The sequence below is a fragment of the Blautia sp. AF32-4BH genome (assembly GCF_003460565.1).
Taxonomy (GTDB): domain Bacteria; phylum Bacillota; class Clostridia; order Lachnospirales; family Lachnospiraceae; genus Fusicatenibacter; species Fusicatenibacter saccharivorans.
The window spans coordinates 57672-238490 of the sequence record NZ_QTVL01000006.1 but is presented as its reverse complement, the minus strand read 5'-3'; the positions used below and the strand labels follow the sequence as shown (position 1 = coordinate 238490).

161 protein-coding genes, 7 tRNA genes and 2 pseudogenes (1 of these 170 cut by a window edge) are annotated in these 180819 nt (G+C 48.3%); 144 read left to right on the top strand and 26 right to left on the bottom strand.

The window, feature by feature from the left end; genetic code table 11:
- The first annotated feature begins 158 nt into the window (after positions 1-158).
- The 5 genes from DWZ44_RS09865 (at position 159) to DWZ44_RS09845 (ending at position 641) form a co-directional block, all read left to right on the top strand.
- Positions 159-230 (top strand) — tRNA-Asn (locus tag DWZ44_RS09865).
- A 54-nt stretch (positions 231-284) separates the two neighbouring features.
- Positions 285-356: transfer RNA gene (locus tag DWZ44_RS09860), tRNA-Glu, on the top strand.
- 26 nt (positions 357-382) lie between these two features.
- Positions 383-455: transfer RNA gene (locus tag DWZ44_RS09855), tRNA-Thr, on the top strand.
- Between the two features lie 4 nt (positions 456-459).
- A tRNA-Ile gene (locus DWZ44_RS09850) sits at positions 460-533 on the top strand.
- A gap of 34 nt (positions 534-567) precedes the next feature.
- A tRNA-Asp gene (locus tag DWZ44_RS09845) sits at positions 568-641 on the top strand.
- Between the two features lie 120 nt (positions 642-761).
- Here DWZ44_RS09845 and DWZ44_RS09840 read toward each other — a convergent pair.
- The gene (locus DWZ44_RS09840; protein WP_022461984.1) at positions 762-1379 is read right to left on the bottom strand and encodes a flavodoxin family protein; all 618 of its coding nucleotides are present in this window, start codon (positions 1377-1379) and stop codon (positions 762-764) included.
- Positions 1380-1538: 159 nt separating this feature from the next.
- On the opposite strand from DWZ44_RS09840, the gene DWZ44_RS09835 reads away from it, so the two are divergent.
- Positions 1539-4871 (top strand): alpha-L-rhamnosidase, encoded by a 3333-nt coding sequence (locus DWZ44_RS09835; protein WP_158565872.1) that lies wholly within the window; start codon positions 1539-1541, stop codon positions 4869-4871.
- Positions 4872-4975: 104 nt separating this feature from the next.
- Here DWZ44_RS09835 and DWZ44_RS09830 read toward each other — a convergent pair whose 3' ends face one another.
- Entirely contained in the window at positions 4976-5350 is a 375-nt protein-coding gene (locus DWZ44_RS09830) for a metal-dependent transcriptional regulator (protein WP_055221737.1), read from the bottom strand.
- 221 nt (positions 5351-5571) lie between these two features.
- Here DWZ44_RS09830 and DWZ44_RS09825 point away from each other — a divergent pair, with 221 nt between their 5' ends.
- The 37 genes from DWZ44_RS09825 (at position 5572) to DWZ44_RS09650 (ending at position 54292) form a co-directional block, all read left to right on the top strand.
- Positions 5572-6780 (top strand): serine hydrolase domain-containing protein, encoded by a 1209-nt coding sequence (locus DWZ44_RS09825; protein WP_243002049.1) that lies wholly within the window; start codon positions 5572-5574, stop codon positions 6778-6780.
- Between the two features lie 332 nt (positions 6781-7112).
- Positions 7113-7340, top strand: a complete 228-nt coding sequence (locus DWZ44_RS09820) for an HPr family phosphocarrier protein (RefSeq protein WP_147326098.1) — start codon at positions 7113-7115, stop codon at positions 7338-7340.
- A gap of 186 nt (positions 7341-7526) precedes the next feature.
- Positions 7527-10793: a 3'-5' exonuclease gene (locus DWZ44_RS09815; RefSeq protein ID WP_243002047.1), complete on the top strand. Its 3267-nt coding sequence runs from the start codon at positions 7527-7529 to the stop codon at positions 10791-10793.
- Positions 10794-10809: 16 nt separating this feature from the next.
- Positions 10810-12999: a DNA topoisomerase III gene (locus DWZ44_RS09810; RefSeq protein ID WP_117804774.1), complete on the top strand. Its 2190-nt coding sequence runs from the start codon at positions 10810-10812 to the stop codon at positions 12997-12999.
- A gap of 176 nt (positions 13000-13175) precedes the next feature.
- Entirely contained in the window at positions 13176-15386 is a 2211-nt protein-coding gene (gene bglX, locus DWZ44_RS09805) for a beta-glucosidase BglX (protein ID WP_117804773.1), read from the top strand.
- 26 nt (positions 15387-15412) lie between these two features.
- Positions 15413-17662 carry a glycoside hydrolase family 3 protein gene (locus DWZ44_RS09800; RefSeq protein WP_117804772.1) on the top strand — a complete coding sequence of 750 codons (2250 nt, stop codon included), beginning with the start codon at positions 15413-15415 and terminating at the stop codon, positions 17660-17662.
- A gap of 94 nt (positions 17663-17756) precedes the next feature.
- Complete coding sequence (locus tag DWZ44_RS09795; protein ID WP_117804771.1) at positions 17757-20810, top strand: glycoside hydrolase family 2 TIM barrel-domain containing protein; 3054 nt, start codon at positions 17757-17759, stop codon at positions 20808-20810.
- Between the two features lie 201 nt (positions 20811-21011).
- On the top strand, positions 21012-21620 hold the full coding sequence (locus DWZ44_RS09790) for a hydrolase (protein ID WP_117760610.1): 609 nt from the start codon (positions 21012-21014) through the stop codon (positions 21618-21620).
- 222 nt (positions 21621-21842) lie between these two features.
- Positions 21843-22175: a helix-turn-helix domain-containing protein gene (locus tag DWZ44_RS09785; protein WP_070103703.1), complete on the top strand. Its 333-nt coding sequence runs from the start codon at positions 21843-21845 to the stop codon at positions 22173-22175.
- 141 nt (positions 22176-22316) lie between these two features.
- Positions 22317-22451: a hypothetical protein gene (locus tag DWZ44_RS19000; protein WP_256359690.1), complete on the top strand. Its 135-nt coding sequence runs from the start codon at positions 22317-22319 to the stop codon at positions 22449-22451.
- Between the two features lie 75 nt (positions 22452-22526).
- Entirely contained in the window at positions 22527-22976 is a 450-nt protein-coding gene (locus DWZ44_RS09780; protein WP_172680781.1) for a hypothetical protein, read from the top strand.
- Between the two features lie 395 nt (positions 22977-23371).
- The gene (gene thrS, locus DWZ44_RS09775; protein WP_117804770.1) at positions 23372-25309 is read left to right on the top strand and encodes a threonine--tRNA ligase; all 1938 of its coding nucleotides are present in this window, start codon (positions 23372-23374) and stop codon (positions 25307-25309) included.
- A gap of 293 nt (positions 25310-25602) precedes the next feature.
- Positions 25603-25926, top strand: a complete 324-nt coding sequence (locus tag DWZ44_RS09770) for a DUF1540 domain-containing protein (RefSeq protein ID WP_055266509.1) — start codon at positions 25603-25605, stop codon at positions 25924-25926.
- 308 nt (positions 25927-26234) lie between these two features.
- A complete protein-coding gene (infC, locus tag DWZ44_RS09765; protein WP_022461743.1) occupies positions 26235-26729 on the top strand; it encodes a translation initiation factor IF-3 in 495 nt (164 codons plus the stop codon).
- A 35-nt stretch (positions 26730-26764) separates the two neighbouring features.
- A complete protein-coding gene (rpmI, locus tag DWZ44_RS09760; RefSeq protein WP_022461742.1) occupies positions 26765-26962 on the top strand; it encodes a 50S ribosomal protein L35 in 198 nt (65 codons plus the stop codon).
- 49 nt (positions 26963-27011) lie between these two features.
- Entirely contained in the window at positions 27012-27368 is a 357-nt protein-coding gene (gene rplT, locus DWZ44_RS09755) for a 50S ribosomal protein L20 (protein WP_022461741.1), read from the top strand.
- Between the two features lie 95 nt (positions 27369-27463).
- Positions 27464-28615 carry a DUF362 domain-containing protein gene (locus DWZ44_RS09750; protein ID WP_117804769.1) on the top strand — a complete coding sequence of 384 codons (1152 nt, stop codon included), beginning with the start codon at positions 27464-27466 and terminating at the stop codon, positions 28613-28615.
- Between the two features lie 89 nt (positions 28616-28704).
- Positions 28705-29142, top strand: a complete 438-nt coding sequence (locus DWZ44_RS09745) for a GatB/YqeY domain-containing protein (protein WP_055221697.1) — start codon at positions 28705-28707, stop codon at positions 29140-29142.
- On the top strand, positions 29139-30953 hold the full coding sequence (locus DWZ44_RS09740; protein ID WP_117804768.1) for an ABC-F family ATP-binding cassette domain-containing protein: 1815 nt from the start codon (positions 29139-29141) through the stop codon (positions 30951-30953). The genes DWZ44_RS09745 and DWZ44_RS09740 overlap by 4 nt, the downstream gene beginning before the upstream one ends.
- A gap of 306 nt (positions 30954-31259) precedes the next feature.
- A complete protein-coding gene (gene nifJ / locus DWZ44_RS09730; RefSeq protein ID WP_117760614.1) occupies positions 31260-34811 on the top strand; it encodes a pyruvate:ferredoxin (flavodoxin) oxidoreductase in 3552 nt (1183 codons plus the stop codon).
- Positions 34812-35049: 238 nt separating this feature from the next.
- A complete protein-coding gene (locus DWZ44_RS09725) occupies positions 35050-35490 on the top strand; it encodes a DUF4869 domain-containing protein (protein ID WP_055227895.1) in 441 nt (146 codons plus the stop codon).
- 8 nt (positions 35491-35498) lie between these two features.
- Positions 35499-36476 (top strand): translation initiation factor 2, encoded by a 978-nt coding sequence (locus DWZ44_RS09720; RefSeq protein WP_117804767.1) that lies wholly within the window; start codon positions 35499-35501, stop codon positions 36474-36476.
- Positions 36477-36506: 30 nt separating this feature from the next.
- Positions 36507-37814, top strand: a complete 1308-nt coding sequence (locus DWZ44_RS09715) for a putative ABC transporter permease (protein ID WP_117804766.1) — start codon at positions 36507-36509, stop codon at positions 37812-37814.
- A 226-nt stretch (positions 37815-38040) separates the two neighbouring features.
- Positions 38041-39006, top strand: coding sequence for an SseB family protein (locus DWZ44_RS09710; RefSeq protein WP_022461182.1), 966 nt, complete (start codon positions 38041-38043; stop codon positions 39004-39006).
- Between the two features lie 103 nt (positions 39007-39109).
- The gene (locus DWZ44_RS09705) at positions 39110-42025 is read left to right on the top strand and encodes an insulinase family protein (protein ID WP_117804764.1); all 2916 of its coding nucleotides are present in this window, start codon (positions 39110-39112) and stop codon (positions 42023-42025) included.
- Positions 42026-42044: 19 nt separating this feature from the next.
- Positions 42045-42962, top strand: a complete 918-nt coding sequence (gene era, locus DWZ44_RS09700) for a GTPase Era (RefSeq protein WP_117509404.1) — start codon at positions 42045-42047, stop codon at positions 42960-42962.
- A gap of 25 nt (positions 42963-42987) precedes the next feature.
- Positions 42988-43731, top strand: a complete 744-nt coding sequence (gene recO, locus DWZ44_RS09695; protein ID WP_117509403.1) for a DNA repair protein RecO — start codon at positions 42988-42990, stop codon at positions 43729-43731.
- A gap of 264 nt (positions 43732-43995) precedes the next feature.
- Positions 43996-45438: a sugar transferase gene (locus DWZ44_RS09690; protein WP_117509402.1), complete on the top strand. Its 1443-nt coding sequence runs from the start codon at positions 43996-43998 to the stop codon at positions 45436-45438.
- A 409-nt stretch (positions 45439-45847) separates the two neighbouring features.
- Entirely contained in the window at positions 45848-47626 is a 1779-nt protein-coding gene (locus tag DWZ44_RS09685; RefSeq protein WP_117760618.1) for a phosphotransferase, read from the top strand.
- Positions 47614-48345: an NTP transferase domain-containing protein gene (locus tag DWZ44_RS09680; RefSeq protein ID WP_117760619.1), complete on the top strand. Its 732-nt coding sequence runs from the start codon at positions 47614-47616 to the stop codon at positions 48343-48345. Before DWZ44_RS09685 ends, DWZ44_RS09680 begins: the two co-directional genes overlap by 13 nt.
- Positions 48335-49903, top strand: a complete 1569-nt coding sequence (locus DWZ44_RS09675; RefSeq protein ID WP_055227905.1) for a BCCT family transporter — start codon at positions 48335-48337, stop codon at positions 49901-49903. Before DWZ44_RS09680 ends, DWZ44_RS09675 begins: the two co-directional genes overlap by 11 nt.
- The gene (locus tag DWZ44_RS09670; RefSeq protein WP_055220421.1) at positions 49875-50399 is read left to right on the top strand and encodes a hypothetical protein; all 525 of its coding nucleotides are present in this window, start codon (positions 49875-49877) and stop codon (positions 50397-50399) included. Before DWZ44_RS09675 ends, DWZ44_RS09670 begins: the two co-directional genes overlap by 29 nt.
- A 12-nt stretch (positions 50400-50411) precedes the next feature.
- Positions 50412-50588, top strand: a complete 177-nt coding sequence (locus tag DWZ44_RS19520; protein WP_416388105.1) for a transglutaminase domain-containing protein — start codon at positions 50412-50414, stop codon at positions 50586-50588.
- 111 nt (positions 50589-50699) lie between these two features.
- A complete protein-coding gene (locus DWZ44_RS09665) occupies positions 50700-52136 on the top strand; it encodes a lipopolysaccharide biosynthesis protein (protein WP_158565870.1) in 1437 nt (478 codons plus the stop codon).
- 127 nt (positions 52137-52263) lie between these two features.
- On the top strand, positions 52264-53445 hold the full coding sequence (locus DWZ44_RS09660; RefSeq protein WP_055220425.1) for an ATP-binding protein: 1182 nt from the start codon (positions 52264-52266) through the stop codon (positions 53443-53445).
- A 14-nt stretch (positions 53446-53459) separates the two neighbouring features.
- Positions 53460-53714, top strand: a complete 255-nt coding sequence (locus DWZ44_RS09655) for a helix-turn-helix domain-containing protein (protein ID WP_117804762.1) — start codon at positions 53460-53462, stop codon at positions 53712-53714.
- A gap of 5 nt (positions 53715-53719) precedes the next feature.
- Positions 53720-54292 carry a VanZ family protein gene (locus DWZ44_RS09650; protein WP_117760622.1) on the top strand — a complete coding sequence of 191 codons (573 nt, stop codon included), beginning with the start codon at positions 53720-53722 and terminating at the stop codon, positions 54290-54292.
- A gap of 233 nt (positions 54293-54525) precedes the next feature.
- Here DWZ44_RS09650 and DWZ44_RS09645 read toward each other — a convergent pair whose 3' ends face one another.
- Positions 54526-55413, bottom strand: a complete 888-nt coding sequence (locus DWZ44_RS09645; protein WP_117802033.1) for a DegV family protein — start codon at positions 55411-55413, stop codon at positions 54526-54528.
- Positions 55414-55619: 206 nt separating this feature from the next.
- On the opposite strand from DWZ44_RS09645, the gene udp reads away from it, so the two are divergent.
- Both udp and DWZ44_RS09635 read left to right on the top strand, forming a co-directional pair.
- Complete coding sequence (gene udp, locus DWZ44_RS09640) at positions 55620-56396, top strand: uridine phosphorylase (protein ID WP_055220432.1); 777 nt, start codon at positions 55620-55622, stop codon at positions 56394-56396.
- A 41-nt stretch (positions 56397-56437) separates the two neighbouring features.
- Entirely contained in the window at positions 56438-56869 is a 432-nt protein-coding gene (locus tag DWZ44_RS09635) for a cytidine deaminase (RefSeq protein ID WP_117760908.1), read from the top strand.
- Positions 56870-56954: 85 nt separating this feature from the next.
- Here DWZ44_RS09635 and DWZ44_RS09630 read toward each other — a convergent pair whose 3' ends face one another.
- Positions 56955-58415, bottom strand: a complete 1461-nt coding sequence (locus tag DWZ44_RS09630) for a DUF1846 domain-containing protein (protein ID WP_117802108.1) — start codon at positions 58413-58415, stop codon at positions 56955-56957.
- A 576-nt stretch (positions 58416-58991) separates the two neighbouring features.
- On the opposite strand from DWZ44_RS09630, the gene DWZ44_RS09625 reads away from it, so the two are divergent.
- The 5 genes and pseudogenes from DWZ44_RS09625 to DWZ44_RS09605 all read left to right on the top strand — a co-directional run bounded on the left by DWZ44_RS09625 (position 58992) and on the right by DWZ44_RS09605 (position 62180).
- Entirely contained in the window at positions 58992-59603 is a 612-nt protein-coding gene (locus DWZ44_RS09625; RefSeq protein WP_117804777.1) for a DedA family protein, read from the top strand.
- 319 nt (positions 59604-59922) lie between these two features.
- Entirely contained in the window at positions 59923-60342 is a 420-nt protein-coding gene (locus DWZ44_RS09620) for a hypothetical protein (protein ID WP_055227913.1), read from the top strand.
- A gap of 207 nt (positions 60343-60549) precedes the next feature.
- A complete protein-coding gene (tsaA, locus tag DWZ44_RS09615) occupies positions 60550-61245 on the top strand; it encodes a tRNA (N6-threonylcarbamoyladenosine(37)-N6)-methyltransferase TrmO (RefSeq protein ID WP_117804760.1) in 696 nt (231 codons plus the stop codon).
- Between the two features lie 114 nt (positions 61246-61359).
- Positions 61360-61500 (top strand): annotated as a pseudogene (locus DWZ44_RS09610) (glycoside hydrolase family 2 TIM barrel-domain containing protein); the annotation flags it as partial.
- Positions 61501-61520: 20 nt separating this feature from the next.
- Positions 61521-62180, top strand: a complete 660-nt coding sequence (locus DWZ44_RS09605; protein ID WP_117804759.1) for a YkgJ family cysteine cluster protein — start codon at positions 61521-61523, stop codon at positions 62178-62180.
- 110 nt (positions 62181-62290) lie between these two features.
- Here the strand turns inward: DWZ44_RS09605 and DWZ44_RS09600 are convergent, their stop codons facing one another.
- Positions 62291-62689, bottom strand: a complete 399-nt coding sequence (locus DWZ44_RS09600) for a LytTR family DNA-binding domain-containing protein (protein WP_158565867.1) — start codon at positions 62687-62689, stop codon at positions 62291-62293.
- Between the two features lie 422 nt (positions 62690-63111).
- Here DWZ44_RS09600 and DWZ44_RS09595 point away from each other — a divergent pair, with 422 nt between their 5' ends.
- The 24 genes and pseudogenes from DWZ44_RS09595 to DWZ44_RS09480 all read left to right on the top strand — a co-directional run bounded on the left by DWZ44_RS09595 (position 63112) and on the right by DWZ44_RS09480 (position 87321).
- Positions 63112-63552 carry a hypothetical protein gene (locus DWZ44_RS09595; RefSeq protein ID WP_147342473.1) on the top strand — a complete coding sequence of 147 codons (441 nt, stop codon included), beginning with the start codon at positions 63112-63114 and terminating at the stop codon, positions 63550-63552.
- Positions 63553-63615: 63 nt separating this feature from the next.
- Positions 63616-64728: pseudogene (locus tag DWZ44_RS09590) on the top strand (UDP-N-acetylglucosamine 4,6-dehydratase family protein); the annotation flags it as partial.
- Positions 64691-65479, top strand: coding sequence for a tyrosine-protein phosphatase (locus DWZ44_RS09585; RefSeq protein WP_117804755.1), 789 nt, complete (start codon positions 64691-64693; stop codon positions 65477-65479). The pseudogene DWZ44_RS09590 and the gene DWZ44_RS09585, both read left to right, overlap by 38 nt.
- Before the next feature lie 26 nt (positions 65480-65505).
- A complete protein-coding gene (locus tag DWZ44_RS09580) occupies positions 65506-66381 on the top strand; it encodes an immunoglobulin-like domain-containing protein (RefSeq protein ID WP_117804754.1) in 876 nt (291 codons plus the stop codon).
- 11 nt (positions 66382-66392) lie between these two features.
- On the top strand, positions 66393-67796 hold the full coding sequence (locus DWZ44_RS09575; RefSeq protein WP_158565865.1) for a polysaccharide biosynthesis tyrosine autokinase: 1404 nt from the start codon (positions 66393-66395) through the stop codon (positions 67794-67796).
- The gene (locus DWZ44_RS09570) at positions 67750-69315 is read left to right on the top strand and encodes a polysaccharide biosynthesis tyrosine autokinase (RefSeq protein ID WP_158565863.1); all 1566 of its coding nucleotides are present in this window, start codon (positions 67750-67752) and stop codon (positions 69313-69315) included. Before DWZ44_RS09575 ends, DWZ44_RS09570 begins: the two co-directional genes overlap by 47 nt.
- On the top strand, positions 69312-69935 hold the full coding sequence (locus DWZ44_RS09565; protein WP_117804751.1) for a sugar transferase: 624 nt from the start codon (positions 69312-69314) through the stop codon (positions 69933-69935). Before DWZ44_RS09570 ends, DWZ44_RS09565 begins: the two co-directional genes overlap by 4 nt.
- Positions 69936-70115: 180 nt before the next feature.
- Entirely contained in the window at positions 70116-71216 is a 1101-nt protein-coding gene (locus DWZ44_RS09560) for a glycosyltransferase family 4 protein (protein WP_117804750.1), read from the top strand.
- Between the two features lie 118 nt (positions 71217-71334).
- Entirely contained in the window at positions 71335-72351 is a 1017-nt protein-coding gene (locus DWZ44_RS09555) for an EpsG family protein (RefSeq protein WP_158565861.1), read from the top strand.
- The gene (locus tag DWZ44_RS09550; RefSeq protein ID WP_117804748.1) at positions 72348-73178 is read left to right on the top strand and encodes a glycosyltransferase family 2 protein; all 831 of its coding nucleotides are present in this window, start codon (positions 72348-72350) and stop codon (positions 73176-73178) included. The genes DWZ44_RS09555 and DWZ44_RS09550 overlap by 4 nt, the downstream gene beginning before the upstream one ends.
- 26 nt (positions 73179-73204) lie before the next feature.
- Positions 73205-73903 carry a glycosyltransferase family 32 protein gene (locus DWZ44_RS09545; protein WP_173827143.1) on the top strand — a complete coding sequence of 233 codons (699 nt, stop codon included), beginning with the start codon at positions 73205-73207 and terminating at the stop codon, positions 73901-73903.
- On the top strand, positions 73900-75099 hold the full coding sequence (locus DWZ44_RS09540) for a glycosyltransferase (RefSeq protein WP_117804746.1): 1200 nt from the start codon (positions 73900-73902) through the stop codon (positions 75097-75099). The genes DWZ44_RS09545 and DWZ44_RS09540 overlap by 4 nt, the downstream gene beginning before the upstream one ends.
- Before the next feature lie 2 nt (positions 75100-75101).
- The gene (locus DWZ44_RS09535) at positions 75102-76208 is read left to right on the top strand and encodes a polysaccharide pyruvyl transferase family protein (RefSeq protein WP_117804745.1); all 1107 of its coding nucleotides are present in this window, start codon (positions 75102-75104) and stop codon (positions 76206-76208) included.
- Complete coding sequence (locus DWZ44_RS09530) at positions 76201-77217, top strand: glycosyltransferase family 2 protein (protein ID WP_055220466.1); 1017 nt, start codon at positions 76201-76203, stop codon at positions 77215-77217. Before DWZ44_RS09535 ends, DWZ44_RS09530 begins: the two co-directional genes overlap by 8 nt.
- A gap of 13 nt (positions 77218-77230) precedes the next feature.
- A complete protein-coding gene (locus DWZ44_RS09525) occupies positions 77231-78301 on the top strand; it encodes a glycosyltransferase family 2 protein (RefSeq protein WP_117804744.1) in 1071 nt (356 codons plus the stop codon).
- Positions 78298-79077 carry a glycosyltransferase family 32 protein gene (locus DWZ44_RS09520; RefSeq protein WP_117804743.1) on the top strand — a complete coding sequence of 260 codons (780 nt, stop codon included), beginning with the start codon at positions 78298-78300 and terminating at the stop codon, positions 79075-79077. Before DWZ44_RS09525 ends, DWZ44_RS09520 begins: the two co-directional genes overlap by 4 nt.
- A gap of 3 nt (positions 79078-79080) precedes the next feature.
- Positions 79081-80073 (top strand): glycosyltransferase family 2 protein, encoded by a 993-nt coding sequence (locus tag DWZ44_RS09515; protein ID WP_117804742.1) that lies wholly within the window; start codon positions 79081-79083, stop codon positions 80071-80073.
- Positions 80060-81211: a glycosyltransferase WbsX family protein gene (locus DWZ44_RS09510; protein WP_117804741.1), complete on the top strand. Its 1152-nt coding sequence runs from the start codon at positions 80060-80062 to the stop codon at positions 81209-81211. The genes DWZ44_RS09515 and DWZ44_RS09510 overlap by 14 nt, the downstream gene beginning before the upstream one ends.
- Positions 81212-81223: 12 nt before the next feature.
- On the top strand, positions 81224-82435 hold the full coding sequence (locus DWZ44_RS09505) for a Coenzyme F420 hydrogenase/dehydrogenase, beta subunit C-terminal domain (RefSeq protein ID WP_117804740.1): 1212 nt from the start codon (positions 81224-81226) through the stop codon (positions 82433-82435).
- 16 nt (positions 82436-82451) lie between these two features.
- Complete coding sequence (locus DWZ44_RS09500) at positions 82452-83321, top strand: ABC transporter permease (RefSeq protein WP_117804739.1); 870 nt, start codon at positions 82452-82454, stop codon at positions 83319-83321.
- Positions 83322-83331: 10 nt separating this feature from the next.
- Positions 83332-84627, top strand: coding sequence for an ABC transporter ATP-binding protein (locus DWZ44_RS09495; RefSeq protein ID WP_117804738.1), 1296 nt, complete (start codon positions 83332-83334; stop codon positions 84625-84627).
- Positions 84617-85405, top strand: a complete 789-nt coding sequence (locus DWZ44_RS09490) for a glycosyltransferase family 32 protein (protein WP_070103219.1) — start codon at positions 84617-84619, stop codon at positions 85403-85405. The genes DWZ44_RS09495 and DWZ44_RS09490 overlap by 11 nt, the downstream gene beginning before the upstream one ends.
- Complete coding sequence (locus tag DWZ44_RS09485; RefSeq protein ID WP_117804737.1) at positions 85392-86402, top strand: glycosyltransferase family 2 protein; 1011 nt, start codon at positions 85392-85394, stop codon at positions 86400-86402. The genes DWZ44_RS09490 and DWZ44_RS09485 overlap by 14 nt, the downstream gene beginning before the upstream one ends.
- A gap of 1 nt (position 86403) precedes the next feature.
- On the top strand, positions 86404-87321 hold the full coding sequence (locus DWZ44_RS09480) for a metallophosphoesterase (protein WP_117804736.1): 918 nt from the start codon (positions 86404-86406) through the stop codon (positions 87319-87321).
- Positions 87322-87385: 64 nt separating this feature from the next.
- Here the strand turns inward: DWZ44_RS09480 and DWZ44_RS09475 are convergent, their stop codons facing one another.
- Positions 87386-87577: a hypothetical protein gene (locus tag DWZ44_RS09475; RefSeq protein WP_022461561.1), complete on the bottom strand. Its 192-nt coding sequence runs from the start codon at positions 87575-87577 to the stop codon at positions 87386-87388.
- A complete protein-coding gene (locus DWZ44_RS09470; protein WP_022461562.1) occupies positions 87577-88707 on the bottom strand; it encodes a glycoside hydrolase family 27 protein in 1131 nt (376 codons plus the stop codon). The genes DWZ44_RS09475 and DWZ44_RS09470 overlap by 1 nt, the downstream gene beginning before the upstream one ends.
- A 130-nt stretch (positions 88708-88837) precedes the next feature.
- Here DWZ44_RS09470 and DWZ44_RS09465 point away from each other — a divergent pair, with 130 nt between their 5' ends.
- The gene (locus tag DWZ44_RS09465; RefSeq protein WP_117804735.1) at positions 88838-89641 is read left to right on the top strand and encodes an AraC family transcriptional regulator; all 804 of its coding nucleotides are present in this window, start codon (positions 88838-88840) and stop codon (positions 89639-89641) included.
- A 10-nt stretch (positions 89642-89651) separates the two neighbouring features.
- Here DWZ44_RS09465 and sigG read toward each other — a convergent pair whose 3' ends face one another.
- The gene (sigG, locus tag DWZ44_RS09460) at positions 89652-90437 is read right to left on the bottom strand and encodes an RNA polymerase sporulation sigma factor SigG (protein ID WP_055220491.1); all 786 of its coding nucleotides are present in this window, start codon (positions 90435-90437) and stop codon (positions 89652-89654) included.
- Positions 90438-90657: 220 nt separating this feature from the next.
- Between sigG and DWZ44_RS09455 the strand changes: the two genes are divergently transcribed.
- The 4 genes from DWZ44_RS09455 to DWZ44_RS09440 all read left to right on the top strand — a co-directional run bounded on the left by DWZ44_RS09455 (position 90658) and on the right by DWZ44_RS09440 (position 93419).
- Positions 90658-91173 carry a transcription repressor NadR gene (locus DWZ44_RS09455; RefSeq protein ID WP_055220692.1) on the top strand — a complete coding sequence of 172 codons (516 nt, stop codon included), beginning with the start codon at positions 90658-90660 and terminating at the stop codon, positions 91171-91173.
- A 153-nt stretch (positions 91174-91326) separates the two neighbouring features.
- Positions 91327-91400: transfer RNA gene (locus DWZ44_RS09450), tRNA-Arg, on the top strand.
- A gap of 200 nt (positions 91401-91600) precedes the next feature.
- Complete coding sequence (locus tag DWZ44_RS09445; RefSeq protein WP_117804734.1) at positions 91601-93103, top strand: alpha-N-arabinofuranosidase; 1503 nt, start codon at positions 91601-91603, stop codon at positions 93101-93103.
- 61 nt (positions 93104-93164) lie between these two features.
- A complete protein-coding gene (locus DWZ44_RS09440) occupies positions 93165-93419 on the top strand; it encodes a DUF6171 family protein (protein ID WP_055220495.1) in 255 nt (84 codons plus the stop codon).
- An 83-nt stretch (positions 93420-93502) separates the two neighbouring features.
- On the opposite strand, the gene DWZ44_RS09435 is transcribed toward DWZ44_RS09440, so the two are convergent.
- Entirely contained in the window at positions 93503-94855 is a 1353-nt protein-coding gene (locus DWZ44_RS09435) for an MATE family efflux transporter (protein WP_117804733.1), read from the bottom strand.
- 184 nt (positions 94856-95039) lie between these two features.
- Here DWZ44_RS09435 and DWZ44_RS09430 point away from each other — a divergent pair, with 184 nt between their 5' ends.
- The 23 genes from DWZ44_RS09430 to DWZ44_RS09320 all read left to right on the top strand — a co-directional run bounded on the left by DWZ44_RS09430 (position 95040) and on the right by DWZ44_RS09320 (position 114409).
- Entirely contained in the window at positions 95040-95879 is an 840-nt protein-coding gene (locus tag DWZ44_RS09430; protein WP_117804732.1) for a MerR family transcriptional regulator, read from the top strand.
- A 148-nt stretch (positions 95880-96027) separates the two neighbouring features.
- A complete protein-coding gene (rfbB, locus tag DWZ44_RS09425; protein WP_022461570.1) occupies positions 96028-97050 on the top strand; it encodes a dTDP-glucose 4,6-dehydratase in 1023 nt (340 codons plus the stop codon).
- 59 nt (positions 97051-97109) lie between these two features.
- Complete coding sequence (locus tag DWZ44_RS09420) at positions 97110-98291, top strand: MerR family transcriptional regulator (RefSeq protein WP_117804731.1); 1182 nt, start codon at positions 97110-97112, stop codon at positions 98289-98291.
- Positions 98292-98480: 189 nt separating this feature from the next.
- Complete coding sequence (locus DWZ44_RS09415; RefSeq protein WP_055227942.1) at positions 98481-99209, top strand: CpsB/CapC family capsule biosynthesis tyrosine phosphatase; 729 nt, start codon at positions 98481-98483, stop codon at positions 99207-99209.
- Between the two features lie 19 nt (positions 99210-99228).
- Positions 99229-99972, top strand: coding sequence for a YveK family protein (locus tag DWZ44_RS09410; RefSeq protein ID WP_055228010.1), 744 nt, complete (start codon positions 99229-99231; stop codon positions 99970-99972).
- 15 nt (positions 99973-99987) lie between these two features.
- Positions 99988-100689, top strand: coding sequence for a polysaccharide biosynthesis tyrosine autokinase (locus DWZ44_RS09405; protein WP_055227943.1), 702 nt, complete (start codon positions 99988-99990; stop codon positions 100687-100689).
- 5 nt (positions 100690-100694) lie between these two features.
- Positions 100695-101429: an immunoglobulin-like domain-containing protein gene (locus DWZ44_RS09400; RefSeq protein WP_117804730.1), complete on the top strand. Its 735-nt coding sequence runs from the start codon at positions 100695-100697 to the stop codon at positions 101427-101429.
- 138 nt (positions 101430-101567) lie between these two features.
- Complete coding sequence (yqeC, locus tag DWZ44_RS09395; RefSeq protein WP_117509368.1) at positions 101568-102404, top strand: selenium cofactor biosynthesis protein YqeC; 837 nt, start codon at positions 101568-101570, stop codon at positions 102402-102404.
- A gap of 25 nt (positions 102405-102429) precedes the next feature.
- A complete protein-coding gene (moaC, locus tag DWZ44_RS09390; RefSeq protein ID WP_022462471.1) occupies positions 102430-102918 on the top strand; it encodes a cyclic pyranopterin monophosphate synthase MoaC in 489 nt (162 codons plus the stop codon).
- 3 nt (positions 102919-102921) lie between these two features.
- On the top strand, positions 102922-103437 hold the full coding sequence (locus DWZ44_RS09385; protein ID WP_117804729.1) for a MogA/MoaB family molybdenum cofactor biosynthesis protein: 516 nt from the start codon (positions 102922-102924) through the stop codon (positions 103435-103437).
- Between the two features lie 21 nt (positions 103438-103458).
- A complete protein-coding gene (gene selD / locus DWZ44_RS09380; RefSeq protein WP_055220516.1) occupies positions 103459-104502 on the top strand; it encodes a selenide, water dikinase SelD in 1044 nt (347 codons plus the stop codon).
- A gap of 26 nt (positions 104503-104528) precedes the next feature.
- The gene (gene yedF, locus DWZ44_RS09375; protein WP_334294806.1) at positions 104529-105143 is read left to right on the top strand and encodes a sulfurtransferase-like selenium metabolism protein YedF; all 615 of its coding nucleotides are present in this window, start codon (positions 104529-104531) and stop codon (positions 105141-105143) included.
- Positions 105140-106288, top strand: a complete 1149-nt coding sequence (locus DWZ44_RS09370) for an aminotransferase class V-fold PLP-dependent enzyme (RefSeq protein ID WP_117509365.1) — start codon at positions 105140-105142, stop codon at positions 106286-106288. The genes yedF and DWZ44_RS09370 overlap by 4 nt, the downstream gene beginning before the upstream one ends.
- 57 nt (positions 106289-106345) lie before the next feature.
- Positions 106346-106582: a DUF3343 domain-containing protein gene (locus DWZ44_RS09365; RefSeq protein ID WP_022462466.1), complete on the top strand. Its 237-nt coding sequence runs from the start codon at positions 106346-106348 to the stop codon at positions 106580-106582.
- A 15-nt stretch (positions 106583-106597) separates the two neighbouring features.
- The gene (locus DWZ44_RS09360) at positions 106598-106969 is read left to right on the top strand and encodes a winged helix-turn-helix domain-containing protein (protein ID WP_022462465.1); all 372 of its coding nucleotides are present in this window, start codon (positions 106598-106600) and stop codon (positions 106967-106969) included.
- A 151-nt stretch (positions 106970-107120) separates the two neighbouring features.
- Positions 107121-107966: a selenium-dependent molybdenum cofactor biosynthesis protein YqeB gene (gene yqeB, locus DWZ44_RS09355; protein ID WP_022462464.1), complete on the top strand. Its 846-nt coding sequence runs from the start codon at positions 107121-107123 to the stop codon at positions 107964-107966.
- A 29-nt stretch (positions 107967-107995) separates the two neighbouring features.
- Complete coding sequence (locus DWZ44_RS09350) at positions 107996-109021, top strand: molybdopterin-binding protein (RefSeq protein ID WP_055227949.1); 1026 nt, start codon at positions 107996-107998, stop codon at positions 109019-109021.
- 3 nt (positions 109022-109024) lie between these two features.
- Positions 109025-109996: a GTP 3',8-cyclase MoaA gene (gene moaA, locus DWZ44_RS09345; protein ID WP_117804727.1), complete on the top strand. Its 972-nt coding sequence runs from the start codon at positions 109025-109027 to the stop codon at positions 109994-109996.
- Between the two features lie 37 nt (positions 109997-110033).
- On the top strand, positions 110034-110471 hold the full coding sequence (locus DWZ44_RS09340) for an MOSC domain-containing protein (protein WP_022462461.1): 438 nt from the start codon (positions 110034-110036) through the stop codon (positions 110469-110471).
- Positions 110472-110500: 29 nt separating this feature from the next.
- Complete coding sequence (locus tag DWZ44_RS09335) at positions 110501-111523, top strand: XdhC family protein (protein ID WP_117804726.1); 1023 nt, start codon at positions 110501-110503, stop codon at positions 111521-111523.
- A gap of 26 nt (positions 111524-111549) precedes the next feature.
- Positions 111550-112497, top strand: a complete 948-nt coding sequence (gene modA / locus DWZ44_RS09330; protein ID WP_117804725.1) for a molybdate ABC transporter substrate-binding protein — start codon at positions 111550-111552, stop codon at positions 112495-112497.
- 153 nt (positions 112498-112650) lie between these two features.
- On the top strand, positions 112651-113355 hold the full coding sequence (gene modB / locus DWZ44_RS09325; RefSeq protein ID WP_117804724.1) for a molybdate ABC transporter permease subunit: 705 nt from the start codon (positions 112651-112653) through the stop codon (positions 113353-113355).
- A 10-nt stretch (positions 113356-113365) separates the two neighbouring features.
- Entirely contained in the window at positions 113366-114409 is a 1044-nt protein-coding gene (locus tag DWZ44_RS09320; RefSeq protein WP_117804723.1) for a sulfate/molybdate ABC transporter ATP-binding protein, read from the top strand.
- 91 nt (positions 114410-114500) lie between these two features.
- On the opposite strand, the gene DWZ44_RS09315 is transcribed toward DWZ44_RS09320, so the two are convergent.
- Both DWZ44_RS09315 and DWZ44_RS09310 read right to left on the bottom strand, forming a co-directional pair.
- A complete protein-coding gene (locus DWZ44_RS09315) occupies positions 114501-115874 on the bottom strand; it encodes a sodium-dependent transporter (protein WP_117760655.1) in 1374 nt (457 codons plus the stop codon).
- 124 nt (positions 115875-115998) lie between these two features.
- The gene (locus DWZ44_RS09310; RefSeq protein ID WP_117804722.1) at positions 115999-117075 is read right to left on the bottom strand and encodes an NAD(P)H-dependent flavin oxidoreductase; all 1077 of its coding nucleotides are present in this window, start codon (positions 117073-117075) and stop codon (positions 115999-116001) included.
- 444 nt (positions 117076-117519) lie between these two features.
- Here DWZ44_RS09310 and DWZ44_RS09305 point away from each other — a divergent pair, with 444 nt between their 5' ends.
- The 12 genes from DWZ44_RS09305 (at position 117520) to atpC (ending at position 128800) form a co-directional block, all read left to right on the top strand.
- A complete protein-coding gene (locus tag DWZ44_RS09305; protein WP_226906299.1) occupies positions 117520-118101 on the top strand; it encodes a nitroreductase family protein in 582 nt (193 codons plus the stop codon).
- A 412-nt stretch (positions 118102-118513) separates the two neighbouring features.
- Positions 118514-121111, top strand: a complete 2598-nt coding sequence (locus tag DWZ44_RS09300; protein WP_117760916.1) for an alpha-L-rhamnosidase — start codon at positions 118514-118516, stop codon at positions 121109-121111.
- Positions 121112-121378: 267 nt separating this feature from the next.
- Entirely contained in the window at positions 121379-121663 is a 285-nt protein-coding gene (locus DWZ44_RS09295; protein WP_055220696.1) for an AtpZ/AtpI family protein, read from the top strand.
- 104 nt (positions 121664-121767) lie between these two features.
- The gene (locus tag DWZ44_RS09290; RefSeq protein ID WP_055227959.1) at positions 121768-122190 is read left to right on the top strand and encodes a hypothetical protein; all 423 of its coding nucleotides are present in this window, start codon (positions 121768-121770) and stop codon (positions 122188-122190) included.
- 166 nt (positions 122191-122356) lie between these two features.
- Positions 122357-123118, top strand: a complete 762-nt coding sequence (locus tag DWZ44_RS09285) for a F0F1 ATP synthase subunit A (RefSeq protein WP_022462450.1) — start codon at positions 122357-122359, stop codon at positions 123116-123118.
- 50 nt (positions 123119-123168) lie between these two features.
- A complete protein-coding gene (atpE, locus tag DWZ44_RS09280; RefSeq protein ID WP_022462449.1) occupies positions 123169-123447 on the top strand; it encodes an ATP synthase F0 subunit C in 279 nt (92 codons plus the stop codon).
- Between the two features lie 37 nt (positions 123448-123484).
- Entirely contained in the window at positions 123485-123988 is a 504-nt protein-coding gene (gene atpF, locus DWZ44_RS09275) for a F0F1 ATP synthase subunit B (protein WP_022462448.1), read from the top strand.
- Positions 123985-124524 (top strand): ATP synthase F1 subunit delta, encoded by a 540-nt coding sequence (gene atpH / locus DWZ44_RS09270; RefSeq protein ID WP_117804721.1) that lies wholly within the window; start codon positions 123985-123987, stop codon positions 124522-124524. Before atpF ends, atpH begins: the two co-directional genes overlap by 4 nt.
- A gap of 9 nt (positions 124525-124533) precedes the next feature.
- Positions 124534-126063: a F0F1 ATP synthase subunit alpha gene (atpA, locus tag DWZ44_RS09265; protein WP_055220549.1), complete on the top strand. Its 1530-nt coding sequence runs from the start codon at positions 124534-124536 to the stop codon at positions 126061-126063.
- Positions 126064-126081: 18 nt separating this feature from the next.
- Entirely contained in the window at positions 126082-126948 is an 867-nt protein-coding gene (gene atpG, locus DWZ44_RS09260) for an ATP synthase F1 subunit gamma (protein ID WP_055227962.1), read from the top strand.
- A 35-nt stretch (positions 126949-126983) separates the two neighbouring features.
- Positions 126984-128384: a F0F1 ATP synthase subunit beta gene (atpD, locus tag DWZ44_RS09255; protein ID WP_022462236.1), complete on the top strand. Its 1401-nt coding sequence runs from the start codon at positions 126984-126986 to the stop codon at positions 128382-128384.
- 14 nt (positions 128385-128398) lie between these two features.
- Positions 128399-128800 carry an ATP synthase F1 subunit epsilon gene (gene atpC, locus DWZ44_RS09250; protein WP_022462237.1) on the top strand — a complete coding sequence of 134 codons (402 nt, stop codon included), beginning with the start codon at positions 128399-128401 and terminating at the stop codon, positions 128798-128800.
- A 74-nt stretch (positions 128801-128874) separates the two neighbouring features.
- Here the strand turns inward: atpC and DWZ44_RS09245 are convergent, their stop codons facing one another.
- The 8 genes from DWZ44_RS09245 to DWZ44_RS09210 form a co-directional block, all read right to left on the bottom strand.
- The gene (locus tag DWZ44_RS09245; RefSeq protein WP_117804720.1) at positions 128875-130272 is read right to left on the bottom strand and encodes a Na+/H+ antiporter NhaC family protein; all 1398 of its coding nucleotides are present in this window, start codon (positions 130270-130272) and stop codon (positions 128875-128877) included.
- A gap of 63 nt (positions 130273-130335) precedes the next feature.
- Positions 130336-131214: an N-carbamoylputrescine amidase gene (gene aguB, locus DWZ44_RS09240; RefSeq protein ID WP_117804719.1), complete on the bottom strand. Its 879-nt coding sequence runs from the start codon at positions 131212-131214 to the stop codon at positions 130336-130338.
- Complete coding sequence (aguA, locus tag DWZ44_RS09235) at positions 131202-132341, bottom strand: agmatine deiminase (RefSeq protein ID WP_117804718.1); 1140 nt, start codon at positions 132339-132341, stop codon at positions 131202-131204. Before aguA ends, aguB begins: the two co-directional genes overlap by 13 nt.
- The gene (gene nspC / locus DWZ44_RS09230) at positions 132313-133446 is read right to left on the bottom strand and encodes a carboxynorspermidine decarboxylase (protein WP_117804717.1); all 1134 of its coding nucleotides are present in this window, start codon (positions 133444-133446) and stop codon (positions 132313-132315) included. The genes aguA and nspC overlap by 29 nt, the downstream gene beginning before the upstream one ends.
- Positions 133447-133450: 4 nt before the next feature.
- Entirely contained in the window at positions 133451-134710 is a 1260-nt protein-coding gene (locus DWZ44_RS09225; protein ID WP_022462242.1) for a saccharopine dehydrogenase family protein, read from the bottom strand.
- A gap of 470 nt (positions 134711-135180) precedes the next feature.
- Positions 135181-135711 carry a GNAT family N-acetyltransferase gene (locus tag DWZ44_RS09220; protein ID WP_158565859.1) on the bottom strand — a complete coding sequence of 177 codons (531 nt, stop codon included), beginning with the start codon at positions 135709-135711 and terminating at the stop codon, positions 135181-135183.
- A gap of 2 nt (positions 135712-135713) precedes the next feature.
- Positions 135714-136232, bottom strand: coding sequence for a peptidylprolyl isomerase (locus DWZ44_RS09215; RefSeq protein ID WP_117804715.1), 519 nt, complete (start codon positions 136230-136232; stop codon positions 135714-135716).
- Between the two features lie 149 nt (positions 136233-136381).
- Positions 136382-137590, bottom strand: coding sequence for an aspartate kinase (locus DWZ44_RS09210; RefSeq protein WP_117804714.1), 1209 nt, complete (start codon positions 137588-137590; stop codon positions 136382-136384).
- A gap of 245 nt (positions 137591-137835) precedes the next feature.
- On the opposite strand from DWZ44_RS09210, the gene tsaE reads away from it, so the two are divergent.
- The 5 genes from tsaE (at position 137836) to DWZ44_RS09185 (ending at position 141033) form a co-directional block, all read left to right on the top strand.
- Positions 137836-138255, top strand: coding sequence for a tRNA (adenosine(37)-N6)-threonylcarbamoyltransferase complex ATPase subunit type 1 TsaE (gene tsaE / locus DWZ44_RS09205; RefSeq protein ID WP_117804713.1), 420 nt, complete (start codon positions 137836-137838; stop codon positions 138253-138255).
- A 117-nt stretch (positions 138256-138372) separates the two neighbouring features.
- Positions 138373-139125, top strand: a complete 753-nt coding sequence (gene tsaB / locus DWZ44_RS09200; RefSeq protein ID WP_117804712.1) for a tRNA (adenosine(37)-N6)-threonylcarbamoyltransferase complex dimerization subunit type 1 TsaB — start codon at positions 138373-138375, stop codon at positions 139123-139125.
- Complete coding sequence (rimI, locus tag DWZ44_RS09195) at positions 139122-139577, top strand: ribosomal protein S18-alanine N-acetyltransferase (protein ID WP_179965869.1); 456 nt, start codon at positions 139122-139124, stop codon at positions 139575-139577. Before tsaB ends, rimI begins: the two co-directional genes overlap by 4 nt.
- Positions 139578-139745: 168 nt before the next feature.
- The gene (locus tag DWZ44_RS09190) at positions 139746-139988 is read left to right on the top strand and encodes a hypothetical protein (protein WP_022462249.1); all 243 of its coding nucleotides are present in this window, start codon (positions 139746-139748) and stop codon (positions 139986-139988) included.
- A gap of 46 nt (positions 139989-140034) precedes the next feature.
- Complete coding sequence (locus tag DWZ44_RS09185) at positions 140035-141033, top strand: alpha/beta fold hydrolase (RefSeq protein ID WP_117804711.1); 999 nt, start codon at positions 140035-140037, stop codon at positions 141031-141033.
- Positions 141034-141107: 74 nt separating this feature from the next.
- On the opposite strand, the gene DWZ44_RS09180 is transcribed toward DWZ44_RS09185, so the two are convergent.
- Positions 141108-142196 carry an MFS transporter gene (locus tag DWZ44_RS09180; RefSeq protein WP_117804710.1) on the bottom strand — a complete coding sequence of 363 codons (1089 nt, stop codon included), beginning with the start codon at positions 142194-142196 and terminating at the stop codon, positions 141108-141110.
- Positions 142197-142554: 358 nt separating this feature from the next.
- Here DWZ44_RS09180 and DWZ44_RS09175 point away from each other — a divergent pair, with 358 nt between their 5' ends.
- From DWZ44_RS09175 to DWZ44_RS09120, 11 genes are all read left to right on the top strand, one after another.
- Positions 142555-143691 (top strand): aldo/keto reductase, encoded by a 1137-nt coding sequence (locus tag DWZ44_RS09175; RefSeq protein WP_243002046.1) that lies wholly within the window; start codon positions 142555-142557, stop codon positions 143689-143691.
- Between the two features lie 390 nt (positions 143692-144081).
- Complete coding sequence (locus DWZ44_RS09165; protein WP_117804709.1) at positions 144082-145038, top strand: substrate-binding domain-containing protein; 957 nt, start codon at positions 144082-144084, stop codon at positions 145036-145038.
- A 190-nt stretch (positions 145039-145228) separates the two neighbouring features.
- The gene (gene pstC, locus DWZ44_RS09160) at positions 145229-146083 is read left to right on the top strand and encodes a phosphate ABC transporter permease subunit PstC (RefSeq protein WP_022462254.1); all 855 of its coding nucleotides are present in this window, start codon (positions 145229-145231) and stop codon (positions 146081-146083) included.
- Positions 146073-146975 (top strand): phosphate ABC transporter permease PstA, encoded by a 903-nt coding sequence (pstA, locus tag DWZ44_RS09155; RefSeq protein WP_242857201.1) that lies wholly within the window; start codon positions 146073-146075, stop codon positions 146973-146975. The genes pstC and pstA overlap by 11 nt, the downstream gene beginning before the upstream one ends.
- A 20-nt stretch (positions 146976-146995) precedes the next feature.
- Positions 146996-147748, top strand: coding sequence for a phosphate ABC transporter ATP-binding protein PstB (pstB, locus tag DWZ44_RS09150; RefSeq protein WP_022462256.1), 753 nt, complete (start codon positions 146996-146998; stop codon positions 147746-147748).
- 1 nt (position 147749) lies between these two features.
- Entirely contained in the window at positions 147750-148394 is a 645-nt protein-coding gene (gene phoU / locus DWZ44_RS09145) for a phosphate signaling complex protein PhoU (protein WP_117804708.1), read from the top strand.
- Positions 148395-148397: 3 nt separating this feature from the next.
- The gene (locus tag DWZ44_RS09140) at positions 148398-149069 is read left to right on the top strand and encodes a winged helix-turn-helix domain-containing protein (protein WP_022462258.1); all 672 of its coding nucleotides are present in this window, start codon (positions 148398-148400) and stop codon (positions 149067-149069) included.
- 9 nt (positions 149070-149078) lie between these two features.
- Positions 149079-150737 (top strand): ATP-binding protein, encoded by a 1659-nt coding sequence (locus tag DWZ44_RS09135; protein WP_117802079.1) that lies wholly within the window; start codon positions 149079-149081, stop codon positions 150735-150737.
- Between the two features lie 440 nt (positions 150738-151177).
- Positions 151178-152659, top strand: coding sequence for a 4-alpha-glucanotransferase (malQ, locus tag DWZ44_RS09130; RefSeq protein ID WP_117804707.1), 1482 nt, complete (start codon positions 151178-151180; stop codon positions 152657-152659).
- A 98-nt stretch (positions 152660-152757) separates the two neighbouring features.
- Entirely contained in the window at positions 152758-153792 is a 1035-nt protein-coding gene (locus DWZ44_RS09125; RefSeq protein WP_117802081.1) for a LacI family DNA-binding transcriptional regulator, read from the top strand.
- A gap of 168 nt (positions 153793-153960) precedes the next feature.
- Positions 153961-156225: a glycogen/starch/alpha-glucan phosphorylase gene (locus DWZ44_RS09120; RefSeq protein ID WP_055227980.1), complete on the top strand. Its 2265-nt coding sequence runs from the start codon at positions 153961-153963 to the stop codon at positions 156223-156225.
- 73 nt (positions 156226-156298) lie between these two features.
- Here the strand turns inward: DWZ44_RS09120 and DWZ44_RS09115 are convergent, their stop codons facing one another.
- Genes DWZ44_RS09115 through DWZ44_RS09105 form a run of 3 tightly spaced genes read right to left on the bottom strand, consistent with a single transcriptional unit; the run spans position 156299 to position 158194 of the window.
- Positions 156299-157132, bottom strand: coding sequence for a hypothetical protein (locus tag DWZ44_RS09115; RefSeq protein WP_117804706.1), 834 nt, complete (start codon positions 157130-157132; stop codon positions 156299-156301).
- Positions 157126-157824 carry an ATP-binding cassette domain-containing protein gene (locus DWZ44_RS09110; protein ID WP_055227982.1) on the bottom strand — a complete coding sequence of 233 codons (699 nt, stop codon included), beginning with the start codon at positions 157822-157824 and terminating at the stop codon, positions 157126-157128. Before DWZ44_RS09110 ends, DWZ44_RS09115 begins: the two co-directional genes overlap by 7 nt.
- A complete protein-coding gene (locus DWZ44_RS09105; RefSeq protein WP_022462266.1) occupies positions 157817-158194 on the bottom strand; it encodes a GntR family transcriptional regulator in 378 nt (125 codons plus the stop codon). Before DWZ44_RS09105 ends, DWZ44_RS09110 begins: the two co-directional genes overlap by 8 nt.
- A 202-nt stretch (positions 158195-158396) precedes the next feature.
- Here DWZ44_RS09105 and pepF point away from each other — a divergent pair, with 202 nt between their 5' ends.
- From pepF to DWZ44_RS09080, 4 genes are all read left to right on the top strand, one after another.
- Positions 158397-160196: an oligoendopeptidase F gene (gene pepF / locus DWZ44_RS09100; protein ID WP_243002045.1), complete on the top strand. Its 1800-nt coding sequence runs from the start codon at positions 158397-158399 to the stop codon at positions 160194-160196.
- 339 nt (positions 160197-160535) lie between these two features.
- Entirely contained in the window at positions 160536-161300 is a 765-nt protein-coding gene (locus tag DWZ44_RS09095) for a nitroreductase family protein (protein WP_022462268.1), read from the top strand.
- Positions 161301-161559: 259 nt separating this feature from the next.
- Positions 161560-161631: transfer RNA gene (locus tag DWZ44_RS09090), tRNA-Gly, on the top strand.
- Between the two features lie 520 nt (positions 161632-162151).
- On the top strand, positions 162152-162679 hold the full coding sequence (locus DWZ44_RS09080; RefSeq protein WP_117509337.1) for a flavin reductase: 528 nt from the start codon (positions 162152-162154) through the stop codon (positions 162677-162679).
- Between the two features lie 304 nt (positions 162680-162983).
- Here DWZ44_RS09080 and DWZ44_RS09070 read toward each other — a convergent pair whose 3' ends face one another.
- Positions 162984-164168: an MFS transporter gene (locus DWZ44_RS09070; protein ID WP_055227985.1), complete on the bottom strand. Its 1185-nt coding sequence runs from the start codon at positions 164166-164168 to the stop codon at positions 162984-162986.
- Positions 164169-164505: 337 nt separating this feature from the next.
- Here DWZ44_RS09070 and DWZ44_RS09065 point away from each other — a divergent pair, with 337 nt between their 5' ends.
- From DWZ44_RS09065 to DWZ44_RS09030, 8 genes are all read left to right on the top strand, one after another.
- Positions 164506-165381, top strand: a complete 876-nt coding sequence (locus DWZ44_RS09065; RefSeq protein ID WP_117804704.1) for a LysR family transcriptional regulator — start codon at positions 164506-164508, stop codon at positions 165379-165381.
- Positions 165382-165589: 208 nt separating this feature from the next.
- Positions 165590-167002 (top strand): amidophosphoribosyltransferase, encoded by a 1413-nt coding sequence (locus DWZ44_RS09060; RefSeq protein WP_055227987.1) that lies wholly within the window; start codon positions 165590-165592, stop codon positions 167000-167002.
- A gap of 106 nt (positions 167003-167108) precedes the next feature.
- Positions 167109-168671 (top strand): response regulator transcription factor, encoded by a 1563-nt coding sequence (locus DWZ44_RS09055; RefSeq protein WP_117804703.1) that lies wholly within the window; start codon positions 167109-167111, stop codon positions 168669-168671.
- 253 nt (positions 168672-168924) lie between these two features.
- Complete coding sequence (locus tag DWZ44_RS09050; RefSeq protein ID WP_243002044.1) at positions 168925-169866, top strand: ABC transporter permease; 942 nt, start codon at positions 168925-168927, stop codon at positions 169864-169866.
- Between the two features lie 38 nt (positions 169867-169904).
- Entirely contained in the window at positions 169905-170816 is a 912-nt protein-coding gene (locus tag DWZ44_RS09045; RefSeq protein WP_117804701.1) for a carbohydrate ABC transporter permease, read from the top strand.
- 56 nt (positions 170817-170872) lie between these two features.
- Entirely contained in the window at positions 170873-172543 is a 1671-nt protein-coding gene (locus DWZ44_RS09040; RefSeq protein WP_158565858.1) for an extracellular solute-binding protein, read from the top strand.
- Between the two features lie 126 nt (positions 172544-172669).
- Positions 172670-174715, top strand: coding sequence for a glycoside hydrolase family 31 protein (locus DWZ44_RS09035; protein WP_117804699.1), 2046 nt, complete (start codon positions 172670-172672; stop codon positions 174713-174715).
- Positions 174716-174946: 231 nt separating this feature from the next.
- A complete protein-coding gene (locus tag DWZ44_RS09030) occupies positions 174947-176701 on the top strand; it encodes a sensor histidine kinase (RefSeq protein ID WP_117804698.1) in 1755 nt (584 codons plus the stop codon).
- Between the two features lie 143 nt (positions 176702-176844).
- Here the strand turns inward: DWZ44_RS09030 and DWZ44_RS09025 are convergent, their stop codons facing one another.
- Positions 176845-178797 (bottom strand): glycoside hydrolase family 31 protein, encoded by a 1953-nt coding sequence (locus tag DWZ44_RS09025; RefSeq protein WP_117804697.1) that lies wholly within the window; start codon positions 178795-178797, stop codon positions 176845-176847.
- Positions 178798-178949: 152 nt separating this feature from the next.
- Positions 178950-179858, bottom strand: coding sequence for an AraC family transcriptional regulator (locus tag DWZ44_RS09020; RefSeq protein ID WP_117804696.1), 909 nt, complete (start codon positions 179856-179858; stop codon positions 178950-178952).
- Between the two features lie 130 nt (positions 179859-179988).
- On the opposite strand from DWZ44_RS09020, the gene DWZ44_RS09015 reads away from it, so the two are divergent.
- Both DWZ44_RS09015 and DWZ44_RS09010 read left to right on the top strand, forming a co-directional pair.
- On the top strand, positions 179989-180336 hold the full coding sequence (locus tag DWZ44_RS09015; protein ID WP_117804695.1) for an MATE family efflux transporter: 348 nt from the start codon (positions 179989-179991) through the stop codon (positions 180334-180336).
- On the top strand, positions 180333-180819 hold the 5' portion of the coding sequence (locus tag DWZ44_RS09010; protein WP_022462409.1) for a sugar O-acetyltransferase. 134 nt of this gene lie beyond the right edge of the window; only the first 487 of its 621 coding nucleotides appear in the window; the start codon lies at positions 180333-180335; its stop codon lies beyond the right edge, outside the window. Before DWZ44_RS09015 ends, DWZ44_RS09010 begins: the two co-directional genes overlap by 4 nt.

Sequence of the window (180819 nt, the reverse complement as noted above, 5' to 3'; positions counted from 1 at the left end):
GAGGTAGATAGGGCAGAGGTGGAAGTGCCGTAAGGCATGGAGCTGACTGTTACTAATCGGTCGAGGGCTTGACCTAATTGGTTGTGTTCACAAGATGGAATGATAGATGTGTAGTGTATGCGGTTTTGAAGGTATATCAAATATCTTCAATTAAATAATCCTCGATAGCTCAATGGTAGAGCATTCGGCTGTTAACCGAAGGGTTGTTGGTTCGAGCCCAACTCGGGGAGTGAATGCGGCCTGTAAGAGTTTCTTACAGGTCAGTTCTTTCAAAAAGTAAATATGGCTCCGTGGTCAAGCGGTTAAGACATCGCCCTTTCACGGCGGTAACACGGGTTCGATTCCCGTCGGAGTCACTGAATATAAAATATTTGTTATGTATGCCGATGTGGCTCAATTGGCAGAGCAGCTGATTTGTAATCAGCAGGTTATCGGTTCGAGTCCGATCATCGGCTCTTTGGACCTTTAGCTCAGTTGGTTAGAGCAACCGGCTCATAACCGGTCGGTCCCGGGTTCGAGTCCCTGAAGGTCCACTTTAGTTCCATATTTTATATTCTGTATATGTCTGGCCCGGTGGCTCAGCTGGTTAGAGCGCCGCCCTGTCACGGCGGAGGTCGTCGGTTCGATCCCGATCCGGGTCGCTTTAAAAAGTCTGCGGAAGCAGGCTTTTTTCGTGTATAAAATTTCTTCCAGCTATAAAAGATGCCGTATTTCAGACATAGAAAAAAGTCTGAAAGACGGCATCTTGCTTAACAGATAAATTAACGGATAAAGTTTGTGCCGACGCGTGGTTCCTTTTCCGGAAGACCAAAGGATTCTTTTCCGAGCTGGATGCTCTTCATCAGAAAACTCATATTCCGTGCAAGGGTACGCATGATCTGCAGGCCTTCGAGATCTTGCTGTGCCTCGTCCGCATTATTTCCATGGATACTGTTCCAATACTGGCCGGAAGCAACCGGCATGCCGGAGATGGTGAAGTATTTGTTCAGCTCATCAAAGGTAGCGGAAAGACCGCCGCGGCGTGCAGAGACAACCGAAGCGCCGACTTTCATGGTCTTGTCAAAGTGTGTGCTGTAGAACAGCCGGTCAAGAAAAGCAATAAGTGTTGCATTTGCAGATGCATAATAAACCGGACTTCCGACAACAAGGCCGTCAGCCTCTTCAAATTTCGGAGCAACCTCATTTACCATATCGGAAAAAGCACATTTTCCGAGCTTGGAACAGGCACCGCAGGCAACACAGCCGCGGATATCTTTATTTCCGATATGTACGATTTCCGCCTCAATACCATTTTCTGTAAAGACTTTTTCCATTTCGTGCAGGGCAGTATAAGTGCTGCCTTTTGCGTGAGGACTTCCGTTGATTAATAATACTTTCATTTGATGGTACCTCTCTTTCGTAATTTTCTTTATTATAACACCGGAAAAGATGCAAATAAAGACGCTTTTTTGGGCAAAAACTGATCTTAACAGAAATAGCTGCTGGACGGTATAATACAATCAGCAAAGAAGGCAAAACTTGCAATGGGAGGTTACCAAATGAAGATAGAGAGAATTCTGATTGAAGATCAGATGGCACCGATCGGGCTGGATGAGAAAAAACCGGCATTTTCCTGGCTGCTGACGGCAGAAGAAGGAGAACAGAATCTGATGCAGAGCGCATGCCGGATCGTTGTGCGCACCGGAGAAGATACTGTGTGGGACAGCGGAAAAATGGAAACCGGCGTATCAACAGGGATTGGTTATGAAGGAGAAGCACTGCAGCCCTGTACCAAATATGAGGTAAAAGCAGAGGTGTGGGATAACCACGGCGGAAAAGCAGAAGCAGAAAGTTCCTTCGAGACAGGCCTTATGGATTCTTTGTATGCAGCATGGGAGGGAGCTGAGTGGATCGGCGCACCGCATGCGACGGTATGCGCGGAAAACCGCGGTGTTTTTACGATCGAGAGTGAATTTTGGATGGAAGGCGGGAAGGGAGAAGCGGGTATCGTCTTTGGAGCCAATGACTTCCGTCTGAACGATCATACGAAAAATGAGCTTGGCATGGAAGGGGAGAACTATATCCGTTATGCTGTGTGCCTTGAGGATGGAGATGCACGCCTCGAAATTTACCGCGTGGGCTATGCGCCGGAGGATACAGCGGAAAAACCGTTTGCCGTTACGAAACTGGTCAACTGGAAAGAGAAAACGCAGGAAATCCTGACACCAGAGAATGCCGATGCCTTTCATAAGCTGACCGTAGAGGTTGACGGCAATGTGGCATACGCCTATGTCGACGGCATTCTCGTGGATGCAATTGAAGAGCATGGATTTTTTGGAACGAAAGTATCAGGCCGCCAGCTGAATCCGAGAGGAAATAACGATGTGCTGCCGTATCCGAGACTGAATGAGATCGGATTTTATGCAGGAAAAGGGACGACAGGATATTTTAAGAATCTGACCGTAAGAAACGTAAGAAAACCATCCGCGGAAATTGTTCGTGAGACGCCGGAAGGACGGCTGGATGGGGGAAAAAGTATCTTTGCGGATCAGATTCCGGTGGAAAACGGATACTTTAAAGTAGAAGACAGCCAGATTACGGCAGATCCGTCCCATCATTCAATTCCAATGCTGCGGTCGTGTATTTCCTGCCAGAAAGAGAAAAAACTGGTATCGGCACGCCTTTATATTACTGCGCGCGGTATCTACGACTGCCGGATCAACGGACAGGAGATCACGGAAGATCTGCTGCGTCCGGGTCTGACACAGTATGACCACAGAATGAACTATCAGACATACGATATCACAGGGCTGATGAAACCGGGCCGAAACGGAATCGGCGTGACGCTGGCATCGGGCTGGTGGAGCGAGGCACAGACCTTTGTGGTGAAGAACTTCAATTACTTTGGAGACAAGGAGAGTCTGCTTGCCAAGGTTGTCATGAAGTACGAGGACGGCAGCCGCGAGGTCTTTGGAACAAATACCGAGGATTGGAAGTATTTCGGAGAAGGTCCTTACCTGTTTTCCAGCTACTTTGCCGGAGAGCAGTACGATGCGCGCCGGGCAGAGGTTTACGAAACTTATTCTCTGCCGGAGTTTGATGACAGCACCTGGGAAAAGCCAGTTGTTGTGGATACCGTCATGATCGAAGAGTTCTGCACGATGCCGGGCTTTGGACGGTCCTGGCCGGCGGTTCATGAGCAGAAGCCGGAATATATCGGTGAGTACGATGCGCCGGTGCGGATTGTGGACCGGAGAACGGCAAAGACGAGAAAAGAGCTGTTCCCGGGTGTGTATCTCTACGATCTGGAACAGGAGATGGCTGGTGTACCGCGGATTACACTGCATGAGAAGGCGGGCACAAAGATCATCATCCGCTATGCGGAGGTGCTTTATCCGGATCTGCCGGAGTATGCCGGAAAAGAAGGCACGATGATGCTGGAAAATTACCGGGATGCGACGAGTACGGATGTTTATATCTGCCGCGGCGGGGAAGAGGTGTTCCAGCCGAAGTTTACCTTCCACGGCTACCGCTATATTGAGATCAGCGGTGTGGAGCATGCGCCGGAGCTGGAAGAAGTAGAGAGTCTTCAGTATTCTTCTGTGACGGAATTCCATGGAAGCCTTACGAGTAGCCATAAACTGCTGAATCGGTTTGCCGAGAATGTTTCCTGGTCACAGAAATGCAACTTTATCAACATTCCGACCGACTGCCCGCAGAGAAATGAGCGCATGGGCTGGGCGGGCGATACGCATATTTTCTGCCATACGGCGCTCAACAACAGCAGCCTGAAGAAATTCTATGAGCGGAACCTGCAGGCGATGCGTGATCTGCAGACACCGGAAGGCCAGTACCCGGAGATTGCACCGGTGGGCGGCGGATTCGGCGGCATTACGTATGAGTGTGCGAGTATTTTTATGGCGTGGGAACTGTATGAGCAGTATGGGGATATCCGCACACTGGAGAAATTTTATCCTGGCATGCAGAAATATATGGACTATATGAAGGATAAGGGTCTGCCGGGAACGAAGGTAAATCCGGCGATCGGACCGCTTGGCGACTGGCTGGCACCGGAAGAGACGGATCTGCTGCTTTTATGGAATGCATTCTATTATAAAGAAGCCGATCTGATGAGCCGGATTGCCGGTGCGCTCGGAAGAACAGAGGAGCAGCATCAGTATGAGGCGCTTGCTGCGAAGGTGAAGAAATTCTGGAATGAGACATTTGTACTTCCGGATTCCGGAAAGACCTGCAATGCGGACGGAACGCTGTGTGATACGCAGTGCTCGTATGCAATTGCACTGTCTTATGGTGTGGCAGAAGACAGAAAGAGAATAGGAGAGCATCTGATCCGAAAGACGAGAGCGATCGGCCATACGGTCGGAACGGGATTCTTTGGAACGGGTATTCTGAACCAGATGCTGACCGAGCAGGGCGCTGTGGAGGATGCCTGGAAGATGATGCTGCAGACGGCATTCCCATCGTGGCTGTATCCGGTGACCCAGGGAGCGACGACGATCTGGGAGCACTGGGATTCCTACACGAAGGAAAAAGGCTTCGGCGGACAGAATGCGATGAACTCGTTCAATCATTATTCTCTCGGAAGCGTTCTTTCCTGGCTGTATCACACGGGACTTGGTATCCAGAGAGACGAGACAAAACCGGGTTATCAGCACATTCTGCTGAAACCGCAGCCGGGCCCGCTCGAGTTTATGAAAGGTTCCGTAGACAGCCCGTACGGCGTGATTTCTGCCGGATGGGAGCGGAAAGGTGGCAAAATAGAGTATCAGGTTACGATTCCGGTCAATACAACGGCAACCCTGTTTAAAAACACGCAGGATCCGGCGGATACCGTGGAACTGGGAAGCGGAACGTATACTTTTATGCTGTAAAAAGAAAACCCGAAAGGCTCCGGCAAAGAAATGGGAGACTTTCGGGCGGAAAGAGAAACGCTGTCGGAGAGAAGAGAACTCCGGCAGCGTTTTCTTTGTCATGTTTATTTTTCGGCAGTCATGTGCAGATGACGTTTGATCGCTTCAAAGCTTTCCTGGCTGATGACATGCTCGATGCGGCAGGCATCTTCCGTGGCGGTCTGCTCATCAACACCAAGGCTCATCAGGCCGCGGGAGAGGAGCTGGTGGCGCTCATAGATCATCTCTGCGATCGCGCGTCCGCTGTCGGTCAGGTAGATGTAGCCTTCCGGCGTTACGCGGATCTGCTCTTTTTCTCTTAAGTTTTTCATGGCAACGCTGACACTTGATTTTTTAAAGCCAAGTTCTTCTGCAATATCAACACCGCGTACAACGGGTTTTTTCTGACTTAAGACTAAAATAGTTTCCAAATAATTTTCTGCGGATTCGTTCGTTTTCAGCAAGATGTTCACCTCGTTTTTCTAAATAGCTGAAGATTCATAAATATATATACATATAGAATAGCATATTTTTCGGAATAGGGCAATGATGGTTTTTGATGGTTTTTCTTAATTTCAGAAAAGTTGTAAGATTTCAGAAAAAAAAGACAATGAGGATAGAAGAAGAAAAGCAAGATAAAAGATGACAGGGGGCAAAAAGAGAGGTAAAATAGGAAAAAACAATGAAATTTAGATGGAGGTTAGGACATACCATGGAACAGGTGATAAAGAAAAGACTGCAGCAGGTGATGGATGCGTCCGTTGCAAAAGGAGAGACACCGGGCTGTCTTCTGATGGTGATCAAAGACGGAGAGGAGCAGGTTTATCTGGAGAGCGGATATGCGGATATCGAAGCAAAAAAGCCGGTTTCCCGCGATAATATTTTCCGTCTCTACTCCATGAGCAAGCCGATTACCGCGACGGCCATGATGATTCTGGTAGAGCGCGGAATCGTCGATCTGGCGGATCCGGTCAGCAAGTATCTGCCGGGCTTCCGGAACCCGGTTGTATGTACAGCGGATGGGAAGATAGAAAAAGCGGAGCGGGAGATCCTTCTGGAGGATATTATGAATATGACATCCGGGCTGACGTACGGCGGAACGGATGAGACGGGACGGCAGACCGATGCACTTTTTCAGGAGGTGATCCACGGACTTAAGGAAGAAAACGGCGGAACGATCAGTACAGTAGAATTTGCAAACCGTCTTGGAAAAGTCCCGCTTCTGTATCAGCCGGGCCAGTCCTGGAGTTATGGAACGTCGGCGGATGTCGTAGGTGCGGTGATTGAGGTGGCAAGCGGCATGCGCTTTGGGGATTTTCTGAAAAAAGAAATTTTCGAGCCGCTCGGCATGAACGATACCGATTTCTGGGTTCCGGCAGAAAAGCAGGATCGTCTGGCGAAGGTGTATGACTGCAGGGAGGGACAGCCGTCCGTCCGTTATCTGGACAATAACCTTGGCATTCAGAACGATATGGCGTACCGCCCGGCATATGAGGCAGGCGGAGCAGGCCTTGCATCTACCATCGACGATTATGCGAAATTTACGCAGATGCTGCTGAACGGCGGCACCTACAACGGTGTACAGATTCTCCGTCCGGCGACGGTAAAATTTCTGGGAGGCCACACATTAAGCGCAGTACAGCAGGCAGGCTTTGATAACTGGATCGGCCTGGAAGGATTTTCCTACGGAAATCTGATGCGTGTTCTGGTAGATCCGACGCGTGCGGTAACGCTGGGAAGCAAGGGCGAGTTCGGCTGGGACGGCTGGCTTGGATGCTACATGGAAGTCGTGCCGGAGCAGAATATGACATTTCTGATGATGACCCAGAAAAAAGATGCCGGAACGTACACCCTGTCCCGGAAGATCCGAAATATTATTTTCAGCGAATAACTTTTCATGAGAGTGATTCTCAAGTAAGGCCTTCCGGCCCGTCAGATCAGACGAAAAAAGTGCCGGAAAAGAAACAACTTAACGAATCAGACGGAACATATGAGCAAATTGCTGTAAAACTACGTCGAATTTTGTCTAAAACGGATATTTGCAGTGAGACAGATGTATGCTATTTTAGTGTCAGTCGAAAATGAAGGCGATTTCATTACTACTTTCAGAAAAAACAGCAAAAAAGGAATATCGTGTAAGCTTTTGACCGATTTTGAAGGAAATAAAAGAAAGAATTCAAAATCATGAAAAAAAGACCAAAAAGCAGAAAGGATGCAGAAAATATGATTTCGTTACCGTTAAAGTTTGATGAAGTAGAGAGTGTAGAAGAATTTGTAAATATGGTGAAACGCCTGGATTACGACGTTGACGTAAAAATAGGACGATGCGTCTTTGATGCGAAATCCCTGATGAGTGTCCTGATGATCGCCGGAAACCCGGATGCGGTTGTGGAAGCCCATACGAACGATATCGAAGCATTTAAAAAGAAATTTAAGGATTACCTTCAGTAAGAAAAAAAGTCGGAAAGGCACTGTGTGTAAGATGCATGGTGTCTTTTTTGATGCACGAAAAAGCGGGTGAAGTATCTTGCCGGGGAGACGTGTGCATGGTAAAATAAAGTCTATTGGGATGGAAATAAGAGAATCAAAAGAACGGGCTGATGTAGAAGAAGTTTTTCGTAAAAAAGGAGGCACAAAGTGGAAGAAGAGAAACTGGAAAGAAGCATCAGAAAATCAGAGATTCCCGGACTTACGAGGGAAGAGGAGGAAGCACAGCTTGCGAAGGTGATCGGGATTGCCGAGCAGAATCTGGAACAGGCGAAGGCGGATATCCGGTCGGCGAATGAGGATCTGGCGGATCTGATGGAGACGTACGACGCAAAAGAGGCGGAAGGCCTGGCGCTCTGGAACAACGCGACGGCGAAGCTGAATGCGTACCAGCACGGCATGGCGCGGCTGGAAAAAGCGAGAAAGAAGCCGTATTTCGGGCGGATTGATTTTCAGGATCCGCGGCTTTCGTTTTTAGAGTCCTATTACATCGGGCGCGTCGGCATTTCCGATGAGAAGGCGGAACCGGTTGTGCTGGACTGGCGGGCGCCGATTTCTTCCGTCTATTATGAGAACAGCACCGGGCCGTGCAGCTATACGGTGAGTTCAGAGGGTACTTTTTCGATTGATCTGAAAAGAAAGCGGACGTATGAGATTGAAAATGACCATCTGAAAGACTTTTTTGATTCCGATGTGGTAGCGAACGATGAGCTGCTGACAAAGTATCTGGCGAAGAACAAAAAAGCGGTGCTCGGTGAGATCATTGCGACGATCCAGCAGGAGCAGAACCTCATTATCCGCAGATCCCCGAAGACGAATCTGATCGTACAGGGCGTGGCTGGCTCCGGAAAGACGACGGTGGCGATGCACCGGATTTCGTACATCCTCTATAATTACGAGGAGGACTTCCGGCCGGAGGATTTCTATATCATTGGAAGCAACCGCATTCTGCTGAACTACATTACCAGCGTTCTGCCGGAACTCGATGTGTACGGCATCCGTCAGATGACGATGGAGCAGCTTTTCATCCGGCTTCTGTATGAGGACTGGGACGAAGAAAAGTACATGGTACACACCATCGACCGCGCGGATGAGAAAAACAGCATAAAGGGCGGAAGCGGCTGGTTTTTCGATCTGGAAAATTTCTGCCGTACGTACGAGGCAGAGCAGATTCCGCGGGAGCCGGTGCGGCTGGAAAAAACGGGAACATTGCTTCTGGACGCCGAGTATATTGATAACTATTGCAGGGAGCAGTCCACACTTTCCATGGAAGGAAAGATGTGCATGCTGAACGAGATCCTGCTGGCAAAATTTGAGAACGAGGTTTCGGGAAAAGAAGTGACGTTTCCGGCGCGCGAGAAAAAAGCGCTGAAGCGGAAATATGAGAAATATTTCGGGGATGGAAAATGGAAGGGATCCATTTTTGATCTCTATTCGCAGTTTCTGGAACAGCAGGCGGAAAAAGGAAAAGCAGTGGAAATGCCGGAAAACTCCTTTGATGTCTATGATCTGGCGGCGCTGGCGTACCTCTACAAGCGGATCAAGGAGAACGATCCGGTGCGTGAGGCGAGCCATGTGGTCATCGATGAGGCGCAGGATTTCGGGATGATGGCGTACCAGGTGCTTCATTACTGTCTGCGTGACTGTACGTATACCATTATGGGAGATACGTCGCAGAATATCCATTTTTCCTACGGCCTGAACGACTGGGAGGAGCTGAAAAAGCTGATTCTGACCGGCACGTACGATGCGTTCGGCGTTCTGCGGAAGAGTTACCGGAATACGGTGGAGATCTCCGATTTTGCAAACGAGATTCTGCGGCATGGGGACTTTGCGATCTATCCGGTGGAGCCGGTGCTGCGGCACGGAACGGCGGTGCAAAAGGAAGCGTTTGCGGATGAGGCTACGCTCCTGGCAGCTGGAGTGCAGAAGATCAAAGCGTGGCAGGAGCAGGGATATGAGACAATTGCCGTTGTATGCCGGGATGAGGCAGAAGCGGCTGCGACGGCGCGGAAGCTGAAAAAATATGTGCCGGTTGTGGAGGAGAATCTCGAGACGGCAGAATTTGGCGAGGGCGTGATGGTGCTTCCGGTTGCGTATACGAAGGGACTCGAGTTTGACGCGGTGCTGCTTCTTGATCCGACAGAAGAAAAATATCCGGAGAATGACGGACAGGTAAAGCTGCTTTATGTAGCGGCAACGCGTGCGCTGCATGAACTGGCAGTGCTGTATACGGGAAAACTCACAGGAATCCTTGCAAAGAAAGCGCCAAAGGGCCGTCACAACCAGGAATTTGCCATGGAGACGCTGACGAAGGCGAAGGAGTATGAGAAGGTTTCGCTGACGCAAAAAGAGACGCGTGAGGAGAACCGCGCGATCGGCATCCAGGAGATGGACGAGCGGAACAGCCACGGACCAAAAAGGATTGTAATTAAGCCGGAGCAGATACCGGGAAGGGCGCCTGGAAATACAAGCACGACGGGAACAGCGGTGATGCCAAAAAGCAGTACGGGCATGCGGAAAGCAGCGGCAGAAACAGGAAAAGAAATTGCCGCAAAGACGATGCAGCAGCGTGCGCCGGAAGGAGTTTCTGCTGTCTTTGCCGGTGCCGCCTACCGTGGAAAGACAGGCGGCAAAGCACCGGGCAGCAGACCGGCGACTGCAGGAATACAGTCAGAAAAAGCTGAACAGCCAGAGCACATGAATACATCGCCCTACGCTTTTGGGGCAATTCCGGAAAATGAACTGCTGCGCATGAAGGGGCATTCGAGGATCAAGTGCGCGGTGAAATGGGCAAAGAAAGGAAAAGCAGCGGTTGAGATGGCGAGCATGTACGGCATTCTGCGCATCACGCCGATTACGCCGGAGGTCATCCGCATCAGCTTCGTAAAAGGTGTGACGGCAAAAGTCCAGGACACGTACTGGAAGCCAAAGGCGGATACCTCGTTCCCCTGGAGTGCAAAGGAATCGAAGACGGCGGTTCTTGTTGAGACAGAGAAGCTGCGTGTCATGGTGGAAAAAAAGGACGGCGCGGTGCAGTTCTTTACGCCGGATCACAAACTGGTTCTTTCCGAGAAACGAGACGAGCCGCGCATGATCGACGGCGGCATGACATGGACATTCTTTGACTGGAGCGGTTCCGAAAAGCTGAAAGCCAAGGGCATTCTCTCGACAGAGTGGCTGGATCTGACCGCGAAGGCGCGCTACGTCTCGTTTGGCGGAAAGCAGGCGCGGATGCCGCTTGTCGTCTCAAACCGCGGCTATGGTATTGCAGCCGCCGCTTCCAGAACGGCACTGCTGTGCAATGTGCGGACGTTTGGAACGTATCTTCATACCGCCGGGGACGGACAGATCGATTATTACTTTATTCTCGGAAAAGACCGGGATGAAATTATAAAACAGTATAAAGAGCTATAAAAGGAGCAGACATTTCATGAAAACTCTGGTAATTGCAGAAAAACCATCTGTGGCACGCGATATTGCACGCGTGCTCGGATGTGCGAAAAAAGAAAACGGAGCACTGGAAGGAAACCAGTATATTGTGACCTGGGCGCTCGGCCACCTCGTGACCTTAAAAGACCCGGAGGACTATGATAAAAAGTATAAGGAATGGAATATGGCAGTTCTGCCGATGATGCCGGAGAAACTGCAGATCAAGGTCATTCCGCAGACGGGAAAACAGTATCACGCTGTGACGACACAGCTTGCGCGGAAAGATGTCGGTGAGGTGGTCATTGCGACAGATGCCGGCCGTGAAGGCGAGCTGGTGGCGCGGTGGATTCTTGACAAGGCGCACAATCAGAAGCCGTGTAAGCGTCTCTGGATTTCGTCCGTTACCGACAAGGCAATCCGTGAGGGATTTGCCAGCCTGAAAGATGCGAAAGAGTACGATAATCTCTACCGGGCTGCTGTTTCCCGTGCAGAGGCGGACTGGCTTGTCGGCATTAACGCAACGCGGGCACTGACATGCAAATACAATGCACAGCTTTCCTGCGGCCGTGTGCAGACACCGACGCTCGCCATGATTGCACAGCGCGAGCAGGAAATCCGAGAATTTGTCCCGAAGCCGTACTACACCGTAACGGCAGCAGCAGGCGGCGCAGTATACACCTGGAAGGATGAAAAATCGGGCGGAACACGGATTTCTGATCCGGAAAAGGCAAAGCAGATCGCAGAAAAAGCAAAACGGTATCCGCTTGTCCTGCAAAAAGTAGGAAAGAAGAAAAAACAGAAAGAGGCGCCGCTGCTCTACGATCTGACGGAGCTGCAGCGCGATGCCAGTGCACGGTTCGGTTATTCGGCAAAACAGACCCTGAATCTGATGCAGAGCCTCTATGAGACGCACAAGGTCCTCACGTATCCGCGGACGGATTCGCGGTATCTGACAAAGGATATTGTACCGACTTTAAAAGAGCGCCTCGATGCCGTGAGTATCGGGCCGTACAAGACGCTGGCACAGCAGGCGAAGCGCCGTCCGCTGAAGGAAAAGCCAGGTTTTGTGAATGATGCAAAGGTTTCCGACCACCACGCCATTATCCCGACGGAGCAGTATGTGCAGCTTTCTGCACTTTCCAATGAGGAACGCCGCATTTATGATCTCGTGGTGCGCCGTTTTCTTGCGGTACTGCTGCCGCCGTGTGTATATGAAGAGACGGTGATCCAGGCTTCCATCGAAAAGGAATGCTTTACTGCGCGCGGAAAGCGCATGGTCGAGAAAGGCTGGCAGGAGGCGTACGAGGATAACCGGTACGACGAAGAGGATGAGGCGAAAGAAGAGGTGCGGGAGCAGAATCTGCCGCTTCTGGAGGCAGGCATGAAGATCGGGCAGCCGAAGATCAGTCTCCGCGAAGGAAAGACAAAACCTCCGGCACGCTTCACGGAAGGCACGCTGCTCTCCGCGATGGAAAATCCGGTCCGCTACATGGAAAACCGCGACAGCAGCCTGGTAAAAACGATCGGTGAGGCGGGCGGCCTTGGAACGGTTGCGACCCGTGCGGATATCATCGAGAAGCTGTTCCGCAGCTTTCTGCTGGAGAAAAAAGGCAATGAGATCTATCTGACCTCGAAAGCACGCCAGCTTCTGAAGCTGGTTCCGGCGGATCTCAAAAAGCCGGAGCTGACGGCAAGCTGGGAGATGCAGTTAAACGAAATCGCAAAGGGAAAGAAGCGGCGCGATGCCTTTATGAAAGAGATCCGGAGCTACACGGTGGAACTGATTGAGGAGATCAAAACGGAAGAGGGAACATTCCGCCACGATAACCTGACAAACAAGAAATGCCCGAACTGCGGAAAACGGCTGCTGGCAGTCAATGGAAAGAATGCAAAGATGCTCGTCTGCCAGGACAGAGAGTGCGGCTACCGCGAGACGGTTTCCCGCACGACGAATGCGAGATGCCCGGTCTGCCATAAGCGCATGGAGATGATCGGAAAGGGCGAGGATGCGACGTTTGTCTGCTCCTGCGGGCACAAGGAGCGCATGACAAAATTCCAGGAGCGCCGCAAAAAAGAGGGCGGAGGCGTGACGAAGCGCGATGTGGCAGCTTATATGAAGAAACAGAAAAAAGAGGCCGAAGAGCCGGTAAACAATGCATTTGCCGCGGCATTAAAAGGAATCAAATTATAAAAAACGGAGCGTGTCTGCCAGAACGGAAAAAGCGATGGCAGGCGCGCTTCTTTTGTTAAAATCGTAGAGAAAAGAGTCAAAAAAATAGATTGTTTTATGCAGAGTTATGCCGTAAAATAGAAACAAATGGGATAGAAAACCAAAAATTCTGAAAATAAAAAACAGGAGGTTTTTCAATGAAACAGACAGATTTGGAAAAGCTGCTGGCGGATATGTCGCTGAAAGAGAAAGTGGACCAGATGCTTCAGTTAAGCGGAGCATTTTATCTGGGAGATGAAAACAGCGTCCTGACCGGTCCGGCAAACGATATGGGAATCGGAAAAGAGGATCTGGAGATGGCAGGCTCCATTCTGGGAGCAGCAGGCGCCGATACGATGAAAAAACTGCAGGACGACTATATGGCAAAACAGCCGCATCACATCCCGATGCTGTTCATGATGGATGTCATTCACGGCATGAAGACCATTTTCCCGGCGCCGCTGGCGCAGGGAGCCACTTTTGATCCGGAGCTCTCCGGCGAGTGCGCGTCTGCAGCCGCAAAAGAAGCATCCGCGGCCGGACTTCACGTTACCTTTTCTCCGATGGTTGACCTTGTGCGCGATGCGAGATGGGGCCGCGTTGTGGAATCCACAGGCGAAGATCCGTACCTGAACAGCCGCTTTTCCGAGGCGATCGTAAAAGGCTTCCAGGGCGATGATTTAAAAACACCGGGAAAAGTTGCCTCCTGCATCAAACACTTTGCAGGCTACGGCGGAGCAGTCGCAGGAAGAGATTACAACACCGTAGAGCTCTCAGAGCATACCTTCCGTGAATTCTATCTTCCGGCATACAAAGCAGGCATTGATGCGGGCGCAGCGATGGTGATGACATCATTCAACACGATCAACGGCGTTCCGGCGAGCACCAACAAATGGCTGATGCGCGATATCCTGCGCGGCGAGATGGGATTTGACGGCGTGCTGATTTCTGACTTTGCAGCCATTCTGGAAACCGTTGCCCACAGAAGCTCGAAAGATGCCGCCGATGCAGCGAAAAAAGCGCTGGAGGCAGGCGTGGATATTGATATGATGACGTCCGTTTATGCGGCAAACCTGTGCCGGATGGTCGAGGATGGCGAAGTAGAAGAACGCCTGATCGACGAGTGTTGCCTGCGTATTCTGGAACTGAAAAACAAGCTGGGACTGTTTGAAAATCCGTATAAAGATGCGGATGCAGAGAAAGAAAAAGAGTACAATCTCTGCCCGGAGCACCGCGCACTGGCGAAAAAAGCGGCAGAGGAATCCTTCGTTCTGCTGAAAAACGACGGCATTCTGCCGCTCGATACGACGAAAAAAATTGCCTTTGTCGGACCGTATACCGATAATCATGAAATCAAGAGCAGCTGGTCTTTTACCGGTGACAGCAAAGACTGTGTGACGATCCGGGAAGCAGCGGAAAAGGTATTCGATGCGTCCCGCACATCTTATGATGAGGGATGCCCGGTGATCGGAAATGATGTGGAGCTGATTGGATTTACCGAGACAACGCCGAAAAAATACAGCGGGGAGGAGCTTGCTGTCATGGAGCAGAGCGCACTTAAGGCTGCAAAAGAGGCAGATCTCGTGGTCATGCCGCTTGGCGAGCATTATCTGCAGAGCGGTGAAGCGACAAGCCGTGCCATGATCGATGTGCCGGAGATCCAGATGGAGTTGTTCCGAAAAGTGCTGGCCGTTAACCCGAATGTTGTTGTTGTTCTGTTCAATGGCCGTCCGCTCGATCTGCGTGAGATCAGTGCAAAAGCAAAAGCCATTCTCGAGGTATGGTTCCCGGGAACCGAGGGCGGAAGCGCTGTTGTGGATGTTCTGACCGGAAAGAAAAATCCGTCCGGCCATCTGCCGATGAGCTTCCCGTACTGCGTGGGCCAGGCACCGGTCAGCTACAACGAGTATTCCACCGGAAGACCGAATCTGCCGGGCATGAAAGAGCGGTTCCGCTCCAAATATCTCGATATTCCGAACGCACCGCTGTATCCGTTTGGTTACGGACTTTCCTATACCACGTTTGATATTTCCGCGGTAACACTGGATCAGAACGAGATGGATAAAAACGGCAGAATTGCAGCGCATGTGACCGTGAAAAATACAGGTGATACGGCTGGCTGTGATGTTGTACAGCTGTACATCCGTGATGATTATTCCGATGTGGTTCGTCCGGTGCGAGAGCTGAAAGGCTTCCGAAGAGTAGAGCTTGCTCCGGGCAAAGAGCAGGAAGTGACCTTCTATATTACCGAAGAAGATCTGCGCTACTACCGTCTCGACGGAACCTTTGGAAGCGAGCCTGGAACGTTTACCGTATTTGTCGGTGACAGCAGCACGACGGAAAACAGTGCGGTATTTACACTGAAATAAATGCAGCAGGAAAAAGGAGAAAACTTATGGAGAAAACAACGAAAAACGGAATCCACCGCATCACACAGGCAGGCGGAAAAACGATTGCCTGGGCGGAGGAGTCCGGTGTAAAGGTATTGGAAAAAGATGGATATTACTTTAAAGATCTTGCAAAAACCGGCGAACTGCTGCCGTACGAGGACTGGCGTCTTTCCGATGAGGAGAGAGCGGCAGACCTTGCGGGTCGTCTTTCGATTGAAGAGATTGCAGGCCTTATGCTGTACTCGCCGCACCAGGCGGTACCGCCGATGCCGGGCGGACCATTCCAGGGAACGTTTGACGGAAAAACGTATCTCGAATCCGGCAAAGAGCCGTATGCCATTTCTGACCAGCAGAAGGAATTTCTGGAGGACGAACACATCCGTCATATTCTGCTGACGAATGTAGAAAGCCCGGAAATCTCCGCAAAGTGGAGCAATGAGCTGCAGAAAAGAGCGGAAACACTGCCGTACGGTATTCCGGTCAACCTCTCCTCCGATCCGCGGAACGGAGCAAAGGATTCCGGCGCGGAGTTCAAGAGCGGCGGAAGCGAGATCAGCAAATGGCCGGAGGGCGTTGGTTTTGCAGCCTGCTTCGATCCGGAAGTAGCCGGACAGTTTGCAAAAGATGCTTCCCGCGAATATCGGGCACTCGGTATCACAACGGCACTCGGACCGCAGATTGATCTCTGTACCGAGCCGAGATGGATGCGGTTTGTCGATACGTTAGGCGAAGAAGTGGAGATGTCCAAAAAGCTTACCAAAGCGTACTGTGACGGTATGCAGACAACGGAAGGGGAAGCAGACGGCTGGGGAAAAGACAGCGTCAACACGATGGTCAAACACTGGCCGGGCGGCGGCACCGGAGAGGCCGGACGCGATGCACACTATGCATTCGGACAGTTTGCCGTTTATCCGACCGGAAATTTTGAGGAGCATTTAAAACCGTTTACCGAGGCAGCCTTCCACCTGGACGGACCGACCGACTGCGCATCCGCGGTTATGCCGTACTACACCGTATCCTACGGCGTGGACAAGAAAAACGGCAAGAACGTCGGAAACTCCTACAGCGAGTACCTGATCAAGGATCTGCTGCGCGGAAAATATGAATTTAAAGGCATTGTCTGCACCGACTGGGGCATCACCCAGGATCCGGAGAAGACGATTGAGGGATTTGGAAGCCGCTGCTACGGCGTGCAGGATATGACCGAGGCAGAACGGTGTCTGCTGGCGATCACAAACGGCGTTGACCAGTTCGGCGGAAACAGCGAGTCCGGTCCGATTGTCGAGGCATATAAGATCGGCTGTGAGAAATACGGCGAGAAAGCGATGCGTGAGCGCATGGAGCTGTCCGCCAAACGTCTTCTGATCAACATTTTCCACTGCGGCTTGTTTGAGGACCCGTATCTTGATCCGGAAGAATCCGCAAAGATTGTAGGATGCGAAGAGTTCTGCCGCCATGGCTATGAGGCACAGCAGAAATCCATCGTCCTGCTGAAAAACAGTGCGAAACGCGCACCGGAAGGACAGAAGGGTGTGCTGCCGCTGAAGAAAGGTTTGAAGGTTTATATTCCGGAGAGAAAGATCGGACCGTCCAAAGCGTTCTTCCGCATCGATCTGCCGGCAAAAACCGAAGATCCGCTGCCGGATGGACTGCCGTCCAAGTACGGTACACGCGTGGCATCACCGGAGGAGGCCGATGTGGCGCTGGTATTTATCGAAAGCCCGGCATGCAACCCGTATTCCACCGAAGATCTTGCGAACGGCGGCAACGGATATCTGCCGATTACACTGCAGTACCGCCCGTATACGGCGAAAAAAGCGCGTGAGGTGAGCATTGCCGGCGGTGATTTCCGCGAGAATTTCACGAACCGCAGCTATCTTGGAAAGACAAACACTGCCTACAACGAGGCTGATCTCGACAATATTCTCGAATGCCGCCGCGCGATGGGCGACAAGCCGGTGATCGTCTGCGCAACCGTCAACAACCCGATGGTGATGCATGAATTTGAAGCCGAAGCCGATGCGATCGTCGCAGAGTTCGGTGTTTCGAGAGCCGCTGTGCTCGACGTTGTCTTCGGCGGTTACAACCCGACCGGCCGTCTGCCGATCCAGATGCCGAAGGATATGGATGCGGTTGAGGAGCAGAGCGAGGACCGTGCGTTGGATATGGAAACCTATATTGACAGCGAAGGACATAACTATGACTACGGTTATGGCATGAATTACGAAGGCGTTCTTCCTGCATGGAAAAAGTAAAAGAATAACAGAAAACCTGATCGGCACCGGGACCGCGTGTGTTTCGGTGCCGATATTGGAAACAAAAGACAGAATAAGGAGGACTTAAAAAGAGATGATTGTTCCAAAATATTTCGAAGATTTCGATCACCTGCATGTGAATACCATGCCGAACCGTGCCTACTACATTCCGGCATCCCGCCGCATGGAGGATCTGGTGGAGAACCGGGAGGCGTCGGACCGCTTTTTCCTGCTTTCCGGCGACTGGAAATTCCGCTATTTTACCAGTGTTTACGATGTAAAAGAGGAGTTTTTCGCAGAAGGATACGACACTTCTGCATTCGAGACGATTCCGGTGCCGTCCGTCTGGCAGAATTATGGCCATGACCACCATCAGTATACGAATGTCCGCTACCCGTTCCCGGTGGATCCGCCGTATGTGCCGTATGAGAACCCGTGCGGTGCGTACGTGAGAACGTTCGAGTGGAAAAAACAGGAGGAAGCACCGAGGGAATTCCTGAATTTTGAGGGCGTGGATTCCTGTTTCTACGTGTGGATGAACGGCAGCTTCGTCGGCTACAGCCAGGTGTCTCATTCTACGAGTGAATTTGATGTAACAGACTTCTTAAAAGATGGCACCAACATCATCGCCGTACTGGTGCTGAAATGGTGCGATGGAAGCTATCTCGAGGATCAGGACAAATTCCGCATGAGCGGCATTTTCCGCGATGTTTATCTGCTTGCAAGACCAGAAAAAGGCATCCGCGATTACTTTGTAAAGGCAGCGCCGGACGCATCGTACCAGAATGGAGAAGTTTCGATTGCGATTACCTGGAATGACGGGGAACCGCAGGAAGGAACGGCAAAGCTGTTTGATGCAGAAAATCATCTTGTGGCAGAGGCAGCGTTTGGCGGCGATACGGTTCAGATGCATGTAAAAGATGCACATCTGTGGAATGCCGAGGAGCCGTATCTGTATACGCTGGTGCTGGAGACGGCGGGTGAGGTGATCACTGATCATGTCGGCATCCGTGAGATCCACGCGAAGGACGGTGTGCTGTACCTGAACGGCGTGAAGATCAAATTCCACGGAACAAACCGCCACGACAGCGATCCGGTGACGGGATTTGCAATCAGCCTTGCACAGATCAAAAAAGATCTGAAGGTAATGAAAGAGCACAACATCAATGCGATCCGGACCAGCCATTACCCGAATGCGCCGTACTGTTATCAGCTTTATGACCGTCTCGGTTTTTATGTCATCGATGAGGCGGACAATGAGAGCCACGGCACAGAGGCAATTTATGCGGATTACACGAGCTGGGAAGAGTATGCGAAGAACTGGAATAAACTAATTGCGAACAATCCGGTATTTACCGAGGCAACCGTAGACCGCACACAGCGTTGCGTGGAGCGCGATAAAAACCGCCCGAGCGTTGTCATCTGGTCGATGGGAAATGAGTGCGCATACGGCTGTACCTTCGAGGCGGCCTTAAAGTGGACGAAGGAATTTGATCCGACGCGTCTGACGCACTATGAGTCGGCACGGTATGTGGATGATCCGAAGAAATACGATTACAGCAACCTCGACCTCTACAGCCGCATGTATCCATCACTCGAGGAGATCAAAAAAGAGCTGGTGGAGTACGGGGATAAGCCGTATATCATGTGCGAATACTGCCATGCGATGGGCAACGGCCCGGGAGATCTTGAAGACTACTTTGAACTGATCCACAGCGAGGAGAAGATGTGCGGCGGCTTTATCTGGGAGTGGTGCGACCACGCGATTGATATGGGAAAAACGATCGAGGGAAAGAAGATGTACGCGTACGGCGGCGACCACAACGAGTATCCGCACGACGGCAACTTCTGCATGGACGGACTTGTTTATCCGGACCGCACACCGCATACGGGACTGATGGAATTTAAAAACGTGTATCGTCCGGTGCGCGTGACGGGATATGATGCCGAAAAGGGTACACTGACCATCAAAAACTATATGAATTTTGTGAATCTGAAAGATTACGCTGTGCTCGGCTATGAGGTGCTTGTGGACGGCGAAGTGACGGAGAGCGGCAAGATTACAGATGAAGCACTGCTGGAACTTGCGGCAGGCTGTGAGAAGACGATTCCGCTTGCCATTTCCGTGCCGGAGCAGGGAAAATGTGCGCTGAAGGTTACCTGGTATCAGAAACAGGCCACTGAGGTGCTGCCGGAGCAGTTCGAACTGGGATTTGAAGAAGTTCCGGTGAAAACGAAAGACAATCAGAACCAGAAGGCAAAAGAGATGATGAAGCGCCCGGAGGGAACGGCTTCGTTTGGATGGAAAGAGGACGATCATTATCTGACGGTATCGACGGAACAGTTCAGCTATACCTATAATAAGTTCACCGGCCTGTTCGAGGGAATGTGCTATGCCAACCAGAATCTGCTCGACCGCCCGATGGAGCTGAACATCTGGCGTGCGCCGACAGACAATGACCGCAATATCAAGAATACCTGGATGCGTGCGCAGTATGACCGTACCGTGACGCGGGCGTATGAGACAACGGCAAAAGAAGAAAACGGCTGCGTGGAGATCGAGACAAGCTATTCGATTTCGTCTCCGGCTCTGCAGCGGATCCTTGCAGGTGTGATCAAATGGACAATTTACAGCGACGGAACGACCGATGTCCATGTAGAAGCAAAGAAAGACCCGGTATTCCCGGTTCTGCCGCGTTTTGGCCTGCGCCTGTTCCTGCCGGAATCGTTTGCAAAACTGACCTACTGCGGCCTCGGCCCGGTGGAGAGCTACGTGGATAAGCACCAGGCAAGCTATCACGGCGTTTTCCACAGCACACCGGCAGAACAGCAGGAGGACTACATCCGCCCGCAGGAGAACGGCAGCCACTACGACTGCGATTATGCAAGTCTTGCCAGTGATCGTGCGGTATTGACGGCAGTGGGTGAGAAAACCTTCTCATTCCAGGCATCTATTTACACGCAGGAGGAGCTGACCGCGAAAGCCCACAACTATGAGCTTCGGCCGTGCGGAAGCACTGTTTTCTGCATCGACTACCGCCAGGCCGGGATCGGATCGGCAAGCTGCGGACCGATGCTGCTGGAAAAATATCAGCTGAAAGAAACCGAAATCAGCTTCGATGTGCGGCTGAAACCGGAACTGCTGTAAAGCGTAGAATTTGAAAAATAAGAAAAGCGCTGTGCCCTCTCTCTGAAAGGTGAGGGAACGGCGCCTTTTTATATGATGTACAAAAAAAGTCTTGATAAACCTATTGAATTGCTATGAATATAGGATTATAATGGACGAAATTATAATTCAAATCTAATCCAGGTGATTCTGGAAAGAGAAAAGGGAAGGAGAAAATCAAGCATGAGTGAAATTACAAGAGATGAGGCATTTACGTTATTAAAAAAATACAACAAAGATCCCTTCCATATTCAGCATGCGCTTACCGTAGAGGCCGTGATGAAATGGTATGCAAGAGAGCTTGGCTATGGGGCAGAAGAGGAGCACTGGGGTATTGTCGGACTGCTGCATGACATTGATTTTGAGCTGTATCCGGCAGAGCACTGCCTGAAAGCACCGGAGCTTCTGCGGGAAGGCGGCGTGTCGGAAGATATCATTCATGGTGTCGTTTCCCATGGCTGCGGCATTACCATTGAGTGTGGCGTCACACTGGATGTGGAGCCGGTGCATGAGATGGAAAAAGTTCTGTTTGCAGCAGATGAGCTGACGGGACTGATCTGGGCAGCTGCGCTGATGCGGCCTTCGAAGAGCACAAAAGACATGGAACTGAAATCCTTAAAGAAGAAATATAAGAGCAAAGGCTTTGCAACAGGATGTTCGAGAGAGGTCATTGAGAGGGGCGCCGATCAGCTTGGCTGGCCGCTGGAAAAATTACTGACTATGACCCTGCAGGCAATGGCCGACAGCGAGGATGAGATCAATCAGGAAGTGGAAGCAGAACAGAACGCATAAAAACAGTCTGAGTTTCGGTGTAAAAACGGGAACTCAGGCTGTTTTTTTGCATGGCGCATCTTTTCCCAGGCATTACCATTTCTTTTTTTGTTAGATCGCAAGAAGAAAATACGGAATCCGCACAGGGCAGGAAGAGGCGTTTTTTCAGCATTGGAGGAAGTGACGGACAGGGAATTTTGTGATATAGTAAAACAAAATCTGAGTGAAAAGGTGAAATACAAAATGATCAGTGAAAAAATTTTTGAATTAATTCTTCGAAACGGGGTGACCCAGAAAGAATTCTCTGAAGAAACCGGAATTTCACAGAGCACCATCAGCGACTGGAAAAGAAAGGGGACGAATCCGTCGGCGGATAAGATACTGAAAATCTGCGAAGTGCTGAAGGTTACGCCGTATGAGCTTTTAGGAGAAAATGAGATCGAACGGAAAGCAGTGGATCTCGAAATGTGCGCGGCAAACACAGAGGAGAAAATGATTCTGGAAGGCTTTCGTAATTTGCCCGACAGAAAAAAGGAACGAATTCTGGGATATCTGGCGGCATTGCAGGAGGAATAAAAGGATGCAGAAACCATCTGTGCATATCCTGGCCTCTCAGATGAGGAAAATATTTCAAAAATCTGAGATTTTCTATCGCGAATCTCTCTTAGGAGTGATAAAATAAACCATAATACGTTCGGCAGAAAGAGGGAATCGAGTATGAAATATGCCTACAAAAACGGAAAAATTTTAAACGGAACGAAAGAGATGCAGGTCCAGACCGGTCTTACGATCCTGACGGAGGGAGAAAACATCACGGCGATTGTCCCGGAAGAATCGACCATCCGCAGGTAAAACGTAATCCGGTCGTGACGGCGGAGCTGGATAAATTTCTGGCGGATTAAAAACAGGATGGAGAAGACAAACAAGATGGAAGAAACGAAAGAAACACAGGAAAGCTTACAGCGAAAAAGAGAACAGGCCCTGCAGCGGCTCCGCAAGGAGCGGACAGAAGAAGCCCTGTGGGACTGTGTTACTGCGTATCAGGATTTTGAGTTCCATACGTATTCCGGCCTGCCGTATTCCTACCATATGAAATACGGCAGAAGCGGCACCTATACAAAAGAGCTCTGGATCAACCGCAGAGAAAAAAGCAAAAGTCTTGTCTGGAGCTCCGTCCGGAGTGCATATCAGAAAGTGCTGGAATTACAGCAGGAGAGCGAAAGACCGGTTGTCGAGCGCCCGAAAGCGCTGGGCGATATCCGTGGAATCACGTATATTTACGGCATCTTTTACGAGTTTGCCCTGCTGGAAATGCCGGAAAAAGCAAAAGAAAAAATTGCTCTGCAGACAGCAGGACAAAAATCGCCGGAAAAATAAATTTTTCGCCCATGCAGGTCTTGACAACCACGCATTGGGTGATATAATCTAAAACTATCGGGAGCCGAAAAGCACCGAACACAAAAAACAAAGCGTAGAAGAGACGAGTAAATCACAGTGAATGTGACAGAGAGAAACCCCGTTTTGTGGTGCAAGGGTTTTAACAGGAACGTGATCGAAGACCAGCTCTGAGCGGCCCCAATCCGGCCCGGTGATTCCGTTATCGTCAAATGAAGTGGTTTGAAAAAACAAAATGGGTGGAACCGCGGTGAATGAAAATACATCGTCCCTTTTGACAGCATAAGCGTGTCAGAAGGGACTTTTTTGTTGCTGTAAAAAGTATAAAAATTCTGAAACACGCTTGCGAAAAATATACAAAGAAAGAGGTAAAGCAAATGATCATCACACTGAAAGATGGAAGTACCAAAGAGTACTCCGAACCGAAATCCATCATTGAGATCGCAGCAGACATCAGCGAAGGCCTTGCAAGAATGGCCTGTGCAGGTGAAGTAAACGGAGAAGTAGAAGACCTTCGTACCGTGATCGACAAAGATTGCAATCTTTCCATTCTGACCTTCAACGATGAAGGCGGAAAAGCAGCATTCCGTCACACCACATCCCATATCATGGCACAGGCCATCAAGAGACTGTACCCGGATACCAAACTGGCCATCGGACCGTCCATCGCAGACGGATTCTACTACGATGTAGACAGAGAGACTCCGCTCACCAGCGAAGACCTTGAAAAAATCGAAGCAGAGATGAAGAAAATCGTAAAAGAGGATCTGAAACTGGAGCGCTTCGAACTGCCGAGAGCAGAAGCCATCGCCTTCATGAAAGAAAAAGAAGAGCCATATAAAGTAGAACTGATCGAAGATCTGCCGGAAGACGCAGTCATCAGCTTCTATCGCCAGGGCGAATTCACGGACCTGTGCGCAGGCCCTCATCTGATGAGCACAAAGCCGGTCAAAGCCTTCAAACTGACCAGCCTTGCAGGCGCATACTGGAGAGGCAGCGAGAAAAACAAGATGCTGCAGAGAATCTACGGAACTGCATTCACAAAGAAAGCAGAGCTTGAAGAGTACCTCCACATGATCGAGGAAGCAAAGAAGCGTGACCACAGAAAACTCGGAAAAGAGCTCGGCCTGTTTATGATGAGTGAGGACGGCCCGGGATTCCCGTTCTTCCTTCCAAAAGGAATGGATCTGAAAAATGCACTGATGGATTACTGGCGTGAAATCCACAGAAAAGCAGGATACGTAGAAATCTCCACACCGATCATCCTGAACCGTCGCCTGTGGGAGACCTCCGGTCATTGGGATCACTACAAAGAAAACATGTATACCACCGTCATCGACGATGAAGATTATGCAATCAAACCGATGAACTGCCCGGGCGGCGTTCTCGTTTACAAATCCGAGCCTCGTTCCTACCGTGATCTGCCGCTGCGTCTGGCAGAGGTTGGTCTGGTACATCGTCATGAGAAATCCGGCCAGCTGCACGGCCTGATGCGTGTACGCTGCTTCAACCAGGACGATGCCCATATCTTCATGACACCGGAGCAGATCAAAGACGAAATCAAAGGCGTTGCAAACCTGATTGACCAGGTTTACAAACTGTTCGGATTCAAATATCACGTAGAGCTGTCCACCCGTCCGGAAGACAGCATGGGAAGCGATGAGGACTGGGAGGTAGCAACCGAAGGTCTCCGTGGCGCACTCGATGATCTTGGCCTTGACTATGTAGTCAACGAAGGCGACGGCGCATTCTATGGCCCGAAGATCGACTTCCATCTGGAAGACTCCATCGGAAGAACGTGGCAGTGCGGTACCATCCAGCTTGACTTCCAGCTGCCGCAGAGATTCGAACTGGAATACACAGGAGCAGACGGAGAGAAACATCGTCCGATTATGATCCACCGTGTTGTTTACGGTTCTGTTGAGCGTTTCATCGGTATCCTGATCGAGCACTTTGCAGGTGCATTCCCAACCTGGCTTGCACCGGTACAGGTAAAGGTTCTGCCAATCTCCGACAAATACGCAGATTACGGCAAGAAGGTTCTGGACGCCCTTCACGAGGCAGGCATCCGCGCAGAGATGGATACCCGTTCCGAGAAGATTGGATATAAGATCCGTGAGGCACAGGGACAGAAGATTCCATACATGCTGATCGCCGGAGCAAAAGAGGAAGAGGCAGGTCTTGTATCTGTCAGAAGCCGTTTTGCAGGTGATGAAGGCCAGAGAAGCCTGGAGCAGTTTATCGCAGATATCAAAGAAGAAATCGCAGGCCGCGTTAACCGCCCGGTTACTGTTGAAACAAAAGAAAATAAATAAGGTAGGTGTCAAAAAAATTGACACCTATGATACCAGATTGCTCCGTACTTCGTACTCCCGCAATCTTCAAAACATTCGTACTCCGCTCATTTTTCTTCGAAAAATGGCTACTTACTCATGTTTTGGCGTGTCCAAAATTTAAAAATCCTCGTGCAAGCTTTGCTTGCGTCGGATTTCCAAACTTTGGACACTGGTATTATCAAATAAATAAAGCATAAAAAATTACCTCTTGGAAATAATGGTTTCTATGCGGGCGAAACCGCAGAAAACTAAATTTCAGGAGGTAATTTATTATGCCAGCATTAAGTTGTTCCGCTATGACCTGTGTTTACAACCAGAACGAGCTCTGTTCCAAAGGAGATATCCGCGTAGGCGGAAGCGAAGCCAAAAGCTCCATGGAAACGTGCTGCGAGAGCTTCAAGGAGCGCGGTGAGGGCACGATGTCCAACTCCACCGGCTGCGGCTGTACGAAAATCGGTGTCGACTGCAAGGCGCAGAACTGTACCTTTAACGACAACTGTAAATGCGAAGCCGGAGACATCCATATCGCCGGAGACAGCGCATGCAGCTGCCAGGAAACCGAGTGCAGCTCCTTCCGCTGTAGCTGCGGGAGATAAATACGAAAAAATGCGAAAATCAGTATTGACAACAGGATGGGAGAGTGCTATACTGCAATAGTCTGAGAAAAAGAAAGTAGAGTATCCACTCTCACCCTAGCGCAAACACGCGACTACGGTCCAATATTGATCTTAAGTTCTCTTTGTGTAGAGATTTATGTACAATGTTAAGTGGATAGTCTGTCTATCCACTTTTCTTGCGTTATCAGTCAAATCCGGTCCGGTGAGCCGAGTTTGATTTCGTTACACCGCAAAAGCGGGAACACAGTCTTTTATAATGATGGAGGTGCACTACAATTAGCGAATTAATGATTAATGAGCAGATCAGAGACAGAGAAATTCGTCTGATCGGTCAGAACGGAGAACAGCTTGGAATTATGTCTGCCAGAGATGCGTACCTGAAAGCACAGGAAGCAGGTCTGGATCTTGTGAAAATTGCTCCGACAGCGAAACCGCCGGTTTGCAAAATTATCGACTACGGAAAGTACAGATATGAACTGGCCCGCAAGGAAAAAGAAGCAAAGAAAAAACAGAAAACAATTGAAATCAAGGAAGTTCGCCTTTCTCCAAACATTGACACCAATGATCTTAATACCAAAGTAGGTGCAGCCCGCAAGTTCATTACAAAGGGAGACAAAGTAAAAGTAACACTTCGTTTCCGCGGCCGTGAGATGGCACATATGAACAGCAGCAAATACATCCTCGATGAATTTGCAGAGAGTCTGTCCGATATTGCAACGGTTGACAAAGCGCCGAAGGTGGAAGGCAGAAGCATGACCATGTTTTTGACGGCTAAACGTTAAAATACATTTGAATCAATATCAAGGAGGAAATTAAAATGCCAAAGGTAAAAACAAGCAGAGCAGCTGCAAAGCGTTTTAAAACAACAGGAACAGGAAAATTAGTAAGAAATAAAGCTTACAAGAGCCATATCTTAACCAAGAAATCTCAGAAGAGAAAAAGAAACCTGAGAAAACAGACTACTGTTGATGCAACAAACGTAAAGAACATGAAGAAAATCTTACCTTACATGTAATTTTTGCAAGGTAGAGTTACGCCCAACAGATCAAGGAGGAAAATAAGAAATGGCAAGAATTAAAGGCGGCATGAACGCTAAGAAAAAACATAACAGAGTATTAAAACTGGCTAAAGGTTACAGAGGAGCCAGAAGCAAACAGTATAGAGTAGCAAAACAGTCCGTAATGCGCGCACTGACCAGCTCCTACGCAGGAAGAAAACAGAAAAAACGTCAGTTCCGTCAGCTGTGGATCGCTCGTATCAACGCAGCAGCAAGAATGAACGGTCTGTCCTACAGCAAATTTATGTATGGTCTGAAACTGGCAGGCGTTGAGCTGAACCGTAAAGTTCTGGCTGACATGGCAGTTAACGATGCAGAAGGATTTGCAACACTGGCTGAGCTTGCAAAAAGCAAAGTAGCATAAGTAAAAACATATTCTGTGTGAATATACGAAGAAGCTGTGAGAACCGGTAAGGGGATCGCAGCTTCTTTTGAAATATAGAAAAACATGAGGTGAATATGAAAAAAAGCAAAGTGGCAGTGGTTGCCTGTCCCGACTATGAGCCGGCGCACGTAAAGGAAAGCCTGCAAAAGGGATTGGAAGCAATTGGCGGCCTGGAATCTCTGATCGGAAAAGAAGAGAATATCTTATTAAAACCAAACCTCGTCCGCTCCGCAAAACGCGAACGCGCCGTCGTGACCGACCCGGAAGTTATGGATGCCCTGATCACGATTTTGCAGGAAAATGGCTATGAGAATATTTCCTGCGGCGATTCCTGCGGCCTTGGCACCCCGGAGGGCATTGCAAAGGAAGCCGGGCTGAAAGAGGTGCTGGAAAAACACAACGTTCCGCTGAAGGATTTCCTTACGAGCGAGCGCGTAGAAACCGCCGATGGCAAATTTCTGATGATTGCGAAAGATGCACTCGACTGCGACGCCCTCATCAGCGTCAGTAAAATGAAAACCCACGCGCTGGAACGCATCACCGGAGCTGTCAAGAACCAGTACGGCTGCATCAGCGGCGTCTACAAAAAACTCGGCCACACGCAGTATCCGAACGATGAGAGCTTCGCACACATGCTGATCGAGCTGAACCAGAAAGTCGCCCCGCGCCTCTATATCTGCGACGGAATCGTAGCAATGGAAGGCAATGGTCCGACTTCCGGCGATCCGGTTTCGATGGGAGTTCTTCTTATGTCCACCGATCCGATCGCGCTGGATACCGTGTTCTGCCATCTGGTGAACCTCGATCCGTCGTATGTGCCGACAAATCTCTACGGGGAAACGCTCGGCCTTGGAACGTGGCACGACGACCGCATCGAAATTGTGACAGCGGATGGCACCATATCCGAGGAAGAACTGAAAAGAAAGTACGGAAATCCAAACTTCAATGTCGACCGCCGCAAAGCCCGCAAAAAAGGAGCCCTCGATCTGCTCGAGATCCTCGGGGTCTTCCAGAGCCGCCCCTATATCATAGAAGAAAAATGTAAAAAATGCGGCGTCTGCGTCGAGAGCTGCCCGGTGGAAGGGAAAGCCGTCCGCTTTGATAACGGCCGCAGAAATCCGCCGGTCTACGATTATAAAAAGTGCATCCGCTGTTTCTGCTGTCAGGAAATGTGCCCGCATCAGGCAATCCAGGTAAAGAAACACCGTCTGCCGTGGGGAAAATAAGGGAGCTATTCTACAAAGTGACTGGAAAAGCAAAAAGAGAAGTGTTATACTTGAAACCGGACAAAATTTAGTACAGGAGGAACAACACCATGGAATTAGAAACTTTAAGAAGTGATATGATAGCAGCAATGAAAGCCAAAGACAAAGCGAGAAAAGAGGCCATCTCTTCCCTGATCTCCGCAGCAAAGAAAGTAGCCATCGACGAGGGCTGCCGCGATGACATCAAACCGGAGCTGGTAGACCGCGTCATCTTAAAAGAGCTGAAGACCGTAAAAGAGCAGATCGATACCTGTCCGGCATCCCGTGAGGACTTAAAAGCAGAGTATCAGTTCCGCTATGACGTCATCAGCGAGTATGCACCGAAACAGATGAGTGCAGACGAAGTCAAAGCCTACATCCAGGAGAAATTCGCAGACGTTCTGGCAACCAAGAACAAAGGTGCCATCATGAAGGCCGTTATGGCAGATATGAAAGGTAAAGCAGACGGAAAAGTCATCAACCAGACCGTTGCAGAACTGTGCAAATGAATATCATCAACATCGAACACATCAGCAAACTGTTCGGCGATAAACTGATTTTTGACGATGCTTCCTTCGGCCTGCAGGAGGGCGACAAGGTCGGCATCGTCGGAATCAACGGAACCGGAAAATCCACGCTGCTGCGCATGGCAGCAGGAGAAGAGACCCCGGATTCCGGCCAGATTATCCGCCAGAACAACCTCAAAATGGCCTATCTTCCGCAGACACCGGAATTTCCAAAGGATGCCACCGTGCTGTCCTACGCCCTTTCCGGCGATGAGGAGGACTGGCAGGTGCAGAGCAACCTTGTACAGCTCGGTATCACCGAATACGACGCAAAACTCGACACCCTCTCGGGCGGCCAGCGCCGCAAGGTTGCCCTGGCAAAAGTGCTTGCGTCCGATTTTGACGTCCTGATCCTCGACGAGCCGACAAACCATCTCGACAATGCGATGCTCTTCTGGCTCGAGGATTACCTGAAAAATTACCGCGGAACCGTCTTTATGGTCACCCATGACCGTTATTTCCTGGATAAAGTGTCGAACCGCATCCTCGAAATCAGCCACGGAAAAATGTACAGCTACGATTCCAACTATTCCCGTTTTCTGGAACTGAAAGCTGAGCGCGAGGAGATGGAACTCGCCTCTGAACGGAAACGCCAGAGCATCCTGCGCATGGAACTCGAATGGGCGAAACGCGGCTGCCGCGCAAGAAGCACAAAACAGCGCGCCAGACTCGAACGTCTCGAAGTACTCAAAAATGGCACGGCACCGACCGCAGACGCTGTCGTGGAGATGGATGCTGTCGAGACCCGCATGGGAAAGAAAACGATTGAATTCCATAACGTCAGCAAAGCCTTTGGCGATAAAACGCTGATGAAAGATTTCGAATATATCTTCCTGCGGAACCAGAGTGTCGGCATCATTGGCCCGAACGGCTGCGGAAAATCCACAATGCTGCGGATGATCACCGGAGAAGTCCTGCCGGATGCGGGAACCATCGAAATCGGCGACACGATCCGCATCGGCTATCTGGCACAGGAAGAGCCGGACATGGATACGAATCAGCGCGTGATCGACTACGTGAAAGATATCGCTGAGTATGTCCAGACCCGTGACGGCCGCATCAGCGCATCGCAGATGCTTGAACGCTTCCTGTTCACACCGGATATGCAGTACACCCCGATTTCCAAACTCTCCGGAGGCGAAAAACGGAGACTGTATCTCTTATCCGTCCTGGTGAGCGGCGCCAATGTTCTGATCCTCGACGAGCCGTCCAACAACGTTGATATCCCGACCCTGACCGTGCTTGAGGATTTCCTGAACACGTTCGTCGGCATCGTCATCACCGTTTCCCACGACCGCTATTTTCTGGATAACGTCGTGGACCGCATCTTCGAATTCGACGGAAACGGAAATCTTCTGCAGTACGAGGGCGGCTACACCGATTACCTCGAAGCAAAAGAACGCCGTTTCGGCGGAAGTGCGGAAGAAACGGCAAAAGCAGCGCCGTCCAAAACGTCCGCGGACGAACCTGCAAAGTCAAAGAACAATGACTGGAAGCAGAACCGTCCGACCCGCCTGAAATTTACGTTCAAAGAACAGCGCGAGTACGAGACCATCGATGACGATATCGCCGTACTCGAGGAAAAGATTGCATCGCTTGACGATCAGATGCTCAAAAACGCCACCAACTCTGCAAAGCTCGCCGAACTGATGGCGGAAAAAGAGAAGACCGAAGCTGCTCTGGAAGAAAAAACCGAGAGATGGGTTTATCTCACCGACCTCGCAGAACAGATTGAGGCGCAGAATCAGAAATAAAAGAAGCAAAGGAACTGTCCGCAGAAGAGAAAAAAATATGCGGGCCGTTCCTTCTTTTTTTTATCGAGAAATTCGACGCGGAATTACCAGAAGTTGTAAAAAACTTGTATTTTTCCCTGAACACCCACAGAAAATCTGGACAGAATGCCCAATCGGTGTTATAATTCAAACACTGGACATAGTGGCATTGCCATGCCCTTATCCGGGTTTTTCGAAGCGCGGAGGCAACCGAAACCCGGCAGAACACCAACCTGAGAAAAGCCAAAGTAATTTTTGGTCATCATTTTTTAAGGAGGATAAAATCAAATGGCTAGAAAGATGAAAACCATGGATGGTAACCAGGCTGCAGCACATGCGTCTTATGCGTATACCGACGTAGCAGCTATTTACCCAATTACCCCTTCATCCGTTATGGCGGAGCATACCGATGAGTGGGCAACCCAGGGAAGAAAGAACATTTTCGGACAGGAAGTTCAGGTAACTGAGATGCAGTCTGAGGCAGGAGCAGCAGGTGCAGTACACGGATCACTGGCAGCCGGAGCTCTTACTACAACCTACACCGCATCCCAGGGACTTCTTCTGATGATCCCGAACCTTTATAAAATTGCCGGCGAGCAGCTCCCGGGCGTATTCAACGTATCCGCTCGTGCCCTTGCAAGCCACGCACTTTCCATCTTCGGAGATCATTCAGACGTTTACGCCTGTCGTCAGACCGGAGTCGCAATGCTCTGCGAATCCAGCGTACAGGAGGTTATGGACCTGACACCGGTTGCACACTGTGCAGCACTGAAAGGCAAAGTTCCATTTATCAACTTCTTCGACGGATTCCGTACCTCCCACGAGATTCAGAAAATCGAGACATGGGATTACGAAGATCTGAAAGACATGGTAGATATGGATGCAGTAGATGCATTCCGTAAACATGCCCTGAACCCGAACCATCCGTGCCAGAGAGGATCCGCACAGAACCCGGATATCTTCTTCCAGGCAAGAGAAGCATGTAACCCGTACTATGATGCTCTTCCGGCAATCGTACAGGAGTACATGGACAAAGTAAACGAGAAAATCGGAACCGATTACAAACTGTTCAACTATTATGGAGCAGCAGACGCTGAGCACGTAATCATCGCTATGGGTTCTGTCTGCGATACCATCGAGGAGACCATCGATTACCTCGTAGCAGCAGGCAAGAAAGTCGGCGTTGTAAAGGTACGTCTGTACCGTCCGTTCTCCGCAGAAGCACTCATCAATGCAATTCCGGAGACTGTAAAACAGATTTCCGTTCTGGACAGAACAAAAGAGCCGGGATCTCTTGGCGAGCCTCTGTACCTGGACGTAGTAGCAGCATTAAAAGGCAGCAGATTCGAGAGCACACCGGTATTCACAGGTCGTTACGGACTTGGTTCCAAGGACACCACACCGGCTCAGATCGTTGCTGTATATGAAAATACAGAGAAACAGAGATTTACCATTGGTATCGTAGACGATGTTACCAATCTGTCTCTGCCGGTTGGCGCTCCTCTGGTAACAACTCCGGAAGGAACCATCAACTGCAAATTCTGGGGACTTGGCGCAGACGGTACCGTAGGTGCAAACAAGAACTCCATCAAGATCATCGGTGACAACACAGACATGTACGCACAGGCTTACTTCGACTATGACTCCAAAAAGTCCGGCGGTGTAACCATGTCTCACCTGCGTTTCGGAAAGAAACCGATCAAATCTACATACCTGATCCACAAAGCAAACTTTGTTGCATGCCACAATCCTTCCTATGTGAACAAATATCACATGGTAGAAGAGCTGGTAGACGGAGGAACCTTCCTTCTGAACTGTCCATGGGATGAAGCAGGACTGGAAGAGCATCTGCCAGGTCAGGTAAAAGCATTCATCGCAAACCATAACATCAAATTCTATGTGATCGACGGCGTTAAGATCGGTATCGAGACCGGCATGGGACCGACCCGTATCAACACCATTCTTCAGTCTGCATTCTTCAAGCTTGCGAAGATCATTCCGGAAGAAAAAGCCATCGAACTCATGAAAGCAGCAGCAAAAGCTACCTATGGCCGTAAAGGTGATGATGTCGTAGCAAAGAACTGGGCAGCAATCGATGAGGGTGCAAAACAGATCAAAGAAGTTGCAGTTCCGGAAAGCTGGAAAAATGCAGCAGACGAAGGTCTGACCACAACTCATGCAGAGAGCGGCCGCGCTGACGCTGTTAAATTCGTAAATACCATCCAGGCAAAAGTAACTTCCCAGGAAGGAAACAACCTGCCTGTATCCGCATTTGCAGACTACGTAGACGGAACAACTCCGTCCGGCACATCCGCATACGAGAAACGTGGTATCGCCGTAAACGTACCTGTATGGAATCCGGAAAACTGTATCCAGTGTAACAGATGTTCCTTCGTCTGCCCGCACGCTGTTATCCGTCCGGTTGCCATGACCGCAGAAGAAGCAGCAGCAGCTCCGGAAGGCATCCAGACCATGCCGATGACCGGTATGCCGGACTACACCTTCACAATGGCTATTTCCCAGCTTGACTGTACCGGATGTGGTTCCTGTGCAAACGTATGTCCGGGCAAGAAGGGTGTGAAAGCACTGGCTATGGAAAGCCTTGCAGCACACGAAGCAGAGCAGAAATACTTCGATTATGCAGCAGCTCTTCCAGAGAAGACAGACGTTGTAGCAAAATTCAAAGAGAATACCGTAAAGGGCAGCCAGTTCAAGAAACCGCTGCTTGAGTTCTCCGGCGCATGCGCAGGCTGCGGCGAGACTCCTTACGCAAAACTGATCACCCAGCTGTTTGGTGACAGAATGTACATCGCAAACGCAACAGGATGCTCCTCTATCTGGGGCAACTCCTCACCGTCCACTCCTTACACTGTAAACGAGAAAGGACAGGGCCCGGCATGGTCCAACTCCCTGTTCGAGGACAACGCAGAGTTCGGTTATGGTATGCTTCTTGCTCAGAAAGCAATCCGCGGCGGCCTGAAAGCCAAAGTTGAGGATGTTATGAACTCCGAGAAAGCTCCGGAAGAAGTAAAAGCAGCATGCAAAGAGTATCTGGATACCTTTGACTGCGGCGCTACCAACGGAACTGCAACCGAGAAACTTGTAGAAGCAATCAAAGACGCTGACTGCGACGTTTGCAGAGACATCGTTAAGAACAAAGACTTCCTCGCTAAGAAATCCCAGTGGATCTTCGGTGGCGACGGATGGGCTTACGATATCGGATTCGGCGGCGTAGACCACGTACTTGCCAGCGGAAAAGATATCAACGTAATGGTATTCGATACAGAGGTTTACTCCAACACAGGCGGACAGTCCTCCAAAGCTACTCCGACCGGTGCAGTTGCACAGTTCGCAGCAGGCGGTAAAGAAACCAAGAAGAAAGATATGGCAAGCATCGCAATGAGCTATGGCTATGTATACGTAGCACAGATCGCTATGGGCGCTGATTACAATCAGGCAGTCAAAGCAATCGCAGAGGCAGAGGCATATCCGGGACCGTCCCTCATTATCGCTTACGCTCCATGTATCAACCATGGTATCAAGAAAGGTATGAGCAAAGCACAGACCGAGGAGCAGCTCGCTGTTCAGACCGGATACTGGCATTGCTTCCGCTTCAACCCGGCACTCGCTGCAGAAGGCAAGAGCGCATTCACACTGGATTCCAAGGCTCCGTCAGGAGATTATCAGGAATTCCTGAACGGCGAGGTACGTTACAACTCTCTGAAACGTGCAAACCCGGCGAAAGCAGAAAGACTGTTCGGCAAGAACGAGCAGGAAGCAAAAGACCGTTACACTTACCTGAACAAACTCGTAAAACTGTACGGCGCAGAAGAAGAGTAATTCTTTTTCCTTAAAAAGAATTTGAAAAAGGAGAGAAGTCATACTTGAGAGAGTATGGCTTCTTTCTTTTTGGGAGAAAAAATGAATTAGCGACATTTGGCAATAGTTTTGTATCGTTTGTCAACATTTTTATCCCGGAAAATGTTGACAAACGATACATTTTTGCGCAAGAAGGCTTTGAGATATGGTATAATGTGCGTATCACGATATAATGAGCGTTAGCGAGAGGAATTTTATTATGTTGAAAATATATCTTGGAGAAATGAAAGGTGCAATCTATCATCCGCCAACCTATTTTGATAATTGTTATGAAGATGAATGGCTGACCACGCCACTGGCAAAAGAAATGATCCGCGATGTGGATCGCTCGGAGGTAATCAGTGCGCATCTGATTGACAGCCCGGTGCTTGGTCCGATTCCACCGAAAGATTTATCCGGAGGAATCAAAACGTTGCTGCTGATGGCATACGATACAGACGGAAAGATCTTTAATGCCTCCGTATGTGGAGATAATTGTGCAAAATGGATTTTAAAATTAGGAGAGCAAAAGGATCTGACGATTAATCTGCGTCATGTGATGCGGTTTGGCAAAGATCCTTTTGAAATCCTGATTTTAAATACAGGGACTATTGTGCGGAATATGTCCGAATTTGTAGATGTTGCCGAGGCTTATGTATAGGTGGATGTATGAAGGGAAAGAAAAGAGTTATTATTCAAAATAACAGAGTTCATTATGAATTTGTGATAAAGCGTAATATTACAATCATCCAGGGGGATAGTGCATCAGGAAAAACAACACTGGTAAATATGATCCGGCAGGCAGAAAATTTAGGGGAGTCCAGCGGAATCAACGTTTCCTGTGAAGTACCGTGCAGAGTGCTGGAAGGTGTTAATTGGAAAATTATTTTGGAAAACAGCCGGGAAAGCATCTTTTTCATAGACGAGGAGAATTATTTTATAAAAACAGAAGAATTTGCTTCTGCCATACGGGGTGCAGAAAACTATTTTGTATTGATTACGAGAGAAAACTTATATAATTTGCCGTATAGTGTAGAAGAGATTTATGGATTGCATGTTTCCGGAAAATACAGAGATACCAGAAAAATATATCAGAAAATGTATCAGATCTATCCCAAAACAGCACGGCTTCCTGTTAGAGTACAAAAAATAATTACGGAAGATTCCAATTCTGGGTATCAATTTTTTGAAAATGTATGTGCAGAAAGGAATATTACATGTGAAAGCGCTGGTGGAAAAACAAAAATACCGGAAATGATCGGCAAGGCAGGAACAGAAGAAACCTGTATTATTGCGGACGGTGCTGCAATTGGAGCAGAAATGAATCTTCTCAGCAATAAAATAGAGGAAAAACAGAACGTACATTTATATTTACCGGAGTCTTTTGAATGGCTGATTTTAAATTCAGATCTTTTACAGGACAAAGAGGTTCGTAAAATTCTGGAAAATCCAGAAGATTATATCGACAGCACAGAGTTTTTTAGCTGGGAACAATATTTTACAAAATTGCTGATTCAGAAAACAGAAGGAACATATTTGCAGTATAAAAAAGCAAAATTAAATCCATCTTATTTGCAGGATAAAAATAAAAACAAAATACTGGAGAGTATACAAGGGATTCAGTGGAAAATAAAATCCTTAAAATAGCAAAAATAATGAAAGAATAGAGAGAAGAACATGAACTATACAATTTATGACTATCTCGGCCTGTTTTTCTTTTACGCCTTCCTTGGATGGCTTCTGGAAACTTCTGTGGCCGCGATCCGGAAAAAACATATGGTAAACAGAGGATTCTTAAATGGTCCGCTCTGCGCCATCTATGGAATCACAGCTGTCTTTATGACACGTTATCTGTATGAACTGCAGTCAAGCCCCGTCTTTTTGTTCCTTGGCTGTATGATTATCGCTACCGCAGTCGAGTGGCTGGCCGGTCACGCACTGGAACGCATTGGCCATGGCAAATGGTGGGACTATTCCAATAAAAAATGGAACATGGACGGCTATATCTGCCTTCAGTATTCTGTACTATGGGGAATTTTAGGACTGCTTGCCATGAAAATCGGCAATCGCCTCTGCTTTACAGTTCTTCATTCAATTCCGGCCGGTTTCCTGCATATCACATCCTGGATTCTCTTTGGTATATTGATCGTAGATGCCGTCGGTTCCTATGCTGTTCTGCACCACATCACGAAAAAAATGCCGCGGATCAGCGCTATGAACGATCAGATCGACGCCTTCACCAGACGCCTTTCTGTCCGTGTTTACCGCTATCTGGAGCGTCGTGTGGAACGTGCCTATCCGGCCGTACAGCCAGTTTCGGAGAAAAAAGAGAAAACAGAAACCGGCGTATTTGCCGAAGGATGCAGCTTTTACAAAATCGTTCTTCTCTTCATCATCGGCGCATTTTTGGGCGATATTACAGAAACCATATTCTGTCGCATCACCGCCGGTGTCTGGATGAGCCGCAGTAGCCTTGTATGGGGCCCGTTCAGCATCGTCTGGGGCCTGGCCATCGCCCTCGCTACCTGGTTCCTCTACAACTACCGCGACCGCTCCGATGGATTCCTGTTTGCCTTTGGTACCTTCCTCGGCGGAGCCTACGAATACATCTGCAGTGTGTTCACCGAAATCGTATTCGGAAAAGTCTTCTGGGACTACAGCGACATTCCCTTCAACCTCGGAGGCCGTATCAACCTCCTGTACTGTTTCTTCTGGGGAATAGCCGCCGTCGTCTGGCTCAAAAAATTCTATCCTGTCATTTCGCGCTGGATTGAAAAAATCCCGATGAAATTCGGAAAAATCATCACTTGGATCCTGATTGTGTTCATGGTGGCCAACATACTCGTATCTACCCTTGCTCTCGCCCGATACGACGAACGCGCCCACCAAAAGCCCGCTGCTAATGCCATCGAGCAGACCATAGATGCCCATTTCCCGGACGCCCGAATGGAAAAAATCTACCCCAATGCCAAAGCGATTAACTAGAATGTGTTAAAAAACAATTCCGTAGTCTGCACGCCCCAATTACAGACTACGAAAAGCCCTCTCCCTCCGTCATGCAAAGTCAGGCCCCGTTTCGACAGCTTTGGTCTGCGCGGTCCGTTACCCCCAAAGAAAACCTTTGGCAACCCACCAAAAGTATGATATAATGTCACATAGATATTTTGGGGATACCATATCCTCTAAGAGCGAAGAAAGGACTCAACCACAAATGACAGTAGACAACAGCTTCACAATGAAGAAATTTCAGAGCATGGAAATCATCTATGTCACATTTTCCCAGATCACGAAACTCCCATACGTAGAGTGCGATCCGGAAACCTTTGATGATCAGGTATACATGTTTACCGAAGAAGAAGCAGCTAAAGAATTTGCAAAATCCTATGTAGAGAAGAATACCCCGCTGCTTACCGTAAAAGTACTGCGCAAGCAGATGCCGAACTTCTATATGGGCCTCTACGCAGAAGGTGTCAACATGGTCATCTTCCACGAAGGCGATCAGACCCGCCGCATCGAGCTGGAGCAGATCTTCCCGAAACCAGACATGGAGAAAATGAACAAACAGCACCTCCCGGTTCTGAACCCGGGCGTACAGCTCACCGTCGTATACTTTCTGCAGGAACTCAGAAAACCAAACCAGAGAAGAGACGATGCCGAGCGCATGCAGCACCTGCGTGAACTCGAGGAAGAAATGCTTGTCAACCTGATGCGAAGCAAATTCATCCTTGCCATCGACATTTCCCAGGTACAGGGCGAATTCGATCCGGCCAACCCGGGACCAGACGTGCGCATCCCGTACATCAAAAACCAGAACGAAGACATCTTCCAGCCGCTGTTTTCCGATATTGGTGAATTCCAGAAATTCCGTCCGGATCCGCAGGCAAAACTCCGTCTGGCAGCCATCCCGTTCCAGCACCTTCTGCCGTACCTGATGAAACAGGCCAAAGGCTTCGTCATCAACCCGTCCGGCTTCAACCTTCTGTTGACCAGAGAACAGCTCCAGAGAATCATGGGAGCCCAGGCACAGAGCGTCCGACCGAACCTTGAGGCAATGATGGCACAGGCCGCTGCAGCACAGGCACAGAAAAATGCACAGAACAACGCTGCAAACGACGAAGTAAAAGAACACGTCGACGAGACAGAGAACACCGCAGCAGAAAACGACAACGAAGAATAAAACCGACAGGGCCGCAGAAAATCCCAGTAAACGGGCACTGCGGTCCGTTTTTGACTGCATAAAACCGGAAATAATAAAGAAAAACAAGAAAGGATATACAAAAATGAACGCAGAACATTGCAAAGCCTATACCCTGCTGCAGGAACAGCAGATTGATGATATCCACGCACATGGCTACCTACTTCGCCACAACAAAAGCGGAGCCCGCGTGCTGCTTCTCGAGACGGAGGATGACAACAAAGTATTCAACATCGCGTTCCGTACCCCGCCGTCCGACAGCACCGGCGTAGCCCACATCCTCGAGCACAGCGTCCTCTGCGGCTCCCGCGAATTCCCGTTAAAGGATCCCTTCGTAGAACTCGTCAAAGGATCCCTGAACACCTTCTTAAATGCTATGACCTACCCGGATAAAACCATGTACCCGGTAGCCAGCACCAACGATGCCGACTTCCAGAACCTGATGCATGTCTACATGGACGCCGTATTCTACCCGAACATTTACAAACACGACGAAATCTTCCGGCAGGAAGGCTGGAGCTATCATTTGGAAAGCGAAGACGGCCCGCTGACCTACAACGGTGTTGTATACAACGAGATGAAAGGAGCCTTCTCCTCCGCAGACGATGTCCTGGAGCGTGAAACATTCAACACCCTGTTCCCGGACACTCCGTACGGCGTAGAATCCGGCGGAGATCCGTCCTGCATCCCGAACCTGACCTACGAAAACTTCCTGAAATTCCATCAGACCTATTACCATCCGTCCAACAGCTATATCTACCTGTACGGAAACATGGATATGGAAGAAAAACTGGCATGGATGGATGAAAAATACCTGTCCCATTTTGATGCAAAAGAAGTAAAATCCGAAATTCCGTATCAGAAACCATTTGCAGAGACCCTCGACATTGTACACGAGTACCCGGTACTCGACGGCGATCCGCTTGAAAACAATGCGTACCTGTCCTACAACATGGTCATCGGCAGCGGTCTGGATGTAAAATTAAACGTGGCATTTTCTGTTCTGGAGTATGCACTCCTTGACGCACCGGGGGCCCCGGTCAAACAGGCACTCCTTGACGCACACATCGGAAAAGATGTTTACGGCTCCTACGAGGACGGCATCCTGCAGCCATTCTTCTCCATCGTAGCCAAGAACGCCGATGAAAATGAGAAAGAAAAATTCCTGTCCATCATCCGCGGAACCCTCAAGGATATCGTGAAAAACGGCATGGATCGGAAAGCCATCGAGGCAGGCATCAACTATTTCGAATTCCGTTTCCGTGAGGCGGACTTCTCCAGCTTCCCGAAGGGCCTGATGTACGGCATCGACGTCTTCGACAGCTGGCTGTATGACGAGAACAAACCGTTCGCCTACCTGCAGCAGCTTGCGATCTACGATGAGCTGAAAAAACTGGCAAAAGAAGGCTATTTCGAAAACCTGATCCAGACGTATCTGCTGGACAACACCCATGCCTCCATCGTGACCCTCATTCCAAAGACCGGTCTTGCCGCAGAAAATGATGCAAAGACCGCAGAAAAACTGCAGAAATACAAAGAGAGCCTGTCAAAAGAAGAGATCGAGAAAATCATTGCTGACACCAAAGAGCTGGCAGCATATCAGGAAGAAGAGGAGAGCGAGGAAGCACTCGAGACGATTCCGCTCCTGAAACGAAGCGATATCAAACGTGAGTCTGTCAAACTTTACAATGACGAGCATGAAGTCGATGGAACGACGGTTCTTCATCACAACGTATTCACGAACGGCATCGGTTACTTAAGCTTGCTGTTTGATACGAAAAATGTGCCGAACGATCTGATCCCGTACATGGGCGTATTAAAATCCGTTCTCGGCTATGTGGACACCGAACACTACACCTACGGCGAACTGTTCAACGAGATCAATGCACAGACCGGCGGCATCAACTGCGGACTGCAGGTATTCCGCATTCCGGAAAATGATGACGACTGCCGCAGAATGTTCGGCATCCGCGCGAAATTCCTGTACGACAAACTGGATTTCGTCATGAAAATGATCGAGGAAATCCTGAATACCTCCCGCCTGGATGACGAGAAACGTCTTCACGAGATCATCTCCAGCATGAAATCCGGCCTGCAGAACCGCCTGTCTTCCGCCGGAAATGCAACGGCTGTGATGCGTGCAGCTTCCTATTACTCCCCGATGAGCAATTTCCAGGACCGCATCGCAGGCATCGGCTTCTGCCAGCTCTTAAAAGATCTGGACGAGAACTTCGATGAGAAAAAAGCAGAACTGATTAAAAATCTGCAGATCCTGATGAAATACATCTTCCGCAAAGAGAATCTGACCGTCTCCTATACCGCAGACGAGACAGGCTACGCACCGCTGGAAGAAAAAATCGCAGCATTCAAAGAGAATCTGTACACCGACGAAGTGGAGCCGGGCAGCATTGTGTATGACTTTGAACAGAAAAACGAAGCCTTCCAGACCTCCGGCCAGGTACAGTACGTGGCACTCTGTGGAAACTTCGAGCGCGAAGGCTACGACTACACAGGAGCCCTGCGCATCCTGCGTGTCATGCTGAGCTATGACTATCTGTGGATCAACATCCGTGTCAAAGGCGGCGCTTACGGCTGCGGCGGAGCTTTCGGAAGAGGCGGAAACGCGTGCATTTCTTCCTACCGTGACCCGAACGTCGGAAGAACCCTTGAAGTATACCGCGGTATCGGCGATTACGTGCGCAATTTCGAAGCAGACGAGCGCCAGATGACCAAATACATCATCGGAACGATCAGCGAACTCGACGTCCCGATGAACCCGTCCGCAAAAGGCCAGACCTCCGAGAGCGCATGGTTCAACGGCATCACCGAAGCAGACTTCCAGCAGGAGAGAGATCAGATCCTCGATGCAACCCTGGATGACATTCATGCACTGGCAGACCTTGTAGATGCAGCCTTAAAACAGAACAACATCTGCGTTGTCGGAAGCGAAGCAGCCATTCAGAAAGAGAAAGAACTGTTTAAGAACGTAGAGAACTTATAAATGAGGAGAAGAGACAGCAATGGAAAACAATGCAAATTATAAATCCGGCTTTGTAGCCCTGATCGGCCGTCCGAACGTGGGAAAATCCACGCTGATGAACCACCTGATCGGACAGAAGATTGCGATTACATCCAAGAAACCGCAGACCACCCGCAACCGCATCCAGACCGTTTATACGTGTGACGAGGGACAGATCGTGTTCCTCGACACACCGGGTATCCACAAGGCGAAAAATAAGCTCGGCGAGTACATGGTCGATGTAGCCGAGAAAACGTTAAAAGAAGTCGATGTGATTCTCTGGCTGGTAGAGCCGAGCAACTTCATCGGAGCAGGAGAGCGCCATATCGCAGAGATCCTGGAGAAAGTCAATGCGCCGGTCCTCCTCATTATCAACAAGACCGATACCGTGGAGAAAGACAAAATCCTGGAATTCATCGATACGTACCGCAAGCTGTTCCAGTTTGCCGAGATCATTCCGTGCTCGGCACTCCGCCATCAGAACACCGATGACATCATTCCGAGCATCTTCAAATATCTGCCGTACGGCCCGCAGTTCTACGATGAGGACACCATCACCGATCAGCCGATGCGCCAGATCGTGGCTGAGATCATCCGCGAGAAAGCACTGTACGCCTTAAACGAAGAGATCCCGCACGGCATCGCCGTTGTGATCGACCAGATGAAAGACCGCCCGAACGGAAAAATCGTTGATATTGATGCGACCATCATCTGCGAGCGCGATTCCCACAAGGGCATCATCATCGGAAAACAGGGCGCGATGCTCAAGAAGATCGGAAGCAACGCGCGGTATGAGCTGGAGCAGATGCTGGAGCAGAAAGTCAACCTGAAGCTCTGGGTCAAAGTCAAAAAAGACTGGCGCGACAGCGATTTCCTCGTGAAGAACTTCGGATATGATAAAAAGAAACTCGATTTATAATATTGCATTATAATAAGGAAGAAACATGCGAGAACCAATCAATGTAAGCGGAATGGTATTATCCGCCTCCCCGGTCGGAGAGTATGACAAGCGCGTCGTGATCCTGACCCGGGAGCTCGGCAAAATCACCGCCTTCGCGCGCGGCGCCCGCCGCATGAAAAGCCCGCTGATGGCCGTCTCCAATCCGTTCGTCTTCGGCGAGTTTCAGGTTTACGAGGGCCGTGACAGCTACACCCTCTCCGGCGCAAACATTAAAGAATACTTCCTCGACCTGGCGCAGATGCAGCCCGGCGTTTATTACGGCTTTTATTTTCTGGAACTGGCCGAATATTTCGGCCAGGAAGGAAACGATGAAACCCAGATGCTGAACCTTCTGTACGTGACGATGAACGCCATCCGCAGCGGAAAACAGGACCTCCGCCTGATCCGGTGCATCTTCGAACTGCGGACGATCACAATCAGCGGAGAAGCACCGCAGATGTTCTCCTGCATGGAGTGCGGCACGAAAGAGAATCTGACCGTTTTCTCCCTGCGCGACAGCGCCATCTACTGCCCAAACTGTGGAAAAACCATCAGAGATCCATGGCCGCTGCAGCCGGGCACCGTGCTGGCATGCCGCTATATCATTGCGGCACCGCTCGCGAAGCTGTATGGTTTTACCGTAAATGAAGAGATCCTGGACGAACTGGAACGATTGCTGCGTGCATATCTCCATCGCTATGTCGAAAAGAAGATGAAAACATTACAGATTCTGGATGTGATGAAATAATATAAAATGTAATAATTTGCAAAAATGTGAAATAATTATGTCCAAAAGTGTGTCCACACCTTTACAAATAAGTAGAAATGGGATAGAATATTTGGAATAAAGAAAAAAATGGTTCTGTATTCGTCACAGAAGATATTGCAAATGCATAGTACCAGAAAAAATGAGAAGGTTTTAGTGAAAATGGTAATATAAAAGCTAGAAAAACTATGCGAAACAAGAGAATGTTACGAGTACGGCGAAAAAAATACGACAGGGGAGAAAGGTATGTACAAAAAATCATCCACAGGATGGCTGAAGCATCTGGATTTTATGGTTCTTGATATTATCTGTCTTCAGCTGGCTTTCGTCATGGGTTATTTCTTAAGACATCACAGTTTTAAGCCATATGGAAGCCCAATTTACCGAAATGAGGCTATCGTATTCGCTCTGATCCAGCTGATGATCATGTTTTTTGACGATTCCTTCAAAAACGTCATGAAGCGCGGATACCTCGTGGAAATCGGAATGACTGTAAAAAATATGGTATACATCATCGTTCTTGGTGTATTCTACCTGTTCCTGATTCAGGAGGGAGATCAGTTCTCCAGAGCAACCATTATGCTGACCGGTGCTCTGTACGGAATGCTTTCCTATCTGATGCGCATCGGATGGAAGGCTGTGGTAAAGAAACGCAGCAGCGGGGAACACAGCGGCCGTTCGCTTCTGATCATCACGACCGAAAAACAGTCACAGTCCGTTGTAAAGAGCATGCTGGATTTCGATTACATCGGCGTTCGTCCGACTGGCGTTGTTCTCGTAGACCAGGACAGAACCGGACACAAAATCCACGGCGTACCGGTGGTATCGAACCTTGCAGATGCAGCTGAGTATGTCTGCCGTGAGTGGTTCGACGAAGTGCTGATCGTTCTGCCGGAAGGCAGAGAAATCCCGCAGAAAGTATTCGACGCATTCGCCGAGATGGGCATTACGATCCACGTAAAAATTGCGGACGTGAACGAAATGCAGGGAAAAAATCAGACTGTAGAGCGCATGGGCAACTATACCGTGGTCACCACCTGCATCAATATGGCAAGCGCAGGACAGCTTGTGCTGAAACGAATCATGGACATCTGCGGCGGTCTTGCCGGATGTATTCTGACCGGAATCATCTTCCTGTTCGTTGCCCCTGCGATTTATATCAAGTCTCCGGGCCCGATCTTCTTCTCACAGTACCGTGTCGGAAAGAACGGAAGAAAATTCAAAATTTACAAGTTCCGTAGCATGTACATGGATGCGGAAGAGCGGAAAAAAGAACTGATGAAACAGAACCGCGTCAGCGATGGTCTGATGTTCAAAATGGAGAATGACCCGCGTGTCATCGGAAGCGAAAAAGGACCAGGCAAAGGAATCGGAAACTTTATCCGCAAAACCTCGCTGGATGAATTCCCGCAGTTCTTCAATGTGTTAAAAGGCGACATGAGCCTTGTAGGAACCCGTCCGCCGACAGTGGATGAGTGGGAGAAATATGAGCTCCATCACAGAGCAAGACTGGCAATCAAGCCGGGACTGACTGGTATGTGGCAGGTAAGCGGACGAAGCGAGATTACAGATTTTGAAGAGGTTGTAAAACTGGATACGAAGTACATTTCAGAATGGTCCTTTATGCTGGATATTAAGATTTTGTTTAAAACTGTACTGATTGTATTAGGCCAGAAAGGTTCTATGTAAAAAAAATGAAAAATGGAGATATATTGTAGTTTTGGGAGTAGTGTGGTAAAATAAAGGTAAATTTTAAGAAAAATTTATGAATGGAAGCGCAAAGAAGTCCTGATGACGGCGAAAAGGAAAAAGGCTTCCTTTGACAGGTGGTCCAAATAATGTTAATTATTTGGACCTTTTTATGTGAACTTCCTGAAATATTAACTCTCGTTTCGACATGTTCTTGCTTTAAGCCAGTTGTAGCATACTTTAAAAGGAATTTTATGAGAGTTAATTTTATAGGAAGTTCACATATATACTACCACAAAAGTAATTATCTTTCACTGACAACTATCCTAACACACAGGGGATTGAAAAAGTCATAAAGTTATGGTATAATCGAAAACAAAAGTTCATGAAAAATGAAAGAAGGAAGTATATGAACAACTCAAAACAAGATATATTGAACAACCTGATAAAAGAACCCTTCATCAATCAGCGTATCCTTGCCGCACAGACCGGCCATTCGCTTGGAATCGTCAATCGTTCGATCAAGGAACTGATTTCAGAAGGTTACCTGGATGAAGAGATCCGTCCGACGGAAAAGACACTGCGTGAGGCAAAAGAGAAAGCGCCGAAAAACGCCATTATCCTTGCCGCCGGATTTGGTATGCGGATGGTTCCGATTAATACAGAGACACCGAAAGGACTTCTGGAAATCAAGGGAGAGCGGCTGATAGAGCGCACAATCCGTCAGCTTCATGAAGTCGGCATTACAGAGATTTACGTCGTTGTCGGATTTATGAAAGAGCAGTATGAATATCTGATCGATGAATACGGCGTAGAATTGATCGTCGCTCCGGACTATGTGTCGAAAAACAATCTGCATTCCCTGAAAACGGCGGCAGCCCATTTATCAAACAGCTACATCATTCCCTGTGATATCTGGTGTGAAAAGAATCCATACAGCAGAAACGAATTATATTCCTGGTACATGGTCAGCGATCTGGTGGATGATGACAGTACCGTCCGCGTAAACCGGAAGCAGGAGCTGGTCGTACAGAAAGAACAGGCAGGCGGAAACGCGATGATCGGCATCTGTTATCTGCTGGAAACAGAAGCGGAGATCGTGCGGGAGCGTCTGGAAGAACTGGGAAGAGATTCCCGATACGACGGAGCGTTCTGGGAGGAAACCTTATACCGGAAAGACAGAATGATTGTGACGGCCCGTGTTGTACATGCTGCCGATGCCGTAGAAATCAATACCTATGAGCAGCTGCGTGAGATTGACAGCGATTCCAGCCAGCTGCAGACGGATGCGATTCAGGTAATCTGTGAAGCACTTGGAGCACAGCAGAACGAAGTGACAAACATTACAGTTCTGAAAAAAGGAATGACAAACCGATCCTTTTTATTCTCCTGTAAAGATAAAAAATACATTATGCGAATTCCGGGAGAGGGAACCGATCAGTTGATCAACCGCAGGCAGGAAGCCGCTGTATATCAGACGATCGCCGGCCGCAGGATCTGTGATGAGATTGCCTATATTAACCCGGAGAACGGCTACAAAATCACAGAATATCTCGAAGGTGCGCGGGTCTGCGATGCAGAAAATGAGGAAGATCTTCAGAAATGCATGAAGAAACTGCGGGAGTTTCACGGGCAGAAATTAAGAGTAGACCATTCCTTCGACCTGTTCGGACAGATGGAATACTATGAAAGCCTCTGGGAAGGAACTCCGTCAGCATATAAAGATTACGAAAAGACGAAAGCGCATGTGCTTCAGTTAAAGGATTACATTGAAGCAAATGCCGGAGAGTGGGTGCTCACTCACATTGATGCTGTGCCGGACAATTTTCTGTTTGTGGAAGAAAACGGAAAAGAGGAGATCCGCCTGATCGACTGGGAATACGCCGGAATGCAGGATCCGCATGTGGATATTGCGATGTTCTGTATCTATTCTCTTTACAAAAAAGAGCAGGTGGACCATCTGATTGATCTTTATTTTGAAGGAAACTGTGACGACAGAACACGCATAAAAATCTACTGCTACATCGCAGTCTGCGGTCTGCTCTGGAGCAACTGGTGCGAATATAAACGGAAATTAGGCGTGGAATTCGGAGAATATTCCCTGCGGCAGTACCGTTACGCAAAAGATTATTACAAAATTGTCCAGCAGGAACTGGGAGAGGAAGGAAAAGAAATATGTACAAAGTAGAGCGCGCCATTATTATGGCGGCAGGCCTCGGAAACCGGATGAAGCCGGTAACGTTAAAAACACCAAAACCGCTGGTCCGGGTAAACGGTGTGCGGATGATTGATACCGTCATCAATGGACTGCACAAAAACGGAATCACAGAAATTTACGTGGTAGTCGGTTACCTCAAGGAACAGTTCCAGACACTGGAAGAGGAGTACCCGGGTCTGAAGCTGATCGACAATCCGTGGTACGATACCTGCAACAACATCGCATCGCTGTATGTGGCGCGGGAACATCTGGAAAATGCGTTTATTCTTGACGGTGACCAGATCATCTATCATCCGGAAATTCTGGCACCGGAGTTTGAGCGATCCGGTTACAACAGCGTGTGGACGGATGATGAGACCGACGAGTGGCTGCAGACCGTGGAAAACGGCATTGTGACAGGCTGCAGCAGAACCGGCGGAAAGGGCGGCTGGCAGCTCTACAGCATTTCCCGATGGACAGCAGAAGATGGAAAGCGGTTAAAAGGCCATCTGGAGCAGGAGTTTGAAGTAAAGAAAAACCGTCAGATTTACTGGGACGATGTGGCAATGTTCTGCTACCCGAAAGAGTATCAGCTTGGCATCCGGCCAATGAAGGCAGAGGATATCATAGAAGTAGACAATTTCAGCGAGCTTGTTGCACTCGATGCATCGTATGCGGATTACGCAGAAAGGGAAGAAAATGAACAGTAAGAACCAACAGAAGAAAAAAGAAATCGACTGGATGATTACGCTGGTGCCTCTGGCGCTGATCGTTGCTCTATGTATCGTATTTTTCTTTGCACCGGAGCAGTCGAATCAGGTACTTGGCCAGATTCGATTTCTGTTTGGAGACACCTTTGGAACGTATTACCTGGTCATCGGACTTGGCATTTTCTTTCTGTCTCTGTTTCTGGCAGGCTCCAAATACGGAAATATTGTGCTTGGAAAGCCGGATGAGAAGCCAAAATATTCCTTTTTTGCATGGGGATGCATGATGTTTACCTGTGGTCTGGCAGCAGATATTCTGTTTTATTCGTTCTCTGAGTGGATTTTGTACGCAACAGATCCTCACATCGCAGAACTTGGCAGCATTCAGGACTGGGCAGGCGTATTTCCACTGTTTCACTGGAGCTTTATCCCGTGGGGATTCTATCTGGTACTGGCTGTTGCGTTTGGCTTTATGCTTCATGTAAGAAAACGAAACCGTCAGAAATACAGCGAGGCGTGCCGTCCGATTCTGGGAAAACAGACAGATGGAATTGGCGGCCGTCTGATTGACCTTCTGGCTGTCTTTGCATTGCTGGCCGGAACTGCTACCACTTTTAGTGTGGCAACTCCTCTGATGGCGGAAATCATCGGCGAGCTGTTCCATATGGAAGTCAGCAGAACTGTGATTAATATTATCATTCTTCTGATCACCTGCTGTGTTTATACCTATTCTCTTCTGCATGGATTCAAAGGAATCAGCATTCTGGCCAAGGTGTGCATTTATCTGTTTTTCGGACTCCTTGCCTTCGTCCTGCTGTTTGGGGGAGAGACGCGGTATATTATTGAAACTGGATTTTCTTCTCTTGGAAAAATGATTCAGAACTTTATCGGCTTATCAACGTATACGGACCCGATGCGTACGACAAACTTCCCACAGAACTGGACCATTTATTACTGGGCATACTGGATGGTATGGTGTGTGGCAGCACCGTTCTTCATTGGCAGCATTTCCCGCGGAAGAACAGTGCGCCAGACGATTCTCGGCGGATACGGTTTTGGTGTGGGTTCCACGCTTGTCAGCTTTATTATTCTTGGAAATTATTCGATGGGAAAGCAGATTTCAGGTGCAATTGATTTCATTTCGCAGTATAATGAAAGTGGAGATTTATATCATCTGATCGTGTCGATGATCAAAACCATGCCGTGTGCACCGCTGATTATGGTTGTTGTATTAGTTACGATGGTTGCATTTTATGCGACATCGTTCGACTCGATCGCATTGACGGCATCGTGCTACAGCTACCGGAAACTGGAAGACGGCGAAGAGCCGGCAAAAGGAATTCAGCTGATGTGGTGTATCCTGCTGATCCTGCTTCCGATTGCACTTCTTTTTGCAGAGAGTTCCATGAACAGTCTGCAGTCTGTCAGTATCGTAGCGGCATTTCCGATCGGCATTGTGATCGTGATGATTGCGGTCAGCTTCTTAAAAGATGCAAAACTGTATTTAGAAGAATTGCAGGGAGGAAAAGCGCATGGAGAGGAGAAAAAAGAGAATCGTTAAACTGACAGCATTTTTGTTTCTGCTTGCGGCATCCATTTTTGTGATGCCGCAAAAGGCGTTTGCGGACGAAAATGAGGATGTTACATTGCCGACGGGCGATATTAAACCCATGGAACCACAGCAGGATGAGTCCGGGATTGATACATACGGGGCCGATGAAGGCGATGAGTTCAGCGGAACGGAGTATGAATTGTATACGGTTCTGGAGAATCGTGTGAAAGAAGCGATGCTGGCTGGAAATGAATGGGTATCCATTAAAGATTTAAAAATAAGAAGGGATACCTATGACTTAAGCTTTTATTATGGCTATTCGCCGTATTTTCCGAGTGATACGTATAATAGAATCATTGCCTGGTATGGTGATGCATACTATACAGGTTTGAGAATTACCAATACATTCGGAACACCGGAAGAAACCAAACAGATTTTTAATGCAGTGGATGAGAAACTGGCATCCATCTATAAACTGATGAACAATTCCATGACAGATGAGTAGAAGGCGTTTGTAATTCACGATTATCTGGTATTGCATGCAGAGTATGATCTGAATTATAAGAATTATACCAGTTATGGTGTGCTGATGGACGGAAGAGGTGTGTGTCAGTCGTATGCATTGGCCTATATGTATATTCTGAATCATTTGGGAATCGAAACACATAAAGCAGTGAGAATCCCCCATGGTTGAATGGAAGCGTTCAACCATGGGGGATTTTAATGGATGTTCCTCTTGCAGTCCCCCCCATTTTGTGTTAACATAAAACACGCAAATAACCAACAGCAAGGAGTTCTATTTTACATGAACATTACCTCAAAATACCGTTCTCTCTCCGTCCAGGCGAAGGCGGCGCTTTGGTTTACGATCTGCAGTTTTTTACAGAAAGGCATTTCGTTCATCACAGTTCCGATTTTCACGCGTCTGATGAGCACCGAGGAGTACGGAACCTATACGGTTTATCTGTCCTGGCTGCAGATTTTGACGATTATGACATCGCTGTATTTATTTAATGGTGTTTATGACAATGCGATGGCAAAGTACGAGAAGCAGCGGGATGAATATACATCTGCAATGCAGGGACTGACGCTTGTGATTACGGGTGCGGTTTTTGCATTGTATTGTTTTACATCGGGTTTCTGGGAGAAGATTTTAAATCTGCCGAAATCCATGATTCTGCTGATGTTTCTGGAAGCGCTGCTGAGTCCGGCGCTTTCTTACTGGTCGGGGCGGCAGCGGTTTGAGTATCGGTACCGGATTCTGGTCTGCGTGACGATTCTGCAGGCGCTGATGAACCCGATCGCGAGCCTGGTGCTGATCCGTATCAACGGCGGTACGGCCATGATGCGGATCTTAGGTATCGTCGGGGTGCAGGTCTGCATCTGTGTGCCGATTATTGTGTTCCAGTTTTGCAAAGGAAAAGAGTTCTTTTCGAAGGAATACTGGGGCTACGCACTGCGGATCGGAATTCCGATTGTGCCGCATTATCTGTCCGGTATTATCCTGAATCAGGGCGACCGCATCATGATCGACAAGATGGTCGGAAAGACGGAAGTTGCGCTGTACGGGCTGGCGTACAGCATTGGTATGCTGGTGCAGCTTTTCATCAGCGGTATGAACAGTGCATTGACACCGTGGATGTACAGCAAGATCAAAAAGGGCGACATCCGCTCGATGCGGAAGGTGCTGCAGCTTCTTAGTATTGTAGTGGTCGGCATAGCCGTGGCGCTGATGCTGATCAGTCCGGAGATGGTGCTGATTTTCGGATCGCCGAAGTACCGCGAGGCGGTGTACGTCATTCCGCCGGTGGCAGCGAGTGTGTTCTTTATCTTTATTTATAATATTCTCTCGATGCCGCAGTTCTATTATGAAAAAACACAGTTTCTGATGGCTGCATCCATGGCGGCGGCTGGAGCGAATGTGGTGCTGAACTTTATTTTTATCTGCCTGTTCGGCTATATTGCGGCCGGTTACACGACGCTGGCATGCTATATGCTGTATTCGGTCGGCCATTATATTGTGAGCAAACAGATTCTGGTGAACGAAGGAATCCAGGAAAATCTGATGAATCCAGGATTTCTTCTGGCGTGCTCCGTTTTTCTGATTGGAGCAAGCATCATCTGCAATCTGATTTTCCCGTACAGGATCCTGCGTTACGCGATTCTGCTCGCAAGTGCAGGGCTGGTCTTCTGGAAGAAAGAACTTCTGTTGAAGACGATGGCGGATATCCGGAAAAAATAAAAAAGTGGGGGAGGATTTGAAACGAATGTTCAGAGACTCCCCGTTTTTTCTTGACAGTCACAGAAAAAACGATACAATGAAAGAATGAAGAAAAGTAAGGCATTTTAATTAGAAAAGGAAAAATTACATGAGTACCAGTATTTCAATAAAAGAACTAAAAGAGCTCGATCCGTCAAGCTATCAGATCGTCGATATCCGCGATGCGGTAGAGATCTCCCACGGCGCGATTCCGGGAGCGCTTGTGATGAAGACAGAAGAAATCGAGACAAGTGATGCGATTGACCGGAGCAAAAAGACGATTATCTGCTGCAGCCGCGGCCGGTTCAGTGTCGCAGCGGCGGAAGAATTACAGGAAAAGGGCTGGGACGCTGTGAGCCTGGAGGGCGGTTACATCGCCTGGCTGATGGATGTGATGAGCGCGCCGGAGGAGCAGGACAAGGCGGCAGACGTGGAGAAGAGTCTCCGCAAAAAATTCAAAAAGTCGATCTGGTCCAAATTTACGAAAGCGATCAACACATACGAGCTGGTAAAACCGGGCGATAAAATCGCTGTCTGTATTTCCGGCGGAAAAGATTCGATGTTGATGGCGAAATGCTTTCAGGAGTTAAAGCTTCACAATAAATTTGATTTCGAAGTAAAATTCGTTGTCATGGACCCGGGATACAGCCCGGAGAACCGCAAGGTGATCGAGGATAACGCAAAGAGCCTCCATATTCCGATCACGATTTTCGAGACCGATATTTTCGATTCGGTTTACCATGTCGAAAATTCGCCGTGTTACCTCTGCGCGAGAATGCGCCGCGGCCATCTGTACCATTTTGCACAGCAGCTTGGCTGCAACAAGATCGCACTTGGCCATCATTACGATGATGTCATTGAGACAATCCTCATGGGAATGCTCTACGGTGCGCAGGTGCAGACGATGATGCCGAAGCTTCACAGCATCCACTTCGAGGGCATGGAGCTGATCCGCCCGCTGTATCTGGTGCGCGAGGATGATATCAAGGCGTGGAGAGATTATAACGGTCTGCATTTTATCCAGTGTGCCTGCAAGTTTACCGATACCTGCACGACCTGCAATAACGAGGAGAATCGTTCGAAACGCGTGGAGATCAAGGAACTGATCAAAAACCTGAAAAAGGTGAATCCGTTCGTGGAGAGCAATATTTTCCGCAGTGTCGAAAATGTCAACATTGACACCGTGGTCGGCTACAAGCAGCACGGCATCCGCCACAATTTCCTGGAAGGATACGACGACAATCCGGGGTATGTGCCGGAGGCAGAAAAAGCGGCGGCGGAGACGGAATAAAAAGAAGGAACTCTATGCACAGAAAAATAGAAGAAACGCCGGAGCGGGAGAAAATGCTGATCCGGCTGAAAGAGCTCCGTCTGGAACGCGGTTACTCGATGACGCAGGCGGCGCGGAAGATTTTCAGTCACCCGGACACCTACAACCGGTATGAAAAAGGCATTCGTGAGATTCCGCTGGATTCGCTGATGCTGCTGGCGAAGACGTATGACTGCAGTCTCGACTATCTGGCAGGTGTTTCAGACCGGCCGAGAAAATATGGAAGGTGATGCAGATGGCAATTCCTCTTTATCTGACGACGATTGAACAGGATATTTTTGATACATTCCGGTATCTGCCGCATGCCGTTGCAGTCGGTGTCGGCTTTGTGACGGTTGCAGCAGCGTGGAAAAACCAGCAGATGATAAAGAAACAAAAACGGCTGGAGCATGCGCATGCGGTTCCTGGCACCCAGCTTCTGCTGTGGTTTCTGGTAGCAGTCTATTTTGCGATGATGCTTTCTATTACGCTGTTTTCCAGAGAACCGGGTTCGAGAACGGGCGTGGATGTGAAGCTGTTTGAAACCTGGGGAAACCAGCGGCTGCCGGACCGGTATTTTGTGGAAAATATTCTGCTGTTTCTCCCGTTCGGCGTATTGCTGCCGGCGGCGGTTCCGTCTCTTCGGAAAGGATGGTGCTGCGTCTATGCGGCGTTTTCCACAAGCATGATGCTGGAAACAGTGCAGCTCTTAACAGAGCGCGGCTACTGCCAGTTAGATGATGTTGTGACGAATACGCTTGGAGCAGCCATCGGGTATCTGGTGTTTGCACTGGTGCGGAAATGTTGGAGAGGGAAGATAGAAGAATAGAAGGAAAACAAGAAGGCTCTGCCCAAATGGACAGAGCTTTTTTCTTCCCTGTTTTTATAGCAAGACCCGAAAATAATGCAAAAAATTCAGCACCGCAGAGCGTGAATTACTGCGTCACAGATTTTCGTCGTACCCCGGTACGCCTTCAAATCTGTTCCTTGCAATTCGCGCTCTGCAGCACTGCCTTTTTTGCATTATTTTCGGGTCTTGCTATAGATGGAAGTGCAGGAGAGTTAATCCACCCGTTCTTTTCCCCAGAAAAACAATGCCACGGTTCCTGGCCCTGTGTGGCTGCCGATGGTGGTTCCGATGTTGTTGATCTCGACTTTTCCGTTCAGATTGGGAAAGCGTTCCTCGATAAGATCCGCAACGGCCCGCGCATCGTCGTAGCAGGCGGACTGGGAAATGTAGCATTTGCCGGAGTAGGAGAGGCCGCCCTCGGCGTTTTCTTCCATCTGGTCGACGATTTTTTTGATGACTTTTTTCTTCGTACGGATTTTGAACCGCGGAATCAGCCGTCCTTCGTTGTCCATGTTGAGCAGCGGGCAGATACCGAGAAGGCCGCCGATTGCGCCGGAGGCTTTGGAGATGCGGCCGCCGCGCACGTAGAAAGTGAGGTCCGTGGAAAAGAACCAGTGATGGACTTTGAGGCGGTTTTTCATCGCAAAATCGTAAACCTCTTCCAGCGGTTTTCCTTCATCGCGCAGGTCGGCAAGGCGGTCCATCAGAAGACCGTAGCCGGAGGAAGCGCCGAGGGAATCAACGATGAGGATTTTCCGTTCCGGGTAGCGCTCTTCAAGGTCGGCTTTGGCGATCATCGCAGAATTCAGGACACCGGAAATGCCGGAGGAGAGGCAGACGTGGAGAATGTCTTTGCCGTCCTGCAGGAATGTTTCAAAATAGGCTTCAAATTCATCGGCATTCACCTGGGATGTTTTTGTGGAAGCGCCGGCGGCCATGGCGGCATAAAACTGATCGAACGGCATGGACTTGCCGAGATCGTCCGCGTACTCGGTGTCATTTAATTTGTAATGGAAACAGATGTATGAGATTTCCCGTTTGGAGAAATGTTCTTCGGTAAGGTCTGCTGTAGAGCAGCAGCTGATGACATAGGAACTCATAAAATAATCCCTCCTTGTAAAAATGAAAGTAAGAACTCTGGTTTCTGTGCCTATTGTAGCATCCCGAATGGGAAAAGGCAACTGCGGAACGTGATTATATCCGTAATGAAAGGGGCGGTGAAATGGTGTCAAGCCTTGTATTTGCGGTACGGCCTGTGGTAAAATAGAACTATGAGAATACGAAAATACAAAGGAGGTTTTTGCATATGCAGAATTATTCAGGAGAAGAAGGGCTGCAGTATCATCTGCAGATCCGAAAAGGCGATGTGGGACGGTACGTGATTCTGCCGGGAGATCCCAAACGGTGTAAAAAAATTGCAGCTTACTTTGAGAACCCGGTGCTCGTCGCAGACAGCCGGGAATTTGTGACTTATACGGGTACTTTGGACGGTGTAAAGGTTTCCGTTACATCTACCGGCATCGGCGGTCCGTCGGCTTCCATCGCGATGGAAGAGCTGATCCAGTGCGGCGCCGATACGTTTATCCGCGTCGGAACATGCGGCGGTATGGCACTCGATGTAGAGGGCGGCGATATCGTGGTGGCAACGGGAGCGATCCGTGCGGAGGGAACGTCAAAGGAATACGCACCGATCGAGTTCCCGGCAGTCGCAGACCTTACCGTGACGAATGCGCTGGTGCAGGCGGCAAAGAATCTTGGGAAAAAATGGCATGCGGGCGTGGTACAGTGCAAGGATTCCTTCTACGGCCAGCACGACCCGGAGCAGATGCCGGTCGGCGATGAGCTGCTGAAAAAATGGGATGCATGGATGAAGCTTGGATGCAAAGCGTCAGAGATGGAATCGGCGGCACTCTTTATCGTGGCAAGTGCCCGCGGCGTCCGTGCCGGATCGGATTTTCTTGTGATGGGAAATCAGGAGAGAGTGAAACGCGGCATGGAGAACCACATTACGCACGATACGGAAGGTGCGATTCAGGTAGCCATCGAGGCACTGCGGATTCTGATCCGGGAAGATCAGAAATAAGAAAGAAAAAATAAGGGGATACTGGAAAGGGGATGCTGGATATGAAACAGGAAATCAGTACAGAAATAAAACAGGAGCTGGTAAAACAGGCTCTGGCAGCGCGGAAATTTGCGTATGTGCCGTATTCGAAATTCCGCGTAGGCGCGGCGGTTCTGGCAAAGAATGGAGCGATTTATACCGGTTGCAACATTGAAAATGCGGCGTATACACCGACAAACTGCGCGGAGCGCACCGCGGTCTTCAAAGCCGTATCCGAGGGCATAACGGAATTTGACGCGATCGCCGTCTGCGGCGGCCCGGGAGAGGCAGAGCCGGAGGATTTCTGCACACCGTGCGGTGTCTGCCGTCAGGTGCTGCGGGAATTCGTTGATCCGAACGAATTTCTCGTCCTTCTCTGCAAGGGCGACGGTTCCTGGAAAGAAATGACACTCGAGGAGCTGCTGCCAATGGGATTCGGAAAAGAAAATTTATAAACAGAAGCCGGAAAAGAAAAAATCCAGGGCAGGTACGGAAAGTACCGTATGCCCTGGATTTTTATGTCCAAGATATAAAAATTATTTACTGAAATTTCGGCTCACAGGTCAGATCGCATCCCAGACGCTGGAACATTTTGCGGTCCACATCGGAGAGCATAACGCTGGAGTGCACCTGGCAGCCCTTTAACTGCGGCAGGCAGGAGAGTGCTTTCTGTGCATCCTCGCTCTGTGCAGCAGTAGCAGACAGCGCAATCAGAACCTCGTCGGTATGAAGACGCGGGTTCTTGCTTCCGAGGTATTTGGTTTTCAGGGTCTGGATCGGAGCGATGGATTCCGGTGAGAGAACATGTACGTCATGGTCGATGCCGGAGAGCTCTTTTAATGCATTCAGCAGAAGCGCCGCGCTCGATCCGAGCAGATCGCCGGTCTTTCCGGTGATGACGCGTCCGTCCGGAAGTTCCATGGCAGCGGCCGGTGCGCCGGTCGCCTCGGCACGAACAAGAGCCGGGGAAACGGTGGTACGGTCTGCGGCAACGATGTTTTCCTGTTTCATCAGAAGCTCGATTTTGTAAGCCTCAGTCTCGGAGCGGGAGCCGTCTGCGATACCGTCCACAGCAGTGTAGTAGCGGCGGATGATCTCCTGACGGGAAGCCTCGCGGCATGCCTCATCATCGATAATGCAGTTTCCGGCCATGTTGACACCCATGTCTGTCGGGGATTTGTACGGGCTCTCGCCGAAAATCTGCTGGAAGATCGCGCGCAGAACCGGGAAAATCTCAACATCACGGTTGTAGTTGACGGTTGTCACGCCGTATGCCTCGAGGTGGAACGGGTCGATCATGTTGACATCGTTCAGATCGGCGGTAGCAGCCTCGTAAGCCAGGTTGACCGGGTGCTTCAGCGGCAGATTCCAGATCGGGAAGGTCTCATATTTTGCATAGCCGGCGTTTACACCGCGTTTGTGCTCATGGTAAAGCTGGGAAAGGCAGGTTGCCATCTTTCCGCTTCCCGGTCCCGGTGCGGTAACGACAACGAGCGGGCGGGTTGTCTCGATGTACTCGTTCTTTCCGTATCCCTCATCGCTCACGATCAGCGGCACATTATGCGGGTAGCCCGGAATCGTGTAGTGAATGTAAACCGGGATGCCGAGCTTCTGCAGTCTCTTCTTGAAAGCGTCTGCACTGTGCTGTCCGGAATACTGCGTGATGACAACACTGCCGACATAGAGGCCGCGTCCGCGGAACTCATCAATCAGACGGAGCACGTCGCTGTCATAGGTGATGCCGAGGTCGCCGCGGATTTTGTTTTTCTCAATATCGGCTGCGGAAATCGCCATTACGATCTCAGCCTGGTCGGAGAGCTGCATCAGCATGCGCAGTTTGGCATCCGGTGCAAAGCCCGGAAGAACGCGGGATGCGTGGAAATCGTCGAACAGCTTTCCGCCGAATTCCAGATACAGCTTGTTGTCAAACTGGTTGATGCGGTCGCGGATATGCTCAGACTGCATTTTCAGGTACTTCTCATTGTCAAATCCAATCTTCATGGTATTTTTCTCCCTTTTTATCCATGGTGTCTGTTAAAAACAACTGTTTTCATTTTACTATACGGAAAAGTCCTGTGCAAGAAAAAATTATCGTGGGAACTTTAGAAAATTAAGGAAAAAAAGAGCTGAAAATAAAAAAATCTCCTAAAAAGGAGAGAGGCCGGGACTTGTTAGGGCCCCGGCGGTATGAAAAAGAAATCTATCTATTAGAAAGGTTGGCATTGGAGACATGCTTCCAAGGGTGCTTTGCTGTCTCCTGGTTAAAATTTATAGAAAAACGATGGAGGTTTGTGTTTGTTTCCTTCGTTGTTGATGAGATTAGTATACGGAAAAATTGTGACCAGAATGTGTACATGAGATAAAGCTTTTCTGAAGAGAAGATGAAAACAAAACAAAGAAAATCTGACGGAATCGTAAACAGAGGAAAGTTTTGGCGGAAAAAGGGGTCATGCAGAGGGGCAGCGGTGCATAGAATGCAGGGGAAGAAGGAAAAAGCAGCGATTCCGTGACGCGGAGCAGAGACGGGAAAACGCCGCAGGTCTCAAAACGGTGCGGAGCTGCTGGAACGGAGAAAGCTTGCAGAACGTAATCCTGGATATGGTCAACCGTTTTGGATATGTCGGCGTCCTGATTCTGATTGCCGTGGAAAATGTCTTTCCGCCGATTCCCTCCGAGGTGATTCTGACGTTCGGCGGTTTTCTGACGACATGCACCCGTCTGCATCCGGCGGGCGTTGTGCTGTCATCCACGGCAGGATCGCTTCTCGGGGCGCTGGTTCTCTATGGAGCGGGAACGCTTGTCAGCCCGGAGAGCCTTAGTGAACTGCTCGACAGCCGCCCGATGAAGTTTCTCGGATTTCACGCGGAGGATGCCTGGAAAACGATTACATGGTTTCAGAAGAAAGGCCAGCGGGCCGTTCTGTTCGGCCGGTGCATTCCCATCATCCGAAGCCTCATTTCCGTCCCCGCCGGGATGGCACGGATGGAGATGCCGAAATTTCTGCTGTTTACAATCATCGGAAGCACGGTGTGGAACATTCTTCTCGTCGGAACCGGTGCTGCGGTCGGTGTGGCGTGGGAGCAGGCGGCGGGATATGTGAAGATGTATGCAGATATCGTTTTTCTCGTGCTGGCAGCCGGAGCGGTATGCTTTCCGGCGGTGCATTTATATAGGAAGAAACACAAATGAAAAAACGTAAGTTGCATGAAATGAGGGACAAAATGCAAAAAATATACTTGCAATTCGACAGGAAGTGTGCTAATATACACATCAACAAGTAAAAGGGAGTAGCGAAACGCCGCGGGAAACAAAAACGCATCCCGGGTGGGTTTGAAATCGTCAGCCGATGTCGAGAGACGTCCGTATCAAATGAGAACGCAAGACTTTTATTGTGGCAGTCGTCATGATAGGAGTCTTTTTTTATGCTCCTGAATACCAAAGACAACATGAACTGCCGGAGCAATCCAAACCGTTGCCAGCGGAACAAAAGTGGCGGAAAGAGGAATGTATGAGCAGCGAGAGAGTGAAAAAAGAATTATACGAAACAGCAATGACCGGAGAAAAGGCACTGACCAGTCTGATGTATGTACAGATGACACTGTACGCAGCCAAAAGCCAGAGAACGTACGCAAAGGTACGCGGCGAGGGCAGAGCGATGATGCGCCACACAGGGATCCACATGAATCAGTATTTAAGGGCTGCAGGGAATGACCTGGAAAGCTTTCGGATCCGCTTAAAGGAAACGCACCTGCCGGATGAACTTCAGCCGAAGGCGGGAGCGTTTCTGGTTCAGACGGTACATACTTTTGATACGACAGAGAAAAATCAGATGTACCGCCAGGAACTGCTGGGACTGGAAGCGAAAGTAAAAGAAATAGCAGAACAGATTGAAGGACTGCTGAAAGGCATGCGGGAACTTGGAGCATAAAGAGGAGAGAACAGGAATCGGAACAGCAAAACGGTTCCTGTTCTTTTTTTGCGGTCATAGGATAGAAAAACGGATTTGCAAATTATGAGAAATCCGTCCTTTTCTGACACTTTTCCGCCAACCGCCGGCTGGCAGGTGGACTTTTTTCCGGCAAAATGTTAGAATAAACCTATTCAGAGTCTGGTAAGGATAAAGGAGAAAAACGTTTTGGCAGAAGAAATTGCAGTGAAAGTGATTGCCCGGATCCACACGGATTTCCCGGAAAAGTTCGGGATTCCGCGGCAGAGCGGGCTGATTGAAGAATTAAAGAGTACGATCGTCTTTGAACCGGAGTTCCGCGATGCGAATGCGCTGCGCGGCATCGAGGAATATTCCCATCTCTGGCTGATCTGGGAGTTTTCCGAGGCTGTGCGCGACACCTGGTCACCGATGGTGCGGCCGCCGCGGCTTGGCGGAAACAAGCGGGTCGGTGTATTTGCAACGCGCTCTCCGTTCCGGCCCAATCCGATCGGGCTTTCTTCGGTAAAGCTGGAGCGTGTGGAGCAGCATCCGGCACTCGGGCCGGTGCTTCATCTGTCGGGGGCAGATCTGATGGACGGTACGCCGATTCTGGACATCAAACCGTATCTGCCGCATGTGGACAGCCATGCGGAGGCACTTGGCAGCTTTACGGAAAAGACGAAGGAATACTTTATTCCCGTTGAAATTCCGGATGAGCTGCTGGAAAAAATTCCGGCGGACCGCCGGGAGGCACTGAAAAAAGTGCTGGAGCAGGACCCGCGCCCATCGTATCAGAACAGTGAAGAGCGCGTTTACGGGCTTTCCTTTGCGGGAATGGAAATCAAATTCCAGATAAAGGACCAGGTGCTGCATGTCGTGGGGGCAGAGCGCGCCGGAACGTAAACCGGCAGGAAAAACAGGGGGATATACAAGAAAAATGGAGAAGGAGGAAACAAAAGTATGTTATATCCAAGTATGACACCGTCCCGGTTTGTCAGTGACCTTTCGGGCATCTGGGACTTTGCGACGAGCCAGAGTCTCCTGCGCGTGCAGGGCAACAAGAAGGGAATCTTCACCCGTGACCGCAAGCCGAAACTGGCGGCACATTATTTCCGGGAGAGATGGCATCAGATTCCGGATTTTGAGTATAAAAAATAAAGAACAGACAGGAAGAAAGTATGGAACGGAACGTAGATATAGACAAGATTTCAGATGGAAAACGATATGGAGCGAATGACATGGTAAAAGTGGGCTGCGACGACTGCCGCGGATGCTCCGCCTGCTGCCGCGGGATGGGCGACTCGATTGTGCTCGACCCGATGGATCTTTACCGGCTCGAGAGAAAACTCGGCAAAACGATGGAGGAGATTCTGACGGCGGGATATATTTCACTCCGCGTAGTGGACGGTGTGATTCTGCCGCATCTGAAAATGACGGAGCAGTCAGACCAGTGCAGTTTCTTAAATGATGAGGGCCGGTGCAGCATTCACGATGCGCGGCCGGGCTTCTGCCGGATGTTTCCGCTGGGACGGCTGTATGAGAACGGAACGTTTTCCTATTTTCTTCAGGTCAGCGAATGTCCGAAGGAGAATAAGACAAAAGTCAAAGTCCGCCGCTGGCTCGACACGCCGGAGCTCGGAAAGTATGAAGCGTTTACGAACGAATGGCATTATTATCTGAAAAAAAAACAGAACGAGGCGCGCCGGACAGAGGATGACGCGCTGCGGCAGCAGATCAGCATGGGAATTCTGAAGCTGTTTTATCTGCTTCCGTATGACACAAAGACCGATTTCTATGCGCAGTTTGCGGCGCGGATGGAAGCGGCAGGGAAAAACTGAAAAATAAACAGAAACAGGACAGCAGCCGTTGGTTCGAAAACAGAACCAGAGGCTGCTGTTCTTTGTATCGGTGGATCAAAGGCTGCAGGACATAGAAAATCAAAATCATATTATAAGCGGCGAGACAGTGTTCTGGCATAAGCGAGGAAGGCTTCGCGGGTTTCACGCTTCCGTCTGCGGCTGCAGAAGACGGTCTGTCCGTTTTTCAGCAGAACCTCGCCGGTTGCCTGCACGAGCGCAACGTGGGAGAAATTGATCAGCAGACCTTTTCCGTTGCGGAAAAAACGGCCGGTTGAGGCAAGACATACCGTCAGGCCGGCAAATGTGCACCGGGTTGAAAAGTCACCCTGAACGGTATGCAGAATCAGCCGGTGCTGACAGGCCTCCACATAGATGAGATCATCCAGCGGAAACCGGATTCGTTCTGAGGCGCCCTGTGTGATGATGACCGGAATTTCGAGAAGAACCGGATCGTTGGAATTCAATGGAAAAATCAACTCTGAATACAAAATTACCACCTTCTGAATTACTTACCGTTTGCGTCGATGTGCAGCCGTTCACGTCGAAGCGGTTGTCCGGCGCAGGAAAACATGATACTGTAACTATGAAATCATTACAGGAACGATCATACGATTACAAACTGTAGTTTAGCACATCCACAGGATTTCATTCAAGCCGAAAGGCCTCACTTCTGATAAAATCGTTCGACGAACAGTGACGCACCGCGACACCAGAACTCGAAAAAGATCAAAAAAGCAAACTCCATGTAGAAAAAACACAGAAAAGAAAGTGAAAATCGAAAGAAAAGGAGGCATAAGCAGATTGACGATGTGAGATAGATTTGGTATAATATTCCAAAAATAAATATTACATATAACATTACTATAAAAAGAAATACAAAGAGCAGATGGAGAAGATTATGAGGAAAGAAATGGAAGAAATCAGAGAAAAGGTACATACAACAGCAGATGCAGCATTATTCTTATGTTTTCAGGAGCTGAACGGAAGCCATTCCAAAGGTGTGATCCGCCTGCCGCTTCTGCATTACGATGTTCCGTTTGCGGGATACGGGGAAATGCTGCTTTGGATGAACCGGATTTATGATTTGCTCGGTATGCCGGATGCGGGAAGCTGTATGCGAAGCCTGCGGGAAGAAGAAAAAGACGAATGGGAATTTACGGAGGATATGAAAAACCGGCAGGAGACCACGCTTCCGGCCGGAACCGAGCGGATGGTCAGCATTCAGATTCAGTTCCGCCAGCACTGCAGTCTGCAGGGATTTCTGATCTGCGGAAAGCAGAAAGCCGGTTTCCGTTCGGCGCTGGAGCTTTTGTATCTGCTCGAAGACTGTCTGCGGGAGCAGGATGCCTGAAAACGGGAGAAGATGTCGAATAGAATGAGAGTGGGAGCTATGAAGGAAGAAAAAAAGATCAGAAAAAAAATTAAAATTGAGGATTTGCTGCCTAGGGATCCGGTCCGCGTCGATCTCGATGCGATTCTCGATTATGTCCAGGGGAAAGCAGTTCTTGTGACGGGAGGAGGAGGCTCCATCGGCAGCGAGATCTGCCGACAGTTAGCTGGCCACGGTGTCGGTCATCTGATCATTTTTGATATTTATGAAAACAATGCATACCAGATCCAGAAATCGCTGGAATGGGAGTTCCCGAGGCTTCACATGACGGTGCTGATCGGTTCGGTGCGGGATGAACGGCGGCTGCAGTCGATGTTTTCCCGTTACCGGCCGGATATCGTCTTTCACGCAGCGGCGCACAAGCATGTGCCCCTGATGGAGGGCAGTCCGAACGAGGCGATCAAAAATAACGTGATCGGAACCTTAAAGACGGCGCGCACGGCAAGCCGGTATCACGTAAAAAAATTTATTCTGATTTCGACAGACAAGGCGGTCAATCCGACGAACATCATGGGAGCGAGCAAACGGCTCTGCGAGATGGTGCTCCAGACGATTGGAAAACACAGCACCACGGAGTTTGCGGCGGTGCGCTTTGGAAATGTACTTGGCAGCAACGGCAGCGTCATTCCGCTGTTCCGTCGCCAGATTGAGCACGGCGGGCCGGTGACGGTGACGCATCCGGACATCATCCGTTATTTTATGACGATTCCGGAGGCGGTCAGTCTGGTGCTCGAGGCGGGCGCGTATGCGAAAAACGGCCAGATTTTTGTCCTGAACATGGGAGATCCTGTCCGAATTGCGGACCTTGCGAAAAACATGATCCGCCTTTCCGGGTATGAGCCGGGAGTGGAAATCGAGATCAAGTACATTGGCCTGCGGCCGGGCGAAAAGCTGTATGAGGAGCTGCTGATGAATGAGGAGGGGATGCAGACGACAGAAAACACCCGCATTTTTATCGGCCGGCAGATTGCTTTTGATGAGACGGTATTCCGAAAACAGATGAAAGAACTCGAGCGGGCGGCGGAAAACGAATGTCCGGACATCTGCGAGAGGGTAAAGAGAATGGTGCCGGAATATCAGTACGAAGGAGAAAAGAAGCATGACGGACCTTCATATACATATTCTGCCGGGGGTTGACGACGGTTCCCCGAATCTGTCCACATCCCTTGAGATGGCGGAAATTGCGGCAAAGAGCGGAGTGCGTATCCTTGCTGTGACACCGCATGCAAACCAGACGGGAATCGAGGGCGTGGAGGATGGGTATGTCAATTACGATTCGGAGCAGCTTTTGGAGCTGTTTTACCGTCTGGAACAGGAAATCCGGAAGGAACACATCCCGATCAGCCTGGTGCGCGGCATGGAAATTATGAGCATCGGGCCGCTTAACGAAAAAATCAAAGAGAGAAAGCTGATACCGCTTCATGAAAGCCGCTATTATCTGATCGAGGTGCCGTTTGACATGGCACCGGACGGGATCAGAAGGCGACTGATGGAATTTCCGGCCATGGGAAAGATCCCGGTGCTGGCACATCCGGAGCGGTATTTCTGCGTGCAGGATTCGCCGGAGCTTCTGTATGAGTTCCGGGAAATGGGCGCAGTTCTGCAGATGAACAAAGGAAGCGTATTTGGAAGATTTGGAAAAGAAGCAGAGCGGACAGCACAGTATCTGCTGGAAAACCGTCTGGCAGACTGTGCGGCAAGCGATGCCCACCGCGCAAATTACCGGACACCGGACATGAGACCGATCCGGGAATTTCTGTCGGAGTGGTACGGCGAATCGTATGCGGAGCTTCTGCTGAAGGTAAATCCAAGGAGAATTCTGGAGAACCGGCCGGTTCTGTATGAGTCGTCTCCGGAACGAAGGCGGAAAAGACGCTGGTTTGTCTGAAAAACGAAAGGAGACATCAAAAGGATATGCACAAAATGAGAGCGGCTGTTCTGATTTTATTTCTTGCCTCATCGCTCGCGTTTGGCGGGTGCCTGATGCGGCAGCGAACTGGAAAAGACGGGAAAGGGCCAGAGATTTCAATGGATAACAGTGAAATTTCGGTCAGTATCCACGCGGATGAGGCGGAGCTTCTGTCCGGCGTGACGGCGTACGATGCGAAGGACGGCGATGTGACGGATTCGCTTGCGGTAGAACATATTTCCAACTTTATCGAAAAAGGGCGGCGGAAAATCAGCATCGTTGCCTTTGATTCGGACAACAATGTCACCCACGCGGAACGGGAAATGGTCTATAACGACTATACATCGCCGGTCTTTTCCCTGGATGGGCCGCTCCGGTTCAGTGTGAATGCAGATGACCTGACGGAAGGACTTTCCGCAGAGGATTGTCTGGACGGAACGATTACGGACCGCATCCGGCTCTCGTATCAGGATGAGATCAGCAGCACGCCCGGGCTGTATCAGGTAACGTATTCTGCTGCCAACCGTGCCGGTGATGTGACGAGTCTTCCGGTGACGGTGGAACTCTACGACCCGGCGGAGGAGAGCGGAAAGCCGCAGATTACCTTAAGCGAGTATCTGATCCATCTGGAACTGCAGCAGGCGTTCGATCCGAAGGATTATCTGGAGCAGGTGAATGTGGATCAGATGACGTATGAAAAAGGAGAGGACGATGAACTTCACGCGGTTTCCGCGGAAGACGAGATCCTCGGGGAAGAAAAACTTTCCATAGAGAATCCGGTTGACACCGGAAAGGAAGGTGTCTATGAAGTAACGTATACTGTGACATCGGAGGAGGGACAGACAAGCTCCATCCGCCTGATTGTCTGCGTCAATGAATGAGGAGGTTCCAGATGGGAGAATACGACAGAACAGGAAACGGACAGAACGGCGAAGCAGACTGGGATCTTCGGAGCATTCTGTGTGATATGGCAAAAAACTGGTGGATCATCCTTCTGATTGCCTGTTCGGCGGCGATGATAACCTACACGGTGCTGACGGCAGTCCATCGGGATCAGTACACGGTGAAAACCACGTTTGCCGTGATGGGGCGCGGCGAGAATGCAAATGCAGCATCGAGCCTTTCTTCGACGTATGAGATGACGCAGAAATTTCAGGCGATTCTGGAAAACAATATTTTAAAGAAAAAAGTGATGGAGGAGCTGGGATGCTCATCCTTTCCGGCGGACATGAGCGCTTCAATTGTGCCGGAATCCAATTTAATGGAGCTTTCCGTGACAGCCGATTCGCCGGAAACAGCCTTTCGGGTACTGCGGTCGGTGCTGAAGAATTACACAACCATTTCAGATTATATTATTCCCAATGTAGTATTGGAGACACTGCAGCAGCCGCAGGTTTCCGACAATCCGTCGAATCGGATTCCGACGGAAAAGTACGCTGCAATGGCATTTCTGGCGGCAGCGCTTGGTACGGCGGCGCTGGTGGGCTTCTTTTCCTTTCTGCGGGATACCGTCAAAAATGAAACGGAATTTGGCCGCAAGATTGATGCGGATCTGCTGGGAACCGTGTACCATGAAAAAAAGAGGAAAAACAGCTCCATGCTGATCACGAATCCGGCGCGGAGCTTTCCCTATGTGGAATCCCTGAAGCGCATTGCTTCCCGTGTGCGCGGAAGACTCGACCGGAGAGGGGGAAAAGTGCTGCTGGTGACCAGTGTGGCGGAAAATGAAGGAAAGTCGACGCTTGCCGCCAATCTGGCGCTTGCCCTTTCAGAGGAACAGAACCGTGTCCTTCTGCTGGACTGTGATTTTCGTCAGCCGGCGCTGTATAAGATTTTTGAACTTCCGCAAAAGGCCGGAAAAGATTTCGGACAGGTAGCAGCCGGAAAGGAGCCGGCGTCCAGCGTTTTTGAAAAATATAAGGATACGAATGTTTACATGGGCATCTGCCGGGAACGGCTGGAGGAACCGTCGGAAGCAGTCGGCGGTGAAATTTTCCGGCGGATTCTGGATATGTGCCGGACAAACATGGATTATATTATTCTGGATACGCCGCCGATGGGCGCGGCCGCGGATGCGGAGGAGCTTGTGGAGCTGGCTGATGGTGCGGTTCTTGCCGTTCGGCAGGACGGCGTGCTGACACGGGACATCAACGATGCCATCGACGCGCTGAACCAGAAAGAAGAAAAGGTCATCGGCTGTGTGTTCGGCAATGTTTATCCGGGATTCGGCGAGCGGATCGGAGGCAGCTATGGTTACGGTTACGGATACGGCGCCTATAGCAGGGCAGAACGATGAGAGGGAGCAAAAGAGCATGAACAGAGAAACGTATGAAACCTATTCCGCAGCGGAACCAGAGAAAATAGATCTGATCGCCTTTCTGGCGGAGTATTTCCAGGCGTTCCAGAAATTTTTCTTTGGTGTGCTGGCACTTGTAATCCTTGCAGGAGGCGGCTCCTTTCTGACGGCAAAGCTGCGGTATCAGCCGGTCTATGAGGCATATACATCGTTCGTGGTCGGATCGAACCGTGCGGTCGGTTATTCTTATTACGATAATGTAACGGCAGAGCAGCTTGGAAAGACCTTTCCGTATCTTGTGACAAGCGGCGTACTGAAGGATGTTGTAGCGCGGGATCTTGGAATCGGGGCGGTGACATCAGAAATTCAGGCGAGCGTGATGGAAAATACCAATCTTTTTACTATCCGTGTGCAGGACGCGTCACCGGAGACGGCGTATCGGGTGATGAAATCCGTTATCACGAATTATCCGGAGGTGGCAGAGTATATTATTGGTGCGACGACACTGACGGTGGTGGATGAAAGCGGTGTTCCGGCAGTGCCGGTTAACAGCCAGGATGCGTTGCGGGCCGGCACGTATGGTGCAGCAGCAGGACTTGCAGCGGCCTTCCTGCTGCTGTTCCTCTATGTGAGAACAAGAAAAACCATCCATTGGGCGGATGATATTAAGAAGCTGACAAATGCGGCATTCCTTGGAAATCTGCCGCAGGCGAAGATCAAAAAAAGAAGCAGCGTAAAGGAACAGACCATTACCATCTGCAATCCAAAAGTGCCGGATGCCTTCAAAGAGGCGGTGCAGCTGATCCGGACAAGGACGGAGGACAGAATAATTGGAAAAAATGACTGTCCGGTCCTTCTTGTGACGAGTGCCGTGCCGGGGGAGGGAAAGACGACGGTTGCCGTGAACCTGGCGGAGGCGTTCGCGAAGAAGAAATACCGCGTAGTACTGCTGGACGGAGATCTGCGGAATCCTTCGGTGATGAAGTGTATGGGACTGATCGGACGGAAAGAGCGTGGAATTGCTGCCGTGCTGAAGGGACAGATGGATTGGGAGGAGGCACTTACCGACTGCCGGGATCTGACGCTGAAAATCCTGCCGGGAGCGGGAAGCACGCAGAATCCTGCAGGGCTGCTGCGCTCGGTACGGATGAAGACCATGATCGAAAGCCTGAAAGAAGAGGCCGATCTTCTGATCATCGACACGCCGCCGTGCGGAGTGCTTTCGGATGCGGCACTGTTCGGCGGAATTGCCGACGGAGCAGTTCTCGTGGTACATCAGGGAACAACGAAAGACCGGGAAGTCCGGCGCGCGCTGGAATTTTTCGAGGATTCGCAGATTCCGGTCTGCGGCTATGTGCTGAACGGCGTGCAGGAGGGCACGACGGGCTACGGATACAGCAGCTATGGCAGCTACGGGTATGGAAAATATGGTTACGGTTACGGAAAGTACGGCTATGGGAAAGAAAAGGAACGCCGGAACAGTGACCGGACAGCAAGGGAGCAGGGAGGAAAAGCATGAGGGAGAAGAAAAAAGGAGTTTATCAAAAGTATCTGAAAAATCTGTTGGACCGTCTGCTGGCGCTTGTGGGAACGGCAGCATTATCGTGGCTGCTGCTGGGAGTCGGCATTGCAGTCCGCCTGGATTCTCCGGGACCGGTGCTGTTCCGGCAGAAGCGGGTGGGCCGGAACGGGCAGTATTTTTACATATACAAGTTCCGCACGATGCGTATCGACACGCCGCATGATATGCCGACACATCTGCTGAACCATCCCGATTTCTTTATCACAAGAGTCGGACGCTTTCTCAGGAAAACATCCCTCGATGAGCTGCCGCAGCTCTTCAATATTTTAAAAGGCGACATGGCGCTCGTCGGTCCGCGTCCGGCGCTCTGGAATCAGGAGGATCTGATCTCTGAGCGGGAGCGGTACGGCGCAAACAGTGTCCGTCCGGGCCTCACCGGCTGGGCACAGATCCATGGGCGGGATGAACTTCCGATCCGGGAGAAAGCGGAACTGGACGGATATTATGTGCATCACATTGCATTAGGAATGGATCTCGAATGCCTCTGTAAGACAGCCGGCGCGGTACTGCGGCAGGATGGAATTCATGAGGGAATGATGGAAAACAGATGGCAGTAAATGGGGAAGAGAGAAGAAAAAAGTAAAAGCAGAGTGGAGGCTGTCGAAAACGAAAGAAAATTACTGGAAAATAATGAAAAAAGTAATTGCATATTAATGGGAAGATGATATAATTTACAAAAGAAATAATGAAATAAGTAATTAAATGATGCGGGATATTACATGAAACGGGAAAGAGCAATGAAAAAACGACTTCTGATTGTAACAAACCATTCGTATATGTTCTGGCAGTTTCGAAGAGAACTGGCGGAAGCATTGCAGAAAGAGTATGAAGTGATTCTGGCGATGCCATTTGTCGGGCATGAAGAAGATTTCCAGAACATGGGAATCCAGTGCATTCCAATATCCATGAACCGCCGTGGGGTGAATCCATTTACGGAAGCAAAGCTGCTATGGGATTATGAGCGTCTGCTGAAAAAAGTGAAACCAGATCTTATACTCACCTATTCCATAAAACCGAATATCTACATAGGCCTGCTCAGCGGCCAAAAGCAAATTCCGTATTATGCCAATGTACAGGGGTTGGGAACAGCATTTCAAAAACCAGTCTTAACTGGGCTTGTTACAATTTTATATCGAAAAGCGTTCCAAAAAGTGAAATACGTCTTTTTTGAAAACAAAGAAAATGCCAGTGAATTTTGTAAAAGAAAAATCATATCCGCCGATCGCCAGATCGTCCTGGCCGGGGCAGGAATTAATCTGGAAAGATACAAAATGCAGCCTTATCCGAAGCACACACGAATCCATTTCCTGTATCTTGGACGAATTATGAAAGAAAAAGGAATCGACGAACTGTTTTATGCTGTCCGGCATCTGAAAAAAGAAAACGAAAACTTTGTCCTTGATCTGGTTGGTTTTTTTGAAGATGAATACAAAGAGCAGGTAAAAGAACTGGAAAAACACAGCATCGCCCATTTCTACGGCTTTCAGTCGGATCCACGTCCGTTTTACATAGAAGCAGACTGTGTAGTGCTCCCCAGTTACCATGAGGGAATGAGTAATGTCCTTTTAGAAGCCGCCGCCACAGGCCGCCCAGTCGTCACAAGCAATATTCCGGGGTGCAGGGAGAGCGTAGAAAATGGGAAAAGCGGTCTGCTGGTTGAGGTAAAAAATAAAGAGATGCTGTATGACGCAATGAAAGAGATGCTGCATTGCAGCAGAGAAGAACGAGAGCAGATGGGACAGGCGGGGAGAGAGAAGATGGAGAGAGAGTTTCGGAAAGAAGTTGTGGTGGAGAAAACAGTGCAGAGTCTGCGAGGGGATGAAAAAAGAGACTTTTAGTAAAACAAAAGGAGAGATGTGAAAGATGTCCATAACGAACTATTGGTTTCAATTAATTTGGATTTTGACAGCAGGGATAATTCTGACAAGATTTCTGCCGAAAAAGCAGGAGATCGTTATGGGAAGGATCGAAGAAAGATGGCAGATGGCACCGGCGGTGCTGCTGGTGATTCCGTACATAATAGCAGCAGCATTACGATCTGATAATTTTGGAGACACCTATGCATACCGGAGAGTTTTCAGCGAAGCACCGAATAGGCTAGCTGAGCTCCCATTCTATCTTCAGGGAATAAAAAAAGATAAAGGTTTTTCCGTTTTCATGGTGGTTTTCAAAAGCTTTATTGGAAATTCATCTGTTTGTTTTTTTCTGATCATAGCTGCAATACAAATGTTATGCATGGCATTTATCTACCGGAAATATAGTGAAAACTATTGGATGAGTATATTTATTTTTGTTGCAGGAACGGATTACATGTCCTGGTGTCAGAATGGTATTCGCCAGTTTTTGGCAATTGCAATTATTATGGCGGGATTTCCATTGCTTCTGAAAAGAAAATATGTATCACTGACAGTAATTATCCTGTTAGGGGCAACGTTCCATGCGTCAGCGCTTCTTATGGTACCGATTATCTTTATTGTGCAGGGGAATGCATGGAATAAAAAGAGTGTGCTGTGTATTTTAGGATGCATTTTAATACTGATATTTGTAAACAGGTTTACAGATGGGATGAACGATGCGCTGTCAAATACACAGTATTCTAATATGGTAACGGACTGGAAAGAGTGGGAGGATAATGGAACCAATCCAATCAGAGTATTCGTCTATTCTATTCCTATGATTTTTTCTGTGGTTGGACGCAGGCAGATCAAAGAAGCGGATAACCCGGTAGTTAACATTATGACAAACTTCTCAATCCTAACAAGTGGAATTGCAGTTGTATCGATGAAAACTTCCGGTATATTCATAGGACGGCTGATTTCTTATGGATCTGTGTATTCTGCGTCCATTTTGCTTCCCTGGGAAATGGAAAATATTTTTACAGAGAATTCGGCGAAAATTATAAAAAGTGCTGCTGTTTTGGGATATATTGGATTCTTTTATTATCAGATGCATTTTATATGGGGGCTTATATGAAAAATCCAGAGATCAGTGTAATTATGGGAATGTATAACTGTGCGGATACGCTGTCAGAAGCAATTGAATCGATTTTAAACCAGACAATGAAAGAATGGGAGTTGATTATGTGCGATGATGGATCATCCGATGCAACGTACGAAGTGGCAGAGCTTTATATGAAAAGATATCCGGAAAAAATGATCTTACTGAGAAACAGAGAAAACAGGGGACTTAATTATACCTTGAACCGATGTCTGAAAGCGGCCAAAGGAAAGTACATTGCAAGAATGGATGGGGATGATATCTGTCTGCCGGAACGATTTGCGGCTGAATATGAAACATTGGAAACAGAGAAAACAATTTCAATCGTAAGCACAGATATGGGATATTTTGATCAAACAGGAATATGGGGAAAGATAAGTCATCCGGAATATCCAAAGAAAAAGGATTTTCTGTATGGATCTCCGTTTTGCCATGCACCATGTATGGTAAGAAAAGAAGCATACGATGCAGTGGATGGATACACAGAGAAAAAAAGTATTTTACGGGTAGAAGATTATCATTTATGGATAAAAATGTATGAGGCGGGATACAGAGGTAAAAATATTCCAAAACAGCTTTATCTCATGCGGGATGACAGAGCAGCATATAAGAGAAGAAAGCTTCGATACAGAATAAATGAGGCCTACGTAAAAGGAATAGCGATTCGAAAACTGGGGCTGCCGATAAGCGGATACCTATATACGATGCGGCCAATTCTTGTGGGAATTTTGCCAGAGAAAGTCTATGACTATTTTCATAAAAGAAAATTAGAAAGCAATGCAGGAATGATAACCAGTGAATAAAAGATGTGATAGAAAGGGGTGGATACATGATACCGAAGAAAATACATTATTGTTGGTTTGGGAAAGGGAAGAAATCCCGATTAGCTTTAAAGTGCATAGAAAGCTGGCATCAGTATTGCCCGGACTATGAAATGATCGAATGGAATGAAGAAAATTTTGACATAGACATGAATGGATATACACGAATGTGCTATGCGGAAAAAAAGTATGCATATTTAAGCGATTATGTCAGACTTTGGGCGGTGGAAAAGTATGGAGGGATCTATTTGGATACAGACGTGGAAGTGATTCGGCCACTGGAAAAGCTATTGCAGGAAGATGCATATTTCGGATTTGAAAATAAGCGGTATGTAAATACGGGACTGGGATTTGGATCCGCTGCGCATGGAGCAGTGGTTCAGGCGATGCTGAAGGAATATGATGTGCTGCTGGATGGAAAGAATGGAGTAAGAATGTGTCCGGAACTGAATACAAAAGCATTGACAGCATTAGGCTTAAAACAGAATGGGCAGAAACAAAAAATATGGGAAGCGGCAGTGTATCCGGTGAATGTTTTGAATCCATATGACAGTGCAACGGGAAAGCTGGAAAAAACAGCAGATACGGTTTCTATTCACTGGTATGCGGCATCCTGGATGAACAAGACACAAAAATTACGAGGGAAGATAACAAGACCGATTCATAGGATTTGGGGAGTAGATGTATTTAAGAGGTTTCGAATATGAAGAGAACAATGTTAATTGTATCACATGCATTGGAATTGGGTGGTGCGGAAAGAAGTCTGATAGGATTTTTAGAAGCACTGGATGAAAGCAAATGGGAAATAGATCTTTTTTTGCTTCGTCAGGAAGGAGAATTAATGGATGCGATTCCGGATAAAGTCCATCTGCTTCCGCAAAAAGCTGCGTATACAGTTTTGGCGCACCCAATGAAGGCAACTTTAAAAGAGGGACATGTTTTATTAACAATGGCAAGGTTATATGGAAAAACAGCGGCGGTGATTTATGATCATAAGCATAATTACCGAGACAGTGATGTGAATTTAGAATACAGCCATAAATATACCAGCCCTTTTATGCCGCGAATACAACCCCAAAAGGAGTATGATCTGGCGGTAAGTTTTCTGACACCACATTATATTGTAACGAAGAAAGTAAATGCTAAGAAAAAGATCGCATGGATCCATACGGACTATTCCCAGGTGCAGATTGATATTTTATCCGAAACAAAAATGTGGAAGGCATATGATTATATCGCATCTATCTCAGAGGCAGTTACAAAAGAATTTTTGAAGAAATTTCCTACATTAAAAAATAGAATGATATTGATAAAAAATATTTTGCCGGAACAGCTCATCAAAAGACAGGCAGAAAGTTTTTCGGTGGAAAAAGAAATGAATGCATCGGGGATAAAAATATTGTCAATTGGCAGGTTCTGCTATGCTAAAAATTTTGATAATGTGCCGGATATCTGTCGGCAAATCAGGCAGAATGGATTGGAAGTAACCTGGTATTTAATTGGTTTTGGAAAAAATGAAAAGCAAATCCGTAAAAGAATATGTGAGACAGGAATGAAACAATATGTAAAAATTCTGGGGAAAAAAGAGAATCCATATCCATATATCAGGGCGTGTGATGTTTATGTGCAGCCATCAAGATATGAGGGGAATTGTGTAGCTGTAAGGGAAGTTCAAATGCTTGGAAAACCGGTGATTATTACGGGATATCCAACAGCAGAAAGTCAGCTGAAAAACGGAATAGATGGAATCATAGTGCCGCTGGAAAACAGAGCGTGTGGAGAAAAAATCAGTGAAATATTACGGGAACCGAAACGGCTTGAAAAGCTGGTGCAGGAGTGCAGGAAAAAGGATTATTCTAACAGGCAGGAAATCAACAAAATAGAGTGTATTTGCAGAGGATAGAAATGAGAATACGAATTATCACTTGCCATGATGTATATAATGCAGGCGCAAGCTTACAGGCATATGCATTAATGCAATATTTGAAAGACCGCGGTCATGAGGTAAAAATTATTGACTATAAGCCGGACTACCTAAGCAGGCATTATAGTCTGAAAGCGGTAAATAATCCAGAATATGACAGGGCAGGAATTCGAGAGATTTATTTGCTGGTGAAGATGCCAGGAAGAATAAAAAAATTATTCAGTAAAAGAAAATATAGATTTGATGCTTTCCGGAAAAATGCGTTAGAACTGACAGATACAACATATAGAACGTGTGAAGAACTAAAAAATATAGAAGAAGCAGACCTGTATCTGGCAGGGAGCGATCAGATATGGAATCCAATCTTTCCAAATGGAAAAGATCCTGCATTCTTTCTGCAATTTACGGAAAAGGGAAGAAGGGCATCGTATGCGGCGAGTTTTGCAGTTGATGCGTTAAAAGAAGAAGACCGACAGCGTATGAAGGAATGGCTTAAATCCTTTGATGCTGTTTCGGTCAGAGAGCAGACAGGAGCTGCATTGGTGAAGCAAATGGGACTTCAGTCTCAAAGAAATTGTGATCCCGTTTTTTTGCTGAAACAGTGTCAGTGGAAAAAAATATTGCCGGAAACAGAGACGAATAAAAAGTATGTGCTGCTTTATGATTTTGATAAAAACTGCGTGGCAGAGGAAATTGCGGAAAAAATTTCTAAAAAAACAAAAACAGAGATCTGGTCGGTTTTTAAAACAGAAATCTGTGACAAAGTATGTGCAGATATTGGGCCGTTGGAATTTGTAAATTTAATTTTAAATGCGGAAGCTGTAGTTTCTAATTCATTTCATGCAACAGTGTTTGCAATAATTTTCCATAAAGAATTTTTTGTGATCGAAAGAAAAGAACGTATCAATACGCGGGTGAATGATTTATTGAAAGTATTTGGAGTGGAGGACAGGAAGATGGATCATGTGAAAAAACTGCAGACAGCAAAAAAGATAAACTGGCAAAGGATCGAGTTCATCCTGCAGAAAGAGAGGAAAGAAGCAGAAGAATATTTAGCGAAAATAACAGGAGAAAAGAAAAATGAATAGGCCGATAATATCTGTTGTTATCCCCGTTTATAACGTCGAAGCCTACATAGAACGTTGTGTAAACAGCGTGCGGAATCAAACGGTAGAAAATATAGAAATCATATTGATTGATGATGGATCACCGGATCAGAGTCCGGTTTTATGTGATCAATATGCGGAAAAAGATAGAAGAGTGCGAGTGATTCATAAAAAAAATGGAGGACTTGCGTCTGCAAGAAACAGGGGAATAACAGTGGCAACTGGAAAATATATTTTCTTTTTGGACAGTGATGACTGGCTGGAAAAAGACGGTCTGCAGCAGCTCTATGAGCTGGCGCAGAAATATCAGGTAGATTTCGTCAGATATAGAGCATTTCGGACAGAATGGCCAGGGATGGAAAGAAATGTTCCATGTCGAGTGGAAACAGTAAGAGAAATGCAGGGAGGAATTTATGATAGAAAGAGAATTTTACAAGAAATATATCCAAGACTGCTGGCTACGAGGCAATTAACTTTGGGACCTGTTGTTGGGGCATGGGGAGCATTGTATAGAACGGATTTTTTGAAGAAAAATCAGATATTTTTTTTCGAAGAGATTAAGTTTAGTGAAGACATCCTTTTCAGTGCAAAAGTGATTTTATGTACACAAAAATTTTACTATAAAGAAGAAGCCGGAATTTATCATTACTGGTATAATCCAGATTCTATTTCGAAATCATTTCGAGAGGGAAGATGGGAATCGTGTAAGAAAATAATAGAACATGCAGAGATAGAATTCAAAAATAGAAAAGAGTATTGTTTTGAGCAGCAATTGAACTGGCTGACATGGTTTGTTATATTAGTTGGACTGAAGGAAAGAGGTAAAATGACAGACAGGAGTGAGAGAAAAGTGTATTGTAGGAAACTACTGAACGATCCTGTAGTGAGAAGATGTCCATTAAAAATACAGGAATTTGATGTGCCCGAAAAACAAAAAATATTGTTGTATATGATAAAGAAAAACTGGTGGTGGATATTCAGCCTGATTTAAAGGGAGGTTGAAAATGATTTTTAAAAGAATAGCGGCATGGATTGCTTATGAGATACGGGAAGAAAAGATTACACTTTCTTCACAGGATGCGAAGAGAATACTGATGGATGTTGCACCGCCCGTGTCGCCGGATGTATTTTCTGAAAACAGGAGCAGAGAGATTCGATATGATCTCACGATTATAGTGCCTGTATATAACTCGGAAAACTGGCTGAAGGAATGTATGGAGTCGATCGTCCTGCAAAAAACAAAATATTCCTTTCAGATAATTGCAATTGACGATGGATCGACGGATCGAAGCGGGCAAATTTTAAATCAATACATAAAAAATCCATGTGTAGAAGTTATTCGGCAGGAGAATAAAGGGTATTCGGGTGCAAGAAATGCAGGACTTGAAAGAGTAAAAAGCAAATACATTATGTTTGTTGATTCGGATGATGTTTTATTACCGAATGCAATAGAGTGTTTGCTGTCAAAAGCGTATCTGGAAGATGCGGATATTGTAGAGGGAAATGGCTATCGCTTTGATAAAAATGGTTTTCTTGGAATGATAAAAAAAGAACATTTGCCAAAAGAAAGAAATCAATATTGGGGAGGCCCCTGTTTAAAGGTGATGAAAGCAAAACTGTGGGAAGGATTGAAATTTCCGGAGGGCTATTGGTATGAGGATGCAATTATCGGAGCTGTGATTTTTCCAATGGCGAATAAAGTGGATTGTTTGTCTGATGTAGTGTATGCATATCGAATTCATGGAGAGAGTATTACACAGAAGCATGATGAAAATCCAAAAAGAGTAGATTCTTATTGGATTATGCTGTTAATGGCTGAGATTCAAAAGAAAATGGAGATTCCTTTTGACTACGAGAATTATCAAAGGGTAATGAGACAGATTGTATTTACCTGCCGGAGGATTGTTATGCTGCCGGAAAAAATAAAAAAGGCTGTATTTGCAGGAGAATGTGAATTTGTCTGTACTAATTTTAAAGAGTATTTGAAAAAAAAGGACAGATATTATTTTCTTGCAAAAGCAATTTTAAATAAAGATTATGCAAAATATTCTATTTATTGCCAGGAGTTTATATGATACCGAAAAAAATTCATTATTGTTGGTTTGGGGAAAACGAAAAACCATTGCTGGTAATTGAATGTATTAAGAGCTGGCAGAAATATTGTCCGGATTATGAAATTATGGAATGGAACAGCAAGAATTATGATGTTCATAAAAATAAATATATGGAGCAGGCGTATCAGGCAAAACGCTGGGGGTTTGTATCTGATTATGCCAGACTGGATATTATTTACCAGTATGGAGGAATCTATCTTGATACGGATGTCGAACTAATTCGATCACTGGATGATTTGTTAGAAACAGATGGCTATATCGGATTTGAGAAGAAAGTGGATGAAGAATGTGATGAGGTTTATGTGAATACGGGACAGGGGTTTGGCGCATCTGCTTTTCATCCGGTCGTGAAGGCGATGATGGATATTTATAAAGAGATTGATTTTGCTGAGCAGGAAAAAGAAAATTTAAAAACGTGTCCTTATTATAACACAGCGGCACTGGTAAAACTGGGAATGAAGAAAGAAAATGTGGAACAGGAAATTTGTAAGTTTCATATTTATCCAGCAGAGTATTTCTGCCCGATCAATTGGAAAAGTCATAAGTGTGAATTGACAGATAATACATATTCGATTCATCATTTTGAAGCATCATGGCTTACAGAAAAAGAAAAGAAAAAAAGAAAATATCTAAGAAATATGGACTGTATGATTCATCTGCCGAACAGAATATGCAGAAGTATTTTAGGAAAAGAGAGGTATGAGAGCATAAAGGAAAAAATAAAATGGAAAGGATAGCGTATGGATGTTTCAATTATTATTGTTAATTACAATTCCATAGACTTAACAATCGATTGTGTCAATTCAATATTTCAACAAACTGCGGATGTAAAATTTGAGATTATTATCGTGGATAATGCATCAAAGAACAAAGAAGCAGAAAGATTACAGGCGGAATTTGAAAACAGCGTTAAGATGATAGAGGCAGAAACAAATCTTGGATTTGGAAAAGCGAACAATCTGGGAACAAAATACGCAGCGGGGGATTATGTATTTTTTCTTAATCCCGATACGGTTTTGATGAACAATGCAGTAAAAATTTTATGGGAAGAGATGAAAAACAATCCAGATATGGGATGTACAGGCGGAAATTTATATACACCGGAGAGAATGCCGTGTCCGTCTTTTTGTTTAAGGTTTGATGATTTGGGAACGGAAAAGAGATATGCATCCTGGCGGTATTTGATGCTGTCAAAAGCAGAACAAAAATTATACAGAAAACATCCTGCATTGCAGATACGAAGAAAAGATTTTAACGATACGAATCAAAAGATAGAAGTTGCCTATATATTTGGGGCAGACATGATGGTGAAGAAAAAACTCTTTGAGCAGTTGGGAGGATTTGATGAGGATTTTTTTATGTATGCAGAGGAGGAAGAGCTGTCCTGGAGAATTAAAAAAAGAGGTGAAAAAATTTATAATATACCACAGGCAAAGATTATTCATCTGGAGGGAGCGACTTTAGAGAAACAGCATGATTTTAATGAAAAACAATTCACCCTTCGAATAAATGGAACGATGACGTATTTCTGGAAACGATATGGGAGAGAAGGCATATATCAATTTTATAAATTTCGTGCATTAAGATATCAGAGACTCAAAAAAATTGCTGAGATTCAGAAGAAAAGCGATGTGAGCTTTCAGTTTAAAACTCGTTTGAGATGTCTTTTGGAATGTTTTGAAAAAATCATGGAAAAAACAGAAGGTGAGGGGAAGAAAAATGGCAGAAGTTAAGGATGGGAAAGGAGTTAAGCTGATTGCATTTTACCTGCCTCAGTTTCATGCAATACCATTGAACGACCAATGCTGGGGCAAGGGGTTTACCGAATGGACAAATGTACGAAAAGCACAAGCATTATTTTCCGGGCATGATCAGCCCAAAATCCCACTGGACCTTAACTATTATGATTTAATGGATGATCAGGTAAAGATATGGCAGAGTAATCTGGCAAAAAAATATGGGATTTTCGGATTTTGCTATTATCATTATTGGTTTAAACATGGTGAGAAGTTGTTGGAAAAACCGGCGGAACAAATGCTGAAAAACAAAAAAATAGAGATCCCATTTTGCTTTTGCTGGGCCAATGAAAACTGGAGTAAGAACTGGGATGGTGGAGATCAGGAAATCATCATGGAGCAGGATTATGGCGGAAAAGAAGAGTGGGAACGGCACTTTCAGTATCTGCTGAATTTTTTTCAAGATGAACGATATATAACAGTAGATGGGCGCCCATTGCTCGTTGTTTATAAGCCGGAACAAATGATCGATATTTATAAGATGGCATCGTATTTTAGAAGAAGAGCAAAAGAAGAAGGCTTTCCGGATTTATGTCTGGCATTTCAATTTCCGGCGTATTATTCAGATATGTATTACAGAAACGATATTTTTGATTATCAAATTGAATTTGAGCCTGTATATTCACGAAATATCGAAAGCCAGGAGCTGCCTGGAACAAGCAGAAAAATTTCTTTGATCAGAAAATTTTGTGGAGAGGAAATGGTGTCGTTTTATCGAAAATGTCGAAAGAAGAAAGGAAGAATGTATTGGAAGAAAGAGCAGAGTCTGGGAATGTATTTTTACGATGAGATATGGGATTTGATTTTAAATGCGAAATGGAAGAAAAATTTTTGGCCGGGGTGTTTTGTGGATTGGGATAATACGCCAAGAAATAAACATGGAGTTATGGTCAGTGGATTTTCCGTAGAAAAGTTTGCTGAATATATGAAAATACTGGTACAAAGAGCACGGAAAGAGGAAAAGCCGGTAATATTTATTAATGCATGGAATGAATGGGGAGAAGGTGCTTTTCTGGAACCGGACACAAGATATCAGTATCGAAAGCTTGAAGCAATAAAAGAAGCATTAGAATAGGGAAAAGGGTAAATGAGAAATATAATTTCCGAAAAGAATGAGACAAATTGCTGTGGATGTGGAGCCTGCAGTAAATGCTGCCCCAGACATGCGATTTACATGGAAGAGGATGAAAATGGTTTTGATTATCCTAAAATAGATGAATCGAAGTGTACGGAGTGCGGAAAATGTTTAAAAGTCTGCAGTTTTGAGAAAAAAGAGCAATCACGAAAAGAAACGTATGCGGCACAGGCAAAGGACGCTGATCTGGAAGAAAATGCTTCGGGGGGAATCTTTACCGTGCTGGCGCAGGAAGTGCTAAAAAGAAAAGGAATTGTCTATGGATGTGCTATGCTTTATGAAAACCAAAACTTAGTAATAAAACATATCGGGATAGATAAAATAGAGGAACTTTGTAAATTAAAGGGTTCAAAATATGTACAAAGCAATTTGGAAAATGTATATGTTGAAATTAAGCGGCATCTGGAACATAACGAGACTGTGTTGTTTAGTGGAACGCCTTGTCAGATAGCAGGACTGAGAGGATACCTTCAGAGAACGTATGCAAATTTATATACAATAGAAATTATATGTCATGGTGTACCGAGCGCAAAATTATTCCAGAATTATTTAGGATACATAGAATCGAAAGAAGGAAAAAAAATAGCAGGATTTTATTTTCGAGATAAAAGCAGCGGGTGGAAGTTATACGGAAAAATGATATTGGAGAACAGGGATGGAAGTCAGAAAGAAAGCTATTTTGAACCGGAAGAAAGCTCCTATTATCAAATGTTTTTAAATGGATACACATACCGGAAAAGCTGCTATTTTTGTCCGTTTGCATCAGAATATCGTCAGGGTGATATTACCATAGGAGATTATTGGGGGATAGAGCTGGTGCACCCGGAATATTTGAAAAAATATGGAGGTGAAATAGAGAAAGAAAAAGGAGTCTCCTGTCTGATTGTGAATAATGAGCAGGGAAGGACTATGCTTGCGAAATATGGAAGTAACATTATAAAATATCCGTCATCTTATCAGCGGGCAGCAAAATATAATGCACAGCTGGTACAGCCGTCTGCACTGAAACGGCAGCGGGAGAAAGTAATGAAACTGCAAAAACAGAACTATGCATGTGTGGAACGGTGGTATCAGAAACGAAGAAACAGAATTCTGTTTGTGAGAAAACTTCGTTCCATGATACCGAAAAGAATCAAAATATTTATAAGAAAAATCAAAGTTTAAGGTTAGAGAGAAAAAGATGGAACAACAATTTAAAACAGTTATTACGGCAAATTCAAAATGGATCAATCTTCATTTAAAGGAAACATATGAGTATAGAGACCTGATTTTTTTATTTGTGAGAAGAGATTTTATTTCGAAATATAAACAGACAATTTTAGGACCTTTGTGGGCGGTGATACAGCCCCTGTTAACAACCATAGTGTTCACTGTGATTTTTGGTTCACTGGCAAACCTGACTACGCTGGATGTGAAAGCAACAGAAGAAACCGTGATTCCGGCATTTCTGTTCTATATGGCAGGTACGATCTGCTGGAGCTATTTTTCATCGACGGTCAGCAGTACGGCAAACACATTTATAACAAACAGTTCTATTATGGGAAAGGTATATTTTCCAAGGCTGGTATCTCCGGCAGCGTCAACCATATCTAATTTGATTTCCTTCGGTATTCAATTTGCCATGTTTTTGATTTTTTTGCTGTATTTTATATGGAAAGGGAAAATGGAAATTCGATTGTCCGGGTATCTCTTTCTATTTCCAATATTGATCATTCAGATGATGATGCTGGCGATGGGAGTTGGAATTATTGTTTCAGCGCTTACAACAAAATATCGTGATTTGGCGATGCTGATAGGCTTTGGATTACAATTATGGCAGTATGGAACGCCAGTTGCATATGGATTGCGGCTTGTACCTGAAAAATATATGAAGATTTATATGCTGAATCCAATGACGCCGATCATCACTTCATTCCGCTATATTTTTTTCGGAACAGGATATTTTCATGCAGGATACTATGGAGTGGGGTGGGGAAGCACAATGATCTTATTTGTACTTGGAATTGTGTTATTCAATAAAGTGGAAAGAACATTTATGGATACCATTTAAGGAGAACAGGATGGCAGAAAAACAGATTATGGTCAAAATAGATCATGTATCAAAAGAATATAGACTGGGTGCAATCGGGGGAACAACATTACGGGAAGATCTGGAACGATTCCATGCAAAAATAAGAAAAAAAGAAGATCCGACACTGAAAATAGGCCAGAAAACACCAGAGTATGGAAAACGTTTTATGGCGCTGAAGGATATTTCATTTGAGGTAGAAAAAGGAGAAGCAGTAGGGATTATCGGACACAACGGAGCAGGAAAATCGACATTGCTGAAACTGCTGTCAAGAGTAACGGCACCAACAAAAGGAAGCATTGGAATGAATGGCCGTGTGGCATCTATGCTTGAAGTAGGAACGGGATTTCATCCGGAATTAACGGGACGTGAAAACATTTATATGAATGGGGCAATATTGGGGATGAGCCGTGCAGAAATCGGAGAAAAACTGGATCAGATTATTGCATTTTCCGAATGTGGAGAGTTTATCGATACGCCTGTAAAACGATATTCCAGTGGGATGTATGTTAAACTTGCATTTTCTGTGGCAGCTCATCTGGATAGTGAAATTATGATTATGGATGAGGTTCTGGCTGTCGGAGATATGAAATTCCAGCAGAAGTGTCTTGGACGGATGGGAAAGGCGGCAAATTCAGAAGAAAAAACGATTCTTTATGTGAGTCATAATATGAATACCATTCGTCAGCTTTGCACCCGCTGCCTTGTACTGGATCACGGCGAACTGATATTTGACGGCGGGGTAGAAAGAGCAATTGATTTGTATATGGATACAGCTGTTAAAAACGGAAGTGTAGATATTGATCTGAAAAATAAGAGAATGGCACATCTTCCGCCAGTTATTAAGGCGAAAATGACACATGTGCATCTTGTGGACAAACAGGTACCGGTATATGAATTTGAGGAAAAGCTGAAATTTGATTTGTCGGTTGAGGCCAAAACAAATATTTCAAATCTATCCGTGAGGGCAGAAATAAGATCAGCAGATGGAGGATCTGTTGCAGCGGGAATTTTGCAGGAATTTACATCCTTTTTTGCAGGAAGAAGCAAAATATTGGAAATGGAATTGCTGCTGCGTGGACTTGTACCGGGAAAATATTTCGTATTGCTGGTGATTTATAATGTAAACGAAATGGGAACTTACGATGACTTGGATGCAGTGTTTCCGGCATTTACATTTGAAATTCAGGATAGTAAACATGCTTTAAAGATTAACTGGAACGTAAATGCCTGGGGAAAAATTCGATTAGACGATTTGAAATGCGTGGGTGAGAGAGATGATTCCTAAAAAAATACATTATTGCTGGTTTGGGGGAAAGCCAATTCCAGATTCGGTCAGGCGATGCATGCAAAGCTGGCAAAAGTTCTGTCCAGACTATCTTATTGTAGAATGGAATGAAAAAAATTTTAATATAAAAGAATGCCCGCAGTATGTAATTGACGCATATCATAGGAAAAAGTGGGCATTTGTTACAGATTATGTAAGACTCCGGGTTGTGTATGAATATGGAGGGATATATTTTGATACAGATGTAGAATTAGTGAAAAAGATTGATTTTCTGCTAAAATACAGTGCTTTTTTTGGATTTGAAAATAAAAAATATATTTCTACGGGGCTTGGATTTGGCGCTGAACGGGGATGCGGTTTGTTGTATGAAATGATGGAGATGTATCAAACGATCCCGTTTATTTTAGAGGACGGATCAGAAAATAAGAAGACATGCCCGGTTATTAATACAGAAATCTTTTTGAAACACGGACTGGAACAAAAGGATAAGCAGCAGATTTTAGAGGGAAATATTATGATTTTACCATCCATTTGTATGTGCCCCATTGATTTTGAAACAGGATATAGAAGAAAATCAAAAAAAACAATTTCGGTTCATTGGTTTCATGCAAGCTGGATGGAAAGAGCAGAAAAAGAGTATCATAAAAAACATCGTCAGGCATTGTTAGAGGAAAAGAAAAATGATTGGAAATATCTTCCGAATCGTATGATTAAAAAGCTTTTGGGAGAAAAAATCTACTTGAAAATAAAAGGATGGATCAGATATGATAACGGTTAGTATTATAATTCCGGTTTATCAAGGGAAAAGCTATTTAAAACGGTGTATCGACAGTGTGCTGGCACAGAGTTGTCAGGAATATGAAATTATTTTAGTGGATGATGGTTCAACAGACGGTTCGGCCGAGATATGTGATGAATATGCTGAAAAACAGAAGACAATAACGGTGATTCATAAAGAAAACGGAGGGCTTTCTTCTGCTAGAAATGCGGGCTTAGAAATTGCATCAGGGGAATACGTAATGTTTATTGATGCGGATGATGTGGTGCATAGTAAAATGCTTGAAACAGAGCTGAAAGTTTTGAAAGAGGAAAACGCGGATATCTTTATCTGCGGATTAAAACGTTTTGCTGAGATAGAAGAAGTAGATACATGCGCTGAGTTGCAAATCAAGAATTGTGTGGAAATCCAGTCTGGATTGGAAATTGAAAGCAAACTTTTTTGTGGTCAAAACGTGGAAAAATATATATCCTGTTGTGGAAAATTATTTAAGAAAACAGTATTTAATGGAATCCGTTTTCCGCAAGGGAGGTTATTTGAAGATGAATATATTACGTATCAATTGTATTATCAAAGTGAGAGAATAGCAGTAACAGATATTGTATTTTATTTCTATTTTACAAATCCGTGTGGAATAACAAAAAATTTGACGCTCAATAAACGATTTGACGAATATGATGCACAGGAAGAAAGAATAAAATTTTTTAAGAAAAAAAGGTGTAAAGAACTTTATCAGGCGGCATTGTTAAAACTGCTGAATTCAGCGCAGTGGGATTTGATAAAGTGCCAAAAATGGAAAGAAGATTTTGATAAAGAACGAGGAGAAAAATTTCAACAGCAGTATAGAGAAGCACTGGAGCAGGCAGAAAAAGAGGGAATTGTACGCTTTAAAAATAATTATGATTTTTATGTATTAGCATATCCTGAAAAAGTCAACTTTTTTAGAGTGAGAAGACAATGGCAGAATCTGCTGAGAATGATTCGATCTAAAATATAAGATGGTTAGAAATAGAATGAGAAAACGATGTAAAAACGGGTACAAGCTGCGCAGGGTAGTGGGCATATTGGTTGTTATGCTTCTGTGCATAACAGGAAAAAGTGTTATAAAATCGAAATATAATCTAAACAGCATAACATATATACTGCAATCGAAGAAAATTTCGGAAGAAATTTGTCTGATACAAATAACAGATCTCCATAACAGCATCTTTGGTTCGGATAATAAACATCTGATTTCTAAAGCAGCAATGAAGTCACCAGATTTGATTATGATCACCGGTGATCTTCTAAATGCAAATGAGCCAGATAATAATATTGCGGTAACGCTGCTGGCAGAATTATCTGCAATCGCCCCAACATACGTCTCCCTCGGCAACCATGAACTGGAATACGAGCAGAACTACGGTACAGACATTACCGCTCTCTACGAATCCGCCGGCGCCACCGTCCTGAACTATGAATATAAAGACATCACCATCAACAGCCAGCCCCTCCGTATCGGCGGCATTTACGGTTACTGTCTCCCGGATAAATATCTGGAAACTGGCGAAGCGGATCCAGAAGAGTGTAAGTTCTTGTGGGATTTTGAGAACACCGACCGTTACAAAATCCTGCTCAGCCATCTTCCGATTGCCTGGATGAAAAATGACGGGCTGGAGGAGTGGGACATTGACTGCGTATTTTCCGGCCATCTTCACGGCGGCCAGGTCATTCTGCCTGGCATTGGCGGTGTTTATGCGCCGGACATGGGATGGTTTCCGGGACAGCTGAAGGGGATTTTTGACTCGGAGGATGGAAAACGGCATCTGGTGCTGTCGTCCGGACTTGGAAATACGGAATTGGTTCCGCGGTTCAATAACATTCCCGAGATTGCCTGCGTGGAGCTGATGCCGGATGGAAACCTTCATAAAACATAAAAATAACACAGAGCCGGATTCCTGATGCATGGAAATCTGACTCTGTGCGTTACATGCAGCGGCCTTATACAAACAGGGTACATCCCTGTCGCTTAAACTGTTCGATCTTTTCGTCAATGAGCTCCGGCGTTACACCGAGATGCTCGGCAAGACACTGCTTGCAGAAAAACTGTTCTGCGCCGCGGTTGATAAATTTACGGTGGGCGCCGATCTCGTTATGTGTGAGTTCTTTGCCGCACTGCATACAGCGTGCCATCAGAGTTTTACGACCTTTGCACGGTATACTTTTGATGCAAACGGCTCGAGTTCTGTGACAAGGGATGCATTGTTTGCACACAGGTTCTCGCAGGTCCAGACCTCAGTAAGTTCCAGAGTACGGCCAGTGGAGAACGGAAGGCCGATCTCATCCAGATTCATGGCTGCACGTGATTTTTCATCACTGAGATTGAACATACCGATGGCGAGATCTCCGTCTGCGAGTGCCTTCACATAGATCAGAACCTTGTCATTCCATGCATGGTTTTTCACTTTATACGGCTGACGGCAGAGCGGATCCTGGTTGATGCGGATCATTTCGTCATTCATGAGAATGCGGCGGGTTTCGTCGCTCATCTCGCGGATGTCGCAGCCGATCATCAGCGGGGAGCCAAGGAATGCCCACAGTGCATAGTGTGTCTGATACTGGACATCGCTGCAGCCGGCCAGTCCAACATTTCCTTTTCCATGCATGCCGACGATCAGCATGTCCATATCGTTGAAGCAGCCGACGCCGTTGTACGGATGCAGTTTTTCCTGCTGTGCCACGAGATCTTTGACAGAATCCCAGGTATCAAAGATGTCGCCGGTGGAACGCCACATGGAAGCGCCGGTTTCTTTGATCCACTCATGCGTTTCATCAGCACCCCAGGAGCAGGCAGAGAAGAGAATGTCGCGGCCGCAGTTCTCGAGTGCCAGTCCCATGCGGCGGTACAGATATTTTCCGTGCAGGATCGGGCTGTGGTAGCAGTAGTCGTATTTTAAGAAATCAACATCCCAGGATGCGAAAGTTTCCGCATCGACAAATTCGTGCTCATAGCTGCCAGGGTAGCCGGCACACGTCATGTTTCCGGCGCAGGAATACATACCGAATTTCAGCCCTTTGGAATGAACGTAATCGGCAACGGCTTTCATACCATGCGGAAATTTTTCCGGATCCGGCACAAGACGGCCGTTTTCATCGCGTTCACGTAAAGACCAGCAGTCGTCGATGACAAGATATTCGTATCCTTTATCGCGCAGGCCGCTCTCGGCCATGACATCAGCAGTTTCAAAAATCATTTTTTCATTGATATTTTCTCCGAAGGTGTTCCAGGAATTCCAGCCCATCGGCGGTGTAAGTTTGATCATAGTATTGACCTCCCGTAAGTTTTGATGTACTTTGAGTATAGATGGATTTACAGAGCAAAACCATGGAATTTTAAGACAAAAGCATGGATTTTTGCTTCATAAAGAATAAAATACGGGAAAAGGAAAGAATATGCTTGTATCAGAAATGAACGGGATCCGGCCTGTCGATGCCGGGCGGCAGGACTGCCATGATCTGCATTCCTGGGGGCCGGGTGTACGGCAGTGCTATATTATACATTATATTATAAGCGGAAAGGGAACGTTTACCTGCGGGAAAAAGACGTACACACTTACCGCCGGACAGAGCTTTTTAATCTGTCCAGAGCAGGTGGTGCAGTACGCGCCGGATGAGAACGAGCCGTGGGAATATGCGTGGGTTGATTTTGTCGGGGAACAATGCCGGCAGATTCTGGCACGGTCGGTACTGAACCCACAGCAGCCGGCGGCGCCGCCTCTCCGTCAGGAAAGGCTTCTGCCGTATTTTGAGCGTCTCTGCCAGATGGAACTCTATCGCCGGAACAGCCAGGAGGCCGTCGGTGTGCTGCTTGCGCTTCTGGGCGTGTACCAGGATCTGGCGGAGCCGCAGCGGGAGGAGAGAAAGAAGGAAGATCCGCGGATCATGGAAGCGATGGCTCTGATTGCCGCAGGGTATCACAGGAGTGAGTTCTGCGCGGAGACAATTGCGCGGAAAATGGCGGTCAGCCGCACAACGCTGAACCGTCTGTTTCAGAAGAAAATCGGCTGGTCACCAGGACAGTATCTGCTGGAATATCGGCTGCAGCAGTCAGAAAAGCTGCTGCAGATGGGGATGATGGTCAAACAGACGGCGCTGTCGTGCGGATTTGAAGATCCCTTTTACTATTCCCGTGTGTTCCGGAAACACTATGGAATGCCGCCGTCGGATTACCGGCTGGAGTTTGCAGAAATTCAGTGAACGGCGGGCGTTACCGCTCGTCGGAGAGATAATTCCGCATAGAGCGCAGGGCGGACTTTTCCAGCCGGCTGACCTGCGCCTGCGAGATGCCGATTTCCCGGGCAACCTCCATCTGGGTCTGCCCCTCATAGAAACGCATGCGGATGATCTGGCGTTCGCGCTCATTGAGACGGGCGACCGCGTCCTGCAGGGCGAGGTTCTGCACCCAGTTTTCTTCTTTATTTTTCTTATCACTTAACTGATCCATGACATACAGGGTATCGCCGCCTTCCGTGTAGACGGGCTCATACAGACTCATTGGGCTTTGGATTGCATCGAGGGCATAGACGATATCCTCTTTTCCAATGCCGATTTCAGCGGCGATTTCCTCGATCGAAGGCTCTTTCTGGTTCTGCTTGAGATAAAGTTCGCGGGCGCAGATGGCGCGGTAGGCAGTATCCCTGAGGGAACGGCTGACGCGGATCGCATTGTTGTCACGCAGATACCGCCGGATTTCACCGATGATCATCGGCACGGCATAGGTGGAGAAACGGACGTTTAAGGTCGTGTCGAAGTTATCAATCGCCTTAATCAGGCCGATACAGCCGATCTGAAAGAGATCGTCGGCGTTTTCACTGCTGTTGGAGAAGCGCTTGATCACGCTTAAGACAAGGCGCAGATTGCCCTGAATGTAGCGTTCGCGGGCAGCAGCATCTCCTTCGCGGGCCTTTTTCAGCAGAGTCTCTTTTTCTTCGGCATTCAGTACGGGAAGGCGTGATGTATTGACTCCGCACAGTTCAACTTTATTGATCGCCATGGTATGCATCCTCCTGAAACATGGAACGTATGGTTACCGTTCGTTACTGTTATACGTTCATGATTGGCAGTTGGCGGGACGAATATACGAGAGCCCGGAAAATTTCATAAAGTTTTAGTCCTTGACAAAGCTTTTGGAAAATGATTTCCTGCTATTGTAGAAACGGCGGAAAGTGTGATAAGATAAGGGAAGTGTACGAAATGCGAGGTCTTGTTTTATGATGAGTGGAAAGGAACGAAGAGAAGAGATTCTTCAAAGAATAACAAACAGTAAGACGCCGGTCTCCGGTGCAGCGCTGGCGAAGAGCTGTGAAGTCAGCCGTCAGGTGATTGTCCAGGACATTGCCCTGATCCGCGCTGCCGGATACGATGTGATTGCGACAAACCGCGGCTACATCTGCAGCAGCCCGGTGAGAGAGACGCGGGTCTTTGAGGTGAATCACACGGATGAGCAGATGCAGGACGAGCTGAATACAATTGTGGATTTCGGCGGCGTTGTGCTGGATGTGATTGTGCGTCACGAGGTTTACGGAGAACTGCGGGCGGAACTTAATATCAGTTCACGAAATAAGGTGGCACTGTTTATGGAAGAAATCCGGCAGGGAAAATCACGGCCGCTGAAGAATATCACATCAGGGGAACATTTTCATACCGTATCGGCAGACTCTGCGCAGACCCTGGATCTGATTGAAGAGGAACTGCGAAAGAAAGACTACCTGGTGCGGACTGTGAAATAGGGGAAAAAGCCCTTATTTTCACAAAAAACTGTTATTCGAAAAAATTTTAAATTTTTTTCAAAAAGGTGTTGACTTTTCTCTTAGGATAGTGTAATATACATGATGTCAGCGGGAACGAGTGATAAACAAAGAGTTCTAAAGCGACAAAGAAATGTGCGTTTAGCTCAGCTGGATAGAGCGTTTGGCTACGGACCAAAAGGTCGGGGGTTCGAATCCTCTAACGCACGGACGGTAACCGTCCTGGTGAAAACCAGGGCGGTTTTTTCGTATGCAGAATGAAAAATAAAACAAGCGGCCTTTTGGTCAGCAGCCAGACGGCCGCACTTTTTGAAAAAATCATGGGGAAACAACTTGTACGCTCATTGACACAAGTGAGATACATCTCCTATAATAAAGCCAAATTTAAGATCTCGAAAGGGGACAAGTTATGGCTAAGTTAGTAATTGATGCGAACAGAAAGCTTTCAAAAATCAATAAGGAAATCCAGGGACAGTTTTCGGAGCATCTGGGAAGATGTATTTATGAAGGACTCTATGTAGGAGAAAATTCCGATATTCCGAACGTGAACGGAATGCGTACCGATGTTGTTGAAGCACTGAAAAATATCAAAGTTCCGGTACTGCGCTGGCCGGGCGGATGTTTTGCAGATGAATATCACTGGAAAGACGGTATCGGACCGAAAGAAAGCCGCAAAAAAATGATCAACACCAACTGGGGCGGTGTTGTCGAGGACAACAGCTTTGGTACCCACGAATTTTTTGAGCTCTGCCATCAGATCGGATGTGAAACCTATATCAACGGAAATATGGGAAGCGGTACTGTGCAGGAGATGTCGGAGTGGGTTGAATATATGACATTTGACGGGGTATCTCCGATGGCAGACCTTCGTGCGGAAAATGGCCACGAAAAGCCGTGGACCGTCGATTTCTTCGGCATCGGCAATGAGAACTGGGGCTGCGGCGGAAATATGAATCCGGAATTCTACGGAAATATGTACCGCAGATATCAGACCTTTGTGCGTGATTACGATGGAAACAAAAAGATCCGGAAGATTGCCTGCGGCGCCAATTCGGATGATTATGAGTGGACGCAGGAAGTGATGAAAGCATGCTTCCGCAGAATCTCCCCACAGCAGCATGGCATGATGGATGGCCTGTCGCTTCATTACTATACGGTGCCGGAAACCTGGGATCACAAGGGAAGTGCAACGGAGTTTGCGGAAAAAGACTGGTATAAGACCATGAAAAAGACGATGTATATGGAAGAGCTGATCCGCCGCCACAGCGCCATTATGGATCAGTATGACCCGGACAAAAAGGTCGGCATGATCGTGGATGAGTGGGGTACCTGGTATGATGTGGAGCCTGGAACGAATCCGGGATTTCTGTATCAGCAGAATACCATGCGTGACGCACTGGTCGCAGGGATCAACCTGAATCTCTTCAATAAACACAGCGACCGTGTCAAGATGGCAAATATCGCACAGATGGTCAATGTTCTGCAGTCGATGATCCTGACCGAGGGGGAAAAGATGGTCAAAACTCCGACGTATCATGTTTTTGATCTGTATCAGGTACATCAGGAAAATGATCTTCTGGCAAGCTCTCTGGAAACGGAGCAGGTTGGTCTGGAAGACGAATACATGGTTCCGAATCTGACGGAATCTGTTTCGGTAGATGCCAACGGTGTACTTCATATTACGATGACGAATGTGGATCTGGAGAAAGCATATCCGGTAGAGGCGGTACTTCTTGGAAAAGAAGCCGGCGAGATCAAAGCCGAGATCGTAACCGGCCATATGCAGGATAAAAACACCTTTGAAGCGCCGGAGACGGTTGGCGTTCAGGGCTTTGACGGTGTGCAGGCAACAAAAGAGGGAATTTCCTTTACCATTCCGGCGTGCAGTGTGCTTCATATCGCCGTAAAATAGGGAAACCATAAAAACCAGAAGATATCTGGGATGAAAAAAGATTCGGTTCCGGAGGAGTTTGATGGACGGAAATACCAGGATCTGTAAAAAATGCCTGCTTCGTGAGATGGACGAGGCAGGCTTTTTTCAGAATATGTATGATTATATTGCAAGAATTCCGGCGGACGATAAAACGCCGGAGGAGGAATACGAGCGGCGGCTTTCCATCTGTAAGGAGTGTGAAAAGCTGCTGTCCGGCATGTGCCGCATGTGCGGCTGCTACGTGGAGATGCGGGCAGCGATTGCACTGCGGGACTGCCCGGGGAAAAAGTGGTAGCAAAAGAGAAACCCCGCACAGCGGATCCTGTGAAAACAACGGATCCCTGTGCGGGGTTTTGAGAATCAGCGAAGTCGGTAAGATCAGTTGGGACTTGTTTGCGTCTCCGTTGCGACTTTCGGATCCTTGAAATAGCGGGACAGCTTCGGCACGGAGATGAACAGCGTCAGAAATTCGGCGACCGGAATCGACAGCCACACACCGTTGGTGCCAAGCACGAGCGGCAGAAGCAGCGCGGAGAGAACGATAAAGACGAAGGTTCGCAAAAAAGAAATCAAAGCAGAGGTCTTTCCGTCTGACAGTGCCGTAAAAATGCCGGAGGCGACGATATTCGTACCGCAGAACAGGTAAGCGATGGAGAACAGATATCCGCCGTGGCGTGTCAGTTCAAAGCCGTACGTGCCTTTCTGCATGAAAACGGCGGAAATAACAGGAGAACCGAAGGCGGCCACAAGTGCGATGATCACAGAGCTTACCACAACGAAGCGGATACTGATGCGGTAAAGCCGGATCAGCCGCTGTTTGTTCCGGCTGCCGTAGTTGAAGCTGAACACAGGTGCAACGCCGATACTGTAGCCGAGGTACAGCGCAACAAAGAGAAACTGTCCGTACAGAATCGCCGTGATGGCGGCAACACCGATTTCGCCCTCAAATTTCAGCATCAGCATGTTGAAAAGGTAAGTGACAACGGCTGCAGAAAGATTGCTGACCATCTCGGAGGAACCGTTGAAGCAGCTTGTGGAGAGCAGGCCTTTGGAAAATTCCGGCCTGGTGAAACGAAGGCCTTTTCGGGCAAAGGTAAAGTATAAAATACCGGCAACGGCCGGAATGCACTGGCCAAGGCCGGTGGCAAGGGCCGCTCCCGCAACACCAAGATGGAGCGGAACGACAAACAGATAGTCCAGAAGCATGTTGGTAATGCCGGCGGACACCGTAAGGGAAAGTCCGAGTCCCGGGCGCCCTGCCGTTACAAAGAAGGACTGGAACAGCGCCTGGAGAAGACAGACCGGGGCAAAGAAAAGGATCGTCCGCAGATAGGCGGTACCGTAATCCATCAGCACCGGCGTTGCACCGAGCAGACTGCAGATCTGACGGCAAAACAGGTTGCCGAGCACTGCGCCCAGAATACCGATGATCAGTGTGGTAAGGGTAAGGGCCGAAAAGTTACGGTTGGCTTCCTCCTGTTTTCCCTGTCCGATCTTTGCGGCGACAACGGCGCTGCCTCCGGTACCGAACATGATGCCGACGGCAAGAAGAATGCTGACGGCAGGATAGACGATATTGGCGGCGGAAAGCGCCATGCTGTCCACGTACTGTGCGATGAAAAAGCCATCCACAATACTGTAGAGAGACATAAAGATCATCATGATGATCGATGGAAACGCAAACTTCAGCAGAGAGCGGAAGTTGAAATCCTTGGCGAGTGACTGGCTCATAATCAAAAACCTCCTTTTTATGTGTGAAAAGCCTTTTTCAGACACGCTTTAGATGGGAAAGATTTCTTGTGAAAATTTGAATCGTTTGCTATTATAAAGGATAGGGTAACCCTATAGTCAAGTGCAAAAAAGGTGAAAAACAGGAAAAATTCCGAGAGCACATATTCAGGAAAAGGAGTCAGAAATGGGAAAACAGGAGTATTTAAGCGCGGGGCGATTTGCAGCGCTGGTAGGCACGACAAAGGAAACGCTCTTCCATTATGATGAGATTGGGCTGTTCGTACCAAAAAGAAGAGGGACAAACGGCTACCGGTATTATGCGATGGATCAGATGGAAACGTTTGATGTGATCGGAATGCTGCGGGAGCTGGGCATGCCGCTGGCAGAGATTCGAAATTATCTGGAACAGCGAAGTCCTGAAAAATTCGGAGTACTGCTGGAACAGGAGGAGAAGGTGGTGCGCGAAAAAATGCAGCGGCTCCGCGAGATGCAGCGCTGGATTGGGGAAAAGAAGCGGTTTCTGGCACAGGCATCGGCGGAATGCCGTGAGGCGTTTGAAAAAGATCCCTTCTGTCCTGTGGGGATCCATACCCTTCCATTGCAGTATCTTGTCACAAACCACAGCGAGTCAGCGGATAATCTGGCAGTCAATCAGAAAATCGGAGAGCTCTATGCTTACTGCGGGCAATACGGAAATCGAAGTTCGTATAATGTGGGGTTTGTTCAGAAACGGGAAACACTGGAAACGGGGAATTTTCTGGATTACCGTGATTTCTATCTGATTTTTGATCGTGTGCCGGCGAAAGTGCGATACACGGTTCGGCCGGAGGGAGAGTATCTTTGCTATTATTATAAAGGACCATGGCAGGGAATTGAAGCGGCGTACCGGAAGCTGTTCCGATATGCCACGGAACAGAAACTTTTGCTGGATGACCGCTTTTATGAGGAATATATGGTGGACGCGCTGACCAGTCAGGAAATGGAACAGTATATTACGAGAATCGCCGTAAAAATTTTAAGATAGACAGGTAGGAGGGGAAAAAACAAGATTTTCACAAACTTTTTTCATTCTCCTCTTGACCATGACGCAACGTCACCCATTATAGTGAGGGTACAACAAGTTGAATTGACATAAAACTGAGACGATAAACACACCAAAAAGGAGAAAAAGCATGAAAGTATTAGTAACAGGCGGAGCCGGATTTATCGGCGGAAACTTCGTACATCACATGGTAAACAAATACCCGGACTATCAGATCGTAAACCTGGACCTGCTGACCTACGCAGGAAACCTGGAGACTCTGAAACCGGTTGAGGACAAACCGAACTACAAATTTGTAAAAGGTGATATCGCAGACGAAGCTTTCATCATGGATCTGTTTGAAAAAGAGAAATTTGACGTTGTTGTCAATTTCGCAGCAGAGAGCCATGTAGACCGTTCCATCGAGGATCCGGGCATCTTTGTTCAGACCAACGTAATGGGAACCCGTGTACTGCTGGATGCTTCCAGAAAATTCGGCGTAAAGAGATATCATCAGGTATCTACCGATGAGGTTTACGGAGACCTTCCGCTGGATCGCCCGGACCTGTTCTTTACAGAGAATACCCCGATCCACACCTCCAGCCCGTACTCTGCATCCAAAGCAAGCGCAGACCTGTTTGTACTGGCTTACCACAGAACCTTCGGTACCCCGGTTACCGTTTCCAGATGCTCTAACAACTACGGCCCGTATCACTTCCCGGAGAAGCTGATTCCGCTTATGATCAGCCGCGCACTGGCAGACGAAGAGCTTCCGGTATACGGAAACGGTGAGAATGTCAGAGACTGGCTGCACGTATCCGACCATTGCGAAGCAATCGACCTGATTATCCATAAAGGTAAAGTAGGCGAGGTTTACAACATTGGCGGACACAACGAGAGAACAAACCTTCAGGTAGTACAGACCATCCTGAAAGCTCTGGACAAACCGGAATCTCTGATCAAATACGTAAAAGACCGCCCGGGCCATGACAGAAGATATGCAATCGACCCGACCAAGATCGAGACTGAGCTTGGATGGAAACCAAAATACAATTTCGATACCGGAATTGCACAGACAATCCAGTGGTATCTGGACAATGAAGACTGGTGGAAACACATCATCAGCGGTGAGTATCAGAACTACTTCGCTGAGATGTACAAAGACCGTCTGTAAGAGAGAAAAGTGAAATGCAAAGGCCGCAAAAAAGCGGCTTTTGCGAAGGAGTGGTGGATATGGATCAATATTATACCACTGGTGAATTTGCCCGGATGGCCCATGTGACCATTCGGACAATTCGCTATTACGACAAAAAAGGGCTGCTGAAGCCGAGCTTTATTAACGAATCCGGTTATCGGATGTATTCGGATGAGGATTTTCTGAAGCTGCAGAAAATTTTATCGCTGAAATATCTCGGATTTTCCCTGAATGAGATCGGAAATATGACGATTCACGATACGAGTGCGGATATTCTGAAATCATTGAAAATGCAGATCGGACTTGTGCACAAGAAGATGGAAAATCTGGAGCAGATGGAAAAGGCGCTGCAGAATACGACACAGATTCTGGAGGAGACGAACCAGATCGACTGGACCGGCATTTTGAACCTGATTCATCTGACCGATATGGAAAAGACGCTGGTGGAGCAGTACAAAAACGGAGAAAACCTGAATATCCGTATTTCGCTGCACGAGCAGTATTCCCAAAATAAAAAGGGATGGTTCCCGTGGCTTCTGGAACAGATGGATTTTGACGGTGCACGCCGGATTCTGGAGATCGGCTGCGGAAACGGGCAGCTCTGGAAAAAAGCGGAGCCATCCGTGCTGAAAGGAAAGTATATCTGTCTGTCTGACCTGTCGGACGGCATGATCCGGGATGCGGCGGAAAATCTGGGAGAAAAAAAGGCATCCTGTTTTGATTTCCGGACACTGGACTGCCAGAAGCTTCCGTTTCCGGATGCGGAATACGACCGGATTATTGCAAATCATGTTTTGTTCTATGTCCAGAATCTGTCCCGCGGTCTGCAGGAAATCAGCCGTGTGCTTTCAGATGACGGCGTGTTCTACTGCAGTACGTATGGAAAAGGCCATATGAAAGAGATTACCGATCTGGTACAGGAGTTTGATCCGCAGATCAATCTTTCGGAGGTGGCGCTGTATACTATTTTTGGTCTGGATCACGGAGAAAAGCAGTTAAAGCCTTATTTTGGCAGCGTAGAGAAAAGAATCTACGAGGACAGTCTCTGGGTCGACCGGCCGGAGCCGCTTCTGGACTATATCCTTTCCTGCCATGGAAATCAGAATGAGTATCTGTATCCGAGACAGCGGGAATTCAAAGAATTTCTGGAAAAGAAAATTCAGAAACACGGCGGAATTGAGATCACAAAAGAGGCAGGGGTTTTCATCTGCAGAAAATAACGGGAGAGGCCGACATGAAAATGGGGGTCTCTTTTTTATCCCTCATTTTAGGCAAGTTTGACAAAAATGTTAAAAAATAAATACAGAGTATGTTTTTTGTATTGCCAGAGATCACAAAAGGATGTATACTAAAGTAGAATGTCTAAGTATGCGTGACTTGAAGAAAGAACACAAAAAGAGGGATAAGGTATGAAGGAATTATTTGATGTACACTGCCATATGGTCCCGGGGGTAGACGACGGTGCAGCTGACCTGGAAGAGTCGCTGGCGATGCTGAAAATGCAGCACGAGGACGGGGTCAGGAAGATTATCATCACACCGCATTATCGGCGGCGGATGTTTGAAACACCGGCAAAAAAGGTACATGAGCAGTTTCTGAAACTGCAGGAAGCGGCAAAAAAGGAATATCCGGATATGTCGCTTTATCTCGGGTGTGAACTTCACTCGAACATGGATCTTCAGGATATCCTGGAAAAACGGAAATATGTGACCATGGCCGGTTCATCCTATGTTCTGTTGGAATTTTCCGAGGGAGATTCCGCACAGCATATCCGTGAGAGAGTCTACAATGTACTGTCCTGCGGTTACGAACCGATTATCGCGCATGTGGAGCGCTATCAGGCAACGGTAAAGAGCGTCGGATTTTCCAGCGATCTGGTGGATATGGGCGCAAGACTGCAGGTGAATGTGGAAAGTATACTTGGAAAGTATACGTGGGGGGCAAAACGCTACTGCAGAAAACTGATGAAGGAAGATCTGCTCGGTTTTGTCGGCAGCGATTCCCACAACACAAAAACACGTATTCCCAACATAGGAGCAGGCGCTGCCTATGTTTCAAAAAAAATGGGAGAGGCATATGCCGAAAGGATTTTCCACGATAATCCGATGGAAATCTTAAGGGATGCCGGAGAAATCTAAAAAAAGTCAGGAGAAGAAGATGGAAACGAATCAACAGAATCAGGATGAAATTGAAATCGATTTACTGGAACTGCTTCGTGTGCTCTGGAGCAAAATTGGCTATGTGATTTTAGCTGCATTGGCACTTGGCCTTCTGATGGTACTGGTCAGCAAAGTATTTATGAAGCCGCAGTATGAATCGACGACAAAAATGTATGTACTGTCAAAACAGGACAGCAGCAGTACTGTAACAAGTGGAGATCTGCAGGCAAGTTCTCTTTTAACCAAAGACTATGCGGAGCTGATTCAGAGCCGTCAGGTTGTTGAAACCGTTATTGCACAGTTAAATCTGGATCTTACCTATGAGGAGTTTTTGAACAAAATTACTGTTACTACACAGAACGATACGCGTATCCTTTCGATTACAGTAAAAGACGAAGATCCGTATGTAGCAAGCCAGATGGCGGATGCAATCCGTGTAGCAGCATCAGATCATATTCAGAACGTTATGAACACAGAAGCTGTAAATGTGGTAGATGAGGCGAATATTCCAGATGAGCCGGTAAGCCCAAGTATTAAGAAAAACGGGCTGATCGGTGCAATAGCAGGTGCATTTATCGCGATTGTCATCATCATTATTGTTTATCTGACAAATGACACCATCCAGACCTCCGAAGATGTAGAACGTTATCTGGGTGTCAGTACACTCGGCATAATTCCTCTTGCAGAAGGACAGAAAAAGAGCAAGAAGAAAAACAAAAACGGCCGTGGAAGAAAGAAATAAGGGAGGATACGGAACGTGAATCAGGTAGTAGTAAAACAGGAAAAATCAGGCTATCAGATTGTGGAAGCCTACAAATCTCTTCGGACCAACCTTCAGTTCTGCGGAGAAGATAAGAAAGTAATCGCGGTTACAAGCTGTACACCAAATGAGGGAAAGAGCAGTGTTTCTATGCAGCTCGGCATTTCTCTTGCAGAGAGCGGAAAAAGAGTGATTTTGATCGATGCCGATCTTCGGAAATCGGTTCTTCTTGGAAGAACGAAAACACAGAAATCTGTTCGCGGACTGGCACACTTCCTGTCCGGTCAGGCAACTCTGGAGGATGTCATCTGTTCTACCAATGTAAAGAACTTTTACATGATTTATTCCGGCCCGTTTCCGCCGAATCCGGCAGAGCTTCTGGGGGGAAAGAACTTCCGAAGTCTTTTAAATGCACTTCGTAAAGTTTACGATTATGTGATTGTGGATACTCCTCCGCTTGGAAGCGTTATCGACAGTGCAATCGTTGCAGAAATCTGTGATGGTTCAATCATGGTCATTGAGTCCGGTGTGATCAGCTATCGTTTTGCACAGGAAGTAAAGAGCCAGCTCGAGAGAAGTAACTGCCCGCTGCTTGGCGTTGTCCTGAACAAGGTGGATATGCAGAAACAGGCGTATGGTAAATACGGAAAATACGGTCAGTACAAATATGGAGATTACGGCCAGGAGGAGGACGATTAACTGCCATGAAAAAAGGGATTGTTGCAGGTTTGATTGTCCTGTGCGTGGCGCTAGGAGCCGGTACAGCAGCTGTCGTAGTGACGGACGACCGAAAAGGCCCGGAAATCGAGCTTCCAGCTGATGGGGATGTAACGTATGCGGAAGGCAGTGATACAGCGCCTTTGCTGGAAGGCGTTACTGCAACGGATGAGAAAGACGGAGATGTGACAGATTCGCTGATGATTGAAAACATTTTCCCGAACGATGACCATACCAGTGCATCGGTTGTCTATGCGGCAAAGGACAGTCACAATAATGTATCAAAAGCAACACGCCGCGTGAATTATAAAGCTGCAGCGGAAGATACCCCGGCGGAAAATGAGGCTACGCAGGAAACGGATAACAGTGGGGCGGCAGATGAGTCTGCACCGGCAACAGAGGAGCCGCAGCAGAATGACACAGAGGGCACAAAAAATGAGACAGATGCGCAGATGGAAATCGAAGCACTGCCGGCAGAAAGCCCAAAATTGTACCTGAATACGTATGAAGTAACAGTGGAAGCCGGAAACGATCTGGACAAAACCAGCTATATCAAAGAGATGACCGATGATGCAGACAGCCAGGAGTCACTCTTTAACCAGATTGAGATCGACGGCGATGTGGATACTGCAGTGCCGGGAGATTACACGCTGACGTATCATGTGACGGACAGCGATGGAAACAGATCAAATGCAGCGGTGCTTACCGTACACGTTCAGTAAGAATAGAAGAACTGCTCTGATGGGGATGCCCGATCGGGGCAGTTCTTTTTTCAAGTTTTTACGGCGCGAGTAAAATTTGACAGCCCAAAATGAGTATGGTAGAGTGAGAAAGAAAGACGGCATAAGGGGGCAGAGGAGATGCTTCGAATCTGGCAGAAAACAGAAAAACAGAAGCTGGAGCCGGTAGGAATGGGAACGGCGTTCCCCTTTTTAAAGGAAAAGAACCATGTAGTTTCTATCATCGGCGGCGGCGGAAAAACGACGCTGCTGTACGAGATGGCAGGCTTTTGTGTAAAAAATGATCAGAAGGTACTGGTGACAACTTCGACGCACATTTATCGTCCGCCGAAGGAATGGCATGACCAGAGTCTGGAAGCGGTCGAAAGAAAATTTCGCACAGGCCGCGCAGCGATTATCGGGAGTGCCTGCCGGGATCCGGAAAAGCTTTCCATGCCGGAAACGGAACTATTTGAAGAGGCACGCAAAAAGGCCGATCTGACGCTGATCGAGGCGGACGGCGCAAGGCACCTGCCGTGCAAGGCACCGGCGGAACATGAACCGGCGCTGCTTTCCTCTTCAGATCTTGTGATTGGTGTGACAGGTCTTTCGGCACTGGGACAGCCGCTTGGCAAGGGCTGCTTTCGGGCAGAACGGGCGGCGGAACTGCTTGACTGTACGATGGAACACCATATCACGGAAGAAGATCTGGCACGGCTGATCGCATCGGAACAGGGACAGCAGAAGGATTTGAAAGGCAGAACGTTTTATGCGGTACTGCACCAGTATGAGGAAAAAGAACACCGGGCGGCCGCAGAGAAACTTGTGGAGCTGCTGCGCAGGCAGGGGATCGAGCATGTTCTGGTTACGTGCGCGACAGGAAACAGAAGACAAAGCGGTGAGAACACGAATCCCTGGTATGGGAGAGCAGAGCTTCCCGTGCGTGAAGCGGAAGAAGAGTGGGAACCCGGAGAATAAAACGGAAATAGAACGGAGGAGACAGATGGCGGAATTTACCCATTTTAAGAAAGACGGCAGCGCCGTCATGGTCGATGTCCATGAGAAGCCGGACACGTACCGGGCAGCATCGGCGACGGGAACCATACAGGTAAGCCCGGAGGTATTTGCAGCCGTGCGGGACCATACGGCGAAAAAAGGCGATGTGCTCGGCGTTGCACGGCTGGCAGGTATCATGGGGGCGAAAAAGAATGCGGAGTTGATTCCGCTGTGCCACATTGTGCCGCTGACGAACTGCGAAGTGACATTTACCACGGACGAGAATACAAATTCTATTACGGCCGTGTGCACCACATCATGTGTCGGAAAGACCGGCGTGGAGATGGAGGCGCTGACTGGCGTTTCCACAGCGCTGCTCACGATCTACGATATGTGCAAGGCGATGGACCGCGGCATGGTGATTCGTGATATCCACATTCTGGAAAAGGACGGCGGAAAGAGCGGTCATTATATCTATCAGAAAGAGGAAAAATAAAGCATGACAGAAAAGAAAGATTTCCCGGTTTTCCGGGTGGGAATTGTAACGTTAAGTGACAAAGGATATCAGGGCGAGCGCGAGGATAAGAGCGGCCCAAGGATCAAAGAGCTGCTTCCGGCGGAGCAGTATGAGGTCGTTTCGATGCGTCTTCTGCCGGATGAGCGGGCGATGATCGAGGAGGAACTGATCCGGCTTGCCGATCTGGAGCAGTGCGATCTTGTCCTCACGACAGGCGGCACGGGATTTTCCATGCGGGATGTGACACCGGAGGCAACTCTGGCGGTATCCGGCCGTGTGGCACCTGGCATCGCGGAGGCGATCCGCGCGGGCAGCATGGCGATCACAAAACGGGCGATGCTGAGCCGGGCAGTGAGTGCAATCCGTCATCGGACGCTGATTATCAATCTGCCGGGAAGCCCGAAGGCGGTGGAAGAGAGTCTTGGATTTGTACTTGATACCCTGCCGCATGCGTTGGGACTTCTGCGCGGAACGGACGGAGAGTGCGGAAGAAGCTGAAAAAAGAGGGAACAGGTAACGATGGAAGAAGAAAAAATTATTTTCTGTAAGAGCGGCGGCTGTACGGCAAAGCTCGGGGCAGGCGTGCTCGAACATATTCTGGAGAAGCTGCCGAAAGGGGAAAAGGATCCGAATCTGCTGGTGGGCTATGACAGCAAAGACGATGCATCCGTCTACCGGCTGACGGACGACCTTGCGATGGTCCAGACGCTGGATTTCTTTCCGCCGGTGGTGGAGGATCCGTACACGTTTGGAAAAATTGCGGCGGCGAATGCCTTAAGCGACATCTATGCGATGGGCGGAGAGGTGCGGACAGCCCTGAATATCGTCTGCTTTCCGGAACAGATGGATCTGAATGTCCTCGGAGAAATCATGCGCGGCGGCGCGGAAAAGGTGCAGGAGGCGGGCGGATCGCTCTCCGGCGGTCATTCGATTGCGGATGACAGTGTAAAATACGGCCTTTCTGTCACGGGAACCGTGCATCCGGACCGGATCTGGCAGAACAATACGGGCCGCGTGGGTGATCTGCTCATTCTGACGAAACCGCTCGGAACCGGCATTCTCTGTGCGGCGCACCGCGTCGGGGAGGAAAACCCGGGTGGATTTCAAAAGGCAGTGGAATCAATGATGACGCTGAATAAGTACGCCTCGGAGACGGCACGGAAGTATAACATTCATGCCTGTACCGATGTAACGGGCTTTAGTTTCCTAGGACATCTGCATGAGATGATGGAGTCGGGCGTGTCCTGCCATATCTGGGCGGATCAGATTCCGGTGTTCCCGGGGGCTGTGGAAGCGGCGGAGGAGTTTCTGATCACTGCGGCAGGCCAGCGGAACCGGAATCATCTGGAGCAGCATGTGACCTTTAAGGATATACCGTTCGGCATGCAGGAGGTGCTGTTTGACCCGCAGACATCGGGAGGGCTTCTGATGGCCGTGGATGCCGTGGATGCAGAAAAAATGCAGAGAAAACTGCTGGAGCAGGGGATTCCGGCAGCAATCGTTGGAAAAATCACAGAGCCGGCAGGAACCGAAATTTATGTGACACAGAGCAGGAAATGGTAAGGCAGGGAGGATGAAAAATGGCAGAGATGGAGAAAAAGACAGTAAACGCAATGGGTGATGTGTGCCCGGTACCGCTGGTAAAGGCAAAAAATGCGATTGCAGAACTTGCGGGAAGCGGAAAAGTGGAGGTTCTGGTGGATAATGAAATCGCCGTGCAGAACCTGGAAAAAATGGCGCAGCAGAAAGGATATGGCTTTCTGGTAAAAGAGAAGAAAGAAAAAGAGTATCATGTGGAGTTCACCGTATCGGAAACAGAGCCGGCTGAAACAGAAGAGAAAACCGTATGCCTCGTACCGGCGGCAAAGAAAACAAAACTCGTCGTTCTTTCTGCAGACCATATGGGCGAAGGAGCCGAGGAGCTGGGTAAAATTCTGATGAAGAGCTTCCTTTATGCACTGACCCAGCAGGATGAGCTGCCGGATACGATTCTGTGCTACAACGGCGGTGCAAAGCTGACCTGCAAGGGTTCCGAGTCCCTGGAGGATCTGAAAGATCTGGCAGCGCGCGGCGTTGAAATTCTGACCTGTGGAACATGCCTGAACTTCTACGGCATCACCGAAAAGCTGCAGGTCGGCAGTGTGACCAACATGTATGACATCGTGGAGCGCATGAGCAGCGCAGACCGCGTGATTAAGCCATGATTTACCTCGATTCGGCGGCAACGTCGCTGTGGCATCCAAAAGAAGCAGAGGAGCGTATGATCCAGGCACTGCGCGGCTGTGGAAATGCAGGCCGCGGTGCACACGATGCGACACTGGATGCGGGCCGCATCGTCTTTGAGACGAGAATGCGGCTGGCAGAGTTGTTTCACGCGGAGAGTCCGGAGCGGATTGCATTTACGTGCAACGATACGGAGGCACTGAACACGGCAATTTTCGGACTCTTCGGGCCGGGGGATCATGTGATCACGACAGTCTGCGAGCATAATTCCGTTCTGCGCCCGCTGTATGCACTGGAAAAACAGGGACTGGAGCTTTCCGTGATCCCGGCGGATGTATCTGGAAGGATCGATTACGATCAGATGGAAGCGGCAGTGCGGAAAAACACGAAAGCGTTTGTCGTTACGCATGCCTCCAACCTGACCGGAAATATCACGGATCTTGCGCGGGTGTGCGAAATTGCGGAACACCATTCCCTGCTTCTGATCGTCGATGCGGCGCAGACAGCGGGGATTCTGCCGATCAATGTACAGAAAAGCGGGATCGACGTGCTCTGCTTTTCCGGCCACAAGGGACTATTAGGGCCGCAGGGAACCGGCGGAATCTACGTCCGTCCCGAACTTTCGATCCGGCCGCTCAAAATGGGCGGAAGCGGAATCCGAAGCTATGAAAAAGAACAGCCTGCGGCGATGCCGGAGCACCTGGAAGCTGGAACTTTAAATGTCCACGGAATTGCGGGACTTCTGGGAGCGCTGGAATATCTGGAGAAGACGGGGATTGAAATGATTTACAAAAGAGAGAGGGAGCTGATGCACCTCTTTCTGGAGGAAATTCAGGGAATCCCGGGACTTACTTTATATGGAACAGACGATCTGCAGCAGCGGGTACCAACGGCGGCATTAAACATCGGCTCCTGTGATTCGGGATATGTCAGCGACTGGCTGTATGAGAACTATGGTATTGCAGTCCGAAGCGGGGCACACTGCGCGCCGCTGATGCACGAAGCACTCGGGACACGGGAGCAGGGAGCCGTGAGGTTCAGCTTTTCCCATGTACTGACGGAAGAAGAAGTCCGGATTGCCGCGCAGGCTCTGCGGGAGTTTGCCGAAGAAGAAATGCAGCAGTGAGAGAGGCGGCAGCCGGCATCCGGGATACAAAAGAAGCTGGAAAAAGGAAGAAACGATATGAGACAGCGAAAAGAAACCTGGATTCTGACGTTTGCGGGGACAACGCAGGCGATGCAGATGGAGCAGTATGCGAGAGCGCACGGCCTGCCGGGAAGGATGATCCCCGTTCCGCGGGAAATTACGGCGGGCTGCGGCCTTTCCTGGAAAGCAGCGCCGGAAGAGGGAAAAGAAATCCTTGCGGCACTTCAGACGGCGGGACTTGCCTATGAGGCGGAGTACCGTGTGCTGTTGTAGAGGTGTGAGGTGGAAATGGAAGAAAAAGAAGAAACATTACGACAGAAGCTGCGGTACGACATGCGGCTGCGCGTCAGCCGGACGGATCATGCCTTCGGTCCCGGTGTGGCGGAGCTGATGGAGCATGTGGAAGCAACCGGCTCCCTTTCGAAGGGCTGCAAATGCATGCAGATGGCGTACTCGAAGGGATGGAAAATCTTAAAGCGCGCCGAGGAGGATCTCGGCATCCCGCTGGTACAGGGCAACCGGGGCGGCAGCAACGGCGGCCAGACGGTACTGACCCCGGAGGGAAAAGAATTCCTGAAGCGGTACCGGAAGTTTGAACAAGAAGTCCGCGCAGGCGCCGATGCGTCGTTTCAGAAGTGGTTTGGAACAGAAGAAAAATAACATTTTTTACGGGGACACGTTGACAAAACGGGTCCTTTCCTGTATTTTTATTAATGGAAAAAGCGTTATTCTCGAACAAGAATAACGAAGCAGGCCGCGGAAGACGGAAGAAAACGGCTGCTGCTGAAACGAAAGAAGGAAGACAGCGAAGATGAAAAAGAAAGATCTGATCGTGGTACGGGGAGCAGGAGATCTTGCAACCGGTACGATCCATCGTCTGAAAAAAGCGGGCTTTCGTCTGCTGGTTCTGGAAGCAGAGCACCCGGCGGCGATCCGGCGGCAGGTGGCTTTGAGCGAAGCGGTATATGCCGGCAGTGCCAGGGTAGAGGACGTGGAAGCCGTGCGCATGGACGTGGATCTCGCAGAGAAAAAGAACCGGAAAGAACTTCTGGAACAGGAAATGGAACGGATCTGGAAGAAAGATGGTGTTCCGGTGCTCGTGGATCCGGCGGGACTAAGCATTGCAGCACTTCGCCCGGCCGTCGTGGTCGATGCGATTCTGGCGAAGAAAAATCTTGGGACGACAAAAGAGATGGCGCCGCTTGTGATTGCCCTCGGACCGGGCTTTACGGCAGGAGAAGATGTGGATGTTGTAATTGAGACGAAGCGCGGTCATAATCTTGGACGCGTGATCCGAAGCGGAAGCGCGGTTCCGAACACTGGCATTCCGGGCATCATCGGCGGGTACGGAAAAGAGCGTGTGATGCATGCACAGGCGGAAGGTATTCTGCGGAATGCGGCTTCGATCGGAGACATTGTGGAAGCCAGGGCTGTGATTGCAGAGATTGAGACAGAAAACGGGACGGTACCTGTGGAAGCATCTCTCTCCGGTCTGCTGCGCGGGCTGATCCGCGACGGCTATCCGGTGACGAAGGGATTTAAGATTGCGGACATCGATCCGCGGAAAGAAGAACTGCAGAACTGCTTCACGATTTCCGATAAGGCGCGGTGCATCGCCGGAAGCGTGCTGGAAGTGATCTGCGGGGAACTGGAATAGATTCAAATAGAAAAAGTGAGGCGTTTCAGATGAAACTGATGAAAACAGAAGACGCGGTAGGCCAGGTGCTCTGCCACGATATTACACAGATTATCAAAGGTGTGACAAAAGATGCGGTATTCCGCAAAGGCCACATCATTACAGAAGAAGATATTCCGGTGCTGTTAAGTGTCGGAAAGGACAACATTTACATCTGGGAAAAGGACGATACAATGCTGCATGAAAATGAGGCGGCACAGATTCTTTACGATATGTGTAAAAACGATCACATGCATCCGTCCGATGTCAAAGAAGGAAAAATTGAACTGATCGCGGACTGCGACGGCCTTTTGAAAGTGGACCGCGAGAAGCTGAAAAAAGTAAACAGCCTCGGCGAGATGATGATTGCGACGCGCCACGGTGATACATACGTGAAAAAAGGCGACAAACTGGCGGGAACGAGAATTATTCCGCTCGTCATCAAAAAAGAGAAGATGGAGACGGCACAGGCAGTCTGTTCCTACGGGCCGATCCTGACCTTAAAGCCGTTCCACAAGAAAAAATTTGCGGTTCTGACAACGGGAAATGAAGTGTATTACCATCGGATCGAGGACACCTTCACACCGGTTATCCAGGAAAAGCTGGCAGAATTCGGCGCGGAGATGATCTTTCATGAGGTTTACGATGATGATGCATCGAAGATCACAGACGGATGCCGTCGCGCGATGGAAGCGGGTGCCGATCTTGTCTTCTGCACCGGAGGAATGAGTGTGGATCCGGACGACAAGACGCCGCTGGCGATCAAAAATACCGGAGCACGCATCGTTTCCTACGGCGCGCCGGTGCTGCCGGGAGCCATGTTCCTTCTGGCGTATGCCGAAAATGGAACACCGATCGTCGGCCTGCCGGGATGCGTCATGTATTCGAAACGGACGATTTTCGATCTTGTCCTGCCGCGCCTCATTGCAGATGATGAGGTGACAGCGGAGGAGCTGGCCGGTCTTGGCGAGGGCGGTCTCTGCCTGAACTGCAAGGTCTGCACCTTCCCGAACTGCGGTTTTGGAAAAGGCAGATAAACGATGAAGGATCAGTATGACAGAACGATAGATTACCTGCGGATTTCCATCACGGACGCGTGCAATTTGAGATGCCGGTACTGTATGCCGGAGAGTGCGGCGGGCTGTGCACTGGAGCAGACGGAACAGAATCCACCGCTTACCGTCGAAGAGATGCTGAAGATTGTGCACGCCGCGGCTGGGCTTGGCATCACGCATTACCGGATTACCGGAGGGGAACCGCTGGTAAGAAAAGAGTGCGTGGAGCTGGTGCAGAAAATAAAAGCAGTGCCGGGCACCGCATCCGTTGGGATCACGACGAATGGCGTACGCCTGGCATCGTGTGCGAGGGATCTGAAGGCGGCCGGCTGTGACAGTGTGAATGTGAGCCTGGATACAGTGGATGCGGCAGAGTTTGCGGCGATTACCGGACGCGATGCGCTGGAGCAGGTAAAGCAGGGCATCTGCGCGGCCAAAGAGGCGGGTCTTTTAGTGAAGTTGAATGCGGTGCATCGAAAAGAACTGCATGCGCAGGAACTGATTGAATTTGCAGAGCAGGAAAAAGTCCCGGTGCGGTTCATCGAGGTGATGCCGGTGGGCGCCGGAAAATCGTACGTGGGTCCGTCGAATGAGGCGCTGAAAACAGAGCTGGAACAGTGGTATGGGGCATGTACGCCGGACCAGGAAAAAGAAGGAAACGGTCCTGCGGCTTATGTGCGGTACGAAAAGCTGTCGATGCCCGTCGGCTTTATCAGCGCGATCCACGGAAAGTTCTGCGGAAGCTGCAACCGTGTACGGCTGACAAGCCGCGGCTTTTTAAAGCTCTGTCTCTGCTATGAGAACGGTGTGGATCTGCGGGAGGTTCTGCAGAACGGAACGGCGGCGGATCTGCGGGATGTGATGGCACAGGCAATCTTAAAAAAGCCGATGGAACACTGCTTTGAGCGGCCGAAGGATATGACAGAGCACCACCTGATGTCCGGTATCGGCGGATGAAATGACGGCGGTTCGAAAAGAAGAGGAAACAAAAGAAATGGGAAAAATCATAGGAATCTGTATCAGTGAAAAACGGGGAACGGCAAAGCACGAGGTGGAAACGGCGAAGCTGGTGGAAGACTGGGGCATCGAGGGCGATGCACACGCCGGGCACTGGCACCGCCAGGTGAGCCTTTTGTCGTATGAAAAAATAGAAGCCTTCCGTGCAAAGGGGGCGGATATTCCGCTCGGCGCCTTCGGGGAAAACCTGATCGTGGAAGGATATGATTTCCGGAATCTGCCGGTCGGCACGCGGTTTTCCTGCGGGGATGCGCTGCTTGAGATGACGCAGATCGGAAAGGAGTGCCACAGCCACTGCGAGATTTTCAAACGCATGGGTGAATGCATCATGCCGCGGGAGGGCGTTTTCGCGGTGGTGCTGCGCGGCGGCACGATTCAAAAGGGTGACACCATCGAACTGGTGACGGAAAAGTAGACCAGAGATCAGACACAAGGAGAGGAAACATGGACGAACTTTACCGGAAACTGCTTGCACAGCTGGAAGAGGGACAGGACACGGTTCTTGCCTTTATCACCGAAGGGGACGGCTCCATTCCGCGCACGACGGGCGCCTATATGCTGGTCGGCCGGGAAGGACGGATTTTCGGAACTATCGGCGGCGGAAACCTGGAATATCAGGCGGTTCTGCATGCGCAGGAGCTGGTGCAGGAGAAGAAAAGTGAATACAGAGAATACGATCTCGGAACTGGAGAGGGGAAGGGGCTTGGCATGGTCTGCGGCGGCAGAGTGAAGGTGTGCTTCTATTTTATGAATGGAGCGCACGGCGAAGCAGAAAGTCTGGCGCAGGCGCTTGCGGCGCAGGAGCAGTACCGCAGTTACTGGATTTTTTTTGCGCTGGACGGAACCGGCATCCGCGTGCTGAAAAAAGAAGCGTGGGAAATGCTTCCGGCGGCACAGGAAAAAGCGGGCCACTGCCGGATTCTGGAACTGGACGGGAAAACGTATTACGCCGAGGAATTCTGCTACGACGGAAAGGTTTATCTGTTCGGCGGCGGCCATCTGGCCCAGGAACTCGTTCCGGTGCTGCATCATCTGGATTTCTGCTGTATCGTACTCGATGACCGGGAGGAATATGTGGACAAAGCATTGTTCCCGGACGCCGGGCAGACCATGCTGGTGGATTTTACGAAACTGGACGAGATTCTTTCGATCCGGAAAAATGATTATCTCGTGATTGTGACACGCGGCCACCGGTGCGATGCGGATGCCGAGGCGTTTGCGCTTCGCACCGGCGCATCGTACATCGGTGTGGTGGGAAGCCGCAGAAAGACAAAGTATGTGCGCGAAAAACTGGAAGCGCAGGGTTTTACCGGAGAACAGCTCGACAGTGTCTATGCCCCGATCGGAATCGAGATCGGAAGCGAGACGCCGGCGGAGATTGCAATCAGCATTGCCGCACAGCTCATTCAGATCCGGTCAGCAAAAACCGGAAAACGAAAAGGTGCACATCCGGCGCTTCATACGTAAATATACAAAATGAGGAGTCAATTATCATGAAAAAGAAAACCGTATCCATTCTTCTGATGGCAGCTATGGCACCTTCTCTTGCCGCATGCGGATTTTCCAATTCCACAGATTCTTCCAGTAAGAGCAGCTCCAAGGCAGAGAGCACATCTGCATCCAGCGCTTCTTCGGAAGCAGAGAGCGCATCCAGTGCCAAGAGCACAGCAGACGGCGAAGTATTTGACGATACCACTGTCACCGTATTTGCCGCAAAGAGCCTGAACTCCGTAATGGAGACGCTGATCAGCGAGTACAATAAGACCCAGCCGAATGTCAAACTGGTTGGAAGCTATGACAGTTCAGGAACCCTGATGACACAAATCGAAGAGGGTGCATCCTGCGACGTATTCTTCTCCGCAGCAGCAAAACAGATGGATCAGCTTGAGGAAGAGAATCTTCTGGTTGAGGGAACCCGCCACAATATCGTAAACAATCAGGTCTGCGTTGTAACCTATGAGGGAAGCAATACAGAAGTTACGGGCCTGGAGGATCTGAACAAGGCATCCAGCATCGCACTGGCAGACGGTTCCGTTCCGGTTGGAAAATACACAAGAGAAGCACTGGTCAATGCAGGCATTCTGGAGAAAGCAGACGACGTATCGGCCATCACAACCCAGCAGGTTTCCGAAGCGCTCAGCGGCGTGGAAATCAATGAGTGTGCAAACGTAGGAGCCGTTACTTCCGCAGTTGCAGAGGGATCCAACGAGGTTGGTACGGTTTATTATTCCGATACCTACGGTCTGGAGGACCGTCTGAAGGTTCTGCAGGTCGTTCCGTACGATCTGACCGGAAATGTCATCTACCCGGCAGCACAGGTTGTCAACAAAGAGGCAGATGAGACCGAGCAGGCAGCAGCGAAAGACTTTGTAGAGTTTCTGACTTCCGATGAGGCAGCCGCCATCTTCCGGAATTATTACTTTGATACAGAGGTAGAATAAAAAGAAGATCCCACAAAAAACAGCAGGGATTTGGAATCACCGTCCGAAAAAGAAAGATTTCGTTTCTACGGACGGTGGTTTTGCATCAGAGAAAATCCGGGCAGGATGCGTGATGCAGGTATGCAGGGCTGCCGTGGATAGAAAGGAAATGTTATGCAGGAAATACTGGATTTTTTACAGTCACTGGACTGGAGCCCGCTTGTCATTTCGATCAAGACCGGTATTGTGGCGACGATTTTGTCCTTTTTCTTTGGTATTTTTGCCGCGCGTGCGGTGATGAAGCTGCGTCCCGGCGCGCGTGCCGTAATTGACGGCTTTCTGACACTTCCGATGATTCTGCCGCCGACCGTTGCAGGCTTTTTCCTGCTTCTGATTTTCAGCCTCCGCCGTCCGTTTGGTGCTGCACTGTATGAGAATTTCAGTATCAAGGCAGTACAGACATGGCTTGGCTGTATTCTGGCGGCAACGATTATCGCGTTTCCGCTGATGTACCGCAATACGAGAGCGGCATTTGAGCAGGTGGATACGAACCTGATCTATGCGGCGCGGACGCTTGGTATGTCGGAGTGGAAGATTTTCTGGAAAGTGGTCATCCCATCGGCAGGTCCCGGCGTGCTCTCCGGTACGGTACTGGCATTTGCAAGGGCGCTCGGTGAGTACGGCGCGACGTCGATGCTGGCCGGAAATATTCCGGGAAAGACGGGTACCGTTTCCCAGAAAATCGCAATGGTGATTCAGGACGGGGATTATAAAACGGCGGGTTTTTGGTCTGTTGTCGTACTGCTCGTCGGATTCCTTGCGATGACGGCAATGAACCTTCTGGGTAACCGGAGAAAGAAAAATCAGAAACAGTGGTAGAGGATAAAGAATGGCGCTTGAAGTAGATATTACGAAAAAGCTGGACGGATTTTTTATGCATATGCAGTTCCGGGCGGAGCGGGAGATTTTTGCGATTCTCGGCGCGTCGGGCTGTGGAAAAAGCATGACCTTAAAGTGCATCGCCGGAATCGAAAAGCCGGATGAAGGGCGGATTGTCCTTGACGGCAAGGTGCTGTTTGATTCGGAGAAAAAAATCAATCTGCCGCCGCAGAAGCGGAAAGTCGGTTATATGTTCCAGGATTACGCTCTGTTTCCGCATATGAATGTTGTGCAGAATATTGAGGCAGGCATGGGAAAACGGCCGGACCGGAGCCGGACGGAATCGTTGATCCGCCAGTTTCAGCTGGAAGGGCTGGAGAAAAAGATCCCGGGACAGCTTTCCGGCGGACAGAAACAGCGCGTCGCGATGGCACGGATGCTCGCAGCAGAGCCGGAGCTGATTCTGCTCGACGAGCCGTTTTCAGCGCTCGATACTTATCTGAAATGGCAGTTGGAGCAGGAGATGTACAAACATCTGAAGGAGGCCGGAAAACCGGTCATCTTCGTATCACACAACCGCGATGAGGTGTACCGCCTCTGCGATACGGTCAGCTGTATGAACCGGGGAAAGATGGAAGTCATGGAACCGCTGAAGGAATTTTTCCAGAATCCGAAGACGCGCACAGCGGCAATTTTGTCGGGCTGCAAGAACATTTCGGCGGCCGAGCGGGTGGATGCGCACACGCTGCGGGCCGTGGACTGGGGCGTAACGCTGCACGTAAAGGAGCGGGAAATTGCAGACGATATCCGCGCAGTCGGCATCCGGGCACATTTTCTGGCCACAGTAGAAAGGCCGGGTGAGGAAAATGTATTTCCGGTCAACGAATCCGAAATCTGGGAAGATCCGTTTGAATGGAACATTTCGTTCCGGAAGAATGCCGAATGCAGCTGGCTGCAGTGGAAGATCGCAAAAACAGACTGGAGCCCGGAAATGGGGATTCCAAAGGAGCTGTATCTGAAGGAGGAAGATATTCTGCTGCTGACGGATTCCTGATGCTGGTGTGACAGATTTGGATAAAAAAAGATTGTTTTCGAAATCGTGATCGTGTTTCGAAAACAATCTTTTTTCATCGTTTACAGATTCATTACATGGTGATCCAGCCGAATGCATTTGCCACGGAACTGAACAGAATGATCAGTGCAAACACCGGGCAGAGATACTGGATCATGACAAGAAAGATTTTCTTTCTGCGGAAGCGGCTCTCACCGTGGATGATTTCTTCCTCGATTTTCGCCACACCAATGACTCTCGAAACGAGAAGACAGGTGGCAATGGCAGCAATTGGCATCATCACGGAGTTTGTCAGGAAGTCGAAGAAATCCAGGAACTGCATGCCAAGAATGGTGACGGAGGAAAGCGGCCCGTAGCCAAGGCAGGAGAGCGTTCCGAGCGCAATCATGATAACGCCGATCAGAACGGTCGATTTTTTACGGCCCCAGCCGAGCTCATCCTCAAAGGTGGAAACGGCGCTTTCTGTCAGTGCGATGGAGCTGGTCAGTGCGGCAAACAGCACCAGAAGGAAAAACAGAATACCGATCACAGTGCCAAAGCCCATATTGGCGAATACCTTCGGGATGGTGATAAACATCAGGGAAGGTCCTGCCTGCAGGGTATCCGGATTTCCGCCGGAGAAGGCAAAGACGGCAGGAATGATCATCAGGCCTGCCATGATCGCAATGGCAGTGTCAAAGATTTCGACGTTGCGTGTGGAATCCTCGATCGAGGTGTCTTTTTTCATGTAGGAGCCAAAGGTGATCAGAATACCCATCGCAATCGAGAGGGAGTAGAACATCTGTCCCATGGCGGCAACAACGGACATCCATGAAAAGTTTTTGAGGTTCGGAACAAGGAAATACTTCACGCCTGCCAGTGCGCCCGGTCTTGTTACGGAATAAACGGCAATGATAACGGAAAGGACGATCAGAATCGGCATCATCACCTTGGAAACGCGTTCAATGCCGTTTCGCACACCGGCGTAGATGATAGCGACCGTAATAAGGCAGAAAACGGCAAAACAGAGCTCTGTGGAAACTCCGTTTGAGATGAAGCCGGAAAAATAGCCGTCCTCTGCGAGCAGGGTACTGTTGCCCTTCACGTATTCGATCAGATATTTGATGACCCATCCTCCGATGACAGAGTAGTATGGAACGATCAGAATCGGGATAATGGCGTTGATCCAGCCCCCGGCGGAAAGCCATTTCGATTTGCCGAACGACTGGAAAGCGCCGACCGGGCTTTTTCGTGTCATGCGTCCGATGGCGGACTCGGCAACGATCATGGAGTAGCCGAAGGTGAGCGCCAGCAGGATATAAATGAGGAGGAAAATTCCTCCGCCGTATTTTGCTGCGAGGTAGGGAAAACGCCAGATATTTCCAAGTCCGACGGAAGCGCCTGCTGCAGCCAGCACGTAACCGATTTTGCCGGAAAACGAGCTGCGGGATTTGTTGTGTTTGTTCATAGAGTTCCTTCCTTTTGTGTGTTACAAAAATTTTGGGTTTATGGTCAGTTCTTGAAGATTTTTTATGCTGACACCATAAAGAAGATTGTAACATTATTGGGAAGGAAAGTCACTACTAAATTTTTTATTTTTTGCTGTCCGGCAGGTATTCCCCGGCCAGTTCCGCCATCAGCTCCGGCACGGTGGTCATGTGATCGAGACGCCATGCGTTTTCTCCGCAGAAAAGGAGAGCGTTGTCGGTATCGCCATCGGCAGCGCGGGTCAGGGCAGTGGTAATACAGTAGGGAATGGAGGCTTTGTCGCATTTTTTGAGGCACTGGTAGCAGTGTGAGATTTTTTCCCGTTCCTGTTCGCGTTCCGTCAGAAACGGATTGCGGATTGCGCGGCCCGGCATGCCGACCGGACTGTGCATGATCGTGATATCTTCTTTTTTTGCATTCAGGTATGCCTGTTTGTAGCGGGGATCGGCATCGCATTCTTCCGTGACAACGAAACGGGTAGCCATCTGGACGCCTGCGCAGCCAAGCGACAGATAGTGAAGGATATCCTCATGGGTGTAGACGCCTCCGGCAAAGACGACGGGGATGGTACAGGCATATTTTTCTTCGTAGCAATGTACAATCTGCAGAATTTCCCGGATTTCGTCATCGTAGCCGCGTCGTGCTGTTTCTTCTACGGTTTCGGCGGAATAGCCGAGATGGCCTCCGGCTGCAGGACCTTCGATGACAACGAGATCAGGGACGCGGTGATAGTGATTGTCCCAAAGCTTCAGAAGAACCTTGGCGGTCCGGGGCGGGGAAACGATAGGCGCGAGCTTGATGGAGCTTCCCGCTGTGTATTTTGGCAGATCGGTCGGGAGACCGGCCCCGGAGATGATGAGATCGGCTCCGTTTTCGATGCAGCAGCGGACGTATTCCTCGTAGTGGGTCAGGGCGCACATGATATTGACGCCGATGATGCCGCCGTTTGAAATTTCTTTGGCGCGGCGGATGTGGAAGGCGAGGGCGCGGAGATTGGCGCTTAAGGGATCACGCGCGAATTCCGGATCGCGCCAGCCGGGCTGGGCGGCGGAGATGATGCCGATTCCGCCGGCTTTGGCAACGGCACCGGCGAGGGATGAGAGGCTGATGCCGACGCCCATTCCGCCTTGGATGATGGGGTATTTGGCGGTGAGATTTCCTATTTTTAAATTTGGTAACATATGAATTCTCCTTTTTGATAAATGGACGATCCCGTGCCCGCCGCCGCGCCGGGGATGTTCCTCCAGGATGGCGCGGTTTCGGAGGCCAGGAAACTCTAAGGCTTTGGGATTTTGCTAAGGGCGCTTGAAAAAACGGCGAACTCGCTGCGCTCAGACAGTGCCGTTTTTTCAAGCAACGCAAAATTCCATAGCCTAAGAGTTTGCAGGCCTCCTGCAAATGCGCCATCCTGGAGGAACATCCCCGACACGGCGGCGGGCACGGGATCTGGTATTGGTAAAAATGTAATGTTAAAAACCTTACTATATGGTTTTGAAAACTAGATATATAATACTTTGAATATCAAAGTATGTCAAGAGGGAAAATGAGAAAAAGGTGATTGATAGGGGGTGGGAGGTGTGGTAGAGTGGGAGATAGAAAGAAAAGTTAAGACAGGAGGATGAAGAATGATGTTAAAGGATCTGGTATTAAAAAACAGGAGTTATCGTGGTTTTGATGAGTCGGTGAGGATTTCGCGGGAGACGTTGGAAGGGTTTGTGGATTGCGCGCGGCTTTGTCCTTCGAGTGTGAATAAGCAGCCGTTGAAGTATTTTCTGGCGTGGGAGCCGGACGAAGTGGAGAAGGTGCAGGGGCTGACGAAGTGGGCGCGGGCGCTGCCGGATATGGTACTGCCGCATCCGGGAAAACGGCCGACGGGTTTTGTTGTGATCTGCCAGGATAAGAGGATTGATGAGAATCTGAACCGGTATCAGAAGGATGTCGGGATTGTGGCGCAGACGATGCTGCTTGCGGCTGTGGAGCAGGGTCTTGGCGGCTGCATGATCGGGAATTTTCAGGCGGGCGAGGTGATGGAAGTGCTTGGACTGCCAGAGGAGATCCGGCCGCTTTTGATTGTGGCGTTTGGAAAACCGGCGGAGGAGATTCATCTGGTAGATGTGCCGGAGGATGGGAATACGAATTATTACCGGGATGAAAATGATGTGCACTATGTGCCGAAGAGAACGCTGGCGGATGAATTGCTGAACTGAAGATAGAAACTGAAGATAGAGCCGGAAAATTCCGGAAAAATGTCGGATGAACCGTCCTAAAAAGTTAGATCTAAAAAATCTGATTTCTTGGGGCGGTTCAAAGAATCCGGCATTTTTTTACTTTGCAGGAAACTTCGTTGAATTTTCCTGTAAAGTAAAAAGCCCTCCGGGCAGGATCGCACTGCGGCGGAGGGGAAAGGAAAGCACAGGCTCTTATTAGTTTCGGTGTAGCCCGAAAAAGGGAAAATGTCCCATACTTTCTGGCAATCCGGGGAGATGTCTGGTGGGCAGAAAATGGTGCAAATAAAGATGTTTTTTCCTGCAAAACAGAACCTTTTTTCTCGAAAGGGATCATGATAAAATGAGAAAAAATGGGGGAATTTTCAAAAATAAGATGGAGGAGGATATTGAAATGAAAATTTATCACGCACAGGTGAATCATCTGGAAAATCCAATGGGGTTCCGAATGGAGAGAACGGTCTTTTCCTGGAAAGTGAAAGACGCGGAAGGAAAAAAACAGAGCTATGCGAGAATCCGTGTAGCATCGGATGCAGCGATGGAGCATCTGCTGTTTGATTCCGGAGAGGATGATAAGGCGAGCAGTCTTTTCTATCCGGTGAAGCTGGATCTGGAGCCGAGAACGCGGTATTACTGGAACGTGGAAGCGGGCAGTGATGCCGGGGAGACGGCGGTGAGTGAAGTACAGTTTTTTGAGACCGGAAAACGGAATGAAGCATGGACAGGAAAATGGATTTCCTGTGACAGTAAGGAGAACCGTCATCCATATTTTGAAAAAGAAATTGTTCCGGCAAAAGAGGTAGCGAAGGCCAGGCTGTATGTCTGCGGACTTGGACTGTATGAGGTGTATGTGGATGAGAAGCGTGTCGGGGATGAGTACCTGACGCCGTACAGCAATGATTACAATGAATGGGTACAGTATCAGACGTATGATGTGACAGAGGAGGTTTCAAAACAGGGAATGCTCCGTGTGCTGCTTGGAAACGGCTGGTACAAGGCGCGGTTTGGATTCAGTGCGTTTGAGGACAAGGGATTTTACGGCAATGAGTGGAAGCTGATTGCGGAGCTGCATCTGACGTATGCGGACGGTTCGGAAGAGGTGATTGGCACGGATGAATCGTGGCAGGTGCGGCGCAGTAAAATTGCATTCTCGAATCTTTACGACGGTGAGCACCGGGACGACACGCTGTCGGAACTGCCATTGGAGAAGGCGGTTTTTTGTGAGGCACCAAAAGGAGAACTGACGGAACGCATGAGCCTTCCGGTGACGATTCATGAGACGTTTGAACCTAAAGAACTGCTTCATACTCCGGCCGGCGAGCTGGTCTTCGATATGGGGCAGGAGTTTACGGGAATTTTCAAGCTGCATGTCAACGTGCCGGCAGGAACCAAAATTCATGTTCAGACAGGTGAGATTTTGCAGCGCGGCAATTTCTACAATGACAATCTGCGGAGTGCAAAATCCGAATACATCTATATTTCCGATGGAACCGAAATGGATCTTGTGCCGCATTTTACGTTCTACGGCTACCGTTACGTGAAGATCGAAGGCATTCCGGATCTGAAAAAAGAGGATTTCACGGGTCTTTCTTATTACAGCAACATCACAGCGACAGGCTGGATGAAAACAGGAAGTGATTTGGTCAATCAGCTCATCAGCAATGTGCGCTGGGGCTTAAAGTGCAATTTTGTGGATGTTCCGACCGACTGCCCGCAGCGTGATGAGCGCATGGGATGGACGGGTGATGCGCAGGTGTTCTCGCCGACGGCGATGTATCTCGAAGATACGTATGCATTCTATGCAAAATACCTGTACGACATGGCAAAAGAGCAGAGCGTGCTCGGCGGAAAGGTGCCGCATGTGGTGCCATCGTGCGGCATCGAGGATGCAGCGTGTGTCTGGGGCGATGCGGCGTGTATCATTCCGTGGAATCTATATCTGTTTTATGGGGACAAGAGCATTCTGGAAGATCAGTTTGTGAGCATGAAATCGTGGGTGGACTACATCACGAAAGTGGATGGGGACAACCATGGCTGGAGATATGTATTCCACTTTGGCGACTGGCTGGCGCTTGACAATCCGGTGCAGGGCGCTGAGCAGGTCATGGGTGCAACGGACGAGGAGTTTATTGCAAACCTGTATTATGCGATCAGCGCAGGAATCGTGGCAAAAGCGGCCGGTGTGCTGGGATACCGCGAGGAGCAGGAGAAGTATCAGAAGCTGTCCGAGGAGCAGTTTGCTGTGGTACAGGAAGAATATTACAGCGCAACAGGCCGCTGCTGCATCAAAACACAGACGGCGCTGCTGCTGACGCTGAAATACCATTTGTCAAAGAACGAAGAGCTGACAAAACGGCAGCTTCTGAAGCTGTTTGAGCAGAGTAACCACAAACTGAAGACGGGATTTGTCGGAACACCATTGCTGAACAATGTGCTCACCGACAACGGCATGAATGATCTTGCCTACGAACTGTTGCTGAACGAGGAATTTCCGGGTTGGCTTTATGAGGTTAAGCTTGGTGCAACTACCGTCTGGGAACGCTGGAATTCCCTTCTTGCGGACGGTACGATTTCCGGCATCAGCATGAACAGTATGAACCATTATGCTTACGGCTCCATCCAGGAATGGATGTTCCGTCACGTTGCCGGCATCAACACGATGGAATCCCATCCGGGTGTCAGGACCGTACAGTTTGCACCGACGCTGAACTGGGATTTGAGGTATGCAGAGGCAAAATATGATTCTGCATCGGGAATGTACAGCATTCGCTGGGAGCTTTCCGACAAAGAGCACGTGACCATCACCATGGATGTTCCGTTCGACTGTACCGCAGAGGCCGTACTTCCAATGGTTGCCAAAAGTGAAAAAGAAGCGGTTGCAGAAGTGCTCGGATCAGAAGAAAACGGTAGATACCTGCTGGAGCCGGGACACTATGAGGTAAGCTATCAGCTTTCCGGTTGGAAAGAAAAAACGGCAGTATGTGTGGAATAAAACCGCAGTTTTTTTCAAAAAATAAGAAGCGAGGTGAACGCTGCAATTTTGCAATGGGACAAAATGAGAAAATTGTTCCAATTATTATGAAAAGAATATAAATAAAAACAAATAATTTGGAAAATATACAAATTCATTTGTCTTATGAAAACGTTTATGGTACAATCTGACTAAGCGGTTACAAAAATGAAAGTGTGTTTTGGAAAAAATGAAACAAGACACAGATCCGAGGGTCTGACAAAAAGAGGCGGCAGAAAGGGACAGGATATGAAGAAGTGGACGGGGATGATTACCAATCTCACAATGTTGACACAATTCGGACTGTCCCTTGTGACGCCTCTTTTTCTTTGTCTGGCACTTTGCTGGTGGCTTTGCGACCGCTTTTCGGTTGGAACATGGATTTATCTGATCGGCTTTTTCTTTGGGATCGGAGGCGGTGCCGTGACAGCCTGGAAATTCGGGCAGAGCGTTCTGCGGCATCAGAAACGCATCGAGACGGAGCCGGACGGAAAAAAGAAGAAAAAGCGGGTGTCTTTCAACCGACATATTTAGAACGTGTCTGAAAAAGTTTTCACAGTTGACGAAGATCAAGTGGCAGAGAAAAGATTTCAGACTGATTTTAAGGGGAAAATCCATTAGAAAGGAAACAAGGCGATATGAGCAATTTCGGAGACAAGGTCCAGCCGGCCGTAAAAAAGGAGACGAAAAATGTTGCCATCTATACTGTTGTCGGCGTGGTTGTGATGTGGGTCGGGTTTCTGATCCTGCACCTGATCTGGCCGGAAAAAATCCCATTTGACTATCGGGTGATCCTCGGGGGAATCGGAGGCGGTGCCGTTGCGGTGCTGAACTTTTTCCTGATGGGCATGGCAGTACAAAAAGCAGTGTCCGAGACAGACGAGGCGGGAGCAAAACGGCGGATGCAGGCAAGCTATTCGCAGAGAAACCTGATGCAGATGCTCTGGGCAATTCTGGCGATTGTGCTTCCATGCTTTCAGTTTGCCGCAGGAATCCTGCCGCTTTTAATTCCGGGAACGGCCATCAAGCTGAAGGGCATAAAAAACAGCATAAAGCGCTGAACCTGATCTTTGGCGAAAGCCGCAAAGACGGGACGGCGTTTTGAAACCGAAACAGCGAAGCAGCGATTCGGTTATGAGCAAGCAGCGAAGCGGATTGTGAAGATCCGCTTTGACAAAAGGTTCAAATTTTTTATTTTATCTCATACAGAGGAGGTGAGAAAAGAGAATGGAGGTTGATATCTCCGGTGCAAAAGTCTTTTTTACGATCCCGATCGATTTCCCGCTGTTCGGGAAAATTCAGATCAGCGAAACGCTGGTGGTAAGCTGGATTGTAATGGCACTCATTACCGGACTTTGCATCTGGCTCACAAGAGATTTGAAGATACGGAACATCTCCAAACGCCAGGCGGTGGCAGAAATGATTGTGGAGACCGCAAATAAATTCGTCATCGGCAACATGGGAGAAAAATTCCGGTATCTGATTCCTTTTGTGTCGGCGCTTTTCGCGACCAGCGTTGTCTCGAACCTGATCAGCCTGATCGGACTTCGAAGTCCGACAGCGGATCTTTCCACCGAGGCGGCCTGGGCTGTTGTGGTTTTCATCATGATCACCACACAGAAGATCAAAACCAACGGTTTTGGCGGATATCTGAAGGGCTTCACGACTCCGATTGCGGTTATGACACCGTTTAACGTTTTGTCGGAGCTCGCAACGCCGATCAGTATGGCGTGCCGTCACTTTGGAAACATTCTTTCCGGCGTTGTCATCAATGCCCTGATCTACGGATCGCTGGCACTGGCAAGCGGAAAGCTGCTGGGACTGCTTCCCGGCGTGCTCGGAAGAACCCTTTCACAGATCCCGATTCTGGACGTCGGTGTCCCGGCTGTTCTGTCGGTCTATTTTGACTGGTTCTCCGGCGTGATGCAGGCCTTTATTTTCTGTATGCTGACTGTCATGTACATTGCGAATGCAGCAGAGGAAGGCTAAAGAGATTAAAAAATGAGGTTTACAAAAAGAAAATACAGGAGGAAAACAAGATGGATTTTCAGATTTTAGCAAAAGGTATCGCTCTCGCAGGATGCGCAATCGGCGCAGGATGCTCCCTGATCGCAGGTATCGGACCTGGTATCGGTGAAGGTAACGCCGTAGCAAAGGCACTTGAGGCAATCGGACGTCAGCCGGAATGCAAAGGTGATGTAACAAGTACGATGCTTCTTGGCTGTGCGATCGCAGAGACCACAGGTATTTACGGTTTCGTAACCGGCCTGCTTCTGATCTTCGTAGCACCGGGAATGTTCATGAACTTCCTGAAATAGTTGCAAGGAGTAAATGATTGCTAGGAGGAAAGAAACTATGCAGGTTCAGGAACTGGTAGGAATTGTCCCCTGGACTTTTATCGCACAGATCTGCAACCTCTTCATCCAGATGTATCTGATCAAACGGTTCCTTTTCAAACCGATCAATGAGATGCTGGAAAAACGGCGTGCGGCAGCCGATGCGGAGATTACAGACGCAGAGGCGGCAAAAAAAGAAGCCAACGCCATCAAAGAGGAATATGAGCAGAATATGCAGGAGGCCAAGGCAAAGGCCAACGAGATTCTCGAAAGCGCCAGAAAGACAGCGACGCTGCAGAGCGAGAAAATCGTAAAAGAGGCTTCCGAACAGGCAGCTGCCCTGAAAAACAAGGCAGAAAAAGAGATTGCCCAGGAGAAAAAGAAAGCGGTCAATGAAGTCAAAGGCGAGATCGGCGGCATTGCCATGGATATTGCCGGAAAGGTCATTGAACGTGAGATTAATGAAAAAGACCATGAGAAGCTGATAGATGAATTTATATCGAATGTAGGTGAAGCATCATGACAGAAACTGCCAGAGTATACGGTGGGAGCCTGTATGAGCTGGCCCAGGAGGAGCATCTCGAAGAGGAAATCCTTTCTGAGATGAAGGAGATCCGAGCTCTGTTCCGGGAAAACCCGGAGTATCCGCGCCTTTTATCGGAGCCTTCGATTCCGCGAAAAGAGCGGATCGGGCTGATCGACGCGGCATTTGGCAGCCAGGCGGAACCGTATTTGGTCAATTTTATCAAACTGCTGTGTGAAAAAAATCTTCTCCGTGAATTCGGCGGATGCCAGGAAGCATTTCAGCGCAGATACTACGCAGCCCACAACATTGCCGAGGCAGTTGTGACGAGCGCAGCATCCCTGTCGAAGGAACAGGAAGAGCTTCTGAAGAAAAAACTGGAAACGATGAGTGGAAAAACGGTCGTGATGGAACTGAAAACCGATCCGTCCGTTCTGGCGGGTGTCCGCGTAGAACTCGACGGAAAGCTGTTTGACGGAACCGTAAAGGGACGTTTGGCCGAGCTTTCCAGAAGAATCAGCAATACAGTGGTGTAGGAGGAAAACATGCAACTGAAACCAGAAGAAATATCCAAGGTCATCCGCAGCCAGATCAAATATTATGAAAATGCGATCCGGCAGGATGAGACAGGCACCGTTCTGATGGTCGGAGACGGAATCGCAAGAGCCAGCGGTCTTTCGAACTGCATGGCAGGCGAGCTGCTGGAATTTGAGGATGGAAGCTATGGAATGGCACAGAACCTCGAGGAAAACAGCGTATCTGTCGTTTTATTCGGTTCCGGCGAGAACATCAGCGAGGGACAGCTTGTAAAAAGAACGGGAAAAGTTGTTTCGGTTCCGGTCGGAGAAGGCATGATCGGACGCGTTGTCAACGCGCTCGGCCAGCCAATCGACGGCGCAGGCCCGATTACGGCAGCAGAGTACCGTCCGATTGAAAGCCCGGCACCGGGCATCTGTGAGAGAAAAGGTGTTAATCAGCCGCTGCAGACCGGTATTAAAGCGATCGATTCCATGGTTCCGATCGGAAGAGGTCAGCGAGAGCTGATCATCGGAGACCGTCAGACCGGAAAGACAACGATCGCAACCGATACCATTCTGAACCAGAAAGGCAAGGATGTGATCTGTATCTACGTTGCCATCGGACAGAAACGTTCGACAGTAGCGTCCTTAGTAGAAAATCTTGAGAAGAACGGCGCAATGGCGTACACCATCGTCGTGGCAGCGACGGCATCCGAAGCGAGCCCGCTGCAGTATATCGTACCGTATTCCGGTTGTGCCATGGGCGAGTACTTTATGTATCAGGGAAAAGATGTGCTGATTATTTATGATGACTTAAGTAAGCACGCGGTTGCATACCGTGCACTCTCCCTGCTGATCCGCCGTCCACCGGGACGTGAGGCTTATCCGGGAGATGTTTTCTATCTCCATTCCAGACTTCTGGAGCGTGCCGCAAAGCTGGACGATGAACATGGCGGCGGATCCATGACGGCCCTGCCGATCATTGAGACCCAGGCAGGCGATATTTCCGCCTATATTCCGACGAACGTCATCTCCATCACAGACGGACAGATTTTCCTTGAGACAGAGCTGTTCCACTCGGGCGTTATGCCGGCGGTAAACCCTGGCGTATCCGTATCCCGTGTCGGTGGAAATGCGCAGATTAAGGCGATGAAGAAGGTAGCCGGAACTCTGAAACTGATCTATTCCCAGTACCGCGAGCTGGCAAGTTTTGCACAGTTCGGATCCGATCTGGATGCCGATACAAAGGCGCGTCTGGAGCAGGGTGTGCGTATCGTGGAAGTATTAAAACAGAACCAGAATGCACCGGTTCCGGTAGAAAAACAGGTGGCCATTCTTTATGCGGTAACGAAAGGAATTCTGTCAAAGGTTGCAGCTGAGGATGTCCGCGCCTATGAGGACGGACTGTATACCTGGCTTGATACCGATGCCGAGGGTGCTGCCGTGATGCAGGAGATTTCCGCAACCGGAAAACTCGAGGCAGATACCGAAGAGAAGCTGAAAAGTGCGCTCGAATCGTACACCGAAAACTTTATCAATACAAGACCTGCAAAATAAGGAAAGAAGGAGGAGCCTATGGCTGCAAACATGAAAGCCGTAAAGCTGCGGATCAAAAGTGTCGAAAGCACGATGCAGATTACCAAGGCGATGGAACTTGTAGCGTCCTCCAAGCTGCGAAAAGCGAAGGAGCGGGCTGATACCTGCCGTCCGTATTTTCAGGAGCTGTACCGCACTTTGCAGGATATTGCAAAAGGAAACACGGAATTTTATTCCATTTATGCAAAAGAGGCAAAAAACGAGAAATGCTGCTACGTGCTGGTTGCCGGAGACCGCGGCCTTGCGGGCGGATACAACGCGAATCTGTTCCGATGCTTTGAGGCAGATGCCAAAGGAAAAGAGATCTGTGTGGTTCCGGTCGGCAAAAAGGCAGTGGAGTATGCAAAATCCCGGAAGCTGGAAATCCTGACGGACAGCTTTGCCGAGATCGCAAATCTTTCTGTGGCAGACAGCTTTGAGATCGCGCGCGCACTGTGCCGTGAGTTCCGGAAAGGGACCTTCGGACATGTGGAGCTTTGTTACACAAAATTCGTGTCGATGCTGTCGCAGATGCCGGTTTCCGTGCCGATCCTGCCTCTGATTGACATTGCAAAAGAGGACGGAGAGGATCCGGAAGCGAAAAAAATCCGGAATCTGATCCTGTATGAGCCAAACGGTGTCGAGGTATTTGAAGCGATTGTGCCGGAATACTTAGGCGGCCTGATCTACGGCGGTATCTGTGAGAGTGTGGCAAGTGAGCTTGCGGCACGCCGTACCGCAATGGAGGCGGCAACGGGAAATGCAGAGGAGATGATTGAACAGCTCAATCTGTATTACAACCGTGCCCGTCAGGCAAGCATTACGCAGGAGATCACGGAGATCGTCGGCGGTGCGGAAGGCGTGTAAGAGTGGAAACAAGAAAAGTGAGGAGAAGTCGTTAAATGAGTGAAAAACACATTGGCGAGGTTGTGCAGGTAACGGGTCCTGTTCTGGACATCCGTTTTCCGGAAGGAGAGCTGCCGGCACTTCTGAATGCCATCGAGATAGACAACCACGGCGAGAAGCTGGTTGTGGAAGTGGCGCAGCAGACAGGCGACAACATGGTTCGCTGCATTGCCATGAAGTCCACAGACGGACTTGTCCGCGGAACGAAAGCAGTCGACACGGGCGGCCCGATCGCCGTTCCGGTCGGAGAGGAGTGCTTAGGCCGCGTGTTCAACCTGCTCGGTGAGACCGTAGACAATAAGCCGGCACCGGAAACAGCAGAAAAATGGCCGATCCACCGCGATCCGCCGTCCTATGAGGAACAGGTTCCGGCAACGGAAATCCTCGAAACCGGAATCAAGGTCGTTGACCTGATCTGCCCGTATGCCAAGGGCGGAAAAATCGGTCTGTTCGGCGGTGCCGGCGTTGGAAAAACAGTCCTTATCATGGAGCTGATCCACAACGTGGCAACGGCGCACGGCGGACTTTCCGTTTTCACCGGTGTCGGAGAGCGTACCCGTGAAGGAAATGACCTTTACAACGAGATGAAAGAGAGCGGTGTTATCGATAAAACAGCACTGGTCTATGGACAGATGAACGAGCCGCCGGGAGCGCGTATGCGTGTCGGACTTTCCGGCCTTACCATGGCAGAATACTTCCGTGATGTGAAAAATCAGGATGTGCTGCTGTTCATCGATAATATTTTCCGATTTACGCAGGCAGGTTCCGAGGTTTCGGCTCTGCTTGGCCGTATGCCGTCCGCAGTAGGATACCAGCCGACGCTGGCAACCGAGATGGGCGCACTGCAGGAGCGTATTACTTCCACAAGAAAGGGATCCATCACATCGGTACAGGCTGTTTACGTGCCGGCCGATGACCTGACCGACCCGGCTCCGGCAACAACGTTTACCCATCTGGATGCCACGACGGTACTTTCCCGTGAAATCTCCAGCCAGGGTATTTACCCGGCTGTTGATCCGCTCGATTCTACCAGCCGTATCCTGACACCGGAAATCGTAGGCCATGAGCACTATGAGGTAGCACGTGCCGTACAGCAGGTGCTGCAGAGATACAAAGAGCTGCAGGATATCATCGCCATCATGGGTATGGATGAACTGTCCGAGGAGGATAAGCTGACGGTCAGCCGTGCCCGTAAGGTACAGCGTTTCCTGTCCCAGAGCTTCTCGGTAGCGGAGCAGTTTACCGGTATGGAAGGAAAATACGTGCCGTTAAAAGAAACCCTGCGCGGATTCCGCATGATCCTCGACGGCGAGTGCGACGATCTTCCGGAGAGCTGCTTCCTGTTTGCAGGTACCATCGACGAGGTATTTGAAAAAGCAAAAGCACTGAATCAGTAAAGGAGGAATGACGTATGAGTACATTTCCTTTACGTGTCGGCACGCCGGACGGACTTCTCTATGAGGGTGACGTAGCGCGCGTTGTCTGCAGAACCATCAGCGGCGACCTGGCAATTCTGCCTGGGCACTGCAATTACTGCACTGCACTCGGTATGGGCGAGGCGCATATTGTGCTGGAGGACGGAACGAGAAGAAATGCCGCCTGCATCGGCGGAATGCTTTCCATGATGAACGGGGTCTGCCGTGTCCTGGCAACGACCTGGGAGTGGGAAGAGGATATTGATGCAGAGCGCGCCGAGGCTGCCAAACACAGGGCCGAGCAGGCGCTGGCAAACGGCGGTCTGACGGACAAAGAATACCGTATTGCCGAAGCCAAGCTGCAGCGTGCGCTGGTGCGGTTGAGTGTAAAAGAATAAAAAAACAAAAAAAGCCTTCGACGAATCTGGGAAAATCCGATCGTCGAAGACTTTTTTTATTTTAAGGGTGCTTTTTAAAGAGCAAAAATTCCGCAGATTAAGAATCCCGATACGGCGAGAGCAGCACTGATCAGGACGTAAGGAAACTGCGACACGGCATGTGACATATTGTCAATCTCGCAGGTCGCGGAGGAAAGAACCGTTGCGTCGGAATAGAAGCATGCATGGCTTCCGAAAACACCGCCGGATACGACAGCGCCAAGCGCCAGAAGTACATTAGCATCAAGGGCGATGGCAAGCGGAACAACGATGGAAACGGCTACGGCCTCAATTCCCCAGAAAGAGCTGGTGACAAAGGTCAGAACTGCAATGACAACAAAAATAATAGCTGCCAGTGTTTTGGCATTCATATACGGAACACACAGGTTGATGACGTATTCCGAGAGTCCCATTTCGCCGCAGGCAGTCTTGATCATAAAGGATGCAAGAAGAATGGCGAGAACCGGAAGAATATCTGCAAAGCCGGCAAAGAACAGTTCCACGTACCGCGTAAAGGTCATTTTTTTCCGCGGAAGATAAAGAATCATACAGGAAGCAAGAGCAAGAATAATCGCCTGCATCATATCCTGCGTGGCTACTGTCACACCGATCAGAATACCGATGGGGATCAGAAAATCCAGTATATTTCCGGGATTGGTATTTTCGGGCGGGTAATCAACGCTCATTCCGGCCATGGCAATGTCAACGGAAGGGGCATTGTGCATTTTTGGATGCTCCGGTGTCTGCTCTTTCTTTTCCAGATCGGTATAGGCATCTTTCATTTTTCCGAGCTTTGGCATCAGTTTGCAGGCAAACAGAACCACAACCAGAAGTGCAGCCATGGGATAAAACATATAAGGAAGCACTTTTAAGTAAACACTCATACCGGTGGAAAAGCCCATGTTGAGAATATCCGGTTCCTGAATAAAAACACCGGAATAAAAGACCACCCAGGTGGAAAAGGGAATCAGTGCACAGATAGGTGCACCGGTTGAGTCAATGATATAGGCAAGCGCCTGTCTTGGGACTTTTCGTTTGTCACAGACATCCTTCATACAGGTTCCAACGGTCATGATGTTGAGATAGTCATCGACAAAAATAATGATTCCGAGAAATACCGACATCATCATGGTGATCCGTTCATTTTTACAGAAACGGCTTAACAGGTTGGAAAAACCAAGTGTTCCTTTTGCCTCGCGGAGCAGGAAAATGAAGCCTCCGAACAGTCCGCAGAGAAGAAGAATATACTGGTTATCTGCGTTGCTGATTTCTGAAAGCAGAAGATCACACCAGGGTTCGATAAAAGCCGCTTTATACATGATGAGATAGGCAACCAGGGTTCCGAAAATCAGAGCTTCGAAAGATTTTTTTGTTTTTAATGCAAAAATCAGCATCGCTGCAGGCGGCAGCAGACATAAAACTCCATATTGCATAGCGGTTCTCCTTTGTAGTTAGAATATGTGATGCAGCGTACCGCTGTAGGAAGCGACGGGGCTTTACTGTTTCGTCATGATACGGTAGGTTTCCGGCCGCCGGTCACGGAAAAGGCCCCAGGAAAAACGTTCTTCACGCAGGCTATCCAGATCGAAGGAAGCATACAGGATTTCCTCGGTATCTCTTCCGGCAGATGCCACGAGTTCACCGGTTGCATCGGCAATAAAGGAAGAACCGTAGAAAGTAAGAGAAGAGGACTGGCCGCCATTTTCTTCACAGGGCATTACGGTTTCAGTACCAATCCGGTTTGCAGCAGCAACCGGAACAAGATTTGCGGCCGCATGTCCCTGCATAACGCGTCGCCAGTGCCCGCTGCTGTCTACATTCAGGATCGGCTCACTTCCGATAGCGGTAGGATAGAGCAGGATTTCAGCACCCTGAACGGCCATGCATCGTGCTGTTTCCGGAAACCACTGATCCCAGCAGATGCCGACGCCGACGGCTCCGAAACGTGTTTCAAAGACCTTGAATCCCGTATCACCGGGAGTGAAATAGAATTTTTCCTGATAAAAATGGTCGTCCGGGATATGAGTCTTGCGGTAAACGCCAAGAATGGATCCGTCTGCATCAATCATGGCAACCGAGTTGAACAGGCGCTGAACATCCCTTTCATAAAAGCTGACCGGAATCACGACTCCAAGTTCTCCGGCAACGGACTGAAAGCGCCGGACGGCGGGATTTTCTGTCAAGGGCATGGCATAATCATAATAATCGTATCGCTTTTCCTGACAAAAATACGGTCTTTCAAACAATTCAGGAAGAAGGATGAGATTGGCTCCGTTGGAAGCGGCTTCACGGACCAGAGTCTCTGCTTTGTCTATATTTTCCTGTACCTGACTGCAGCACGAAAACTGCAGTGCGGCAATTTTTATATTTCGCATAATCTGTTTCCTCTTTTCTTTGCCGGAATCTGCTGGGTAATACAGTGAATGTTGCCTCCGCCGGTCAGAATGACGCGTGCATCGATCGGAAGGATTCGTCGATCCGGGAAGCATTTTCCGAGAATTTCTGCAGCCACAGTGTCGTTTTCATCGCCGAACCGGGGAAGAAGGACACAGTGATTGGCAAGGTAAAAATTGATATAACTGGCGGCAAGACGTTCGCCGGCTTCCCGCTGGTCTTCGCCAGCTTCAAAATCATAGCCGAGAAGATCTTCTTCTGTAATACAGATGGGATGCTTCGGAATGGGCAGCTTGTGAATCACAAAGCTTCGTCCCTTCGCGTCAACGGTATGGGAGAGAAGATCAAAAGCGGCCCTGCTTCTGGCATACTGAGGATCGTTTTCGTCATCTGTCCAGGCAAGAAGCACTTCTCCTGGCTTTACAAAGCAGCACATATTATCAATATGGCCGTTGGTTTCATCGTTGTAAATACCAAAAGGCAGCCAGATGATTTTTTCAACCGAAAGATACTGACGCAGCTTTTCTTCAATTTCCGCTCTTGTAAGAGAAGGATTGCGCCCCGGACTCAGCAGACATTCTTCGGTCGTAAGCAGGGTTCCTTCTCCATCAACATGGATGGAACCGCCTTCCAGAACAAAGGGGCGGGCATTATAGAAGGAATCTCCGAGAAAACTGCAGATTCGTTCCGGAACCTCACGGTCATGCTCAAAGTGGGAATACAAACCGTCATACTGGCCGCCCCAGGCGTTGAATTCCCATTGAATTCCTCTTCGGACGCCCTGATCGTTGAGCACAAACGTAGCACCGGTATCCCTCGCCCAGGCATCCTCTGTCGGGGCTTCAATCAGATGAATCCGGTCGGAGGAAAGCAGTTCCTGTGCCGATGCTTTATCCTGTGGCCGGACGAAGAGATAGACCTGCTCATGAGCGGCAATTGTTTCTGCAATTTCTGCAAATGCCGCTCTTGCCGCTTTTGCCCCGTAATTCCAGGAACCGGGGCGCCACGGCCAGATCATCAGTGTGCCTTCGTGGGGCTCAAATTCGCCCGGCATGTAAAAGCCATCGGCTTTTGGGGTTCTAAGACAATCGGTTTTTGAAATCTTCATATCCAAACTCCTTTATGATTCGGCAGTTTCCAGCTTTGTCCATCACCGCGATGGAAGGGAGTGGGATTCCGTTAAAGGTATTGGTTTTTACCATCGAATAAATCGCCATATCTTCAAAATACAGTCTGTCACCGATCTGGATTTGGGAATCGAAGGAATATTCGCCGATTACGTCGCCCGCCAGGCAGGTATTGCAGGAAAGGCGGTAGGTATAAGACTTTTCCCCGGGCAGTCCGCTGTCTTTGAGCGGAGGGCGGTACGGCATCTCAAGCACATCCGGCATATGGCAGGCGGCGGACGTGTCAAGAATTAAAATTTTTCCGTTATTTTCGACAATATCGAGAACTTCTGTGACATTGTAGCCCGCGTTTAAGGCAAATGCTTCCCCGGGCTCCAGGTAAATCTGAAGACCATACGTTTCTTTCATATGGTTGATACAGGAAATCAGGCGTTCGATATCGTAATCATCACGGGTGATATGATGTCCGCCTCCCATGTTAAGCCAGTTCATTTTAAAAAGCCACTTGCCGAATTTTTCTTCCACGGCACGCAGCGTGGTTTCCAGATCATCCGAATTCTGTTCACAGAGGGTATGAAAATGAAGACCGTCCACAAGATCGGCCAGTTCGTCTGTAAAATCGCAGGCGCGGATGCCCATGCGGGAGCCGGGCGCACAGGGATCGTAAATCGCATGGCCTTCCTGCGTGGAGCATTCCGGGTTGATGCGAAGTCCGGCTTTTGCGGTTCCGGAAGCCTCAAGTACGGGGAGGTACGTTCGGAGCTGTTTTTCTGAATTGAAAATAATGTGATCGCAGATTTGTGCGAGCTCTTTCATATCCTGCGGGCGGTAGGCCGGAGAATACACATGATTCTCCAGCCCCATTTCTTCCTTGCCAAGCCGCGCCTCATAGAGTCCGCTGGCAGTCGTTCCGCTGATGTATCTTCCAATCAGCGGATATTCCGAAAAACAGGAAAAGCATTTCTGAGCCAGCAGAATTTTTGCACCGGTGCGTTCTTCTACCTGGTGCAGGATCTTTAAGTTTTCTTCCAGTTTGCCTTCATCAATGACAAAACAGGGAGTTGGCAGTTCGTTTATCTTATACATAGGCTTAATCTACTAAAACAGGATTTTCTACGACCTTCCACGGAAGACCCCACTTGTTGAGTGCTTCCATGTACGGATCCGGATCGAATTCATCTGTGGTGTAGACACCCGGCTTGTTCCAGAGGCCGTTCACGACCATCATGGTTCCGATCATGGCCGGAACGCCGGTTGTGTAGGAAATCGCCTGAGACTCTACTTCCCGGTAGCATTCCTGGTGGTCACAGACATTGTAAATGTAAATGCTTCTTTCTTTTCCATCCTTGATACCGGTAAAAATACAGCCGATGTTGGTTTTACCCACGGTGCGCGGACCAAGAGTGGAAGGATCCGGAAGAAGCTCTTTTAAAAACTGGATCGGTACGATCTGCTGTCCATTGAAGGTAATCGGAGTGGTCGAGAGAAGTCCTACATTTTCCAGACATTTCATATGGGTCAGATAGCTCTGGCCGAAGGTCATGAAAAAGCGGATTCTTTTTACGCCCGGGATGTTTTTGGCAAGAGCCTCAATTTCTTCATGGTGAAGAAGGTACATATCCTTCTCGCCTACCTCATCGAAGTTATATTCCCGTTTGATCGACATTGGCGGAATTTCCACCCAGTGGCCGTTTTCCCAGTAAGAACCGGGAGCGGATACCTCGCGGAGGTTGATTTCCGGATTGAAGTTGGTTGCAAACGGATATCCATGATCGCCGCCGTTGCAGTCCAGAATATCAATCGTGTGAATTTCATCGAAATAGTGTTTCTGTGCATAGGCTGCAAAAACGCTGGTGACACCAGGGTCAAAGCCGGTTCCGAGAAGACCGGTGATGCCGGCTTCCTTGAAACGGTCCATATAGGCCCACTGCCAGGAGTAATCAAAGTAAGCAGAAAAGCCAAGCTCTTCGCATCTCTTTTCGTAGATCGCACGCCATGCCGGATCATCCGTGTTTTCTGCTTCGTAGTTTGCAGTATCAATGTAAGGAACCTTACATGCAAGGCAGGCATCCATAATGGTAAGATCCTGATAAGGAAGAGCCAGGTTCAATACAGCGTCCGGCTGATACTGTTTGATTAAGGCGATTAATTCTTCTGTACAGTCGGCATCCACCTTTGCTGTTGTGATAATGGTTTTTGTGGTCGGAGCCAGCTTTTCTTTTAAAGCATCGCACTTGGAAAGGGTGCGGCTTGCAATCATAATTTCAGAAAATACTTCGCTGTTCTGGCAGCATTTGTGAATGGCTACGGATGCAACACCGCCGCATCCGATGATCATAACTTTTGACATTGTTTGGTTCTCCTTTTTCAGAAAATGGTGTTGGGTTCATCTTTGGCTATAAGCACGAAAAAAAGACAGATGACGTGCATCATCTGTCTAAAAATCGAAATTTATACATGATCGTATTGTGCAAACTTCAGGGGATGGACAAAAATCCAGGCTTCTCCCTGTTTTCCTATGCAGAAATATATAGTCACGTACTCTTATTGACCGTTTCATAAGATGATGTGCTCGTCGTAGAGCATCGATTATAAAGTAATCAACTCATAAAATTTGCGCTTTTAACGCAATCAATAATGTGGCTCTTAACCACGCTCGGCAACTACCCCTGCCTGTCCGTCGGTTTTTTACCAGGGGCATATATTTTGCATAAGAACAGAATTGTTCGCTTGCAGTTCCAAATTATAAAGTGAAATGACATGGATGTCAAGAAAAATTTGTGGAACTATTCAGAGCTATGCGAAATGGAAGATTAAAAATCACAGGGTGATCCAGTAACGCTCCAGTGTTTTGTTTTCATCGGCACGATAAGCGGTGCCGTCGAACTGGCCGCCATTTTTCAGGATCGTTCTGCGGCTTCCCTCGTTGGTATCCAGGCAGCAGACCAGAATTTCGGAAAGGCCGAGGCTTTTGCAGTACGGCTGCACATTTTTCAGCATCCAGGAGGCATAGCCTTTTCTGCGTTCCGACGGGCGGACGGAGTAGCCGATATGGCCGCCAAAGGTGCGCAGAAAATCGTTCAGGTAGTGGCGCACCTGAATCATGCCGACAAGGCGGTTGTCTGATTTGCGGATGCACAGAAACTGTGTTGCGAGAACCATGCCCTCCGGCAGAGTCTCCTCTCTGGTATACCGCATGGTATCTTCAAGATACGCCTTCATATCATCAAACCGGCGAAGCGGTCCGCAGCCGTCCATGGAATCGCTGTTTTCCAGAAAATCGTTCCGGTAGGCGGCGAGCTCGGCGAAGTATTCCTCCGACGGTTCAACTAACATCAGTTCATCGTTCATCCTTAGCATTTCTCCGGTTCCGGATACTCGACGCCGAAGGTCTCAACGGTAACGGTAGCCATTCTCTGCGGCTGCAGCGGTTTGTCGCTGTAGTCGGTGTTGACAGATGCGATTTTATCTACGACTTCCAGGCCTTCTGTTACTTTTCCGAAAGCAGCGTATGCGCCGTCCAGATGCGGAGCAGCTTTGTGCATGATGAAGAACTGGCTTCCTGCGCTGTCCGGGAACATGGTACGTGCCATGGAGAGAACGCCTGGGGTGTGTGCGAGGTTGTTCTCAAATCCGTTCTGGGAGAACTCACCCTTGATGCAGTAATCCGGGCCGCCGGCGCCTGTGCCTGCCGGATCTCCGCCCTGGATCATGAATCCCGGGATGACACGGTGGAAGGTCAGACCGTCATAGAAGCCTTTTTTTGCCAGACTGATGAAGTTGTTCACGGTGTTCGGGGCGATTTCCGGGTAAAGCTCTGCTTTCATCACATCGCCGTTTTCCATAGTAATTGTAACGATTGGGTTAGACATCATTGTTTTCCTCCTGATTTTTAAACGATTTTTTGATAAGACGTAAGCAGCCATTTTTCGAAGAAAATGAGCGGATTACGAATGTTTTTGATGATTGCCGGAGTGCAAAGCACGTAGCAATCTGGTATCAAAGGGGTCCCCCCTTTTTTTCAGACACGCTCCAGGAATGTCTCATGGAGCGCACGCATTGCCTGATCTGCGTATGCTTCGTCGATCAGGGCAGTGATGCGGATTTCTGAGGTGGTAACCATCTCGGTATTGATTCCTGCATTGGCGAGCGCGCCGAACATTTTGGCAGCCACGCCCGAATGGGAGCGGACACCGGCTCCGATGACGGAAATCTTTGCCACGTTCTCATCATAATCCAGCTTTTTGATGCCGAGCAAATCCTTGTTGTCGTTCAGCACATCGATCGTGCGCAGCATATCCGGCTTTGCAACGGTAAAGGAAACGGACTTTGTGCCGTCCTTTCCGAGTGACTGGATCATGACATCGATGTTCAGATTGTTCCGATCCAGTAAATTTAAGAGGCGGAACGTGCTCTCCGGATCGTTGCCAAGGCCTGCAACACGGATTTTTGCCACATTTTTGTCGGCAGCCACGCCGCTGATTAACATTTTTTCCATTTTGGTTTTCTCCCTTACCATCGTTCCGGAATTCCGGTTCAGACTGGAGCAGACCAGAAGTTCCACGCCGTATTTTTTTGCGATTTCCACGCATCTGCTGTGAAGGACTTTTGCGCCGAGCGAAGCCATCTCCAGCATTTCATCGTAAGTTACCTCTTCCATCTTGCGCGCATTCGGTACAATCCGCGGATCTGCGGTGTAGACGCCGTCTACATCCGTGTAGATTTCACAGACATCCGCGTGCAGCTCTGCAGCGAGGGCAACCGCAGTCGTATCGGAGCCGCCGCGTCCGAGCGTTGTGATATCATCGTATTTGTTGATCCCCTGGAAGCCGGTGACAATGACAATTTTGTTGTCATCCAGCTCTTTACGGATGCGCTCGGTGTCGATCCGTTTGAAGCGCGCGTTCTGATAATCGGAGGTCGTGTGCATCGGTACCTGCCAGGCATTTAAAGAAACAGCACTGACGCCCATCTGAATCATGGTTATGGCCATCAGGGAAACGGAAACCTGTTCACCGGTGGCAAGAAGCATATCCATCTCGCGGCGGGACGGTTTTTCCGTAATCTGTTTTGCGGTTGCAATCAGTCCGTCCGTCGTTTTTCCCATCGCGGAGAGAACGACAACGACCTGGCTTCCGGCCTGCTGTTTTTCGATGCAGCGCTGTGCTACATTGCGGATGTGCGCAAGATCTGCGACGGAGCTTCCGCCAAATTTCATTACAGTCAGCATAACAGTTTTGATCTCTTTCCTTTTTGATTTACGCGGACAAAAGCGCAGAGCGTGTTTTACCGCGTTTTCCGGGCCGAAAAAACAGGAGTGGGACGTTTTTGGGCCGCGAAACTCTGATACATAGTATAGCGAAAACAGATAGAAAAAGCAAGGAAAAGCACAAGGAAAAGCGGTTTCGTTCTGCGGTTGTATTACCTTTTTGTTTGTGTTAAAATGATAGGCAGAAAAAGAGGAGAAGAAAGCATATGATCATAGAAACAAATTCTGCGTCGGAGACGCTTGTCCTTGGCGAAAAGCTGGGAAAAGCGGCGAAGCCTGGCCAGATTTATACATTAAACGGAGACCTTGGTGTTGGAAAAACCGTTCTGACGCAGGGCTTTGCAAAAGGACTTGGCATCACAGAGGCAGTCAACAGTCCCACATTTACCATTATTCAGGAATATACCGAAGGACGTCTGCCATTTTATCATTTCGATGTTTACCGGATCGGTGATATAGAAGAAATGGAAGAAATCGGATACGATGATTATTTTTTCGGTGAGGGTGTCTGCCTGATCGAATGGGCAGAACTGATTGAAGAGCTGATCCCGGAGGGTGCGATTTCGATTACGATAGAAAAAGACCTCGAAAAAGGGTTTGATTACCGGAAAATTACGGTGGAATAAAAGAAAAAATCCTGAATGTGGTGGAAAAACAAAAGGAAATCGTAAAGATTCCTGTTTCCGGCAGACTGCCAAAATGAGTTGCACAGGAAGGAAATATCGGAAAGGAAACAAAAAATTATGAAAATACTTGCACTGGACAGCTCCGGCCTGGTGGCTTCGGTGGCTGTTGTTGAAAATGACACACTGCTTGCGGAATACACCGTAAATTATAAAAAAACACATTCCCAGACTCTGCTTCCGATGCTGGATGAAATCTCGAACATGACAGAGCTGGATCTTTCGACGATCGATGCGATTGCAGTTGCCGGAGGTCCGGGCTCGTTTACCGGTCTTCGCATCGGTTCTGCAACAGCCAAGGGACTTGGTCTGGCACTTGAAAAACCACTGATTTCCATTCCAACGACGGCGGCAATCGCGTACAATATCTGGGATACTAACAAATTTGTCTGCCCGATCATGGATGCGAGAAGAAACCAGGTCTATACCGGAGTTTACTGCTACACGGATCATCGTCTCGATACGGTCTGGGAACAGGATACGATGAGCATTGAGGCACTGGCGGAGGGCCTGAACTGCCTCGACCACGAAGTGATTTTCCTCGGGGACGGCGTTGCGGTTTACCGGGAAAAATTAGAGGCACTGCTGACGATTCCGTTTTCCTTTGCACCGGCACACGTCAACCGCCAGAGAGCGGCAGCCGTCGGAGCACTGGCTGAGGTTTATTACAAAGAAGGTAAGATTCAGACGGCAGAAGAGCACGAGCCGGAATACCTGAGAAAATCGCAGGCGGAGCGTGAAAGAGCGGAGCGGGAATCTGTGAAGCATGCCGATGTGGTGAAAAAACAGGAGAACGGAGAAAAAAGCGAATGATCACAATCCGTGAAATGCAGATCGATGATCTGGAGCAGGTGATGCCGATTGAGGAGGCCAACTTTTCGATTCCGTGGACAGAAACCGGATTTTTTACATTTCTGATCCGTGACGACGCACTGTTTCTTGTAGCAGAGGAGGACGGTGAAATTTTAGGATATCTCGGAATCCTGATTTCCTTTGATGAAAGTGAGATCACAAATGTCTGCGTGGCAGAAAAAGCGAGAAGACGCGGCATCGGCCGTGCACTGATGGAAGAACTGTTCCGTCGGATGCAGGAGAGAAAGGTGCGCGTCATTCATCTGGATGTGCGCATCGGCAATACGCCGGCGCGGAATCTGTATGAGAGTCTTGGCTTTGTGCAGGACGGCCTCAGGAAGGGGTACTACGATCTTCCAAAGGAGGATGCGGTGCTGATGAGCCGGACGGATGAATCGGTTCCGAAGAGGTAGAGAGAAATCGTTATTGTATACGCATTTAACGCACAGGACTTTCCTTTCATTCCCAGTAGGAATGGCGGGAAAGATGTGTTACAATCGACAGGACACAGGAGAATCTGATTTCTGTTTTGTGTCAGGAACGAAGAAAGAAACGTTTTTTGATACACGGGAGGAAGAAAAATGCGGAAATACAACAAAAACACAAATGAGCTGGAAGCGGCGGTGTGTAACTGCTGCGGAAAAAGCATGAAAATACAGAATGGAATGCTGCTGGAGGGGATCTGCTCGGTCGACACGACGTGGGGGTACTTTTCCGGGAAGGACCTGGAAAAGCATGAGTTTGATCTGTGCGAGGAGTGCTACGATCGGATTACATTGTCGTTTGCGGTTCCGCCGGAAATTTCGGAGGACACGGAGGTTTAGAATTTCGGGCAGTTCGGCATCGTTCTGGAAGAAAGGGGAAGGTGCAATGCAAAGAGGTTTTACGATTCAGTCGAAGGTGGATGGACTGATGCTTGACGGGCTTGTGGTGGAGCCGGAGGAGGGCGTACAGCGGACGGCGCTTCTGCAGCTCAGCCATGGAATGAGCGAATACAAGGAGCGGTATCTGCCGTTTATGGAGTTTATGGCGGAACACGGTGTAGTGTGTGTGATTCATGATCACCGCGGGCACGGAAAGAGTGTGAAGTCGGAGCAGGACCTCGGATTTATGTACGGCGCAGGCGGCGCAGGACTTGTGGAGGATCTGTTTCTTGTCACGAAGTGGGCAAAGAAGGAGTACCCGGATCTTCCGTTTGTTCTGATGGGACACAGTATGGGATCCCTGGTTGTGCGCACGTATGCGAAGGAGCATGATAGGGAGCTGGATGCGTTGATTGTGTGTGGTTCACCGAGCAAGAATTATCTGCGGCCGCTGGGTGCGGCTGTAGGACACGCAGAAGCGGCGGTGCTCGGGGATGAGCATCGGAGCAATCTTCTGGAGGCGATGTCGTTTGGATCGTTTGCGGCGCGGTTTGCGGATGAGAAGAGCCGGTTCGCCTGGTGCTGTTCGGACCCGGAGGTGGTGCGGGAGTATGAAGAAAACCCACTCTGTGGCTTTACGTTTTCGGATGATGCTTTTTTTGCGCTGAATGACCTGCTGAAGGAGACGTATGGATTCCATGGATGGCATTGCACAAACCGGAAGCTGCCGGTGCTGTTTTTGTCCGGCGGGGATGATCCGTGTTATGTGAATGTGCGGCGCTTTAAAAAATCCATCGACCATATGCGGCTGATCGGGTACCGCAATGTCAGAGGAAAGCTGTATCCGGGAATGCGGCATGAAATACTGAATGAGAAAGAGAAGTACCGCGTGTATGGCGATGTCTGGAAGTGGTTGAAGAAAGAAAAAGTGGTGGGGAATGTGGAGGGGGGAAGCACACCCCCGCAGACCCCGGACGGCGCTCTGGCAGGGAGCGGCGGTGTTTGATCATTTTTTGAAAAAAACGCTCATCAGCAAAAAACTGATGAGCGTTTTTTTCAATGTAAGTAAATTTTTGACGATCACATGATCCATCCAAATACGGTGGAAAGGACGATCATAATCATAGAAAAGACAAACGAGTTCACCGACATCAGCGTCGCCCGCTGCCTGGACGGGATCATGTCATTGAGCAGAATATCGGTCCGGACTTCAAGAAAATCATCGGAAAAGGATCCGATAAATCCGCCGAAGACCATAAGGGCCGGCAGTCCGGTAAAGCTCATAAGAAAGGCGAAAAGTACACCGATCGTGCCAAACAGCAGAATCGCGCGGTAGCGGTATTTGTGAAAGTATGCCGTCATCCGCGATCCCAGTGCCGCGCCGAGTCCCATCACGAAGAGGGCAGGTCCAAGCAGCGCGCTGTTCATGCCGGTGAGTGGCAGCTTCGCCTGTAAAAAGAAGAGAACCAGCGTAGAAACGGCACCGATGAGTGCGTTCACCAGCATAATATTTCTTGCTTTTTTCTCACGGACAAGAAACTGCCAGCTTTCCTGCACAACCGAAACGATTTCCTGTCCAACAGGATAATGAACTGGTGTTGCGTCCGTTTTTACTTCCGCAAGGCGGAATGAAATGCCAAGCGCAATCAGCCCGAAGAAGAGATCAATCGCATACGCGCGCCGGTATCCCAGCCACAGGGCAAGGCCTGCGCAGAGCGTTGCGGTGGAATTGGTGATACGGTACAGCATCATTTCGGTAGAAGAAAAACGGGCATAAAACCATTCGTCCCCGTTCTGCTTCAGACTGTCATACGCAAGTGCCTCCCGTGTGCCGGATGCAAGGTTATAGCTGAGCGCACTGCATCCAAGCGCAAGCGCCGTTGTAGCAAAGCCGGTGGAAAAAATCATCAGCGTACCGGAAATCAGGGAGGCCATCTGACTTGCAATCAGCGTTTTCCGTCGCCCGAAAACATCGGCGACAACGCCGGAGGGGAGTTCAAAGCAGAGGCTCACGATATGGAAAATACTTTCGAGCATCCCGATCTGCAGCAGCGAAAATCCACGGAGTGCGAGCAGTGCAACCCACGAAGCCGCCGCAATCTGAAAATAGCCGACCGTGGTCATAAGATATAAAGTTCGTATTTGTTTTCTGGTATTTTTCTCAGACATAAAAAAATCTCCTTGTCAAAATATAGTAAAATTCTGATGGGGAGACACGTGCATTTTCTGTGTGATTTTAAGAATACAAGATGTGAAGTTTACTTAAAAAAGAGCGCACTATCCCCATAAACAGCTGAAACATCGCCATTTGTGAGGTGAAGAAACTGGTTTTTCCAGATCATAGTGCTACTCCTTTTGTAATCATAATTTTTTACCAGAATACCACCGGAAACGGAAAAAGTCAAAGAAAAATTTTGACAAAAATAAAAAAAACTATTGACTTTCAAGTATACTTTAATGCTACAATTTTTTCAACAATACTGAGGAAACGAAGGTTTTCTGCGGAAAAGAAAGGGGATATTTTAACATGAGTGTAGATGTAACAAAAATGCCGAAATTAGGATTTGGCATGATGCGCCTTCCGGAGAAGGACGGAGAACTGGATTTGGAGCAGATCTGTAAAATGGTGGATGCGTACCTTGCCTCCGGAATGAACTATTTTGACACCGCCTATATGTACTGCGGCGGAAAATCGGAGAGCATCGTGAAAAAAGCGCTGGTAGAGCGTCATCCGAGAGAAAGTTTTACTCTGACGACAAAACTCCCGCAGTGGATGATGGACGAGGGCATCGAAGGCCGTGACCGCATTTTCAACGATCAGCTCGCGCGCACCGGAGCAGGCTACTTTGATTATTACCTGCTGCATAGCGTAGAAGACGGCGCAAACTATGAAGGCTATGTGAAATACGACTGTTTCAACTGGGCCAAGAAGAAAAAAGAAGAGGGACTGATCAAACACTTTGGTTTCTCCTTCCACGGAACGCCGGAGCTGCTTGACAAGATTCTCTCCGAGCATCCGGAGGTTGAAATTGTCCAGATCCAGATGAACTATGCTGACTGGGACAATCCGCTGATCCAGTCCGGACGTCTGTATGAGGTGCTTCGGAAATACGATATGCCGTTCCTCGTTATGGAGCCGGTAAAGGGCGGTTCCCTTGCATCAGCAGGCAAAGAGATTGAAGCAGAGATGAAACGCGTTCATCCGGATGCATCGATTGCGTCTTGGGCACTCCGCTTTGCGGCTTCCCTCCCGGGTGTTGCAACCGTGCTCTCCGGTATGTCAAACGAGGAACAGATGGAGGATAATATCAAAACCTTCCGAAATTTTGTACCGTTAAACGAGGAAGAAAAAGCAGTGATCGCCAAAGCACAGGAAGCGCTGAAAAAGAGTCCGGCGGTTCCATGTACCGCCTGTCGTTACTGCTGCGACGGATGTCCGATGGGAATCGCGATTCCGGATGTGTTCAAGGCATTGAATACCATCCGCCTGTATGGAGAAGAAGACCGCGCGAAAAATTATTATAAAAAGCTGCTGGAAACATCGGGAAAAGCAGAAGACTGCGTGCAGTGTGGTCAGTGTGAGAGTGTATGCCCGCAGCATCTGCCGATCATTGACCTGTTAGAAGAAGCGTCCGAAAAGCTTGACGTGCTGGTGACGGAATAAGAGGATTGCGAATATCCGCTTTTGCATATGCTTTAGAAAAAGGCTCCCCGGAATACTCTGAAAAAAGAGTATTCCGGGGAGCCTTTTTTTCTATGGGAAATCTTGTTGGAATTTCCTGCGGAGAAAAAGATCCTTTGGGCAGGATTGCACTGCGCGGAAAAAATGTGCCACTTGCGAGAGATGTGACGGAGCGGTTTACGACCGGAAAAATGGAATGTAAAAAAGAAAAAACTCATGTTTTACATAAACTTAACATCTCTGAGATTTTGCATTTTACACGCCGTTGTTATGATGAAACCTGTAAAAACGAAATGTAAAAAACGTCGGGATTGCGATTTTACAAAATAGAAATCACAAAAATCCCGTGTGAAAAGAGGAGAAAAGAATATTATGAAGAGAAAAGTAATTGCAATCACCTTAACCGCAATGATGGCTGCAGGAATGCTTGCAGGATGTGGAAGCAGCGATAGCAGCAGTTCTTCCACAGCAGACACTACAAAAGAGGCTTCTGCAACAGAGGCAGATGGCAGCACAGACGGTGACAGCACCGCAGCAGGCGGAGATTTCTCCGGACAGATCAGCGTGATCTCCCGTGAGGATGGTTCCGGTACCAGAGGTGCATTCATCGAGCTGTTCGGTGTAGAAGAGAAAAACGATGCAGGTGAGAAAGTAGACAACACCACCGTTGATGCACAGATCACCAACAATACTTCCGTTATGATGAGCACGGTGGCAGGTAACCAGTACGCAATCGGTTATATCTCCCTTGGATCCTTAAATGATGAAGTCAAAGCACTGAAAATCGACGGAGCAGAGGCAAGCGCAGAGAACGTAGAAAACGGTTCCTATAAAGTAAGCCGTCCGTTCAACATTGTAACAAAAGACGGTCTTTCCGCAGATGCGCAGGATTTCATGGACTACATCTTAAGCACCGACGGACAGCAGGTTGTTTCAGATGACGGATATATTGCAATCAAAGATACCAAAGCCTACGAAGGAAGCTGCAGCGGTGAAAAGGTTGTGGTAGCAGGATCTTCCTCTGTAACACCACTGATGGAAAAATTAAAAGAGGCTTATACAAAAGTAAATTCAAACGCTAACATCGAAGTACAGCAGAGCGATTCCACAACAGGTATCACTTCCGCAAGCGACGGTCTCTGCGACATCGGTATGGCATCCCGTGACTTAAAGGATGAGGAGAAATCCTTAGGACTTACCGCAACCGTAATCGCAACCGACGGTATTGCTGTCATCGTAAACAAAGAGAACCCGACCGATGGGCTGACCAGCGATCAGGTAAAGAGCATCTATGTTGGCGACACAACCGACTGGGCAGATGTAAAATAAAGAATGTATAAAGCAATGGAAAAAGAAGTAAGGGCGAACAATGGAAAATCGCTCTTACTTCCGTATCTGAAAATGTTCAGAAAAAGAAGCTGTCTTTCGGAACGTGCTTGAAAAAGCAGTTCGTAAGGAAAAAAACGAAAGTCTTTTTCAAACACGCTCCGCGAAACAATGAAATGAAAGGATTTATCTTATGAAACTAAGAGAAACGATCATGAAACTTGTATTCCTGATTGCGGCGTGCTGCTCCGTACTGGCTGTTGCACTGATCTGCATTTTCCTGTTCATGAATGGCGTTCCTGCTATTTTTAAAATCGGACCGCTGAAATTTTTGACCGGTACCGTGTGGAAACCGGGAAACAACATTTTCGGTATCCTGCCGATGATTGTCGGCAGTATCTGCGTGACCGGCCTTGCAATCCTGATGGGTGTGCCGGTTGCCATTCTTACTTCGGTGTTTCTTTCCCGTTACTGTCCGAAAAAGTTTTACGGCATCTGCAAATCAGGTATTAACCTGATGGCCGGTATTCCGTCTATCGTATATGGATTTTTCGGACTGGTTGTGATCGTCCCGTTGATGGCACAGCTGACAGGCAAAAACGGAAACACAATGCTGACGGCATCTATTCTTCTGGCCGTTATGATTCTTCCGACCGTGGTCGGTGTAACAGAATCCGCCATTACAAGCGTTCCGGAATCCTACTATGAAGCAAGCCTTGGCCTTGGTGCAACGCATTCCCAGAGCGTTTTTTTTGCAGTTGTCCCGGCGGCAAAATCCGGAATCCTGGCCGGCATCGTTCTTGGCATCGGACGCGCCATCGGAGAGACGATGGCAGTGATTATGATTGCCGGAAACCAGCCTCGTATGCCAAAAGGAATCACAGAAGGCCTTCGTACCATGACAGCCAATATTGTACTGGAGATGGGATATGCATCCGGACTTCACCGGGAAGCGCTGATTGCAACGGGTGTTGTGCTGTTTGTCTTTATCCTGCTGATCAATTTATCGGTGTCTATGCTGAACCGGAGGGTACATTATGGTGATTAAAGGAAATGGAGCTGTAAATACAATGGAAGCTGTAAAAATAAATACAAAAGAAAAAGAAAGAACAAAGGTTACGTATCACAAAAGTGTTTTTTCCTCCGTGCTGACCGGAATTACCTGGGGAGCAGCCATTCTTGCACTTGCCGTTCTGGTTTTCCTGGTTGGATTCATTCTGATTCGTGGCGTGAAAAACCTGACACTGGAGCAGTTTGCCTGGACCTATAATACAGAGAATGTTACGATGCTTCCGGCGATCATCAACACTGTTACGATGACGGTACTTTCCCTTCTGCTTGCTGCGCCCCTCGGCATTTTCTCGGCGATTTATCTGGTTGAATATGCCAACAAACGCGGAAAACTGGTTGGGCTGATCCGGATTACGGCAGAGACCCTTTCCGGTATTCCGTCGATTGTTTACGGTTTGTTCGGTATGCTGTTTTTTACGAAAACCCTGAAAATGGGATACTCGATGATGTCCGGTGCCTGTACCCTTGCCATCATGATTCTTCCGCTGATTATGCGAACAGCAGAAGAAGCCTTAAAATCGGTTCCGGATTCCTATCGGGAAGCAAGCTTTGGACTGGGAGCCGGAAAGCTTCGTACGATTTTTAAAATTGTTCTTCCATCTGCCGTACCCGGCATTCTTTCCGGTGTCATTCTTGCGACAGGCCGTGTCGTAGGAGAGACGGCAGCGCTTCTTTTCACAGCAGGAACGATTGCAAAGGTGGCAGGCCTTATGGATTCCGGCCGTACCCTTGCCGTTCATATGTATGCACTTTCCAGTGAAGGCCTTTATATGAATCAGATGTATGCAACCGGCGTCATCCTGATGCTGATTGTCCTTCTGATCAACGGCTGTTCCGGAATGATTGCGAAGAAAATTGCAAAGAAATAAAAGAGAGACGAGGAAAAAACATGAGCAAAATAGATGTATCCAATATGGATCTTTATTACGGAGACTTTCATGCATTAAAAAATATCAACTTGAGCATTGATGCCAATGAAGTGACGGCTTTTATCGGACCTTCCGGCTGTGGTAAATCGACCCTGTTAAAATCCATCAACAGAATGAATGATCTCGTTCCGGGCTGCCGGATCACCGGTGAAATGCTGTTGGACGGAGAAAACATCTACGGCGGAAAAATGGATGTCAACGGACTCCGAAAACGGGTCGGCATGGTATTCCAGAAACCAAATCCGTTCCCGATGAGCATTTACGACAATATTGCCTATGGCCCCAGAACCCATGGTGTCCGTTCCAAAGCGAAGCTGGATGATATTGTGGAGCAGTCTCTTCGACAGGCGGCAATCTGGGATGAGGTGAAGGACCGTTTGAAGAAAAGCGCACTTGGCATGTCCGGCGGACAACAGCAGCGTCTTTGCATTGCGCGTGCTCTTGCCGTACAGCCGGAGGTTCTTCTGATGGACGAACCAACCTCAGCACTGGATCCGATTTCTACTTCCAAAATCGAAGATCTTGCGGTAGAATTGAAAAAAGATTATACTATTGTCATGGTAACCCACAATATGCAGCAGGCAGCCAGAATTTCCGACAAAACCGCATTTTTCCTGTTAGGCGAGGTAGTAGAATACGGAGAGACCGAACAGATCTTCTCCATGCCGAAGGATAAACGGACAGAGGATTACATTACAGGGAGGTTTGGCTGATATGAGGGAAAGATTTGAGCAGCAGATGGAAATTCTGCACACGGAGCTGATTGAGCTTGGCGCACTCTGCGAGCAGGCAATCGGACGGACGTATGAGGTTCTGCTGGAGGGAAACCAGAGAGCGGCAGAAGAGATTATCAAAAAAGACCAGGTTGTCGATGCGAAAGAACGGGAGATCGAGGATCTCTGCTTCCGCATCATTTTACAGCAGCAGCCGGTAGCACGTGATCTGCGTCAGGTATCTGCGGCATTAAAAATGATTACCGATATGGAGCGGATCGGAGACCAGGCAGCAGATATTGCGGATATCGTAAAAGTAACGAGTCTTGATGTGCCGGATGCAAGCATCCGTCTGAAGGATATGGCGAAAGCAACAGCTTCTATGGTAACAAAATGCATCGATGCATACGTTAAGCAGGATCTGAAGCTTGCACGGGAGGTTATCGATTCCGATGATATCGTGGATGATCTTTTTGACGAGGTAAAGGATGAAATTCTGCAGGGTATGCGAAAGGGAATTACCACAGATGTCCAGTCTCTGGACTATCTGATGATTGCAAAATATTATGAAAGAATCGGTGACCATGCAACAAACATTGCGGAATGGGTTGTGTATTCCATTAACGGTCACCATAAAGGGGAATAACAGATGATTTACTGCGTGGAAGATGAAAGAAATATACGGGAACTGATCGTATACACACTGGAATCGAGCGGTTTTACCGCAAGAGGCCTGGAAAGCGGAAAAGAGCTGAATGCAGCTATTGCAGAACAGCTTCCGGATCTGATTCTCCTGGATATCATGCTTCCGGGAGAGGATGGTCTTGAAATTCTTTCACGCCTCAAGGCATCGGAAGTAACAAAAGAAATTCCGGTCATTATGGTAACGGCAAAGGGCGCTGAGTATGATAAGGTCATGGGCCTGGACTGCGGAGCCGATGACTATATTACCAAGCCGTTCGGCATGATGGAATTTATCGCAAGGGTACGTGCCGTGCTGCGCCGTGCCGGAAAAGAAGAGAAGGAAAACGATGTGCTGGAGACCGGGGATCTGCAGATCCAGGTAAAGCAGCATCAGGTTCTGGCCAAAGGGGAGAAGGTTACCCTGACCTTAAAAGAGTTTGAACTGCTGAAATTTTTAATGGAAAATAAAGGAATTGTCCTTACGAGAGACCGTCTGCTCGGCCATGTCTGGGGTTATGATTTTGACGGAGAAACCCGTACGGTAGACGTTCATGTGCGTACACTCCGCCAGAAGCTGGGCGAATGCGGCGAGCTGATCGAGACGGTCCGCGGCGTGGGATACCGGATAGGAGGCTGAGAAAGTAAGATGCGTAAAAAAGTCTTTCAACATGCGGGAGCGTTGATTATCGCTGCGATTATCCTGACTTTTTTCACCATGAGCTGGGCAATGTACAACAATACGGCGGAGCAGCTTCGTGTTTCGGTGAGAAATGAATGTGAGTATTACAGGTATTTTCTGGACAAGATGGGTGATGACAGTCTGGATAAACCGGCCGGAAAGATTACAGCAAGTCGGGTCACCCTGATTGACACGGACGGAACCGTTCTGTTTGATTCGGTCGAGGATGCGAAGATGATGGGAAATCATTCCGGGCGGCCGGAGGTGATTGAGGCAGAAAAGACAGGGGAAAGCAATATTTCCCGTTATTCCGAAACGCTGCGGAGCAAAACATATTATACGGCACTGCGCCTGGACAATGGAAAAATCATCCGTGTTTCCCTGACAACGGACAGTGTGTTCGGTGTGATGCTGCGGAATATATGGCTTGTGGCTGTGCTGATTGCGGCAGTTCTTGTCGTAGAGCTGATGATGGTCAGCCATATGACAAAGGCACTCGTAAAGCCGATCAATGAGATTGATCTGAATCATCCGCTGGACAACAAAGCGTATGAGGAATTGAGTCCGCTGCTTGGCAGAATTCATCAGCAGCAGAAGCAGATCCAGCAGCAGATGGAGGAGCTCCGCCATAATCAGGAGGAGTATCTTGCCATCACGGAATATATGAAGGATGGTCTGATCGTGACAAACCAGTCGGTTGTACTCTCCATCAACCGCTCGGCACAGAATTTGTTTGATGTGACGGCAGAGGAGTGCATCAATCACAATATTGTGACAGTCAGCCGCAATGAGCAGCTGAAGGAGGCGCTGGATCATGCTCTGGAGGGCAGTTCCGAGGAGCGGATGCTGGAATTAAACGGAAGAGTCTATCAGCTTCTTGCTAATCCGGTGCGTGTGGACAATGTTGTATCCGGTGCGGTCATCCTGGTGCTGGATGTGACAGAAAAACAGAAAGCGGAGGTGATGCGCCGTGAGTTTTCTGCCAATGTGTCACATGAGCTGAAAACACCACTGATGTCAATTTCCGGATATGCGGAGATCATAGAAAATAACATGGTAAAACCGGAGGATATTCCAAAATTTGCGGGAAGAATCCACAGTGAGGCGAGCAGGTTAAGCTCTCTTGTCGAGGATATTATCAAGCTGTCCAGACTGGACGAGAACGACCAGTCGATCCCGATGGAGGAAGTGGATCTGATGCAGATCTGCCGTGATGTCGAGGGACATCTTTCCATACGGGCAAAGGAGCAGCAGGTGAAGATGACACTGAGAGGAGAGAGCTGCCGGATCAAAGGTGCACGGCAGGTTCTCTATGAGATGATCTACAATCTCTGCGACAATGCGATCAAGTACAACCGCAGGGACGGTGAGGTCGAAGTGACGGTTTCCCGCGGAAGAAACGGACGGGCAGTGGTATCTGTGGCAGATACCGGAATCGGAATTGCAAAGGAAGATCAGGAGCGGATCTTTGAACGGTTCTATCGTGTGGATAAGAGTCATTCCCGCGAAACGGGAGGTACGGGACTTGGACTTTCCATTGTGAAGCATGGAGCGATTCTTCATGATGCGAAGATTAAAATTGAGAGTACGCTTGGAACCGGAACAAAGATTATTCTGGAGTTTTAAGTGAAAAACAGATACCGCAAAAGACAGCATGCGGGGACAGAACCTATATGGGAGGCTTGAAAAATTCATGATTTTTAAGTGCCCAAAGCGGTTCCGCCCCCCGCATGCTGTCTTTTTATGTATGGCTTTGCATCGTTACAAAAATGCAAATTCGTTGTTTTGAATAAACAGAGGATTCAATATTTGGTAAATATGATAAGGGGGTTGGGGGTTGTTTTTTGATGCAGAGTATGGTATTGTAAATATAACGAGTTCCGGAAACGTTACCGACACCGTTTCCGGAAATACAGGCGAGATACCGACAGCCCTGTTTTTACGAAACAAAATGAGCTGGCTATAGGGGTTGCATAAGTTACAATTTGCTGCGTATCCGTGAACAGGAATTATGTATTTGTGGGGTCGGATGGATAGAAAAAACGACAAGGAGAAAGGGTTTAAAAATGAGAGCAAGTGGTATTTTACTTCCGGTAGCTTCGCTGCCGTCCCGATATGGTATCGGATGTTTTTCGAAAGAAGCGTATGAATTTGTGGATCGCCTGGAGGAGGCCGGCCAGAGCTACTGGCAGATTCTTCCACTTGGACCGACGGGATATGGAGATTCGCCGTACCAGTCGTTCTCTACTTTTGCCGGAAATCCATATTTTATTGATTTGGAGACCCTGGTAAAAGAGGAACTTCTGACAGAAGAAGAGTGTGATGCGTGCGATTTCGGCGACAACGCGGAGTATATTGATTACGAAAAGATTTATCTGTCCCGTTTCAAAGTACTCAGAAAAGCATTTGAAAGATTTGCGGCAGATGACGTATATGATGCATTTGTATCGGAAAATGGTTACTGGCTGGAGGATTATGCGCTGTATATGGCGATTAAGGATGCACTCGGCGGAATCAGCTGGAGTGAGTGGCCGGCAGAATTAAAAGACAGAGAAGAAGCAGCACTGAATCAGAAACGGGAAGAACTTGCCGAGGAGGTTGCATTTTACAAATTCCAGCAGTTTATGTTCCTGAAACAGTGGAAAGCACTGAAAGCATACGCAAATGAAAAGGGTATCCGTATTATCGGTGATATTCCGATTTATGTTGCATTTGACAGCGCCGACACCTGGGCAAATCCGGTTCTGTTCCAGTTTGATGAGGACAACCAGCCAAAAGCAGTTGCCGGATGCCCGCCGGATGCGTTCTCCGCAACCGGACAGCTCTGGGGCAACCCGTTATACAGATGGGACTATCATAAGAGCACAGGTTATGCATGGTGGCTGTTACGTCTGGCTCACGTGTTTAAACTGTACGATACTGTCCGCATCGACCATTTCCGCGGATTTGATGAATATTATTCCATCCCATTCGGTGATCAGACGGCAGAGCGCGGCCACTGGGAAAAAGGACCGGGCATGGACCTGTTCAACACCGTCAAAGAAAAGCTCGGCGATGTGGACGTTATCGCAGAAGACCTGGGATACCTTACCGAGAGCGTGATCGAAATGGTAAAAGAATCCGGCTATCCGGGTATGAAGGTGCTGCAGTTTGCTTTTGACTCCCGTGAGGAGAGCGATTATCTGCCGCACAATTACGAGAGAAACTGTGTTGTCTACACCGGAACACACGACAACGATACGATTCTTGGATGGTATTATGTCATGAGTGAGGAAGACCGCGAATTCTCCAAAGAGTATATGGGAAATGCAAAGAGTACCGACGAGGAACTCCCGTGGGATTTCATTCGCATGTCAATGGAGAGCGTGGCAAATCTGGCTGTCACTCCGATGCAGGAGTTTTTAGGCCTTGGCACGGAGGCGAGAATTAACTATCCGTCTACACTTGGAAATAACTGGAAATGGCGCCTGCTTCCGGGACAGTTTACACCGGAAATGGCAAAGAGAATTCATCGGCTGACACAGATTACAGCACGTATTGCAAAATAAAAACACGCGCTGGAAAGAAAGCAAAACAGGCCGGGGAAACAAGCCGGAAGAGATTCCGGCAGAACAGGTACAGAGTTTAAAGGAGAGGCCTGCAGAATATGGAACAGGTAACAATCAGGGACATTGCCCGCAAATGTAAGGTAGGCGTGAGTACCGTATCGAGAGCGATGAACAATCATCCGGACATCAATCCGGAAACAAAAGAGATGATTTTAAAGGTGATTGCCGAATCGAATTACGTACCGAACAACAGTGCCAGAAACCTGAAGCGGTCGAATGCGAAAGCGATTGCCATTCTGGTAAAAGGCATGGACAACATGTTCTTCAACAACATGATCAGTGTGATTGAAGAGGTTGTGCGAAAAAAGAAATACGCCTGCATTATTGAGCGAGTAGAGGAAAAGGCAAATGAGGTAGACTCCGCGATCGAGATCGTCAAAGAAAAACGACTGCGCGGCATCATTTTCCTGGGCGGAAACTTTACGCATCCGCATGAGAAAATGGCGCAGATCCCGGTTCCGTACGTGATCAGTACAATCGGGGCGGTTTCAGACGGAGGAAAACCGTGCGCGAGCGTATCGGTCGATGACTACAGGGAAAGCTATAAGATGGTAGATTATCTCTGTGGTCTCGGGCACCGGCGCATTGCCATCATTACCGCCTGCGAGGACGACATCAGTATCGGACGGCTCCGTCTGAATGCGTACCGCCAGGCTTTACTGGATCATGGGATACCTTATGACCCTGATCTGGTATTTCATATGACGAAGGACGATACGTATTCTTTCGCCACAGGGTACAAGATAACAAAAGAAATTCTGGAAAAAAAGACGGAGTTTTCCGCACTGTATGCCACCGCGGATACGCTGGCAATCGGTGCGTGCCGTGCCTTAAAAGAGGCAGGGCTTACCGTGCCGGATGACATTTCCGTCGCCGGATTTGACGGAATTGATGCAGGAGAGTATTATATACCCAGCATCACAACGATCCGTCAGCCGGTGGAGCAGCTTGCCGCAGAGACGGCGAAGATGCTGTTTTCCTTAATTTCAGGAAAAGAAGAACCCTGCAGCAAAGTATACGATGGGGAACTCGTCGTAAGGGAATCTACGAAGTCGCGGATCGCGCAGCAGTAAAATATTTGCTGTTTCGCTGCCCCCAAAAGTGATTCAGAAGTGAACCGTCCCATTCAGGGAAAAGCTTTGAATGGAACTGCGAAAGCTGCCAATTGCAGGAAATCCGGAATGGCAGCGCAACTAAATGACACTGTGGGAATTTATCCACAGCAATACGAGGAGAAAAAAATGGAAGAAAGAATTCAGGCAATCTTAAAAGAGCGTTTTGGAAGAGATCTGGACAACTGCACAAAGAGCGAAATCTTTGAAGCCCTGATGGTTATCACCAAACAGGAGATGGCAGGTCGCAAAAGAAACACCGGAAGTAAGAAGCTGTATTATATTTCAGCAGAGTTTCTGATCGGAAAACTGCTGTCCAATAACCTGATTAACCTTGGCATGTACGAGGAAGTTGAAAAAGCACTTGCAGCTCACGGAAGAGAGCTGACCGAGATCGAGGAGATGGAAATGGAGCCGTCCCTTGGAAACGGAGGTCTCGGCCGTCTGGCAGCATGCTTCCTTGATTCTATCGCAACGCTTGGCCTGCCGGGAGACGGTATCGGCCTTAATTATCACTTCGGTCTGTTCCGCCAGCTTCTGGTCGACCACAAACAGAAAGAAGTGAAAAATCCATGGATCACAAATGAGAGCTGGCTCGTCAGACAGCCGGTATCCTTTGCAGTTCCGTATAAAAACTTCACGATGCATTCTACCCTGTATGATATCGACGTACCGGGTTACAACAATGGCTGTAACCGTCTGCATCTGTTCGATGTAGATACGGTAGACGAGAGTATCGTTCCATCAGACAGCATCAACTTTGACAAGCATCAGATCCAGAAAAACCTGACACTGTTCCTCTACCCGGATGACAGCGACCGTGCCGGACAGCTGCTTCGTATCTACCAGCAGTATTTCATGGTCAGCAACGGCGCACAGTTCATCCTGATGGAGTGCGAGCAGAAGGGCTACGATCTGCATAAGCTGTATGATCACGTTGTGATCCAGATCAACGATACTCATCCGTCCATGGTCATTCCGGAGCTGATCCGTCTGCTGCAGGAGAGAGGCTTTACCATGCAGGAAGCCATCGATGTTGTAAGCAAGACCTGTGCTTACACCAACCACACCATCCTGGCAGAGGCACTGGAAAAATGGCCGATCGATTACCTCGAGGAGGTTGTTCCGCACCTGATGCCGATTATCCACGAGCTGGACGCACAGGCAAAGAAGAAATACAAAGATGAGAAAGTAGCGATCATCGACAAGGATCAGCGCGTCCATATGGCACACATGGATATCCACTACGGATTTTCTGTTAACGGCGTTGCAGCACTGCACACCGAGATCCTGAAAAACTCCGAGCTGAAACCGTTCTACGATATTTATCCGGAGAAATTCAACAACAAGACAAACGGAATCACTTTCCGCCGCTGGCTGCTGCACTGCAACCGTGAACTGGCACAGTATATTGAGAGCCTGATCGGACCGGGATTCAAAAAAGATGCCGACGAGCTGGAAAAACTGCTTAAATACAAAGACAACAAGAAGGTTCTTGCAAAACTTGAGGAGATCAAACACAACCGTAAACTGGATCTCAAACAGTTCCTGTATGAGACACAGAATATCGCGCTGGATGAAAATTCCATCATCGACGTACAGGTAAAACGTCTTCATGAGTACAAACGCCAGCAGATGAACGCCCTGTACGCTATTTACAAATACATGGATATCAAGAGCGGCAACAAGCCGAAAACCCCGATCACCATGGTATTCGGTGCAAAGGCTGCACCGGCTTATATCATCGCAAAAGATATCATCCATCTGATCCTGTGCCTGCAGGAGCTGATTGATAACGATCCTGAGGTAAGCCCGTACTTCAAAGTGATTATGCTTGAGAACTACAACGTATCAAAAGCTGCAAAGGTGATCCCGGCAGCAGATATCTCCGAGCAGATCTCCCTGGCATCCAAAGAGGCTTCCGGAACCGGAAACATGAAATTCATGCTGAACGGTGCCCTGACGCTTGGAACAGAAGACGGTGCAAACGTTGAGATTGGCGATCTTGTCGGAAAAGAGAACATCTACATCTTCGGAAAGAAACCGCAGGATGTCATCGACCTGTACGCAGATGCTGCTTACTGCTCAAAAGACATCTATGACGAAGATCCGGAGATTGCAAAGCTGGTTGATTTCATCGTCAGCGATGAGCTTCTTGCTATCGGCGACAAGGTTTGCCTGGAGAGACTCTACAAAGAGATCCTGAACAAAGACTGGTTCATGACGCTGCTCGACCTGAAAGAGTACATCAAGACAAAAGAAAGAGTATACAAAGACTACGAGAATAAAGATGCATGGAACAAGAAGTGCCTGATCAACATCGCAAAAGCAGGCTTCTTCTCCTCCGACCGTACCATTGCACAGTACAACGAGGATATCTGGCATCTGGCATAAGTGCAGAACATGCATACAAAACGCCGCCGCAGACGATTCGGTTCGTCCGCGGCGGCGCTTTTTAATGCAATTTTTATGAAAGATTCAGCCGTCTGCTTAAGATATAGCGGCAGATCAGGAACAGAACAATGCAGAGCACCACGGTGATGATAAGTGTGGAAACCGAGGATGTGGTAACCACAGCAGTCGGTGTGGAGTCCTGGAAAACACGGACGATGCTGATTCCGCCGAAGATCTGGATCACGGTAGTCATGCCGATGTAAGAGAGGACAGCCGTCAGAATTTTGTGGCTGGATACCAGGCTTCCGATGCTGATGGCGGCATAGAACAGAAGAATGCCAAAGAACAGCGAAGCGAAGAAGCCAACGATGGAAAACAGTGCCATACCGATGTGGTTCGTGATGCCGATCAGGGAAAAAGCAGCATCGGCAACACCGGTAATCTGTGCCCAGAGATAGGACAGAAAATCGGAAAAGGTCATGGTCTTGTTGTAAAAAAGCAGGGTGTTTGCGGTAAAATACCGGATTGCGGACGGCAGAAGCAAAAAAGCGAAGGAAGCGAGAACGGAAAGTGCGTTTAAGATGCTCCATGCGCCGAAAACCAGCATTTTGGAGAGAATATGATCCGTTGCCGATACCGGAAGGACGTTGGTCAGATACCCTTCGTCGGTAAAAAGATTTTTATAGTAGCGCTGGATCATCAGCACCTGTGTCATGACGGATGCGGCGATCACAATCAAAACGTATGCAAACAGATAGAGGACGATCAGCAGATCCGGCAGCTCAGAAATCTGGGAAAAGAGGAATCCGAAGCCTCCGAGAGCGCCCATGAAAATGGCGGCACCGTTCAGCAGCGCCATGTTTTTCCAGCATGCTTTCCACTCATGTTTCAGACATTTTTTTAACATTTGAATACCTCCCTGAAATAAGAATCAATCGATTCACCCTCCTGCATCCGGATATCCTCAACCGAGGCGTGCAGTTTTAACTGGCCCTCCTGGATAAAGATGACCTCATCAAGAATATTTTCGACATCGGAAATCAGATGTGTTGAGATGAGGATGGATGCGTCTGGTTCGTAGTTGTTTAAAATCGTAGATAAAATGTAATCGCGTGCTGCCGGATCGACGCCTGCAATCGGCTCGTCGAGGCAGTAGAGCTTTGCGCGGCGGCTCATCGTGAGGATGAGCTGGACTTTCTCTTTCGTTCCCTTCGACATCGTTTTCAAACGGTCCTTCGGGCTGATTTTTAAGGATTCCAGCATGGCATTGGCGCGGGACATGTCAAAGTCCTCAAAGAAATCGCTGTAATACGTTAAAAGATCCGAGACGCGCATCCAGCTGCCGAGATACATTTTATCCGGCAGATAGGAGACGATCCGTTTTGTCTCAATACCGGGATGATTTCCGGCGATGAGGACTTCACCCTCACTCGGGGTCAGCAGTCCGTTCAGCAGCTTTAAGAGCGTCGTCTTTCCGCTTCCGTTGGGCCCCAGCAGTCCGATAATTTTCCCGGAATCCAGGGAAAGGTTGAGATGATCGAGCGCGGTGTGGTTTCCGAAGCGCTTCGTCAGGTCTTTACACGTTACAAGTTCACTCATGATTTTCTTCCTCCTCAATCGTTTCGGCAAGTAGCTGCCGGATTTCCTCCGGGGTTATGCCGAGCTGTTTCATGTGGGCAACAAAAGCAGATACTTCTGCGGCGGCAAGTTCTTTTTTCATCTGATGAATCAACTCCTTATCTTCGGTAATAAAGCGTCCGCTGGTCCGCTGGGAATAGATCAGTCCGCTGCGTTCCAGTTCGGAAAGCGCTTTCTGCATTGTGTTCGGGTTGACGGCGGCCTCCTGCGCGAGATCGCGGACGGACGGAAGTTTATCGCCCGGCTGATAGCGCCCGGTGATGATGTCCATCTGTACCCGCTCGATGATCTGCAGATAGATCGGCCGCGAGGAATCAAGATTCCATGGCATATGGCATTCACTCCTTTTGTACTGTTGTATTAATTTGATAGTACAATCATACAATCGGTTTATGGATTTGTCAAGAAAATTAAGAAAAAATTTTAGATTTAGAGGTTAAATTGTGGTAAACTAAGCGTAAGTGCGGCACATTAGTATTAGAAGAAAAACCGCAGAAATAGTTCCGTCTAAAAAGATGGATGAAGGGAGAAATATGGCAGAAATTAAACTGAAAAAAAGAGAAGAGATGGATCCGGCGTACTGCTGGGATCTTTCGAGTTTGTTTGGTAGTGATGAAGAATTTGAGAAAACAGAGCAGGAGCTTGCGAAGAAAATAGAAGCGTTCCGCGCAAAACAGGGAACAATGAAAGAGAGTGCAGAAGCGCTGTATGACGTTCTTTCCGGTCTGGATGACATCAGCCGCGTCTTTTCCAGCCTGTATGTCTATGCAAGCCAGAAATATCACCAGGATATGGGAAATCAGAAGTATCAGGGCTATGCCGGAAAGATGGACAGCATGATGGCTGTTCTTGCGGATGCCTCTTCTTTCGTAGAGCCGGAGATCCTGGAGCTTGACGAGGAGACGGTTACAGAATTTGAAAAAGCATATGAGCCGCTCCGTCTGTACGATCGCATATTAAAAGAAAATTTCCGCAAGAAAGAGCACATTCTCTCGCCGGAGATGGAGGCGGTTCTTGCAAAAGCCGGAGAGATGGCATCCAGCCCGGATCAGATTTTTTCGGCATTTTCGAACGCAGACCTCAGATTCCAGCCGGTCACGGATGAAGAGGAAAATCAGGTTCCACTGAGCCACGGCACCTTCGTCGGATTTTTACAGTCGAAGGACCGCCGGGTCAGAAAAGAAGCGTTTGAGAAGTATTATGCGGAGTATGAAAAACACAAAAACATGCTCGCCGCAACGTTCGGTGCCAATCTGAAACAGGCCGCATTCTTTGCAGATGTAAGAAAATATCCATCTGCACTGGCTGCATCGCTGGATGGCGGAAATATCCCGGTTTCGGTTTACGACAAGCTGCTCGAGGCGATTCATGCAAAAATGCCGGCGATGTACCGCTACGTGGCACTGCGTAAAAAGCTGCTCGGTGTGGATGAACTTCATATGTATGATGTTTACGTTTCTCTGACGAAAGAGTACGAGCAGAAATATACGTATGAGCAGGCGATCGAGATCGTGAAGAAAGCGCTTGCCGTGCTCGGGGATGATTATGTGGCACTGCTGGACAAGGGCTTTTCGGAGCGCTGGGTGGATGTTTATGAGAACGAAGGAAAAAAGAGCGGTGCTTACTCCTGGGGTTCTTACGATTCCCATCCGTATGTGCTGATGAGCTTTAACGGAAATATCGATTCGGTCTTCACACTGGCGCATGAGATGGGCCATTCGCTGCATTCCTGGTATTCGAACCATACGCAGCCGTTTACGTATGCGGAGTACCGCCTCTTTGTCGCTGAGGTGGCATCAACCTGCAACGAGGCACTGCTGATCCGCTATCTGCTGAAGCATGCGAAAGAAAAAGAGGAGAAGATTTTCCTGCTGAATTATTTCCTGGATCAGTTTAAGGGAACGGTGTTCCGCCAGACGATGTTTGCGGAGTTTGAGAAGCGGATTCATGAGAAGATGGCAGAGGAAGGCACGCTGACGGCGGACGGTATTTCGGAGCTGTATCTGTCGATCAACAAGGAGTATTTCGGACCGGATATGATTTCGGATCCGCAGATCGCGCTGGAATGGGCGAGAATTCCGCATTTTTATACACCGTTCTATGTATATCAGTATGCAACGGGATTTTCGGCGGCGATTGCGATCAGCAGCAAGATCCTGGCAGGGGAGCCGGGTATCGTGGAGAAGTACAAACAGTTCTTAAGCGGCGGCTGCTCGATGGATCCGATTGACCTTTTGAAGATCTGCGGCGTCGATATGACGAAGCCGGAGCCGGTGGAAGAGGCGCTGGATGTGTTTGCTTCTTATGTGGAGGAGCTGACCGCGGAAGCGTAAGCACAGGTTTTAAAGTTGCATAAATTTGATGGGAAATATGTGTGAAAAATATACAAAATTTGGCGCGTTTTTCCCTTGAAAAAGTTTTTGGATATGTTACAATATTATTACAGAGTAAAAATGGATGAGCTGGAAATTGAAAAATATTTGCGATTAAGAGGGAGAATTTCCGTATTTCTGTCGAATGCGGAAGATTAAACGTAAATTTTTCGGAATGCGGCTTTGCTCCTGTAAAAATGGGGAGCGGGCCGCGGCCGGCTATGAAAGAAATATTACTGTTCATTCAGCAGTGAACTGTAACAAAAACAGACGGATAGCAGATGAAGTAAGGGTGAGAGTATGAATTTATATGAGGCTATTTTTGTTAGAAAATCAGTAAGGAATTATTGTTTTGATACGCTTCCGCCGCAGACTTTGGATAAGATTTGGGAGCATTATAAGGAGATGCCGGCACTGTTTTCGGGCATCGGTGTGGATATGGCGATTCTGGACAACAGAAAAGGGCAGGAGAGAATGCTCAGTATGTTCAGTGTGAAGGCGCCGTATTATATGGCTTTTTATTCGGAGGAGTCAGAACGATATCTGATGAACGTGGGTTATATTATGGAACAGATGGTGCTGTATCTGTGCAGTATCGGACTGGGAACCTGCTTTATCGGAAGTAATCGTGTGAAAAAGGCGGAGCTTGAGAAGAACGGAAAGCGGCTGGTGGGGATCGTCGCTTTTGGTAAGAGTCATGGTTCGCATACGAGACGGCAAAGTGAAGCAAAGAGACTGCCGCTGGAGGATCTTTGTGTGTTCAAAGAGGTGCCGCGGCAGTGGATGACGCAGATGCTGGAAGCGGCGAGACTGTCGCCATCCAGTATGAACAGCCAGCCGTGGAGATTTGTGGTGTATGATAACAGAATTCATATTTTCTCGAAGAAGCACAGTGTGGAGAAGCTTCGGAAGTGGGATGAGGTGAATTTCGGGATTATGTTTGCAAATATGATGGTGGCAGCAGAGGAGCTGTGGCTGGATGTTGACCTGATCAGACTCGGGGATATTTCGCAGAAAAACTTCTCAAATAATCAGTATGTGCTGAGCGCGATTCTGAAGGCTTAGGGGAGAAAGGACGGACGACCTCGGACGACCTCGTGCGGCTTCGTACCTGCGATGCAGGTACGAAGCCACGCGAGGTCTGACGGTGGGGACGGTGGTAAAGCGGCTGGATCCGCCAGAAGGGCGAAAATTGGGTGAATCGTAGATGTTTTTTGATTTTTTTGAAAAAAATTGAAAATAAGTGTTGACAAATGAGGGAAGTTCCTGTATAGTATCATTTGTAAGGTGCAGCGAGCACTTAACAAGATAAAAAATGAAAAATGCGCGAGTGGCTCAGGGGTGGAGTACAACCTTGCCAAGGTTGGGGTCGCGGGTTCGAATCCCGTCTCGCGCTCTACTGGAAACCGGAATGTGTAAGCATTCCGGTTTTTGCGTTGTGGAAAAATAGATGAAAAAGAAATCTTATTTTTAAAACTTAAGAATATTGCATTTTAAATTTTCATATGCTATAATGCCGATAGGCAATGAAATGAATGGCTTGCAAAGTCAACAAAAGCCCCACGAGCTGCAACTCGTGGGGCTTTCTGTGCCTTTTGGGCAAGGCGGCTTAAACCTTAGGCTGGCTGCCAGTTATTTCTTACCGTCCAGCCATTTGCAGATATAGTAGGCTACTATACTTGCCATAACGGAAAGAAAAAATGAAATGAATAGTTCTTGCACTGTCAACCCTCCCTTCTCTGCCTGTCTGGGAGTGGCAACGTTCATTAGTATAACATACAATTCTTATTTCTAAAATAAAAAAATTCCCTGTTTTTATAAAAATTCAAGGCTTCGAAAAAAAGTTCTTGCCCGGTAGTTACTACCGTACGGTATGCTAAGGATAACAAAGCAAATCAGCGAAAGGGGAATGTAGTATGAACATTACGATGGAGAATTTTAAAACCGCAAAGTATGATGTGTTTTCTATTTTTGATGACCGCTGGGGTTTGTGTACTGCGGGTACGCCAAGGGAGTATAATACGATGACGATCGGATGGGGTACGATGGGGACGATCTGGGGACCGCCAAAGAAAGGAAAGCAGATCATTACCGTATTTATCCGGGAAAGCCGCCGGACGCATCAGATTCTGCAGAAGGAAGACGAGTTTACGGTCTGCTTTTTTCCAGAGAAATATCGGAAGGATCTTGGAATCCTGGGATCAAAATCGGGAAATGATGTGCCGGATAAGATCAGTCTGACCAGTCTGACACCGAAGATGCTGGGAAATGCGGTTGGATTTGAAGAGGCAGAGCTGACCTTTGTCTGCAAAAAAATCTATGCGGTCAGAATGGAGAAAGAAGATCTGCCGGAATTTACGCGCGATACTTTATATAAAGATGGCGATCTCCATTATCTGTATATGGGCGAGATTGAAGATGTCTTTGGCATGATTGAGGAATGAAACAGGAAAATTGGCGTGATGTATCAGTATTTCTTATCACAATCTTGTATATACTGCACCGGGCAGAAAGGCATCAGACTGCGTGAAATGCGGAAAATGTGAGAAAGTATGTCTGCAGCACCTGCAGATCAGAAACCTGCTGGAGGATGTGGTGAAAGAGTTTGAAGCGGAGCGTGCTTGAAAAAATTTCCGAAATTTACAAAAAGTACATCTGATCAGGGAGTAACCTGATCAGATGTACTTTTTTGTACGCAGTATATCAGAGTTTGATCCAAGGGGACCATTCTGCTGCAGAATAATTGGATTAATAGTTGGCTTTATAAGAATTTCTCTTTTCCGCCGTTACGCGGTGCATCCGCTCTGCCATTACAACCATCAGAATCAAAATGGCCATCAGGAATACCGGATACAGTCCGAAGGAAATATGCTGGCCGAGAACACCGAAAACCGGCGGCATCAGGCAGGTTCCGACGTAAGCAAAGGCCATCTGGATGCCGATGATTCCCTGGCTTAAGTCGGCACCGAAGTTTGCCGGTGTCTCGTGAATGATGGAAGGATAAATCGGCGCACAGCCAAGTCCGATCAGGATCAGGCCGATAAAAAGAAGGGAATCGCCAAACGGCAGCAGCATCAGAACCGCACCAACGGCGATGAAAAACTGTCCCAGACGAATCATATTCTGATCGTTCAGCTTCATGGTAACGAAACCGCAGATAAAACGTCCGATGGTAATACCAATGTAAAACAGGCTGGCCCAGCTTGCGGCACGCTGTGCATCAATACCGCGGAACAGCGTACAATAACTTGCAGCCCACATGCCAGCAGTAGATTCCACTGCACAGTAACAGAAAAAGCAGATCAGCACCTCTTTGACACCAGGAACACGGATCAGACTGGAAAAACTCCGCTCCGCCGGAACAGAGGTATCCTCTTCGGCAGCTCCGGCAGGTTTCTGCCAAAGAGGAAGGCTTAAGAACAAAACCAATGTCAGCACAATCTGGAAAATGGAAATGATGAGATATCCTTTGTTCCAGTTCAGGTGACTGATTGCCCAGCTCATCACAACAGGGCCGGTACTGCAGCCAACACCCCACATGCAGTGCAGCCAGCTCATATGGCGCGCCTTATAATGAAGCGCAACGTAGTTATTCAAAGCGGCATCGACGCTTCCGGCGCCGAGACCGTAGGGAATTCCCCAGAGGCACAGGGCCCAGAAAGAATGGCTGATGGAAAAACCAAACAGTGCCACAGCGGTTGTCAGAACACTGACAGCGGTGACCTTTCCGGTGCCAAACCGTGTGTTCAGCCGGTCACTGTTCAGACTGGAAACAATTGTTCCGGCAGAGATAATCATGGAAATGATACCGGCTGCGGAAACGGAAGTTCCAAGTTCCTGGTACATGACCGGCCACGCAGAGCCAAGCAGGGAATCCGGCAGTCCAAGACTGATGAATGCCAGATAAATGACAGGCAGCAAAAGTGAAACCATAGTAAAACCCTCCTAATAAAAAAATCATCGTAAGAAATCAGAAAAAAGAAAAGATATGCTTATTTCGGATTTCTGCAGATAGCAAGCAGGTACAGAAAATTTTCGTTAAGTTTAACGCAGAACCTCTGTACGCAATAATTTCAAGGTATCATACTTGAAAAAAAGAATCAATACTTTCTTTTCAGAAAACAAAAAAGCGATATAGTAGAAGAAAGAAAATTCTTTCCCAAAAGCAAAGCGTGTTTGAAAAACATTTCTGCAGTTTGCAAAAAGCCTTTTTCAAATATGCTTCAGGAAAGAAATAAAAAACGAAACAAATAAAACGAGAGGGAGACATATGGAAACAAGAGTACTTCGCTATTTTCTTGCCGTAGCACGGGAAGAAAACATCAGCCGTGCGGCAGAGGTCCTGCATATCACGCAGCCAACCCTAAGCCGTCAGCTGTCCCAGATGGAAGAAGAACTGGGGGTAATCCTGTTTGAACGGGGAACTAGGAGAATCCGGCTGACAGATGCGGGGGTCCTGCTGCGCCGCAGGGCAGAAGAAATTATCGGGCTGATTGATAAGACAGAAAAAGAACTGGCAGAGCAGGAAGCACTGATCGACGGACGTGTGACAATCGGATGCGGAGAGACAAGGTCTGTGAATGTTCTGGCAGATCTGATCGAAACTTTCAGCCAAAAATATCTGAACGTGACGTTCGATCTGGTGACGGGAACCGCAGATGTATTGAAGGAGCAGATGGATCGTGGTCTGATGGATGTTGCACTGCTTCTGGAGCCGGTTGATGTGGGAAAATATGAGTTTGTGCGTCTGAAAGAAGGGGAGCGGCAGCAGGTGCTGATGCGTCCGGATGATCCGCTGGCACAAAAAGAAGTCGTACATCCGGAAGATTTAAAAGATCTTCCGCTGATTCTGCCAAGAAGACAGGATGTGCAAAATGAAATTACCAACTGGTTCGGAGCATATTATCAGAAGCTGAACATCCGATTTACCTGTAATATGCCGACAAATGGAGCAAAAATGGTTCGGAAGGGACTCGGTTATCTGATTACGGTGCAGGGCGTTTCCGAGCTATGGAAGGAAGAAGAGATTGTCGGACGATTCTTAGATCCGCCGATCATCTGCCGCAGTGTGTTTACCTGGAAAAGGGAACAGCCATTCAGCCTTGCTGCGACGAAGTTTATCGATCATATCCGGGAAAATTTGTGAAAACAGCCAGAAAATGATTTATTAATGTAAGTTATTTTTGTAATCTAATTTATTAGAAAAACTTTACAATCCGGGAAAAATCGTGTTACACTATAACAGGACAGAGCGTATGTGTAAAGAAAAACTGTGGAAACAGGGCAACCGCCCGAATTGCATATGCGTTTCGTATGATAAGGGAGAAAAAATACAAAAGAGAGGTAAACGACAAATGGGAGGCTTTTTTGGAGTTGCATCAAGAAAAGACTGTACACTGGAACTGTTTTATGGAGTAGACTATCACTCACATCTCGGAACAAGAAGAGGCGGTATGGCGACATACGGAGCAAATGGCTTTTCACGTGCTATCCACAACATTGAAAATTCACCGTTCCGTACAAAATTTGAGCGTGATGTGGAAGAAATGGAGGGAAACCTCGGCATTGGCTGCATTTCCGACTATGAACCGCAGCCGCTTTTGATCCAGTCACACCTTGGAAGCTTTGCGATTACCACGGTTGGAAAAATCAACAACATGGATCAGCTTTTAAAAGAGGTTTACGGCAACGGCCGCACCCATTTCCAGGAGATGAGCACCGGTCAGATCAATGCGACCGAACTTGCGGCATCTCTGATCTGCAGTGAAAAGACAATTCCGGAGGGCATCCGCCATCTGCAGGATGTTGTTGACGGTTCCATGACCCTGCTGCTTTTGACAAAAGACGGCATCTACGCTGCGCGCGATAAAAAAGGCCGCACCCCGCTTGTTATTGGCAAGAAAGAGGGAGCGTACTGTGCATCCTTTGAAAATTTTGCATATCTGAACCTGGGTTACACGGATTACCATGAACTCGGACCGGGTGAGATTGACTTTATTACGCCGGAGAGCGTCGAGATGCTCGTGCCGCCGCAGGAGGAGATGAAGATCTGTTCCTTCCTGTGGGTTTACTATGGTTACCCGACTGCGTCCTATGAGGGGATCAATGTAGAGGAGATGCGGTATCACTGCGGTGCCATGCTTGCCAAACGTGATGCGGGAAGCAATGTCCACCCGGATCTCATTGCAGGCGTGCCGGATTCCGGAATTGCCCATGCAATCGGCTATGCGAATGAGTCCAAAGTTCCGTTTGCAAGACCATTCATCAAATATACCCCGACCTGGCCACGCTCCTTTATGCCGACAAATCAGGAACAGAGAAATCTGATTGCCCGAATGAAGCTGATCCCGGTGCAGGCACTGATCGATCAGAAAAAACTGCTGCTGATCGACGACTCCATCGTGCGCGGTACGCAGCTCCGTGAGACAACGGAATTTTTATATCAGAGTGGTGCAAAAGAAGTTCATGTCCGCCCGGCGTGCCCGCCGCTGTTGTATGGCTGCAAATTCCTGAATTTCTCCCGCTCCAAATCCGAGCTGGATCTGATCACCAGACGGATTATTCTGGAAAAAGAGGGAGAAAACGCAGAGAAAGTACTGGAAGAGTATGCAGATCCGACCAGCGACCGCTACGAGTCCATGTGCCAGGAAATCTGCCGCCGTCAGAATTTCACCAGCCTCAGATATCACCGTCTGGACGATCTGGTAGAGTCGATCGGACTGCCGAAATGCAAAATGTGTACCTATTGCTTTGACGGAAAAGAATAAACAGGTTATAATGGTTTTTAAACAGGCCAGCTGACAGAAAAATAAGAGTCTGTCGGCTGGCTTTTTTCTGTAGGAAAAAGAAGAAAAATATATTGGAGGCTTACCTATGGGGATTAGTATTCTGATTGTAGATGATGATAAGCTTCTGGTGGAAAAGCTGGAAGAAACCGTCAACTGGAGCGGAATTGGAATTGATATGGTATTTACGGCAAACAACATCCGCCAGGCGCAGAAGCTGCTGGAAGAGTATCCGATTGAAATGTTGCTGTGTGATATTGATATGCCGCAGGGCAACGGGCTGGAGCTTCTGGAATGGATCCGGTACAAAAAGCTGGATATTGAATGTACCTTCCTGAGCAGCTATGCAAATTTCGCGTATGCGCAGATGGCGCTGAAGCTGTCATCAAGGGAATATCTGTTAAAACCGATTTCCAATGTGGATCTGGAAACAGCGCTGCGCAGAATTGTCGGGATTGTGCAGGAAAAACATCAAAAACAGAAGAAACAGGAGAAAAAAGGAGAGAATGAAAAGCAATTCTGGGAGGATCTTCTGGTTCAGTGTCTGCAGGAGGAGTATTGGATTGAAAGGGCAAAAAAGAGAGGGTATTGTACTCCGGATGAGACCTTCCGTCTGATTCTGCTGCGTGTACTGGAGATTCCGGATAAGGAACATTATAAAAAAGAGATCAGCTTATATAATTTTGTGATTACAAATGTTCTGACGGAATATGTGGAAACAACAGAAATGCAACTGGAAACCGTGGTACATGTCAGTGATCTGGAATGGGCAGTTGTGTTGCGAAATCACGGAAGTGCGATGGGAACGCAGGAGGAACTGGCAGGACTGCGGACCTGTCTGGCGGGCGCATTTCCGGCAAGATTCTGTATGTATATGGGAAAATCGGTGGTACTGGATGAGATTCCAAAGAGCCGCGATCAGCTCGAAGAGATGGAAAAGTATGTAGTGCCGGACGAAACAGGAATTCTGTATGAGACACGCTGGTCCTTTGTAGAGCGCGATTATCAGGAAGTGCCGTGGAAAACGTATCTGGCTGAGATGGAGCGATCCGATTCCCTTGCGGCTGTGCGGGAAAAGCTGCAGGAATATCTGAAAAAGCGTGAGAAAAGCGGCGGTCTGCGAAAAGATTTCACAAGTCGTTTTTTTGAAGAAATGATACAGAATATATATGTTTATTTAAAAGAGAGCAATATTGTTTTCGGACAGATTTTTGACAGTGAAGAGTATGAAACGAAACGGAGAGAGGCGGTTCTCTCTGTGGTAGGTGCCCATGCGTTCATCGATTATCTGTTTGATGTGCTGGAAGGTCAGAAAAAGAACGAATCCCGCAGTGACAATGTGGTGGAGCAGCTAAAAGACTATATCGAACAGAATCTGAACGAGGATCTTTCAAGATCCGTGCTTGCAGGAAAAGTGTTCCTCTCAGAGGACTACGTTTCCAAAATTTTTATGAAAACAACGGGAATGTCGCTTCCGAATTATATTGCTGAGCGGCGCATTGAGCGGGCAAAGGAGTATTTGCGCAGTTCATCGCTTCCGATTAGCAAAATTGCGATGGAAGTCGGCTATGGAAATTTTTCTTATTTCAGTAAAACGTTCCGGGAGCTGGTCGGATGTACACCAAATGAGTACCGGAGCAGACAAAAATAACAAAAAAACGATGTCAATAACAAAAAAACGTTCTGATTAAAAAAGAGATGTGAAAAGACATCTCTTTTTTAATATACAGACTGCCGGAAAATGATAGAAAAACGCCCCTCTTTTTTGTATAATATGTTCATCGGTTGAAACGAGAGCATGAAAAAGAAAAATTGTAACGATTCAGAGCCATGCGAAATGGAAGAAAAATCGAGATGGGACTCTGAACAGTTACGAAAAATTTAAAGGAAAGAAGGGATGATATGTGAGCGCCAACCATAGTAAAACCAAAAAGAAAAGCTCCATAGGATTTGTAGAGGAAGTGAGAAGAAGCAGGCCATTATATTTACTGATGCTTCCTTCCATCATCATTTTTGCACTGTTTACGTACTATCCGATGTACGGAATTGTGATTGCATTTAAAAACTTTACACCTGCGGAAGGAATTATGGGAAGCAGCTGGGCTGGACTGAAATACTTCAAACAGTACTTTAACTCCTATCAGTTCGGTCTGACCATTAAAAACACAATTATCATCAGTCTTTACACCATCGCGGTAACATTCCCGCTTCCGGTTATCATGGGACTGCTGGTTAACCAGATGAAGGCACAGAAGTTTAAAAAATTCTTCCAGGTATCAACCTACCTGCCGCACTTCATCTCCACCGTTGTTATGGCCGGAATGCTGATCCTGTTTCTTTCTCCAAGTACAGGTATTATCGCAAAGCTGGTCGGACTGCTTGGATTCAAGCTCCCGAACCTGATGGGAAGTGCAAAAGCATTCCCGCACATTTATGTATGGTCTGAGGCATGGCAGCATGTAGGATGGGACAGTATCCTCTATATCGCAACGCTTTCCTCTGTAGACCCGAGCCTGTATGAAGCGGCAACGATGGACGGTGCCAACAAATGGCACAAAATGATCCACATCGACGTTCCGGCTCTGCTGCCGACGGCAACCATCATGTTTATCATGAGAATGGGAAGCGTTATGAGCATTGGATTTGAGAAGGTTTACCTGCTGCAGAATACACTGAACAGTACTTCGAGTGAGATCATTTCCACCTATGTGTATAAGATGGGTCTTGTGAGCAGCCAGTACAGCCTTTCCGCTGCAATTGGCCTGTTCAACAACATTATCAACCTGATTCTTCTTCTGGCGGTCAACTTCATTTCCAGTAAAATGAGTGATACCTCACTGATCTGACAGAATTTTGAGCCTACATAGGAATGGAGAGCAAAAATATGAGTAAAGCAAAAGCAGTATCAACAAATAAAGTAAAGAAATCCAGAGAAGACTGGATTTTCGATATCATCCTGTATACGATCGGCGTGCTTCTGATCATCATCACCCTGTATCCGATGTACTTCATCATCATTGCATCGTTCAGTGATCCGGCAGCCGTATCCAACGGACAGATTATGTTCCTTCCAAAAGGAGTTAACTTCAAAGGCTACAAACAGCTGGCGAGCTACGCAAAGCTGTGGACCGGCTACCGCAATACGATTGCTTACGTAATTATGGGAACGCTTGTGACACTCGTTGTCAATATTCCGGCTTCCTACGCGCTTTCCAGAAAGCATTTGTATGGAAAAAGATTTTTTACAGCATTTTATCTGATCCCGATGTTCTTCACCGGCGGTCTGATCCCGACCTACCTGGCAGTACAGAGATTTCATCTGCTGGATACCTTCTGGGTTATGGTTGTTCCGTTCTCCGTTGTAACGTATTACATCATCGTAGGACGAACGTTCTTCAACAACAGTATCCCGGAGGATCTCTGGGAGGCGGCGCAGCTGGATGGATGTGGATACCTTGGATTCTTCTTCAAGATTGTGCTTCCGCTTTCCAAAGCCGTTATCGCTGTTATTGCCCTGTGGGCAGCAGTAGGACAGTGGAACTCCTACTTTAATGCATTGATTTATATCCGAAGCGAAAGTCTGCAGCCGCTGCAGATTGTCCTTCGAAGCATTCTGGTCGGCAATCAGACCATGAGTGCCATGAGTACCGGCGCTGCAGCCGTTGAGGCAAAGCAGATGGCCGATCTTATCAAATACGCGATCATCGTGGTTTCCTCCGCGCCGATCATGTGTATGTACCCGTTAGTGCAGAAATACTTCAATCAGGGTGTTATGCTCGGATCCCTGAAAGGCTGATCCTGCGGACAGGAGAGAAGTATTGCAAATAAAAAAATCATAAAGGAGAGATGATGATGAGAAAGAAAACGAAAATGGCCTGGAGCGTTGCTCTTTCGGCCGCAATGGCAGCCGGACTGCTTGCAGGATGTGGAAGTAATGGAGGAGCGGAAAGTACGAGTGGAAGCACTGCAGCAAGTTCTGCCAAGACAGAATCTTCTGCCGGCGATACAGCAGATACCAGTGACCGCCCAACCTACAAAATTGCAACGGTAAGATGGACCGATACCTGGCCGACCGATTTCCTGCATGAAGGCGTCATGAAAGAAATCGAGGACAAGATGAATATCAACATCGACTGGCAGGTTTATTACAACAGTGACTGGTCCGAGCAGAAATCTCTGCTGCTGGCTTCCGGAGACCTCCCGGATGCATTTCTTGGCTCCATCTGCTTAACACAGGCAGATATGGCACAGAACAAATCGGCATTCCTGGATCTGACAGATCTGATCGAAAAAGATATGCCGAACCTGAAAGCAGCCTTTGAGGCTGATCCGGAACTGAAAGCAGTCTGCACCAGCCGTGACGGAAGAATCTACAGCTTACCGAAGAAGCTTCCGCTTCGTCCGAAGGTTTGCGGCGATGTTATGTGCATCAACCAGGAATGGCTGGATAACTTAGGACTGGAAACACCGAAGACCTATAAAGAGCTGGAAGAGGTTCTTGTTAAATTTGCAACAGAAGATGCTGATGGTGACGGGGATCCGACCAACGAAATCGGTATCACAAATTCAGCAGGCAGCGGACTGTTAAGCGGTGATCTGCGCCACATTCTTTCCCCGTTCGGAACCATGGTAAGCCGTGACGGAAACTACATGGGACTGAATGGCGAAGGAAAACCGGTCTTCATGCCGATGGAAGAAAATTACAAAGAAGCAGTAAAATGGATGCGTCAGTTATGGGAAGAGGGCGTTGTTGATCCGGAGTACTTCACTCAGGATGGCTCCATGCAGACAGCAAAACAGCAGGCAGATGGCGGTTCTCAGGTAGGTCTTATCTTTGGATGGACTGCAGATGCTCAGGTTGGTCCGAACGTAGATCAGTTTAAGACCCTTGAGGCAGTAGAAGGCTACGATGGAAATCACTACGTAGAAGCAGCAACCAACTACCTTGATATTTCCGACCGTGAGCTCATGATCTCCAAAGACTGTAAAGATCCTGACACCCTGCTGAAATGGGCGGATGAATTTTACACCGATCTTGCATCGTTACAGACTTTCTATGGTACGATCGGAAGCCAGATCACAGATAATGGTGATGGAACCTACAACGTAGATGTACCAAGCGATGGATCTTCTCTTGATACCTCTGCATGGTCCAATTCCCTCCGTGATTTTGGTCCGAAATACATGAACGAGGATTTCTATGACAAGGTTTCTCTTCCGGAAGGACAGGGCGATGGTGTCAAACTGGCCGATGATGCAATCAATGAGAAATACGTTGATACTGAGAAAAACTGTGGATTCCCGATGGTTCAGTATACCGACGAAGACCTTTCCAGAATCACGGCAATCGGAACCGATATCTATAAATATGTAGAAGCACAGTATGCGCACTGGGTAGTAGACGGCGGCATCGATGATGAGTGGGATTCCTACATCGATCAGCTGAAAGCTATGGGTATTGATGAGTTCCTTCAGATTCAGACAGATGCTTACAATGCATACAAAGAAAATCTGACAAAATAAACAGAAAAAATATTACCTGTAAAAATCAGGCGTTGATCCGGCGGGGCAATGTTTGAGGTGCAAAACAGCAGGAGAAACGGCAGGCCAGAAATGACCTGCCGCTTTTGACAAAAGGAGGATTTTTACATGTTTTTGGAAAAAGAGGGTAAGTTAATTTATTCCTACGATGGCGAGACCGTCTGCATCGAAGCGTGGGGGAAAGATGCACTGCGTGTGCGCGCGACAAAAAACCGAAGTTTTACCGGCCGTGACTGGGCATTGGAAGCAAAGGATGCGCATGCGGGGGAGGTTGAAATCTTTGAGGATCCATCAGCAAAAGGCGGAGCCTTTGCCAATATGTACGAGGGAACGGATACTTCCTACGGAAAAATCACAAATGGAAAGCTTCATGCAGTGATCGATTCCGGCAGCGTTATTACGTTCTATCATGAGGATGGAAGAGTTCTGTTAAAGGAGCATTTCCGCCGTCTACGCGATGAGGAAAGCATGCCGCTCAATATCATGGGACGCGAGTACAGCAACGGCGTCGGGGATAATTTCCGTATTGTAGCGCGGTTTGTAGCAAGAAAAGGTGAGAAAATCTTCGGAATGGGACAGTATCAGCAGCATGAGCTGGATCTGAAGGGCTGTATGCTGGAGCTGGCACAGAGAAACTCACAGGTCAGTGTTCCGTTCTATCTTTCCAGCATCGGCTACGGCTTCTTATGGAACAATCCGGGCGTCGGACAGGTGATGTTTGCGAATAATGGAACGGAATGGGTAACGGAATCCGGGAAAGAGATCGATTATCTTGTGATTGCAGGTGATACGCCTGCCGAGATCGAGGAGAATTATATGACGCTGACCGGAAAACCGCCGATGATGCCGGAATATGGCATGGGCTTCTGGCAGTGTAAGCTCCGCTACTGGAATCAGGAACAGCTTCTGTCTGTAGCAAGAAAATACAAAGAGCTTGGCGTACCGCTTGATGTGATTGTCGTCGATTTCTTCCACTGGACGAAGCAGGGCGAGTTCAAATTTGATCCGAAATACTGGCCGGATGTGCCGGGCATGTGCCGCGAATTAAAGGAGATGGGAATTCAGGTTGTTGTGTCGGTATGGCCGACCGTCGACATTTATTCCGAAAACTTCGAGGAGATGAAGGAGAAGGGCTATCTGGTTCGCACGGAGCACGGTGTACCGCTGACGATGCTCTGCGGCGGAAATGAAGTTTTCTTCGATGCGACTAACCCGGATGCAAGAACATATGTCTGGGAGAAGATCAAGAAAAATTATTATGATCAGGGTGCCAAGCTCTTCTGGCTGGATGTGGCAGAGCCGGAATACAGCGTTTATGATTTCAAGAACTACCGTTATCAGCTCGGAAGCGTACAGGAGGTCGGAAATATTTATCCGAAATATTATCTGAAAGCGTTCTATGACGGCATGACGGCAGAAGGCGATACCATGCCGATCAGCCTGATCCGTTCTGCCTGGGCAGGCAGCGCGAAATATGGTGCACTCGTATGGTCAGGCGATATTGTAAGTACCTTTGAGTGCTTCCGGCGCCAGGTACAGGCAGGTCTTAACATGGCGGTTGCCGGTATTCCGTGGTGGACCACTGATATCGGCGGCTTCCACGGCGCAAGAACCGATGACCCGGATTTCCATCGTCTGTACATCCGCTGGTTTGAGTACGGATGCTTCTGCCCTGTCATGCGTCTGCACGGAAACCGCAACCCACAGGAGGGCTACGGTGCAGAACAGATCGGATCCGGCAGCGATAATGAGATCTGGAGCTTTGGCGATAAGGCATATGAAATTTCAAAGAAATACATTTTCCTGCGTGAGCGCCTGAGAGATTATATCCGGACACAGATGAAGAAAGCACATGAGGACGGAACTCCGATGATGCGGCCTGTTTTCTATGATTTCCCGACAGATCAGGAAAGCTGGAATGTGGAGGATGCCTATCTGTTCGGACCGGATCTTTATGTTGCACCTGTGATGGAGGATCACGTAACGGAGCGCGAGGTTTATCTCCCGGATGGAACGGCATGGTTTAACGCATGGACCGGAGAAAAGTATGAGGGAGGACAGAACGTAACGGTTGCTGCACCGATGGATATCATTCCGGTATTCGTAAGGGAAGGAGCAGATACAGAACATCTGCTGAACATTTTTTCTGAATAAGAGAATGTTACCGCTCACCGGTACCCGGCAAACGGTAACAAAGAATCCTGTTTTCACCATGTGAAACACGGACTCTGCATGGACAAAGCGAAAAAATGTGATATAATGGGCTGTGTTACAAAGAACATAGCTGCAAATATATTCCGTGAGTGTAAAATGACTGCCGGAGCTGCACGGTAAGGTGCGGCGTCCGGCAGTTGCTCTGTAGAAAAAAGAGGGGTGGATGTGCTTATGAATCTCTGGCAGAAAGGAAAACGAAGGATGCTGCATAGCGTTCGAATACGCAGTATGAAAGATACGTCACTGCGGCTTGGAACTCCGGTTTTTCTGGTTTTGATGGGGCTTGTTGTCTGCCTGCTCTGGGGCATTTGGGAAAACCGCAAGCTGGCAGATAAATACATTGCCGATACGGCAAAGCTCTATGTTGATCAGATCAACCGTGATATGTCGCAGATCAACAGTGAACTGATCTATCTGCTGGATTCTGACAGCAATATCAAAGAAATCCCGGATCAGATAACATCGACAGATGCTCAGTATTATGAAATGGAGCAGACGCTGCGAGAGCGAAACCGTGTACTGAAAATCCGTTATCATGAGGTACAGACCTTCTTTGTCTACGGTCAGAAAGCCAATGTTCTGATTACGGACAGCGGAACTATGTTTACCGAGAGTAAGGGAATGACAACGCTGAATCAGATGCTGATGTCATATCTGCAGATTATGACATCCAGGGATTCGATCAGCACACAATGGACTGTGATTACATTTGGCGATGACGACTATATTGTCGGCTGGTACGCGAAAAACAAGAAAGTCATCGGCTGTGTCATCAATCTGAATCTGATTTTCCGAACCATCCGCGCCAAAACAGAGGAGTATGATGTCATTCCGTTTATGGTAGATGCCAGAGGACGCGTGATGACGCAGGCAGACACATCGGAAAAATATAAGAATGAGATTATCGATTTTTCCAAAGCGAGAAAGAAGAAGGAGAAAAATGCGACGGTCTATTCCTACCAGCTTGGCACGGTCGGAAAAATCAATCTTATGGTTCTGCCGGGAGGAGGTATTCTTGAGAATGTATTGATTATGCAGATTGTATTTGTCGTCCTGATCGCGGTTCTTCTGATTGTCTGCGCATTGGAAATTACAGCATATTACCACCGGATTCTGATACCGCTGGAAAAATTCGGACAAAAACTGGAGGATCTGGAAAAAGAGCAGAGTCTGAATGAGGATGGCAACAACAATTTGTTAGAGCTGGAGTCTGTGAGTGGTAAGTTTAAGGAATTGTTGCGGAAAATACAGGGATTAAAAATTGCGATCTACGAGAAAGAGCTTGCCGAACAGAAAGCAGAGCTGGAATACACGCAGGAACAGATCAAGCCGCATTTTTTTCTGAACTGCCTGAGTCTGATTCATGGCATTGCAGATAAGAACCATGAGGGAGAAATTGTGGAAATCACAACAGTACTGTCAGATTATATGCGCTATATTTTTCAGGATTCCAAGAAACAGCGGAATGTGGAGGAAGAGCTGGAACACATTGAGGCATATATCCGCATCCAGAAGCTACGGTACGGGGAAGAAGCCTTTTCCTTTGAAGCGACGATGGACGGTGATATTGGAGAATGGAAGGTTCCGTCTCTTCTGCTGCAGACACTGGTGGAAAACTCCGTGGTACACGGTGTATCCCTGGACCGGAAAAGCGAGATTTCCCTGTATCTGACAAATGAAACGTACGAGGACGGTGAGTACCTCTACATTTGTATTTCCGACACCGGAAACGGATTTTCGAAAGAGGCACTGAATGCAATCGAAAACGACACGCCTATCATCTACCACGGCCGTCACCATGTCGGCATCTCCAATATAAAACGCCGCCTGGCGCTGATGTACGGCGAACGGGCGAGCATTACGTGCTCCAATATGGATGAAAATTACGGAGCCGTCGTAGAGGTGCGGCTGCCGAAAACAGAATAAAGCGAAAAGAAAAAAGGCGGGAACCCGGAGAAACATAGAGGGTTCCCGCCTTTTTGCGTGAAAAAACTGCAGGAGCTTCCGGAACCTGATGGCTCCGGGAAGCTCCTGCAAAGGGGGAGATGATTCAAAAACTGTTTTCTGTATCAGATACGGGAAACTCCGTCATCGGTATAACGCTCATAGGAAGCACCTTCGTATCCGACCATGCGGATGCTTTCCTCTTTGATATCCGGTATGGATTCTGCAAAATCGGCAACCGGGATTGCGCAGCCTTTGCGGATGAAGAGAGGAACCTCATTCAGGGCAACTTCTACGTAGTGGATACCTTTCGGAAGAACCTCCTGGAACATGTTTCCATTGCCGAGGAATTTTACAAACATCATTTCTTCCGGCAGATATACATAACGGCCGATGGCATTCTGAGTGTAAACCGGTGCAATCATGATCTCATTACCGATCATCAACTGATCTTCTGTATTTCTTGCCAGCTTGTCGTCCGGATAAACGAAGGCAAGCGGTTTGAAGTACATATCATCGTTTAAAGCAGCCTTCATGTACTCGCTGTACAGATACGGAACGAGGCGGTAGCGGACTCCGATGACGTTGCGGAAGTCTTCGATATGCTCAAACTGGTAAGGTTCCTGCTCACGTGTTCCGAGTGCAGCATGGTTTCTCATCAGAGGAGTGAAAACACCAAGTGCCAGCCAGCGAAGCAGCAGGTCTCTTGTGGTATTTGCACCGAATCCGCCGAGGTCGGCTCCGGTATAGAGGAAACCGCACATGTTGAGGGACGGCATCATCTTCAGATTCAGCAGGATGTGTGACCACCACGAGCAGTTGTCTCCGGTCCAGATTCCACCGTAACGGTGCATGCCGATGTAGGAAGAACGGGAGAACATCAGGATTCGCTTATCCGGGGAAATTCGTTCAAAAGCTTCACCGGCAGAACGTGTCATGTTGTAGCCAAACAGATTGTGTACCTTGTCATGGCGGACCTGTTCGCCGTTTACGTTGTGATAGAAGCGTTTATAGTCCTCATGGTTGTTTGCCAGTGCCTGAAGCTTTCCGCCTACCATGTAGTGCGGAACCTCCGGATCACCTTCCACATATTTCTTTGCAGTCTCCTTGAAATCAGCAAGGCCTTCCTGGGAATAGAAGATGGATGGCTCGTTCATGTCATTCCAGAAGGCATCGATTCCCTTGGAAACGAGAACATCGTATTTGTCACCAAACCATTTTCTGGCATCTGCATTTAAGACATCCGGGAAATGAGTCCAGCCCGGCCATACAGTAGCTTCGAAGTAGGAGCCATCCTCGCGGCGGCAGAAGTAGCCTTTTTCACAGCCCTCTTCGTAAATGTCATAACCCTCTTCGACTTTCACACCGGCATCGATGATCGGAACGAGATGGATCTTTTCTTTTTTCATATCCTGTACAAAGCCCTCGAAATCCGGGAAACGTTCTTCATTTACGGTGAAGTCCTTGTAATCCTGCATGTAGTCGATATCCATGTAAACCATATCGAGCGGTACATGGTTTTCGCGGTATTTTTTCACTACCGTGCGGAAATCATCCTCTGTTTTGTAGCCCCAGCGGCTCTGACCGTAACCGAAAGCAAACTTCGGAGCAATGTAGCTGCGTCCGATGATGCCGCGGAACTGTTTTACGATATCAAGATCGGAATCACCGGTGATCATGTAAACGTAGAGATCTGCGTTTTCGCAGGAAACGGTCATTGTATCGGAAGTCGTGTAGCCGATATCGAAACGCAGGGTGCCCGGATAATCGAAGAAGAATCCTACGTGTGTCTTGCCGGAGATGATGATGAAGTTGTGTGCTGCATACAGAGAGGTTTTGCTCTCTACGTGATTTGGATCATCGGCGCAGTCACTGATGTAAAGAAAGCCGCGTTTGTTGATGCCGCGATTGGCTTCGCCAAGTCCGAATACCATGTCATCGTCAGCAAGCTTTGTAGTGAAGGAGAAGCCGTTCTCGGTGGAGAAGGTACCGTAATCCGGGTTTCCTTCGGAAGAGGGGATCTCTTTTACAACAGCTTCGGTTTCAAATGGGGTTCCGTAGACAAATTTTTTTACCATGTCATCCTCCTTGTAAAATAAATGGAAAATATAGTGTTTTGGTTAGGTTTAGCGCAACACCTTTGTAATTTTATTATAACAGGGATCGGAAAAATGTCTAGCAAAATTCTTCCTTTTTTTTAACAAAAAAACGTGTACAGAAAAAAATCCGGTTATGTTGGCAGGACTTCTGCGCGTTTCCGGAAATCTCTCGGGGTACAATGGTAAGTACGCAGAAAGATTTTGGAATAATAACTCTGATGATTGAAACCGCATGCGGTACAGATTTCCGCGATGGACATTTTGGTTGTGTTTAGCAGATGACAGCTCACTTCCAGACGGTAATGATTCAGAAAATCAATCGGGCTCTGGCAAAGATAGCGGCGGAAAATCTGACAGCATTTATTGCGGCAGACTTTTCCGGCGGCGGCGATCTCTTCCAGATTGATGGATTCACTGTAGTGGCTGTAAATATAGGAAACCATATCGCGCTGGATCAGAAGATCTGGATCCTGTGAGACGGCGGTGTTGCCGTCCGGCATCATCGGATGCGTGCGCAAAAGACGGCACCACAAAAGGGAAAGCAGAGCAGCAGCTTCGATTTCGTAGGCGGCCGGCTGTTCCTTCTTCAGCCGGAGAATTTCCGGGAGGGTCTGCAGCGCTTCAGTATCTTCCGGATTTTCCGGCTTCAGATGAAGATATTCCAGAGACGGATTCGAAAGCACCGGCGTAATATAAGACTGGTACAGAACGCTGTTCGCGGTGAGGATTTTCGGATGGCACAGGATACAGATAAAGTCACATTCCTGGCCGTTTTCGGAATATCCGTAGTGCATCTGGCGGGAATTGACGATAATCGCTTCCCCGGCGTTTAAAAGGACTCTTTTTCCATTGATATAGTAGTTCATCTGACCGGAGCGGATCTGTACCCATTCGATATCCTCATGCCAGTGGCAGAGCGCCCGGTGATCCGGATAGGAAGAAAGCAGTCCTTCCCGGATATAAAGCGGAATGCCGACTTCATCGTAGCGGACGATTTCGGATGCGTCCTGCATGACTTTTGTAATTGGGTCATTCATCATAAAAACCTCCGTGAAAAAGTACAATTATTATAAAAAATAAGGAATATTGTCGTAGAAAAAACGCAAAACCTAAGATAATATGATTATAACATATACGTGTATGGAATAAAACAGAAAAAAGGAAAAAGAAATGAAAAATCAGAGGGAAATCAAGAAAAAAGGTCCGGAATTCTACCGGAAACTTCTTGCACTGCTGATCCCGATGGTTGTACAGAACCTGATGAATGCACTGGTAAGTGCGTCCGATGCGTTAATGGTCGGTACGATGGACCAGAATTCACTGTCTGCAGTTTCGCTTGCCACACAGATTTCTTTTGTCCTGAATCTCTTTTATGCGGCGATTACGATCGGAACAACGGTCATGGTCGTTTATTTCCTGCTGAATCTGGATGAAATGATTAAGCTTCCTGCCGTTTACAGACACTATAAAAAATATCAGTGGGTGAATAATATTACCAGGGAGGATACAGAACAATGAAAAACGTAGAGAGAAGAGACAGACAGTTACCGTACATTTCCGATGCAGAGGTCATGGAGCAGCAGATGAATGCGAGAAGACTGACGCAGAAACTGAACACCATCGACCGTTCGGATTTTGACGGAATCGCAGCCATTGTAAAAGAACTGTTTGGAAAATCCGAGGGTGCATTTGTCAATCCGCCATTTTACTGTGACTATGGCTTTCATATTGAGGTTGGAAAAAATTTCTTTGCAAATTATAACTGCACCATTCTCGATGTGGCAAAGGTAAAAATCGGAGACAACTGCCAGATGGCGCCGAACGTTGCCATCTATACTGCAGGTCATCCGGTGCATCCGGCGGCAAGAAACAGTGCGTATGAATACGGCATTGAAGTTACCATCGGAGATAATGTCTGGATTGGCGGAAATACCGTTATTTTACCAGGCGTACATATCGGAGATAACGTTGTTATCGGCGGCGGAAGTGTTGTAACAAAGG

What these genes read in the sequence shown, in the direction of transcription:
- DWZ44_RS09840 (WP_022461984.1), bottom strand. Translation starts at nt 1,379, where the DNA reads ATGAAAGTATTATTAATCAACGGAAGTCCTCACGCAAAAGGCAGCACT.
- DWZ44_RS09835 (WP_158565872.1), top strand. Translation starts at nt 1,539, where the DNA reads ATGAAGATAGAGAGAATTCTGATTGAAGATCAGATGGCACCGATCGGG.
- DWZ44_RS09825 (WP_243002049.1), top strand. Translation starts at nt 5,572, where the DNA reads ATGAAATTTAGATGGAGGTTAGGACATACCATGGAACAGGTGATAAAG.
- DWZ44_RS09820 (WP_147326098.1), top strand. Translation starts at nt 7,113, where the DNA reads ATGATTTCGTTACCGTTAAAGTTTGATGAAGTAGAGAGTGTAGAAGAA.
- DWZ44_RS09810 (WP_117804774.1), top strand. Translation starts at nt 10,810, where the DNA reads ATGAAAACTCTGGTAATTGCAGAAAAACCATCTGTGGCACGCGATATT.
- bglX (WP_117804773.1), top strand. Translation starts at nt 13,176, where the DNA reads ATGAAACAGACAGATTTGGAAAAGCTGCTGGCGGATATGTCGCTGAAA.
- DWZ44_RS09800 (WP_117804772.1), top strand. Translation starts at nt 15,413, where the DNA reads ATGGAGAAAACAACGAAAAACGGAATCCACCGCATCACACAGGCAGGC.
- DWZ44_RS09795 (WP_117804771.1), top strand. Translation starts at nt 17,757, where the DNA reads ATGATTGTTCCAAAATATTTCGAAGATTTCGATCACCTGCATGTGAAT.
- DWZ44_RS09790 (WP_117760610.1), top strand. Translation starts at nt 21,012, where the DNA reads ATGAGTGAAATTACAAGAGATGAGGCATTTACGTTATTAAAAAAATAC.
- DWZ44_RS09785 (WP_070103703.1), top strand. Translation starts at nt 21,843, where the DNA reads ATGATCAGTGAAAAAATTTTTGAATTAATTCTTCGAAACGGGGTGACC.
- DWZ44_RS19000 (WP_256359690.1), top strand. Translation starts at nt 22,317, where the DNA reads ATGAAATATGCCTACAAAAACGGAAAAATTTTAAACGGAACGAAAGAG.
- DWZ44_RS09780 (WP_172680781.1), top strand. Translation starts at nt 22,527, where the DNA reads ATGGAAGAAACGAAAGAAACACAGGAAAGCTTACAGCGAAAAAGAGAA.
- thrS (WP_117804770.1), top strand. Translation starts at nt 23,372, where the DNA reads ATGATCATCACACTGAAAGATGGAAGTACCAAAGAGTACTCCGAACCG.
- DWZ44_RS09770 (WP_055266509.1), top strand. Translation starts at nt 25,603, where the DNA reads ATGCCAGCATTAAGTTGTTCCGCTATGACCTGTGTTTACAACCAGAAC.
- infC (WP_022461743.1), top strand. Translation starts at nt 26,235, where the DNA reads ATGATTAATGAGCAGATCAGAGACAGAGAAATTCGTCTGATCGGTCAG.
- rpmI (WP_022461742.1), top strand. Translation starts at nt 26,765, where the DNA reads ATGCCAAAGGTAAAAACAAGCAGAGCAGCTGCAAAGCGTTTTAAAACA.
- rplT (WP_022461741.1), top strand. Translation starts at nt 27,012, where the DNA reads ATGGCAAGAATTAAAGGCGGCATGAACGCTAAGAAAAAACATAACAGA.
- DWZ44_RS09750 (WP_117804769.1), top strand. Translation starts at nt 27,464, where the DNA reads ATGAAAAAAAGCAAAGTGGCAGTGGTTGCCTGTCCCGACTATGAGCCG.
- DWZ44_RS09745 (WP_055221697.1), top strand. Translation starts at nt 28,705, where the DNA reads ATGGAATTAGAAACTTTAAGAAGTGATATGATAGCAGCAATGAAAGCC.
- DWZ44_RS09740 (WP_117804768.1), top strand. Translation starts at nt 29,139, where the DNA reads ATGAATATCATCAACATCGAACACATCAGCAAACTGTTCGGCGATAAA.
- nifJ (WP_117760614.1), top strand. Translation starts at nt 31,260, where the DNA reads ATGGCTAGAAAGATGAAAACCATGGATGGTAACCAGGCTGCAGCACAT.
- DWZ44_RS09725 (WP_055227895.1), top strand. Translation starts at nt 35,050, where the DNA reads ATGTTGAAAATATATCTTGGAGAAATGAAAGGTGCAATCTATCATCCG.
- DWZ44_RS09720 (WP_117804767.1), top strand. Translation starts at nt 35,499, where the DNA reads ATGAAGGGAAAGAAAAGAGTTATTATTCAAAATAACAGAGTTCATTAT.
- DWZ44_RS09715 (WP_117804766.1), top strand. Translation starts at nt 36,507, where the DNA reads ATGAACTATACAATTTATGACTATCTCGGCCTGTTTTTCTTTTACGCC.
- DWZ44_RS09710 (WP_022461182.1), top strand. Translation starts at nt 38,041, where the DNA reads ATGACAGTAGACAACAGCTTCACAATGAAGAAATTTCAGAGCATGGAA.
- DWZ44_RS09705 (WP_117804764.1), top strand. Translation starts at nt 39,110, where the DNA reads ATGAACGCAGAACATTGCAAAGCCTATACCCTGCTGCAGGAACAGCAG.
- era (WP_117509404.1), top strand. Translation starts at nt 42,045, where the DNA reads ATGGAAAACAATGCAAATTATAAATCCGGCTTTGTAGCCCTGATCGGC.
- recO (WP_117509403.1), top strand. Translation starts at nt 42,988, where the DNA reads ATGCGAGAACCAATCAATGTAAGCGGAATGGTATTATCCGCCTCCCCG.
- DWZ44_RS09690 (WP_117509402.1), top strand. Translation starts at nt 43,996, where the DNA reads ATGTACAAAAAATCATCCACAGGATGGCTGAAGCATCTGGATTTTATG.
- DWZ44_RS09685 (WP_117760618.1), top strand. Translation starts at nt 45,848, where the DNA reads ATGAACAACTCAAAACAAGATATATTGAACAACCTGATAAAAGAACCC.
- DWZ44_RS09680 (WP_117760619.1), top strand. Translation starts at nt 47,614, where the DNA reads ATGTACAAAGTAGAGCGCGCCATTATTATGGCGGCAGGCCTCGGAAAC.
- DWZ44_RS09675 (WP_055227905.1), top strand. Translation starts at nt 48,335, where the DNA reads ATGAACAGTAAGAACCAACAGAAGAAAAAAGAAATCGACTGGATGATT.
- DWZ44_RS09670 (WP_055220421.1), top strand. Translation starts at nt 49,875, where the DNA reads ATGGAGAGGAGAAAAAAGAGAATCGTTAAACTGACAGCATTTTTGTTT.
- DWZ44_RS09665 (WP_158565870.1), top strand. Translation starts at nt 50,700, where the DNA reads ATGAACATTACCTCAAAATACCGTTCTCTCTCCGTCCAGGCGAAGGCG.
- DWZ44_RS09660 (WP_055220425.1), top strand. Translation starts at nt 52,264, where the DNA reads ATGAGTACCAGTATTTCAATAAAAGAACTAAAAGAGCTCGATCCGTCA.
- DWZ44_RS09655 (WP_117804762.1), top strand. Translation starts at nt 53,460, where the DNA reads ATGCACAGAAAAATAGAAGAAACGCCGGAGCGGGAGAAAATGCTGATC.
- DWZ44_RS09650 (WP_117760622.1), top strand. Translation starts at nt 53,720, where the DNA reads ATGGCAATTCCTCTTTATCTGACGACGATTGAACAGGATATTTTTGAT.
- DWZ44_RS09645 (WP_117802033.1), bottom strand. Translation starts at nt 55,413, where the DNA reads ATGAGTTCCTATGTCATCAGCTGCTGCTCTACAGCAGACCTTACCGAA.
- udp (WP_055220432.1), top strand. Translation starts at nt 55,620, where the DNA reads ATGCAGAATTATTCAGGAGAAGAAGGGCTGCAGTATCATCTGCAGATC.
- DWZ44_RS09635 (WP_117760908.1), top strand. Translation starts at nt 56,438, where the DNA reads ATGAAACAGGAAATCAGTACAGAAATAAAACAGGAGCTGGTAAAACAG.
- DWZ44_RS09630 (WP_117802108.1), bottom strand. Translation starts at nt 58,415, where the DNA reads ATGAAGATTGGATTTGACAATGAGAAGTACCTGAAAATGCAGTCTGAG.
- DWZ44_RS09620 (WP_055227913.1), top strand. Translation starts at nt 59,923, where the DNA reads ATGAGCAGCGAGAGAGTGAAAAAAGAATTATACGAAACAGCAATGACC.
- DWZ44_RS09605 (WP_117804759.1), top strand. Translation starts at nt 61,521, where the DNA reads ATGGAACGGAACGTAGATATAGACAAGATTTCAGATGGAAAACGATAT.
- DWZ44_RS09595 (WP_147342473.1), top strand. Translation starts at nt 63,112, where the DNA reads ATGGAAGAAATCAGAGAAAAGGTACATACAACAGCAGATGCAGCATTA.
- DWZ44_RS09585 (WP_117804755.1), top strand. Translation starts at nt 64,691, where the DNA reads ATGACGGACCTTCATATACATATTCTGCCGGGGGTTGACGACGGTTCC.
- DWZ44_RS09580 (WP_117804754.1), top strand. Translation starts at nt 65,506, where the DNA reads ATGCACAAAATGAGAGCGGCTGTTCTGATTTTATTTCTTGCCTCATCG.
- DWZ44_RS09575 (WP_158565865.1), top strand. Translation starts at nt 66,393, where the DNA reads ATGGGAGAATACGACAGAACAGGAAACGGACAGAACGGCGAAGCAGAC.
- DWZ44_RS09570 (WP_158565863.1), top strand. Translation starts at nt 67,750, where the DNA reads ATGGTTACGGTTACGGATACGGCGCCTATAGCAGGGCAGAACGATGAG.
- DWZ44_RS09565 (WP_117804751.1), top strand. Translation starts at nt 69,312, where the DNA reads ATGAGGGAGAAGAAAAAAGGAGTTTATCAAAAGTATCTGAAAAATCTG.
- DWZ44_RS09560 (WP_117804750.1), top strand. Translation starts at nt 70,116, where the DNA reads ATGAAAAAACGACTTCTGATTGTAACAAACCATTCGTATATGTTCTGG.
- DWZ44_RS09555 (WP_158565861.1), top strand. Translation starts at nt 71,335, where the DNA reads ATGGGAAGGATCGAAGAAAGATGGCAGATGGCACCGGCGGTGCTGCTG.
- DWZ44_RS09550 (WP_117804748.1), top strand. Translation starts at nt 72,348, where the DNA reads ATGAAAAATCCAGAGATCAGTGTAATTATGGGAATGTATAACTGTGCG.
- DWZ44_RS09545 (WP_173827143.1), top strand. Translation starts at nt 73,205, where the DNA reads ATGATACCGAAGAAAATACATTATTGTTGGTTTGGGAAAGGGAAGAAA.
- DWZ44_RS09540 (WP_117804746.1), top strand. Translation starts at nt 73,900, where the DNA reads ATGAAGAGAACAATGTTAATTGTATCACATGCATTGGAATTGGGTGGT.
- DWZ44_RS09535 (WP_117804745.1), top strand. Translation starts at nt 75,102, where the DNA reads ATGAGAATACGAATTATCACTTGCCATGATGTATATAATGCAGGCGCA.
- DWZ44_RS09530 (WP_055220466.1), top strand. Translation starts at nt 76,201, where the DNA reads ATGAATAGGCCGATAATATCTGTTGTTATCCCCGTTTATAACGTCGAA.
- DWZ44_RS09525 (WP_117804744.1), top strand. Translation starts at nt 77,231, where the DNA reads ATGATTTTTAAAAGAATAGCGGCATGGATTGCTTATGAGATACGGGAA.
- DWZ44_RS09520 (WP_117804743.1), top strand. Translation starts at nt 78,298, where the DNA reads ATGATACCGAAAAAAATTCATTATTGTTGGTTTGGGGAAAACGAAAAA.
- DWZ44_RS09515 (WP_117804742.1), top strand. Translation starts at nt 79,081, where the DNA reads ATGGATGTTTCAATTATTATTGTTAATTACAATTCCATAGACTTAACA.
- DWZ44_RS09510 (WP_117804741.1), top strand. Translation starts at nt 80,060, where the DNA reads ATGGCAGAAGTTAAGGATGGGAAAGGAGTTAAGCTGATTGCATTTTAC.
- DWZ44_RS09505 (WP_117804740.1), top strand. Translation starts at nt 81,224, where the DNA reads ATGAGAAATATAATTTCCGAAAAGAATGAGACAAATTGCTGTGGATGT.
- DWZ44_RS09500 (WP_117804739.1), top strand. Translation starts at nt 82,452, where the DNA reads ATGGAACAACAATTTAAAACAGTTATTACGGCAAATTCAAAATGGATC.
- DWZ44_RS09495 (WP_117804738.1), top strand. Translation starts at nt 83,332, where the DNA reads ATGGCAGAAAAACAGATTATGGTCAAAATAGATCATGTATCAAAAGAA.
- DWZ44_RS09490 (WP_070103219.1), top strand. Translation starts at nt 84,617, where the DNA reads ATGATTCCTAAAAAAATACATTATTGCTGGTTTGGGGGAAAGCCAATT.
- DWZ44_RS09485 (WP_117804737.1), top strand. Translation starts at nt 85,392, where the DNA reads ATGATAACGGTTAGTATTATAATTCCGGTTTATCAAGGGAAAAGCTAT.
- DWZ44_RS09480 (WP_117804736.1), top strand. Translation starts at nt 86,404, where the DNA reads ATGGTTAGAAATAGAATGAGAAAACGATGTAAAAACGGGTACAAGCTG.
- DWZ44_RS09475 (WP_022461561.1), bottom strand. Translation starts at nt 87,577, where the DNA reads ATGGCACGCTGTATGCAGTGCGGCAAAGAACTCACACATAACGAGATC.
- DWZ44_RS09470 (WP_022461562.1), bottom strand. Translation starts at nt 88,707, where the DNA reads ATGATCAAACTTACACCGCCGATGGGCTGGAATTCCTGGAACACCTTC.
- DWZ44_RS09465 (WP_117804735.1), top strand. Translation starts at nt 88,838, where the DNA reads ATGCTTGTATCAGAAATGAACGGGATCCGGCCTGTCGATGCCGGGCGG.
- sigG (WP_055220491.1), bottom strand. Translation starts at nt 90,437, where the DNA reads ATGGCGATCAATAAAGTTGAACTGTGCGGAGTCAATACATCACGCCTT.
- DWZ44_RS09455 (WP_055220692.1), top strand. Translation starts at nt 90,658, where the DNA reads ATGAGTGGAAAGGAACGAAGAGAAGAGATTCTTCAAAGAATAACAAAC.
- DWZ44_RS09445 (WP_117804734.1), top strand. Translation starts at nt 91,601, where the DNA reads ATGGCTAAGTTAGTAATTGATGCGAACAGAAAGCTTTCAAAAATCAAT.
- DWZ44_RS09440 (WP_055220495.1), top strand. Translation starts at nt 93,165, where the DNA reads ATGGACGGAAATACCAGGATCTGTAAAAAATGCCTGCTTCGTGAGATG.
- DWZ44_RS09435 (WP_117804733.1), bottom strand. Translation starts at nt 94,855, where the DNA reads ATGAGCCAGTCACTCGCCAAGGATTTCAACTTCCGCTCTCTGCTGAAG.
- DWZ44_RS09430 (WP_117804732.1), top strand. Translation starts at nt 95,040, where the DNA reads ATGGGAAAACAGGAGTATTTAAGCGCGGGGCGATTTGCAGCGCTGGTA.
- rfbB (WP_022461570.1), top strand. Translation starts at nt 96,028, where the DNA reads ATGAAAGTATTAGTAACAGGCGGAGCCGGATTTATCGGCGGAAACTTC.
- DWZ44_RS09420 (WP_117804731.1), top strand. Translation starts at nt 97,110, where the DNA reads ATGGATCAATATTATACCACTGGTGAATTTGCCCGGATGGCCCATGTG.
- DWZ44_RS09415 (WP_055227942.1), top strand. Translation starts at nt 98,481, where the DNA reads ATGAAGGAATTATTTGATGTACACTGCCATATGGTCCCGGGGGTAGAC.
- DWZ44_RS09410 (WP_055228010.1), top strand. Translation starts at nt 99,229, where the DNA reads ATGGAAACGAATCAACAGAATCAGGATGAAATTGAAATCGATTTACTG.
- DWZ44_RS09400 (WP_117804730.1), top strand. Translation starts at nt 100,695, where the DNA reads ATGAAAAAAGGGATTGTTGCAGGTTTGATTGTCCTGTGCGTGGCGCTA.
- yqeC (WP_117509368.1), top strand. Translation starts at nt 101,568, where the DNA reads ATGCTTCGAATCTGGCAGAAAACAGAAAAACAGAAGCTGGAGCCGGTA.
- moaC (WP_022462471.1), top strand. Translation starts at nt 102,430, where the DNA reads ATGGCGGAATTTACCCATTTTAAGAAAGACGGCAGCGCCGTCATGGTC.
- DWZ44_RS09385 (WP_117804729.1), top strand. Translation starts at nt 102,922, where the DNA reads ATGACAGAAAAGAAAGATTTCCCGGTTTTCCGGGTGGGAATTGTAACG.
- selD (WP_055220516.1), top strand. Translation starts at nt 103,459, where the DNA reads ATGGAAGAAGAAAAAATTATTTTCTGTAAGAGCGGCGGCTGTACGGCA.
- yedF (WP_334294806.1), top strand. Translation starts at nt 104,529, where the DNA reads ATGGAGAAAAAGACAGTAAACGCAATGGGTGATGTGTGCCCGGTACCG.
- DWZ44_RS09370 (WP_117509365.1), top strand. Translation starts at nt 105,140, where the DNA reads ATGATTTACCTCGATTCGGCGGCAACGTCGCTGTGGCATCCAAAAGAA.
- DWZ44_RS09365 (WP_022462466.1), top strand. Translation starts at nt 106,346, where the DNA reads ATGAGACAGCGAAAAGAAACCTGGATTCTGACGTTTGCGGGGACAACG.
- DWZ44_RS09360 (WP_022462465.1), top strand. Translation starts at nt 106,598, where the DNA reads ATGGAAGAAAAAGAAGAAACATTACGACAGAAGCTGCGGTACGACATG.
- yqeB (WP_022462464.1), top strand. Translation starts at nt 107,121, where the DNA reads ATGAAAAAGAAAGATCTGATCGTGGTACGGGGAGCAGGAGATCTTGCA.
- DWZ44_RS09350 (WP_055227949.1), top strand. Translation starts at nt 107,996, where the DNA reads ATGAAACTGATGAAAACAGAAGACGCGGTAGGCCAGGTGCTCTGCCAC.
- moaA (WP_117804727.1), top strand. Translation starts at nt 109,025, where the DNA reads ATGAAGGATCAGTATGACAGAACGATAGATTACCTGCGGATTTCCATC.
- DWZ44_RS09340 (WP_022462461.1), top strand. Translation starts at nt 110,034, where the DNA reads ATGGGAAAAATCATAGGAATCTGTATCAGTGAAAAACGGGGAACGGCA.
- DWZ44_RS09335 (WP_117804726.1), top strand. Translation starts at nt 110,501, where the DNA reads ATGGACGAACTTTACCGGAAACTGCTTGCACAGCTGGAAGAGGGACAG.
- modA (WP_117804725.1), top strand. Translation starts at nt 111,550, where the DNA reads ATGAAAAAGAAAACCGTATCCATTCTTCTGATGGCAGCTATGGCACCT.
- modB (WP_117804724.1), top strand. Translation starts at nt 112,651, where the DNA reads ATGCAGGAAATACTGGATTTTTTACAGTCACTGGACTGGAGCCCGCTT.
- DWZ44_RS09320 (WP_117804723.1), top strand. Translation starts at nt 113,366, where the DNA reads ATGGCGCTTGAAGTAGATATTACGAAAAAGCTGGACGGATTTTTTATG.
- DWZ44_RS09315 (WP_117760655.1), bottom strand. Translation starts at nt 115,874, where the DNA reads ATGAACAAACACAACAAATCCCGCAGCTCGTTTTCCGGCAAAATCGGT.
- DWZ44_RS09310 (WP_117804722.1), bottom strand. Translation starts at nt 117,075, where the DNA reads ATGTTACCAAATTTAAAAATAGGAAATCTCACCGCCAAATACCCCATC.
- DWZ44_RS09305 (WP_226906299.1), top strand. Translation starts at nt 117,520, where the DNA reads ATGATGTTAAAGGATCTGGTATTAAAAAACAGGAGTTATCGTGGTTTT.
- DWZ44_RS09300 (WP_117760916.1), top strand. Translation starts at nt 118,514, where the DNA reads ATGAAAATTTATCACGCACAGGTGAATCATCTGGAAAATCCAATGGGG.
- DWZ44_RS09295 (WP_055220696.1), top strand. Translation starts at nt 121,379, where the DNA reads ATGAAGAAGTGGACGGGGATGATTACCAATCTCACAATGTTGACACAA.
- DWZ44_RS09290 (WP_055227959.1), top strand. Translation starts at nt 121,768, where the DNA reads ATGAGCAATTTCGGAGACAAGGTCCAGCCGGCCGTAAAAAAGGAGACG.
- DWZ44_RS09285 (WP_022462450.1), top strand. Translation starts at nt 122,357, where the DNA reads ATGGAGGTTGATATCTCCGGTGCAAAAGTCTTTTTTACGATCCCGATC.
- atpE (WP_022462449.1), top strand. Translation starts at nt 123,169, where the DNA reads ATGGATTTTCAGATTTTAGCAAAAGGTATCGCTCTCGCAGGATGCGCA.
- atpF (WP_022462448.1), top strand. Translation starts at nt 123,485, where the DNA reads ATGCAGGTTCAGGAACTGGTAGGAATTGTCCCCTGGACTTTTATCGCA.
- atpH (WP_117804721.1), top strand. Translation starts at nt 123,985, where the DNA reads ATGACAGAAACTGCCAGAGTATACGGTGGGAGCCTGTATGAGCTGGCC.
- atpA (WP_055220549.1), top strand. Translation starts at nt 124,534, where the DNA reads ATGCAACTGAAACCAGAAGAAATATCCAAGGTCATCCGCAGCCAGATC.
- atpG (WP_055227962.1), top strand. Translation starts at nt 126,082, where the DNA reads ATGGCTGCAAACATGAAAGCCGTAAAGCTGCGGATCAAAAGTGTCGAA.
- atpD (WP_022462236.1), top strand. Translation starts at nt 126,984, where the DNA reads ATGAGTGAAAAACACATTGGCGAGGTTGTGCAGGTAACGGGTCCTGTT.
- atpC (WP_022462237.1), top strand. Translation starts at nt 128,399, where the DNA reads ATGAGTACATTTCCTTTACGTGTCGGCACGCCGGACGGACTTCTCTAT.
- DWZ44_RS09245 (WP_117804720.1), bottom strand. Translation starts at nt 130,272, where the DNA reads ATGCAATATGGAGTTTTATGTCTGCTGCCGCCTGCAGCGATGCTGATT.
- aguB (WP_117804719.1), bottom strand. Translation starts at nt 131,214, where the DNA reads ATGCGAAATATAAAAATTGCCGCACTGCAGTTTTCGTGCTGCAGTCAG.
- aguA (WP_117804718.1), bottom strand. Translation starts at nt 132,341, where the DNA reads ATGAAGATTTCAAAAACCGATTGTCTTAGAACCCCAAAAGCCGATGGC.
- nspC (WP_117804717.1), bottom strand. Translation starts at nt 133,446, where the DNA reads ATGTATAAGATAAACGAACTGCCAACTCCCTGTTTTGTCATTGATGAA.
- DWZ44_RS09225 (WP_022462242.1), bottom strand. Translation starts at nt 134,710, where the DNA reads ATGTCAAAAGTTATGATCATCGGATGCGGCGGTGTTGCATCCGTAGCC.
- DWZ44_RS09220 (WP_158565859.1), bottom strand. Translation starts at nt 135,711, where the DNA reads ATGAACGATGAACTGATGTTAGTTGAACCGTCGGAGGAATACTTCGCC.
- DWZ44_RS09215 (WP_117804715.1), bottom strand. Translation starts at nt 136,232, where the DNA reads ATGTCTAACCCAATCGTTACAATTACTATGGAAAACGGCGATGTGATG.
- DWZ44_RS09210 (WP_117804714.1), bottom strand. Translation starts at nt 137,590, where the DNA reads ATGCTGACTGTAATGAAATTTGGCGGAAGCTCCGTCGCAGATCTTGCG.
- tsaE (WP_117804713.1), top strand. Translation starts at nt 137,836, where the DNA reads ATGATCATAGAAACAAATTCTGCGTCGGAGACGCTTGTCCTTGGCGAA.
- tsaB (WP_117804712.1), top strand. Translation starts at nt 138,373, where the DNA reads ATGAAAATACTTGCACTGGACAGCTCCGGCCTGGTGGCTTCGGTGGCT.
- rimI (WP_179965869.1), top strand. Translation starts at nt 139,122, where the DNA reads ATGATCACAATCCGTGAAATGCAGATCGATGATCTGGAGCAGGTGATG.
- DWZ44_RS09190 (WP_022462249.1), top strand. Translation starts at nt 139,746, where the DNA reads ATGCGGAAATACAACAAAAACACAAATGAGCTGGAAGCGGCGGTGTGT.
- DWZ44_RS09185 (WP_117804711.1), top strand. Translation starts at nt 140,035, where the DNA reads ATGCAAAGAGGTTTTACGATTCAGTCGAAGGTGGATGGACTGATGCTT.
- DWZ44_RS09180 (WP_117804710.1), bottom strand. Translation starts at nt 142,196, where the DNA reads ATGTCTGAGAAAAATACCAGAAAACAAATACGAACTTTATATCTTATG.
- DWZ44_RS09175 (WP_243002046.1), top strand. Translation starts at nt 142,555, where the DNA reads ATGAGTGTAGATGTAACAAAAATGCCGAAATTAGGATTTGGCATGATG.
- DWZ44_RS09165 (WP_117804709.1), top strand. Translation starts at nt 144,082, where the DNA reads ATGAAGAGAAAAGTAATTGCAATCACCTTAACCGCAATGATGGCTGCA.
- pstC (WP_022462254.1), top strand. Translation starts at nt 145,229, where the DNA reads ATGAAACTAAGAGAAACGATCATGAAACTTGTATTCCTGATTGCGGCG.
- pstA (WP_242857201.1), top strand. Translation starts at nt 146,073, where the DNA reads ATGGTGATTAAAGGAAATGGAGCTGTAAATACAATGGAAGCTGTAAAA.
- pstB (WP_022462256.1), top strand. Translation starts at nt 146,996, where the DNA reads ATGAGCAAAATAGATGTATCCAATATGGATCTTTATTACGGAGACTTT.
- phoU (WP_117804708.1), top strand. Translation starts at nt 147,750, where the DNA reads ATGAGGGAAAGATTTGAGCAGCAGATGGAAATTCTGCACACGGAGCTG.
- DWZ44_RS09140 (WP_022462258.1), top strand. Translation starts at nt 148,398, where the DNA reads ATGATTTACTGCGTGGAAGATGAAAGAAATATACGGGAACTGATCGTA.
- DWZ44_RS09135 (WP_117802079.1), top strand. Translation starts at nt 149,079, where the DNA reads ATGCGTAAAAAAGTCTTTCAACATGCGGGAGCGTTGATTATCGCTGCG.
- malQ (WP_117804707.1), top strand. Translation starts at nt 151,178, where the DNA reads ATGAGAGCAAGTGGTATTTTACTTCCGGTAGCTTCGCTGCCGTCCCGA.
- DWZ44_RS09125 (WP_117802081.1), top strand. Translation starts at nt 152,758, where the DNA reads ATGGAACAGGTAACAATCAGGGACATTGCCCGCAAATGTAAGGTAGGC.
- DWZ44_RS09120 (WP_055227980.1), top strand. Translation starts at nt 153,961, where the DNA reads ATGGAAGAAAGAATTCAGGCAATCTTAAAAGAGCGTTTTGGAAGAGAT.
- DWZ44_RS09115 (WP_117804706.1), bottom strand. Translation starts at nt 157,132, where the DNA reads ATGTTAAAAAAATGTCTGAAACATGAGTGGAAAGCATGCTGGAAAAAC.
- DWZ44_RS09110 (WP_055227982.1), bottom strand. Translation starts at nt 157,824, where the DNA reads ATGAGTGAACTTGTAACGTGTAAAGACCTGACGAAGCGCTTCGGAAAC.
- DWZ44_RS09105 (WP_022462266.1), bottom strand. Translation starts at nt 158,194, where the DNA reads ATGCCATGGAATCTTGATTCCTCGCGGCCGATCTATCTGCAGATCATC.
- pepF (WP_243002045.1), top strand. Translation starts at nt 158,397, where the DNA reads ATGGCAGAAATTAAACTGAAAAAAAGAGAAGAGATGGATCCGGCGTAC.
- DWZ44_RS09095 (WP_022462268.1), top strand. Translation starts at nt 160,536, where the DNA reads ATGAATTTATATGAGGCTATTTTTGTTAGAAAATCAGTAAGGAATTAT.
- DWZ44_RS09080 (WP_117509337.1), top strand. Translation starts at nt 162,152, where the DNA reads ATGAACATTACGATGGAGAATTTTAAAACCGCAAAGTATGATGTGTTT.
- DWZ44_RS09070 (WP_055227985.1), bottom strand. Translation starts at nt 164,168, where the DNA reads ATGGTTTCACTTTTGCTGCCTGTCATTTATCTGGCATTCATCAGTCTT.
- DWZ44_RS09065 (WP_117804704.1), top strand. Translation starts at nt 164,506, where the DNA reads ATGGAAACAAGAGTACTTCGCTATTTTCTTGCCGTAGCACGGGAAGAA.
- DWZ44_RS09060 (WP_055227987.1), top strand. Translation starts at nt 165,590, where the DNA reads ATGGGAGGCTTTTTTGGAGTTGCATCAAGAAAAGACTGTACACTGGAA.
- DWZ44_RS09055 (WP_117804703.1), top strand. Translation starts at nt 167,109, where the DNA reads ATGGGGATTAGTATTCTGATTGTAGATGATGATAAGCTTCTGGTGGAA.
- DWZ44_RS09045 (WP_117804701.1), top strand. Translation starts at nt 169,905, where the DNA reads ATGAGTAAAGCAAAAGCAGTATCAACAAATAAAGTAAAGAAATCCAGA.
- DWZ44_RS09040 (WP_158565858.1), top strand. Translation starts at nt 170,873, where the DNA reads ATGAGAAAGAAAACGAAAATGGCCTGGAGCGTTGCTCTTTCGGCCGCA.
- DWZ44_RS09035 (WP_117804699.1), top strand. Translation starts at nt 172,670, where the DNA reads ATGTTTTTGGAAAAAGAGGGTAAGTTAATTTATTCCTACGATGGCGAG.
- DWZ44_RS09030 (WP_117804698.1), top strand. Translation starts at nt 174,947, where the DNA reads ATGAATCTCTGGCAGAAAGGAAAACGAAGGATGCTGCATAGCGTTCGA.
- DWZ44_RS09025 (WP_117804697.1), bottom strand. Translation starts at nt 178,797, where the DNA reads ATGGTAAAAAAATTTGTCTACGGAACCCCATTTGAAACCGAAGCTGTT.
- DWZ44_RS09020 (WP_117804696.1), bottom strand. Translation starts at nt 179,858, where the DNA reads ATGATGAATGACCCAATTACAAAAGTCATGCAGGACGCATCCGAAATC.
- DWZ44_RS09015 (WP_117804695.1), top strand. Translation starts at nt 179,989, where the DNA reads ATGAAAAATCAGAGGGAAATCAAGAAAAAAGGTCCGGAATTCTACCGG.